Source organism: Streptomyces sp. NPDC017890, from assembly GCF_044328675.1.
Lineage (GTDB): Bacteria > Actinomycetota > Actinomycetes > Streptomycetales > Streptomycetaceae > Streptomyces.
This window is the reverse complement of sequence record NZ_JBIRHU010000018.1, coordinates 1-197,610: the sequence shown is the minus strand read 5'-3', so window position 1 is coordinate 197,610 and position 197,610 is coordinate 1. Positions and strand designations below refer to the sequence as shown.

Here is a 197,610-nt window from a genome sequence, read left to right as displayed (position 1 = left end):
GTGCGCCCGTTGGCGGGGGCGAAGGGGGGGCGTTTTTAAACTCGGTCGCGCCCCGCGGTGACATGGCCCACCGCGGGGGGGGTTTGGGGGGGCCACCCCACCCCCCCCCTCGATCTGTGCCACGTCTGGGCCCGAGACCGTGGCGCCGCGCCCGTGGACGACGGGACGCCGGCGACCGCCGGACGCGACGCCCCTCACGCCCCTCCACCACCACGGCTCGCCGGTCCGGCCGAGCACCAGGCCGACGTCCTAGGTGAGGAAGTGCAGCAGTTCGGTGGTGACGAACGTCGGGTTCTCTTCCACGAGCCAGTGGCCGGCTCCGGGAACGTCCGTGGCCCGCACGATGTCGGTCATCCGTGGAGCGACGGTGGCTCTCACGGCGTCGAGCTGGCCCTGGGCGGTCATGAGGAGCGTGGGGGCGCGTACCGGTGCGGCGGCAATGGTGTCGCGGACGTCCTTGTCGAGGGCTCGGTAGAGGTCGAAGCCGCCTGACAGGACGCTGGGCCGGCTGTAGGTGCGGGCGTACTCGTCGATCTGGGCGTCGGTGAACGGTGACCGGGTGGAGGTGCCGCCGAACGCCGTTCCGTTGTAGGCGACCTGCTGGTAGAACAGGGCGAGGTAGTCACGGACATCGTCGCCGACGACCGTCTCGGGGACACGGCGCTGGCTGTGGAAGGCGATGTGCCAGCTCAGTGAGCGGTAGGTGGCGGCGTCGATGGCCGGGCCGGGCAGCGGCAGGTCGAGGTAGGCGAGGCGCTCGGTGTCGGCAGGGAACTGGGAAGCGTACTGGAAGGCGACGGCGGCTCCGAGGTCGTGGCCCACGACCTGGGCGTTTCGGATTCCGAGCTCTTCGGCGACGAGACCGTGGACGTAGCGGGCCAGGGTCGCCTTGTCGTAGCCGGTCGGTGATCCGGTGCTGTCTCCGAGGCCTGGCAGGTCGAGGGCGTAGACGGTGTGGTGCTCGGCCAGCTCGGGCATGACGGGCCACCAGCTGTACCAGGTCTGCGGCCAGCCGTGCAGCAGGATGACGGGTGAGCCTGCGCCGCCCTTCACGTAGTGCATGCGTATGCCGTCGACGGTGGCGAACTCGTGCTGGAAGGCGCCGGTGAACGCCGGATCGGTACTGGTGACCGAGGCGTGAGCCGCGGGCGCGGGCGTGTCCTGTGGAGCGCAGGCGGCCGTACCGGCTGCCAAGAGGGTGGCGAGTGCCCAGGCCACCACCCTTCCGGTGAGGGACTGGGGTCGGCGCGGCAGGCGCCGTGTCACAGCGGTCATGAATTCCTGCCTGGAGAATGTGGGCGGGTCAGCGTCCGGTCGCGCCGTCGACGAGTTCGCGGAGGATGTCCGCGTGCCCCGCGTGGCGGCCGGTCTCCTCGATCATGTGGGTGAGCGCCCAGCGGAGGGTGGGGGCGGACTTGCCCGGCCGGGGCCCGGGCACCGAGGTTCCCAGGTCTGTACAACCGTCGAGCACCTCGTTCGCGCGTGCGACCGTCCGACGGTAGCGGGCGACGACGTCGGCCACGCTGTCCTCGGGGGCCGCGTGGAAGGTCGCCTGCCAGTCGGTGACCCGTTCGCCGAGGAACGTGGCGCTCTCGACGTGCGTGAGGTGGTGGAGCAGGCCGAGCAGGTTCGTTCCCGACGGCACCGCGGCCTTCCGGACCTGCGGCTCGGGGGCTCCTTCGACCTTCGCGGCTGCCGACGTCCGCAGATAGTCGAGGAATCCGCGCAGGACCTCCGCTTCCCCGGGCCCGGTGCGGGGCGGCGGGGTGTCGGTGTGACGGGATGTGCGGGGCATGGGGGTGATCCCTTCTGCGACCTCGGTCACGGGGCGGTCCGGCGGACGACCAGGATGTGGTCGGTCACGTCAGCGGTGAGTCCGTTCGGTCCGGTGGCGGACCTGGTGGCGGCGCGTGCCGTCTCGATCCGCCAGGACCGGGGGTCCAGATCCAGTCCGGCGGCGACCTCCAGAGGCGTGGGGTAGCGGACATCGGGGTCCTGGTTCCACGACCACGGGGCCGTCGAGCCGTGGTCCACCACTATCAGCCGCCCGCTCTGGCGCAGGGCGTGTGCGGCCGCCCGCAGCACGGTTGCACGGTCCAGGTCCAGAGGTGTGTGCAGGTAGTGGGCGTTGATCAGGTCGAACGTGCCGTCGGGGAGGGACCGGTGAAGATCGTGGGGGCACGCGGTGATCCGGCTGGACAACCCGTGCTCGGAGGCGAGGGACGTCAGGCGTTCGACTGTCACGGTCGAGACGTCGACGGCGGTGACCTGCCACCCTCGGCGGGCGAGCCACAGTGCGTCTCCGCCGGGGCCGCACCCCAGATCCAGGGCCTCACCGGGCTCCAGGCCCCGGACGGTTTCGGTGAGGCGTACGTTGGGGCCGGGATCGACCGGCATCGGCCGGGCGGCGTAGAGGCGGTCCCAGTACTCGGCCGCGTCGGTGGTGGTCATGCGGGTCTCCTTCAGCGGGAAGCGGGCAGGGCCTCAGTTTTTCCACGGCCGGCATCAGGTGGCACATCGTCTTGCGGTTTCTGCAAGATGGGGTGGTGGAGAGCGAACTGAGCGAGGTACTGGACGCGGCCGGCCCGCGGCTGCGGAAGCTGCGCCGTGAGCGCGGCATGACCCTGGCGGACATCGCTGAGCTGACGGGCGTGTCGGAGAGCACGCTCTCCCGGCTGGAGAGCGGGCGACGCCGACCGAGTCTGGAACTCCTGTTGCCGCTGGCGCGTGCCTACGACGTGCCCCTGGACGATCTGGTCGGCGCGCCCAGGACAGGCGACCCACGGATCCACCTGAAGCCGGTGAATCGGTTCGGGATGGTTTTCATCCCCCTGTCCCGGCGGCCGGGCGGTATCCAGGCATTCAAGATGATCATTCCCGCTTCGGAATCCCGCCGCGAACCGACTCCGCAGACCCACGAGGGCTTCGAATGGCTCTATGTGCTCAACGGCCGCCTGCAACTGCTCCTCGGAGAACGGGATCTGACCCTGGGACCCGGGGAAGCGGCCGAGTTCGACTCCACGCTGCCGCACTGGCTCGGAAATGCCGGCACCGGCCCGGTCGAACTGCTGATCCTCTTCGGACCGTCGGGGGCCCGCACCCACCTGCGTGCGACTCCCGGCCCGCCGCCGGATCCCGCCCCGCGGTGACCGTCGACCGGACCGGGGCCGGTCCGGTGGCGTCGCGGACACTGCGGCGTGCCTGGGCACCCAGGCGGGATGCCCGATATATCACTGACGGGTGTCCTGTCCTTCCGCCGCCCCCGTGCCCTCGCACGGACCCGCATGACCGCACTCATCCTCTGCCACTTCGTGCTCGCGCTGTTCGCCGCACCGCTGGTGAGATGGTGCGGAACCCGCGCCTTCCTCGTGCTGGCCCTGCCGCCCGCGGCGGCGGCCGTCTGGGCGGCCACCCGGTGGAGCACGACGGCCGCGGGCGGCACCGACACCGTCGAGTGGGCCTGGCTGCCCGCCTACCACGTGGACTGGGCACTGCGACTGGACGCCCTCGCCGAACTCATGGTGCTCCTCGCCGCGGGAGTGGGCACCCTCGTCCTGGTCTACTGCGCCTCGTACTTCGACGACCGGTCGCGGCAACTGGGCAGGTTCGCCGGGAACCTCCTCGCCTTCGCCGGGGCGATGCTCGGCCTGGTCCTCGCCGACGACCTGGTCCTGCTCTACATCTTCTGGGAACTGACGACCGTCTTCTCCTACCTGCTGATCGGCCAGACCAGCGACCACAAGCGGAACCGGCGCAGCGCCCTGCAGGCCCTGACGGTCACCACGCTCGGCGGACTGACCATGCTCGTCGGTTTCCTGATCCTGGGTCACGAGGCGGGCACCTACCGGGTCTCGGCGATCCTCGCCGACCCGCCGCCCGCGTCGGCGGCGCTGTCCACGGCCATCGTGCTGATCCTCGTCGGGGCCCTCTCCAAGTCCGCGATCTGGCCGTTCAGCCTCTGGCTGCCCAACGCCATGGCCGCCCCCACTCCGGTCAGCGCCTACCTGCACGCCGCCGCGATGGTCAAGGCGGGTGTGTACCTCATCGCCCGGCTCGCTCCCGCGTTCGCGGAGGTCACGCCCTGGAGGCCGCTCCTGCTCGTCCTGGGCTCCGTGACGATGCTGCTGGGCGGCTGGCGGGCGCTGCGGCTGAACGACCTGAAACTCGTCCTCGCCCACGGCACCGTCAGCCAGCTCGGCTTCCTCACCGTCCTCACCGGCGCGGGCCGCCACGACACCGGCCTCGCCGCCACCGCCATGATCCTCGGCCACGCCCTGTTCAAGGCCCCGCTCTTCCTGGTCACCGGGATCATCGACCACGCCACCGGCACCCGCGACCTGCGCCGCCTCTCCGGGCTCGGGCGCCGGCTGCCCGCCGTGTGCGCGGTCGCCGTTGCCGCCGGACTGTCCATGGCCGCCGTACCGCCGCTGCTCGGCTTCACCGCCAAGGAGGCCGCCTTCCAGTCCCTCCTGGACGGGGACACCGCCGACCGCTGGGCGCTCGCCGCGACCGTCGTCGGCTCGGCCCTGACCACCGCCTACACCCTGCGCTACCTGTGGGGGGCCTTCGCCCGCAAGCCCGGTCTCCCGGACACGGACGCGCACGCCGTCCCGCCGGCCTTCCTCGCCCCGCCCGCCGTGCTGGCCCTGGCCTGCCTCGTCCTCGGACCCGGCGTGTCGTGGCTCCAGGGGCTCTTCGGCACCTACGCCGAGCAGTTTCCCCTACCCGCCCACCCGTACCACCTGGCGCTGTGGCACGGGGCGGGCCTCGCCCTCGGTCTGTCCTGCGCGGCCTGGGCGGGCGGGGTGCTGCTCTTCCTCGCCGCCGGCCCCGTCCAGCGGGCCGGCCAGGTCCTCGCCTGGCGCTCCGCCGACCGGAACTTCGGACGGCTGCTGCTCGCACTGGAACGCACCGCTCTGCAGTGCACCGGTTTCGTACAGCGCGGCTCGCTGTCGGTGTACCTCGTGACCACCATGAGCGTGGTCCTCGCCGGGCAGATCGCCGTCCTCGTCGCGGACGAGCCGTGGGCCTCGGTCCCCGCCCCGCGGCTGTGGGACCACCCGGCCCAGGCCGGTGTCGCGCTGCTGACCTGCGCCGCCGCCCTGCTGTGCCTGGGGGTGCGGCGGCGGATGAAGGCCGTCGTGCTCGCCGGGCTCACCGGATACGGCACCGCGCTGCTCTTCGTCGTACAGGGCGCGCCCGACCTCGCGCTGACCCAGTTCTGCGTGGAGACCGTCTCGATGCTCGTCTTCGTACTCGTGCTGCGCCGGATGCCGGTGTACTTCGAGGAGAACTACAGCCGGTGGCGGCGCGCACTGCGGATGCCGGTGGCGCTCGCGGGCGGCGCCGCCGTCGCCGTCGTCGTCTGGATCATGGCGGGGCACCGCCGGGCCGACAGTGCCGGAGCGGCGATGGTCGAGGAGACCGCGCACCACGGCCTGAAGGACGTCGTCGCGACGATCCTCGTCGACCTGCGGGCCTGGGACACGATGGGGGAGTCCGCGGTGCTCGCCGCCGCCGCGATCGGCGTCACCAGTCTTATTTACCTGCACCGCCGCACCGACGACGCCGAGCAGCCCGTACTGCCGCTGCCCGGGGACCACCCGCACGCCGGCCTGCGCACCGCCTGGCGGGCGACCCCGTACGAATCGGCGGGCCTGCCCAGCGGTGACGAGGGCGCGCCGGAACGGACCTGGCTCGCGGCCAGTTCCACCCTCGCCCCCGAGCGTCGCTCCCTCGTCCTGGAAGTGGTCGCCCGCCTCATCTTCCACCCCATCCTCGTCCTCTCCGTCTACCTGCTCATGTGCGCGGAGAACCTGCCGGGCGGCGGCTTCGTAGCGGGCCTGACCGCCGGCGTCGCCTTCATCGCCCGCTATCTCGCGGGCGGGCGGCACGAACTCGCCGACGCCGTGCCCTTCAAGGCGGGCCTCTTCACGGGCCTGGGCCTGTTCCTGTCCACCGGGGTCGCGCTGGGCGGCCTCGCCGAGGGCACCGTGCTGCACGGCTGGACCTGGCACGGCCACCTGCCCGTGTGGGGCGAAGCCCACCTGTCCACCGCCGTCCTCTTCGACTGCGGGGTGTACCTCCTCGTGCTCGGCGTGGTCCTGGACATCGTGCGGGCCCTCGGTGCCCGCATCGACCGGCAGATCGAACGGGCCGCCACCCAGCGCGCCCCGCGCCGAGAGGCGGGCCCCGTATGACCGTGAGCCTCTCCCTCCTGATGGCCGCCGCCGTCCTCAGTGCCGTCGGCGCCAGTCTGCTGCTGACCCGGTCGCTGACCCGGATCCTGCTCGGCGCGGTCGTCCTCGGCAACGGCGTCAACCTGCTGGTCCTCGCCTCCACGGGCAGCGCGGGAAACGCGCCGCTGCTCTACCCGCACGTCATCCGCAACCGGGTCACCGACCCGCTGCCCCAGGCCATCGCCCTCACCGCGATCGTCATCACCCTCGCCACCACCGCGTTCCTGCTCGCCATGGCCTACCGCAGCCACCAGGTCACCGGCTCCGACGAGATCAGCGACGACACCGAGGACCGGCTGGTCGCCCTGCGCGCCGAGTTCCTCGACCGGCGCGGCGAACTGAGGGACCGCTACCGCGAAGCCCGCGCCGAGCACGGCACCGACCCCGAACTGGGCGCCCGCTACCGCGCCGCACGCAAACGGCTGCGCCGCCGGGTCCGCGAGGAACGCGCCTACCAGGCCCGCGCCAACGACGTCTCCGGGAACCTGTGGAACGACATCCTCGGCGCCGACCCCGAGGACTACCGGGAAGGCCAGGAGCTGGGCTCCACCGATGCGACGGGCCGACCCGGCCCGGCACCGGCCCGCGTCGCCGGTCCCTCCAACGACCCCGAGGAGTCCGGCCGCGAACCCGACTCCCACCCCGGCGAGGACTCCGGCCACCCGCCGCCCGACCAGCCCGACGACCCCAAGGGCGCCGGCACGGAAGGAACCAGGTGAACGCGCTCGTCCCGCTCCCCGTCCTGCTGCCCCTGTGCGTCACGGGCCTGAAGCTGGCCATCGGCCCCCGGCTCCAGCGGTTCCAGCGCTTCATCACCCTCGCCGTGCTCGGCGCGGTCCTCGTGCTCTCCGTGTGCCTCATGGTGGCCGCCGACCGCCACGGCCCGCTCAGCGTGCACCTCGGCGACTTCGCTCCGCCGGTCGGCATCACCCTCGTCGCCGACCGGCTCGCCGGCCTGATGCTCACCGTGTCCAGCGCCGTCACCCTGCTCGTCAACCTGTACTCGCTGGGCCAGGGCATGGCCGACCGCGACGACCGGACGCCGGTCGGCGTCTTCCACCCCGCCTACCTCATCCTCGTGGCAGGCGTCTCCTGCACCTTCCTGGCCGGAGACCTCGTCAACCTCTACGTCGGCTTCGAGATCATGCTCGTCGCGAGCTTCGTCCTGCTCACCATCGGCGGCACCGCGACCCGTATCCGGGCCGGGTCGACGTACGTGATCATCTCGCTGTTCTCCTCGGTGCTGTTCCTGGTCGCGATCGCCATGACGTACTCGGTCGCGGGGACCGTGAACTTCGCCCAGCTCGCGGGGCGGCTGCAGGAAGTCCCGGTCGGAGTGCGCACCCTGCTGGAGGCCATGCTGCTGACGGTGTTCGCGATCAAGGCGGCGGTGTTTCCGCTCGCGGCCTGGCTGCCCGACTCCTACCCGACCGCGCCCGCACCGGTCACCGCGGTCTTCGCCGGTCTGCTGACCAAGGTCGGCGTGTACTCGATGCTGCGCACCCAGACCCTGCTCTTCCCCGGCCACCGCCTCGGCGACGTGCTGATGCTCGCCGCGCTCGCGTCCATGGTCATCGGCATCCTCGGCGCGGTCGCCCAGACCGACCTGAAGCGGGTGCTCTCCTTCACTCTCATCAGCCACATCGGCTACATGGTCTTCGGTATCGCGCTCGCCGGGCGCGGCTCGATCGCCGGTGCGATCGTGTACGTGGCCCACCACATCACCGTGCAGACCACCCTCTTCCTCGTCGCCGGGCTCATCGAGCGGCGGGGCGGCACCACGGAACTCACCCGCCTCGGTGGCCTGGCGAAGACGGCGCCGCTGCTCGCCGTGCTGTTCTTCGTGCCCGCGTTGAACCTCGCCGGTATTCCGCCGCTCTCCGGGTTCATCGGCAAGCTCGGCCTGATGCGGGCGGGCGTCGACAACGGCGGCGGCTGGGCCTGGGCGCTGGTCGCCGGATCCGCCGCCACCAGCCTGCTCACCCTCTACGTCATGGCGAAGGTCTGGAACCTGGCGTTCTGGCGCGACGCGCCGCCCGGGGCCGAGAGCGAGGGCAGGGTGCTGGAGTCCGCCGAGGAGGAGCCGGACGGCGACGAGGACGACGAGGACGCGGCGGCGACCGGCTCCGGGAGCGGCCTCCCGGTCCCGGCGGGTGCCGTGGTCTCCGCCGGTTTCCTCGGGCAGTCGATCACCACCACCAGACGGCTGCCCTGGCCGATGCTGGTGGCGACCGGCGCGGCCGTCTCCCTCGGCCTGCTCTACACCGTGCTCGGCGGCCCCCTCACCACCTTCACCGAGGCCGCCGCCACCGAACTCCTCGCCCGTACCCCCTACATCGAGGCGGTGCTCGGCCGATGAGCAACCTCTTCCGCGACCGTTCCCCCTACAGCTGGTCCTTCCGCGTCGGCAGCGGCAGACGCGTGCTCGACCTGCCGCTCATCGCCTGGCTCACGGTCATCTGGATCCTGCTGTGGGGCACCCCCTCCTGGGCCAACCTCGTCAACGGCGTCATCGTCGCGGTGTGCCTGTGCCTCGCCTTCCCGCTGCCCGCCGTGGACCTCGGCCTGCGGCTGCGTCCCCTGGGCATCCTGCGGCTCGGGGCTCACCTGCTGTACGACATGTACTCCTCCAGCGTCGAGGTCACCCGGCAGATCTTCGCCAAGGGCCCGTACCACGCCGCGGTCGTCGCCGTCCCGCTGCGAGTGCGCAGCGACCTCATGCTCACGGCCACCGCCGTCGCCGTCTCCAACGTCCCCGGCGGCTCGGTGATCGAGGTGCGCCGGTCGACGGCCACCGTGTTCCTGCACGTCCTCGACGGCGCCGACCCCGGCGAGATCGAGAGCGCCCGGCGGTCGGTGTGGCGCATGGAGGAACTCGTCGCCCGCGCCTTCGGCACCGCCGAGGACATCGCCCACGCCGCCCGGCCCGTACCCGAAGGGGACCCCTCGCCGTGACCACCCTGCACGCCGTCGAACGGGCCATGCTGGTCGCCTCACTCACGATGATCCTCGCAGCCGGCGCCCTGCTGCTGTACCGCATCTGGTACGGCCCCTCGATGCTGGACCGCGCGGTCGCCCTGGACGTGGCGGCGGCGCTCATCATCGCCGGCATCGCCGTCAAGGCCGCCCACGACGCCGACTCGTTCTACTTCCCCGTGATGCTCGTGCTCGCTTTCCTGGGCTTCACGGGCTCGGTGGGCATCGCCCGGTTCATCGCCGTACGCGACCGGCCCCATGTGCGGGCGGACGGCAAGGAGGATCACCGGTGAGTGCCTGGGCCGAGGCCGCCGACCTGATCGGGGCGACTCTGTTGTTCCTCGGCTGCCTGCAGTGCCTGCTCGGTGTGATCGGGATGCTTCGCTTTCCCGACGTGCTCTCCCGCAGCCACGCCGCCACCAAACCGCAGACCCTCGGGACTCTCCTCGTCCTCGCCGGGGTGGGCCTGCGGTTGCGCCACGGCACCGACCTGGGCACCCTCGCGCTCGTCGTCTTCTTCCAGTTCCTCACCAGCCCGGTCGCCTCCCACCTGGTGGCCCGCTCCGCCTACCGCACCGGCCAGACGGGGTCCCGGGGTCTGGTCCGGGACGACCTGGACCCGCAGTTGAGTGACGGGGAGCGGCCCGAGGAGTAGCTCCGCGGGCCCTGCCGGCCGGCCGGCGGTGTGGCGCCGCCGGCGCCCGGCCGGCCGCCGAGCCCTCAGACCACGCAGCCCACATGCGCCAGCGCCTGCTTCAGCAGCACCCCGTGCCCGCCCGGCATCTCGCTCTGCACCGCCGGTGACAGGGCCTCCCGCGGGCTGAACCAGACGAGGTCCAGCGCGTCCTGACGGGGCCGGCAGTCGCCGGTCACCGGGACGACGTAGGCGAGGGAGACCGCGTGCTGCCGGGGGTCGTGGTACGGCGTGACACCGTGCGTGGGGAAGTACTCGGCCACGGTGAACGGCTGGAGCGAGGACGGCACCCGGGGCAGCGCCACCGGACCGAGGTCCTTCTCCAGGTGACGCAGCAGGGCGTCCCGGACCCGCTCGTGGTGCAGTACCCGGCCGGAGACCAGCGTCCGGCTGACCGTTCCGTCGGGCCCGATGCGCAGGAGCAGGCCGACGCTGGTGACTTCGCCGCTGTCGTCCACGCGCACGGGCACGGCCTCGACGTACAGGATCGGCATGCGGGCGCGTGCCATCTCGAGGTCGTCGGTCGACAGCCAGCCCGGCGTGGTTTCGGTCATGTCAGACATCGCTTGATCATACTTTCAGCCGTTCCTGCTTCCCGGGCGGCGCTACGGGAGTGTGACACGTCCCACGCCGTTCAGCCGTCGTCCGCCGGGCCGCCGGGCAGGCGGTAGACCCGGCGGGCGTTGTCGCGCCCCGCCCAGCGGGCGATGCGCAGCGCGTCCGGGAGGGCCGGTTCGTCGGCGTCCACCCGCTCCTGCAGCAGCCCGGCCGGCCCCTGCCGGAAGGCCGGCGCCCCGAGGTGGTGGAACTCGGCCACCCCGTAGGCGTCGGAGCTGTACAGCAGCTTGCGGAACGGGGCGACCTCCAGCGCCTCCGCGAGGATCGCGCCCGTCCGCGCGGGGCCGACGTGGTGCAGGGTGAGACTCACGTCGAGGTACACCCGCTCGAAGACCTGGCGGCGCACGGCGAGACCGGCCGGGCTGTCGAAGGGGGAGACGCCGGGCCATGCCTCGCCCTCGCTGAGGAGGGACTCGAAGCCGCCCCGTTCCAGGCCGGTGGTGACGGCGCCGTCGCAGTGGTGGTCCACCAGTTCCAGCGCGGCAAGCCGCTCGTGGACCGGACCGGCGGCCATGTCAGTACTTCCAGCGGTAGGCCGCCGCCACCCGGTCGTCGTCCAGCCCGTCGACCGCGTCGATCTCCCCCCGGCGCACGGCGGTCACCGCGTCGGCCAGGACCGGCCCCAGCGCGGTCCGGAGCACGGCGTCCGCGCGGAACGCCTCGACCGACTCCGTGAGCGAGACCGGCAGCCGGTGCACACCCCGGGCCGCGGCCTCCACCGCGTCGAACCGGGCCGGATCGCCGGTGATCTCCTCGGCCAGGGACGCGGACGAGCCGAGCCCGTCCAGCCCGGCGGCGATCACCGAGGCGAGGGCGAGACAGGGGTTCGCGGCCAGGTCGACCGGCTTCACCTCCAGGTTCGCCGCCCGGTCGCGCACCCCGGCGGTGCCGGTGACGATCCGCAGCGCGGCCTCGCGGGTCTCCCGGCCCCAGGCGGTGAACACCCCCGCCCACTGCGAGGGGCGCAGCCGCAGATGGCTGGCCGGGCTCGGCGCGGTCATCGCCGTGAGCCCCGGAAGGTGGCCCAGCACCCCTGCCACGAAGGACTCGGCCTCGGCGGTCATGCCGTACCGGCCGGCACCGCCGGCGTGCAGGTTCCGCCCGCCGCGCCAGGCGGAGAGGTGGATGTGCCCGCCGTTGCCGACGCCCCGCCCCAGGATCGCGGGGGCGAAGGAGACCCGCAGGCCGTGCCGCCGGGTCACGGCCCGGATCGTCTGCCGCACCAGCACGCTGCGGTCGGCCGCCGCCACCGGGTCGAGCGCGCCCACCGAGATCTCGAACTGCCCCGCCGCGTACTCGGGATGGAACTGGTCCACCTCCACGCCCTGGGCCGCGAGCGCCGCCAGCAGGTCGGCGGCGCAGTCGCTCAGCCCGACCTGCCGGGTGGCGCCGTACGCCGGGCCGGACACCGCCGGGACGAAGGCGTCGTCGGCCACGTCGCCCCGGCCCACGGCCCACTCGATCTCGATGGCGGCCCTGAACGTGACGCCGTACCGCTCGGCGGCCCGCGTCACGGTCCGGCGCAGGACGGTGCGCCCGCACGCCGGGTGTGGTTCGCCCTCCTGCGTGATCCGGTCGACGGGCGCCCACGCCCAGCCGGGCTGCGCCGCCAGTACGGCCGGCCGGTCGAGGTCGGGGTAGAGGCGCAGGTCGCCGTCGGGGGAGCCGAGGACGTCCGTGGTGACGATCGTGTCGTCCGCGAGGAACGTGTCGAACACCGGTGACATGCCGACGCCCCAGGCCGTGGCCGAGGCGAGCTTCGCGGTGGGCACGGTCTTCACCCTGCCGATCCCCGCCGTGTCGACGTACGCCAGTACGACGCCGTGCACGCCCTGCCCGGACAGGTCACGGCTCAGCGCGGTGGCCCGCTCGACCTCACCTGGGCGCCCGCCGGGGACGGGGTCGTCCTCGCTCACGTCTCGGCTCCTTCGCGCGCTGTCCGTCGTGCACCATTGTGCCGCCCGATGATCACGCTGTCCGGCTTTCGCCCGAGGTGCGTGTGCCGGGTGGAGCGCGGGGAGCCTGTCGGCCGGTCCCTCTTCCGCGGTGTCAGCCCAGGCCGGTGGGTTGCGGGGACGGGGTTCTGGCGTCCAGGACGGGTTGGAGGCGCTCGGTGCCCTGTCGCGCCCCCGCGAGCAGGGCCCTGTCCCTACCGCCGGAAGGGGGGCGGGGACAGGGCCCGTGCCTCGGGGCTGTGCGCCGCGGCGCTACATGTAGTAGCCGAACAGGTCGGCGATCACGTGCACACTGCCGGCGTTCGGACGGAAGTCGATCTTTCCGTTGACGACCGGTACGGTCACCAGATTGGCCACGGTCTGCCCCTTGATCCAGTTGACGCTGGAGGCGTTGGGCAGCGCGGTCCCGTCGGGCCAGACCGTCAGGAAGCCGCTGGACGTCGGAGCGGTGACGGTGACGTTGAGGACCACGGCCTTGGCCTTGGCCAGAGTGTGGCCGTCGTTGACGTTCAGCACGAGCGTGGCGCCGCCGGGCACTGGGGTGTTGCGGGCGGTGCCGAGGGCGTAGCGGGTGTCGAGCAGTCTGCTCGGGCCCGCGGTGTGGAAGGACGAGCCCGTGGTGTCGGCCGTGAAGTAGCCGGCGACGTCCGCGACGAAGTGGACGGTGCCGTAACCGGCGTTGAACAGGTTGACCTTGCCGTCGGTGCCGACGGGCAGCACGACCATGTTCGGACGGGTCTGCCCCTTGAGCCAGTTGATGTTCGACGACTCCGTGCGGGTAGCGCCGTTCGGGTAGGCGATCAGGTGACCGGTGGAGGCCGGTGCGGTGGCGGTGACGTTGAGGACCACGGCGGTGGCCCCCGTGGCCGGCACGCCGCCGGCGCCCGCGACCTTCAGGGAGACGGTGCCCCTGCCCGCGACGGGCGTCCTGGTGGACACGCCGATGGCGTTACGGGTGTCGAGGACGCGGGACGGTCCCTTGGGCAGGTAGGTGCCGCCGCCTGCTTCGGTGGAGTAGTAGCCGGCGACGTCCGCGACGAAGTGGACGGTGCCGCTGGAGGAGTTGAACAGGTTGACCGAGCCGTCCTTGCCGACGGGGACGGTCACCAGGTTCGGGATGATCTCGCCCTTGAGCCAGTTCATGTTCGACGACGCGGGGCGCGTGGCGCCGCTCGGGTAGGCGATGAGGTGGCCGGTCGCGGTGGGCGAGACGGCGGTGACGTTGACGACGACCGCGGTGACACCGGTGGCCGGGACGCCGCCGGCACCGGTCACCTTCAGCTTGACCGTGCCGTTCGCGGCGACCGGGGAGGTGCCGGCGCGGCCGAGGCCGTAGCGGGTGTCCAGGACACGGGTCGGGGCCAGCGCGTTGAACGTACTGGCCGCGGAGCGCGGGACGGCGGCGCACAGGCCCCTGACGATCTCGCGGCCGTTGGGCGTGCCGAGCCCGGTGGCGAGGTCGTAGCCGGTACCGGCCACGTACTGTCCGCTGCGGTTGCCGGACTCGGTCAGGTTGTTGTTGCCGGTGGTGACGTCTCGGAACGCGGCGGCCGGCAGCCGGTACAGCGCGTTGTGCGCGTGGCCGACGGTGCCGTTGGCCTGGCAGGCGAGGTCCTGGTCGGCCTGCGCCATCAGCGCGGCCCACACCGGAGCGGCGCCGCTGGTGCCGCCGATGATGTGCCAGTACTGCGCGCCGGTGCTGGTGCGGCCGAAGGCGACCGGGTAGCCGGTGGCCGGGTCGCCGACCGCGGATACGTCCGGAACCTGACGGCAGGTCTCGCCCGAGCCGGCGGCGCAGACGTTGGCGTAGCCGGCACCCGTGCGGTTCTGGAAGCTGCCGGAGGCGAGCTTGGCGCGCTGGGAGACGCCGCCGCCCGAGCCGGTCCAGGTGGTCTGGCCGGTGACGGCACCGCGCATGGTGGTGCCGCCGACCCCGAGGACGTACGGCGAGCCGGCCGGCCAGTCGGTGACCAGCCGGTCGGCGTTGGGCGCGTCGTAGTACGGGTTGTAGCAGCCCGTGGAGCCGCTGTCGCCGGAGGCGGCGACGACGGTCTGGCCCTGCGCGGCGGCCTGCTGGTACAGCAGGTTCTCGGCGTCCATCACCTCGGTGGGCGCGTTCGCCTCGCACAGGCCCCAGCTGATCGAGACGACCTTGGCGCGGTTGTCGGTGACGATCCGGCGCAGGACGGCCGTGGCGTCGTCCCAGGTGTTCTCGCCCTGATAGACGAGGACCTTGGCCTGCGGGACGAGACCGATGATGGTCTCCACGTCCAGGGCGGTCTCCAGGCCGACACCGGTGTCGATGCCGGACGGCTCGGAGGGACCGCCGTTGACCCGCACGGAGCTGACCGAGGCCTTGGTGCCGTGGCAGGCCTGGTAACTGTTGATGTCGCGCAGGTCGTAGTTCTCCAGCGAGTAGACGGCGACGGTGGTGCCTGTCTGCACGTTGGGCTGGTCCGCCATGTTGTACGCGGCCGCCAGCGACCGGGCGCTCCAGTAGTCCTGCTTGTCGTACGCGGCCGGGTAGCCGTCCGAGGCGGTCCCGTACAGGTTCTTGATGTCGGCGCACATCGTGCCGGTGGTGCCGGTCAGCCGGGGCTGACGAGCGTCGCCCCCTGCCGTCTGCAGCCGGGCCGGGCCTCTGGCGCCGGAGTTGCGCGGTACGTAGCCCGCGAGCGTGCTCAGGCCGACCACCGCCCGGACGTCACCGGCGATCTCGCCGGCGAACTGCGGGGCGCGGGTGTTGGTGAACCCCGTCCCGCCGTCCTTGAGCCGGTAGCCGTCGAAGTCGGTCGCGAAGGCCTCGGCGGCCTTGCCGACCGTCGCGTGCACGGGCAGCGTGAGCCCGTCGGGCTCCAGCGTGCCGACCTCGAGCCCTCGGGCCGCGAGCTCCGCGCGGACCTGTGCGACAGTCTGCGGCGACGCGCCGAAGCGGCCCGCGAACTCGCCCGTGCCGAGGTACTTGCGGTAGTTCGGGGATCCAGGGTCGGACACCTCGGTGAGGAAACGGTTCAGCGCCGCCGGGTCGCGCGGCTCCAGGACCACGCTGAGATCGAGCGCCTGCCCCGCCGCCGGGTCCGCCGCGCGTACCGCTCCCCCCGGGATCTTCGGAGCGCCGCCGACCCGCTGCGGGGGTGGATCGTCCGCCGCGCCGGCGTACGACATCGGCGCCATGGTGACGGTCATCGCCAGGGCGGCCGCGGTCGCCGCCCCCCATCCGAACGCCTTCTCGCGGGCGGTTCTGCCCATGCACACTCCCTCTTCGTCGGTCCCCGCCGCCCGTGTGCGAGGAGGCAGGTGAGACCGCGGAAGGGTGCGCCGGTGCGAACACGGGCATAAGCGTGAAGAGTCGCGTGCAGAAGGTCCGGCATGACCGGACCGCGAAAAATCCCCCCCGGCGGTGTCACCGCTCCCACACGGTGGACGACGGCCAGAATCGAATCTCTATCAGGCTCAAGATCGGCTCGCCAGGACGGGGGGCGGACGTGATCATTTCGTGACCATGACAAGTTGGTCTGTCTGTGGTCAAAGGTGCCGTGCTGACGGGGCGAGGCGGGCGCCGGTCATGTGGCGTGTGCTCGTGCGGGTGCCCCGGGGCGCGGCGCTGCTCTGCCGGCGGGTGCGGCGCCCGCGGGTGCGCCGCGGTCGTCGGGGGCGGGCCCCGCGGTGTGTGGGTTCAGCCGGCGCGGTCGAGGGTGTCCCGGGCGATGTCCTCGTCCACCGAGGCGCGCACCAGTGCCGCCGCGAGGACGGCCGGTTCCGTCGTCCCCGCGAGGTCGAGGAGCCGGTCCGGGTCCCCCGGCAGGCCGAGGCGTTCCGCGCCCTGCAGTGCCTTGTGGTCCAGGTAGGGAGTCACCTGAGGCCAGACACGCTGGACCTCGCGCAGGAAGATGTCCGCGCCGGTAGGTCCCACCCCGGGGAACTCCTGGAGCAGCCGCCGCACTTCGCGCACCTCGCCGTCCGCCTCCTCGCGCAGCCGGCGCAGGTCCCCGCCCCAGCGCCCGGTCAGCAGCTCGGCGGCGTCGCCGAGCTGGGTGGCGGTTCGCTCGTCGTAGCGCCGGTAGCCGCCCCGGCCCAGCGCGTCCACCCGCTCCTGCCAGTCGGCGCCGGCCATCCGGCGCGGGTCGCGCAGCCCGGCCTCGTGCAGGGCACGGGCGGTGGCCACGGCGACGGAGCCGCGGATGCGGGCACTGAGCAGATGGGTGAGGACCAGTAGCCGGTACAGCGGCTGCGGGGTGTCCCGCAGCCGGATACCCGCCTCCTCGGCGTACGTCTGCCCGTGCGCGCCGACGAGTTCGCGTACGACGCGCCGCTGGTCACGGCCCACGGTTACGGTTTCAACGGGTCGTGGCCGACCGTCATCAGCCGGTGCCTGAGCCGGGTGTCCTCGGCCTGGGGCTCGTTCTCCAGGTCGGCCTGCGACGTCACGATGTCCACGACCTTGCGCATCGCCCGCAGGTCGTCCTCCGTCAGGTCCGTGCGCCGCTTCTGCAGGATCGCGAGGACGTGCTGACCGAGCGGCGAGCCGGCGTCGTCCGGCACCGGCTCGGTCAGCTCACCGGAGTCGCGCACCCGGAGCCAGTCCGCGAGTTCCGCGGAGGTCATGTTCACGACGCGGTGGAAGTCCTCCCAGAGCGCGTCGAGTTCGAGAGCGTCGGCCATGAGGGTGCCCCTCTTTTCGTCGTGCGTATGTGCGTACTCTCCTGCGCGGTCGTACGGAGCGGAGCGACACGCTTACCCTCGCCCGGTCCCTTTCCGCACGCCCGGTGTTCGCGTTCAGGGCTCGGGGTCCCGCCGGGCCGGTCCGGCCGTGCCCACCGGGAGGAACAGTCCGGGGCCCGCATCGGCACGGGCGGCGCGGCGCAACCACTCCATGAGGGCGCGGGTGCCCATGGGGCGCCAGGGACAAACGCCCCGGCTGGGGCGTCAGGGACGAACCTTCCCGCCGGGGCGCCAGGCACGAACGTCCCGGCTGGGGAAGCAGGGTCGAACGTCCCGGCTGGGGGAGCAGGATCGAACGCCCCCGCCGGGGCGCCGGCCCGCTGAACGCCCCCGGCCGTTCAGCGGGCGAGCACGCCGTCCAGGAAGCGGGTGACGTCGGCGAACACCTCCGCGCGGTTCGTCTCGTTGAAGATCTCGTGCCGGGCTCCCGGGTAGACCCGCTCGGTCAGGTCACCGCCGCTGAGCTGTTCGACGCCGACGCGGCTGCCGGGCAGCGGCACCAGCCGGTCGTCGTCGCCGTGCGCCCACAGCAGCGGGAGCCGGCCGACGTCACCACCCTTGGCCACGGTCTCCAGGGTCCGTACGAACGCCTCCAGCGTCGGCCGCTTCATCGGGCCGTGCCATACCAGCGGGTCCGCAGCGTACGCCGCGCCGACCGCCGGGTCCCGGGAGAGCGAGGCCGGGCTGATCGGGGTGTCGGGGATCTCGTCCAGGGCGAGGAGCCGGCGCGGCAGCTCCCAGTCGCCGATGACCGGTCCGGACAGCACCAGCGCGGTCAGCTCGCCGGGGTGGCGCTGGGCGTAGCGGGAGGCGATCAGGCCGCCCATGGAGTGCCCCACCATGACGACCGGAAGGCCCGGGTGTGCCGTGCGGGCCCGCCCGGCCACGGCGTGCACATCGGTGACCACGTCCTCGAAGTCCTCGATCAGCACCCGTTCGCCGTCCGACCGTCCGTGTCCGGCGTGGTCGACGCCGTACACGGCCGCACCGTGCTCCGTCAGGACGCCGGCCACCTCTTCGTATCGGCCGATGTGCTCCCCGTAGCCGTGTACCAGCAGTGCCATGTACGTGGGCCGCTCGGCGGGCCACTCGCGGGTGGTGAGCCGTCCCCGGGTCCCGGTCAGGACGTGTTCGCGGGCCTCGGCCATGTCTCCTCCAGCTGCGTCGGTGAAGGTCACCGGAGGATCTTCCCAGGGAGCCGTCCGGAGGTCTATAGTCCAAAACTAGCAGTGCTAATTAAGTGTTCGCTCGCCGCCCGGCGACCGAGTGACGGTCAGGAGTTCCCCTCGTGCGTCCCGTCCACTTCGCGGCCGCCCGCCGCACCCCGATCGGCAAGCTGCGCGGCGCCCTGTCCACCGTGCGGCCCGACGACCTCGCCGCCGCCGTGATCCGGGGCCTGGTCGCCGACGTGCCCGCGCTCGACCCGGCCCGCGTCGACGACGTCTACTGGGGCGCCGCGAACCAGGCGGGCGAGGACAACCGCAACGTCGCCCGCATGGCCGCCCTGCTCGCCGGCCTGCCCGAGTCCGTGCCCGGCGCCACGGTGAACCGGCTGTGCGCCTCCGGCCTGGAGGCCGTGACCACCGCCGCCCGCACCATCGCCGCCGGCGAGGCCGACATCGTGCTCGCGGGCGGCTCGGAGTCGATGAGCCGCGCCCCCTTCGTGCTGCCCCGCCCCGACGAGGCCCTGCCGCACCGCATCGAGACCGCCGACACCAGGCTCGGCTGGCGCCTGGTCAACCCGGCGATGAAGGACCTGCACGGCCTGCTGGCCATGGGGGAGACCGCCGAGGAGGTCGCCGAGCGGTACGGCGTCTCGCGCGAACGCCAGGACGAGTTCGCCCTGCGCAGCCACCGCCTGGCCGCCGAGGCCCGAAGATGCGGCCACTTCGACGACGAACTGCTCCCCGTCGCGCGCCCCGACGGCGTGGTCGTCGACACCGACGAGTGCGTCCGCGAGGACACCTCCGTCGAGAAGCTCGCCCGCCTGAAGCCGGTCTTCCGCCCCGGCGGCACGGTCACCGCGGGCAACGCCTCCCCGATGAACGACGGCGCCGCCGGCCTCCTCCTGGTCAGCGAGGAGGCCTTGAACGACCTGGGCCTGGAGTCCCTCGGCCGCTATGTCGCCGGCGGCTCGGCCGGCGTCCACCCGGACGTCATGGGCATCGGCCCGGTCCCCGCCACCCGCAAGGTCCTCGCCCGCGCCGGATGGAGCGTCGACGACCTCGCGGAGGCCGAGTTCAACGAGGCGTTCGCGGCCCAGGCCCTCGCCTGTGTGGACCAGCTCGGCATCGACCCCGGCCTGGTCAACCCCTACGGCGGCGCCATCGCGCTCGGCCACCCGCTCGGCTGCTCAGGCGCCCGCATCCTCACCACCCTGCTCCACCGCATGCGGCGCACCGGAGCTGCCCGCGGACTCGCCACCATGTGCGTCGGCGTGGGGCAGGGCAGCGCGGTGCTCGTCGAACGGCACTAGGGGCCGGCCGGCCGTAGACCACCACCCTCCGCAGAGCCGCAGCAAGGAAAAGGAAACGGAGCAACACCCCATGGCAACCCTCTCCGTCGCCGCCGTACTCGCCGAGAACGCCCGGCGCCGTCCCGACAAGGAGGCACTGGTCGAGGGCGACCTGCGGCTCACCTTCGCCGAAGTGTGGCAGCGGTCCCGGGCCCAGGCCGGCGCCCTCACCGGCCTCGGTGTCCGGCCGGGGGACCGGATCGCGCTGATGGCGCCGAACACCGCCGACTTCCCCCTGGCGTACTACGCGATCGCCGCGACCGGCGGCGTCGTCGTACCGGTTCACCTGCTGCTGTCCCCGGCCGAGGTCGAGCACGTCCTGCGCGACAGTGGCGCCACCCTGCTGCTGTGCCACCCGGCGCAGGCGGCAACCGGCGCGGCCGCCGCGCGGGAGGCGGGCGTACGGGTGATCACCCTCGGCGACGAGCTCGACAAGCTCGCGGCCGACGCCGAGCCCCTGCCCTCGTACGTCACCCGCGACGCCGACGACCCTGCCGTCGTCTTCTACACCAGCGGTACCACCGGCGTCCCCAAGGGCGCCGTGCTCAGCCACTTCAACCTCGTGATGAACGCGACCGTCAACGCCTTCGACGCCAACGACATACGGCCCGACGACGTCGCGCTCGGCGCCCTGCCGCTGTTCCACGCCTTCGGCCAGACCGTCTCCCTGAACTCCACCTGGCGGGCGGGCGCCACCCTCGTCCTGCTGCCCCGCTTCGACGCGGCGCGCGCGATCGAGCTGATGGTGAAGGAGCAGGTCAACACCTTCCACGGGGTGCCGACCATGTTCGTCGCCCTCGCCGCCGCGGCGGCCGGTGCCGACGCCCTGCCCGGCCTGCGGGTGTGCGTCTCCGGCGGAGCCTCGCTGCCGGTCGCCGTGCTGGAGCGGTTCGAGGAGGCCTTCGGGGCCAAGATCTACGAGGGGTACGGGCTGTCGGAGACCTCCCCGGCGGCGGCCGTGAACCAGCCGGTGTTCGGCGCCAAACCCGGCACGATCGGCCACCCCCTGTGGGGCGTGGACGTGGAGATCGCCCGCGCGGAGGTCGAGGACACCATCGAACTGCTGCCGCCCGACGAGCTGGGCGAGGTCGTCGTGCGCGGCCACAACGTCTTCTCCGGCTACCTGGGCCGCCCCGAGGCCACCGCCGAGGCGCTCGTCGACGGCTGGTTCCGCACCGGGGACCTCGGCACCAAGGACGACGAGGGGTTCCTCAGGATCGTCGACCGGAAGAAGGACGTCATCATCCGCGGCGGTTACAACGTCTATCCGCGGGAGGTCGAGGAGGTGCTGATGCGCCACCCCGGCGTCGCGCAGGTCGCCGTCATCGGCCTTCCGGACGAACTCCACGGCGAGGAGGTGTGCGCCGTCGTCGTCCCCGCCCCGGACGCGACGCCGGACGCCGCCGAGGTCACCGAGTGGTCCAAGCAGTACCTCGGCAGGTACAAGTACCCGCGCTGCGTGGAGTTCGCGGACGAGCTGCCGCTGGGCCCGAGCATGAAGGTGCTGAAGCGGGAGCTGCGGGTGCGGTACACCGGCGGCCAGGGGTCGCAGGGCGCGTAAGAACCGCAAGGATCAACTGGCGAGACGGTGCTTACGGGTATCGATCAGGTGCGCATAGCATCAGTGTCCGCAATGGACACCATGACGCTCTGGCACCTCACCGGCTGGGAATTCGCAGCGCTCGCCTTCGCCGCCTTCCTCGTCGGCTTCTCCAAGACCGCCGTGAGCGGGGCCAACACGGTCAGCCTCGCGATCTTCGCGGCGGTCCTGCCCGCCCGCGCCTCCACCGGCATCCTCCTGCCGGTCCTGATCGCCGGTGACATCCTGGCCGTCCTCACCTACCGGCGCCACGCGCACTGGCCCACGCTGTGGCGGCTGTTCCCGGCGGTGGGGGTCGGCGTGGTCGCGGGCACCGTCTTCCTGGTGTGGGCCGACGACGCGATCGTACGGACCTCGATCGGCGCGATCCTGCTGCTCATGGCCGGGGTGACGGTGTGGCGCCGACGGCAGGACGACGCGGTGGCCGGACGGCGGGACGAGCGGTCGGCCGAGCGGCGGACCGGGCAGCCGGACGGGATCACCTCGCGGCCCGGCCGCGTGAAGGCCCGCTCGTACGGGGTCCTCGGCGGCTTCACCACGATGGTCGCCAACGCGGGCGGCCCGGTGATGTCGATGTACCTGCTCTCCGCGGGCTTCAAGAAACTCGGTTTCCTGGGCACGTCGGCCTTCTTCTTCCTGATCGTGAACGTCTCCAAGCTGCCCTTCAGCGCCGGCCTCGGCCTGATCGACGGCCGCTCGCTGCTCCTTGACGCCGCACTCGTGGTCTTCGTGGTGCCCGGCGCCTTCATCGGCAAATGGGCTGTGAACCGGATCAACCAACGCCTGTTCGAGCGGTTGGTGATCGCGGCGACGGTGATCGGGGGGCTCCAGCTCCTCCTGCCCTGACGATGCGTAGCCTCGACGGCATGCCCCGTCCGGTCCCGCCGTCCAGCCCGCCCCCGCCGTCCAGCCCGCCCCCGCCGTCCAGTCCGGCCCCGCCGTCCAGTCCGGCCCCGCCGTCCAGTCCGGCCCCGACGTTCAGCCCGCACCTGTCCCGCCCGTCCCCGCACGTGCTGATCCTCGGCGGTACCACCGAGGCCCGTCGGCTGGCGGCCGACCTGACCGCGTGTCCCGGTGTCCGCGTCACCACCTCCCTCGCGGGTCGCGTGACCCGGCCGGGCTCCCTTGCCGGTGAGGTACGGATCGGCGGCTTCGGCGGACCGGAAGGGCTGGCCGCCTGGCTGCGCGAGCAACACGTGGACGCCCTCGTCGACGCGACCCATCCCTTCGCCGAGACGATCACGGCCAACGCGGTCCGCGCCGCGTCGGCCACCGGCATCCCCGCGGTGATCCTGCGCCGCCCCGGCTGGCAGGCCGGCCCCGGCGACCACTGGCATCCGGTCGCCTCCCTCGCCGAGGCGGCCGACCGGCTCCCGAGCCTCGGCCGCCGCGTGTTCCTGACCACCGGCCGCCTGGGCCTGGCCGCTTTCGCGCACCTGACCGGCCTCCACTTCGTCGTCCGCTCGGTGGAGTCCCCCGAGCCGCCCCTCCCGCCGGACACCCGTGTCGTGCTGGCCCGTGGCCCGTTCACGGTGGCCGACGAGACGGCCCTCCTGCGCGATCACCGCATCGACGTACTGGTGACCAAGGACAGCGGGGGAGCGGCCACCGCGGCCAAGCTCACGGCCGCCCGGGAGCTGGTGCTGCCGGTGGTGATGGTCAGCAGGCCCCCGCTGCCGATGGGGGTGCCGGTGGTGCCCGACGTACCGGCGGTACTGGAGCGTCTGGGCCTGTGCGGACTGGGACCGTCCGGGCCTCAGGGGGCCTGTGACCGTCCGGGCCTCAGCGGACCGTGACCGGCTGCCGCACGCGGCCCGGCAGGCCGTTGCCCAGGTCCTCGACCAGCAGGCGCTTCGCGATGGAGTCGAGCGCGGTGCGCAGTTCCGTGTCCGAGGGGCGGCCGACGTCCTGCTCCACCCGGTCCTCCAGCCAGGCGGTCCAGGCCCGACCGATGACCAGCGCCTCGCGGACGCCCGCGTCGGTGTGGGAGAGCAGGGAGCCGTGGCGGGTCAGGTAGCCCTCCTCGACCATGCGGTCGAAGACCGGCAGCAGAACCTCGGGCGGCATCCGGCGGCGGGCGGCGATCAGGCCGAGGCTGGCGTGCCCGACCAGTCGGGTGAACAGCTCGACCTGCATGACGGCCCAGGCGCCGGCGACGTCGAGCCGGGTGTCGCTGTCCTCGATGATCCGGCGGGCGGTGTCCAGCTCCGTACTGCCGATGATCCTGCCGACGGCGGCCTCCAGCGCACGCCTGCTGCTGGCGTCGTGCGGTGAGGCAAAGCCCTCGCCCATGTCGGTGGAGCTCATGCGGGCGCTGTCCCGCAGTTCGACCTGCTTGAGGAACAGGGCTACGAGGAGGCCGAGCGCCGCGACCGGCACCGTCCACAGGAACACGGTCTGGATGGTGTCCGCGTACGCGCCGATGACCGGCGCCGACGCGTCCGGCGGCAGCCGGTGCACGCCCTCCGGACTGGTCGCCGCCCCGCCGATCACGTCCGGATCGGCGGCGCCGGTCGCCGTGGCGGCCAAGACGCCGTCCCGCAGGTTGGGGCCGAGGGAGTTGGCGTAGATCGTGCCGAAGACCGCGGTGCCGAAGGAACTGCCCAGCGTGCGGAAGAAGGTGACGCCGGAGGTGGCGGTGCCGAGGTCGGCGTAGTCGACGGTGTTCTGCACGGCGATGGTCAGCACCTGCATGGACAGGCCGATGCCCGTGCCGAGCACGAACATGTACAGCGACTCCAGCCAGGCGCCCGTGGACGGGTCCATGAGCGACATCAGATACAGGCCGACGCCCATCACCAGGGTTCCCACGATCGGGAACAGCCGGTACCGCCCTGTCTTGCTGACCACGCTGCCGCTGAAGACCGACGCGATCAGCAGCCCGGCCACCATCGGCAGTGTCCGCACGCCCGAGACGGTGGCCGAGTCGCCGTCGACGTACTGCAGGTAGGTCGGCAGATACGTCAGCGCGCCGAGCATCGCGAAGCCGACGATGAAGCTGAGGATCGAGCAGACCGTGAACACCGGGTTGTGGAACAGCCGCATCGGCAGCATCGGTTCGGCCGCCTGGGTCTCCACCCAGCAGAACAGCCCGAGTGCGATCAGCCCGCCCGCGAACAGGCCGATGATGACGGCCGAGCCCCACGCGTACTCGTTGCCGCCCCAGCTCGTCGCCAGGATCAGCGCGCTCGCGCCGACCGCGACCAGCGCGATGCCCAGGTAGTCGATGACGGGCCGGGCGGCCGACTTCACCACCGGGATGGTGCGGGCGGCCGCGATGACGACGACGACCGCGATGGGCACGTTGACGTAGAACGCCCAGCGCCAGGACAGGTGGTCGGTGAACAGCCCGCCCAACAGCGGCCCGATGACCGTCGCCACCCCGAACACCGCGCCGATGGCGCCCTGGTACTTGCCGCGCTCCCGCAGGGGGATGACGTCCGCGATCAGCGCCATCGACGTGACCATCAGCCCGCCCGCGCCGATGCCCTGCATCGCCCGCCAGACGATCAGCAGCGGCATGCTCGTCGCCAGCCCGCACAGGAACGAGCCCGTGATGAACACGATCGCCGAGACCTGGAAGACGACCTTGCGGCCGAACATGTCGCCGAACTTGCCGACCAGCACCGTCGCCACGGTCTCCGCGAGCAGGTACGAGGTCACCACCCACGACATGTGCTCGCCGCCACCCAGGTCCGACACGATCGTCGGCAGCGCGGTCCCGACGATGGTCTGGTCCAGGGCCGCCAGCAGCATGCCCAGCATGATCGTGACGAAGACGACGTTGCGGCGGCGCTTGTCCAGCACGGGCGGCTGGGTGGCGGCGTTCCGTGGCGTTTCCTCGGCGACTGTCACACGGTCACGATCACACCGGTGCACCGGCCACGCATGCGGTGACGGTCCGCCCGGGTACAGCCGCCGCTCCGGCTGGGCGGTCGGTCCGGTCAGCCGTCGCCGGGGTTGCGCCGCAGCAGATACGTGTCCATGATCCAGCCCTTGCGCTCCCGGGCCTCGGCACGCAGCCGCTCGATGCGGGGCGCGGCCTCGGCGATCGGGCCGGAGGCGAGGATCTCGTCCGGGGTGCCTATGTAGGCGCCCCAGTAGATGTCGATGTCCTGGTCCGCGTACTGCCGGAAGGTCTGGTGGGCGTCGAGCATCACCACGACGTCGTCCACACCCTCGGGGAAGCCCTCGGCGAGTCGCCGCCCGGTGGTGATCTGCACCGGCCGCGCCACCCGGTTCAGCCCGGTCCGGTGCCGGGCGACCAGCGAGGAGACGCTGCTGATGCCGGGCACGACGTCGTACTCGAACGCCACCGCGCCGCGCTCCGCGATCTCCTCCAGGATGCCCAGCGTGCTGTCGTACAGCGCGGGGTCGCCCCACACCAGGAACGCACCGCTCTGGTCCTCGCCGAGTTCCTCGGCGATCAGCCGCTCGTAGATGCCGGCGCGGGCACTGCGCCAGTCCCCGACGGCGGGGGAGTACGCCGAGCCGCCCGCGCTCCGGTCCCGCTCGGGGTCGCGGGCCTCGACGATCCGGTACGTCCCCTCCGGTATGTGCGTCTCCAGCATGTCGAGGCGCAGCCGCACCAGGTCGGCCTTCACCTCGCCCTTGTCCAGGACGAAGAACACGTCCGTGCTCCGCAGCGCCCGGACCGCCTGCAGGGTCAGCTGGTCGGGGTCGCCCGCGCCGATACCGATCACATGAATCTTCCGCACGCCCCGAGTCTGCCGTACGCCACTGACAACGCCCCGGCCGGGCTCGCCTCAGGGGGCTCTTCTCGCTGCTGCGGCCGGTCGACACTGCGGCCGGGCACGCCGCGATTCCGCTACCGGGCGGCTCTCAGCCCCGCAGTCGAGGCGCCCGCACCCCCGCGTCCACGGGCGCGCCGCCCTCCACGTCCTCCGCCAGTTCCCGGGCCCACCCGGCGAGCCGCCCCAGATCCATCCCGTGAGGACGGTCCTGTCCGGACGCCGAAGCCGCCCATTCCGTCACCGCCCGGGCCCCGCGCCGCAGCAGCCTCGCCCCGCCGGTGACATTGCCGCGGGCCGCGTGCGTGAGCCCCACGGCCAGCTGGGCCATCCCCCGCCACAGCTCCCGTTCCTCCTCAGGGCCCGACTTCCAGGCGTCCTCGAACACCTCGTGCGCGTGGAACGGCTGCCCCGCGTCCAGCAGCCGCTGCGCCTCGGCGACCGTCTCCCCGGGGGCTCGTACGACGCCCTCCGGCTGGCGGGGGACGCCGTCCGCGCCGTACGGCAGGGGACGACCGAGCCCGTCCCGCGGCCGGGCGTTACGCGCGCGCCCCTCCCCGTCGCGGTCGCGCGCGTCCACCGGGCGGACCGAGGCTGTGCTGTGTCGGGAGCTGTCGGCAGGGCTGTCCATGGGCCGATTGTCCCTCGCCCGTGCCCGCGCGGGAGTGGCCCGGGGGGTGAGGTAAAGTTCTCTACGCGTGATCGCGCGGTTCGCCGCGTGTGACCACGCCGGGACGTGGCGCAGCTTGGTAGCGCACTTGACTGGGGGTCAAGGGGTCGCAGGTTCAAATCCTGTCGTCCCGACTTGCTGAGTAGCAGGTCGGAGGCTGTATCGGAGGTTTCGATACAGCCTCTTGGCCGTTTCTGGGACCGATTCGGACCGCAATTGCTTGCAGAAACATGCAGAAAGTCATTGCCGACCGTGCGGACGGCTGCTTGACTCGCCCTCTCGAAGCGAGAGGAACGAGCCGACTCCCATGACCACCGAGACCGACGTCCTCGTCCTGGGCGGCGCGGGCGTGGACACCATCGTCCACGTCCCGGAGCTGCCGCTCCCCTACGCGGACAGCTACATGATCCAGCCGGGCATCGTGACCCGCGCCGGCCAGAGCGGGGACTTCGTCGCGCTCGGCGTCAGCGCCCTGGGGCTGCGCACCCACCACATCGACGTCGTCGGCGCCGACCCCGAGGGTGACCTGGTGCGCGCCCTGCACCGGGACCGGGGGATCCCGTTCACCGAGGTGCACTCCGCGGCGGGCACCAAGCGCGCGGTCAACCTGGTCGGTCCCGACGGGCGGCGGCTGTCCCTGTACGACAACACCCGCAGCCAGGAGACCGACCGGCTGCCCGAGGAGACCGTGCGCGCCCTCGCCGCCGCGAGCCGGCACGCCCACGTGGTGATCACCCACCCGTGCGCGTACGCCCTGCCGGTGCTGCGCGAGGCCGCGGTCACCGTCTCGACGGACCTGCACGACTGGGACGGCGTCAACCCGTACCACGAGCCGTTCGCGCTCGCCGCGGACCTGGTCTTCCTGTCCACCACCGCCCTGGCCGACCCGGAGCACACCATGCGGGACATCGCCGCGCGCGGCCGGGCCCGGATCGTCGTGGCCACCGCCGGGGCCGAGGGCGCCTACCTGCTCGTCGAGGGCGACCTCTCCCACGTGCCCGCCGTCGCTCCCCCCGCTCCCGTGGTGGACTCCAACGGTGCGGGCGACGCCTTCGCCTCCGGCTTCCTGCTCGGCTGGCTGGAGGGTGCGGATCCGCTGCGCTGCGCGCGGTACGGAACCATCGCCGGCGCCCATGCCTGCACGGTGCCGTCGACGCGCGCCGACGCCCTCGGGCGTGACGAACTCCTCGCCCGCGCGGCCGAGCCGGACGCCGTCGGACAGAGTGTCGGGGCGCACGGCTGACGGGGGCGCGCGGATGAGCAGGACCGAGGCCCACGTACCGGAGGGCGGCAGTCAGGCCCGCTGTGCCCGACGGACCCGATGGACCCGGCGGTCCTGACGGTCCTGACGGTCCTGACGGACCACCTGACGGATCTCAGAGTGGGTCGTGCGCCCCCGCGGCGATCAGCAGGTCGGCCGTCTCGGGGTGCGGTCCTCTCGTCGCCCACTCCAGCGGGGACCGGCCGGTGCCGTGGTCCTCCCGGAGGTTCGGGTCGGCGCCGTGTTCGAGGAGTGCCCGTACCGCCTCGGTGTGGCCCCAGCAGGACGCCCCGCACAGGGGCGTGCCCTCCGAGCCGATCCCGCTCTCCGTGTCGGGTGAGGCGCCGGCCGCCAGCAGCAGGCGGACGATGTCGGCGGCTCCGTTCACGGAGGCCAGGTAGAGCGGCGTACTGCCCCCGGTGTCGGCCGTCTCGGCCGGCGCTCCGGCCCGTAGCGCCGCTCTCACCCGCTCGATGTCGCCGACCAGTGAGGCATTGACGAGACGGCTGGACAGTTTCTTGTGCCGTCGCCTGTTCACGGGGCCTCCACGACCGGCGGCTCGCCGCGCTCCAGGGTCAGGGCGGTGCGCAGTGCCGTGGCCCGCGCGGCGCCGATGCGGTCGGCCAGGACGCTCTCGATGACGTCGAGGGTTGCCTGGGCGCGGCGGTGGACGCGGGTGCCCTCCGTGGTGATGCGGATCAGGCGGTTGCGCGCCGAGGTGGGATCCGGCACCTGTTCCAGCAGGCCCAGCGCCACCAGCCCGTGCACGGCCTGGTGGGCGGTCTGACGGGCGACGCCGAGGCGCCGGGCGAGCTCGGCGACCGTGGTGCCCTCCGCGTCCAGCAGGGCGAAGACCTGGCCCTGGGCGCTGGTCAGCGGCTGCTCGCCGGCTGCCCGCATGCTCGCCATCAGCGCCTCGTCGAACCAGCGCTTGGCGCCGGCCAGCAGCAACGGCATGTTCTGTGCGGTTTCCGTCATGTCTCCTCGGGTTCCTCCGGCTCCGAGCATACGGGCAGCTCCGTCAGGCGTTTCCTCCTTTTCCCGGGCCAAGGGTTGCCGCCATCTCTCAATGTCAGGTAGCCTGACAGTCAGCCAAACGTCAGGTAACCTGACTGTTCAGTCGAGCGGAGGCTTCCCATGACCATCGAATTCGCCAGGCGTTCCCACTCACTCATCCCCGCCGACCCCGGCAAGCCGTACTTCATCGAGAAGGGCATGGGTGACCGCGCCCATCTCTTCGGCGACCTGTTCACGATCTACGCGGGCGGACCGCAGACCGAGAACACCTTCAACTTCTTCACCTGCGACGGCCCCAAGGGCGACATCATCCCGGCCCACTCCCACCCGGACACCTACGAGGTCTTCTTCGTCACCCAGGGCGCCGTCCGGCTCTTCGTCGAGGACCTCGAGGGTGAGCAGCAGGAGAAGCTGCTCACCGTCGGAGACTTCGGCTTCGTGCCGAAGAACTGCCCGCACGCCTACCGCATCGAGCGCCACCACAGCCAGATCGTCGGCGTCGCGGCCGGTCCCGGCGGCACCTTCGAGCGGTTCTTCGAGACCCTCGGCACCGAGACCGACGAACTCGGCCTGCCCAAGCGGCCGTTCGTACCGGAGCCGCACAAGTTCGGCACCGTGCCGCAGCAGTACGACGTGACCTTCCTGCCCGACCACCAGTGGCGAACGGAAAGCTGAGAGAGCCATGGCGTACGTATGGGCGCTGCTCGCCGGCGCTCTCGTGGGCGCGCTCTACGCCGTCCTGAAGGTGAGGTCCCCGGCGCCTCCGCCGGTCGCCCTGTTCGGCCTGCTCGGGATGCTCGTGGGCCAGGCTCTGCTGGGGTCGCTGTGAGGTCCGTACTCGCCCGCGTGCGCGGCCCCGTCGTGAGTCTGCTGGCCGGGCTGCTGATGGGGGCCGTCTACTGGGCCCTCGGCCTCACCTCACCCGCCCCGCCGATGATCGGCCTGACCGGACTGCTCGGCATCGTGCTGGGCGAGCGCGCCGTCACCCGGCTGCGCGACCGTGCGGCCGCGTCGGAAAACCACACCCGGAAGGAAGAGTCACATGACCGCCCCCACTGAAGGACCCGGCCTCGTCGACGTCCACGCCCACTTCGTCACCGACTCCTACGTACGGCAGGCGAAGGCCGCCGGTCACGAACTGCCCGACGGTGTGCCCTCCTGGCCCTCCTGGTCCGCCGAAGCGCACCTGGAGCTGATGGACGGAAACGGCATCCGCACCTCGATCCTCTCCGTCTCGTCGCCCGGCGTGCACTTCGGCGACGACACGGCCGCCCGCCGCCTCGCCCGCGAGGTCAACGAGGACGCCGCCCGGACAGCCGCCGAACACCCCGGCCGCTTCGGTTTCTTCGCCTCCCTGCCGCTGCCGGACGTGGACGGCGCCCTCGCGGAGATCTCGTACGCCTTCGACGAACTCGGCGCGGACGGAGTGGTGCTGGAGACCAACACCCACGGGGTGTATCTGGGCGACGCGCGGCTGGAGCCCGTCCTCGCCGAGCTCGGCCGCCGCCGCGCGGTCGCCTTCCTGCACCCGACCTCCCCCGTCTGCTGGGAGAGATCGGCGCTCGGACGGCCGCGTCCCATGGTCGAGTTCGTCTTCGACACCGCCCGCACCGTCACCGACCTGCTCATGGCCGGCACCCTGGAACGCCACCCCGGCCTCGAGGTGATCGTCCCGCACTGCGGTGGAGCGCTGCCCGCCCTCGCCGACCGCATCAACGGCTTCATGAAACTCTTCCTGCCGCCCAGCGAGAACGGCGCCCCCGACGCGGTGCGACAACTGCGCCGCCTGCACTACGACATGGCCGGCCCCGCCTTCCCGCGTCAGGTCCCCGCGCTGCTCGGACTCGTCGAGCCGGACCGGCTCCTGTACGGCAGCGACTACTGCTGGACCCCGGCGCACGGCGTGGACGCCCACATCGCCTCCGTCGACGCGGCCCCGGCGCCGTCGGGCGCGACCGACTGGCGGTCCCTGACGACGGCCAACGCGCACCGGCTGCTGCCCCGCCTCGCCGGCCACCCGCCCCGCACACCCGGGAAGTGAGCCCGTGCACTTCGAACTCGCCCCGTTCCTCGCCCCGCCCGACCCCGCGGAGCTGCCCCTGCCGACCGCCGCGCACCCCGCGGACGGCGTACGGCTCCTGCGCGCCGTCCCGTACGCCGTCCGCGACGGCAGCCGGCCCCTGGCACTCGACCTGTGGCTCCCCGAGGAGCCGGCCGCCGGCCCGCCGCCCGTGATCCTCTTCGTCCACGGCGGCGCGTGGCGCACCGGACTGCGTGACGACCTCGGCCCACGCTTCCGCGACTGGCGGCCCGGCCCATTCGCCCGCCTCGTCCGGGCCGGGTACGCCGTCGCCTGCCCCGACTACCGGCTCAGCGGCGAAGCCCTCTTCCCGGCCCCACTGGACGACCTGGCGGCGGCGCTGGCCTGGCTGCGTACCCGCGCCGCCGAACTCGGCGTCGACGCGGACCGCGTCATCGCCTGGGGCGAGTCCGCGGGCGGCCACCTCGCCGCACTCCTCGCCCTGACCGCCGCCCCGGCCGCCGTGCGCGGCTGCGTCGTCTGGTACGGCCCCACCGACCTCACCGCCGCACCCCCGCACACCCCCGAGGCGGCACTCCTCGGCGCCCCCGCCGCCGACGCCCCGGACCGGGCCCGCGCCGCCAGCCCGCTCACCCGCGTCGCGCCCGGCGCCCCGCCGTTCCTGATCCTCCACGGAGCCGAGGACACGATCATCCCCGTCGCCCAGGGAGAGGCACTCGCCTCGGCACTGCGCGCGGCGGGCACGGAGACCGCCTTCCGGGCCGTCCCCGGCGCCGACCACCTGTGGATCGGTGCGACCGAACAGGACGTGGAGGACTGCTTCACCACCTCCCTCGACTTCGTACGCGACCGGACCGGGTGATAGAAGCGGGCATGACCAACTTGCCCCATGCCGTGCCCGCGAAGGACACCCGACCCGGCGGCCGCCGATGACCGCCGGCATCGACACCCCGGACCGCCGGGGCCGCACCGGACTCGACCGGACGGGCCGGGACCTGACCGGCAACCCCCGGGTCAGGGTCCGGGACGTACGGCTCCTCTCCAGTCACTGGTACGTCGAACGCACCACGACCTTCGACCTCCAGCGTGCCGACGGCACCTGGAGCACCCAGGAGCGCGAGACCCACGACCGCGGCAACGGCGCCACCGTGCTGCTCCACGACACTGAACGCGGAACCGTGCTGCTCACCCGTCAGTTCCGCCTCCCCGTCTACGTCAACGGCCACCCCGACGGCATGCTGATCGAGACCCCCGGCGGGCTGCTCGACGACGAGGACGAGCACCCCGAGGTCGCCGTGCGGCGCGAGGTCGTCGAGGAGACCGGGCACACCGTCGGCGAGGTCCGGCACGTCTTCGACGTCTACATGAGCCCCGGCTCGGTCACCGAACGCGTCAGCTTCTACGCCGCCGCCTACGGCCCCGCCACCCGCACCCACGAGGGCGGTGGCCTGGACGAGGAGGGCGAGGACATCGAGACCCTCGAACTGCCCTTCGGCCGGGCCCTGGAAATGATCCGTACCGGCGAGATCGCCGACGCCAAGACCATCATGCTGCTCCAGTGGGCCGCGCTGGAGGGCCCCTTCGCCCGCCCTCTCCGGGAAGACACTCGGGAAGACACGAGAAAGGACACCAGGAAAGACATCCGCGAAGACACTCGCGACACTTGACTTGAAGTGCACTTCAAGCTGAAGACTCCCCCTCGTGCCCGGACGACCGGGCGCGAAGGGGAGGACCACCATGAAGTACCGCACCATCGGCACCGATCCGGCCCACCGCCGTGAGGTGAGCGTGCTCGCGCTCGGCGCGATGCTGTTCGGCTCGCTGACCGACGAGAAGACCTCCTTCGCCGTCCTCGACCGCTTCGTCGAGGCAGGCGGGAACTTCATCGACACGTCCGACAACTACGCCTTCTGGACCGATGGCGGCCAGGGCGGTCAGAGCGAGGAACTCCTCGGCCGCTGGCGGCGCAGCCGCGGCATCGGTGACGAGATCGTCATCGCCACCAAGCTCGGCGCCCGCCCGCTCGCCCCCGGCACCAGCTACACCGACAACCCGGAGGGCCTGTCGGCCAAGATGATCCGCGAGGCCGCCGAGCGCAGCCGGGAGCGGCTCGGCGTCGACAAGCTCGATCTGCTGTACGCACACATCGACGACCACACCGTGCCGCAGCGCGAGACCGTCGAGGGATTCGGGGAACTGGTCGCGGAGGGCACGGTCGGACTGCTCGGCGTCAGCAACCAGGCGATCTGGCGCGTGGAACGGGCCCGGGCGCTCGCCGCCGCGGCCGGACTGCCCGGCTACGAGGTGCTCCAGTACCAGCACAGCCACCTGCGGCCCCGCTCCGACGTGCCCAGCGACCTCTTCCGGGACGGCAGCCTCGGCCACGCCGGCCCCGAACTGCTCGGCTACCTGCGGGCCGAGCCCACCCTGACCCTGGTCGCCTACTCACCCCTGCTGACCGGGGCCTACGTCCGCGAGGACAAGCCCTTGCCCCCGGACTACGACCACCCGGGCACCCCCGCCCGGCTCGCGGTGCTGCGCGACGTCGCCAAGGAGACCGGCGCGAGCGTCAACCAGGTCGTCCTCGCCTGGCAGATCGGCGCCGAGCTGCCCATCGTCCCGCTGGCCGGGGCGTCGTCGGTGGCGCAGCTGGAGGAGAACCTGGCCGCCGTGGACCTGGAGCTCAACCCGGAGCAGCGGACCCGGCTGGACGAGGTTCACTGAACTGACGAGGTCCACTGACCGGCGTCACGACCTGACCAGCAGCTGGAAGTCGAACGCGTACCGGGACGCGCGGTATATGTGCGTCCCGTACTCGACCGGCCGCCCGGTGTCGTCGTACGCCGTGCGCGTCATGGTCAGCAGCGCGGCGCCCTCCTTCTCGTCCAGGCGGTCCGCCTCCTCGCGGGTGGCCGAGCGGGCGCCCACCGTCTGGCGGGCGCTGTGCAGGGTGATGCCGGACGCGCGCATCATCCGGTACAGGCCGGTCGACTCCAGCCGGGCGCCGTCGAGGTCCAGCAGGGCCGACGGCAGGTAGTTGCACAGCAGCGCCACCGGCCGGCCGTGGGTGAGCCGCAGCCGCTCCAGGACGGTGACCTCGCCACCCTCCGCCATGCGGAGGGCCGCCGCCACGCCGGCGGAGGCGGGCAGGGCCTCGTTGCGCACCACCCGCGTGGTGGGCCCCTGCCCGGCCGCCTCCAGGTCGTCGTAGAGACTGCTCAGCTCCATGGGGCGCTTGACCTGGCTGTGCACCACCTGTGTGCCGACCCCGCGCCGCCGGACCAGGAGTCCCTTGTCGACCAGGGACTGGATGGCCTGGCGGACGGTCGGCCGGGACAGGCCGAGGCGGACGGAGAAGCCGACCTCGTTGCCCAGCAGATCGCCCGGGGCGAGGACGCCCTGCTCGATCGCCGCTTCCAACTGCCGGGCGAGCTGGTGGTACAGCGGCACCGGACTGGCCCGGTCCAGGGCGAGGTCCAGGGCGCTGAGCGCGGGGGTGGTCACGGCACGTGCGGGGTCGCCGGTTCTCGCCATGGACGTACCTCCTTGCGTGGGCGACGGGTGTCAGAGGTGGCGGCGGCGGTCGGTGACGGCGCGTTCGTACGCGGCGCGGGCGTCGGTGGCGGGCTCTCGGCCGGACACCTCGGCCACCGGCACATCCCACCAGGCCGCGGCCGGGGGAGCGGTCGGCGCCGGGTCGGTCTCCACGTACACGCACGTCGGACGGTCCGACGAGCGGGCCGCCCGCAGGGCCTCGCGCAGTTCCCGCACCGTCTTGGCGCGCAGTACGTCCATGCCGAGGCTGGCCGCGTTGGCGGCCAGGTCGACGGGGAGCGGGGCCCCGGTGAAGGCGCCGTCGGCCACCCGGTGGCGGTACGCGGTACCGAAACGCTCGGCGCCCACCGACTCCGAGAGGCCGCCGATGGACGCGTAGCCGTGGTTCTGCACCAGGACCAGCTTGACCGGCAGGTTCTCCTGGACGGCCGTGACGATCTCCGTCGGGTTCATCAGGTAGGTGCCGTCGCCGACCAGCGCCCACACCGGCGTGCCGGGCGCGGCCTGCTGGACGCCGATCGCGGCCGGGATCTCGTAGCCCATGCAGGAGTAGCCGTACTCCAGGTGGTACTGGCGCGGGGAGCGGGCCCGCCACAGCTTGTGCAGGTCGCCGGGGAGCGAACCGGCCGCGTTGATCACCACGTCCTCGTCGCCGACGACCGCGTCCAGCGCGCCCAGCACCTGTGTCTGGGTCGGCACGGCACTGTCGTCGTCGGCGCGAAGGGCAGCCTCCACCCTCTCGTCCCAACGCGCCTTGCCCGCCCGGTACTCGGTCTCGTACGACGCGTCCACCCGGTGGCCGGGCAACGCGTCCACCAGCGCCGTGAGCCCCGCCCGCGCGTCGCAGACCAGGGTGCGGGCGGCGAGCTTGTGGGCGTCGAAGGCGGTGATGTTGAGGTTCAGGAAGCGGACGTGCGGATGCCGGAAGAGGGTGCCGGAGGCAGTGGTGAAGTCCGTGTACCGGGTGCCGACGCCGATCACCAGGTCCGCGGTGCGGGCGAGGTCGTCGCTGACGACGGTGCCGGTGTGGCCGATGGCGCCGAGGTCGGCCGGATGGTCGTGGCGCAGCGCGCCCTTGCCGGCCTGGGTGGAGGCGACGGGGATGCCGGTGGCGTCCACCAGCGCCTTCAGCGCGTCCTCGGCCTCGCTGTGGTGGACGCCGCCGCCCGCCACGATCAGCGGCCGTCCGGCGGCGCGGATCAACCGCACGGCCTCGGCCAGTTCCGCCGGGTCGGGCGCCGGGCGCCGTACGCGCCAGACACGGTCGGCGAAGAACCCCTCGGGCCAGTCGTACGCCTCCGCCTGCACGTCCTGGGGCAGCGCGAGGGTGACCGCGCCGGTCTCGGCCGGGTCGCTGAGTACACGCATCGCCTGGAGCGCGGAGGCGATGAGCGCCTCGGGACGGGTGACGCGGTCGAAGTACCGGGACACGGGGCGCAGGGTGTCGTTCACGGACACGTCGGCCTCGACCGGATGCTCCAGCTGCTGGAGCAGCGGGTCGGCGGCGTGCGAGGCGAAGTAGTCGCCGGGGAGCAGGAGGACGGGCAGGCGGTTGATCGTGGCGAGGGCCGCGCCGGTGACCAGGTTGGTGGCACCGGGGCCGATGGACGTCGTCACCGCCTGCGCGGACAGGCGGTTCAGCTGCCGGGCGTGGCCGACGGCCGCGTGGACCATGGCCTGTTCGTTGCGGCCCTGGTGGTACGGCATGACATCGGCGTACTCGACGAGCGCCTGGCCGAGGCCGGCCACGTTGCCGTGGCCGAAGATGCCCCAGGTGCCGCTGATCAGGCGGCGTCGTACGCCGTCGCGTTCGGTGTGCTGGGCGGCCAGGAAGCGCACCAGGGCCTGGGCGGTGGTCAGTCGGCGGGTGGCGGCGCTCATGCGGACCTCTCCGGTGCGGTGTACAGGGGGAGTCGGGGATCGACGGGCTGCCCGGGCCAGGTGCCGCGGATCCAGGCGTGGTCGGGATGGTCGCAGATCAGCCAGGCGCGTTCGGCCTCCGGGCCGGCCATGACGTTGAGGTAGTACATGTGGTGGCCGGGGACGGCCATCGACGGCCCGTGCCAGCCGTCGGGAATCAGCACCACGTCCCCGTCACGTACTTCGGCCAGCACGTCCGTGCCCCGCCCCTGACCGGACGGGGAGACCCGCTGGTAGCCGAGGCCGGGGGTGCCTTCGTGGCCGGCGAACTCGAAGTAGTAGATCTCCTCCAGCACCGACTCCTCGCCGGGGCGGTGCTCGTCGTGCTTGTGCGGCGGGAAGGAGGACCAGTTGCCGCCCGGGGTGATCACCTCGACCGCGATGAGCTTGTCGCACTCCAGGACCCCGGCGGCTCCGAAGTTGTTGACCTGGCGGGAACAGGTTCCCGTGCCCCGCAGCTCCACCGGCACCGATGACGCCGGTCCGTAGCGGGCGGGCAGGCGGCGGGTGCAGCGGGCGCCGGTGAGGGCGAACCGGCCGCCGCCGGCCGAGGTCACCGTCGTACGGGCGTCGCGCGGCACGTACGCGAAGTCGCTGACGCCGCTGAACACGCTGTCACGACCGGTGAGTCCGAAGGTGTCCTGGCCGAAGTCGTCGGCCGTGGCGACCGTGCAGCCGCCGCTGAGCGGGAGGACGATCCACTCGCTGTCGCCGCTGTCGAAGGTGTGGCTGCCGCCGGGCGGCAGGTGCAGGACGCGCAGGCCGGCATGGCCCCAGCCGGCCACCTCCGGGGTGACGTCCACGGCGTACGGGCCGTTCGCGGCCTTGCCCGCGGAAAGGTGACACGTCATCGGATCCTCTTCTCTGTCCCATCCGGCGATGCGACGACAGGCGCTTCGACACCAGGTGCTGTCCCAACAGGCGATGCAACGTCGGGCGCTGTCCCGACGGGCGCTGTCACAGCAGTCCGACGGCCGTGTCCACCGCCTGTTCCACGCTGCCCTCGGCCGGGTAGAGCAGCGAGCGGCCGACGACCATGCCCTGCACGGTGGGCAGTCTGAGCACCTTGCGCCAGCGTTCGTAGGCGGCGGCCTGGTCCGCGGGGGAGCCCCCTATGTCACCGCCGAGCAGGACGGCGGGCAGTGTGGAGGTCTCCAGGACCTCGCCCATGTCGTCCGGGTCGTGGGTGACGGGCAGTTTCAGCCAGGTGTAGGCGGAGGTGCCGCCCAGCCCCGAGGCGATGGCGACGGACCGGGTGACGGCCTCGGCGGACAGGTCGTTGCGGACCCGGCCCTCGACGCGGCGGGAGATGAACGGCTCGACGAACACGGGCAGTTCGCGTGCGGCCATGGCGTCGACCGCGCGGGCGGTGGACTCCATGGTGGCCAGCGAGCCGGGGTCGCCGTAGTCGATGCGCAGCAGCAGCTTGCCCGCGTCGAAGCGGAGGCGGGCGATGTCCTCGGCGCGGTGGCCGGTGAAGCGGTCGTCCATCTCGAAGGCGGCGCCCGCGAGGCCGCCGCGGTTCATCGAGCCCATGACGACCTTGTTCTCCAGCACCCCGAGCAGCAGCAGGTCCTCCAGCACGTCGGCGGTGGCGAGCACCCCGTCGACGCCGGGCCGGGACAGCGCGGTGCACAGGCGTTCCAGCAGGTCGGCCCGGTTGGCCATGGCGAGCCGGCGGTCGCCGACACCGAGCGCGCCGCGCGCCGGATGGTCGGCGGCCACGATCATCAGGCGGCCGGAGCCGCCGATCAGCGGACGGCGTACCCGGCGGGCCGCCGCCCGGGCGATCGCCTCCGGGTGCCGGGCTCTGACCGCGGTGAGGTCGGGAATGCTGAGGGACAAGACGAAGCTCCGTTCAGGGAGTGGCTCGCGCGAGGAGGCCGTCGACCTCCGCCTCGGTGGGCATCGCGGACGAGCAGGCGAGACGGGAGGCGACGAGGGCGCCGGCCGCGTTGGCGTACCGCATGGTCCGCTCCAGCTCCCAGCCGGAGAGCAGGCCGTGGCAGAGCGAGCCGCCGAAGGCGTCGCCCGCGCCGAGGCCGTTGACCACTTCGACGAGCACCGGCTCCACCTCGGCGGTCCGGCCGTCGCGGTGCACGGCGAGGACGCCGTCGGGGCCCTGTTTGACGACGGCCAGTTCCACACCGGCCGCCAGCAGCGCCTCGGCGCAGGCGTGCGGCTCGCGCACGCCCGTGGCGATCTCGCACTCGTCGAGGTTGCCGACGGCGACGGTCGCGTGCCGCAGCGCCTCGCCGTAGTACGGGCGGGCCTGGTCGGGGTCGGTCCAGAACATCGGGCGCCAGTCCAGGTCGAAGACCGTGGTGCCGGACTTCGCGCGGTGGGCGAGGGCGGCCAGGGTCGCCGTACGGCTCGGCTCCTCGCTCAGCCCCGTGCCGGTGATCCAGAAGACGGCGGCGGCGCGGATCGCGTCGAGGTCCAGCTCCTCAGGGCGGATTTCCAGGTCGGGGGCCTTGGGGCGCCGGTAGAAGTACAGCGGGAAGTCGTCCGGCGGGAAGATCTCGCAGAAGGTGACGGGAGTCGGATAGGCCGCGACCGGGGTCACCCAGCGGTCGTCGACGCCGAACTCCTTGAGCGCCCGGTGCAGGTAGCCGCCGAACGGGTCGTCGCCCGTGCGGGTGACGACGGCCGAGGCGCGGCCGAGGCGGGCGGCGGCGACCGCCACGTTGGCGGCCGAACCGCCGAGGAACTTTCCGAAGGTCTCGACCTCTGCCAGGGGTACACCCGTCTGCAGGGGATAGAGATCGACCCCGATGCGGCCCATCGTGATCAGATCGAAACGCGGGGCTGACTCGGCCATGTGCGACGCTCCTCGGGCTGGGCGGGGGCCTGCCGCCTCCCAGGTGTATGACTCCGGGGCGAACGTGTCAATACTTTGTACTTACATTCGGACTAGCTCGTGAAATGATGTCTTAACAAAGTATTGACAGCGGGCGTCGCAAGGACTTGTATCCGGTCCCAGCGCAACAGCCGTTCTCCTCCGGTCTGGCACACGGCTTCCCATCACACAGTCGCACAGTGAGGTGCAGGAAAGATGGACCGCTCTTCGCATGCCCGCTCCCGCGGATTCGCCCCCGCCGTCGCCCTCGCCGCGGCGGCGGCGCTGACCCTGGCCGGCTGCTCCAGCAGTTCCGGGGGCAAGAAGGCCGACGAGGAGGGGGACGCGGGTGCCTCCGCGGGCAAGGCGAACACCCCCCGGATGACCGTCGCCCTGGTCACCCATCAGGCGCCCGGCGACACCTTCTGGGACATCGTCCGCAAGGGCGCCGAGGCCGCCGCCGCCAAGGACAACATCAAGCTCGTCTACTCCGCCGACCCGAACGCCGGCAACCAGGCCAACCTGGTGCAGAACGCGATCGACCAGAAGGTCGACGGCATCGCCGTCACCCTGGCCAAGCCGGACGCCCTCAGGAGCGTCCTCGGCAAGGCGGAGCAGGCCGGCATACCCGTCGTCGGGCTCAACTCGGGCCTCGCGGACTGGAAGAAGCTCGGCCTGATGGAGTTCTTCGGGCAGGACGAGACCGTGGCCGGCGAGGCGCTCGGCAAGCGGCTGAACGAGGACGGCGCGAGGAACGCCGTCTGCGTGATCCACGAGCAGGGCAACGTCGGCCTGACCCAGCGCTGCGACGGCGTGAAGAAGACCTTCGAGGGGTCCGTCGAGAACCTCTACGTCAACGGCACCGACATGCCCTCGGTGAAGTCGACCGTCACCGCCAAACTGAAGCAGGACGGCGACATCGACCACCTCGTCACCCTCGGTGCCCCGTTTGCCATGACCGCGGTGCAGTCGGTGGCCGAGGGCGGCAGCAAGGCGAAGGTCGCCACCTTCGACCTCAACAAGGACCTGACCGGCGCCATAGAGAAGGGCGACATCGAGTTCGCCGTCGACCAGCAGCCCTACCTCCAGGGCTACCTGGCCGTCGACGGCCTGTGGCTCTACGAGAACAACGGCAACTACAGCGGCGGCGGTGAGCAGCCGGTGCTGACCGGCCCGGCCTTCGTCGACAAGTCCAACGTGAAGGCCGTCGCCGAGTTCGCCGCGAAGGGCACCCGGTGATGAGCACGACCCGGCAGGCCGGCCCGACGGTGACCACATCGCCGGCTCCCGGCCCGGGACAGACCGACGGGCGGACCCGGCAGCGCTCGGTGGCGCTGCGGCTGCTCGCCCGGCCCGAGGTCGGGGTCTTCCTCGGCGCCGTCGCCGTGTTCGTGTTCTTCCTGATCGCCGCCCCCTCCGTCCGTGAGGGCGGCTCCATGGCGACGGTGCTGTACCAGTCGTCCACGATCGGCATCATGGCGCTGCCCGTCGCCCTGCTGATGATCGGCGGCGAGTTCGACCTCTCGGCCGGTGTCGCCGTGGTCACCTCGGCGCTCACCGCCGGCATGCTCAGTTACCAGCTGACCATGAACGTCTGGACGGGCGTGATCGTCTCCCTCGCGGTCTCGCTCGCGATCGGCGCGTTCAACGGCTGGGTGCTGGTCAGGACCGGCCTGCCGAGCTTCCTGGTGACGCTCGGCACCTTCCTGGTCCTCCAGGGCGTCAACCTCGCCGTCACCAAGCTGGTCACCGGAAACGTCGCCACCGACGACATCAGCGACATGGACGGATTCGACCAGGCCGAGGCCCTCTTCGCCTCCTCCTTCGACGTCGGCGGCGTCCAGGTGAAGATCACGGTCGTGTGGTGGCTGATCTTCGCGGCGCTGGCCACCTGGGTGCTGCTGCGCACCGAGTACGGCAACTGGATCTTCGCGGTCGGCGGCAGCAAGGAATCCGCCCGCGCGGTCGGCGTCCCCGTCACCTTCACCAAGATCACGCTGTTCATGCTGGTCGGCTTCGGCGCCTGGTTCGTCGGCATGCACCAGCTGTTCTCCTTCAACACCGTGCAGTCCGGCGAGGGCGTCGGCCAGGAGCTGATCTACATCGCCGCGGCGGTGATCGGCGGCTGTCTGCTCACCGGCGGCTACGGCTCCGCCATCGGCCCGGTCTTCGGTGCCTTCATGTTCGGCATGGTGAACCAGGGCATCGTCTACGCCGGCTGGAACCCCGACTGGTTCAAGGCCTTCCTCGGCGTGATGCTCATCGGCGCCGTCCTCATCAATCTGTGGGTCCGCCGCGCGGCGACCCGGAGGTGATCGGAAATGACCAGCGACACCCCCGGCACCCACGGGGCAGTCCTCCCGGACACCGCACCCGGGACCGACCGGCCGATCGTCCGACTGCGCGGCGCCGGCAAGGCCTACGGCAACATCCGCGCCCTGCACGGAGTCGACCTCGCCGTCCACCCGGGCAAGGTGACCTGCGTGCTCGGCGACAACGGCGCCGGCAAGTCCACCCTCATCAAGATCATCTCCGGCCTGCACCAGCACACCGAGGGCGAGTTCCTCGTCGACGACGAGGCCGTGCGCTTCACCACTCCCCGCGACGCCCTCGCCCGGGGCATCGCCACCGTGTACCAGGATCTCGCCACCGTGCCCCTGATGCCGGTGTGGCGCAACTTCTTCCTCGGTTCCGAGCTGACCAAGGGGCCCTGGCCCGTCCGCCGCCTCGACATCGCCCGCATGAAGCGGACCGCCGACGAGGAACTGCGCAACATGGGCATCGTCCTGGACGACCTGGAACAGCCCGTCGGCACCCTCTCCGGCGGCCAGCGCCAGTGCGTCGCCATCGCCCGCGCCGTCCACTTCGGCGCCCGCGTCCTCATCCTCGACGAGCCCACCGCCGCCCTCGGCGTCAAGCAGTCCGGCGTGGTCCTCAAGTACATCGCCGCCGCCCGCGAACGCGGCCTCGGCGTCATCTTCATCACCCACAACCCCCACCACGCCTACCTGGTCGGCGACCACTTCAGCGTGCTGCGCCTGGGCACCCTCGAGCTCAGCGCCGCCCGTGCCGACATCACCCTGGAGCAACTCACCAACCACATGGCCGGCGGGGCCGAACTCGCCGCCCTCAGACACGAACTGGCGCAGGTCGGCGGGGTCGACGTGGCGGCGCTCCCGGAGGAGGAGAAGGAGTCGGAGGCCGCCTCGCCCGACGGCGCCGTTTCCGGTACCACGGCGTCCGGCGCCCCCGCTCCCGGCGCCACCGAAGGGAAGGCCTGACATGCCCGCTGCCCTGGACCGCATCCGCGTAGGCTCGGCCCCCGACTCCTGGGGCGTATGGTTCCCCGACGACCCCCGGCAGGTGCCGTGGGAACGCTTCCTGGACGAGGTCACCGAGGCCGGGTACGAGTGGATCGAGCTGGGCCCCTACGGCTACCTCCCCACCGACCCGGCCCGGCTCACCGACGAGGTGGCCCGGCGCGGCCTCAAAGTGTCCGCGGGCACCATCTTCTGCGGCCTGCACCGCGGTCCGTCGGAATGGGACGCCACCTGGGAGCAGGTCAGCCGCGTCGCCGGCCTCACCCAGGCCATGGGCGCGGGGCACCTCGTCGTCATCCCCTCCTTCTGGCGCGACGACAAGACCGCCGAGATGCTGGAACCGCCCGAGCTGACCGGCGAGCAGTGGGCCCACCTGACCCGGGGCATGGAACGCCTGGGCCACCAGGTGAAGGAGACGTACGGCCTGGACATCGTCGTCCACCCGCACGCCGACACCCACATCGACACCGAGGAGCACGTCGAGCGCTTCCTCGACTCCACCGACTCCGGCCTGGTCAACCTCTGCCTGGACACCGGCCACTACGCCTACTGCGGCGGCGACAGCGTCAAGCTGATCGAGACGTACGGCGAGCGCATCGGCTACCTCCACCTCAAGCAGGTCGACCCGGAGATCCTCGCCGAGGTGCGGGCGGGCGAAGTGCCGTTCGGGCCGGCCGTGCAGCGCGGGGTGATGTGCGAACCGCCCACGGGCGTGCCCGAGCTGGGTCCGGTGCTCACGGCGGCCCAGAAGCTGGGCGTGGACCTGTTCGCCATCGTCGAGCAGGACATGTACCCCTGCGAGCCCGGCAAGCCCCTCCCCATCGCCGTACGCACCCGCAGGTTCCTGCGCTCCTGCGGCGCCTGAGGCCGATCGCGCCGGCGGGTGGGCCCCGCCGGCGCGCCGCTCGGCGGGCCGTTGTCAGTGGTGCGCGCTAGCGTTCACAGGACTGGCACCAAGCCCCGTTCCGGGAGGCAGTCATGTCCTCGCGTCTCAATCCCTACCTCAGCTTCGACGGCGACGCCCGACAGGCGATGGAGTTCTACGAGCAGGTGTTCGGCGGCGTGCTGTCGCTGAACACCTTCGGTGCGTCCGGCGACTCCGACAGCCCTCATGCCGACAAGATCATGCACGGCATGCTGGAGACACCGAGCGGCTTCACCCTGATGGGCGCCGACACCCCGCCCGGGATGACACACAGCCCGGGGAGCAACTTCTCGGTGAGTCTCAGCGGCGACGACGAGTCCGAGCTGCGCGGCTACTGGGAGAGACTGTCCGCCGGCGGCTCCGTCGCCGTGCCGCTGGAGAAGCAGATGTGGGGCGACGTCTTCGGCATGTGCACGGACCGGTTCGGCATCCCCTGGATGGTGAACATCAGCGAGCCGTCGAGCTGACCGCGCAGGCCCGCCGGCCCGCACGCGCGGCTCACCCCCGCCGCACCTCCTCGATCGTCACCGGCCGGTGCTCGCGCAGGGACAGGGTGCACGCCTCGGCGATCCAGCCCGCCTCCAGCGCGTCCTCGATCGTGCACGGGGAGGGGCGGGCGCCGGCGACGACCTCGGTGAACGCGGTGAGCTCTGCGCGGTAGGCCGCGGCGAAGCGGTCCATGAAGAAGTCGTGCGGAGTGCCGGCCGGGAAAGTCGCGCCGGGCTCGACCGAGCGCAGTGGCAGCTTGTCCTCCAGGCCGACGGCGATGGAGTCCGCGAAACCGTGGATCTCCATGCGGACGTCGTGGCCGCGCGCGTTGTGGCGGCTGTTGGAGACCACGGCGATCGTGCCGTCGTCCAGGGTGAGGACCGCGCCGGTGGTGTCGGCGTCGCCGGCGTCCTTGATGAAGTCGGCGCCGCGGTTGCCGCCGACGGCGTACACCTCGGTCACCTCACGGCCGGTCACCCAGCGGATGATGTCGAAGTCGTGCACCGAGCAGTCACGGAAGATGCCCCCGGAGGCGGCGATGTACGCGGCCGGCGGCGGCGCCGGGTCCAGCGTGGTCGACCGCACGGTGTGCAGCTTGCCCAGCTCGCCCCCCTGCACCGCCGCCCGCGCGGCGACGAACCCGGCGTCGAAACGGCGGTTGTAGCCGATCTGGACCGTCACGTCACGGCCCGCGACCGCCTTGAGCACCTCGACGCCCTCCTCCATGGTGCGGGCGACGGGCTTCTCGCAGAAGACGGGGACCCCGGCCTCGACGGCGGCCAGGATCAGGTCCGGGTGGGCGTCGGTCGCCGCCGCGACCACCACCCCGTCCACCCCGGCGGCCAGCACCGCATCGGGCGAGTCCGCCACCTCGGCGCCGAACCGCTCGGCGGCGGCACGCGCGGCGTCCGCGAACGGGTCGGCGACGACCAGCGAGTCGACGGCGTCGAGTCCCCGGAGGGTCTCGGCGTGGAAGGCTCCGATGCGGCCGAGGCCGAGGATTCCCATGCGCATGGTTCTCTTCGCTCCTTGTGCGTGATTGCGGTGCCGGATCCGTGTACTCGGTCCAGGCACCCGGAACGTTCTGGGCCCGGTCGAGCACCGGGCCGTGGCCCACCACCCCGGACCGCCTCCGCGGCGGCGGACCACGCGGAGCGGTGCGAGCGCGCGGACCCGTACGGCAGGCGGTCCTGACGGCACGGTCGCGGCAGTTCCGTGCTCATCCCTCGGGACGGACCTCCACCCAGGCGCCCCGCTCGGCCGACCGCGCCATCGCGTCCAGTACGGCCGCACCGTGCACCGCGTCCGGCAGGGTGGCGCCGTACGGGGTGCCCTCCGCGATCGAGCGAAGGAAGCGGTGGGCCTCCACCACCTTGAGGTCGTCGTAGCCCATGGCGTTCGCCGCGCCCGGCTGGAAGGCGGCGAACTCGCCGTGCGCGGGTCCGACGTAGACGGTGCTGACCGGCTGGTCCTGGTACGCCGTGCCGCGGCTGACGCCCATTTCGTTCATGCGGCGGAAGTCCCAGAACACCGCGCCCTTGGTGCCGTGAACCTCGAAGCCGTAGTTGTTCTGCTCGCCGACCGAGACCCGGCAGGCCTCCAGGACACCGCGGGCGCCGGAGGTGAAGCGCAGCAGACAGCTGACGTAGTCCTCGTTTTCGACCGGGCCAGGCTCGCCGCCCGCGGCCCGGGAGTGGCCGGCCGTGGCGGCGGCCGGGCGGGCCCGCTCGGGCAGGAAGACCGCCGTGTCGGCGGTCAGCGACGCGATGTCGCCGAGCAGGAAGCGGGCGAGGTCCACGCCGTGCGAGGCCAGGTCGCCGAGTACCCCGCTACCGCCTCGCTCCCGCTCGTAGCGCCAGGTCAGCGCGGACTCGGGATGGGCCGCGTAGTCGCTGAGAAGACGGATGCGGACGTGCGTGACGGTGCCGAGCTCGCCGGACGCGATCAGCTCGTGGGCGGCCTCGACGGCCGGCGCGTTGCGGTAGTTGAAGCCGACCGCGCCCTGGACACCGGCCTTGGCGACCGCGTCCGCCACCGCCCGGGCGTCCTCGGCGGTCAGGCCGACCGGCTTCTCGATCCAGATGTGCTTGCCGGCCTCGGCCATCGCGACGGCGATCTCGCGGTGCAGGAAGTTGGGTGCGGTGATGCTGACCGCCCCCACCCGCGGATCGGCGGCCACGTCGCGCCAGTCACGCGTCGTCGACGCGAATCCGAACTGCGCGGCGGCCTCCTCCGCGCGCCCCGGCACCTCCTCGGCGACCGTGACCAGCTCCGGACGCAGGGCGAGTCGCGGATAGTGGTGCCGGACACGGGCGTACGCCTGGGTGTGCACCCGGCCCATCCAGCCGAAACCGACGACCGCGACACCGAGCGCATCCACCATGAGAGCCCCTCTTCGGACCGGTCCCTGCTCTGTCCCGCCCACCCTGGGTGGCGTATCGGCATCATGTCAACCTTTTGACAGGACATATGTCGGCGCGAGCGAGACCACTCGTCCCCCGTCTCCGGCCACGGACACCGCTGGAGGCCGGCGACACGTTTGCGGACCCCGCCCGGACGCCCGGGCCGGCCTGATCCCGGCGTTCGGGTGGGCCCGATCCCGGCGTTCGGGCGGGCCGACCCGGCATCCCGGCGTTCGGGTGGGCCGGTCCGGCCGTCCGGGCCAGCCTTTCGCCTACACCTTCCGGTAGGAGTACGCCTCCGCGGCCGCCTCCTCCACGGCCGCGAGGTCGGCGCCCGTCGACGCCGTGACCACCGCGGCGACCGCGCCCTCCACGAAGGGGGCGTCCACCAGGCGGGTGTTCGCCGGGAGTTCGTCGCCCTCGGCGAGCAGCGCCTTGACGGTGAGCACCGCGCTGCCGAGGTCGGTGAGGACGGCGACCCCCGCGCCCCGGTCCACGGACGCGGCAGCGGCGGAGACCAGCTCGGAGCTGGTACCGAACCCGCCGGACGCGGTCCCGCCCGCCGCGGCGACGGGCACGGTCATGCCACCGCCCGCCAAGCCCTTCGCCAACTCGGCCACCGACGCGGCGACCTCGGCGCTGTGCGACACCAGCACGATCCCGACCAGCCTCTCGTCACTCACCGGCCGCCTCCTCCAGCGCGGCGACGAGCAGTGCCGCCGAGGTAGCCCCGGGGTCCTGGTGCCCGATGCTGCGCTCCCCGAGATAGCTCGCCCTGCCCTTGCGGGCCCGCAGTGGCACGGTGGCCTCGGCCCCCTTCTCGGCGGCGACGCGGGCCGCGGCGAACGAGTCACCGAGGGCGTCCACGGCGGGCACCAGGGCGTCGACCATGGTCTTGTCACCCGGCGCGGCACCCCCGAGCTTCCGGACGGCGTCGACCCCCGTCCGCAACGCCTCGGCCAGCTGCTCCTGGCTCACCTCTGCGGCGTCCCCGAGCGCCTTGCCGGTACGGCGCAGCAGCGTCCCGTACAGCGGCCCCGAGGCGCCGCCGACGGTGGAGATGAGCTGCCCCCCGGCGAGGGTCAGCACGGCGCCGGGCGTGTCGGGCGCCTCCTTGTCCAGCGTGGCCGTCACGGCCGTGAACCCGCGCCGGAGGTTGCTGCCGTGGTCGGCGTCGCCGATCGGCGAATCGAGGGCGGTGAGCCGTTCCGCGTCGCGGTCGACCGACGTGGCGGTCGCCGTCATCCAACGGCGGAAGAAGTCGGCGTCGAACACTGGATCTCCTTGCCTGGTGGGTATGTTGTGATCCCTTCCCCGTTCGCCGTCACATGCCCCACCTCAGACCCGGTGTCCTCACCGGCGCGTCCCACAGCCCGAGCAGCTCCTCGTCGATCTGGCACAGGGTGACCGAGGCCCCCGCCATGTCCAGCGAGGTGACGTAGTTGCCGACGAGGGTGCGGGCGACGGCGACACCGCGCTCGCCGAGCACCCGCTGCACCTCGGCGTTGAAGCCGTACAGCTCCAGCAGCGGCGTCGCGCCCATGCCGTTGACCAGGACCAGGACGGGGTTGCGCGGGTTGAGGTCGGTCAGGACCGCGTCCACGGCAGCCTCGGCGATCTCACCCGAGGTCATCATCGGGCGCCGCTCCCGGCCGGGCTCGCCGTGAATCCCGATGCCGAGCTCCAGCTCCCCGGTGGGCAGGTCGAAGGTCGGACTGCCCTTGGCCGGCGTGGTGCAGGCGCTGAGCGCGACACCGAAACTGCGGGAGCTGTCGTTCACCTGGCGGGCGATCGCCTCCACCCGCTCCAGCGGCCGGCCCTCGTCCGCCGCGGCCCCGGCGATCTTCTCCACGAACAGCGTCGCCCCCGTGCCCCGCCGCCCGGCCGTGTAGAGGCTGTCCGTCACCGCCACGTCGTCGTTGACCAGTACCTTGGCTACCTGGATGCCCTCGTCCTCGGCCAGCTCGGCGGCCATGTCGAAGTTGAGCACGTCACCGGTGTAGTTCTTGACGACGAACAACACCCCTGCCCCGCTGTCCACGGCGGCCGCAGCCCGCACCATCTGGTCCGGCACCGGCGAGGTGAACACCTCACCCGGGCAGGCCGCCGACAGCATCCCGGGACCCACGAACCCGCCGTGCAGCGGTTCGTGCCCGGATCCGCCCCCCGACACCAGGGCGACCTTCCCGGCCACGGGAGCGTCCCGTCGCATGATCACCCTGTTCTCGACATCCACGGTCAACTCGGGATGGGCGGCCGCCATACCGCGCAGCGCGTCCGCGACCACGGTCTCCGGGACGTTGATGAGCATCTCCATGGGTACCTCCTGGGAAACTTGGCAGGCCAGTCGTTGACCTGCCTCTTTGCTGGTCAGAGCGGTGGAAACGGTTTTCGATCCTTGCGGTCCGTGACGGCTCGGAGCGGGCTGTGGCGGTACTGATGCTGACTTGCTGCCGACTTTATGACGGAACGTCAGGCCGGCCGGACGGTCGAACGCGGCTTGGTCGGGATCCCTGCTGTCGGCAGTATCGGCCTTGCGGCAGCGAAGGTCACGCGCGAGAACGGCATGGGCGCGCCCCGGTCCGTCAGGAACCGTGCGGTGGTGGCCGCACGCCGGTCTCTTGGCACGTCTGGCTTCGGCCTCCGGCGGTGTGAGGGGACACTTCATCCCTCGCCTGCGTCACAAGTGCCAGTGGTGCGGCGTTCGCCTCCCGGGCCGGACCGGTGAGCAGCACGATGTGTGACGCGCGGAGCGCCTGAGCGGCGCGTATCGCCGGCGTATCGAAAAGCGGATACACGCCGGCAACACGGGGCCGACTTGAGTGGCGTCATGTCCTACCGCGAATCAGCACCCCTGTCCCTCCCTGTGACGCTGACCGTCGCGCCGATCAGCGACGCCGAGCACCTGGCCTTCGTGCGGGCGCGGCGGTCGGTGAACTTTGCGCAGACCCCGGCGTGGGGGCGGGTGAAGACGGAGTGGCGCAGTGAGTCGCTCGGATGGTTCGACGGCGGGCGGCTTGTGGGGGCGGGGCTTGTCCTTCACCGGCCGGTGCCGGGGCTGTCGCGGTACACGCTTGCGTATGTGCCGTGGGGTCCTGACATCGACTGGTCCGGGGACGTCGGTGCGTGGCTCGACCCGCTGGCCGCATTTCTCAAGGCCCGTGGCGCGTTCGCGATCCGGCTGTGCCCGCCGGTGCGGACGCACACCTGGGATGCGGCGCAGGTGAAGGGCGGCGTGGCCGATCCGGGGGTGCGGAGGCTCACCGGACTCCCCGGCGGGCACGTCGATCCGACCGGTGCCGAGGTGAGCCGACGCCTCCGGGCGGCCGGCTGGCTGCCGCAGAGCCCTGAGGACGGGTTCGGGGCCGGGCAGCCGCAGTTCACGTACGAGGTGCCGCTGGTGGGAAGGTCCGAGGACGACGTCCTGAAGGTCATGAACCAGCAGTGGCGCCGCAACATCAAGAAGGCCGCGAAGGCGGGGGTCGAGGTCACGGCCGGTGCCGCGTCGGACCTCGCGGCGTTCCACGAGCTCTACGTGCACACCGCCGCGCGCGACGGATTCACTCCGCGGCCGCTGGCGTACTTCGAGAAGGTGTTCGCGGAGTTGAGTGCCGAGGATCCCGAGCGGATCGCGCTCTATCTGGCACGCCACGAGGGCGAGTTGGCGGCCGCGACGGTCCTGGTGCGGGTCGGCGGACACGCCTGGTACGTGTACGGCGCCTCCTCGACGGCCAAACGTGAGGTGCGGGGTTCCAACGCGTGCCAGTGGGCGATGATCCGTGACACCCTGGCGGCGGGCTGCGACGTGTACGACCTGCGGGGCATCACCCCGACGCTCGACGCCGCTGATCCGCATGTGGGCCTGATCCGGTTCAAGGTCGGCACCGGGGGGCGGGCGGTGCGGTACGTCGGGGAGTGGGACCTGCCGCTGCGACCCCTGGTCTACCGCGCCTTCGACCTGTACATGCGTCGGCGCGGGCGCTGAGCCCGCCCCGCACGGTCATCCGAGTGCGGCGGCCACCTCGTCGAGGCGGGCGCCGCGCGACGCCTTGACGAGGACGACGTCGCCGCCGGTGAGGCTCTCGCGCAGCCAGGCGGCAACTGCTTGGTTGTCGGTGAACGCGACCGCCCGCTCCCCTGCGGCATCGGCGACGGGACGGGCGGTTTCGCCGACGACGGCCACCAGGTCGGCGCGCGCGGCCGCGTACTCGCCCACTGCTCGGTGTTCGGTCTCGCTGTCGGCGCCGAGTTCGAGCATCGCGCCGAGTACGGCGATACGGCGCCGGCCCGCGATCGCGGCGAGCGTGTCCAGGGCGGCCCGGGTGGAGTCGGGGTTGGCGTTGTAGGAGTCGTTGAGCAGGGTCGCGCCGCAGGCCAGGGTGCGGCGCTCCATGCGCCACCTGGACAGTGAGGCGGCGCTGAGGGCCACCGCCGAGGTGACCAGGGGGATGCCGGCCGCGAGTCCCGCCGCGGCGGCGGCCGCCGCGTTGAGTGCCTGGTGGGCGCCCAGGAGCGGCAGCGCGACACGGGCCGAGGCGCCGGAGGTGCGCAGCGTGAAGGTCGCCCGCCCCAGGCGGTCGAGGACCAGGTCCTGGACACGCACGTCGGCGTGTTCACCGCGGCCGAAGGTCAGGACCGGCCCGTCGGCCATCGCGCGCATCGCGACGACGCGGGGGTCGTCGGCGTTGAGGACGGCGGTTCCGCCGGGTGCGAGGCCGCGCACGAGTTCGCCCTTGGTCCGTGCGATGGCCGCGCGCGAGCCGAACTCCCCGATGTGGGCCTGGCCGACGTTGAGAACGGCCGCGATGTCGGGTGCGACCAGGCCGGTGAGGTGGGCTATGTCGCCGAGGTGGCGGGCGCCCATTTCGAGGGCGAGGAAGCGGGTGTGCGCGTCGGCCCGCAGCATGGTCAGGGGCACGCCGAGTTCGTTGTTGTACGAACCGTGTGTGGCGACGGTCGGCCCGGCACCCGAAAGGATCACGGACAGCAGGTCCTTGGTGCTGGTCTTGCCTTGCGAGCCCGTCACCGCGACGACGGTCAGCCGCTCGCGCAGCCGGGCCACGGCGTGGGCGGCGAGTGTCTGCAGTGCGGCCGGTACGTCGTCGACGACGACTGTGGGGAGCGGTGTCGGCCGTGAACCGAGCACGGCGGTCGCACGGGTGTGGCCGGCGTAGTCGTGGCCGTCGACGCGCTCACCGACCATGGCGACGAAGAGACCGCCCGGTTCACCGTGCCGGCTGTCGAGTACGGCCGGCGCACTCACTGTGACGGTCGCGTCACCCGTGACCCGGCCGCCGACGAGCGTGGCGATCTCGGCGAGGGAGAGGGAGTGCGGGGCGAGGGATGGCTGGCTCTGAGTCATGGCTCCAGTAGAGGCGGCGGGGTGTTGCCGGCGCGTATGCGTTTCTCGATACGCCGACGATAGGTGGTGGGCTTTGGTGGGGGGTGTTCGCTTTCGGCGTCCGGGGACTCCGAGGCTCCGGCCGGACCGCCGGAGCCTCGCCGTATTCATCCCAGACTCACCTGTGTGATGAGAAAGTTGAAATAGGTGTCCGGGTAGGGCTCGTCCTTGAGCGTGTAATGCCACCATTCGCGTGCGTAGGAGCTGAATCCGCTGGTCTCCATGATGGAGCGAAGACGCCTGCGGTTGTCCGCTGCGGCGCGCGGGATTCCTTCCGCTCCGTGGTGCGAAATCGGGTCCATCAGGTCGTGGTCGCCGCCCATGGTGGCGAGGTCGCCGCTTTCCAGGTGGTACAGCGTCAGGTCGACGGTACTGCCGCGGCTGTGGCCCGACTTAGCGGCCACGTAACCGATCTCGAACATCTCGGGCCGGTCGATTTTGGGGTAGTGGCGGTGCTTGGTGCGGCCGTCCTCCGGCTGCTCCGACCAGCGCAGGAAAGAGTCCACGGCACGTTGCGGACGGTAGCCGTCCCAGAGAAGGAGGCCGAATCCGTGCGAGGCCGCCTCTTCTCGCGCACTCTGCAATGCCGCACACAGGGCCCTGGTGCCGACGATACGATTGGCCAGGTACCCGTCGACCGGTTTTCCGGTGAAGTTGTCCCAGGTGGCGTATTTGGCGTCCCAGCGGATCCCGGGTATGAACTCGTCTATGAAGACGAAGTCGTTACGCATCGGCCTGCTCCGTCGGAGTCAGGGGCCGGGCGAGCGTCCCGGTCACCAGGCGGTCGATCACTTCGGGCAGCGGAACCCCGGCGGCGGCCATCATCCTCGGATATCGGCTGTACGAGGTCATGCCGGGGAATGTGTTGACCTCGTTGAGGACGACCTGTCCGTCGTCCTTGAGGAACAGGTCCACGCGAGCGAGTCCGCTGCAGCCCAGGGCGCGGTAGACGGCCTTCGCCACCTCCTGGACGCGTGCCCGGTGTTCAGTCGCAATATCGGCGGGGACGATCGGCGTCGAATTGTCGGAGCCGGTCTCGGGTTCGTCCTCCTGGTGTATCCGGAAAAATCCGTGGGACAGGGCGATGCGGTCGACTTCTCCCGCGGTCAGGTCCGTTCCGTCGCCCAGGATGGCGCATCCAACCTCGCTGCCGACGACTGCCTCTTCGACCAGGACTTTCGTGTCGTACCGCCGGGCGACGTCCAGCGCCGCCGGCAGTTCTTCCGCGTTCGCCACCTTGCTGACCCCGAAGGACGATCCCGAGCGGGCCGGCTTGACGAAGACGGGATAGGTGAGCCGGTCGGCGTCGATGTCCTCGCCCGCCGCGACCGTCCAGAAATTCGGCGTGGCGATTCCGGCGCCGGCGGCGACGACATAGGCGAGGGATTTGTCCATGCCCAGCGCGGAACTCTGGACGTCGCAGCCCACGTACGGGATACCGGACAGCTCGAGCAGGCCCTGGACCGCGCCGTCCTCCCCGAGTCTGCCGTGCAGGACGGGCACCACGACATCCAGGCCGATCGTCTCGTACTTCCCCTGATCGAGGACGAGCAGTCCCCGTACGCCGCGGTCCGGGGACAGCACGGCGGGCCGGTGTGCGCCACCGGCCCAGTCCGTGGCGGGGCCCTCGCAGAGTTTCCAGGCGCCGTTGCGCGTGATCCCGATGAAGTACGGCTCGTATTTGTCCGGGTCGAGGTTTCGTGCGATCTCCTGCGCGGACTTGATGGAAATGGGGTGTTCCTCCGAGCAGCCTCCGAAGAGGATCCCGACCTGAAGCTTGGCCTTAGGCATGCTGATTCCCTTTTTCGAAGTCGAGGCAGTTGGTGATCGAGTTCTCGATCATGTCGCTCAGGGCGCGGTCCGTGTAATGCGCGGTGTGTGGACTGATGAAGGCGTTCGGCATTTCCTGCAGCCGCAGCAGTGGCTTGCTGTCGATGGGTGCGTTCCGTCGGTCGGCGTAGAACACGCCTTCCTCGCCCTCGACGACGTCGAGGGCGACACCGCCCAGGCGCCCGTCCTCCAGTGCCCCGACCAGCGCGGTGGTGTCGATGAGGGCACCGCGCCCGGTGTTGACCACGAACGCGCCGGGTTTCAGCCGCTGGATGCGTTCGCGGTCGAGGAGGTGGTGCGTCTCGGCGTTGAGCGGCACATGGAGCGTGACGACGTCGCTCGACCTCAGCAAGTCATCGAGCGACACCTCGTCGCCGAGGTCACCGGATTCACCGGCACGGTTTCCGTACGCCAATATCCGGCATCCGAAGGCGCGGAGCCTTTCCACGACGGCCGTGCCAATGCGCCCCGTTCCGACCACGCCGACGGTCAGGTCGCGCAGATCCTTCCCCCGTACGTCGTGCAGCCGGTAGTCGTGCACATCCGTACGGCGGACAGTGGACTTGGCGTGGCGCACCGCCATCAGCAGCATCATCACCGTGTAGTCGGCGACACTGTCGGGGGAATAGCAGACGTTCCCGACGGAAATACCGACGCGGCCCGCATAATCCACGGCGATGTGGTCGTACCCGATGCTTCTTGTGGAGATGTAGGAGACGCCGACTCGGCTCAGCGCACGAAGCGTCGCCGGGGTGATCCGGGTCTTGTGTCCGACGCTGAGGCATCGGTTTCCGGATGCCAGGTGGACGTTGTCCTCCGACACCGCGAATTCTGTGATTGTCGGCGTCACTCCGAATCGGGGCGCCAGTTCCCGGAACCGTGCCGCTTCGTCCCGCCCGCATCCGAAAGCGGTGATTCCCACTGGTTCGCTGTAGGTCATACCTCCATTCAAGGAAACGGCGTGTTGCCGACGCGTATGCAGTTTTCGATACGCTGCCGATACGTTGTCGGCCCGCCGCGCCGGCCCGCGCGGTGTTCATCGAGCAGGCCGCCAGCCGGTCACGGTGGCTGTTCGCGATGGACGGCGCCACCCCGGCAAGCCGGGCCATGTCGGCGGCCGTCCAGGCGCGGCCGTCGAGCAGGGCTGGTCACATGGCGGCGCTGGTGCGGTCCGTCGGGAGGGCTGTCGCGCCGCAGGCTTCACCCCTCCGACGTCGACTCGTGACCCCGCCACGCGTCACCGAGTCCGTCCTGCAGATGGAGGCGCGCGCCTGCGCGCTCGCCGGGTGCGGAGGGTGGTTGCTGCAGTGCCGAGTGTGAGACGCAGCGCGTCCATGCCGCCCCGCGGGTCTGGAACCGACTGATTCACAACTTCCGCCGCTACCACAGCCTCTCCGCCGAGGCCGGACACGGCTTCCTGTCGGAGCACGCCTCTCGGGACCGCGCTCGCCGCCCGGCTTCGACCAGGATCTGCTGGGCCGGGCCCGCTTCTACAACGACGTGGCCCTGGTCGGCGCCCTGTGGTGGAATGGGCGGCCGATGCCTGGGTGGACCCGGTGTCCGCCGCCCGCGAGGCCCACGTGGTGCTCGGGCACACCGAACGCGGCATCCAGCGCGCCGAGAACGTGGCGCGCGAGAATGCTCACGATGCCGCGCAGCACGCGTGGGACATCCGGCGGATCCTGGCGTAAGTCGACAGGGCCTCACCACCCCCCGCATAGTCGGCGGGGCGCATATCACGACCGCGGGGACGTGCGTGCGGGCAGTTCCACCGTGATGCGCAGGCCGCCGGTGTCGCGCGGGGTGAGGGTGAGGGTGCCGTCGTGTGCGCGAGTGATGGTTGAGACGATGGCCAAGCCGAGGCCGACGCCCGTCTGGTTGGCGTGGATGCGCTCGGTGCCTCTCTGGAATGGTTCGGTGAGCGTCGAGACCAGGTGTGGAGGCAGTTTCTCGCCGGTGTTTTCGACCGTGAGCATCACGGTGCCGGAGTGGACGCCGGTTGTGACCCACACCCTGCCCTGTTCGGACAGGTTGTGGACGATCGCGTTGTGCACGAGGTTCATGGTCAGTTGCAGCAGGAGCGCCGTCGATCCGCTCGCGGGGGTGATGTCGCCGCGGGTCTCGATGGTGACGCCGTTCTTTTCCGCGAGGGGGAGCAGCGTTTCGGTGGCTTCTTCCGCCATGAGGGACAGGTCGACCTGTTCTCGGGTGAAGGATCGCTGGTCGGCTCGGCTGAGCAAGAGCAACGCTTCAGTGAGGTCGATCGCTCGGGTATTGACAGCATGGAGGCGGTCGAGGACTTCGCCGGTGTGGCGTGATGGATCGGTGCGGGCCACGTCGAGAAGTGACTTCGAGACGGCCAGCGGGGTGCGTAGTTCGTGCGAGGCGTTCGCCGCGAATCTCTGCTGCTCGGCGACGTGTGCTTCAAGCCGTGCGAGCATCGCGTCGAAGGCGTCGGCAAGTTCGCGGAACTCGTCCTCGCGGCCCGGCATCCGGATACGGTGCGAGAGCGATCCCGTAGCGGCCGTGCGGGTGGCGTTGGTGATGCGAGCCAGGGGGGCGAGCATACGACCGGCGAGGACCCATCCTCCCAGGAGGCCGAACACGAGGAGGAACACCATTACTGCGGCCGCCGTAGGCGCGAAACCCTGCACGAAGTCGATGACCGGGTTTCTTTTCCATGCCCCCTCTTCGTTGGTTTGCAACCACCCCTGTCGCAGGAGGAACACTGCTGCGGCGGCGAGCGCCAAGGCACCGGCGAGCATGAGGAATCCGGCGTAGCTGAGGGCGAGCTTGAGGCGGACACTTAATCCGGACGCCCTAGCCATGGTTCTCTGCCCCGTCTCCGGCCTGCGGCTGTGCATCGATTCGATAGCCGACGCCGGAGACCGTGGCGATGATCCACGGCTCACCGAGACGCTTGCGCAGTGCTGAGACGGTGATTCGGACAGCATTGGTGAACGGATCGGCGTTCTCATCCCACGCGCGCTCCAGAAGTTCCTCGGCGCTGACGACACCGCCCTCGGCGGCGATGAGGACCTCGAGTACGGCGAACTGCTTGCGCGTCAGCGCGACGTAGCGGCCGTCCCGGTAGACCTCGCGTCGGAACGGATCCAGCCGCAGCCCTGCGATCTCACGGACCGGAGGCCGGCTGTGGGCACGCCTGCGGTCGAGCGCTCGGAGCCTGAGGACGAGTTCCTGCAGTTCGAACGGTTTCGTGAGGTAGTCGTCGGCGCCGAGTTCGAAGCCGGATGCCTTGTCGTCGAGGCGGTCGGCCGCGGTCAGCATGAGGATCGGCATGCCGCTGCCCGAGGCGACGATGCGCTTGGCGATCTCGTCACCGGAAGGGCCGGGGATATCGCGGTCGAGGACGGCGATGTCGTATCTATTGATGCTCAGCATTTCCAGGGCGATGTCACCGTCGCCCGCGAGGTCGGCCGCGATCGCTTCCAGGCGCAGGCCATCGCGGATGGCTTCCGCCATATAGGGTTCGTCCTCGACGATCAACACACGCATACTCTCGATGTTACGAGGGGGCACATATCGTCCGCGTACCGAAAACCGCATACGCGCCGGCAACACCGTGCCACCGTCTATCAGTGCGTCGCGACCGCCTTCGACGAGCATCCCGGGAAGACAATCGGGGCCGTGACCTGTACGAACACCACCAACTTCCCACGAGATCCTGCCGTCATATCGTCGTCCGGCCACGCCCGGGTCGTGGCGCGACGGAGACGCAGCGCTGCCTCTTGAAGACGGACTCGGAGGGCATCGGGCTCGCGGTCTCCTCCCGCCGACACCACCGCGGAGGTGTGGATCCCCGTCGGTGAGGCGGCGGACCGCGCGGACCTCGCGTACGGAGCCGCCAGGTTCCTGCGGGGAGAGAACAGCTGCGCGGTCTTCGCCACCGGATCGGGGGCGTACCACCTCACCGGCTGACCGACGGCGACCTGAGCCCCCGATGCCGGTGGGCCGACGGTTGCGGCCGCGATGTCAGTGGGCGTCTCCAGCATGAACGATGCCGGAGTGTTGGGCCGAGTGTGCTGAACAGGCCCAAGACCCCGGCGCGTTCAGCGATCATACGGGCATCGCGACATCAGAACGTCAGGAGTGCTGTGCGATCGATCTTCGGGGATTCCGCCGCCGATCCGGAAACCGGGAGAGCCGCGGAGCGGCTCAGGACCGTCGAACAGTGGCGCTCCTACCTGGCTGAGTACGGTGCCGATGTTCTGCGGGTGTCGGCCGAGGGCGAGTTGTTCAACGTCAGCGACGAGCAGCGCGCCACCGGATGGTTGGGCTACGAGGGCGCGGACGAGGAGCGGATCGTGGCTCTGGAGGACCGGCTCGCAACCCGGCTCCCGCCCAGCTATCGCTCGTTCCTGGGCGCCTCCGACGGCTGGTCGCGTCTCGGCCCGTTCATGTATGAGATGCGTACGACCGGCGCCCTCGACTGGCTCGACGACGATGACGCCGACATGTACATGGGCACCTATGACGATGAGCCGGACGACGCGAGCAAGCACGTCAGGGCCCCCGTCCTGCTCATCGCGGACGAGGGCGACGCCCAGTGGTGGCTGCTGGACTCCGGGGACGTGTCGCAGGACGGGGAGTGGGCCGCGTACACCTGGTCGAGTTGGCAACCGGGTCTGAGCGACCGGTACGGGTCCTTCGCCGAGTTGGTCGCGGCGCAGCGCAACTCGTTCCAGGAACTCAAGGGCTACGAAGGCAGCGCCGTTGATCCAGATGGTGCCGAGCAGCTGGTGGCCGAGGGCCGTGCGCAGGCCCTGCGGGGCGAGGTCGAGAGGGCGGTGGCCACCTTCGAGCAGGCCGCCGTCAAGGGGTCGGGGGCCGGTGCCTACCTGGCTGTCATACTGAGCGCCTTCCTCGACTTGACCTACGCGCATCACCACGTCCGCAACGGCATCCTCGGGCGTCCGCATGTCATCGAGGCGGTCGGCCTCGAGCAGGTACGTGCGGAGGCCGTGCCGCTGTATCTGCGTCGCACGGTGGAGGAGTACGGACCTGGGAGGGACTTCTCGTCGGCGCTCGTGCCAGAGCTCCGTATGTCCGAGGGCAAGCCCGTCACGGACTGGATCCCCCACGCCGCCGCGTCCGCCCCGCCGACGCTTCCCGAATCCCCCGTCTTCCAGGAGGCTCTGGACGCGGCCCGGAGGATCGCCCTGTCCGGTGCCACCGACGACGCCTGGACCGTCCTCGAGGCCGCTCTGCCCCACTGGCACTCCGAGTCGTCGTACCGTATAGCCCCGGTCGTGCTCCTTACCGACCCGGCCTTCCGTGAGGTGATCACCGCACCCCGGGCCCGTCTCGTCGTCACCACACCGCGGGGCGAGGTGCGCGGGCGGCAGCAGCCCGAGTGACGGCGAGAGCTTCAGGCTCGCGCTTCGCGAGTGTGGGTGTCCGAGGCTTGAGTCAAGTAGGCCGATTGCGCCTCTGACCTAGGACGATGAGACTTGTCAAGGGTCCTGTTCGTCGTCAGGAAAGCTGCACTGAAGAAGCGTATCGGGTCGTACCCGCGTGTCCGCGTCGGCCACGTACCTGGTTGACCGTGCGTGCGCTGTTGGGTGCGTAATGACGCTGCCAAGTGAGCCAGGCGGAGGCGTGGTGACCGAAACGTATCTTGCCGATGTCGCGATTGCGCTCGACGTCCCGCGGGGGCCGCACCTGCTGTTCTCCGCCGTGGTGTTCGCGGTCGCGGCCTGTGTCGCCCTGCGGTACTGCCTGCCGGGCCCCGAGACCGACGCCGAACCGGCCGGTGAGGCCGACGCCGGGGACCGCGCCCCGGTGCCGGCCCGGTCCCCGGCGGCGGGATTGCGCACCGGCTGGGTGCTGGCCGCGCTCGTGCTCATCGCCACGGCCGGCATCCTCGTCGAGGACGCGGGCATGTCCTGGGCCACCCTTTACCTCTCCGACTCGCTGCACGCCACCGCGGCAATGGCCGCGTCCGGGTATGTCGCCCTGGTGGGCGCGCAGTTCGTCGGCCGGATCGTCGGAGACCGGCTCGTTGACCGCTTCGGGCAGCGCACGGTGGCCCGCTCCGGTGCCCTGATCGCCGCGGTCGGCAGGGCCTGGCCCTGGCCGCGCCGACGGTGCCCGGCACGGTCCTCGGGTTCGCCGCGGCCGGGTTCGGGGTGGCGACGCTGGTGCCGGCGGCCATGCACGAGGCCGACGAACTGCCGGGCCTCAGGCCCGGGTCGGGGCTGACCCTCGTCTCGTGGCTGATGCGGCTCGGCTTCCTGCTCTCCCCGCCGGTCGTGGGCCTGGTCGCCGACGCGGCGAGCCTGCGGGTGGGCCTGCTGGTGGTGCCGCTCGCGGGGCTTCTCGCCCTCGTGTGCGGCGTAGTGCTCCGGGCCCGGCGACGCTGAGCGGGGCCCCCGGGCGACACGCCGCCGCGCGTGTACGTACGTGCGCTTGCGGGGACTCGCGGGGATACGACCGGGCGCATGCCGACGGGCCACTTCGCGGGCGACTCCCGAACGGACCTCGAACGCATGCCGGCGGGCGGCCTCTGTCCGCAGTCCGCTCGCGAAGACCGCGCAGAGGAGAAGCCGGCTCGCCGCGGCGCGAACTGCGCGAGCCGCAGCGGACCGGGCGACGGCAGTGCTCCGTGCGAGGGCTTCAGCTGCCTGCTGCGCGGCGTCGGGGCAGTCGTCGTCGATCGCGACGCGGTCGAGCAGGTTGCCCTCGTGCCGCGTACAACACCCGTTGCCCCGATGCCTGCCCTCGCGTACCTTGCCTTCCGCTCGGGAAGTTCGGACTCTGGAGCGACAGGCCGGACGGGTGCGGAGAGACGGGAGCGGGAATGTGGAACAGGCGCGATGGTTCCGCGTGGGCTCCCGAGGTGGCGGCACCCACCAAGCCGCTGGTCCGGCATGGTGCAGCCCGTTCCGGTGACGCCCACGGGCACCGGTACTCCAGCACAGCCGGCCCGTTCTCTCCCGAGGCGGTCCAGCTGCTGCAGGGCAGCGCCGGGAATGCGGCCGTCTCCCGGGCGATGGCGCACCACGCGCCCGTCCCGACCGTGCAGCGGAAACCCGCAAATCCTCAGCGGGAAAAGAAGAAGCAGGCCAAGAGGGCCGAGAACCAGCGGATACAGCTGAACGAACCGCGCGACGCCAATCAGAAACTCGCGATCGCCACGTCGAACGGGCACGCGGTGGAGGCGCGGAGCGGACTGGGCAATGCCCCGAAGGACGTCCAGGACATGTACGCCAGGCTTCCCGAGGACGAAAGGCCTTGGAGCGGGCTGCAGCAGGCCGAGAACCGGAAGTTCGAGAACTGCGCCGAAGCCCAGCTCTACGTCACGCTGCTGGCCCGGAACAAGAATCCGAGATCCTTCGACCTCGCCACCTACGGCGCGGATGAGAAGGTCGCACCGCCGTGCAAGAACTGCGCGCAGTGGGTGCACAAGGCCTTCCGCTCCGTGGCGAAGGGAAACAGGCCCTACAAGCGGGAACGCAACTAGCCGGGCGGGCCAGGGCAGCGGCCCGAACACCCCGGAGTCATCACCTGGACACCTGCCCCGGCGACGACCCAGCGGCTCGTACTCCACGAGTCCGAAGCCCGGGACCGCGCGGCGGTCATCGAGCTGAACCCCCTCGCCGGGGACTGCGCGCCCGGCCCTCGCCGCCCTCGTCCCCCTGCGGGAAAGCGGCACCGTCCAGTACCTCGGCAGCCGGGTACCCGCCGGGGTCATGGTGATCCTGGCCGGGTCACCGCCCGCACGACCCTGCCGGTGGCCGAAGCCCGCGCCGCAGCCCCGCTCGCGGTCCTGGCCGCCGCCCTCGGCCTGCGCCTGTGGCGCCGCGACGCACTGCTGGGCATCCTCGGCGGCACCACCACCCACGTGCTCCTGACCGGCACGGTCGAACGTGGTGGGGCGAGGGTCGGAAAGCCGCCGCCGACGTCCTTGCCCGCTCGGCCGCTCGCGTCGCCCGACGCCCTTTCGCGGTGTCCGCGCCCCATGCCGCGCAGTCGGCGGGGCGCTCGAAGAGGGGGCTCAGGTGCGCCGCTGCGCCTCGTGCGTGCGCGGCCAGGGCATCCCGTGGAGGCGCTCGATGTCGGAGTTGAAACGTCGGAGGTAGTCGGCGAAGGCCGCGACGTCCTCCTCGGGCCAGTCGGCCATGATGCGGTCCAGGCTGGCGACGATGCCCGTGCGTTCCTCGTCGAGGCGCCGTTCACCTTCTTCGGTGATGCGGAACTTGCGGGCCATGCCGCCCTCGGGGTCGGGGATGCGCTCGACGAGGCCGGCGCGCACGGCGGCCGCGGTCTGCCGGTTGAGGGTGGAGGCGTCCAGCCCGAAGGCGTCGCCCAGCTGGCCGATGGACATCGGGCCCTGCGTGCGGATCCGGCTGAGCAGGATGTAGGCGCTGCGGTCCAGAACGCTGCCGGAGCGGCGGCCCTTGCCCTTGTGCAGATGCATGTAGCGGCCCAGCAGCATCTGCTCGAACTCCACCTGGTCCGTGGCCCTGTCCGCCGTGTTCACATGCCCTCTTCTCTGCGGTGCGTCTCCCTCGAGCTCACTCGATTCCATCATATGCAACAGACATAGAATGTGTTAGGTACATAGGATATGTATGATGCACGCTCGGTGCCTGTTCGAGGTGCCGGTTCCCATTGACCTTCGTAGAGGAGCACCACCATGGACGGCCCTCAGCCGACCACTCGCTCAGGCGCTGTCGTCGCGACGCTTGCGCTGGCGGGTACCGTGGCCGCGATCATGCAGACCCTGGTGACCCCGCTGATCGCGGAACTGCCGCAGATCCTGGACACCACGCCCTCGAACGCGGCCTGGGTGATCACGGTCACCCTGCTCGTGGCGGGTGTGTGCGTCCCGGTCTCCGGACGTCTCGGCGACCTGGTGGGCAAGCGGCGGATGCTGCTCGTCTGCGCCGTCCCGCTGGTGGTCGGCTCGGTGGTCTGCGCGCTCGCCTCGTCCGTCGTGCCGATGATCGTGGGCCGCGGTCTGCAGGGCATGGGCATGGGCATGGTGCCCCTGGGCATCGCGCTGCTGCGCGACGTCGTTCCGCAGGAGAAGCTGAGCGGCTCCATCGCCCTGGTCAGCGCCTCCATGGGTATCGGTGGCGCGATCGGCCTGCCCCTGGCCGCGGCCGTGGCGCAGTACGCGGACTGGCGTGTGCTGTTCTGGGGGTCGGCCGCGCTCGCCCTGCTGATCGGCATTCTGATCTTCGTCTTCGTCCCGGACGTGCCGGCCGGTGCGAAGGGACAGCGATTCGACACCCCCGGAGCCATCGGTCTCGCTATCGGCCTGGTCTCGCTGTTGCTGGCGATCTCCAAGGGCGGTGACTGGGGCTGGACCTCGGGCACCACGCTGGGCCTGTTCGCTCTGGCCGTCGTCACCCTCGCGGTCTGGGGCCTCTACGAGCTGCGCACCCGGGAACCGCTGGTCGATCTGCGCACCACCGCCCGCCCCCGCGTCCTGTCCACCAACGCCTCTTCCGTCCTGATCGGCGTCGGCATGTACGCGTTCATGCTGATCGCCCCGCAGCTCCTCCAGTTCCCCGAGGCCACCGGCTACGGCCTGGGCCAGTCGATGCTGGCCGCCGGCCTGTACCTCGCGCCCGGCGGTGTGATGATGATGATCGTCTCCCCGCTCGGCGGAAAGCTGATCAACGCCCGTGGTCCCAAGTTCACCCTCATCTGCGGCGCGCTGGTCATGGCCGTCGGATACGGGATCGCGCTGCCGCTCATGGGGACCGCCTGGGGCCTGATGGCCGTCGGTATCGTCATCAACAGCGGCGTCGGCCTCGCCTACGGCGCGATGCCCGCCCTGATCATGAGCGCCGTCCCGGTCTCCGAGACGGCCGCCGCCAACGGCTTCAACACCCTGATGCGCTCGCTGGGCACGACCATCGGGTCGGCGGTGATCGGCGTCGTCCTGGCGCAGATGACCATCACCATGGGCGGCCACACTCTCGCCTCCGAGGACGGTTTCCGCACCGGGCTGCTGATCGGCTGCGGCGTGGCCGTGGTGTCGGCCGCCGTCGCGCTGCTGATCCCCGCCGTGCGTACCGGTACCACCGGTGACTCGGCGGCCGGCAAGACCCCGGCCGAGCAGGCGCCGGCCAGCGCCTGAGCCGACCGCCGGCGCCCGGTGCGCCCACCCGCGTGCCGGGGTGGGTGCACCGGGCGCTGCTTTTCCCCTCGTAGCGCTCTTGAGTGTCAGCGGCTGCGCAGGGCGGCGAGTGTGTGGCCGAGGTCTGCGGCGCGGGGCGGTGGCTGCCTCGCGGGTGAGGTTCGCCTCGATCTCCTTCTGCCCCGCCTCCATGGGCCGCGTGATGTCCGGCGCGAACTCGAAGGGCCAGCCTCGAGACCGGTCGTCGAGGGGGGCGGCTCAGCGCCGGCGTTTCCTCCCCCGGGGCCAGGTCTCCGTCGGCGCCTCCGCGATGCTCATCGCTTCCGAGCGTGACCGGCGGCCGGAAGTCCGATGGTCCTGTACGCGCCGGGCTTGACCCTGACACGGTGACAACGTCTTCACTGCGGTCGAGGAGGTGGTCCCGATAACCTTGCCCGAACACGACACGAATGCGATGCGAGTCCTCCGGGGTCTGCAGGACGGCCGCGCGTCGGTGCGGCTGCGTACGGCTCTGGCGGCCGGTACGACCCCTGAGCCGCGACATGTCGGCAGGCTCGTCGAACGATGCGCGACCGAACCCGACTTCCACGTACGGGAAATGCTGACGTGGGCGCTCACCCGGCACCCGGCGTCGACAACGGTCCCGAGGCTGATCATCGAAGTGCGGTCGGAGTGTGCGCAGGCACGCAGTCAGGCCCTGCACACGCTGTCCAAGATCGGTGACCGCCGGGCATGGCCGGCGGTCACCCGGAATCTGCTGTCCGACGCCGACGACGAGGTGGCGCGCAGCGCCTGGCGGGCGGCGGTCGCACTGGTGCCGGACGGGGAGGAGTCCGAGCTGGCCGACGCGCTGTCGACGCAGCTCGGGCGCGGTGGACGTGAGACCCGGCTGAGTCTCAGCCGGGCACTGATCGCCCTCGGTGAGGTGGTCTTGCCGACGCTGCGCGCGGCGATGACGGACCCCGACCCCGGCGTGCGCGCGCACGCGATCGCCACGGAGCGGCTGATGCGCGACCCTGATGCCGGGTTCGAGTCCGCGATCGAGGAGGCGAAGCGCATCGTGGCCCTCGGCGGGAACGGCGGGAACGGCGGGAACGGCGAGAAAGGGGTGACAGGCGGTGCTGATCGGTGAGGTGGCACGGAAGTCGGGGGTCAGTGCCCGCATGCTCAGGCACTACGAGTCGCTCGGCCTGGTGCGGCCGACGGGCCGGACAGGGTCCGGCTACCGGGAGTACTCCGACGAGGACTGCCGGCGGATCTTCCACGTCGAGAGCCTGCGGTCACTGGGGCTGTCCCTGCGTGAAGTCGGGCGGGCGCTCGATGATCCCGGTTTCACGCCCTCCGACCTCGTCGAGGATCTGATCCGGCGGACGCGGGAGCGCATCGCGGCCGAGACGGAGCTGCTCACGCGACTGAGCCGGATCGGTACCGCGCGCCCCGAGGGATGGGAGGACGTCCTCCAGACCGTCACGCTCCTCCAGGCGCTGGGCTCACCGAGCGCGGGCAGGCGCCAGAGCGCGGCCCTGGCCTCCGCCGACGAGGTCACGGTGCCCGTGGAGGCACTGGCCGAGGCAGTGCTGAACGAGGCGGACGCCAACGTCGCCGGAGCCCTCCGCTGGGCTCTGGCGCAATCGGGTGCCGACGGCCTGGTGCCGTTGGCGGAGGGGCTCGGCTCACCGGTGGCCGAGGTGCGCCGGCGTGCGGTCCGGTCCATCACCGAGTTCCCGGACGGTGCGGCGACCGCACTGCTGCGGGACGCGCTCGCGCACCCGGACATCGCGGTCCGCAGGTACGCGGCTCTGGAGCTCGGGACGCGCGGGATGGCCGACGCGGTCCCCACGCTCGTCGACATGGTGGCCGAGGGGGCGAACGACGTCGACGCGGCGGATGTGCTGAGCACGCTGGCGAGTCGCCCGGCGTCGGCGGACCGGATCGCCACCGGGCTCGTCGACCGCCTCACCCGCGGTGCCGCGGAACCGTCCGCGCGCCGACGGCTGACACAAGCGCTCGCCGACATCCCGGGAGCCACGACGTCACGTGCGCTCGCGGAGCTGTCACGGGACGAGGACCGCGCCGTCGCGCTCACCGCCGCGTACCTTCTCAGAAGACGCGCCGCGGAGTGACGGAACCTCTCCCTGGTGCGCAGGGCCCGTGTGCGGTTTCTCTGACGGCGCGGATGGAGGGGAGCGGCACCGTGGAGCAAGCGATGGCATCGCTCCCGAGACGGACAGTCGGGCGCGACGCCGGAACCCGCGTCCCTGGAGCCCATGTTGATCGTCCGCGCCAGCACGGCGCCGGTCGGGCAGGCGGTGTTGGTAGGGCAGGCGGCGTCGGCCGGATAGAGGCAACCACGAGACGGGCAGCTGCCCGGCGCCCGCGCCTCAGTGAGAGGACGTCGTCTCGAGCCGCCCGGTGCCGGTCCGACGCCGGAGGCGGAGGAGGGGGCCGAGTGTCCATCGGCCCGGGCCGATGGCGGCGATCAGCAGGAAGGACCAGCAGAACATAGTAGCTAGTTCGCCGCCGTTCTCGATGGGGAAGAGCGCGTCGGACTGGTGCTCGGTGAAGTAGGCGTAGGCCATGGATCCGGAGCACAGGACGGCCGCGGGCCGGGTCCCCAGGCCGCACAGGACCAGTGCGCCGCCGAGCAGTTGGACGACCGCGGCCCACCAGCCGGGCCACTCGGCCAACCCGGGCCCGGCTCCGTGCGGACCGCCCAGCACGTCGAACAGGGACGCGGCTCCATGACAGGCGAACAGCAGTCCTACGACGATGCGGAAGAGTCCGATCACGTACTCCCGGCTGCGTTCCAGCGCTTCCATCGGCGGTGCTCCTCTCTCGCTGGGCGACCGCGGAGGACTGGCCGCCAAGGGGCGATGCAGGCTGATCCCGGCCCCAAGCCGACGCTCCCGCTTGTCGGTCCACTTCGCTCAGGCCCTTGACCGGATCCCGTCCATGACTATGGTCTAGACCTAGTGACGTTAGGTCTAGACCTATATCGGCCTTCGTCCTCGGTCGCCGGCGCCGGTCGCACCGGTGGCGGCGGGCCTCGCGGGCGGCGGCACGGACGTACCGGACGGAAAGGTGTGGCATGAACATGAAAAGACGGGTGGCTCTCGCGGTCGGAGCTCTGGTCGCTCCCCTGCTCGCGGTCAGCCTGCCGGCGAGCACGGCGAACGCCCATGGCTGGGTGACCTCGCCCGGAAGCCGACAGGACCAGTGCGCCGCGGGCGTCGTCGACTGCGGCCAGATCAAGTACGAGCCGCAGAGCGTCGAAGGGCCGAAGGGCCTGCGCAGCTGCAGCGGCGGAAACAGCCAGTTCGCCGAACTCGACGACGACAGCCTGGGCTGGCGGGTGACGCCGGTCGGCGCGACGCACACCTTCACCTGGCACCACACGGCGCGGCACGCCACCGACACCTGGCAGTACTTCATCGGCAACCAGAAGATCGCCGAGTTCGACGGCCACGGCGCACAGCCCGCCCCGGACGTGAGCCACCAGGTGAACTTCGGAGGCCTCAGCGGCCCTCAGAAGGTACTCGCGGTCTGGAACGTGGCGGACACCGGCAACGCCTTCTACTCCTGCATCGACGTCAACATCGGCGGCGGTGGTGACGGCGGTGGTGACGGTGGTGGTGACGGTGGTGGTGACGGTGAGCCGGGCGCCTGCACCGCGCCGCTGTGGAGCGCCGGGAGCGTCTACACCGGCGGCGACACCGTCTCCTTCGGCGGCCACAACTGGCGCGCCAAGTGGTGGGTGACGGGTGAGGAACCCGGTACCAGCGGTGAGTGGGGCGTCTGGGAAGACCTCGGAGCCTGCACCGCCGCGTGACCGAGGCGGGTCGGCGCGCGCTCGGCGGGGCGCGCGCCGACCTGGCCGGGGGCCGGGCCCGGTACCGTCAGCGACTGCCGGGCAGGGACGGGTCGCCGGGCAACGTGGGCAGGTACCGGGGCGCCCGCCAGGCGTCCAGCCGGTCCTCCACCGCCGCCCCCAGCGACAGCAGTTCGGCGTCCTGGCGGTCGCCCGCCATCAGGAGCAGCCCGACCGGCAGTTCGTTCACGGACCCCGCGGGCACGGACAACGACGGGTACCCGGCGACGGCGGCGGGGGTGGAGGACGGGATCACGTCGTTGTCGCCCCGCGCGCAGTCGGTCGTCCACGCGGGCGGATTCGCCGGAGAGGCGATGGCGTCCAGGTGGTGCGCGGCCATGGTCTCGTCGATGGACCGCTGGGAAAGATCCGTCAACTCGGCGCGCATGGCCCGGTATCGCGGGTCGGTGGTGGGCGGTGCGGCCAGGGCCTGCTCGAACAGCTCCTGGCCGGAGAAGCAGGTCCGTTCGGCCGGGTGCGAGCGGTTGAACTCGATCAGCTCGGCGAGGTTCCGGGGCCCCTCACGGGTGGCGAGGTAGGCGTCGATGTCCCGGTGGAACTCGCTCAGCAGGGCAGGGAACTCGAGTTCGGCGAGTCGCTCCTGATGGGGCGGGACCACCTCGACGACCTGGGCACCCGCGGCGCGCAGTCGTTCCGCTGTGCGGGTCATCAGCGCGTCCACCTCCGTGCCGAGCGAGGGAAGCCGCCACAGGCCGATCCGCTTGCCGCGCAGGCCGCCGGGGCGCGCGCCCGCGTCCGGGAGCGCGGCAGCGCTGCCGGCGCGCACGGTGTCACGGCCACTGAGCACCGCCAGGGTGAGCGCCGCGTCGACCACGTTGCGTGCCATGGGGCCGGCCGTGTCCTGTTCGGCGGAGATCGGGACGACGCCCGACCGGCTGACCAGTCCGAGGCTGGGCTTGTGGCCGACCACCCCGTTCATCCCGGCCGGGCACACGATGGAGCCGTCCGTCTCGGTGCCGATCGCCACCTGTGCCAACGACGCGGCGAGCGCGGCGGCCGAACCGGAGGACGAGCCGCAGGGGTTGCGGTCCAGGACGTACGGGTTGTTCGTCTGTCCGCCTACCGCGGACCATCCCGATGTCGGTTTCGCGGCACGGAAGTTGGCCCATTCGGACATGTTGGCCTTGCCGAGGATCACCGCGCCCGCCGCCCGCAGCTTCCGCACCAGAACGGCGTCCGTTTCCGGCGGACTCGCGGCCAGCGCCAGCGACCCGGCCGTCGTCGGCATGTCGCGGGTGTTCACGTTGTCCTTGAGCAGCACGGGGATGCCGTCGAGCGGGCCGAGGACCTTTCCGTGGCGGTGCCTGAGGTCGCTGGCGGCGGCCTGGCGCAGGGCCGTCGGGCTGGTGCGCAGCACGGCGTTCAGCTTCGGGTCGATGGCTTCGATCCGCCGCAGGTACGCCCGGGTCAGCGCCGACGACGTCAGTGACCCGCGCTTCATGCGTACCTGCAACTCGGGGATCGTCACCGTGTCGAGGTTCACTCCGTGGACGAGCGGCGCGCCGACGGGCGGCAGCGGTCCGCCGGTGCCCGGTCCGGCGGCTGCCGCGCGCTGCCCCGGTGCCCCCGCCGTCAGAAGCGGGGCGACGACCAGGGCAGCGGTCAGGGCCGCGAGTTCTCTCTTCTTCATGGGGCACAGCCCACTCCACGGCACCACGCGGCGCAAGGGGCCGTCTCATACCACGTTGACCCCCATGGCGGTGACGAGGACGGCGGCCTGTTCGAGGCTGACGGTGGCCTGGCCGAGCTGAACGGTCAGGGGGTCCAGTGCGGACAGATCGCTGCCGCGCAGGTCGCAACGGATGAGGTTGGCGCTGTGGAGCTGGGCGCCGGAGAGATCGACGTCCGTGACGCGGGCGTAACGGAGGTCCGACAGATCCCTCCCGTACCAGTCCGCGGAGCGGATGACGTGGTCAGGGGTGGCCGGGGGTGTGGGTGCTGTCGTCATGGTTTGGTTGAACCACCGTTCAACATAAAATGGGAACCGAGGCCCGCGCCGGGCACCTCCGCAGGAAGGCCCGCCGTGTCCCGCACCCCCAAGCCTGCGCGGACGCCCCCCGGTCGCCGCGGCGGGAAAGCGGCCGGTAGTGCCGAAGGGGTTCTGTTTTTCCGTAAGCAGGTGAAAATAGAGGCATAGGTCCGGCCATTCGCGCATCCGCACCTTCCAGGAGGGTCGTCATGGATCCATGGCTGATCTGGCTGATCGTCGCGGCGGTCCTGATCCTGGCGGAGATCTTCACCCTCACCGCCGCCCTGGGAATGCTGGGCGCGGCCGCGCTGATCACGGCGGGATCCGCGGCGGCCGGACTTTCACCGCCTTTCCAGTTCCTGGTGTTCACCGTCGTCGCCACGGTCACCGTTCTCTTCGTGCGCCCCATCGCGCTGCGCCACGTCCTCCAGCCCCAGGCGGAGCGATTCGGTGTGGACGCGCTGGTCGGCCAGGCCGCCTACGTCGTCTCCGAGGTGACGGGCATGGAGGGCAGGGTCCGTATCGGCGGCGAGGAATGGACGGCCCGGTCCTACGACGAGACGCTGGTGATTCCTCGGGGAAAGACCGTCGACGTCATGGAGATCAGCGGATCCACCGCCCTCGTCTACCCCCGGGAGTGACCATGGAAGCCTCGGCGTTTCTCGTCGCCGGTGTGATCGTCGCGCTTCTCGCGGTTTTCACCGTCGTGCGGGCGGTGCGCATCGTGCCCCAGGCCCGCGCCCGCAATGTCGAACGGCTCGGCCGCTACCTTCGCACGCTGAAACCCGGCCTCAACCTCGTCATCCCGTACATCGACCGCGTCTATCCGGTGATCGACCTGCGGGAGCAGGTCGTCTCCTTCAAACCGCAACCGGTCATCACCGAGGACAACCTGGTCGTCGAGATCGACACCGTGCTGTACTTCCAGGTCACCGATCCGCGTGCGGCCTTCTACGAGATCGCGAACTTCCTCCAGGCGGTGGAGCAGCTCACCGTCACCACGTTGCGCAACGTCGTCGGGTCCATGGACCTGGAGAAGACCCTCACCTCACGCGACACCATCAACAACCAGCTCCGCGGGGTGCTCGACGAGGCCACCGGCAAGTGGGGGCTGCGGGTGAACCGGGTGGAGATCAAGGCCATCGACCCGCCGCAGTCCATCAAGGACGCGATGCAGAAGCAGATGCGGGCCGAGCGGGACAAGCGGGCCGCGATCCTCGGCGCGGAAGGGCAGCGTCAGTCGCAGATCCTCACCGCCGAGGGCGACAAGCAGGCCGCCGTCCTGCGCGCGGAGGGCAACCGGACCGCCGAGATCCTCAAGGCCGAAGGGCAGTCCCGGGCCATCGACGAGGTCTTCCAGGCCGTGCACCGCAACGATCCCGACCCCAAGCTCCTCGCCTACCAGTACCTCCAGGTGCTTCCTCAGCTCGCGCAGGGTTCGGGCAGCACCTTCTGGGTCATCCCCAGCGAGGTCACCTCCGCGCTCCAGGGGGTGTCCCGCGCCTTCACCGAAGCGCTGCCCCAGTCACCCGCCACCCGCGAGAAGCCTTCCGAGGAGGGCGTCGCCCAGGCGGCCAACGACACGGCGCAGGCCGCTGAAGCCGCCGCCCAGGCACTCGCCGACGCGGCCAGGGCCAACGGTGTGACGTCCGAGGCGCTGCGCCCCCGTCCGGCGACCGAGGACCGGTGAGAACAGCCCCGGTCGCCGTCGGGTGGGGCACACTCGAATACAGGGGTGTTCGCCTGCGGATCATTGCGAGGCCCGCATGTTCGATGTGCCGTACTGGCTTTGGATGACCTTCGTCGCGATCGTGGTCGTGTCGCTCGTCGTCGACCTAGTGGCCCACCGCAGTGCCCATGTCATCGGGTTCAAGGAAGCGGCGGCCTGGAGCGGGCTGTGGGTGGGGCTCGCCCTTGTCTTCGGCGCGGTCGTCTTCCTCGTCCTCGGCCCGGCGGCGGGCACGGAGTACACCACCGCGTGGCTGCTGGAGAAGAGCCTCTCGGTCGACAACCTCTTCGTCTTCGCCCTGATCTTCGCCTACTTCAAGGTGCCCCGCGCCTACCAGCATCGGGTTCTCTTCTTCGGCGTCATCGGCGCCCTGGTGTTCCGGGGCATCTTCCTCGCCGCAGGCGTGGCCGTGGTCAGCCGGTTCACCGCTGTCCTGTTCGTCTTCGCGGCCGTCCTCTTCTACAGCGTCTACAAGATCCTGAAGGGAGAGGAGGAGAGCTTCGACCCGGGCCGGAGCTTCGCCGTCCGGCTCCTGCGCAAGGTCATCCCGGTGCGTGACACCTACGCGGGCCCGAAGTTCTTCGTGAAGGAGGCGGGCAAGCATGTGGCGACGCCGCTGCTCGCCGTCGTCGCCGCCATCGAAGCGGCGGACCTCATCTTCGCCGTGGACAGCGTGCCGGCCGTGCTCGCCGTCAGCGACGACGCCTTCATCGTCTACACCAGCAACGCCTTCGCCATCCTCGGCCTGCGGGCCCTGTACTTCATGCTCTCCGGACTGCTGGACCGCTTCCACTACCTGAGCAAGGGCCTGGCGATCATCCTCGGGTTCATCGGCGTCAAGCTCATCCTCCAGGCGATGCACGAGATCGTCAGCCCGTCCGTGCCGGAGATCCCGTCCGCGGTGAGCCTGGCGGTCATCGTCGTGGTGCTGGCGGCGTCGGTGGTCCTGAGCCTGCGGCGCCCTCCCGACGCGGCGGACGGAAATGCGGGAGGCGGCCCCGAGGAGGAGTCCCTGACGCCACCCCGAGGAAGGCGGCAGGACTCCCGGTGAAAGGCCGACGCGGCGCCGATTGTCCCCGCCGAACATATGAACGTAAAGTAGGGGCAAAGGCTATTCGAAGGCTCTTCACGGCGTGGACGTGAGAATCATGAGCAGTCACCCGCAGCAGACCGAAACGACGCAGACCGCGACGCGCCGGACGGCAGCGCGGCAGTCCGAAACGCAGCGCGGGCACGTCTGCCCGTCCTGCGGCCACCATGTGCCCGCGGAGATCAAGCGGCACAAGACCCTCGGGATCTACGTCCCGGTCTGGCACCCGGGCACCTGCCACAACCCGGACTGCGACGCCCACACCTGACCGACGCCGGTGATCCCGTTCCGGTGCGGCACGTGTCGGCCACCACCGCGGTTTCGCACAGGCGGACGGACCTGCTCCTGGCCGAGGGCGGGCCGGTGATGCGCCGGCCGTCGGGCGCGGTCAGTGACGGCGGGGAGGGCATCCCGGACAGCGTCCTGCCGCACGTCTTCGACCGTTTCTGCACGGACAGTGCCCGGGCCCGCAGCGAGGGCAGCGGCCTCGGGCCGGCCATCACGACGGAGAACGCGCGCCTGCACGGCGGCACCCTCCGGGCGGCCAACCATCCGCACGGCGGCGCCGTCTTCACGGTCGTCCTCCCACTGCGACCGGACGGGGTGGAGGACGGGGCGGCGCACGCGGCGAAGGAGGAACAACCCTGAACCACCCGCCGACGCCGCCACCGGCGACCACGGCGGGCTCGGGCATGGGACCGGTCGGCGGCAGTGTCCGACGCGGGCTTTCCCTTCTGCTCGCGGCGGCGCTGCTCTTGCTCTCCTCCGCGTGCGGAATCCCCGCGACCGGCGTGGTCGAGGCGGGGGAACCTGCGACCGGCGTCCTGGAACCGGGCAGGACCCCCACCCCGTCCGAGGCGCCGAGTCCGCGGCCGTGCCCGTCACGACGGTGCCCCTCCTTCGTCAGGGACGGGACCCTGGTGGCGGTTGCCCGCCAGCTGTCCGGCACGACCGACCTCGGCAGCACCGTACCCATGCTGTTCAAGGGGCCGGACGACCAGGAGCGCAGGGAAGGCTGACGACCGAACTGCCGCCGTCCGCCGTGGCGCCCACCGTCCGGACCGACGCAGCAGCGGTCGTCGTCCAGCTGCCGCGGACCGTCGGAGGCCTCGGCGACACGGCCGTCGACCAGTTGGCCTGCACGGTCGCCGTCGCCCGTCTGCGCCAGGACCCGGCGCTGGGAAGCGCGCAGGTGACCGTGGAGCAGCCCGGCGGCCGGCCGGCGGGCCGTTCCAGCCACGACTGCCCGACCGGTGAGGCCCGCGAGGCCGACGGGGCGGGCGGCTCCGGCGGAACCGGCGGCTGACGCCCCACAGGCAACCCGAAGGATCTTCTTCCCCTCCTCCAACGAGGGGCGTCCGCACGGGCGGAGCCCCGACCCGAGGTATTGAGGAGCGGATTCTTGATACGTGCTCGAAAGACATGGGCCGCCGCCATAGCGGTGCTGACGGTGGTGGGAGTGGCGCCCGCCGCGGCTCAGGCCCGGCCGCAACCGCCCGGTGCCGCTTCCGTCCAGGCCGCACCGAACGGCACCGCGGACCTGCCGCCCGGCTGGCGGATCACCGGCAGCGGTGAGGCAAGAGCCCTGGAGTGGCACTCCCCGCGGGCCGTCCCGCCCGGCGACGCCCGGGTGGAGTTCCGAACCGACGGCCGCCTGCTCGGCGTACCGGAACCGGACAAGGACGGCCGCACCTTCCGCTTACCCCTGGACGGCACGGAAACGGCCGCCCTGAACGGGCTGACGGACCTCCAAGTCCTCGCCGCCGGCCGCCGGCTGGACGAGGAACCCGGTGCCGCCGCCCGCGAGCGTCGCTCCACCGACTCGCCCCCGGCGAAACTCCCGCCCCAGCTCCCCGCCGGCACCGTCGACCCGGGCACTCCCGGCCGGTTCGCCACGACCACCGGCGAGTACACGCTCGACCCCGTCCGACTGCCGGGCCTCCCCGCCCCGGTGGAGATGCGCGGCCTGGTCGTCGCGCCGAAGGGAGCGACCGGCAAGCGCCCCCTCGCGCTCTTCCTGCACGGCCGCCACGCCACCTGCTACGTCCCCGGCCAGGGCGAGGAAGCCGTCACGATCGACTGGCCCTGCGCGGACGACGCCCGGCCCATCCCCAGCCACCGCGGCTACCTCCGGGACCAGGAGCTGCTGGCCTCCCAGGGCTATGTGACCGTCTCGATCTCCGCCAACGGCATCAACGGCCAGGACGGCGACGTCGAGGACGGCGGCGCACAGGCCCGCTCGTCGCTGGTCCGCTCGCACCTGGCCCGCTGGGCGGACTGGGCCGCCGGGCCCGCCACCGCCCCGACGGCCGTACGCCAGGGTCCGAGGGCCGACCTGTCCCGCGTCCTGCTCGTCGGCCATTCACGCGGCGGCGAAGGCGTCGACCGGGCCGCCATGGACAGCCTCTACCCGCCGCCCGCGAGCCAGGACGGCCACCCGGCACGCGCCCGCTGGAACATCCGCGGCACCGTACTCATCGGCCCCACCGCGTTCGGCCAGAACCCGGTACCGGACGTGCCGTCACTGACGATCCTGCCGGGCTGCGACGGCGACGTCTCCGACCTCCAGGGGCAGCTCTACGTCGACGGCACCCGCGGTGTGAGCCGGGGCCGGGCGCTGCACAGCGCGGTCCACATCACCGGCGCCAACCACAACTACTTCAACAGCGAGTGGACGCCCGGCCGGGCCGAGGCGCCCGCGAGCGACGACTTCTGGGACGACCCCGAGGACCGCGACCCGGTCTGTTCCGTGGGCAGCCCCACCCGGCTCACCGCCGAGCAGCAGCACCGGGCCGGCGCGACCTACGTCGCCGCCGCCGCACGGCTGTTCGTCGCCGGTGACGACCGGGTGCGCGAGCTGATCGACGGCACCGGCCGCCGCGCCCCCTCGGCCGACCCCGCGCGGGTGCTGACGCACGCGGTGGGTGCCGGCCGCGGTGCCGGATTCCTGCCGGACGGCGGGGTGGAGGTGACCGGCGGACGCCTGTGCTCCGCGATCGACCCCGACCCGGGCGCCGCCTGCCTCGGCGAGGACGCGCGCGGTTCCTCACCGCACTTCGCGTACTGGCATCCGGAACGCGAGACCGGCCGCGGCGCGGTCGCCCTGGACTGGTCCGCACCGGGCACCGCTACCCGTGTCCGGCCCGGCGCCCCCGTCTCCCTGAAGGGCGCGAAGAGCCTGGCCCTGCGCGTCATCGTGCCGCCGGGCAGCACCGGCACCCGGCTCGACGTCTCCGTCACCGACACCGAAGGCAGGCGTGCCACCCTCGGCCAGGTCCGCGCCGACGGACTGCCCGGCAGCGCACGCACCGCCTCCTACTGGGCGCAGGAACTGCGCGTACCACTCGCCACCGCCGGCCGCACCGGAGTCGACCTGCGCCGCATCACCACACTGGAACTGACGCCGCGTTCCCGCTCGGGCCAGGCATGGCTGATGGACGCCTACGCGTGGCAGCCGGGCACGCCCCAGGTGCGGCCGGCCCCGCTGACCCGTGTCGACGTCGGCCGGACGAAGGTGGAGGAGGGCGACTCGGGCGTGCGTACCTACCAGATACCGGTGCGCGTCTTCGGCCAGGGCGGCGGCACGGTCAGGATGTACGTCGTGGACCCGGTCACCGGATCCGCCGAGGACCGCCTGATCACCGTCCGCCCCGGCAGCCCCGGCATCGACGTGACCGTGCGGGTGGAGGGCAACGAGCGGTACGCCTGGGACACCTCCCACGACGTGCTGGTGAAGGCCGTACGGGGCTCGGTCGTCGGCTCGTACGCCGGCGGCGTCACGGTCGAGAACGACGACCCGATGCCCGAGATCAGCGTGACGCCGGTCGCCGGCACGGTGACCGAGGGGCAGCCGCTGCGCTGGCGGGTCTCGCTGTCCGAGCCCGCCGACGTGGATCTGGGCCCGACGCTGACGGCGGTGCCGGACGACGCCCGTCCCGAACTGTCCACCAAGGACGTCGACCGCGACTGGCTGCTGAGGAACGCCTGGGACGTCCCCGACGGAGAGGTTCCGCTGTCCCGGCTGGAGTACTTCTCGCTGTGGGCCCCGGTCGCGCCCGGTGAGACGGACGCCGAGGTGACGGTGCCCACGATCGGCGACGAGGTCACGGAGCCCGCGGAGTACATCGGCTTGCAGAGTTGGGACGCGGAGGGCGAGCCGCAGGGCCCGGTGCTGACCGGCACCGTGCTCGACGCGCCGTAGCCCGCACCTCACCGCGCACGCGGGTCCGGACCCGGCGCCGCCCGGCCGGGCCCGCGTGCACGTTCGCCCCCTGCCTCACCACCGGTGGGCGGCGGGGGTACCCGCCAGGTGGATGAGGGGCCGAACGCCTGGCACCGGCCCGGCGTGGCCGTATGCCCGAGCCCACAGCGCGTGGGTACCCTCCGCCGCATGGCGGTGGACGAGAGGACGGAGCCGCCGCGCCGGGCACCGGCGCGGCAGCGGACCAACCGCACGCTCGGCCGGGCGCTGGCCCGGTGGGCGACCACGACCGATCACAAGGTGATCGGCAACCTCTACATGACGACGTCCTTCGGGTTCTTCCTCTTCGGCGGTGCCCTCGCCCTGCTGATGCGTGGTGAACTGGCCCGCCCCGGCCTCCAGCTGTTCACCACGCACCAGTACAACCAGCTCTTCACCGTCCACGGCACGATCATGATGCTGCTGTTCGCGACCCCGCTGTTCGCCGGGTTCGCCAACGCGGTCATGCCGTTGCAGATCGGCGCCCCGGACGTGGCGTTCCCCCGGCTCAACGCGCTCTCGTACTGGCTGTACCTGTTCGGCGGCCTGATGGTGGTGGCCGGGTTCCTGACACCCCAGGGAGCGGCCGCGTTCGGCTGGTTCGCCTATGCGCCGCTGAACAGCGCCGTGTTCAGCCCGGGGGCGGGTGGTGACCTGTGGACCATGGGCCTGGTCGTGACCGGGGTGTCCACCACGCTCGGCGCGGTCAACTTCATCACCACCATCCTGTGCCTGCGCGCCCCCGGCATGACCATGTTCCGGATGCCGATCTTCACCTGGAACGTGCTGTTCACGTCGATCCTGGTGCTGCCCGCCTTCCCCGTGCTCACCGCCGCGCTGCTCGCGCTGGAGGCAGACCGGAAGTTCGGCGCGCACATCTTCGACGCGGCGAACGGCGGGGCGCTGCTGTGGCAGCACCTGTTCTGGTTCTTCGGACATCCTGAGGTGTACATCGTCGCCCTGCCGTTCTTCGGCATCGTCTCCGAGATCATCCCGGTGTTCAGCCGCAAGCCGATCTTCGGCTACGTCAGCCTGGTCGGCGCCACCATCGCCATCACGATGCTGTCCGCCGTGGTGTGGGCCCACCACATGTTCGCCACCGGCGCGGTGCTGTTGCCGTTCTTCTCCCTGATGTCGTTCCTCATCGCGGTGCCGACGGGAGTGAAGTTCTTCAACTGGATCGGCACGATGACGCACGGCTCGCTGTCCTTCGAGACACCCATGCTGTGGTCGTTCGGCTTCCTGATGACGTTCCTGCTCGGCGGCATGAGCGGTGTCCTCATCGCCTCCCCGCCCCTGGACTTCCATCTGACGGACTCGTACTTCATCGTCGCCCATCTGCACTACGTGCTGTTCGGCACGGTCGTCTTCGCGATGTTCGCCGGCTTCTACTTCTGGTGGCCGAAGTTCACCGGCAAGCTGCTGGACGAACGCCTCGGCAAGATCCACTTCTGGACGCTCTTCGTCGGTTTCCAGACCAGCTTCCTCGTCCAGCACTGGCTCGGCGAGCAGGGCATGCCGCGCCGCTACGCCGACTACCTGGCCGCGGACGGATTCACCGCGCTGAACACCATCAGCTCCATCGGTGCCTTCCTGCTCGGCCTGTCCACGCTGCCGTTCCTCTACAACGTGTGGCGCACCCGCCGGTACGGCGCGAGGGTGGAGCACGACGACCCGTGGGGCTACGGGCGCTCCCTCGAATGGGCCACCTCCTGCCCGCCCCCGCGGCACAACTTCACGTCGCTGCCCCGGGTCCGCTCCGAGTCCCCGGCGTTCGACCTGCACCATCCCGACATCAGCCGACGCGACCAGCGGCACGAGCAGAGGAAGCAGGAGCGTTGAGGACCGAAGCCCGTCTGTTCACCGGCGTGGCGGCCTTCTTCGCCGTCACCGCCGCCGGCTACGGCTGGTTCTCCCACGAACCGGCCGGCACCGCCGCACTGACCGTCGCCTTCCTGATGGCCTCGCTCGTCGCGTTCTTCCTGCGCGTGCAGTACCGCAAGCGCGGCCCGCGGGCCCAGGACCGCGGCGACGCCGAGGTCCTGGACACCGCCGGTCCGCTCGGCTTCTTCCCGCCGCACAGCCCCTGGCCGATCACCGCCGCCCTGGGCGCCGTCGTCCTCGGACTCGGCATCGTCTACGGCCTGTGGCTCGCCCTGATCGGCTTCGGCGTGCTCGCCCTCGCCGTGTTCGGCCTCGTCTTCCAGTACGCAGGCCGGGACGCTCAGCGCTTCAGCTCACCCGGGGAGGAATCCGGCTCCGGCTCCTCGGGTCCCGCCTCCTCCACGTCGACCCGGTCGCCGTAGTACCACCCGCTGAGCGTCGCCCGCAGCCGCCCCACGTGCGGCGCCTCATCCCCGGGTGCCGTCGGCGCCAGCGGCTGAGGCTCCCGCCGCGACCGCAGCACGTACCGCTCCCGGGCGTCGAGGGGCGCATGACTCTCGACGTAGCCCCCCGCGAGCGTCTGCCGCAGCTGCCCCGTCTCCGCCCCCTCGTCCAGCCGCTCGCGCTCCCGCTCCTGCAGCGCCAGGCAGACCCGCTTGGTCACCATGGACGCGACCGGCGGGAGCAGTACGAGGGAGACCCGGAACACCCAGGTCAGCAGGTTGACCGAGACGTCGAGGACATGGGCGATGATGTCGTTGCCGCCCGCCAGGAGGAGAACCGCGTAGAAGCAGATCGCGGCGACGCCCAGCCCGGTCCGCACCGGCCTGTCCCGGGGCCGGTCGCACAGGTGGTGTTCCTCGTGGTCGCCCGTCACCCAGCGCTCGAAGAACGGGTACGCGTACAGCACCGCGAACAGGGCTCCCGGCAGCACGACCGCCGGCAGCAGGACGTTCCACATGACGGTGTGGCCCGCCACCGCCGTCTCGAACGGCGGCATCAGCCGCAGCGATCCCTCCAGGAAGCCGACGTACCAGTCCGGCTGCGAGCCGAAGGAGACGACGTCGGGCCGGTAGGGGCCGTAGGCCCAGATCGGGTTGATCTGCGCCACCGCCGCGAGCACCGTCAGGACGCCGAAGACCATGAGGAACAGGCCGGCCGAGCCGGCCGCGAACTGCGGGAACATCGGCTTGCCGACCGCGTTGCGGTTGGTGCGGCCGGGCCCCGCCCACTGAGTGTGCTTGAGGTAGAAGACCAGGACCAGATGGAGCGTCAACAGGGCCAGCAGCAGCCCGGGGACGAGCAGGATGTGCAGCGAGTACAGCCGCGGGACGATGTCCTCGCCCGGATACTCGCCGCCGAAGGCGAACATGCTGATGTACGTCCCCACCACCGGGATGGACAGCATGATGCCCTGTGCGATGCGCAGCCCCGTCCCGGACAGCAGGTCGTCGGGGAGCGAGTAGCCGGCGAAGCCCTCGACGAGCGCCAGCAGGAAGAGGGTCACGCCGATCAGCCAGTTCACCTCACGCGGCCGGCGGAACGCCCCGGTGAAGAAGACCCGCAGCAGATGCACTCCGATGGCGGACAGGAACACGAGGGCCGCCCAGTGGTGCAGTTGGCGCATCAGCAGTCCGCCACGCACGTCGAAACTGATGTCCACCGTCGAGCGGTACGCCTCCGACATGTTCAGCCCGAGCAACGGCTCGTACGACCCGTCGTAGACGACCTCCGTCATCGAGGGCTCGAAGAACAGCGTCAGCCAGACGCCGGTCAGCAGCAGCACGACGAAGCTGTAGAGGGCGATCTCGCCCAGGAGGAACGACCAGTGCTCGGGGAAGGCCTTGCGCAGCAGCCCCCCGCCCTCACAGACGGGGAGCCGCCCGTCGGCCCGGTCCACGGTGCGTTCCGCCCAGCGGCGGGCCCGCACACCCGCGCGGGCCCTTCTCCTCTTCGCCAGCACGGCGGCATGGGTTCCCCGCTGCCCGTTTCGGAAACTGCGGTGCGGCCCGCTTACGGGTCCGTGGCCGGACCATCCCCGAAACCCATTGGGGTGGTTCCGCGTGCACCATGCCGGGTCAGGTTCGAGTCTGAGGGCATGAGCATCCGTCCATGGGTCGTCGTGGAGACGCCGGACAGCCGTGGTCTTCGCCGTATCACCATCGGCGGCGAGACGGTCGGCACTGCCTGGTCATCGTCCGAGCTGCGCAGAACACTGGGCCGTCACGGTTACCCGGAACGCATGGATCTGGATGATCCGGCATCCATATGCTGGCGCGGGGGCGGCAGCGGAACGTGGCCCGACCGCGCCTGGAGAAGGCGCTCGGTCATGGCACTCATGGTGGCCGGACTGCTCGCCTCGATGATTTTCAACGTGGTCATCGGATGGCCGGACGCCTCGGGGGCACTCACTTTCGCGCAACGGATCACCGGAGTGTTGTTCGTCCTCTCGGGCGTGGTGCTGGGAGTTGCGGCAATCGCGGCAGTGGATTACTGGGGGAGGCGGCATGTCAAGGCCTCCGGGGCGATTGTCCTGCTGGGGGTGATCATTGTGCTCGCCACCGACGGCCTCCTCCTTCTCCTCTGGTTCGAGGAGAAGGAGTACACGCGCTACCTGCTGGTCTATCTGCCCGCCTTCTGCTGGTCCATATGGGCGCTGTGTCTTCTTGTGCGTCAAAAATCGTGGAAGGGACTGCCACAACCCAAGACATTTGCGGCCGGGGTCGTCGCCACGGCACTCCTGACGGCTGTGAGTCTTGCCTATTCCACCATGTACCAGCCTGCGGCCGCCCCCATGCACTTCACTCTCAAAGCGGAATTCGGAAAGGCATGGGAGGACAACAGGCTTCCCTTCGTGCACGTCCCGCTGACGCTTTACATGAAGAACACCGGAGGAATCCCGGTGTACATCATCAACGACATCTACACCGTCCGCGGCAGGATCGCCGAATATTCTGGAGGAGAGGAGGACCTGCTGACGGAGTGGAGGGAGAGTGTCGGGAAACAGGGGTCGGGCGAGGGGGAGGCCGAGTTGTACGTCGACCGACTCGAATACACCACAATAAGCAGTGGAAGATTCCGCCACTCCGGTGATTCGCTCGACGTCGGACAGGAGTACGCCCTGAAGCGTGTGTTCCAGATTCCCAGGGACGTCGGATATGACACCGTGAGTGTCGATCTGCGGGTCTCGTACATGAGAAAGGACCGAGGGAGGCTCGACGTGGGGGAGTTCAGTACCCCACACCCTTCGTGGAACGAACGTACCCCGCGCTACTACTGCGAACCAGTGGTCTGCGGAGGGCAGCTCGTGTACCGAGGAAGGGTGCGGCACAACAACAATCTCATCAATGTGACACGCAAGCCGCGTCACGTGACTGCTGTCTGGTCTCCGGACGGCCTGTTCATCTCCTCGATCTCGTCCTTCGCCTTCAATTACTCCGGAGTGGGTGACTACGAGGAAGAGAGGAGGGAGCTGGAGAGATACGGAGCGGCGCGGGCCCGGGCTGATGCGGAGGTACCGGTGGCCGAACTGCTGGCATCTGCCGGCGTCTGACCCATCACTCGCCGGTCCTGGTGAGCCAGGTGTCCACTCTGACCCCGAACTCCTTGTCGAGGTACGTGGCAGCCTGCTTGCAGGACAGGGCGGCGCCTCCCGTACTACCGAACAGTCTGTCGTACGGCACGAGCTCGGCGAGTTCCGTGATGAGCGGGGCGACCTCGAAGGGGCCCTGGGTGTGTTCGTTGTTCCGCAACTGGGCGAGGACGTCGACCATGTCGTCGCTCTTCTCCTTCGCCTTCCAGAAGTCCTTGACCCCTTCGTCCTCCCACGGCGGAGGAACCAGCTTCTCCAGCCCCCGCATGAGGTCGGACTCGGGGGTGGACTCGAATATGGCGCTGGTGCAGAACGCGGCGGCCTTTCCGAGCGACTCCTCGGGGCGCTCCTGGGCGGAGGCGGACTCCTCCTGCTGGTCCTTCATCCGAGAGGTCTTCTCGTCCAGTTCCTTCGTGGCCTTTGAGCGCTCCTCCTGAGAGGTCCCGGGGTCGCTGATCTTCTTGAGCAGGCTACTGACCTGCTGTGTGATCTCCGCGAGCTCTTCTCGCTCCTTCGCCGGTGTCCTCCCATCCTGCATTATGTCCGCGGAGGAACTCACCGGCACCAGGGTGTTCGGAACGGCCTGCTGCCGGCCCGTGCTTTCAGATGCGTTCCGGCTTGCGTCCGACGGTCCGGCCTGTGACGTGTCCGCAGCGTAGGTCGTGTCCTTCACGATGCTGACCATCCGGTCCCGTACGCCCTGCGGCGTCTTCGGATCGCAGATCATCTCCAAAGTGGATGTGGTGCGTTTGACCACCAGGATGAGTGCGGACCGCTGTTCGGACGGGACCCGCGCGTCATTGACCACCTCGAGCGCCGAAGTCACCTGCTTCACGATCACGCTCAGCTCTTTCCGCAGCTCGGGAGGCGTACTCGGGTCATTGATGGCGGCCAGCGCGGTGGACAGATGCTCCGCGCTCTCGACGACTCCCTGCCTGTCCTGCGGCATCGTTTCCGGATTCTCGACCGTGCCGATGATGGCGATCAGTTTCTCCACGGCCGACCGGAGTTCTTCCGGGACTCGTTCCTTCTCCTCCTTCAGGGCCGTCGTCGCCTCGTCGACTTCCACCGTCTGCTCCGGCGGGGGGTCGGGCGTCTGCCCGTCCGTTTCACCGGGATCCGCCGGGGAGGTGTCGGGCGTCCCGTCCGACGTGGTGGGGGGAGAGGTCGAGGGCCCTTCCGGATCGGTCGGTGGGGAGTCCGGTGGTGGGGAGGGAGGCGTCGTGGTGGGTGGCGCCGGATCAGTCGGCGGATCAGGAGGGGGCGGTGGAGGATCCGTGGTCCGGGCCGGTGCTCCGGCGTGGCCCGCGTTCGGGCTCTGAGAGTCCGCCGCAGCAACCGTCAGACCTGCCGGGAACGCGAGCGCCGCAGCCAGAATCGATGCGTTGGCCGCGTCAAGGATGTGTCGCCGGGAAACTCTGGCCATGATGGTTCCATATGCTTGGCGCCGTGCTGTTCCGACCGTTGTGGTCTTCCCGTCAGCGGCGGTTCCAGGAAATCTGGAGCTGGAAGAATGCAGGGCCGATATGAGTCCACTCTTCACCCGTCCGGCGCACTCCGCAATGGGAACGGCCGCTGATCGCAGTCGCGGCTTTCACGGTTTGCTGCGGCCCCCGACCAGTCGCATCGTAGGAAGTGGGGAGGGCCTGCCGCACGGCCCCTTGTCGTCCGGCGTCTGCTTCCCCGTTCGGCCCGCCGTACCCCGATCATGCGCGGTGGGAAGAGGGAAGGTCGTCACCATGCCCCATCCATGGATGCCCCAGGCTTTCAGGGCCGACGTCGGGGACCACGCGCCGTGTGACCCCGAGTTCCCGGCAAGGGCGATCGCGCACATCACGGCGGACAGGGAAGCCACCGCCGAGGCTCCCCTGGACCTGGTCCCCTTCACCAACCTCAAGAGCTTCTTCACCGGCAGCGGCAAGGGCCAGGCTCCGCAGATCCTCTGGGACCCCTTCACCGGAGAGTTCGCCCAGTTCTTCCCCGCCACGTCCCGCAGCAAGGCCGTCTCCGACGCGGCCGGCGGCACTCGGACCAACCGGGCCGGCGCAGTCGTCATCCAGGTCGAGGCCTTGTTCTTCCCGCACTGCCGCGTGAACAACAAGGTGTTCGCCAGGCTGGTCGACACTCCCTGCAAAGGCTGGGAAGAACTCCACGCATGGATCAGCTCCTGGGACGTACCGGACGTCTGGCCCATGGGCCGTCCGACCTCCCTGTCCCGCAATACGTGTCCGGCCGACAAGTGGAGGGCGCAGGGCGGATGGTACGCCCACGCCCATGTCCCGGAGAACGACCATGTCGACCCCGGTTCCTGGCCCGCGTTCGGGCCACGGCCGACTGGCCCGCCCCTGGCCGAACCCCGGTTCGAGCCGTTCCCCGGTGCGTCGTTCTTCCAGACGGGACGTCGATCGCCGGTCATCGGGGAAATGCACAGCCGGCTCGTCGCCGAAGACTGCGACCGCTACACGTCCCACGCCGGTCCCGACGTGTGGGGACCGGGCGATGTGAGGTCGTTCGCCGCCTGGCAGCAGAAGCTCGGCTTGCAGGGCAGCGCTGCCGACGGCGTCCCCGGCAGGTTCAGCTGGGACAGACTCGAGGTCCCCAACGTCTGAGGCCGAGAGTCTGAGCCGAGAAGGGTCACGCCGTCAGGCCCGGCAGCCGGACGGGCTCCAGCCGTACCCGCTCCTGCCTGCCCAGGTAGCGCTCCAGCTCCGGCGGCCGGTAGCGCGTACTCCGGTCGTAGCGCTCCTTGGCGGGCATCGCCAGGAACTCGTTGCCGTCGGGCCGGCCGTCGTCGCCCACCGCCTCTTCGAGCGGCCGGTGCAGCGGATCGGCCAGTCGGTACATGCCCGTCCGTGAGTCATGCAGAACGCCTGAAGCGTCCGGCCGTACGCGGAAGTCGACGCTGTCCTGAGGGTGCATCTCCGGTGGTCCGTCCGTGCTCAGCGGGTGGGCGTCGAACTCCAGCCCGTGCCTGCGGGCTTGGTCGACCATCCACAGCAGGGCGATGTCGGACAGTCCCGTCTCCTTGTAGCCGCCACCGACGTCGGAGTGAACCCCGGCGAACCACACCTGTTTCAGCTCCTGGCCCTGCGCGGCGGAGCCGGCCTTCTGATGCCAGAGCGTCGGCCGGAACGCCGATCGCTGCTCGTCGGCGGCCAGCGCATGGAAGGCCGCTCTGACCCATGTGCTCAGTTCGGTGTTGTGGAACGCCCAGCGGCGGTTGAACCGGTTCGCCGCCGGCTGCAGCCACGGCGTGTCCGGAACCGGGATGCCCAGGGCGCCGACCGTGTCCCACACCCCGATGAACCTGATCTCCGTCTCGCGGGCGTACGAGCGGCGGAACAAGGTGGCGGCCGCGCCGTTCGGTTGCTCGATCCGGTCACGGTACAGAGCCCAGGCCTCCGGGATCCGGTCGGCGTGCTCCCGGCTCACGATGCCGCTGTTGCGTACCAGCCCCGCGAGACTGCGGGCGGTGAACGCGCCGCGGCTGAAGCCGAAGAGGAACAGTTCGTCGTCGGGCTCGTACGTCTCGACGAGGAACCGGTAGGCGTCCACGATGTTCCGGGACAGTCCCACACCGAACGCGCCGCCACGCAGGCGCTCCCGCCGGTGGGTACCGACACCGCTGTGGTAGTAGACGCGCTGCTCCGCCCCGGCACCGGAGCGTACGGCCAGGGCGACCTTGGCGACGTTGGTCTTGCTCGGCTGGTCCGCGAAGTTCCATGTGCCGTCGCAGCAGACAACCAGACGCTTGGCCATGTCCAACCCTCCTCGCGCGAGCGTGGAACGGCGCACAGCACCACTTCAAGGATCGCACCACCCGCCGCGCCGCGCCACGCGACAGCCACTGTGCGCGGAGTGCCTGGTCCGGGCTCGCCCGGTCGGGTGCTCAGTGGTGATGTTCCGCCCTCGGGCGCACCATGGAGACAAGAGGCGAGTGGCCTCGGACGGGGGCCTGCCTTCCCTTCCCTCGTATCGAGGGGGTTCTGTCATGGCTTCTCACGGCCGTCCTTCCGTCACGCTGACATCGTGGCAGGAGATGCGTCAACGTCACCGAGAGGGCCGCTTCGGCGGTGGTGGTCGCCCCGGGCGCCCCGGTGGTGGGGACCGTCCTGACCGTCCCCGTGGTGGAGGCCGACCGGACCGCCCTGAAGGCGGGGGTCGCCCTGATCATTCCGGCGGAGGTCGTCCTGACCATTCCGGCGGGGGCCGCCCTGATCATTCCGGCGGAGGTCGTCCTGACCATTCCGGTGGTGGTCGCCCCGACCGCCCCGGCGACGACGGTGCGGTGGGACCGTTCCGGGTCGTGCGCCCGGCGGACATGCTCGTGGTCGACATAGATCTGGTGAACCTCCGCTTCGACGGTCACCGCCTGGTGCGGCGGGAGCCGGCCGCGCCGACGCTGATCCTTGTCGGTTTGCCGCCCCAGCACGTTCTGGAGGAGGTCGCCCCGCAGCTGGACACGGTGACCACGTCACTGGCCTCCATGAAGGCCTTCACCTCCGGTGCGTCCCAGCTGGTCTTCTCGGTGCCGCCCGAGGTGGACAGCCTGGAACTGACCCTGTCCGCACTTCTCGACTGGGAGCGGCTGGTGCCGATCACCGTGCCGGTCGTCCAGCCGGGCACCGCTCCCACCGGACTCCCCGGAAGCGTCCTGGAGTTCCCCACCCGGCTGCTCCTCACCTATGACGAACCCGTCACCTGGGCATGCCCGTCGGCGCCCCTCAGCGCCGACGGCCGCACCGGGTTGTGGCACGCCCTGCTGAGCGGCGAACGAGGCGGCGAGGCACTGCTGCGAGCCCTGAGGAGGGTCGACGACCGGACGCCCGTTTCCATGCCGGTGCCGCTGAGCCCGGGGAACCTGGAGGACATGGTCACGCTCACCGGCCGGGCGGAGTTCATCGACGCCGCGGGCGCGCCCATCGTGCTGCCCAGCGCCCCGCTGCGTGCCGAGCAGTTCATCGCGACGCCCCTGGGCGCCTCCGCCCACCTGCACGGTGCCTGGGACGCCGTGTCGGAGGGCGTCGGCACGCGGCTCAAGGCGATCGACAAAAAAGTCCCTGATCTGGTGGCGTACGACCACATCACGGGTCTGGGACGTGACCAGTTCGTCAGAGTCGTCACCCGGGGCTTCCTCACCACCGGGCACCCGGCCCTCCTGGTCAGAGAGTTCAAACGACTGTTCGTCGCCCACAGGGACGACGGGATCGTGGCCTGCCTGCAGCGGGAGGACCGGATCGTCCTTCGCGAACCGGACGTGCACTACGGGGAAAGCACCGGCTTCGCGCATCAGGGACGCGAGATGCCCTTCCGGACGTTGCGTGTCACCGACCGGGTCACCCCGCCGATCAAGCCCGACTGGACCCGGAACGACAGCACAGGTCAGCCGGAGGCCCAGAGCGCGTTCTGGATCGAGCTCCAGGACGGCGATCGCGACCACCAGTTCACCGTTCTCGCCACCGATCACGAGGGGCGCAAGGTCAGCTTCACCACGCCGCTGGTGTTCGTGCCCGCCTCACTGGCAGACAACTGGGACGTCCTGGACGCCTGCTACTCGCAGAGCAAGACGAGCGTGAGGGACCGCCTCAACCGGTCGTTGGGCGGGCAGGTGATGACCATGGCCCAGCCACCGGCCGGCGCTCCCGGAAGCACCAGTCACGCGGTGGGCAAACTGGTCTTCGCGATGAAGCGGAAGACGGCCGGAGGCGAACATCCGCTGGCCGGCACGCTCGTCGTGTCCGCCGCCGAAGTGCGGGTCCCCGCCCTCGAACAGTTCACCCCGCAGGGGGGAGACGTAGCCGTCGTGTTCAACGACACCTACCGTGACCGCGGCATGGCGGCGCATCCGGCAGGTGCCTACCTCGACCTGGAGAAGGCGATCGGCCTCGAATTCGCAGCTGAGAGCGTGGGCGGAGTCGCCCGGCCCAACGCCGCGGTCAAGGTGATCACCAGTCAGGCGGGTGTCGTACCGCCCGTGTTCGGAGCCGAGTCCGCCGGAGAGATCGGCCCGGCATCCATCGACGACATCAGGAAGGCCTTCGGCACCGCCAAGCTGCTCGGCTTCATCGACCTGGGCAAACTGGTGGCGCCCGTCTCCGGGCAGGATCTGGGCCGCCTGAAGCAGCTCGGGGACAACGAGATCCAGGCCATGCTGGACGATCCGGGCGGTGTGATCCCCGCCCCCGTGCTGCGCGTTCGCGACCTCGCGGACGGGGCGGGCAAGGAACTGCGCTATGTGTGGAAGACCGGACTGACCCCACCGGGTCCAGGACAGGACGATGAGAAGTTCCTCCTGGACGTGAAGGACACGGTGCTGACCCTGGACGCGCGGACGACCGTCTCGAAGGAAGCCGGGCAGAAAACGTCGATAGAGGGCCGACTGCGCGATGTCGCGCTGGAGATCGCCGACGTCGCCCGTGTCGAGATCGCCGACCTGAGGTTCAAGGCCGCCCCCGGCAACAAGCCGGAAGTGTCCGCGTCCGGCCTGGAACTGAAGTTCCTGGGGGACCTCCGGTTCGTCGACACACTGCGCAGCGCCCTGCCCGCCGACGTCTTCGGTTCCGGCGCGTTCGTGGACGTCCAGCCCACCGGCATCAGTACGGGGTACGCGCTGGCTCTTCCGGCCATCGGAGTCGGCGTCTTCTCGCTGGCGAACGTCTCCTTGAAGATGGAACTGACCATCCCCTTCGTGGCCGACAAGGCCGTCTCCTTCCGCTTCTCCGTCTCCGAGCGGCAGCGTCCCTTCAACGTCACCGTCTCCCTGTTCGGCGGCGGTGGGTACTTCTCCCTGCTGGTCGACGCGGAGAAGGGAATCAGGGAAGCCGAGGGCGCCATCGAGTTCGGCGGGAGCGCGGCGCTGAACCTGGGTGTGGCGAGCGGCGGAGTGACGATCATGGCGGGTGTCCGCTTCGAAGTCAGGGACAAGACCGTGAAGGTCGGCGGCTACTTGCGCTGCAACGGCTTCCTGACCGTGCTGGGCATCGTCACCGTTTCCGTCGAGTTCTATCTGGAGCTCATGTACGAGAAGCACGGCAACGAGTCGGTGGTCCGGGGCAGGGGAACCCTCAAAGTGAGCGTCAAGATCGCCTTCTTCAGTAAATCCGTGACCCTCGAACTCGAGCGGAGCTTCTCCGGTGCGCCGGGCGATCCCGCCTTCGTCGACTGCTTCGACAAGGAGACGCACTGGGAGGACTACTGCCTGAGCTTCGACGGCGATCCGTAGACCGGGCGGGATGTGACCATGAAGTTGGAACAGAGAGTGATCTGGACCGTACTCCCGGCGGGACTGTCGGCAGACGGCACCCAGGCCAAGGTCTCGGTCTTCGTAGCTCCCCAGCTCGGAGTCCCCGACCCGGCTTTGGCGACCGAGCCGCCGCAGGAGCAGGAGCGCGGCACGCTGGAGCCGTTCCGTGACTTCCTCACCTGGCCCGACAGAGTCAAGGCCGCGGACTTCGAGTTCGGGCACGGAGACGGCGCCTCGCCCTCTTTCAGTGGCCGGGTGCGACCGTCCGGACCGGCACCTGACACCGACCTCTGGAAGAAGCTCTTCGGTGAGAACACCCCGCTGGACCCGTACGTCTTCGAGAGCATGACCCAGCAGGCCGAATCGGCCCGCACCTACTCGGCCAAGCGGGTGAGCGGCGCGACGCGGATGGCTTACGGGGCGGTGGCCAGGGACTTTCCCGAAGAGCCCCCCGAGATGCGCTCCGTCATGCAGGGGATGATGAACACCCCGGGACGCGGGCTCGCCGCCCAGGCCTCCGCCATGCGCCAGGGCCTCGACGAACTGGAGGGTTTCCACCATCCGCCGGCCCAGAACGCCCCGACGCTCGCGAGCGGAGAGGAACAGCAGGCTCCGCCACCGACGAAGCTGGAGCCGGACTTCCACCAGATGCTCACCTCACTCGGCGACCATCCGGCGCTCCTGAGACGGCTCGGGCTGATCCTGGACTTCCTCCTGCCCGCCGACCGCGTCCCCGTCTCCTCGGGCGAACTCCTCATGAGCGTGGTCCCGCACTGGGAGCCCGAGATCGGGCGGCCGAACTCACACGACCTGCCCCCGCGCACCCGTTACGTCTTCCTCCCCGACCGGAAGCTGTTCGTCTCCGCGCCCCGGGCGTTCGAGGCCGACCCGCTGGGCTCACCGGCGCTCGGTCTGGTGGCGCTGCCCGAGGGGGACTTCTCCCTCGAGCAGGCCGACATCGACGGCGCCGGACTGAAGCTGGCGGACCTCGCCCGGAATCCGTCCGAGCCCGGCGGCGCGGCACCGGATCCGACCACGCGGTCCCCGGAGACCAAGGGGCTGGCTCCGGTCCGTACCCAGGGGATCTCCTTGGTCAGGGACGACCGCAAAGGGATCCTCACGGCCGACTTCGCGCAAGCGGCCCGGACCAACGAGGCGGCCGACGCCGCGCTGAAGGCGAAGAAGCAGGCCGAGGAGGACGGACAGGGACCGAACCGGCCTGACTCGCCGATGATGCCCGATCTCTGTGCCGAGGACCTGGTCCGCGGTCACCGGATGGACGTCTGGGACGACATCCGCGCACGCTGGTCCTCGTTGCACGCACGCACGGTCGAGTACCGCTCCCCGGGAGGCGGGGAACCGCTCCTCACGGCTTCCGACGAAGGCTTCTTCCAGGTCAACCTGGCGGCGCCGCCGGCCGACGCCGACAACAACGTCCTGTACGTTCCTGAACGGATCATGACCTGGGAAGGCTGGTCCCTGTCCGCGCCCCGTCCCGGACGGGTCCTCGGCATCGGAGAAGGGGCGCCCGACGAGGTCGTCGAACCCGCCAACGAGGCGCAGACCTCGCTTCCGCTGCACATCGACGTCGGAGTGCGGAAGGGCTCGCTGCCCCGCCTGAGGTTCGGTCGTGGATACCGGATACGACTGCGCACCGTCGACCTGGCGGGCAACGGCCTCACCTTGAGCGAAGCCGATGCTCTGGTGGACCGGGACGACGACGGCGACTGGGCCCTGCCGGGGCACGGGCCACTCGTCTTCCGCAGGTTCGAATCCGTACCGGCTCCTGCCGTGGTACCCAGGGCGCCCCTCGACGAAGGTGCCTCGGTGGCCCGGTTGGTCGTCCGGAGCACTCCGGGCAGCCGGCCGGGCCCGGCCGACGGCGCGGCCCCCGACACGGGGCCGCGGACCGTCGTACTGGCCGACGTGCAGCCCGGCAGGACGAACGACGACGTACGTCTCGTCCAGCAGGCCCTGATCGCCCGCGGCCACTCCGTCCCCGCCGGGGCGACGGGGCACTTCGGCTCCCAGACCGGAGAGGCCTACGCCGCCGAACAGCGCGAACAAGGCTTCCGCGGACGGGAAGCCGACGGCACCCCCGGCTGTCGGACCCTCACCGAACTCGGCCGCAAGAGCGGCTTCGCCGTCGACTGCGACGCTGCCCCCGGCACCCCTGGCACGGCGGACGAAACCCCCCGGGACACGGAACCGGCCCGGACCGCGGAACAGTACGCCGCCGACCTCAACAGCTCTCCGCTGGTGACGACGGGGGAGCACGCGCCCTTCAGGGGGGTCGACGAACGGCACCTGGTGGCGCCGAAGGCCTCACTGCAGTGCGTCGAGCGGCACGGGCTGCTCGACGGGGCCATCGGTTCGGGGGACCGCGCGGCCAGGGAGGCCGGCTACGAACTGGCAGCCCGCGAGAACGGCTCGCTCAACGACCCGGACCAGCCGGACGTGGAGGTGAAACCGATCGACTCGCTCGCCGCGGACCCGGCTCACCCCGCGGCGACCGCCCGCTACAAGGGGGAACAGATCGAACTGCCCTACCTCCGCGAGCCGCTGGCCACCGGTGCTCTGCTGCTCGACCTGCCGGGCATGGGGGAGGGCGAGCCGTTCGAGGTCCCGTGGGGAGGCAGCGACTGGCACCGGCCCCGCTCGTTCCGGCTGAGGCTGGCGGAGGGGAACGCCCCGCCCCACTTCGACGAGTCGTCACGCGTGCTGACGGTCTCGCTCCCCAAGGCCCGAGTGGCCACCGTGCGGGTGTGTTCCGCGATCCCGTTCGACGAGACGCTGATGGGCCTGGCCTCCTGGTGCAGGGAGCAGCCCGGCCGACAGGTGACATCGGAAGACGCCCCGGAGGAACAGGAGACGGCGGCACAGCGGGACCAGGAGGAGCGGGAGCGGGCATCCACCGCGTTGGAACGGGCCGCCGCCGGGCGTCACTGGATGTTCACGCCAGGGCAGGAACTCACCCTCGTGCACGCGGTACAGCGGCCGCTGAAGCAGCCCGTCCTGGACCTGCGCCCCTCGGCGGACCGCCCCGCGGGCGCCACGGCCGAGCACCTCGTCGGCGCGATAAGGCTGGACCAAGGAAGCACCGACCGCGTCGAACTCGTCGCGAAGTGGACGGAAGTGGTCGACGAAGGGGAAGAGGGCCGCACCGAGCGCCCGATGACCACGCCGGTATTCGACCTCCTCACGGCGAGGCTGCCCTCGAACGACGAGGACGGTCCCGAACCGGCCGTCCTCGAGGGCGGCACCCTGACCTTCAGCACCCGGACCGCCGAGGAGCCGGCCAGGACGGAACCGGATGAAGCGGCAAGGGCGAGACCGGTGAAACACGAGTTCGGCGACACCAGACACCGTAGGGTGCTCTATCACCCGGTGGCCGGATCCAAGTTCGGCGACTACTTCCCGTCCCAGCTCGCCGAGCACGACGCGAGCGCGCTGACCGTGAAGGGCGAGGCCGTCGAGCACTCGATACCCAGCAGCGCCAGGCCCACCGTACCCAGGCTGCTGTACTGCGTACCCACGCTGTCTCTCGAGACCGTCGAGGGCCCACCCGGGACCGTCGTCCGGCGCCGCCACGGCGGCGGCATCCGCGTGTTCCTGCAGCGCCCCTGGTTCTCCTCCGGAGACGGCGAACTCCTCGGCGTGGTACTCGGGCAGGTACCGGTCGGCACACCGGCCACCGACGCCCCGGGCGTGACGCTGATGGGCCGTGACCCCGTTCACCGCTCCGCGGAGGTCGTCGCCCCGACCGCGTCGACGTTCACCAACGCGGTGCGGCAGGCCGAGAGACTCGTCCCCGCGACGCCCGCCGGGTCGCCCACCGTCACCGTCGTGGGCTTCGCACCGCAGTTCGACCGGAAGGGGAACCGCTGGTTCTGCGACCTGGACCTGGACACCGGGATCACCTGCATGCCGTTCGTGCGGCTGGCCCTGGTCCGCTTCCAACCGGACTCGATCCCGGGAGCGGAGATCTCACCGGTCGTGGTCACCGACCTGGTACGGCCCCTGGCCGACCGTGAACTGCGGGTGAAGCTGGACGACGTGCCGACCGTCAGCGTCACCGGCCCGTCCTACGACCCGAGCGACTCCCCGCCGCCCCGGATCACGGCCACGGTGCAACGCCGCAGGGACGGCGTTGCCGACGATGACCTGGCCTGGGCGACGCTCGACGACACGACCGTGACACTGACCTCGATCGACGCGGTGTCCACCAGGACCCCGTCCTACATCGGCCAGGTCCCACTGCCCCCGGGAGAGCGGCGGGACCGGCTGCGCCTGCTGGTCATGGAGACCGACGGCATACCGTCCGACGCGGCCACCCCGCCCACCACGCCGGGGCCGGTGGTGTACTGCGACACCGTTCCCCTGGACGGAGACCACCACCGCCGTTCCGGCCACGACCACGGTGACGACGACCGTCGTGACGACCACCGTCGTGACGACGACCGTCGTGACGATGACCGCCGTGACGACGACCGCCGTGACCATGGTCACGGCGGTGGTGGTGGTCACGACGGTCGTGGTGGTGGTCACCGCGGCGACCACCACCACGACCGTCGGCGCTGACTCGGCGTTCGGTGTGCTCCGGGGGAGAAACAGACCGAACGCCGTCTTCCGCCTAGGTGCGGTCACCCTTCGGCTTGCCCCGCTGGTCCGGGGTACCGTGCGGCGGCGGGGAGAACGGCTGCGGGGAGGTCGCGGGCGACACGGGGGAGCCCTTGCGGCCCTGCCCCTGCTCCGGGCGTACCGCGCCCGGGTCGCCGGAGGACGGCTCCGCGCCGGACCGCAACTGCTCGAGCCGGGCCCCCAACAGCTCCGTGGCGTGGAGACGGTCGGCGTGCGACCGTTCGTACGCCAGCAGCTCCTCCACCTCGTCCGCGCCCAGCGACCGGATACGGCTCTCCAGTCCGCCGATCGGCAGATGGTCGTAGTCGGGCAACGGCAGGGTGTTGCGAGCGGGGTCGGCCATGGTTCTCACATCCCTCTGTACGACATTCTCGGAAGGTCAGCGTGCGCCCGGTCCGCCGCTGCCGAACGAGCCACTGCTGCCCTCGTCCCAGCGGGGCCGCTCCTGCCCGGAGGCGGTGCGGCTGCCCTGGTGCCCGAGGTCGTGCGGCAGCGTCCGGTCGTCGGTCTTGGGCATCTCGTCGGGTTCCCGCCGCTCCCGCGTCTCACGGACGGGCCCCTCGTCGGGCATACGGGGCTGCTCCTGTGGACGCGGCGGCGGCGGCTCCCGGCGCTTTTGCCGACTGCCGAAGGCGAACGCGCCGATCAGCAGGGCCACGACCACGACGGCCGCCACGATCAGGCCGATACCGAGTGCGCCGGAGCCCGCGGCCAGCTCCATCCATGCGTTGGTCATGCGGCGCGGGTACCCCCGGTCCACGCCACCAACCAGCTCAGCCCGACCGGGATGCTCGCGTCTGCGAACGGTTGGCCTTCCGGATCGCCGTGAGCAGATCCGCCTTCGACATCCGCGACCGGCCCTCGACGCCCAACCGCTTCGCCACCCCGTAGAGGTGCTCCTTCGAGGCCTTCTCGTCGACACCCTCGCCGCTGTGCCCGCCCTGTCCGCGGGGCCGCCCGGACCGCGGGTCGGAGGGGCCCTTGCGGCCACCCTCCTTGCGCTCCCAGTGGTCACCGACCTTCTCGTACTTGTGCTTCAGCGCCCCGTACGCCACCCGGTGGGCCCGCTCGCCCTCGCCGTACTCCTCCACGGCCGAGTCGTGGGCCTTGATCCAGGTGCGCTGGGCCTCCCGTGGGGAACGCTCCAGGGTCGACGGCAGTTCCTGTCGTCCCGGCATGTCGTGCACCTCCGTACGTCGTCCACATCATCGCTGCCACCAGCTTCGGCAGGGCCCACGGGTGCCCTGCGGCCGACCCGGAAAACAGGCCGCGGCCCTTGGGAACACCGGGCCCGGCGGTTTGGCGCCGTCCGCAGCGGCAACCCGCGCCATGTGACATCGACGACGACTTCCCAGCAGGAACTGTTCCGCTTCCTCGAGGACCGCTTCGCTTGTGCACAGGCGTGCACCGAGTGCGCACGGGCGTGCGCGCTGCGGGCGAGCCTCGTGGACCCGGACGGGACCGAGAACCAGGAACTCGTACGACGCAAGGGCGTCATGTGCGCGGAGGTCTGCGACGCGACCTGCCGGGTGCTGTCCGAACAGAACCAGGTGGACGAGTCCGCGATCCGCGTCCAGCTGGAATGGTGCCGGCAGGTGTGCCTGGAGAGCGCGCACGTCTTCGACGAGCACCCGGGCGCCGAGGAGAGCGCCGAGGCCTGCCGAGCCTGCGCACGGGCCTGCGGAGAGTTCCTCGCCACCCTGCGCTGAGGAGGAGCCCCGGGGCTGCCGCCGACCCGCGCACGCGCGCCGTCGTGACGGCGGGTGGCACTCCTGTCGTACAGCTCACTACCGCCGTACGCGCACGAGTTCTACGGCAGACCGGCCCCCGCGCCCTCCACCGTCACCCGAGGGCCGCGCGCCACCGGCACCCGCCGCGTGGGATTCCCGCACGTCCGCGTCGGCGGCCGCCGCCCAAACACGTCCCGCGGGCCACGGCACGGCTCCGGCCGGCCGCGCGCCCGGCACCATACAAACTCGGAGCATAAACCGCCATACTGGACCGGCCAGGGGAGGGCGGGGCGGACTGCTACGGGGGCGGGCAGCGAGATGGGGGACAGCACGCTGATCCAGGGCCGGTACCGGCTGCTGGAGCGAATCGGTCGCGGCGGCATGGGCGAGGTGTGGCGGGCGAAGGACGAGTCTCTGGGCCGTCGCGTCGCCGTCAAGTGCCTCAAACCACTGGGCACGCAGCACGACCACTCCTTCACCCGCGTCCTGCGGGAGAGATTCCGGCGCGAGGCCAGGGTGGCCGCCGCGCTCCAGCACCGCGGGGTGACCGTCGTCCACGACTTCGGCGAGTGGGACGGCGTGCTCTTCCTCGTCATGGAGCTGCTGGAGGGCCGCGACCTGAGCCGGCTCCTGGAGGACAACAAGCACCACCCACTACCGGTCCCCGACGTCGTCGACATCGCGGAACAGGTCGCCTCCGCGCTCGCCTACACCCACGAACAGGGCATCGTGCACCGCGACCTGAAGCCCGCGAACATCGTCCGGCTCGCCGACGGCACCGTGAAGATCTGCGACTTCGGCATCGCCCGGCTCGGCCACGACGTCGGGTTCACCGCCCGCCTGACCGGCACCGGCATCGCCCTGGGCACCCCGCACTACATGTCGCCGGAGCAGATCGGCGGCGACGAGGTCGACCGGCGCAGCGACCTGTACTCGCTGGGCTGCGTGCTCTACGAGATCGCCACCGGAGTCCCGCCCTTCGACCTCGACGACGCCTGGGCGATCCTCATGGGTCACCGCGACACCGATCCCGAACCGCCCCGCAGCCACCGCGCCGAACTGCCCGGCTACCTGGACCGGATCATCCTCGACCTGCTGGCCAAACGGCCCGACCAGCGACCCGACGACGCCCGGGAACTGGGCCGCAGGATCACCGCCGGCCGCACGGTACCGGCGTACGCGCCGGCCATGGTGGCGCCCCGGACCCGGACGCCCCAGCCGGTCGGAGGGGGCCGGTCCGCGCTGCCGTCCTGGACCCGCGGCATGACCACCGGCCACAAGGCGACCGGCACCGGCCTGCGCTCCACACCCCCGGACCCCGCCGCCGGGCTGTCCGGCGAGTGGATCCCGCGGCCCGCCGGCGAGGCCGCCGCGCCCGCCCTCGACGAGCGCCCCGGCCCACGGCCCGAGGCGGTCGCCGCGCTGGCCGGGCGGCACAACGCGGGCCTCACCCTGGGCCGGCTCGGCCGCTGGGAGGAGGCGGGTGAGGTGCACCGCGCGGTGGCCGACGAGCGCGAGCGCCTGCTCGGCGCCGACCACCCCGACACGCTCGCCAGCCGCTACGAAGTCGCCTTCACCCTCAGCCGCACGGGGCACGCCGGCGACGCCCTGCGCGCGTACAAACACGTCGCCGAGGCCAGGATCCGCGTGCTGGGCGCCGACCACGCCGACACGCTCGCCGTCCGCCAGGAGATGGCGTACGCCCTCGGCCGGCTGGGCCGGCACGCCGACGCCCACCAGGTCTACGCGTCGGTCCTCGCGGCCCGTGAGCGCGTCATGGGCGCCGACCACCCCGACACCCTGCGCTGCCGGCACAACCTCGCCTTCAACCTCGGCCGGCTCGGCCGGCCCGAGGACGCCCACCGCATGGCCCGCGACGTGGCCGCCGCCCGCGCCCGCGTGCTCGGCCCCGACCACCCCGACACGCTGGTCACCCGCTACGAGGTGGCCTACGAACTCGGCCGGCTGGGCCGCTGGCAGGAGGCCCTCGCGACGTACCGGGAGGTCGCGGGGGCCCGCGAGCGGGCGCTCGGCCCCGACCATCCCGACACCCTCGCCGCCCGCTACGAGATAGGCATCAGCCTCGGCCGCCTCGGCCGCAGCGCCGAAGCGCTGACGCTCTACGAGGAGCTGATCGACGACCGCACCCGCGCGCAGGGCCCCGAACACGCCGAGACCCTCCGCGCCCGGCACGGCCTGGGTGTCAACCTCGGCAGGCTCGGCCGCTGGGAGGAGGCACTCGCCGAGTCCCGGGACGTGTGCGCGATCCGCGAACGCGTCCTCGGCCCGGACCACCAGGACACCCTCGTCAGCCGCCGCGAGGTCGCCGTCGGCCTGGGCTGGCTGGGCCGCTGGTCCGCCGCCCTCACCGAGTACCGCCGGGTCGCCGCCGCCCGCGAACGCCTCCTGGGCCCCGACCACCCCGACACCCTCGCCGCCCGCGACGACGAGGCCCACTGCCTCGAACAACTGGGCCGCGGCGCCGAGGCCGCGGAGCTGTACCGCCGGGTGGCGGTACAGCGCGGGGCGGGGGCGCGCTGAGCCGGGCCGGGGGACGGCGGCCGTACGCGCGCCACGCCGGGTCGGCCGGCCACCGGCCCCGCCGCACCTCTGGCCGCCTCCCGCGGGCCCGTGTTACCAAGAGCCATGACGCCGCCCGCCACGTCCCGAGCATCCCGCACCTATGACGCCGTCATCGTCGGGGGCGGACACAACGGCCTGGTCGCCGCCGCCTACCTGGCCCGGGCCGGCCGCTCCGTACTGGTGCTGGAACGGCTGGACCACACCGGAGGCGCTGCCGTCTCCACGCGGCCGTTCGCCGGGGTCGACGCACGGCTGTCGCGGTACTCGTACCTGGTCAGCCTGTTGCCGAAGAAGATCGTGCGGGACCTGGACCTGGACTTCCGGGTGCGCGGGCGCACCGTCTCCTCGTACACGCCCGTCGAACGGGGCGGCAGGCCCACCGGGCTCCTCGTCGGCGGGGGCGAGCGGCGGACGCGGGAGTCGTTCGCCCGGCTCACCGGCTCGGAGCGGGAGTACGCGGCCTGGCAGCGCTTCTACGCCATGACCGGCCACGTCGCCCAGCGGGTCTTCCCGACCCTCACCGAGCCGCTGCCCACCCGGGACGAGCTGCACCGCAGGGTCGACGACGAGGATGCCTGGCGGGCCCTGTTCGAGGAGCCGATCGGTGTCGCCATCGAGGAGCACTTCGCGGACGACCTGGTACGGGGAGTGGCCCTCACCGACGCCCTGATCGGCACCTTCGCCGACGCCCACGATCCCTCCCTGAGCCAGAACCGCTGCTTCCTCTACCACGTGATCGGCGGCGGCACCGGCGCCTGGGACGTGCCGGTCGGCGGCATGGGCGCCCTCACCGACGCGCTGGCCGGCGCGGCGCGCGCGGCGGGCGCCGTGCTCGCCACCGGACACGAGGCGGTACGGATCGACACGGACGGGCGAGCGGCCGAGGTCACCTACCGCTCGGCCGACGGCGAAGGTGTCGCCGCCGCACACCACGTCCTGGTGAACGCCTCCCCGCGGGAACTGGCGGCGCTCACGGGGCAGGCACCGCCGCCGCCCGCCGAGGGCGCCCAGCTCAAGGTCAACATGCTGCTGACGCGGCTGCCGGCGCTGCGCGACCCCGCGGCCGACCCGCGTGAGGCCTTCGCCGGGACCTTCCACATCGCGGAGGGCTACGAGCAGCTGGCCACCGCGCACGCCCGGGCCGCGGCCGGCGAACTGCCCGATGCTCCGCCCTCCGAGATCTACTGCCACTCGCTGACCGACCCCACGATCCTCGGCCCGGACCTCGCCGCGAGGGGCATGCACACGCTCACCCTGTTCGGCCTCCACACGCCCGCCCGTCTCTTCGCCCGGGACAACGACGCCGTCCGCGAGGAACTGCTGAAGGCGACCCTCGCGCAGCTCGACGCCCACCTGGCCGAGCCGCTCGCGGACTGCGTGGCGACCGACGCCGACGGACGGCCCTGCGTCGAGGCCAGATCGCCGCTCGACCTGGAACGCGACCTGCGCCTGCCCGGCGGCCACATCTTCCACCGCGACCTGACCTGGCCTCACGCCCGGGTGGGCACCGGCCGCTGGGGGGGTGGAGACCGGGCAGGCGAACGTACTGCTGTGCGGCGCGGGCGCGGTGCGCGGGGGAGGTGTCAGCGGGGTGCCGGGGCACAACGCGGCGATGGCGGTGCTGGAACGGACGGTGGACTGACGGCGCATGCGTCGGACGGGGCTGGGTACCGCGACATAACGGAAATTCCGTACCTGTCACCAGCACGACAAGGAGCCTGCCATGGCGGACCTCAGCCCCATCGACCTGCAGAAGGCCCTCAGCGGCATGGACTACCCGGCCGACAAGAAGTCGCTCGTCGACTGCGCCCGCAAGAACAAGGCCGACGACAAGGTCGTGAGCCGTCTCGACGGTCTCAAGGAGAACAGCTTCGACGGGCCGAACGAGGTGCAGAAAGCCGTCTTCAACGGCTAGCGCGCACCACGGGCGCACGACCGCCTAGTCGGCCGACGCCGTCCACCCCACCGCCTCGATCCGCGCCGCGTCCGCGGGGCGCGCGTCGTGGAACAGGACGTCGCCGGCCGCCTCGGCGCGCAGCCCGTCGACGTACGCCCCGCGTCCCACGTACAGCCGGTCGGTCGTGTACCGCCAGCGCAGCGTGAGCCCTCGGGCGGCCGGGAGGCCGGCGCTCAGCCGGTGCCAGGCGCGGCCCGACCAGCCGGTGACCGAGCCCGCCGGATGCTCCCGGGGCGTCTCACCGCGGCGCGTGGTGGTGAACGGGACGGGCTGCCAACCGGCCCCGCCGTCGGTCGTCGCCTCCAGGACGAGGGTGTCCGGCCCCGGTTCGGTGTCCCACCACAGCGCGCAGCGCAGCCGTGCCCCTCCGGCCGATGTGTCCAGCGCGGGCAGGGTGAGCGTGGCCGTCGAGGACCCCGCCGTCCCGGAGAACCACGCCGTACGCCCGTGCGCGGGACGCACCGGTACGGCCCGCGCCATGTGGGTACCGGCCGCGACTCTGGGAGCCGACCCCGAGCGCCAGCCGCGCACGGGGTGCACCGAGTTGCCCAGCACCACCAGGAACGAGTCGGTCGTCGGGTCGAGCACCAGCGACGTACCGGTGAAACCGGTGTGTCCGGCCGTGCGCGGCGTGGCCATGGCGCCCATGTACCAGTGCTGGTACAGCTCGAAGCCGAGGCCGTGCTCGTCCCCCGGGAAGCCGGTGTTGAAGTCCGTGAACATCAGCTCCACCGACTCCGGCCGCAGGATGCGCGCCCGGCCGTAGGTGCCGCCGTTGAGCAGCGTACGGCCGAGTACCGCCAGGTCCCACGCGCAGGAGAACACCCCCGCGTGGCCGGCGACGCCGCCGAGGCTGAAGGCGTTCTCGTCGTGCACCTCGCCCCACACCAGTCCCCGGTCGAGGCCGGACCAGGGCTGTCGGGCGTCCTCCGTGGCCGCGATCCGCGGTCTCCAGGAGGCGGGCGGGTTGTAGCGGGTGCGGGTGAGACCGAGCGGGGCGGTGATCTCGTCGCGCAGCAGGACGTCCAGGGCCCGGCCCGTGATCTTCTCCAGCACCAGCTGGAGCGAGATCATGTTCAGGTCCGAGTAGAGGTACGCCGTGCCGGGCGCACTCACCGGCTCCTGGTCGTAGACGAGCCGGACCTTCTCCTCGTACGTGGGAGCGCTGTACAGCGGGATCCACGCCCGGAAGCCGGAGGTGTGCGTCAGCAGCTGCCGGACCGTCACGTCCTGCTTGCCGGCCCGCCCGAAGCCAGGCAGGTACGAGGCGACCGGCGCCTCCAGCTCCAGCGCGCCCCGTTCCAGCTGTTGCACGGCCAGGATCGAGGTGAACAGCTTGGAGATCGACGCGAGGTCGAACACCGTGTCCTCGGCCATGGCGATCTGCTGCCCGGGCGGGAACTCGACGCCGGTGTCGGTCTCCTCGTCGTAGGCCCGGTAGCGCACCGCCATGCCGATCGGCTCGTGCAGCGCCACCGTGCCGCCCCGGCCGGCGAGCAGCACGGCGCCCGCGTACCAAGGGTGCTCGGGCGAGGGGCCGAGAAACGTTTCGGCGTCCGTCACGAGCTGGCGCAGATGGCCGGACAGCAACCCTGCGCGCTCGGCGGAGCCGTGTCGCAGGGTGGGGCGGCGGCCCTTGTCCGCGGCGGCCTCGGCCGGTCCGGCCGCGAACGGGGCGATGGCCAGGGCACCGCCCAGGGCCAGTGCGCCGGCGCCCATTTGACGCCGTGTGAATCCGCTCGTCGCCTGTCCGGCCATCGAAGAGCCTCCCGCCACCGAAGCTGAAAGTATCTTTCCTGGATCGCCGTGCGGAGTGAAACTTTCCTGTCAGTGACGGGTCGTGTCAATGGGGCGTACGGAGTCGAGCCGCCGGACCCGCCCGGCAGGCGGCCGGGCGGGTCGCGGTGCGGTGCGTTGCCGCGCGGCTCAGCGTTCGCGCACCCGGACCACCCGGAGGTCGGGCGACGTCCGGATGTCGCGTTCGCAGAACCGGGACGTCACCCACCTCTCGCCCGAGAACAGCCGGGTCTGGTCGGCGTAGTGCCGCGAGGCGGGGTTGGAGGACTGGGAGTAGGTCAGGAGCGTACGTGCCACCGGGCACCGGCTCCCGTCCCAGCCCACGGCCTGGATGTAGCTGGAGCCGGTGGTCACCTCGGTGTAGCCGCCGCCGGCCGGGTCCCACACGGGCTCGATCTTGTTCCAGACGCCCAGCGACTCCGTGCCGCCGCCCACCGGGACGCGCTCGCCGCCGCGCACCACGAACTGGCCCTCACCGAGCGGCGCGTCCAGCGCGATGCCCGCCGCCCGCAGTTCGGCCACCGTGTCCGCGAGGGCGGTGGCGAAGCCCGCTGCGTCGGTGTTCAGGGTGTTCGGGGTGGTCACCGGGTCCGCGGGCGAGAACGGCACCTTCCACAACTGCCCCGCCGGTACGGCCCTGGTGAGCCCGCGCCAGAACCGGTCGAAGAGCAGCGCGCCCCGGCTGCCGGTGTCGACGGTGCGGTCCCAGCCGGCGAGTACACCGCAGGCCTCGCGGACGTCGACGGTGTTCCCGTCGCTGTCCGTCGCGGTGCCGTCCGGCAGGGCGGCGCAGGCGCGCGCCGCGTCGGCCGCGACCAGGTCGCCGGCGGGCGCGCGGTTGGCGAACTGCTGCCGTTGCAGGTCCCGCACGGTCAGCCCGCCCCGGTCCGCCATCGCCGCCACGTCCTCGATCGCGCCCCGCGTCCGCAGCGACCGCTGGGTACCGACCGTGCCGAAGACCCGCTCGTAGCCGGTCAGCGGCCGGTCCGCGTTGGCCAGCCACGCGCTGTCGTTGGAGTTCTCCGCGTACGGCGCGTCCTCCAGCGTCGGCATCCGCGCCGGACCGAGGATCCCCGGCTGTACGGCGTCCCGGTCCCGGCCCAGTGCGCAGTCACCGCGCGAGCCGTCCAGGACCGCGAGTCCCGAGGACGGGTAGGTGGCCTTGCCGAGCGGCGTGGAACAGCGCTCGGCCAGCTCGTCGGTGATGCGGGGAAGCACCTGTGACTGGCTGAACAGCGTGTGACCGGACGAGTCGGCGGCGATCGTGTTCACCCACGGCAGTCCCTGCGTACGGCGCAGCGAGTCCAGTACGTCGTCCGTGCCACGGGCCCGGCTGAAGCCGAGCGCGGTGTCGGAGGAACGCAGGTTGCCGGCGTTCGGATCGTTCAGCGCGTACGCCGTCGTCGCGGTCCACGGCAGGGGCACCGAGGCGCCGAGCGACGTCACCACCGGGCCGTACCGCGTCCACCACTGGGTCTTGGTCACCGGAGCACCGTCTCGCACCGGCACGGTGACGGATCGTTTCGTCATGTGCTCGCGCCTGCCGTCCACCAGGTAGGCCGTCGGGTCGGCCGGATCCAGCGTCAGCTGGTGGAGGTTGAGGGTGACGCCGGTGGCGACGGTGTGGCTCCAGGCGACGTGCGCGTTGTGGCCTATGGACACCGTCGCGGAGCCGAGCAGCGAACCGCCCGCGACGTCGAGCCGTCCCGGGATCGTCTGCTGCGACTGCCAGAAGCGGCGCCCGCCGTGCCACGGGTAGTGCGGGTTGCCGAGCAGCAGCCCACGGCCGTTCGCGGTGGTGCGCCCGCCGAAGGCGACGGCGTTGGAGCCCATGTCGGCGTTGTCGGCGGCGAAGAGCTCCCGGGAGGCACGTGCGACCGCGTCGGCTCCCGCCTGCCCTCCCGGGGCCGCCGCGGTGCTCCCGCCCGGCGGCTGCGCGGCCGTGATGCCGTCCACCGCCCGTCCCTGCCCGCCGAGCACGGACAGGGCGAAGCCGCGCACGGCCACGTCCAGCGAGGTGACCGGCCGCACCCAGGCGGCGCCCCGGCACGCCGGGTCGGTGATCCGGTTCTGCTCCAGCCAGGCGTTGTAGCCCGCCGCGAAGCCCCGCATCAGCTCCTTCGCGTCCCGGCTGGGACCGCGCGGCGCCGGCTCGGCGAGCAGCCTCTCCACCGTGCCCGACCGGCGCACCCCCCGGAAGTACAGGTCGCTGGAGAGGTTCGTGGCGGCCGACGAGAGCGAGAGGTCGGACACCGCGTCGGCGCCGAAGTGACGGGAGCGTTCGCCGCGCACGGTCGTGAAACCGTCGGCCAGTGCGCACACCTGGTCCTCGGCCTGGGCCCAGCCCGTGCCGAAGCCGAGGTTCGCGTAGTCCTGGGCGACGATGTGCGGGATGCCGTATTCGGTGTAGCGGATGACGGCGGACAGCCCGCCGTGGGACGGACGTTCGTGCCGGTCACCGGACCGTTCGGCCGCCGCGGCCGGCAGCGTGGTCGCGGCGGTGAGCAGGGCGACGGCCGTGACGACGAGCCGTCTCGGGCGTATGCGCATCGTGCCTCCCGACGTCTTCGGAGGAAGGGGCGGCTGAGCGTACCAGTCGGTATGTGCACGTGTCAGTGGCATGACACGAGATGCCTCCGGTGCGGCACGCACACGTCTTGACCCGCCCCGCCCACCGGCCGAGGATCAGGCCATGACGCTGACGCCCGGACACGGCAGCACGGTCGACGGGGTGCTGCGGCGCAGTGCCCGGCGCACTCCGGCGCGCACCGCGGTGGAGTACCGCGACCGCACCTGGACCTACGACGAACTCGACACCGCCGTCTCCCGCGCGGCGAGCGTCCTGCGGGAACAGGGTCTGACCCCGGGGGACCGGGTCGGCGCCTACGGGCACAACTCCGACGCCTACCTGATCGCCTTTCTGGCCTGCGCCCGCGCCGGCCTGGTGCACGTCCCGGTCAACCAGAACCTGACCGGCGACGACCTCGCCTACATCGTCGGCCAGTCCGGCAGCACGCTGGTCCTCGCCGACCCCGACCTCGCCGGACGGCTCCCCGACGGCGTCCGCACCCTGCCCCTGCGCGACGCCGACGACTCGCTGCTCGCCCGGCTGGCCACGGCACCCGCGTACGACGGTCCCGAGCCGGGCGGCGAGGACCTGGTGCAACTGCTCTACACCTCGGGCACCACCGCCATGCCCAAGGGCGCGATGATGACCCACCGGGCGCTGGTGCACGAGTACCTGAGCGCCATCACCGCCCTGGACCTCGGCGCGGGCGACCGGCCCGTGCACGCGCTGCCCCTCTACCACTCGGCGCAGATGCATGTGTTCCTGCTGCCCTACCTCGCGATCGGCGCGACGAACATCGTCCTCGACGCGCCCGACGGCGACCGGCTCTTCGACCTGATCGAGACCGGCCGCGTGGACAGCCTTTTCGCGCCGCCGACCGTGTGGATCGGCCTCGCGAACCGCGCCGACTTCGCCACCCGCGACCTCGGCGGCCTGCGCAAGGCCTACTACGGGGCGTCGATCATGCCCGTGCCCGTCCTGGAGCGACTGCGCGAACGCCTCCCGCACCTCGCCTTCCACAACTGCTTCGGGCAGAGCGAGATCGGCCCCCTCGCCACCGTCCTGGGCCCGGACGAGCACGAGGGCCGGATGGACTCCTGCGGCCGGCCCGTGCTGTTCGTCGACGCGCGGGTCGTCGACGAGGACGGCAAGGACGTGCCCGACGGCACCCCCGGCGAAGTCGTCTACCGCTCCCCGCAGCTGTGCGACGGCTACTGGGACAAGCCCGAGGAGACCGAAGCGGCCTTCCGCGACGGCTGGTTCCACTCCGGCGACCTCGCCGTGCGGGACGCGGACGGCTACTTCACGATCGTCGACCGGGTGAAGGACGTCATCAACTCCGGCGGCGTACTGGTCGCCTCCCGCCAGGTCGAGGACGCCCTGTACACCCACGAGGCCGTCGCCGAGGCCGCCGTGATCGGCCTGCCCGACGAGCGGTGGATCGAGGCCGTCACGGCGGTCGTCGTCCCGCGCGGCGAGGTCACGGAGGAGGAACTGATCGCCCACGCCCGCGAGCGGCTCACCGCGTTCAAGGCACCCAAGCGGGTCCGCTTCGTGGACGCGCTGCCGCGCAACGCCAGCGGCAAGATCCTCAAGCGGGAACTGCGGGACCGGTTCGCCGGTCCGTGACGGGCGGCGTCCGGCCCCCTGGCCGGTATCCGTACGGTGTGCCGCCGGGTTCCTCCCGCGATGCTGAGGCCACCGGGGACCACCGGCGCGTGCGACGCGCGGGAACCACGGCGCCGATCTTCCGAAAGGCACCCGCCACGTGGCCTGTCGGCGGTCGGACCCGGTCGCTAGGCTGGCCCGCGGACGACGCAATCGGGAGGAGCACGGACGTGGCCGAGAGCACCACCCACCAGCGCCCGCTCATGGGCTGGGTCAAGCCGGAGCTGGATCTCAGCAACGCGCAGTGGCAGTCCAGCAGCGGAGGTCTGGGGGATGTCCAGATCGCCTTCGTCGAGGGGTTCATCGCCATGCGGAACAGCGGCAGCCCGGGCAACCCCTCCCTGATCTTCACCCCCGCGGAATGGGGCGCTTTCGTGTCGGGCGCACGTGAGGGGGAGTTCGACCTCACGTGAATCGCCCGCCCGGGGAAGCGAGCCGCGGCCGGGGTGCGCGGCCGGGTACGTCCGGCCGATCCGGGGGTGTTCCACCCGATTTTCCGGACACGCGTCCGTGAGCGGCCCTCCGTGGCCGACGCCTGCGCGAGGCTGACGCCACCAGGGGGAACGGTCGTACTCCGGAGGCGAGGAACCCATGAGCACCACCCTGCCGGTCATCGCGGCGGTCGACGGTTCGGACGACAGCCTGCGCGCCCTGGACTGGGCCCTCGACACCGCCCACCGGCGCGAGGCACGGCTCCGGGTGGTGCACGTGCGCCAGTACGCCGCCTGGGCGCAGACCGACGTCCTGATCGCGGGCCCGCCGGACACCGGGGACGATCCGGTGCTCGACCAGGCCCGCGCACACCTGCAGGGGCGGGCCTACGCGGTGGCCACGGAGTACATCGGCTATGAGGGCGTACCCGGCGCCGTACTGCCGGGACTGGGCGCCGACGCCCAGTTGCTGGTGCTCGGCTCCCGGGGCCGCGGCGGCTTCGCCAGCCTGCTGCTCGGCTCCAACGGCCTGGCCGCCGCCCGCGACGCCGAGTGCCCCGTCGCCGTGGTGCCCCGCCCCGGACGAGAGGTCCACGGCGCACAAGCCGAGTCCGGCCCCCGGGTGGTGGTCGGCCTGCACGTGGACAGCCCCGACGACGCCACACTCTCCTTCGCCTTCGCCGAGGCCGCGCTGCGCGGCGCCCGCCTCCAGGCGGTCGCCGCCTACCCGTGGCCGGTGCAGACCTGGGCCGCCGCCGGCCAGGTCATGCCACCGGTGATCGACGAGGTCTCCATCGAGAGTGAGACCCGGGTCCTGGCCGACGGCTTCCTCGCCCCCTACCGGGAACGCCACCCCGACGTCCGGGCCGAACCGTACGTCGTACCGGGCGACGCCGCCGGACACCTCGTCGCCGCCTCCCGCGACGCCGAGCTGGTCGTCGTCGGCCGCCACCGCAGACGCCTGCTGGCCCCGGCCCGCATGATGGGCTCGGTCACCCACGCCGTCCTGCTGCACGCGGCGTCCCCGGTCGCGGTGGTACCACCGGCTCCGCCGGAGGAGTGAGGCCGCGGGAGCGAGGGCGCGGGCCTGCGCGGGGCGACGCCGCCGGTGGCGGGGGCGCCCGGCTCCGTACGAAGGGCGAGCGGGCCGTCCGGGCGTCACACCGGTTCGGCCGGGGCCGGAGGTCGGCCGCCCCCGCCCAGGGGCACTGATGGTCGTCGGCCCCGCGCGTACGCAGCCATGCCCGGGTGGTCCGCCACCACGGAGGCACACGCGGGCCGCGTGGCCCGACCGGGCACCCGCCCGCACGCCGCTCGCGGGCTCCGGCCACGTACCATGGCGGCATGTCGTTCCTCCGCCGCCGCAGCGCCACGCCCGCCGGGCCCGACTTCGACGTATTGGCCATGGACCCCGGCGACTGGCCCGGGAACCTGGGCGCCGGCCTGCTGCCCGCGCCCGACGGCAGCTGTCAGGGAGTCTTCCTGCGCTACGACCTGTTCGGCGGCCGCGGCCCCGCGATGATCATCGGCAACCTGCCGGCGGGGTCCCCGGCCCGCGAGGTCCCCGAGGGGGAGATCCCGTTCGAGGTGGCCCAGCTCCTGCTCGCGCTGGAGAACGACGAGGAGATCACGACCGTCGGTGCCGAGGACGTCCCGGTGATGCAGGGCGACAACCTGCTCATCGTGCGCCGCCTCAAGCTCTCCGAGAGCCGGATCTCCTGCGTGCAGTTCGACCGGAGCGACGGCGTCCTGGTGACCATCGCCGCCTGGGACCGGCCCATCACCGACGATCTGTACGCCCTGCTGAAGCCGCTCCCGGCGGAGCTCTTCCAGCAGGGCTGACCCGGCGGCTACCTCGCGGTCGCGAGCGTGACGTCGGCGGCGCGCACGTACGCGACCCGGTGGCCGTACTGGATCTCGTAGTACTCGTCCTCACCGGTCACCACCCGGTGGGACGCCGGGTCGAAGGTGACCGCGTAGTAGTACTCACCGGGGACCTTCTCACCGACCACGTACTTCTGCCCCTCGGACAACCGGTACGGCAGCGGTGACACGGCCTGGGCGGGCACGCCCGCCGGGTAGGCGGCCTTCTCCGGGTACGCGCGCCCGTACACGGGGACGCTCTCCAGCCCCTCCCTCGGGGTGATCACCCGCCCCGAGGCGGGCACCGCCGCCGGGTTCTTCCGCGGGTTGTGGAACCAGGCCTTCTGCCCCAGGTACCAGATGGCCGTCCAGTCGCCCCACCGGTCGGCCACCGCGTACTGCTGGCCCGTGGAGACCCGGGACGACAGGTCGTTCACCCCGGTCGTCGGGGTGGTGCCCAGGCCGACGTCCCTGATCAGGGGCGCGTTCACGTCGTGGTCGGAGTACAGCCGCACCTCGCTGGAGCCGTGCGCCCCGCACGGTTCGCCCTTCGTCTCGCAGCCGGTGTACTCGGGGCGGTTGGTGGCGTAGTCGGGGCGGATCGTCACCAGGCCGGACTTCTTGCCGGCGGTCGGCTCGAACGGGCGGCCGAGCAGCCGGAAGTAGTGTCCCCAGTCCCAGTACGGACCCGGGTCGGTGTGCATGCCCGGGATCGTCGCGGTGGTGGTGCCGGGGACGTTGCCGTGGCCGAGGATGTGCTGCCGGTCCAGCGGGATGTCGTACTTCTTGGCCAGGTACTTCACCAGCCGCGCCGACGAGCGGTACATCGCCTCCGTGTACCAGGCGTCCGGGTCCGCCAGGAAACCCTCGTGCTCCAGGCCGATCGACTTCGCGTTGACGTACCAGTTCCCCGCGTGCCAGGCCACGTCCTTCGCCTTCACATGCTGGGCGACGTGGCCGTCGGTGGAGCGCAGCGTGTAGTTCCAGGAGACGTAGGCCGGGTCCTGGACCATGTCGAGGACCCCGTTCCAGGCGCCCTCCGTGTCGTGGACGACGATGTACCGGATGCGCTGGGAGGCGGGCCGGTTCCCCAGGTCGTGGTTGCCGTAGTCGCCGTCCCCGAACTCCTCGTACGGTGCCGGGACCCACTCGCAGGACACCGTCTTCGGGCACTCGGTGCCGGCGGCCGAGGCGGCGCGCAGGCCCGCGCCCGCGAGCTGCGAGACGTCGGGAGCCACGTCGGGGCGGGCGGCGAGGGCGACCCGCTGCCCGGCGTCCGTGGTGCGATGCTCGCCCCCGCGGATCACCTCGAACACGTCGTTCGCGTAGGCCGCCGCCGTCGCGGAGTCCTCCGCGCCCGAGAAGCGGGCCACCGCCCCGTACCACTCCGCCGGGTCCGCGCTGAGCGGCTCGCCCAGTTCCCGCTGGGCGGCGGCGAGCAGCGCGGCACCCCCGGACACGTTCGCCGCCGGGTCCTCGCGCAGCTCGTCGGGGCTCAGCCCGGTCAGCTCGGCGGCCTTCGGCAGGGTGGTCAGCCGGGCCGGCAGCTCGGCGGGGTGCGTGGCCCCGGCCGCCGGGTGCAGCGGGGCGCGGGCGTCGTCGCCGCGCGGGTCCTCGGTGCCCTCACTGTGATGCGACGCCCCGGCCAGTGCCGTGCGCGCGTCGGTGAGGTGCAGCGGGCCGTATCCGCCGGTGACACTCGGCGCGCCGGCGTGCGTGTCCCAGCGGGACTGGAGATAGGAGACGCCGAGCAGGACGCTCTGCGGCACCTGGTACTCGGCCGCGGCGGTGGCGAACGCCCGCTGCAGGCGGTCAGGGACGGGCGCGGTGCCGGAGGGGCCGGCGGCGGGCGGCGCCGCGCCGAGCAGCGGCAGCAGCAGGGCCGCGGTGGCCAGGGCGGGCACGACGGGGGAACCTCGCAAAGCGGCCTCCAGTGACGGGCGTGACGTGACGTGATGCGGCGGGGTGAGCGGGGCCGAGCGTGGCTCAGTGGTACCCGGCGGTCCGACGATCCGTCAATCATGCTGGCGGGATGGCGATTTCCCACGTCAGCAGGGGGTCGGGCGAGTTTCGTGGCGACGGCTCACGGGCCTGCGCGGCGTCAGTGGCGTACACCAATGGCCACTGCACGTGTCCGGGCACACAAAATCCGCGGCGCGCCCCTCGAAGGGCACACCGCGGACCGCCCGTCCCTCGTCTCAGCGCGTGCCGACCGCCGCGCGCACCGCCCGCCGGGCCATCTGGCAGTCGTCGTGCAGACGGCGCAGCAGCAGCCGCTGCTCCTCGCCGGACGGCGCGGCACCCGGGTGGGGCGGCGCCGGCGGTGCCGGGACCATGTCGTGCATCGAACGCTGCACGGCCGTCTCGTAGGTACGGATCTCCCGGGTCAGCACCAGCATCAGGTTCACCAGGAACGCGTCGCGCGCGGCCGGTCCCGCCGACTGGGCGATCTGGCTGATCTGGCGGCGCGCCACCGGGGCGTCACCGAGGACCGCCCACAGGGTCGCCAGGTCGTAGCCGGGGAGATACCAGCCGGCGTGCTCCCAGTCCACCAGCACCGGACCGGCCGGTGACATGAGGACGTTGGACAGCAGCGCGTCACCGTGGCAGAACTGGCCCATGCCCTGGCGCCCGCCCGCGTGTGCGATGCCGTGCAGCAGCTTCTGCAGGTCGCCCAGGTCCCGGTCGGTGAGCAGCCCCAGCTCGTGGAACCGGGAGATCCGGGCCGCGTAGTCGAGCGGGGCGTGGAAGGTGCCGGCCGGCGGCCGCCAGGCGTTCAGCCGGCAGATCGCGCCGAGCGCCGCCCTGATGTCCGCACGCGGCGGGGCTTCCAGCGGGTGCCGCTGCAGCGCCGCCACCCGCCCAGGCATCCGCTCGATGACCAGCGTGCAGTTGTCCGGGTCCGCTGCGATCAGCCTGGGCACCCGCACAGGAGGGCGGTGCCGGACGAACGAGCGGTATGCCCCTATCTCGTGCCTGATCCGCTCCGCCCACGCGGGGGAGTGGTCCAGTAAACACTTGGCGACCGCCGTGCTGCGCCCGGTCGTGCCGACCAGGAGCACGGAACGCCCGTTGCGGCGCAGCACCTGGACCGGGGCGAACTCCGGGCAGATCCGGTGCACGGAGGCGATCGCCGTGCGCAGTTGTGCGCCCTGAGGGCCGGACAGGTCGATTCTCCCGCTGAGCGGCTGTGTGCCGGGGCCCGCGCCGCGCCGAACCCTGCCCGCCCCGAGCACCGGGGCCGCCGGACGAGCGGGGGCGAGATACGGGCCGCCGCCCGCCGTCGGGCGGGGGTGCAGCGATCGCTGCGGGGCGGACACGGAGGACGATGCTGCGTACATGGGCGAGACAGATCCCTTCGTGTGCCTGCTGTGCCTGCCTGAAGCGCGGTGCCCGACCGTTGCGTACGGGAGGGAACGCCTTCCGAAAGCTGTCGCGCTGCCCGACCGGCCGCCCGGGGTCACCCTGGGGAGTAACCCCGCGGCGACCGGGTCGGGGTGGCGCATATCTACCTGACACCCGCCCGCCCGTGGCACACCATCTGGCGCACCCTGGCGAACGGTGGCGAATAGTCGCCCGGCAACCCGCACGGGGCTACTGTCAAGTCAGCCGAGAACCTGGGGGCTTGACGTGAGCGGAGAACCCAACACCCGTCTGTCGGACCTGTTCGGCCTGGCCGGCTGGTCCAAGGGCGAACTCGCGAGGCTGGTCAACCGGCAGGCGGCGGCCCTGGGCCACCCCCAGCTGGCGACCGACACCTCGCGGGTGCGGCGGTGGATCGACATGGGAGAGATCCCGCGCGATCCGGTGCCACGGGTGCTGGCGGTTCTGTTCACCGAGCGTCTCGGCCGTGTCGTGACCATCGAGGACCTCGGTCTGGTCCGGCACGGGCGTGCGGGGAAACGGCCACGCGGCGGGAGCGAGGAGCATCCCGACGGAGTGCCGTGGGCGCCCGAGCGGACCGCGGCGGTCCTCACCGAATTCACGGGAATGGACCTCATGCTCAACCGACGCGGCTTGGTGGGCGCGGGCGCCGCGCTCGCCGCGGGATCAGCACTCAGCAACGCCATGCACGACTGGCTGCACACCGACCCGGCCCTGGCTGCCGACGCCCCTGACCTCCGCCACCCCCTGCACGCCGACCCCGCCGGGTTCGACCGCTACGAGGCCGCCCCCATCGGGTCGCAGGAAGTGGAGGAACTGGAGCGCTCGGTCGAGGTGTTCCGCGCCTGGGACGCCGCCCGTGGCGGCGGGCTCCAGCGCAAGGCCGTGGTGGGCCAGCTCAACGAGGTGGGCGGCATGCTCGCCTACCACCACCCACCCCATCTGCAGCGGCGCCTGTGGGGCGTCGCCGCCAACCTCGCCGTCCTCGCGGGCTGGATGTCGCACGACGTCGGCCTGGAGCCCACGGCCCAGAAGTACTTCGTCATCGCCGCCCACGCCGCGCGCGAGGGCGGTGACCGCCCCCGGGCCGGCGAGGCGCTCTCCCGGGCGGCCCGTCAGATGGTCCACCTGGGCCGGCCCGACGACGCCCTCGATCTGATGAAGCTCGCCAAGACCGGCTCCGGCGGGGAAGTACTGCCGCGTACCAGGGCGATGCTCTACACCATCGAGGCCTGGGCCCAGGCCTCGATGGGCAAGGGCCAGGCGATGCGCCGCACCCTGGGGCGGGCCGAGGACCTCTTCGTCTCCGACAAGGCGGACGTGCCGTCGCCCGACTGGATGCAGACGTTCAAGGAGGAGGACCTGTACGGCATGCAGGCCCTGGCCTACCGGACGCTCGCCGAGTTCGAGCCGGAGGCCGCCGCACACGCGCAGCACTACGCGGAGAAGGCCCTGGCCCTGCGGATCGACGGCCGGCAGCGGTCGAAGATCTTCGACTACCTGTCCATGGCGTCCGCCTGCTTCATCGCCGACGACCCCGAACAGGCGGACCGCTACGCGCGCCTCGCCCTGGTGTCGATGGGGTCCAACTCCTCCCAGCGGACCTGGGACCGGCTGCGTGAGATGTACCGGCTCACCGCCGAGTACGCCGACTATCCGAAGATCCAGGAGTTGCGCGAGGAGATCAAGATGGCGCTGCCCAAGGGCAAGTCGCCCAAAGGGAGGGGGAGGGGCGGCAACATCGCTCCGGCGTAGCGCGCACGACGCGTTGCCTAAGGCGTCACGCGGGCCACCAGCAGGCAGGCGTCCTCCTGCCCGAGCTGTTCGCCGAACTCCTCCGTCACGATCCGTACGCCGTCCTGTGCCGAGGCCACCCCGGTCAGGCGGGGAGCCAGGGAGAGAAGCCGTCGCACGTCCGCGTGGACGAGTTCGCCGGTGTGCAGGAGCAGCAGGTCGCCGCCTTCGAGGGCCGCCTCGGCCTGTCCGGCCAGTTCGCGCCCCGTCCCTCGGCGGAACAGCAGCGGTGCGGGTCGTCCAGCGTGCGAACACGTCAGAGTGCGGGTGTGGGGCCGGTAACAGCAGTACACGGCGCCGCGAACGGGCGGCAGGGCGGTGGCGTCGAGTAACCGGCCGAGCCGTTCCGGGAGTTGTGCGGGTCGGGTGCCCGCTGCCGCCAGGCCGCGCAGGGCAGCGATCAGCGTCGCCGGACCCTGTGTCCCGTCGGCGCTCGGGCCGGTGAGGTCACCGACGCTGAGCAGGGTCTCGTCGCCGGCGAGCGGGCACGCGTCGTACCAGGCGGAGCACCGGGGTGCGTGGGCGGCCGTCGAGGCTGTCGGCGGCAGGTACCGGGCGGCCAGGTCCAGGCCCGGCCGACCCTGGTGCGGGAACCGCAGGAGGCCGTGCCAAGGCGGCTGCACGGCTTCCCGCGGTTCGACCGCGGCCCGTTGCCCGCTGTCCGCCGGCAGCGGGTGGCGGCTGAGCGAGTCACGGGTCTCGCTCACCGCCCGCTGGCTGCGGCGCAGTTCGCTGACGTCCCGCAGCACCGCCCACATCGAGGCGGTGCTGCCGTCGGCGTCGAGCACGGGCTCGCCCATCATGTGCACGGTGCGCACGGTGTCGTCGGGGCGTACGACGCGGAACTCGCCGTCGATCGGCCGGGCGTCGACGAGGCAGCCCGTGACCATCGCGGTCAGCTTCGGCCGGTCCTCGGCGAGTACCAGGGACGGGAGTTCGTCGAGGCTGAGCGGGGCGGCGGCGGGATCGAGGCCGAGGATGTGGAAGAGCTCCCCGGACCATTCGGCCTCGTCCGTCAGCAGGTTCCACTCGGCGCTGCCGACCCGGCTGAGCAGCGAACCGGGCCGCGGCGCGGGTGTCGGGCCGTCCCGGAGCTGCGCCAGGTGCTCGTCGATGTCGCTGAGCTGGTGCAGTGCCAGGTCGTACAGGGCGCGCTGCCAGCGTCCGTGGGGGTCCGTTCCGTCGTCCTGGCTGTCCCGCCGCACCGCGTCCACGTCGCCCCGCAGCCGCCGCGCCTGCGATATCAGGGCCTCGACCGAGCCGTGTCCTGGTGGCCGGGCGGCTGGGTGGTCCGCGGAGAGATGGGACGACATGACGCACTCCGATGTGCAGACGGTACGACCAAGGCGGAACCGAGGCTGGCGGAAGGACCGTTACGACTGTTGCACAGCCCGCGACGCCCCGTAAGGGATTTGGCAACACACGATACGGTGGTGCTTCTGGCATATGCCACAGTCTTCCCGGGGCGTCTTCGGCACCCGAAAGACGTAGGCGAACCGACGGTCAAGTCGTAGGTTCCCTACGGGACTTGACGGGCTCCAGGGCCTCGCGACGTCGTCGTCCTGGTGTTCGGTGAATTCTTGTTCTACGACGGGTCGCGCGGCGTCGGGCGGGGTGCCAGTTCGACGGGTGTGCGCGCGCCCGTCTCCAGGGCCCGTACGCCGGCCTCGGCGACCACGGAGGCGGCGTACCCGTCCCACGTGCCCGGGCCGGTGACCCGGCCTCGCCGGGTGGCGTCGACCCAGGCCTGCACCTCGCGGTCGTAGGCGTCCGCGAACCGTACGAGGTAGTCCTGGGGCACTTCCTGCCGGGCGCCGCCCGCCGCCGTGACGACCATGGTGTGCGCGTCCCCGATCCGGGCGCTGCCCGCCTCGCAGACCGCCTCGCAGCGCACCTCGTAGCCGAAGCCGCAGTTGACGAAGATCTCCACGTCGACCAGCGCGCCGCCCTCGGTCTCGAAGAGCACGAACTGAGGATCGAGCAGACCCTCCGGCGCACCTCCCGACGAGCGAGGCCGGAGCACGGTCACCGCGGTCAGCTCCTGCCCGAGCAGCCAGCGGGCCGCGTCGATCTCGTGCGAGACGGAGCTGGTGACCAGCATCGCGGAGGTGAAGTGCGGCGGAGAGGACACGTTGCGGTGGACGCAGTGCAGCATCAGGGGCCGGCCCAGCCGCCCGCCGTCCAGCAGCGACTTCAGCCGTCGGTACTCGGCGTCGTACCGCCGCATGAACCCGATCTGCGCCAGCCTCCGGCCCAGCCGTGCCTCCGCCTCCACCACGCGCAGGGCGCCCGCGGAGTCCGGCACCATCGGTTTCTCGCACAGCACCGGCAACCCGCGTGCGAAGGCGGCCAGCAGCGCCTCCTCGTGCACCTCGCCGGGCGAGGCGATCAGCACGGCCTCGACGCCCGGCGCGTCGAGCGCGGCGTCGACGTCCGTGTGCACGACGACCCCGTCGATGCCGCCCACGGCCGCCTTCGCCCGCTCGGCGTCGGGATCCGCCACCGCGGCGACCCTGGCGCCGCTCACCACCCCGTCGAGGCGTCGTACGTGATCGGCGCCCATGTGTCCCGCGCCCAGGACCGCCACACCCAGAAGATCGCTCACGCGGACAGGGTTTCATGGTCGTCAAGAGGGGAGGGGCCCCCGGGACGCGGCGGGGGGCGTCAGTACCGCAGCACCCCCGCGATACCGTCCGCCTCCCCGAGCGCGCCGTCCGGCACGAAGCGGACGTCGGCGCCGGTCTCCAGGCACTGCTCGACGATCTCGTCCACGACGTCCTCGCGGGCGTCGAGGTCGTCACCGTCCGCCGGGATCAGGTGCTCGCCGTCATCGCGTACGGTCACCCGGAAGTTCTCCTCGACGGCGAGCAGCCGTACGCGGCCGGTGCGGGCGCTCTCCCACAGCTCGTCCACTCCGGCCGCGAAGTCCTTGCGCCCGCGGGCCGCCTCCAGCTCCCTGGCCACGGCCTCGACGGAGCCACGTGCCTCGTCGTCGAGCGCCGGCCGCACCGCCTGCCACACGGCTTCGGCCGTGCCGTGCGCGAGGCCCCCGTGCGGGACGAGCACCGCGTCCCGCACAGCGCTTCCGGCCTCCTCCAGCAGTGCCAGCGCGGCCTGCGGGCCGGTGACGTACAGCGGTCGCGGGTGCGCGCGCAGGACCCCGCCCATCGCGGCGTCGGCCTCGCGCAGGAACCGGCGGGTGCCCTCGTCCCGGAAGGTGCTCGGCGAGTCACCGATCCGTTCCTGGCGTTCGGGGTCGAAGTTCTCCGGGGGCCGGTCGAGGGGGAAGCCGCCGGTGCGGTCCTCGACGACCCGGCCCGCGCCGCCGTTCCACAGCGCGACGCGGTCGGTGGCGACCGACAGCACCCAGAACGGCCGCTCGGCGGCCTGCGCGGCGACGAGGTTGCGGGTCAGGAAGGTGTCCGACAGGACCACGCGCTCGGGGACGGAACGAGCGAGCGTCCAGACCTGGTGTTCACCCGGCGCGGCGAAGAGCGCCAAGCCGTCCTCGGCGTGCGTCAGATCGACCTCGGCGAGGGCCCGGTCGAGTTCCCGGGACACCTCCACGCGCCGTTCGCGGGTGACCGCCGGATCGTCCTCCAGTTGCTTCTTGGCCTCGGCGACCACGTTGCGCAGCCGGACGGAGTCCTGGGCGTTGTCCGGTTCGCGGCGGTGCGTCGGTGTCAGCACGGACACGGCCGGGTAGGGGCGGGGGCGCCGCAGTTCGGCGAGGATGGCGGGACTCAGATCGTGCTCCATGTCAGCACGATAGATCCGATGGGCATGTCGGGCATTCGGGGCAATACGCCTTCGCTGTGATCCGTCGGCCGTTTCAGTCGTCGCCCCGGGCGGTCCGGGGGGCCTCGGAGCCGCAGGAACTGCCGTCGGGCGGCAGCGTGCCGTACAGCAGGAAGTCGTCGACCTTGCGGTGCACGCACTCGGAGGACGCGTACCCGGTGTGTCCCTCGCCCTTGTTGTCGAGGACCACGGCCGAGGGGCCGAGCCGCTCGGCCGTCTCCACGGTCCAGCGGTACGGGGTGGCCGGGTCGCCCCGGGTGCCGATCAGCAGCATCTTCGAGGTGTCGAGGTCCTTCACGTCGTCGCGGATGAAGTCGGTGCCCCTGGGCCGGCCGTAGCACATGAGCACCTGCGTGAGCCGGTACCGGCCGAAGACCGCGGAGGCCTCCTCGTACCGCGCGCGGAGCCGGCCCAGCGACCCCGCGACCCGGTCGGCGCTGGGACGGTCGGGGTCGTCGGCGCAGTTGATCGCCATCAGGGCGGCCGCCAGGTTGTCCATGGGGACGTCCGCCTGGTCGGTGAGGCCGCCACCGGGGTCCGCGGGACCCTGCGCGCGGACCGGGAAGGTGACGCCGCCGGACACGAAGCCCTCCAGGCCGCGGGTGTCGCCGTCCTCGAGCAGCTGCGCGAGCGCCCGCTCCAGCGTGGGCCACAGCTCGCGGCTGTACAGCGCCTGGCCGATGGCGCCCACCATGTCCTGTCCTGAGAACGGCTCGCCGAAACCCGTCGGTACCGGGTCGGAGTCGAGCGAGGCGACGAGCTGTACGACCTGGCGGCGGGCGGCCCGGGCGTCCTGTCCGAACGGGCAGGCGACGTCCTCCACGCACCAGTCGAGGAAGTTCTCCAGCGCGGTCTGCTGCCCCCGCGCGCTCGCCAGCCCCTGCTCGGTCAGCGGTTCCGTCAACGTGTCCACGCCGTCCAGCACGAACCGGCCGACCTTGTCCGGGAACTGGGCCGCGTAGACCGCGCCGAGACGGGTTCCGTAGGAGAAACCGAGGTAGTTGAGCCGGTCGTCGCCGAGTGCCCGGCGCATCACGTCCATGTCACGGGCGGCGTTGACCGTGCCGATGTGGGGCAGCACGGGGCCGGAGTGCTTCGTGCACTCGGCGGCCGCGTCCCGCAGGCGCCGGAGCACGTCCCGCGGATCGGTGAGTTCCTCGTCCCCGTCCGTGGCCTCCATGATGTCCAGCGTGGCCGGGCCGCACGTGACCGGCGAGGACCGGCCGACGCCGCGGGGATCGAAGGTCACCACGTCGTAGCCGTTGGTCAAGTGCATGAACTCCTTGCCGCCGGTGGAGAGTTCGCTCACTCCGGAGCCGCCCGGCCCGCCGAAGTTGAGCAGCACCGAGCCGCGTGAGTCACCGGTCGCCCGGTACCGGGCGAGGGCGAGGTCGAGCGTTCCCGCCTTGGGCCGGCGGTAGTCGAGGGGGACGGTGACCTTCCCGCACTGGAGGTCCTTCGGCGCGTCCATGTCCTCGCACGACGACCAGGTGATCCTCTGGTCGTAGAACCGGGACAGGCCGGACTCGGTTTCGTCCGCGGTCGCCACGGGCAGCCCCGCGCCCAGCAGGGCCAGCCCGAGCGCGCCGGTGACCGCGCAGCGCGGGACCGAGGGCCGAGTCGACAGCTTGGCCAGCATCGATGCCTCCCGGGCGCCCCGTCGCGGACCGGTGCTCGGCGCCCTCGATCACCATAAGCGGGCCCCGGACACCTCGCCTCCGGACACCTCGCCTCCGGGCGGTACCGCCCGGTCGCACGGGCGGCTTCGGCGGGCGTGCGGACCCTGTGCCGTCCGTTCGACGAAATGGTCACTCGATGGAGTGAAAGGCCTATAAGTCATTACTGGGATGGTGCGCCCGCGTTTTATCCGGTGCGGGCGAGCGCCCGTGACGATGTCTGGAAGGCAGGGATCCTCATGAGAAGCGTCATCCGAAACGGTGTGTTCGCCGTCGCCACCTCCGGCGTGCTGGCTGTGACGATGCCGGCGTACGCGGCGTTCGCGTCCGACGGCGCGGCCGCGGACGGTTCCGCGGCCGGCTCGCCCGGGCTGATCTCGGGCAACACCGTCCAGCTTCCGGTACACGTGCCGGTCAGCGTGTGCGGGAACACGGTGAACGTGGTGGGGCTCCTCAATCCGGCCGCGGGCAACCGCTGCGCCGACACCGAGGGGGCCGGTACGGCGCGCAGGGAGACCGGCGACCCCGCCGGCACCGGCACGTCCGCCGCCGGCCCGTCCGGCGGTGCGGCCGCCGAGGGCGGCGGGCAGGATTCGCCGGGCGTGCTCGCCGGCAACGGAGTGCAACTGCCGGTTCATCTCCCGGTGAACGTGAGCGGCAACAGCGTCAACGTCGTGGGTATCGGCAACCCGGCCGTCGGCAACGAGTCGACGAACACCTCCGGCGAGGAACCCGAGCCCGCGCGGCCTCCGGTGGAGCCGGTTCCGGAGCCGGAGCCGGAGCCGGAGCCGGAGCCGGTTCCGGAGCCGTCCACGCCCGGGAAGGAGCGCGCCCAGCCGAAGCCGGTCCCGCACAGCGTCCCACCGCGGGCGTCGGCGTCCCTCGCCCGCACGGGTGCGGACCAGACCCTGCCCGCCCTGGCCGGCGGTGCCGCACTCGTGCTGGGCGGAGTCGCCCTCCACCGGCGGTTCCGGCAGTCGGGGGCCGGGGCCTGACGGGCGCGGACGGCCGTCCCGGGGCGCCGGACAGCGCGCCTGTGGGACGGTCCGCTCCGGGGTCGGGGCCTGCGCTCCGACCCCGTCGGAGCGCAGGCGACGTCGTCAGGCATGCCCGCCGTCGATCGATGACTTCGTGCGCCGATCGGTGGCTCAGTGCGTAGCTCGGCGACGTGGTACGCAGCCCGGTGACTGAGGGGTCGCGCGGATAGGTCCAGCCCTCGGGCACGAGGTGGCCGGACTGCCGGATGGGGTTCAGCACGCCAAGGATCGCTCCGAACGGCGGGCCAGCGATCCAGCTCGGATGTCACACCTCAAGCTTCGGCTCCGAACCCGCCAGGTCCTTCAGTCTCTCCAGGTCGCCGCTGACCGACTGCCGTTCCTCATCGGTGAGTTGGACCGCGACGGCCTTCTTCAGCGCGGACGCCGCCGTCGTCTCGTCACCGAGCCGCCCGGCCACGTCGCCGCGCAGGACGAGGAGGCGTACGAGCTGCGCGGGTGTCGGCCGCTCGCCCTCGAGCCCGAGCACCCGGTCGATGATCTTCGCCGCACCTGCTGGGTCCTCTCTGGAGTCGGCGAAGAGCGTGGCGTTGTGCAGCGCTCGCGCGAAGGTCTCCTTGGGGGCGGGCCGGTGGTGCAGGTCCTCGCTGGTGGGCTGCCCGACCCGAATGCAGTTGCCCCCGGGGTCGGTCATCAGGAACTGCCGCACCCCGTAGGACATGTCCTTGAGCGGCCCGATCCGCGGAATGCCCCGGCTCGGGATCTTCCCGTACGCGGCCTTGAGCCCGGCCCGGAACGCCTCGTACAGCCCGTCCACGTCATCGGTGAGGACATAGCACGTGCTGTACGACTCGCTGGGCTCGTACTTCTTCATGCCGAAGAACTGCAGCCCGATATCGCCTCGCTCGACAACCGCGAACGGATTGGGGCTCTTCTGCAGGAAGGTCACCTCGAAACCGAGAGCCGTGTAGAAGTCGATGACGGGCTGGATGGTCTGACAGGGGAGCAAGGGGATCGTCTTTTCGGCCATACCCGCTACGCTAGTCAAGCTTGATTAGAAGGGAAAGGGTTCTCTGCGTGCCCGCGATCCGTCTCCTCGTCCTGGGTGCCGTCCGCCAGCGTGGCCGCGCGCACGGCTACCAGGTGCGCAACGACCTGGAGTGCTGGGGTGCGCACGAGTGGTCGAGCGCGAAGCCCGGCTCGATCTGCCACGCGCTTTAAGCAGATGGCGAAGCGAGGCCTGCTGCTGGCCCACGAGGTCGCCCCGTCCACGGCGGGCGGCCCGCTGCACACCGAGTACGAGCTCACGCAGCGGGGCACCGAGGAGTTCTCTGGCCGGGGCCGACAGGAACGACTCCCCGCTCCTGCGTCCCACGCTGGAGACGCTCGCCGTGCTCCGAACGGACCAACTCATGGCATCACCCAGGGTTCTCGACGCCGACAAAGGTGACCGGCCGGCAGGAGTGCGTGCAGAACGCATGGGTCGCACTGGCCGGCGCAGTCATCATCATCCGCCGCCTGGTCCGCCGGTCCTGGGTCCGTTACAGGTGGGACGCTTGCCCTGCCCGGTGCCCGTGACGCACGTGCCCTATCAGCGCGAGCTCTTAGTCGGCGGCCCTCCCCTCACGCCTGCCTCTCTGGTGGAACCGGCGGTGCAAGGCGTGGATCTCCTCGGCCAGTTCCGGCACGGGGCCCTCCACGGTCACGCCGGGAGCCACCTCGTGCACCGCCAGCGTCCTCACCGGCGGTGCGGGGACGCCCAGTTCCGCCAGCCAGGCCCCGAGCTGTTCCGACGAGGCGACGTACACGATGCGCCCCAGGCCCACCCAGGCGTGCGCGGCGGCGCACATCGGGCAGTGCTCGCCGGACGTGTACACCGTGGCGGCGGCCCGTTCCTCGGGGGTGAGGTGGGCGGCGGACCAGCGGGCGAGCTCGAACTCCGGGTGACGCGTGCGGTCGCCGGAGGCCACGCGGTTGTGGTCCTCGGCCAGTACCGTGCCGTCCGCGCCGACCAGGACCGACCCGAAGGGCTCGTCACCGGCCTCCAGAGCCTCGGCAGCCAGCTCCACGCACCGACGCAGATACGGCAGTTCGACGTCTTTCACCACCATGGCGTACGGCCCCTTCTCGAAACGCGGATCATCAACGGCAGCCTACGACCTCCGAACGCATTGCTACGCCTAATTGCGGGAGTTATAGACTCTAACGAATGTGAGCGTTGATAGCGATCGTCTCGCCGCCGACGCGAGGCAACCGAGAGGAAGGGACCGCCATGTCCGCCACCACCCCGCAGCCGCACGCCCCGCACTCGCGCTCGGTGACATCGACCTGCCGCACAGCTGCACCGGCATCCAAGACGTGGCGGCCGGCCTCGCGACGCTCGGTGAGCGACCCGAGGGCGACGGACGCGTGTGGCACCTGCCGACCGCGCCCGCCGTCAGTACCCGCGAGATGCACGCGATCATCGAGAAGTGCGTGGGCCGGCCGCTGAACGTCGTGGTGCTGGCGGAGCCCGGCCCTTCGGTCCGTTCGACGAGCGCTTCATGGCCGAGTACGCGGAGATGTTCTACCAGCACATGGAGCCCCAGATCATGGACTCCACCGCCTACGAGCGGGCCTTCGAGGTGGCTCCGACGCCGCTCGCGGAGACCCTGGAGGCCACCGTGACCTGGTATGAGGAATGGCTCGGGAGCCGCCGGTGACGGTCCCGTGTCCTCAGCGTCTCAGCGGCGGGCGCGGGGTCGTCGTGACCGGTCCAGCGCGGCCACGCCGAGTGCGGCCAGGCCGATCTGGATGAGCCACTCGACCCAGTCGACGCCGCCGGTGTCGGCCACGTCGAACGCCGCCGCGATCCACGATCCGATCAGCGCCGCCACGATGCCGACGAGGATGGTCCACAGGATCCCGATGCGCTGACGGCCCGGGACGACGAGGCGGCCCAGGACGCCGATGACGATACCGATGACGATGGCACTGAATATGCCGTCGATGTCCATCTCCGCCCCTTCTTGTCAAAACCCCGCGGTAGTGAGTGTGCCCCCTGCGGGCGGGCGCAGTCCGCCGGGGCTTCGGGGCGTTCGACGGGCCGGTCCGGGTCCGCGGACCGGCCCGTGGTCCTTCCTCCCCGTGCGTCTAGGGCCTGCGCATGCCCTTCGCCGCCGTAGCCAAGCACACCGCCCCCAGAGCCAGGGTCAGCGCGCCGATGATGATGTTGTTCCAGATGACGCCGGCGTCCGGGTTCGTGCCGACGATCCACGGCGAGATGATCATCCAGATACCCATCGCGCACATGGCCCCGCTGAGGCCGTACATGCGTTCCGGGGCCCGGGTGAATCCCAGGGCCAGCAGGCCGATGGCGATTCCTATGATCAGGTTGTGGGCCACGAGTGCGGGCTGGCTGGTGGTGAAGTGGAGTATCCACGGGGACACGGCACAGTAGAGGCCGAGCAGGAACACCGGCCCGTCCACGAGTGCCACGTCGCGACCACTACCAAGCATGCGGGCGTAGCGCGCCTGCATCTCCGGAGCGTCGGGGTGGCTGGTCATGTCACCTCGGGTGTGCGAGACGTTGGCCATGAGTCGTCTCCTTCGACTTGCTGGGCCGACCGCGTTCCGGTCGCGGTGTGCGGCAGCGCCGCATACGTCCATTCTGCTCTTATTTCCTCCTTATGTGTAGTTGTGGTCGGGTCGTGCGGTGGTGAGTCGGGCTGGACATGTCCACGCGGATCACGGGCAGGCGCAAGGCGAGAGAGTGAGAGGGAGACGGGAACAGTGGAGGTGGCCGTCACTATGGGCGCCAAGGTGTTGGAGCGGTTCCCCGCGGGGTCGCCGCGCGGGTCGTGGCCGGCGGAGGAGTGCGCGGCACGCCGCCGTGCCCAGGGTGAGCCCGCGACCGTCGTGATGGACCTCGAGTCGGACGCCTTCCTGGTGGTCGTCCCGGCGCGCGACGAGGACCGAGTCCAGGCCTGAGGCAGGCGGTTGCGTGTTCGCCCACCCCCGCCCCCGCGCCGGCCCCACCCCGGGCTGTGACTGTGGCGGGGACGCCACGGAAAGTGGTCCCTCGGCAGGGGAATGTATTTTGGCACCTGAAAGGTTGGCAAATACATCCAGTCGTTCAGCCGACGTCTTCCCCACCAGCGAGGCACACCGTGAACCACCCCGCCCCCGAGCGGCCCGCCGACGTCGTGGCCCGCCTGCGTGCCACCTTCCGCACCGGCCGCACCAAGCCCGTCGAGTGGCGCACCGTACAGCTGCGCCGGCTGCGCGCGCTGCTCACGGAGAACGGCCCGGACCTGGAGGCCGCGCTCCACACCGACCTCGGCAAGAGCGCCACCGAGGCCCAGCGCACGGAGATCGGCTTCACCGTGCGCGAGATCGACCACACCCTCGACCACCTGGCCCACTGGCTGCGCCCCGAGCCCGCCCCCGTCCCGGCGCACCTCGGCGCCGACGCCACCGCCTGGACGCAGTACGACCCGCTGGGCGTCGTCCTCGTCATCGCGCCCTGGAACTACCCGGCCCAGCTCCTGCTCGCCCCGGTGGTCGGCGCCCTGGCCGCGGGCAACGCGGTGGTCGCCAAGCCCAGTGAGATGGCCCCGGCCACCTCCGCCGCGCTGGCCCGCCTGCTGCCCCGGTATCTGGACACCGAGGCCGTGGCCGTCGTCGAGGGCGGGATCCCCGAGACCACGGCCCTGCTCGCCGAGCGCTTCGACCACGTCTTCTACACCGGCAACGGCACCGTCGGCCGCATCGTCATGCGCGCCGCCGCCGAGCACCTCACCCCGGTCACCCTCGAACTGGGCGGCAAGTCCCCGGCGTTCGTCGACCGCGACGCCGACCTCGACGTCGTCGCCGCCCGGCTGGCCGGCGGCAAGTTCCTCAACGCGGGCCAGACCTGCGTGGCCCCCGACTACGTACTCACCGACCCGGAGACCGCCGCCGCCCTGGAGCCGGCGCTGGTCCGTGCGGTCGAGGGGCTGTACGGGACCGACCCGGCGCGGTCGGCGGAGTACGCGCGCATCGTCAACGAGCGCCACTTCGACCGGCTGACCGGCCTGCTGGGCTCCGGCCGGGTGGTCGTCGGCGGCGGCAGCGACCGGACGCGGAAGTACATCGCGCCGACCGTGCTCGCCGACGTGGCGCCCGACTCGCCGGTGATGGGCGAGGAGATCTTCGGCCCGATCCTGCCCATCGTCACGGTGTCCGGCCTGGACGACGCGATCGATTTCGTCAACGACCGCGACAAGCCGCTGGCCCTCTACGTCTTCAGCGGGTCCGACGCGACCAGGGAGCGGTTCGCGGCCGAGACCTCCTCCGGCGGCCTCGGCCATGGGCTGCCGCTCGCGCATCTCACCGTCTCCGACCTGCCGTTCGGCGGCGTGGGGGAGAGCGGCATGGGCAGCTACCACGGCCGCTACTCCATCGAGACGTTCAGCCACCGCAAGGCGGTCCTGAAGAAGCCGCTGAGCTGAGCGACGCGATCGCTCCACGCCAACCCGGCCGGGAACCGGCCGGGTTGAACTGGTCTACACCCTTGACGGGTACAGACCAAAGCGGTTGAGTGTGCCTCCACACCCCCCACCACGGCCGCCCCCACGCCGTGGCCGGTCCGACCGGCACGCGCGCACAAGGCTCCGCTCCGCCCTGCCCTTGTACGGGAGCGGCCGTGCTCCGCCGAAGGAGGCAGACCTGTGTCGAGGCGCCGTATTTCCGCCCTGGTGGCCGTAGTCGCCCTCGCGGGAGCCGTACCCGTGCTCCTGCCCGCCACCCAGGCGTCCGCCGCCGCGTGTTCGAGTTACCCGGCCTGGTCGGCCGGCGCGAACTACCACGCCGGCGACATCGTCCGCTACACCGACGGCAAGGCCTACCGGGCAGAGCACGCCAACCCGGGCTACGACCCGCTCATCAGCACCTGGTACTGGGAGCCGTACGCCTGCGACGGCGGCTCGGAGACTCCGGTCGGCAACTTCGTCGTGTCCGAGGCCCAGTTCAACCAGATGTTCCCGGGCAGAAACCCCTTCTACACCTACAGCGGTCTGACCGCGGCGCTCAGCGCCTACCCCGGCTTCGCCAACACCGGCAGCGACACCACCAAGAAGCAGGAAGCCGCGGCCTTCCTCGCCAACGTCAGCCACGAGACCGGCGGACTCGTGCACATCGTCGAGCAGAACACCGCCAACTACCCGCACTACTGCGACTGGAACCAGCCCTACGGCTGCCCGGCCGGCCAGGCCGCCTACTACGGGCGCGGCCCGATCCAGCTCAGCTGGAACTTCAACTACAGGGCTGCGGGCGACGCGCTCGGCATCGACCTGCTGAACAACCCCTGGCTGGTGCAGAACGACGCGGCGGTCGCCTGGAAGACCGCCCTGTGGTACTGGAACACCCAGTCCGGGCCCGGCAGCATGACCGGCCACAACGCCATGGTGGGCGGCGCCGGCTTCGGCCAGACGATCCGCTCCATCAACGGCTCCCTGGAGTGCGACGGCAAGAACCCCGCGCAGGTGCAGAGCCGCGTCACCAAGTACCAGCAGTTCAGCCAGATCCTCGGCGTCTCGCCGGGCGGCAACCTCTACTGCTGAGCCGTCCGGGTGTGTGCGAAACTCCGCCGATGACCTCGGAAACGATCACCGCGGAGTCCGCGGGCGCCTGGCACCTCGGCGACCTGCCCGTCCGCCGCGTCGGCTTCGGCGCGATGCGGCTGACGGGCACCGCCGCCTTCCACCTCGGCACGCCGAGCGACCGCGAGCGGTCCCTCGCCGTCCTGCGCCGGGCGGTCGAACTGGGCGTCAACCACATCGACACCGCCGCCTTCTACTTCTCGTCCCTGCGCTCCGCCAACGAACTGATCAACAGCGCGCTCGCGCCCTATGCCGACGACCTGGTGATCGCCACCAAGGTCGGCCCGTACCGCGACTGGTCGGGGGAGTGGGGCACCTCCGCACGCCCCGAGGAACTGCGCGCCCACGTCGAGGAGAACCTGCGCCAGCTCGGCCGGGACCACCTCGACGTCGTCTACCTGCGCCGCATGCGGCAGGACTCGATCGCCGAGCACTTCGGCGCCCTCGCCGAACTGCGGGAGGCCGGCCTGATCCGCCACCTCGGCATCTCCGGCGTCGAACCACGGCACCTCGCCGAGGCCCAGGCCATCGCGCCCGTGATCTCGGTCCAGAACCGCTACGGCCTCGGCTTCCACGACCCTGCCACCGACGAACTCCTCGCCCTGTGCCGAGCGCAGGGCATCGCCTTCGTGCCCTTCTACGCCATCGCCGGCGAGGCCGGACCAGAGGGAGCCGGCACCGCCCACGAGGAGGACGTCCGTGCGGTGGCCCAGGCGCACGGCGCGAGTCCTGCGCAGGTGAGGATCGCCTGGACCCTCCACCAGGGCCCGAACGTCCTCGCCATCCCCGGCACCAAAGACCCCGGCCACCTCGCCGAGAACGTCGCCGCGGGCGCGCTTCGCCTCACCGGCGAGGACCTGGCGCGGCTCGACGGCGCGCGGACGGGCTGACCATCCGGACGCCTGAGGCGCCCGGCGTGGACGCCCGGGGCGCCCGGAGTCGTGCAAGGAGGCGCCCGCACAAGCAGACGCGCTACACGGCCCAGACGCCGTCCCGCATGATGTGCCGCTGCTTCAGCTCGCGCTGCTCGTGCCACGCCTGCACCGCGAGCGGGCGCACCCGGAACCAGGCGTACGACGCGCTGTCCTCGCGCGGGTCCCAGCCGGTCTTCGCGAGGAACGCGGCCGCGGCGGAGGGCGCCTCCCGCAGACCGAACGTCTCCACCTCGCCGTCGATGAGGACGACGTCCCGGGTGTGCCCGAACGCCAGCCGGGCCCGGCCGCCGTCACGCAGGTTGCGGCCGGTCGGATTGGTGAGCCGTGTGCACAGCCAGACCGACTCCCCGTGCCACACGAACCACAGCGGGACCATGCACGGCAGGCCTTCGGCGTCCGCCGTGGCCACCCAGATGTCCATCTCCCGTTCCAGCCGGTCCAGCACGTCCTGCCTGCGCCGCGCGGGCCCGCGCGGTGGTGCGGTGATCTTCATGGCCGTGACGGTAGTGGACGGACAGCGCTCGCACCTCGGGCGCGAGGCCTAGGACCGGAGACTGGCGCAGCGGTGGGTTTTACGTATAACCTCTCCCGTCAATCACCCGTCCCGAAAGGCACCGATGACACGCGTCGCCCTGGTCACCCTCGTCGTCGACGACTACGACGAGGCGATCCGCTTCTACACCGAGGCCCTCGGCTTCCGCCTCGCCGAGGACACGCCCCGGCCCGACGGCTCCCGCTGGGTCGTCGTCGAACCCGGCGGCGCGGCGCAGGGCGCCGCCCTGCTGCTGGCCCGCGCCAAGGGGGAGGCCCAGCGCTCCCGTATCGGCGACCAGACGGGCGGGCGCGTCGGCTTCTTCCTGTACACCGACGACTTCGCCCGCGACCACGCCCGTATGACGGCAGCGGGCGTCACCTTCCTGGAGGAGCCCCGGCACGAGCCCTACGGCTCGGTCGCCGTCTTCCGGGACCTGTACGGCAACCGCTGGGACCTGCTCCAGCCCGCCGGCTCCTGACCTGCCCCGCACCCTTGCTCAACGACCCGCCGAGGAACGACCGCACATGTCATCTACGCGCATAGACTCCGAGACTCTCCGCCGCCTCCCCAAGGCAGTGCTGCACGACCACCTCGACGGCGGCCTGCGCCCCGCGACCGTCGTGGAGCTGGCTCGGACCGTCGGCCACACCCTGCCCACCACCGACCCCGACGAACTGGCCGCCTGGTACTACGAGGCCGCCAACTCCGGGGACCTGGTGCGCTACATCGCCACCTTCGAGCACACCCTCGCCGTGATGCAGAACCGCGAGGGCCTGCTGCGCACCGCCGAGGAGTACGTCCTCGACCTCGCCGCCGACGGCGTCGTCTACGGTGAGGTCCGCTACGCCCCCGAGCTGATGACGGGCGGCGGTCTGTCCCTCGCCGAGGTCGTCGAAACCGTCCAGGAGGGCCTGGCCGCCGGCATGGCCAGGGCGGCGGCAGCGGGCACGCCGGTGCGCGTCGGCACCCTGCTGTGCGGCATGCGGATGTTCGACCGCACCCGCGAGACCGCCGACCTCGCGGTGGCGTTCCGCGACGCCGGTGTCGTCGGCTTCGACATCGCGGGCGCCGAGGACGGCTTCCCGCCCGCCGACCACCTCGACGCCTTCGAGCACCTGCGCCGCGAGAACGTACCCTTCACCATCCACGCCGGCGAGGCGCACGGGCTGCCCAGCATCCACCAGGCGCTCCAGGTGTGCGGCGCCCAGCGCATCGGCCACGGCGTGCGCATCACCGACGACATCCCCGACCTCGCGGCGGGCAAGCTCGGCCGCCTCGCCGGCTGGGTCCGCGACCGGCGGATCGCCCTGGAGATGTGCCCGACCTCCAACCTCCAGACGGGTGCCGCCACCTCGATCGCCGAGCACCCCATCACCGCGCTCAAGGACCTCGGCTTCCGCGTCACCCTCAACACCGACAACCGCCTCGTCTCCGGCACGACGATGACCCGTGAGATGTCCCTGCTGGTCGAGCAGGCGGGCTGGACGGCCGAGGACCTGCGCACGGTCACGGTCAACGCGGTGAAGAGCGCCTTCATCCCCTTCGACGAGCGCAGGGCCCTGATCGAGGACGTGATCCTGCCGGGTTACGAAGCGGCGCTCTGAACGAGCCCGCGCGCATAGGCGGCCTGTCCGACGTGCTGGAGATCGTCGGACAGGACGCTCACCAGCCGGGCTCCGAGGGTGACCGGCGGGTCCCAGTTCTCGTCCACGATCCGCTCCAGGTCCCCCGCGGTCAGGGATCGCAGGGCCCCGAGGGTCTGCTCGTGCACGGCGTCGTAGTAGCCGGTCAGCAGGTCCGCCGAGTCGACCCGCACCTTCGCGACCTTCGCGGAGCTGTGCCCGTACCCGGTGTCGTGGCGGGGCAGACCGAGGCCGAAGCGTTTCTCCCACTCGTCGGTCAGCCACACCTGGTCGAGGTCGAACGCGTCCGCGATGTGGTCGTCCTGGACGCGGGTGAGGTGCCAGACCAGCCAGCAGACGGAGTTGGTGTCGTCGGCGGGGCGGGCGTTCAGGCCGTCGGGGTCCAGGCCCTCGACGGCGGCGTGGACTTCTTCCTGGATGCGGCCGTAGCCCTCGATGAGGATGTCCTTCGCATGCATGGGTCCACCATCGCGCAGTCCGCCCTCACGCGCTCCCCGTTTCCAGCAGCCCCATGAGCGCTCGCGCCGCCGGGCTGGTGGCCTGCGCGGGTGGCAGCAGGGCGATGGTCTCGTACGCCGTGTCGTCGGAGTCCTTCAGCGGCAGTGAGGTGAGGGAGGCCCGCTTGTGCCGGAAGTGGCGCGGCACGACCGCGATGCCGAGGTTCTCGTCGAGCAGGTCCAGCAGACCGTGTACGTCGTTCACCTCCAGCGCGACCGTCCGCCGTACGCCCGCCTCGGCGAACGCGGTGTCGGTGACGCGGCGCGGACCCCAGTCCGGGTGGAAGTCGACGAAGACCTCGTCGGCGAGATCGTGCGGGGTCAGCACCGCGCCGACCGTCGCGAGGCGGTGGCCGGGATGACACAGGACGGTCATCGGCTCGCCGGCCAGCGAGACGGAGCGCAGCTGGTCCGTGTCCGCCTGCGTCCGGTAGGCGAAGGCCAGGTCGAGCCGCCCGGCCGCGACCTCCTCCGCCAGCTCGCCCGAGCCCGCCTGCCGCAGCCGGATCTCCACGTCCGGGTGCTCTCTGCGGAACGCGGCCAGCAGTCCCGCCACCGGCACCCCGGCGATGCACTGCTCGGTGCCCAGCGACAGCGTGCCGCGCAGCACGCCCTGCACCGCGGCGACCGCCTCGTGCGCCGAACGCACCTGGGCGAGGATCCGCTCCGCCTCGCCCAGCAGGGCCCGCCCGGCCTCCGTCAGCGTCACCCGGCGGGTCGTGCGTACGAACAACGGCGCCCGCAGCTCCCGCTCCAGCGCCCGGATGGACGCCGACAAGCCGGACTGGGAGACCAGCAGCCGTTCCGCCGCGCGGGTGAAGTGCTGGTCCTCGGCGACCGCGACGAAGTGCTGGAGATGACGCAGTTCCATGACTGAGAAGCGTAGCCGCACAATCCCATCGGATTCTTCTGTTGGACCACTGCCCGCAGGTCACGACAGAGTGGGACACGGTTCCGCCCAAGCCCCGTACCCCCGGGTGCCAACCTCTCTGGAGTCGCGTTGTACACCGCACATCCCGACCGCTACGCGGACATGCCCTACCGGCGCACCGGACGCAGCGGTCTGAAGCTTCCCGCGCTCTCGCTCGGCCTGTGGCACAACTTCGGCCCGGACCGCCCCGTCGAGACCCAGCGCGCCATCCTGCGCCGCGCCTTCGACCTCGGCGTCACCCACTTCGACCTCGCCAACAACTACGGCCCGCCGCCCGGTTCCGCCGAGTCCGCCCTCGGCGAGGCCCTGAAGGCCGACTTCGCGCCGTACCGCGACGAGCTGGTCATCTCCACCAAGGCCGGCTACCTGATGTGGCCCGGCCCGTACGGCGAGTGGGGCTCGCGCAAGTACCTCCTCTCCTCCCTCGACCAGAGCCTGACCCGGATGGGCCTGGACTACGTCGACGTCTTCTACTCGCACCGCCCGGACCCGGAGACTCCCCTGGAGGAGACGATGGGTGCCCTGCACGCGGCGGTGCGGCAGGGCAAGGCGCTGTACGTCGGTGTCTCCAACTACTCCCCGGAGCAGACCCGCGAGGCCGCCCGTATCCTCGCCGAGCTGGGCACCCCGCTGCTGATCCACCAGCCGCGCTACTCCATGCTCGACCGCCGCCCCGAGACCAGCGGCCTCCTGGACACCCTCGACGAGCTCCAGGTCGGCTCCATCGCCTACTCCCCGCTGGAGCAGGGCCTGCTGACCGGCCGCTACCTCGACGGCATCCCGGAGGATTCGCGCGCCGCGAGCGACAGCCCCTTCCTGAACTCCGACGCCGTCACCGAGGAACTGGTCGGCAAGCTGCGCGACCTGGACGAGATCGCGAAGTCCCGCGGCCAGTCGCTGGCCCAGATGGCGCTGGCGTGGGTGCTGCGCGAGGGCCGGGTGACCTCCGCCCTGGTCGGCGCGAGCAGCCCGCGGCAGGTGGAGGACAGTGTGTCGGCCATCGGGAACCTCGACTTCGGCTCCGACGAACTGACCCGGATCGACAAGATCGTCACCCGGTAGTACGCGCCCGGACGATCCCGGAGGCGGCCCGCCCCCTCCGGGATCGTCGACGTTCGCAAGGCGTCGGGGGCGAGCGGAGGACGGGATACCGGGCGAACCGTCACGCCCCCTCGGGCACCCGGTCCAGGAAGCCGTACACGGCCCGGATCCGTCCCTCGGCGTCCAGCGTGACCACGTCGGATCCGGCCACGGGCGCCGAACCTCCCTCAGAGGGGGCACCCCCGGCCTCGCTCACCAGCTCCCAGGAGAAGCGTGCCGTGTCGTGGTGCCCGTCCACGGCACCGATGAGCCGGAAGACGAAACCGGGGAACTGCTCGTGCGCCGCCGCGATCACGGCCGCGATCTGCTCGTGGCCGCGGACGTCGGCCAGGGGGTCGGTGTAGCCGCCGTCATTGGTCCAGGCCGCGGCGACCGCTTTGGCCCGGGCGTCCGGCCCGGCGTTCCACGCCTCGAAGTAGCGGGCGACGGCGTCGTCGTAGCGACGGGTGGGTGCGGACATGGCGATCAGCCTCCATCAAGGTGTGCGCGCACGGCGCATGCGCTGCTCAGGGACCGGATCCCGGTCGCGGCGACCCGGTGGCGCAACCATGCCGTGACCCATCGGCGGCGTCGATTACCCCGGGGGTCATGACGACGCGCCTGCGGGGGAGCGGAGGGGCATATTCGGGGGCGCGGAGACGGCGCACTTCGCAGTGGTGGCGACGGGGGCCCGCGCCGCAGGGTTTCGGCCACCAACAGCCGTGAATATGCCAGGAGACTGGCCGGAAATTCATGGTGACAGTGGTTCAGTAGTGAACATACTCACCTCTAGGGCGTCTCACACCATGCGACACCGCCCTCACGCACAGCACACGAGCCGCACGGACGCCAGGCCCGACCGGCAGGCGGGCGGGGCGACGGGGGAGGGGAGCAGTGCACGACGAGTTCCTGTGCCATGTCACCGCCTACGGTGTCTGTGACGGCCGACGCATCGGTGTACCCCTGGGAACCTACCGGGCTCCCACCCTCGCCCTCGCCCTGTGGTGGCTGCGCGACCGTGCCTCGTGGATGGCCGAGCGGCTGGATCCGCAGCCCGACACCCCCCACTTACCGCGCGGTGCCCTGACCCCGGTCGCCGACGACGCCCCCGACGTACCTCGCGTCCTGCGTACCTGGTGCGCCGATGACGTCCAACAGGAGCTGGTCGCCGAGGAGTTGGCGGCGGGGCGCCTGGTCCGGATCGCCACCAGCGACGACACCACCGAGTACGAACTGATGGCCGAGTCCGTGGACGCGCTGCGCATGCAGCGGGCCTCCCCGCCCCTCGTCGTCCCCGTAGCCTGAGCCACCCGGGCTCTTCCGGCCGCGTCCCTACGGCTCAGCCGGGGCCCGGTCACCCCGCCGGCCCGCCCACCGCGCGAGCAGCGCGCCGAGGAACCCGGTGACCAGCCCCCACAGAAGGGCGAGACCGACGGCACTCCACAGGCGCGGGCGCAGGAACAACTGCCCGGACAGCCCGTCGCCCAGATCGCCGATGCCGAGCACCGACAGCCCGTAGTGCGCGGAGATCCGGCCGACAAGACCGATCATGAGGACCGTGAGTGCCAGCGCGACGGCCATGTGCACGGCGTGCGACCAGGCCGGCATCCGGTCCGGAGAGCGGGACGCGAGTACGAATCCGGCCGCCAGGAGCAGGACCGCCGCGACGACCAGGAGCCACCACCACCGCCCGTCGTGCTCGGTGAGCGTCCGCAGGTTCAGGGTCGAGACGTCCGGCGTACGCAGCACTTCGTCGAGCACGTGTGGCACCGGCAGCCCGAAGGGCCCCTCCACCCGCCCGTCCCAAGAGGCACCGAGGCCGAGCGTGAGCGCGAGCCACGCCAGGTTCGGCAGCCCCAGCAGCAGTACGGCGAAGGTGTCCGCCGGGTGCCCCCGCGTTCCGGCCACGACGAGGCCGACGACGAGGCCGACGACGACGTACGCGATCAGCAGCGCGACCATCGCGTACGCCGCCGGCCGCACCGACGTCCGCACGCGCAGCAACCGCCCGGGCAGCGGAGCCCCGCGCGAGACCAGCAGGGCCAGCACGAGGACGCCCGCCAGCCACAGCAGCCCGAAGAGGACGGTCAGCGGCACGTCCGTGGTGAAGCCGACCGTCGGCTCGACGCCGAACAGGTCGCCGAGGTCGCTCAGCACGCCCTCGCCGAGGGAGACCTCGAAGGTCTGGCGGGCGGCGAAGGCCAGCCCGAGGAGGGCGAGCAGCCACAGGACGGCGATCCGCCCGGTCCAGCCGGCCAGCTCCGGGGCGCCGGCGACGGCCCGGTGGCGCAGGGGCCGCAGGAACCCCCGGGCGATCACCAGCGCACCGGTCAGCGCGACGGACAGCGGGAGCACGCTCAGCCCGGCGTCGGTGTCGGCGAACCCTCCGGCGTCGCCGGACAGCTCCAGCGCACCGCCCACGGCGGTGACGACGGTCGCCGTGACGACCCGGGGGAAGGCGTTGTCGGGCAGGTCCGCGGCGCCGGCCGCCCACAGTCCGAGCGCGGCCACGACTCCCATGGCGACCAGCCCGGCCAGCACAGTAGCCAGGGCCTGGACCCAGCCGTGACGGGCGGCTGCCTGCCCGAAGGGACCGGAGGGGGTTCGCGGACTCACGCTGCCACGCTAAGCAGCACCCTCCGGACGCGCCCGACGACCGGGGCCGTCCGCGTCGGCGGAGCACGGGGTGCGCCCGCGTGCGCCGGTCCCGAGGGCGGTCCGCGCCCCGGCTCGCGGGCCCGCCCCGACGTGCCGTCGACGAGAAGGTCCCGCAGGGAACGTACGACCGGGGACCGGTCCGGGGCGTGCGCCGTGCCGCACGCGTCCGGGCGGGCTCAGCCCGCCCGGACGATCAGGGCGTGGTCGCCGAGCCCGAGCAGGCGGTCGGCCGGCACCTCGCCGCGAGTCGTGAAGACCGCCAGGAGACGGCCGGTCCCCGGGTCGAACGCCACGTCCAGCACCGTGCCGTGCCCGCTGCCCGTCTCGGTCAGGACCCGGCGGCCCAGCAGGTCGTGGCGGGGCGGAACCGTGTCCGGGGCGGCGGCGGAACGGACCCGGACGGCGCCCGGGCCGACCGCGCGCACCGCGTCCCAGGGCAGTGCGCTCTCCCTGCGCAAACGGCCGCCGCGGAGCCGGACGTGGCTCACCGCGCCGGACGCGATGTCGACGGCCAGGGACGTCACGGTGCCGAGCGGCCCGGACTCGGCCGGCGGCACCACCGGCAGCCCCCGCACCTCGGTGAACAGCATCACGGCAGCGAGCCCTTCCACTGCCCCGGCACCCCGCCGGCCAGGGAGGTGAAGCCCGCCAGGTCGTCGGCGACGTGCCGCACGGCGTCCGCGGGCAGCACGAGGGCCCGGCCGGCGACCGTGAGCGTCCCGCCGCGCGGCACGTACACCCGGCGCCGGTGCCGGGCCGGACCGGGCACGAACGCTCTGCTCGCCGCCACCCGGAATCCGACGATCCGCCCGGCGCTGCCGCCCTCGACCACGACGTCGAGCACCGTTCCGATCTCGGCGCCCGCCTCCGTCAGCACCCGCGCCCCCAGCACGCGGGCCCGCAGAGTCTGCTGGTGCGCCATGACGGCCGCGGCGCTCATGAGCCCCCGCCGGTCGCGGATCATCACCGCGTCGTGGCCCAGCGCGTACACCGTCGACCAGGGCAGACCCTCCTTCAGCGGGCCGGACAGCAGACCCCGCCCGGTCAGGGTGAAACCGGTGATCCGGCTCGCGGCGGCGTCGCATACGGTGTCCTTGACGTCGGCGACGGCGTCGCCGCCGAGAGTGACCACCGGCCGGGTGGTGAGGCTCCGCGCGGTCATCAGCTCGTTCATCGCACCCCCTTCCCGCACCTCCGGGTTCCCCGCGCCACTGTGACGATGCCCGCAGTACGAAGACACGGGGACTGCGAGGCCCGGCTCGGGGTACGAGGACAGGTGCAGCAGCGTCCGGCCAGTCCGGCTTCCGAGAGAGAAACGCATGACCGAGTACCTGGACGGGGCAGTGATACCGACTGGTTTCGACGTACCCGTTGAACCGCTGAGGCGGGCGGCGCACTACTCCGGCGAGCCGGGATGCATAGCGCAGGCGCGTTCCTTCGCCTCGCTCTTCCTCGACCGGTTGAGGACCGAGTGGTGCGCCACGATCGGCGGGCGCGCCGACGGCGCGGTGCTGCTCGTGGTGAGCGAGCTGATCACCAACGCCGACCGTCACAGCAAAGGGCCGTACATCCTGGAGCTGGAGGGCACGGACGCCTCCGTGGCGGTGATCGTCTACGACAGCAGCGGGGCGGTGCCCCAGCGCTTCCCCCGCGACCCCGAACGCGTCGGCCGGCACGGCCTGGAGATCGTCCACGCCCTGGCCGAGACGGTTGTCGTCGAGCACGTACCGGTCGGCAAGCGGGTGCGCGCCGTGGTGCCCCTCACCGAAGCATGACCGTGCCCCGCCACCCCCGCACGTCCGGGGCGTGACGCGGCACCCGCGTTCTTGCCGTCGCCTGCCGTCAGGCGCAGCCGAGTTCGCCCAGCATGCCCTCGCGCAGCCGCGTGATGATCCGCTTGATCAGCCGGGAGACGTGCATCTGCGAGCAGCCGAGCCGCTCGCCGATCTCCGCCTGGGTGGCCTCCTCCACGAACCGCATGTGGATGATCTGCCGGTCGCGCTCACTGAGCTCGGCCATCAGCGGAGCGAGCGAATGGAAGTCCTCGACGAGGCGCAGCCCGTCCTCCTCCACTCCGATGAAGTCGGCCAGCACCGACTCACCGTTCTCGGGCCCGTCCCCGGTCAGCGCGGCGTCCAGCGACGAGGAGTTGTAGCCGTTGGACGCGATCTGGCCCTCGACCACCTCGTTCTCGCTGAGGTTCATCAGCGTGGCGAGTTCGGCGACGGTGGGTTCGCGGTCCAGGCGGGAGGAGAGCTCCTCGCGCGCCTTGGCCAGCTCCACACGCAGCTCCTGCAGACGCCGGGGCACGTGCACCGCCCAGGTGGTGTCACGGAAGAAGCGCTTGATCTCGCCGACGATGTACGGCAGCGCGAAGGACGTGAACTCCACCTCGCGCGACAGCTCGAACCGGTCGATAGCCTTGATCAGGCCGATCATGCCGGTCTGTACGACGTCCTCCATGTCGTCCCCGCGACCGCGGAAGCGGCCGGCGGCGAACCGCACGAGCGACATGTTCATCTCGATCAGCGTGTTGCGCGCGTACTGGTACTCGTGTGTGCCCTCTTCGAGCTCCGTCAGGCGCTGGAAGAACTGACGGGACAGCTGCCGCGCGTCACGCGGGGCCACGGTGCGCGGGTCCACGACACCCGGCAGTGATCCGTCGCCCGTCGTGTTCTCGGTGGTCTTCTCGACGACCTGCGCCTCGGGCCGGATCACGGCGGACTCCATTGCCTCTCCCACGAAAGTCACGGTTCGACGTCTCCCTAGGTTCTTCCCGCTTGCGGATACCCGGGGCGCGGCGGCACATGCCCCCCGTGTTCACGGGTGGCGAGAACTCGGTGCCACTCCGTCATCGAGGGACGATGTGTTCCGTGATGTGTTCCTTCTCAGCGTAGTCCCGTGGGCGTCGGCCGGCACCCGGTGACTCCCCTCCGGTTTCCCTCTGGGCGGAACGCCGGCCCCTTCCCTCGTGCGGCGGGGATCCTAGGCTGAGGAGGTGACCAGCCACGTGTCGAACGAAGCCCGCATCATCGCGCTGCGCCCGCAGAGCGCGCGCCCGGGAGCCCGCCCCGCCGCCTCGCCGGTCCCTCCGGAGCGCAGGTCGCCCACCGCCAGAGAGCCCTTGTGGCGCGATCTCGTCGGTGACGTACTGCGCCGTGAACGCCTCGCCCAGGAACGCACCTTGAAGGAGGTGGCGGAGGCCGCCCGGATCTCCATGCCGTATCTGTCCGAGGTGGAGCGCGGCCGCAAGGAGGCGTCGTCGGAGGTGCTGGCCGCCGCCGCGGGCGCCCTCGGACTGGGCCTCGGGGACCTGCTGGCGCGGGTCCAGGGAGAGCTGGTCCGCCTCACCTCCCGGCACACCGGCGCCGGCCGTGGTACGCCCGGCGCCCGGTACGACGGGATGTGCCTGGCCGCCTGACCGCCCGCACGGGCCGGCGCCACGCGGACGGCGAGGCACCGGCCCGGCCTCTCACACCACCCCCACCAGGCGCCGGCCCAGTACCTCGTCGGCCAGCCCGTACGCTACCGCCTCCTCGGCGGTGAACACCTTGTCGCGGTCCGTGTCCGCGCGCAGCGTCGCCACGTCGTGGTGCGTGTGCCGGGCCAGCACCTCCTCCACCTGGGAGCGGATCCGCACCATCTCCTTGGCCTGGAGCGCCAGATCGGAGGCCGTGCCGCGCTGTCCGCCGGTGGCCGGCTGACCGAGCAGCACCCGTGCGTGCTCCAGCACGAAGCGCCGCCCCGCATCCCCGCCGGCCAGCAGCACGGCCGCCGTGGAGGCCGCCTGCCCGACGCAGAACGTGGAGATCGGTGCCTGCACGAACGTCATGGTGTCGTAGATCGCCATCAGCGAGGTGTACGAGCCGCCGGGCGAGTTGATGTAGATCGCGATCTCGGTCTCCGGGGCCGCCGACTCCAGATGGAGGAGCTGCGCGATGACGACGTTGGCGACGCCGTCGTCGATCTCGGTGCCGAGAAAGATGATCCGCTCGTTCAGCAGCCGGCTGAACACGTCGAAGGACCGCTCGCCCTGCGGGGTCCGCTCGACGACGTTCGGAATCGTGTACGTACCCATCACCGCAGCCCCATCCTCGGTCGGGTCGTGGCCGGGCGGACGTCCGCGAGGGACTCCAGGACCCGGTCGACCATCCCGTACTCCCTGGCCTGCTCGGCCGTGAACCAGCGGTCCCGGTCTCCGTCCCGGGAGATGGTCTCCGGGCTCTGACCGGTGTGCTCGGCGGTGATCCGCTCGATGGTCCGCTTGGTGAACTCCAGGCTCTCCGCCTGGATCTCGATGTCGGCGGTGGTACCGCCGATGCCCCCCGACGGCTGGTGCATCATGACGCGCGCGTTCGGCAGGGCGTACCGCTTGCCGGCGGTGCCGACGCTCAGCAGGAACTGCCCCATGCTGGCGGCGAACCCCATGGCGAGCGTCGAGACGTCGTTGGGGATCAGCCGCATCGTGTCGTAGATGGCGAGCCCCGCGTGCACGGAGCCGCCAGGACTGTTGATGTACAGGCTGATGTCGGTCCGCGGGTCCTCCGCGGACAGGATCAGCAGCTGGGCGCAGACCCGGTTCGCGGAGACCTCGTCGACCTGCGTGCCCAGCAGCACGATCCGCTGCGCGAGCAACTGCGCGGCCAGGTGGTCGTCGAACGGGGACGACGGCGTGTCGCCCTCCTCCGCGCGGGGCAGCGAGGCCGGGGCCGGGCCGGCGATGAGTGGAGACATCGGCGCTCCTTGTCGAGTCGTCGAGAACGTCGTACGCGGCTGGCGGCGCCGCGGTCCGTCCACTCTGGGTCCGCCCCGGCCCCCGGCGGGGGTTTCTCTGCCCGGGGCAGATTCGCCACGGGCAGATCCCGGTCCGTACGACCGATGAGTTCTCCGGCCCGCGCCGGTCGACAGTGGTGAACGTGTTCCAGCCCAGGAGGTACTCATGAGCACCGACGGATTCACCACGTGTCTCTGGTTCGACGGCCAGGCGGAGGAGGCCGCCCACTTCTACGTCTCCCTCTTCGAGAACTCCGGCATCGGCGCCGTCACCCGCTACCCCGACGGAGCGCACCAGCCCGCCGGCACCGTCCTCACCGTCGACTTCACGGCCAACGGCCAGAAGTTCGTCGCCCTCAACGGGGGCCCGGAGTTCACGTTCAACGAGGCGATCTCCTTCCAGATCACCTGTGACGACCAGGAAGAGGTCGACCACTACTGGACGAAGCTCACCGAGGGCGGCGGCGAGGAAGGGCCCTGCGGCTGGCTCAAGGACAGGTTCGGCGTCTCCTGGCAGGTCGTCCCGGGCCGGCTCGAGGAGATGTTCCGCGACCCGGATCCCGCGAAGGTGGCGCGCGCCAACCAGGCGATGATGTCGATGCACAAGCTCGACATCGCCGCGCTGGAGAAGGCGTACGCCGGGCAGTGAGCAGCCCGCCGGCGCGCGGAGCGGGGCAGCGCCGGCCGGCGTGCGGAACACCGGTGCCACGCGGACGTCTCCTGAGCCCCGTCCGGTCACCTCTGGGGACCATGACATGATCGGGCGCATGCGTGAACGTGTTGTGGCCGCGTGCGACGGGGCTTCGAAGGGAAACCCGGGTCCGGCCGGCTGGGCCTGGGTGGTCGCCGACGCGTCGGAGAGCCCGGTCCGCTGGGAGGCGGGCCCGCTCGGCAGGGCCACCAACAACATCGCCGAACTCACGGCGCTGGAGCGCCTGCTGGCGTCGACCGACCCCGACGTACCGCTCGAGGTCCGCATGGACTCGCAGTACGCCATGAAGGCCGTCACCACCTGGCTTCCCGGCTGGAAGCGCAACGGCTGGAAGACGTCCGCCGGCAAGCCGGTCGCCAACCAGGAGCTGGTCGTGCGCATCGACGAGCTGCTCGACGGCCGCTCGGTCGAGTTCCGCTACGTGCCCGCCCACCAGGTCGACGGCGACCGGCTCAACGACTTCGCCGACCGCGCGGCCAGCCAGGCCGCCGTCGTCCAGGAGCCCGCGGGCAGCGGCCTCGGCTCACCGGAGCCGCCGCCGTCGCCGGACGTCCCGGCGGCCCGCAAGGCACCGCGCCGGGGGCCGGGCGCCGCCCGCAAGAGCGGCGGTTCGCCGGCGCGCACCATCAAGGCGAAGTTCCCGGGGCGTTGCCTGTGCGGCCGTGCGTACGCGGCGGGGGAGCCCATCGCCAAGAACGACCAGGGCTGGGGCCACCCGGAGTGCCGCACGGCGGCGGCCGGGTAGCCCACGCCGTCCCCCGGCCGCGTAGCGCCGGTCCGCACCCCCTCACTTGTTACTGTGCGTCCGCGAATGACCGAAATGACCGTAATGAGTGCATACCAGGGGTGTGTATGAAGGTCGCTTGTGTCGGCGGCGGGCCCGCCGGACTGTATCTGTCGATCCTGCTCAAGCTGCAGGACCCCTCCCACGACATCACCGTCCACGAACGCGACCCGGAAGGCTCCACCTACGGCTGGGGCGTCACCTACTGGCGCGGACTGCTCGACCGGCTCCAGGAACACGACCCCGAGTCCGCGCGCGCCGTCGAGGAGTACTCGGTGCGCTGGCGCGACGGCGTCGCCCACGTGGGCGACCGGTCCGCCCGGCACCGCGGCGACGAGGGCTTCGGCATCGGCCGCCACCGGCTCCTGGAGATCCTCGCCGCCCGCGCCCGCTCCCTCGGCGTACGCCTGGAGTACGAGGACGGGATCACCGGCGCCCCGCCCGCCGCAGACCTCGTCGTGGCGGCCGACGGGGTGGGCAGCGCCCTGCGCACCCGCCACGCCGGTCACTTCGGCACCGAGATCCGGGAGGGCCGCAACCCCTACGTCTGGCTCGGCACCACCAAGATCTTCGACGCCTTCACCTTCGTCTTCGTCGAGACCGACCACGGCTGGATCTGGGCGTACGGCTACGGCTACGGCCCCGAGGGCAGTACCTGCGTCGTCGAGTGCGCGCCCGAGACCTGGACCGGCCTGGGCCTGGACCGGGCCGACGCGGCCGAGGGACTGATCCTGCTGGAGAAGCTTTTCGCGGACGTTCTGGACGGCCATCCGCTCACCGGGCGGTCCGTGCCCGGCGCCCGCGCACCGTGGCAGACCTTCCGCACGCTCACCAACCGCACCTGGTCCCGGGACAACCTCGTCCTCCTCGGCGACGCCGCCCACACCACGCACTACTCCATCGGCGCCGGCACCACCCTCGCGCTGGAGGACGCCATGGCCCTGTCCGCCGCGCTGCGCGAGAGGGCGACCCTCCCGGACGCCCTCGCCCACTACGAACGCGAACGCAGGGCGGCCCTGCTGCCGGTGCAGAGCGCGGCCCGCCACAGCGCCCAGTGGTACGAGAACCTGCCCCGCTACATCCACCTGCCCCCGGAGCGGATGTTCGCTCTCCTCGGCCAGCGCCACTCGCCGCTGCTGCCGTACCTCCCGCCCCAGCTCTACTACCGGATCGACCGGGCGGCCGGGCAGTTGGAGGCGCTGCGCCGGCTCAAGCGCTGGCTGGGGCCGAGAGTCGCGCGGACGGTGCAGGCACGGAACCTGGCCGCCCGCGGCTAGGGCGACGGAACCGAGCTTGTCCCGGAGCGGTGCGTGATCACTGCGGATGGCAGACTGACGACATGGACGAGCGCACATTCGACAGGTCGGATCAGCACGCATCGGTGGTCGGCCTCGGCACCTGGCAACTCGGCGCCGACTGGGGAGACGTCGACGACAAGGAAGCCCTCGCGGTGCTGGAGGCGGCGGCCGAGTCGGGGGTGACCTTCTTCGACACGGCGGACGTCTACGGCGACGGACGCAGCGAGGAGACCATCGCCACGTTCCTGCGGGGCAGGCCCGACCTGCACGTGCTGGTCGCCACGAAGATGGGCCGCCGGGTCGAGCAGATCCCGCAGAACTACGTCCTCGACAACTTCCGGGAGTGGAACGACCGCTCCCGCCGCAACCTGGGCATCGACGTCGTCGACCTGGTACAGCTGCACTGCCCGCCGACGTCCGTCTACTCCACCGACGAGGTGTTCGACGCACTGGACACCCTGGTCGAGGAGGAGCGCGTCGCCGCGTACGGCGTCAGCGTGGAGACCTGCGAGGAGGCACTGGCCGCGATCGCCCGGCCGAACGTGGCGAGCGTTCAGATCATCCTCAACCCGTTCCGGATGAAGCCCCTGCGCGAGGTCCTCCCGGCGGCCCGGGAAGCGGGCGTCGGCATCATCGCCCGGGTGCCGCTGGCGTCCGGTCTGCTGTCCGGCAAGTACACCCGGGACACGGTCTTCGCCGCGAACGACCACCGGAACTTCAACCGGCACGGCGAGGCCTTCGACCAGGGCGAGACCTTCTCCGGCGTCGACTTCGCCACGGGCGTGGAGGCCGCCGCCGAGTTCGCCGCGCTCGCCCCCGAGGGATACACCCCGGCTCAGCTGGCGCTGCGCTGGATCATCCAGCAGCCCGGCGTGACCACGGTGATCCCCGGCGCCCGTTCGCCCGAGCAGGCCCGCGCCAACACGGACGCCGCCCGGCTGCCCGAGCTGTCCGAGGACACGCTCGCGGCCGTCCGCGACCTCTACGAACGCCGTGTCAAGGACCAGGTCGAGGGCCGCTGGTAGGCGCTGCCCGCGAACCTCACGGCACCAGGAGCAGCTGCCGCTCCCGCTCCTGGTCGCCGGAGGCCGCTCCCTCGTTCCGCGTGCTGAAGGCGTGGGACAGCGTCTTGCTCGCCGCCTCGACGGCCTGCGGTGTGCCCTGCACGGTGACCTCCACCGGCGTGGACAGCGGGGCACCCGCCTCTCGGGGCGCCGAGGACGCCTCCGGGGCCGCCGGGGAGTCGAAGGTCGCGATGCGCACCGTCGCCCGCTCGTCCGCCGGGAGGCCGTCGGACGCTCCGAAGACACCCTCCAGTGCGCGGACGATCGCCCGCGCGTCGTCGATGCCGCCACCGCTGAGTGTCACGGTGAGCTGTGTGTCGGACATCCTTCACCTTCCTCCTGGGCCTGCGTCGGTCGGTCCCGGCCCGTGTAACCGTCCCCCGATCGCCCAAACCGGGCGCGCCGACCCCGGCACGGGGCCTGAGCGCGGGGAACCCGGGAAGAGGGAAGGGGACGCAGGCCGCGGCAACCGGGAGGAACAGTGACGGACTCGGACACGGCGGATGACAACGGCTCGGTCCGGCGCAGAGGGCGCAACGAGAGCGAGGAGGAGCGGGCGGACCGGATGTGGACGGAGCTGATCCAGGAGGTCCGCGTCGCGCAGATGGGCGTGCAGATCCTGTTCGCCTTCCTGCTGACCGTGGTGTTCACTCCGAAGTACGACGACCTCTCGGACACGGACCAGACGATCTATCTCGTGACGGTCGTCCTCGGCGCCGTGACCACGGGCGCGCTGATCGGGCCGGTGTCCCTGCACCGCATCGTCTCCGGGAGGCGCGTGAAACCCCAGGCGGTGCGGTGGGCCTCCCGGCTGACCCTGCTCGGCCTGGTGCTGCTGCTCGCCACGATGACGGCCTCGCTCCTGCTGATCCTCCGCGTGGCGACGAACGACGGCTTCGTGCCCTATCTCGTCACCGGCGTGGTGGTCTGGTACCTGCTGTGCTGGTTCGGGATCCCGCTGTGGACCCGGCACCGCTACACGTCCCGCTGAGGCCTGTCCCCGAAGGTCAGCCCTCCGTCATGAGCTCCGCGAGGAAGTCGTCGACGCGCACCTGCTCCTCACCCGGCCGGACCACGGCGTGGGTCTCACGCAGGAAGGCCTCGACGGCCGCCGCCCACACGAACACCACCGCGTGGTGGCGGCCCCCGTCGGGCCGCGCGTCGCCCAGCAGCTCGACGCGCAGCTCGTCCCAGAGCCCCCGCGACTCGGGGCGCAACCGCACGTCGCCCACGCCGACCGGGCGGGTGAGCCCGTCGCCCACCATCTCCCGGTCCAGCGTCCAGCGGGCGAGCACGCGGCCGTCATGAGTGAACACCACGGTGAGCGCGAACGGGTCCGCGGAGTCGTAGGTGAAGTGGGCGAGCACGGGGAAGCGGTCGGCGCCGCCCGCCTGGAGCTGCACCACCAGAGTCTTGTGCACGACGGTGTTCACGACAAGGGCCTCCACGGGAACGGACGTAGAGCCCTCTAGTACCCCGCCCGTCCGCAAGATGCTCACGCAGACGGGTGATTCGCCCACGCCCGGGTTTCGACCCGGAACTCAGGAACTGCCCAGCGCCTCGCGCAGCGCCGGCAGCAGGGTCTTCTCCGACCAGTCCAGGAAGGCCGGTTGTGACTCGCCCCCGATCTGTACCAGGGCGACCTCGGTGAACCCGGCCTCGGTGTACGGGCGTACGGCCTCCACGAAGGCGTCCGGGTCGTCGCCGCAGGGGATCGACTCGGCGACGTCGTCGGGGGTGACGAACTGGGTGGCCGCATCGAAGGAATCCGGATGCGGCAGTTCGGAGTTGACCTTCCAGCCGCTGCCGAACCAGCGGAACTGGGCGTGGGCGCGCTTGATCGCCGTGTTCCGGTCGGGGTCGTAGGACACCGGCAGCTGACCGACGCGCGGTTTGCCCTCGCCACCGTGCCGGTCGAAGGCCTCCAGCAGCCCTGGCTTGGGCTCGGTGGCGATCACCAGGTCGGCGTGCTCGCCCGCGAGCGCGCAGGACCGCTCCCCTGAGACGGCGATCCCGATGGGCGGCGCGCTGTCCGGCAGGTCCCACAGCCGGGCCGACTCCACGTCGAAGTGCGCGCCGCGATGGTTCACATGACGGCCCTCGAACAGCGCCCGGATGATCTCCACGGCCTCCTGGAGCATCTCGTGCCGCACGTCCACGGACGGCCAGCCGCCGCCCACCACGTGCTCGTTGAGGTTCTCGCCCGAACCGAGCCCGAGCCGGAACCGGCCCTCGGACAGCAACTGGAGCGTCGCCGCCTTCTGCGCCACCACCGCCGGATGGTAGCGGAACGTCGGACATGTCACGTACGTCATGAGCGGGATGCGGGAGGTCGCCTGTGCCGCCGCACCCAGTACGGTCCACGCGTACGGCGAGTGGCCCTGCGAGCGCAGCCACGGGAAGTAGTGGTCCGAGGTCACCGAGAAGTCGAACCCCACCTCCTCGGCCCGCACCAGATGGCCGACGAGCTCACGGGGGCCGGCCTGCTCGGTCATCATCGTGTATCCGATTTGCACCATAACGGGCGAGTCCCCGTCCGGGAGCGGTGAAAACGAGGCGAAACGGAGGGAGGGCGGGCGCGCGGATGGGCGCGGACGGGCGAGGGCGGGCGCACGGACGGGCGAGGGCGGGCGAGGACGGTCAGGCCGAGCCTTCCCGGAACGTCTTCAGGAAGGCGGCGAGTGCCCGCTCGTTCACGGTGTCGTCCCAGTCGTCGGCCGGAGCGGTCCAGCGCAGCGAGAAGCTGCGTCCGCCGCCGAGGAGGAAACCGCGGCCGAAGGTGCGCAACCGGGCGCCGCCGTCCTGGGCGACCCACTCCATGTCGGCCGCCTCCTGTCCCCGGTACGTCGTCGCGCGGATCTCGCCGATCCGCCGGTACTCGCCCGACCGTTCCAGGCCGGGCTCGACGTCGTCGCGCCAGACCGCCACGGGATCCGCGCCCGCCCGCTCGCTGTAGGTGACCGCGAGGGTGCGGGGATCGTCGGAGGCGCCGAAGACGACCCGGTAGGCCACGTCCGGCACCCGAGAGGTGTCCAGCCGCCGCCAGCCCTCGGGGAGGGCGACGGAGAAGCCCTCCGGCGCGTCGTAGCGGCGGAACCCGGCCGGCACGGCGTCGCCCGGTGGTGGCGGTGACGGTGTCGTGCTGGGCGGGGGAACGGGGGAGGAGGGAGCGGTGCCGTCGGTGGGCGGGACGGCGGGCGCCGAGGGGTGTTGCCGGGTGCCGGTGGCGGAGTCGCCGCCCGTGCCGGGCAGTCCGTGGGGGAGGGCGAGGACGGCGGCCGTGACCGTGACGACGGCCAGGGCGGTCCCGGCGACCACCGTCCGCCGGCTCCGTTCGCGGCTCATGTCCCGGGCGGCGGCGTACACGCCCCGGAGCCGGGGACGGGGGGCCTCCCGCACGGCCGCGGCGCGATCAGCCGTCAGCACCCGGCTGAGGGCCTCGCGGACCACCGGGCGGGTCAGCCGCTCCCGGGCGTCCTTGCGCAGCAGTCCCCGCACGGCCTGCGTCAGCGGACCGGCACGCACCGGCGTGCGCAGCGGCAGCCGGTCCACGCCCTTCAGCGTCGTCTCGGGCCGGCCCCGGTCACGGAACGGCGGACGCCCCTCGACCATCGTGTAGAGGATGGCCCCGAGCGTCCACAGGTCGGACGCGGGCCCGATCCGCTCGTCGCGCGCCTGCTCGGGCGAGGCGTACGAGGGCGCGGTGAGCCGTGGGGCGAGGGTGGCGCCGGCCAGTCCGAAGCCGGTGACGACGACGGACCCCTCCTCGCGCACGAACACCTGTCCCGGACTCAGCTCGCCGTGCGTGACACCCTGATCGTGCGCCGCCTCCAGCACGGCCAGCAGCTCCAGGCCGACGCGCGCCGCCCGCGCGTGGCTGAAGGTGCCCCGCCGGTCGAGGAGTTCGCCGAGCGGTACGCCGCCGCCCCGTTCGGTCACCGTCCACAGGGAACCGTCCGCCACGACGGCGTCGACCACCTCGGCGATCCGGCCGGGGCACAACGACTGCATGGTCTCGTAGGTGCGGACCACCCGGTCCGGGGCCCGGCGTGCGGCCTCATCGGCGTGTTCCTCCGGGAGTCCGACCTGCGTGACCAGGCACGGGCGTCCCGTCCCGGTGTCCTCCCCGGCCCAGCACACGCGGTTCGCCTCACGGTGGACGACCTCGAGGAGGCGGTACCGCCCGGCGACCAACCCGTGTGTGGAGACGCGCGCCCTGACCATGGCCATCCCTTGTTCCGCACCGCCGGCTCTCGGCTTGCCCAGAGGTACGGTGCGCGGGCCGTGCCGTGTTCAATCGGGCGTCAGCGCAGCCCGAAGCGGTCCGCCCAGGCCGTCATGTCCGCGGTCGTGGAGTTGCCCCCGCACACCACCAGCCCGATCCGGGCGCCGTCGCCCACCCGCTCCACCACGCGCCGGGCCGCCGGCAGCAGACAGCCGGCGGCCGGCTCGGTCCACACCTTGCCGTGCTCGGCGAGAGCCAGCGAACCCTCGACGGCCTCCCGGTCCGGCACCACGAGCACCTCGCCGACCAGCGCCGACACATGGTCGTACGTCAGCTGCGAGACGGACGGGGCGCTGAGCGTGGTGACGATCGAGGACAGGGGCACGGGGAGCGGTCCGCCCGCCGCCAGCGCCTGTGACATCGCCTCGGCGCCCCCGGTCTCCACGCCCCAGATCCGCACGTGTGGCCGCAGGCCCCGCAGCGCCGCCGCCACGCCCGCGATCAGTCCGCCGCCCCCGATGCTCACGAGTACGTCCGTGAGCTCTCCGGCGTCCTCGGCGAACTCCAGGCCGACGGTGCCCTGCCCCGCGATCACGACGGGGTCGTCGAAGGGGTGGACCAGCGTCAGTCCCTCCTCCCGAAGCCGGGCCACCAGCGCGAAGGCACTGTCCATGCCGTCGGTGAGCCGCACCAGCGCGCCCGCCCCCTCGGCGGTCTCCACGGAACGGGCCGGTGCCGTACGCGGCATGACCACCGTGGCCTTGACATCGAGTGCGGCGGCCATGACCGCCACCGCGATGCCGTGGTTGCCGCCGCTGACCGCGACGACACCGGCGGCCCGCTCCGCCTCGGTCAGCGACAGCAGCTTCGCCGTAGCGCCGCGCGCCTTGAACGAACCGGTGCGCTGGAGCAGCTCCAGCTTCGTGGTGACCGGGACCCCGAGCAGCGCGGACAGCCCGGGGCTGGGCACGGTCGGGGTACGTACGACATGTCCGGCGATCCGCTCGGCCGCGGCTTCGATCTCCGTGATCCCGATCAAGGCAGTCATCCTTCCGGCGCGGGCGGTGATCCGCGCCGCTTGGCACCCTTTCGCGCGTCACGCCCCAAGGTCAACACGGTTCCCCGAGGGGACCGCGACTCCCGGCCGGCCCCGCTCAGGGCCGCCGCGTCGTCCGCCTGTCCGCGTACCGGGGCGTCTCAGTGCTGCGGCTTCTGCGGTGTCACCTCACTCGGCCGTACGACGGCGAAGCCCTGGCCCTGGAGCATCAGCTGCACGGCCTCACCCGAACCGCCGCGCAGCATCGAGCCGATGGACTGCGAACGGTGCAGGGAGGTCGACAGCCCGGCCGACCAGCCGACGATCGCGTCGGTGTCGACATAGACCGGGGACTGGGGCGAGACCGGGATGACCAGCGGGCTGCCCTCGCACACCAGCCCCAGCCTGCCCTGCCCCGTGAAGACGCTGTTGAACAGTCCGCCGCCGGTGACGCCCGCACCCTTCACGGTGGCGATGCGGTACGACAACGAGGAGTCGAAGCACAGGACGTTGCGGCCGTTGACCGTGAACTCGTCGCCGGGCTCGACCTCCACGATGAAGCAGTTCTGCGCCTCGTGCGCGAACCAGGCCTCGCCCTGTCCGCGCACCGCCATCAGGGGCAGTCCCTCCCCGGTGACCGCGCGCTTGAGCATGCCGCCCACGCCCTGGCCCTTGCGTTCGAACTGGAGGTTGCCGCGATAGGCGATCATCGCGCCCTGCCGGGCCAGCATGTCGCCGTTCACCGCGTAACGGACGCACTTGGAGTTCTCGACGGTCATGCCCGGCGCGGTGGCGGGCTGCACCATGTGCTCGCTGGAAAAGAGGTCACCCTTCATATGGGCATACTGGCCCGGAGTGTTCTGTTCCGCCAAGATCGCGTACCGGTGGACGTGTTCAGCCGCCGAAGACCTGGGTCCAGTACGTCCCCGCCCGGCCGCCGCCGGCGAGGCCGACGCCTATGTGGGTGAAGTCGGGCTTGAGGATGTTGGCGCGGTGGCCCGGGCTGTTCATCCAGCCCTCCACCACGTCGGCGGGGGAACGCTGGCCGCAGGCTATGTTCTCCCCGACCGTGCGCCGCGTGGCACCCGCGGCGGCGGCCCGGTCCCAGGGTTTGCCGCCGTCCGGATCGGTGTGGGAGTAGAAGTCGCGGGCCACCATGTCCGCGCTGTGCGCCTGCGCGGCGAGGGTCAGCCGGGCATCGACGCCCAGGGCGGGCAGGCCGGCCCCGGCCCGTTCGCGGTTGGTGAGGTCGACGACCTCGGCCGTCGTGCGGGCCAGGCCGTCCGGGGTGAGCGGGACGGCCCACAACACGGTCCAGTACGTGTCGCCCGAGGGTCCACCGGTCACCCACGCCCACCCGGCGTGCGTGAACGCCGCGTCGTGCAGTGTGCGCCGGGTCCACTCGCCGCGCAGGCAGTACGCGACGAACTCGGTGGGCGTGCGCGGACCGGAGACCAGGTGTTCGCCGACGGTGAGATAGGCGTACCCGGCAGAGACGACGCGCTGGTGGACGGAGACACCGTCCCGGGTCTCGACGCTCAGCGTGCCCGCGGCGGCCATGGCGGCGGCGTGCGCCCGGGCCGCGGAGACCAGGCGTGGGTCGGTGGAGACCGGACGGGAACCGGCCTGCGCCCGGGCGGCGTTGACGAGACCGAGGAAGCCGTCGGGGTCGGCGGGGGATGCGGAGGGAGCAGAGGACGACGTGGCCGGTGCCCGGTCGCCGGGCGACGGGGCGTCGTCGACCTCCACCCCGAAGTCCCGGGCAAGGCCGGCGAGTCCGTCGGCGTACCCCTGTCCCAGAGCGCGCAGCTTCCATTGCTCGCCGCGCCGGTAGAACTCCGCCAGCAGCAGTACGGTCTCCTGCCCGGGGCGCGGCGGGGTGAACCGGGTCAGTACGCGCCCGCGCGGGTCGGTGACAAGGAGTGTGGGGGAGGGCAGTGCGCTCGGGACGGTCCCGGGGTCCGAGGGGCTGACCGCCACCGTCACCCGGGTGGCACCGGGGCGCAGTCGCGCGGGATCGACGGTGAGCGTGTCGCCCCGCAACCGGGCGCCGGGTGCCTCCGGCTGGTTGTAGAAGACGAAGTCGTCGTCACCGCCCACCTTGCCACCGTCATCGGTGATGAGTGCCGTCACGTCGAAACCTCCGGGCACCCGCACGCTCACGGGACCGTCGGGCAGGGGAACATTGCCCCCGGGGACCAACTCGCTCATCGTGCCGCCCTGTGTCCTCGTGGTCGTCCTCGTGGTCCTCGTGCCACGTTCCGGTCGGGGTGTCGGTTTCGGGTTTCGGGTTTCGGGTTTCGGGTTTCGGGTTTCGGTTTCGGGTGAACGTCCACCGGACAACGGGAGTTCCCGGCGCCCGTCCAGCCCCGGGCTCAGCCCGAGGCGGTTCGCTCCCCAGTGACCAGGCCCCGCCGGTAGGCGATCGCCACCGCCTCCGTGCGGCTTGCCGCCTCCAGCTTGGCGAGGATGTTGGAGACGTGGACGCTCGCCGTCTTGGCGCTGATGAACAGCTCCTCGCCGATCCGGCGGTTGCTGCGGCCGAGGGCGAGGAGCCGCAGTACGTCCTGCTCGCGGGCGGTGAGCCGCGCCGCACGGCCGCCGGTGGACGTCGTGTCCGTCAGCCGGCCGCGGCGGACCAGGTCGTTGAGCCGCTCGCGCAGCACCGTGGCGCCGAGCCGGTCGGCCTCCCGGCGTACGCTGTCGGCCTCGGTGGCCGCCTCCTCGCGGCGGTCGGCCGCCAGCAGGGCCTGCGCCAGCCGCAGCCGACACCGAGCGCGCTCGTAGGCGTCGCCGTACGCGAACCCCGCCACCGCCTTCTCCCAGGACGCCGGGTCCGGTCCGGGCCCGGTGATCCGGGCCAGCTCCGCCTCCGCGCGCGCCAGCCACGCCTGACCCTCCGGGCCCTGCGGTGTGCCGTCCTCCCCGCGCCCGGCGGACGACCGGGCCTGCCGCACCAGTTCCGCCGCCGTCCCGCTCCAGCGGCGGACCCCCGCCTCGTCGCCCGCCCCGCGCAGTTCGACGACGCTGTCGGCGACCGCGGACAGTGCGAGGGCGGCCAGCCTGACGGTGGCGGCGGGCCGCGTGCCCGCCGCGTCGGTGAGCGCCTCGACGGTGGACCGGGCCCACCGCACCGCGTCCTCCGCGTTCCCGCGCAGCGCGGCGGCGTCGGTCAGCACGATGCCCGCGACCAGCGTGCCCATCCAGTCGAACGGCCCCTCCAGCATCGCGCGGGCACGGTCCACGGCCCCGAAGTCGCCGCGCGCCAGCGCCACGTACAGCCCGGGCCCGATGGCGTGACCGCCTGCGGCGGGCAGCACGCCGGCGCTGTCCGCGGCCCCGCGCACGCAGTCGTCCCAGTGCCCCAGCGTGTACTGCACCAGCAGCCGCAGATACCGCATCTCCCGCGGATACGGCGAGGACAGCAGCCCCGAGCGGCGGGCCCGGTCCAGTCCCTCCGCCGCCCAGGGCAGGCACTGGGCCAGGTCACCGGACTCGAAGCAGCCGATGGCGAGGTTGAACAACGCCCGCATCTCCACCGGCGCGTTGCCCGCCCGCCGCGCCAGCTCCCGGGCCTCCAGCAGCCGCTCCCGGCCCTTGGGAGTGCTCCGGTCGCCGCCCTCGAGTCCGGCCAGGGAGATCAGGAGGTCGGCACGGGCGTCGGTGACCCCCAGATCCTCCGCGACGCGCAGGGCCCGGCGGGCGACCCGCAGCGCCGTCTCGTTCTCCCCGACCTGACGGGCCGCCATCACGTGGGTGGCCGCCGCCCACACCCACGTCGACGACGGCGGCTCGGCGGGGATGAGGGCGAGCGCCTCGCTGCTGTGGGTGAACGCGGCGGAAAGATTGTCGACGCTCAGCAGGTTCCCGGCGAGCGTGTAGCGGACGCGGGCGGCGAGCTCCAGGTCCGCGTCCTGGCCGAGGCGGGCCAGCGCGGACCGGGTGAGGGAGACCGCGCGGTGCAGCTCCCCGGCGTGCGCGGCGGCCGCGGACGCGCGCAGGGTGAGCGTCACGGCGTCGGGGCCGGCGGGCCGTGCGGCGGCGTCGACCGCCGACCACAGGTCGAGGGCCGTCTCGACGTGCCGCAGCTCCTCGGCGGGCGCGCCGACGCGCTGGGCGTGGTCGGCGGCTTCCAGGGAGGCGGCGAGCGCGTCGGGCAGGTCGTGGCTCTCGCGGTAGTGGTGGGCGCGCTCGGCCGCGCTTTCGGACCGGCGGTCCCGCGCGGTGAGCAGCCGGGCGAACGCGCCGTGCAGCCGGGCCCGCTCCCCGGGGAGCAGGTCGGCGTAGACCGCCTCCCGCGCGAGGGCGTGCCGGAAGGAGTAGGTCCCCCCGTCGCCGGTGACGAGCAACTGTCGCTCCACCGCCTCGCGCAGCGCCGTTTCCAGCTCCTCCTCGGGCAGTCCGACGGCGTCCCGCAGCAGGTCGTGCCCCACGCGACGCCCGGCGACCGCGGCGGTGCGCAGCACCTGCTGGGCGGTCTCGGACAGCTGCTCGAACCGGATGAGCAGGACGTCGGCCAGACCGCTGGGCACGCCCCCGGCGGGCGTGTCCGTGGCCGCGACCAGTTCCTCGGCGTAGAAGGCGTTGCCCTCGGCCCGCTCGACGATCCGGTGCACGGTGGTGTCCGGCAGCGGCCGGTCCCGCAGGGAGCGCACCAGCCGGGCTACGTCGGCGTCGGGCAGGGGCCGCAACTCCAGCCGTTCCACGGTGGGCAGGCGCACCAGCTCGGCCAGCAGCGGCCGCAGCGGGTGGCGGCGGTGCAGGTCGTCCGCCCGGTAGGAGGCGAACACCGCGAGCCGCCCGCCGGGCGCACCGCCCGCCGGCCGCTGCAGGACCTGCCGGCTCAGCAGGAACCGCAGCAGATCCCGGGAGGACTGGTCGGCCCAGTGCAGGTCCTCCAGGAGCAGCAGCAGCGGGGCGACGTCCGTCAGTTCGGTCAGCAGCGCGGCCACGTCCTCGAACAGCCGCAGCCGCGAACGCGTGGTGCCGCTCCCGTCGTCCGGAGCGCCGCCGAGCAGCCGGTCGGCCACCGGATGGGCGGCCTGCACGGCGGCGAACCGCTCGTCGGCGGCCAGCACACCGAGGATCTCGGTGAACGGCAGGTACGGCAGGCCGACGTCACCCAGATCGACGCAGTGCCCGGTGAGCACGGTCGTCCCGGCCGCGGCGGCCCGAAGGGCGACCTCGTCCAGGGTGCGGGTCTTGCCGACCCCCGCGTCCCCGGCGATCAGCACCGCGCGGGCCTCCCCGGCGCGGGCGCGCTCCAGTACGCCGGTGAGACGAGCGAGTTCGTCCTCGCGGCCGACGAGCGGACTGGTGAATGAGGTCTGCGGCACGATGCCCATCCTGGCATGCGGGTCCGGCAGTCCCTTTCGCGGACGAGGGCGCCGGAGCGGGCCGTCGGCGTGCGGGCGCGACGGGTTCGGCCGTGCCGCCGTTCACCCGCTCCCGCTGCGAAGCCGGGGGGGCGGCGTAGCAGTCAGGAAGGCGGCGTGGGGAAGACTGGATCCCATGGACGTGACCGCGACACAGGGAGGGAACCGCATGACGCGCCCGATCACGGCAGGGGTCGACGGTTCGGAGGAGAGCCTGGCCGCACTGGCCTGGGCCGCGAGGGAGGCGGTCCGCCGGGGAGCGCCGCTGCACGTCGTGCACGCCTGGCGGTTCCAGCCGCAGGACGCGGCCGGCCCGGGGGACCGGGACGCGCAGGAGCGGTGGGTCGAGGACTCGGTCGCAGAGTCGGTCCGGACCGTCACCGGGCGGCACCCGGATCTCACGGTGTCCACCGAGGTCCGCGAGGCCGACGACGCCGTCGCCGTACTGCTCGCCGCCGCGGGCGACGCCGGGACGCTGGTGCTCGGCTCGCGCGGCCACGGGGCGGTCGTCGGCTTCCTGCTCGGCTCGGTCGGCCAGCAGGTGATCGCCGAGGCGACCCGGCCCGTCGTCCTCGTACGGGCCGGGGAGGAGGCCGCGGCCGAGGCCGCCGGCCGTGAGGTCGTCGTGGGGCAGCAGGGGGAGCCGGAGGACAGCGCCGACGTGATCGGCTTCGCCTTCGAGGCGGCAGCCGCGCGCGGTGCCACCGTGCGGGCCGTCCGGGCCTGGGCCCTGCCGACGGTGTTCACCTACAGCCCGGGGTCGATGCGGCTCGCCGACGAGGCCGGGGGCCTCGAGTCGTACGAGAGGAAGGCCCTCGGCGAGGCGCTCGGGCCGTGGCGCGAGCGCTTCCCCGACGTCCCGGTGATCGAGCACGTGGAGATGGGCAGCGCGGGGCAGGTGCTGCTGTCGGTGGCCGCGGACGCCCAGCTGATGGTCGTCGGCCGCCGTGCCCGCCGTACGGCCGTCGGCGCCAGGATCGGCTCGGTGGCGCACGGCGTGCTGCACCACGCGGACTGCCCGGTGGCGGTGGTCCCGCACGCGTGACGCCTGTACGGGCGCCTGTACGGGCCACGCCCGTACGGACGTCACGTCCGCGGGCGTTCCGCCCGGGCCGGTGACTCAGTCGGCCGTCGGCTGCAGGGTCTCCCGGGCCCTGGGCAGGATGTTCGTGATGTAGTCCGCCACGGCCGTGTCCAGCCCGATGTCGTGCTGGGCCCGCTCGGACAGGTACCAGCGGTGCTCCAGCAGTTCGTGGTAGATCTCGGCCGGGTCCATCGCGCCGCGCAGTTCCACCGGCACGGCGCGCACGGTGGGCCGGAAGACCTCGCGCACCCAGCGGTGGGCGAGGACTTCGGGGCGGGCCCCCAGGGGGTCGCCCGGGGCGTAGTCGTCCTGGGTGGCCATCCAGCTCTCCAGGTCGTTCAGCAGCCGCCGGGCCTGGTTCTCCTCGGCGTCCAGTCCCGTCAGGCGCAGCAGCTGACGCTGGTGGTGGCCCGCGTCGACGACCTTGGGCACGAAGGTGACCGTGTCACCGTTGGAGGCGTGCTCGATCTGCATCTCGGCCACGTCGAAGCCGAGGTCGTTGAGCCGCCGGATGCGGCGCTCGATGTAGTGGTGCTTGCCCGCCGGATAGACGGAGGTCCGGGTCAGCTCCTGCCACAGGCTCCCGTAGCGGGCGCAGATCTCGGTGCCGAAGTCGATCGGGTCGACGGAGGGGTGCAGCGCCCCGGACGCCTCCAGGTCGAGCAGCTCACCGCTGATGTTCACCCGGGCGAGGTCGAGGTCGTAGTCGCGTTGCCCGTCGCTCAGCCGGGGGTGCAGCTCCCCGGTCTCGGCGTCCACCAGGTACGCGGCATAGGCGCCCGCGTCGCGCCGGAAGAGCGTGTTGGACAGTGAGCAGTCGCCCCAGGCGAACCCGGCCAGGTGCAGCCTGACCAGCAGCACGGCCAGGGCGTCCATCAGACGGTGCATGGTCGCCGGGCGCATCGTCGTCTCGAACATCGACCGGTACGGCATCGAGCCGCCGAGGTGCCGGGTGATGAGCACCGGTTCCAGCGCCTCGCCGGCGGCGTCGGCGCGGCCGGTGACCACGGCCAGCGCGTCCACCGCGGGAATGGCGAGCCGGTCCAGGTCGCGCAGCAGCTGGTACTCGCGCAGCGCGGGCCGTTCGGCCAGCTCCTTGACGGCTATCACCTCGTCGCCGGCCCGCGCGTAGCGGACGACGTGGCGGGAGATACCGCGGGGCAGCGGCACGAGGTACTCCTCGGGCCAGTCCTCCAGCGGCGTCTGCCACGGCAGTTCGAGCAGGAGCGCGGGGTGCTCAGGATTGGTGGCACTGATCTGCAAGGCCATGCCCCGACTCTAGAACGCCCGTTCCCGGTCTTGTCGCGCGGCCTCCCTCACGGCCCCTGTTCTCGTACAGCTACGGCGAACGGACATGCAGCGCTGCCTGACTCCTGCGATCGTGGTTTCCCCTCGCCGGACGTTGCGTCGAGCTGGACGAGTGATCTCGGGCGGGGCGGAGGAGCGCGGGGGCGGCGGGACGGGGAGCCGGAGGACCCGATAGAGGTCGGGACGCCACTCGAAGACGATAGGGAGCGGGTGCGGAACACGTCCGCTGTTCCGGACGCACGGCAACCCCTGGGGCCGGTTCGAGCTGGACAGGAGCAGCCGGTCGGACCTGGGACTGCGCGGCACGAGTGTGCTGCCCCGGCCGCGCGGCCCGCAGGAAGAAGCGGCCTCGGCCCCGATGTGACCCCACCGTCCGGCAGCCGTCGCTTCCTCCCGGACCATCCGGCAGTACGCGGCCCGGAAAGGCTGCGGCGCCACGGGGAACAAGCCCCGGGGCGCCACAGGAGCGGTCAGACGCCAAACGCAACGGGGTACTGGATGGTGCCCGCCGGGACCGGGCGAGTGTCGTCCAGAGCCATGGCCATCATGGCCTCGTCAGGTACTTCGAAGGGGGCTCGAATGCCGAAGCGGGAGGCCGGCGTGAAGCCGAACCGAGGGTAGTAGTCGGCGTGTCCCAGGACGACAACGAGGTTCTCTCCCGCGGCCCGGGCGGCGGCCAAGGCGGCGCGGATGGCCGCGGAGCCGGCACCGGCGCGCTGGGCCGAGGGCAGTACCGCGCACGGGGCCAGGGCGAGGGCAGGCTGACCGTCGACGTGGCAGCGGGTGAGCAGCGCGTACCCGACCGGGGTGCCGTCGGGGGCTGCGGTGACCATCGACAGGCCGTCGATCCACGCCTGCGGGTCGGCGCGCAGGGCGTCGACGATGTCGGCCTCGGCGGCGGTGGGGAAGGCCGCGAGGAGGACGTCACGGACGGCGGGGATGTCGTCGGCGGTTTCGGGACGGGCGGTCCAGGTGGTCATGGTTCCGTTCTCAGTGGTGTCGTGGGGGCGGAGGATGTCGTTCACAGCTGGCGCTCCCGGAACTGGTAGGTGGCACGCAGGTGCCGCGTGATGTCCTTCTTGGCGGCCTCGCGGTCGGTGCGCAGCCGAGCGTCGGTGCGGGAGGCTGCGTAGGCGTTCTCCCTCAGCAGTTGGCGGTAGCTGTCCAGACGGCGCTGGGGAACCTCGCCTGCCTCGACGGCAGCCAGCACCGCGCAGCCGGGTTCGCTCACATGTGCGCAGTCCGTGAACCGGCAGTCCTGTGCGAGGTGTTCGATCTCGGTGAAGGTCTGCTCCAGCCCGTCCTGGGCGTCGTGCAGGCCGATCGCGCGCAGACCCGGGGTGTCCAGCAACACCCCGCCGCCGGGCAGCGGAATCAGCTCCCGCCACGCGGTGGTGTGCCGCCCCTTGCCGTCCACGTCGCGCACAGCGGCGGTCGCCAGCCGGTCCTCGCCCAGCAGCTGGTTACCCAAAGTGGACTTACCTGCGCCGGAGGGGCCCAGCAGCACGACGGTGCCGTTCAGGACGGCCGTCAGGGTGTCCAGGCCCAGCCCGGTCACGGCGCTGGTGACCAGCACATCTGTGCCTGGTGCCACCTCGGACACCTCGGCTGCGGCCAGTTGCGCGTCGGCACACCGGTCGGCCTTGGTGAGCACCACGACCGGCTGGGCGCCGCTCTCCCAGGCCAGGGCGAGCATGCGTTCGGTCCTGCCGTGCTTCAGCGGGGTACCCAGCGACACCGTCACCGCGACCGTGTCGATGTTGGCGGCCAGGACCTGGCCACGGGAGGTACGCGAAGCGGTGGATCGGACCAGGGCGGTGCGTCGCTCCAGTACCGCGTGCAGCACTGGTCCGTGATCGGTGGTGGCAGGACGCAGGGCGGCCCAGTCGCCCGTGCACGGCGGCGACAGCGGATTCTTCTGATCGGCGGCACCGGGGATCTCCGCACGGAGGCTTCCGGCGTCGGTGACCGCTTCACACGAGCCGCGTTCGGCTCGCACGATACGGGCCGGGATCAAGCCGGCATCGCGATGGGGCGCGAAGGCGTGCTCGCACGCCTCGTCCCAGCCGTAGTCGGCCAGGGAGTACTGCTGAGCATGGAAAGAAGATCGAGACAACGTGGAGACCCTTGAACGAGGACCCCGTCGAGCGTGAAACTCCGCCCCCGTGAGCCATCAGGCTTGGGCGGGGGTGAACGTCAGGTCAGACCGGGGCCCGGGACGTGAGGATGGTCCGGCGTGCGCTGCACACGGCAGCGGCCTTCACGGCAGACATCGACTCACCTCCCCCTTCTGGTCTCGCAGTTGACCCGATTGTCTCGGCTCCGCCGACGATAACACGTCCATTCCCCGGCGTCGGACGACGCCGGGGCCCGCGTAGCGCTCCAGGGAGAGGACGGAGGCGTGGCGGGAGCGGGCCAGAAGCATCGGCGTGGAGGTTCCGCCCTCGGCGTCGTGTGCCAGGGTGCTGTGACCGAGCCGGTGGAGGGGGGAGGGCAGACTTCCGGTACGGCCGGGGGTGGCGGCCGGTGGCGGTGGGTTCAGCGCACGCCGTGCGGGCGGAACTGGACGCTGATGCGGGGCCCGGCGGCGCGGGTGCTCTTGGGGATGCAGTGCTCCCAGGTGCGCTGGCAGGAGCCGCCCATCACGATCAGGTCGCCGTGGCCCAGCGGGCGCCGCACCGTGTCGCCGCCTCCGCCCGCCGGGCGCAGCAGCAGGTCCCGGGGTGCCCCGACCGACAGGATGGCGACCATCGTGTCCTGGCGCGCACCCCGTCCGATCCGGTCACCGTGCCAGGCGACACTGTCCCGGCCGTCGCGGTAGTGGCACAGCCCGGCGGTGGTGAAGGGCTCGCCCAGCTCCTCGGCGTAGTGCGCGGACAGTGCGTCGCGCGCCTCGGTCAGCAGCGGGTGCGGCAGCGTGTCGCCCGCGCCGTAGAAGGCGAGCAGCCGGGGTACGTCGACCACCTGGTGGTACATGGCACGTCGCTCCGCGCGCCACGGGACCTCGGCGGCCAGCCGCTCGAACAGCGCGTCGGCGCCGCTCAGCCACCCGGGAAGCAGGTCGAGCCAGGCGCCCGAGCCGAGGTGTGTGCGGCGCAGCCCGTCGAGCGGCCCGAGCCGGACTTCGTCCGTCTGGTCGAAGAGCGAGCCCTGGAGGTGCGTGGTCATGGGATCAGCGTACTCCTGATTCGAATGCACGTTCTATCCGTGTCCGGTTCCCGGCACGGCCCTTCCGATACACAGCTGTATCGGATACGTTCCCGGATCGAGCACAGGGAGGACCGGACATGGCGGCGAAGGCGACGACCGGGCGGGTGACCAGGCGGCGGGCGCGCACCCGCGCGAACCTCCTGGACGCGGCGTTCGCGGTGTTCGCCGCCAAGGGGTTCGGCCGGGTGTCGATCGAGGAGGTCTGCGAGGCGGCCGGTTACAGCCGGGGCGCCTTCTACTCGAACTTCGACAGCCTCGACGAGCTGTTCTTCGCCCTCTACCTGGAACGGGCCGACCTGATCGCGGAGCAGGTGTCCGGCGCCCTCGCGCTGGACGGTCCGGACCTGGACGTGCCCGCCGCCGCGGACCGGGTCACCGAGGTGCTGCTCCTGGACCGGGACTGGCTCCTGGTGAAGACGGACTTCCTGGTGCACGCCGCCCGCGATCCCGCCGTGGCGCGCACGCTGCTGGAGCACCGGGCGCGCCTGCGGCACGCGATCGCCGAACGGATCGCCCGGGCGCGCGGCCACACCACTGTTCCCGCCGTGCTGGGCGACGCCGACGGCGCGGCGCATGCCGTGGTCGCCGCGTACGACGGAGTCACCACCCAGCTGCTCCTGGACCGCGACGTCGAGCACGCGCGTGCCTGGCTGGGGCAGCTGCTCACCGCACTGCTCACCGAGGGCAGCGGCGCCCCCTGACCATCCCTCCTTCTTCCCTCTCGACTTCTCGAACCCCTCGAACCCCAACGACACGGAACAGGAAGGGACGGTCGCCATGGATGCCGACGTCATCGTGGTCGGAGCGGGACTGGCCGGGCTGGTCGCGGCCCACGAACTGACGAGCCGGGGCAGGAGGGTCGCCCTCGTCGACCAGGAGAACGCGGCCAACCTCGGCGGGCAGGCCTTCTGGTCCTTCGGCGGCCTCTTCCTCGTCGACTCGCCTCAGCAGCGGCGCCTCGGCGTCAAGGACTCCTTCGACCTGGCCTGGAACGACTGGCAGGGCAGTGCGGGCTTCGACCGGACCGAGGACGAGGACTCCTGGGCGGTGCGCTGGGCGAGGGCGTACGTCGAGTGGGCGGCGGGGGAGAAGCGGTCCTGGCTCGCCGGACACGGCATCACCTTCCTGCCCACCGTCGGCTGGGCCGAGCGCGGCGACCTCACGGCCGGCGGGCACGGCAACTCCGTGCCCCGTTTCCACATCGCCTGGGGCACCGGCACGGGCGTCGTCGAACCCTTCGTGCGGTACGCCAGGCAGGCGGTGCGGGACGGACTGCTCACCTTCCACCACCGCCATCGCGTCGACCACCTGGTCGTCGAGGACGGCACCGCACGCGGGGTACGCGGCACGGTACTGGCCGAGGACCACTCGCCCCGCGGAGTCGCCTCCAACCGCGACGCGACCGGCGAGTTCCAGCTCACCGCCCAGGCCGTGATCGTGACCTCCGGAGGCATCGGCGCCGACCACGACATCGTCCGCCGGCACTGGCCCGAGCGCCTCGGCACCCCGCCCGCCGAGATGGTCACCGGTGTCCCCGCCTACGTCGACGGGCGGATGCTCGACATCAGCGCCGAGGCGGGCGCACGCCTGGTCAATCGCGACCGGATGTGGCACTACACCGAGGGCGTGCGCAACTGGGACCCGATCTGGCCAGGTCACGGCATCCGCATCCTGCCCGGACCGTCCTCGCTGTGGTTCGACGCCCTCGGCCGCCGCCTGCCCGAACCCTGCCTGCCCGGCTACGACACCCTCGGCACCCTCCGGCACCTGCGCACGGCCCAGGACCTCGCGGGGCACGACCACTCCTGGTTCATCCTCACCCAGAAGATCATCGAGAAGGAGTTCGCGCTCTCCGGCTCCGAGCAGAACCCCGACATCACCGCCAAGGACCGCGCCGGCTTCCTGCGCGAACGCGTCCTCGGCAAGGGGGCGCCGGGACCGGTGGACGCCTTCCTGCGCAAGGGCGCCGACTTCGTGACCGCGCCGAACCTGGAGCAACTCGTCGACAGGATGAACGGGCTGACCGACAAGCCGCTCCTGGACGCCGCCGTGATCCGCCGCCAGATAGAGGCCCGCGATCTCCAGATGGCCAACCCTTACGCCAAGGACGCCCAGGTCCAGGGCATCCGCAACGCCCGCCGCTACATCGGCGACCGACTCGGCCGGGTCGCCGCGCCGCACCGCGTCCTCGACCCGGCGGCGGGCCCCCTGATCGGCGTCAAACTGCACATACTCACCCGCAAGACCCTCGGCGGCATCCAGACGGACCTCGACTCCCGCGCACTGGGCGCCGACGGCACGCCCGTCGAGGGCCTGTACGCGGCCGGTGAGGTGGCCGGCTTCGGCGGCGGCGGGGTGCACGGCTACAACGCGCTGGAGGGCACCTTCCTCGGCGGCTGCCTGTTCTCCGGGCGTGCGGCGGGCCGCGCGGCGGCACGGCAGACGGCCTGAGCGACGGACACGCCCCGCCGACCGCTCCGCCTCCTCACGCCTCGTCGAGGAGGCGGAGCAGCACGGCGGCGTGGCTCTCCCCGGGCGACCTGGACGCGGTCAGCAGCGTCACGTCCCCCTCGCGCGCCAGCTCCCGTACGTGATCGAGGAGTTCCGCCGCGTCCGGGGCGGCCAGCTCGGCCTCGTACCGTCGCGCGAACTCCTCGTAGGAGCCCTCGCCCGCGTGGTACCAGCGGCGCAACTCGGCCGACGGGGTGAGGCCCTTGGGCCACTCGTCCACGTGCGCCGCGTCCTTCGCCACACCACGCGGCCACAGCCGGTCCACCAGGACGCGTACGCCGTCGTCGGGTTCGGGCGGGTCGTGGACGCGGTGCACACGGACGCTCATGGCTGGTCCTGCCTTTCCGGGGGCGGTGCGATCGCGAGCCTGCGCCCGGCGCGCCCGGCGCCTCCGCGGGGCGCCGGTGACGCGGGCGCCGTTCGGGCGGGGCACGGGCGTACGGGGTGAACGGGCGCCGGCCGCACCGGGGTCAGCCGGACCTCCGGCGCACGGCCTCGCGCCGCTTGAGCGCCCGGCGTTCCAGCTCTCCGGTCCCGCCCCAGACGCCGATGGTCTGCCCCGTGTCGAGTGCCCATCGCAGACACTGCTCCTGGACCGGACAGCGCCGGCAGACCGCCTTCGCCTGCTCCGTCTGCAAAGCGGCCGGGCCGGTGGTGCCGATCGGGAAGAACAGGTCGGGGTCCTCCGTGCGGCATGCGGCGTGCTCTCGCCAGTCGTCCATCAAAGTCACCTGCGATCGGTATCGTTCGCTTCCTCGGGATTGCCTTGCTCCCTTGCGGGTGACCTGTCGACAGCGGGGTGAAACCGGCGCCTTGCCGTGCGCCGTGCCCTCGCGCTCACCCCCGCAGCGCCTCCTGTGCCGCCGTCACCACCGTGTCGGCCACCGTCGCGAGCGCCGGGGAGTCGAGTTTCCACTGCTGCCAGTACAGCGGGACATCCACCGCCAGACCCGGGGCGAAGTCGACGAGCCGGCCGGTACGCAGCAGCGGCTCCGCCTGGGGTTCGGGCACCATGCCCCAGCCCAGGCCGGCGGCGACCGTCTCGACGAAGCCCTCCGAGGTCGGGACGTAGTGCCGCGCGGGACCCGCGCCGCCGAGCCCCAGCCGCCGCGCGAAGCCGTCCTGGAAGTCGTCGCGCCGGTCGAAGACCACCACCGGCGCCTCGGTGAGCACCTCCCGCAACGGCCCGTCCAGATGACGTGCGGCGAACTCCGGGTCGGCGCAGGGGAGATACCGCATCCGGCCGAGGTACCGGACGGTGCAGCCGGGGACGGCATCGGGCGACGAGGTCACCGCGGCCATCACCACACCCTCCCGCAGCAGGGCCGCCGTGTGGTCCTCGTCCTCACGGCGCAGCTCGAAGCAGAGCCGGGGCTCCTGGGGCACCCGCGTGAGGGCGCCGAGGAACCAGGTCGCGAGCGAGTCGGCGTTGACGGCCACCGAGACCCGGGTCGACTCGCCGGCGCCGCTCAGTCCCAGCTCGGCGTACGCGTCCCGCTCCAGCCGGGCCACCTGGCGGGCGAGGCGCACCAGCACCGCGCCGGAGTCCGTCGGCCGCACCGGTTTGGTGCGCAGCAGCAGCACCCGGCCGGTGCGCTGCTCCAGCGCCTTGACCCGCTGGCTGACCGCGGACGGCGTCACGTGCAGCGCCGCGGCGGCAGCGTCGAACGTGCCCTCGTCCACCACGGCCAGCAGGGTGCGTACCTGGTCGAGCGGAAGATCCGCGAAAGCCGCCGTAACCGTTCCCTTCGCATCCGTCATCACGAACGCTAATGATACGTAAGAATCTTTAGCTGTACGTCCTGTGATCGTCCGCTTAGCGTCGAGGGCATGACCAACGCACTCACCGCCGCGGCCGCCGGCTTCGGCACCGGCCTCTCGCTCATCGTCGCCATCGGTGCCCAGAACGCCTTCGTCCTGCGCCAGGGGGTCCGCCGCGACGCGGTCCTCGCCGTGGTCGGCATCTGCGCGCTCTCCGACGCCCTGCTCATCTCCCTGGGCGTCGGCGGGGTCGGCGCGGTGGTGGTGGCCTGGCCGGGCGCGCTGACCGCGGTCGGCTGGATCGGCGGCGCCTTCCTGCTCTGCTACGGCGCCCTGGCAGCCCGGCGCGTGTTCCGGCCGGCCGGTGCGCTGCGGACGGACGGCGACGCCGCGGGCTCGCGCCGCCGGGCGGTCCTCACCTGCCTGGCGCTGACCTGGCTCAACCCGCACGTCTATCTCGACACGGTGTTCCTGCTGGGTTCGGTCGCCGCCGACCAGGGCCCGCTGCGCTGGACCTTCGGCCTGGGCGCCGTGCTCGCCAGCCTGTGCTGGTTCGCCGCGCTCGGCTTCGGCGCCCGCTACCTCGGCCGGTTCCTGGCTCGGCCCGCGGCCTGGCGCGTGCTCGACGGACTGGTCGCCGTCACCATGATCGTCCTCGGCGTCTCGCTCGTCGCCGGAGCCTGAGCGCCGAGGGCGTGCGGGTTCGGGAACCCGCACGCCGTGGGCGTGTCCGGTGGGAACGCGGCCGCCAGGCACCAGCCGGGACGGACCCCGCCCGGTTGCAAGGTCCCCGACGCCGTCTCACAGGGAGCCCCGCCCGTGCAGCGCGTAGTGCTCCATGAGCCGGCCCCTGGTGGTCTCCAGCCGGTGCGCGAGGATCTCGGCGACCGACCGCACCAGCACGATGCCCAACTGCGGGTCCTCGTCGCACAGGGCGAGCACCGAGGCCGCGTCGAACTCGTAGGCGCGCACCGGGCTGAAGGCCTCGGCGCCGAAGTCCCACTCGTAGGGCGGGAACAGCCAGGACCAGCCGAGCAGATCGCCCGCTCCGAGGCTGGCGACCGTGACCCGCTGCAGGGGCGTGACCTGCTGGGTCAGGGAGACCGCGCCGGAGCGGACGACCCAGAAGCGGTCGGCCCTGCCGCCCGCCTCGAAGATCCGGGCGTCCTCCGGGAAGGAGACCTCCCGGGCGAGCGCCGTCAGCCGTTCGCGCTGGGGCAGAGGGAGGGCGGTCAGCAGTTTGATCGCTTTGGTCATGGCACGGGGCTCCTCGCCGGCGATTCGGTTCCGGGGCTTTCCCTATGCCCATTTCAGTCGCTCCGACCGCCCTGAGCACCTCGGCGGACGGCAGATTCCGTACGGATTCCGTGCCGGAACCGGGGCGACGGCGCCAGGGCATGAAAAAGCCCTGGCTGGACGGGGGAAGCCAGCCAGGGCCGTAAGCGGTGACGCACGAAGGACACTTTGGTCGACCCCGTCGCCACGTATGGATGAACGCTAAACCATCTTCGGGTGATGCGCGAAGCGCGAACCGGGGCACGTGACCTGTTTCACTCGCCCGGCCCCCCGCCGTTCTCCCGCTCGGAGTCTCACCCGCCGCTCTCCGCGACGACCCTGATCGTCCCCAGCCGGGGATCGCTCGGGTCCGGCAGGTACATCCCCGCGTCCAGACCGCTGCGCAGATACCGCAGGACGGGTTCGGCCAGCCGCTCGCCGGGCAGGACGGCCGGGATGCCGGGCGGATACGGTGTGATCATCTCCGCCGCGACGCGACCGGCGGCCCGGTCGAGCGGAACGTCCTGGGTGGGCCCGAAGAACGCGTCCCGGACCAGACTCACCTGAGGCATCCGCAGCTCGGCCGGCGACGGCACCTCCACGCGCGGGGCGGGGCCCAGGCCGGGAGCGGCGTGCGCCAGGTCCTTGAGCGCGGAGAGCAGCTCGGCGGCGGTCTCCCGGTCGTCGCCGTGGGTGATCTGCGCGCCGATGCGGCGATGGTCCGTGATGTGCGCGATCACGCCCCGGTGCTCGCGCAGCCAGTCCGCCGCCTGGAAGCCCGAGACGCCGAGCCCGTCGAGGTCGATGATGACGGGCAGCGGATCGAAGCCGTGGGCCAGCCCCGGACCGCAGAAGTCGTCCCGGTCGTTGACGTGCATGCCGTCGATCTCCTCGACGGCCGCGCGGACGTCGGCCGCCAGCTCCAGGGCGCCGCCCATCAGCTCGCGTCCGTGCAGCGCCATCTGGCGGCGCCAGCCGTCCAGCCCGGCGAAGATCAGGGCCGAGGGGCTGGTGGTGCCCAGCAGGTCCGCCCGCATGCCGAGCACCTTCGGCGGGACGAGGTCACCGCGCAGATGGAACACCGATCCCTGCTCCAGACCGCTGCCCATCTTGTGGATGCTGGTCACGCAGATGTCGGCGCCCGCGTCCATCGCCCACGACGGCAGACCGGGGTGGAAGGGCAGATGCGCCCCCCAGGCCTCGTCGACGATCAGTGGCGCCGAGCGGCGGTGGCAGACCTCGGCGACGGCCCGCAGGTCCGCGCTCGCCCCGTACGGTGTCGGGCTGGTGACCAGGGCGCCCTTGGCGTCGGGATGGGCGGCGAACGCCCTCTCGAACTCCTCGGCGGACGGCGGATGGGCCAGGTGCCGCTCGGCGTCCCAGCGGGGCTCCACCCAGACCGGCTCGATCCCGGACAGGATCAGCCCGGAGACGACGGACTTGTGGGCGTCCCGGCCGATCAGCAGTTTCTCGTGCGGCCCGGCGACCGCCAGCATCGCCGCCTTCACCGACAGGGAGGACCCGCACGTCGAGAAGAACGTGTGGTCGGCGTGCACGGCATCGGCCATCAGCTCCTGGGCGCGCTGCAGCACCCGCCCCCGGGTGAGCCGGTCGTCGAGTCCGCCCGTCGCGAGCACGTCCCCGTAGAAGACGGCGTCGCCCAGCACCTCGCGCACCTCCGGGTCGGCCCCGCGGGCCTGTTTGTGCCCCGGCGGCGTGAATGACAGCCGCCCCTCGCGGCGGTAGTCGACGAGGGCTTCCAGTACGGGTGCTCGGGTGTGGTCGGCCGTCATGCCGGTCCGGTTTCCCGTCCGGCCCCCGGTCAATCCGTCCCGCGGCCCGTCACCGAGCGTTCCGGCCCGGGGTCAGCACCTCGTCCAGCACCCGCAGGACGGCCTCGTACGCCATCGTCCGTACGGCGGCGTCCCGGGAGCCCTCCGGGTCGGTCGGCCGCAGCTCTTCCCTTCGCGCCCGCCAGGTCCGCTCCTGTTCCACCGCGCAGGCCCTCGCGCGGTGCATACGGCGCAGCAGTTCGTCCGAGTCCACAACATCCGTCATGTACTCCGCGTACCCCCGCACAGGCTCCGGATGGCCGCTGGGCCGTACGGAGGGCCGGAGGTTTGGGGGTACGGGCAGAGGTGAGCCGAAAGCAACGGGGCCGCACGGCGCGGGGCCGGCCGGATCCGGCCCATCTCACCGACCAGGGAGCTGACGGATGTGTGACAGGCACACGACCGAACCCGTCGTCGAGCAGTACGGCGCGGACCGGCACCGGCGTTACCGGCCGTGCAAACCCGCCGAGGCACGCGAGACGGTCGAACGCGTCGTCACCGAATGCTGCGGCCCCGACGGCCGCACGTCGTGCGACGCGGGCGCCCTGTCGGACGCGGTACTCGTCGCCTCGGAACTGACCACCAACGCGATCCTGCACGGTGGCGGCATCACCGACTTCCAGGTCGACGTCGTCGGACCCGGCGTGCGGCTCTCGGTGTGCGACCGCAGTCACGACCTTCCGGTGGCCGTGCCCTCCACCGACCCGCAGGGACGCCGCCGCGTAGGCGGCCGGGGCTGGCCGATCGTCTGCCGGCTGGCACGCGACGTACGCGTGGCAGACCTTCCCTCTGGAGGCAAGTGCATCACCGTGGTCGTTCCGCTGTCCTGAGTACTTTTCGAAAAGCGGAGTTTGTTCCACCGGGGCAGGGGCAGTCGCAAGTTCGTGCTTCGGACCGGAGGCGCAGCAGCGGGAGCGGTATGGCTGCTTCGGCCCTCCGGGTGATGACCCGGACAGTGCCGTTCCCGCGGAAAGTCCCCTGAGACCACCGTTCAGGAGCGAACGCGCATGCTCATCGAAACGCCCACCGTCCGTCCCGGAACCACCGAGTCCACCAACGACTCCGCCGCTCCCGCCCGTCGCCGGCACGACGACGCACCCGACACCATGGCCCTCTTCGGCCGGCTGGCGGGGCTGGCGGACGGGCCCGAACGCGACATCGTCCGCGACGAACTCGTCACGGCCTGGCTGCCCATGGCCCACCGGATCGCCGGGCGGTTCCGGGACCGCGGCGAGTCCATCGAAGACCTGCGCCAGGTCGCGGCGCTCGGCCTGGTGAAGGCCATCGACCGCTTCGACCCGGAGCGCGGTGCCTTCGAGAGCTACGCCGTGCCCACCATCACCGGCGAGGTCAAGCGCCACTTCCGGGACCGCATGTGGGCCCTCCGGGTGCCCCGCCGGGTCCAGGAACTGCGCAACAAGGTGCGGGTGGCGCGACGCGAGCTCACCCAGAGCCCGGGCAGCCCCGAACCCTCGGTGGCCGCCGTCGCCGCCCACACCGGGCTGACCGAGGACGAGGTCAGCGCCGGCATGGAGGCGCTGGAGAGCTTCAGCACCCTCTCGCTGGACGCCGAACTGTCGGCCGGTGACGACGGCTACAGCCTCGCGGACACCCTCGGCGCGGCGGACGCCTCGTACGACACCGTGATCGACCGCGAGTCCGCCAAGGAGGGCCTGCGCAGGCTGCCCGAACGCGAGCGCGCCATCCTCTACATGCGCTTCTTCGAGGACATGACGCAAAGCCGTATAGCCGACCATCTGGGCATCTCGCAGATGCACGTCTCGCGGCTCATCAGCCGCAGCTGCGCCCGCGTGCGCGACGAGGCGATGGGGCATCGGGCGGGCCGCCGGGGGACCGGCCGGCCGGTGCGGAGCTGACTGACCGAGGAGCCGGCCAGGAACGAGACGGACGCCGATGCCTCACCCCGTGGTGCCGCGCGGACCCGTCGACGCGTACGAGGCGACAGCGGGGCCGAGCCGACCGATGACACGGGCGGCCCGGGCCCCGGACCCGGGACGCGGCGTACACGCCGTGCGCGTCGACCGGCACGCGTGGTCGCCGCACGGGCCCCGGAGGCCGCTCGCCGCCGACTCGCGGCCGGCCCGGTTGCGGACCCGACCCCCGCCCGTCGTCCAGCCCGCGTCCGCGGCGGACTGACCCGCGGCGGACAGGGAACGTGCGGTGACGTGACTGCCCGTACTGCCCGTATGCCGCGAGGCGGCGTACGGGCAGTCGTGCGTCATCGGCACGAGAACCGGTCGCGCGCCCCCACGGCTGTACACCGGGAGGCGCACGGCCGCCCGGCGCGGTGGTCACCGCACCGCGTCCCGGGAGCGGACGGGCGTCACCTCGGGCTCCGGGGGCCACGGCACTCGGCGCCCGTCCCGCCGGGTGGGGGCCTTCGCGCCTTCGCCGTCCGGTGTGCGAGAAGGAGGCGTGTGCGAGAAGGATGCCGGGGCATCCGGAGTCCGGGAGGGGAGGTCCACATGAACGCACGTGTCATGACACAGACCGGCCGCGGCCGGGCCCGCCGGGCAGCGAACGGGTCCACCGCCGAGGGGGCGGCCCGGGCGGGACTCACCGCTCGCGGTGTGATCTACCTGCTGGTCGGCATCCTGGCCCTGCAGATCGCCTTCGGCACCGGTGACCGGCAGGCGGACCGGGGCGGCGCCCTGGCCGAGCTGTCGGACAAGCCGTTCGGCGCCGTACTGCTGTGGGCGCTGGGCCTCGGGCTCGTCGGCATGGCGCTGTGGCGGCTGTCCGAGGCACTGTTCGGCGTGACGGGGAAGGACGGCCACACGGCCAGGAAGCGCCTGCCGGCCGCCGCCCGCTGCGTGTTCTACGGGTTCGTCGCGTACTCCGTACTGGCCTTCGCCGCCGGCTCCGGCGGCAGTGGCTCCAGCGACCGGCAGTCCCGGGACGTCACGGCCCGGGTGATGGAGATGCCCGCCGGGCGGTGGCTCGTCGGACTGGCCGGCGCCGCGATCGCCGTCGCCGGAGTGGTCATCGGTGTACAGGCGGTGCGCCGCAGCTATCACAAGAAGCTGAAGCTGGGCGCACTGAGCCCCTGGGCCCGGCGGCTGACCGACATCACCGGCGTCGGCGGCGGGGCGGCGCGCGGCGTCGTCTTCGCCGCGGCGGGCGCCTTCGCGGTGCGGGCCGCGGTCGACTACGAGCCCGACAAGGCGAAGGGACTGGACGACACCCTCCGCTCCTTCGCCGGCACCCCACTCGGCCCCTGGCTCCTGGTCTGCGTCGCCGCGGGTCTGGTGCTGTTCGGCGTCTTCTCCTTCGCCCTCGCACGCTGGCGCCGCGTCTGAGCCGCGCCGCACGGGGAACACGGGGTGAATGAACGAACACGAGATTCCTCCGCCGGACGGACGTCCCGTGGACGTCTACCTCGACCTCCTGCGCATCCGCATGGAGACCGACGACTACCAGCTCCTGCTCAGCGTGGTGGAACCCGTCCTCCAGGCGATCGACGAGCACCAGATGCCGACCATCGACTTCTCCCTGGACGGGGACAACGCCGAGGCGCTGCCCCAGGAGATCAGGGACGAGGCCGCCCTGGTCATCGCCACCGCGGTCACGGGCCGGCTGGACAACGAGGTCGTCGAGATCCGCACCGACGAGACCGGCCCGGTCCGGGTCGTCACCGACGCGGTCACCGCCTCCGATCCCGAACGCCTCGGCGAGATAGCCGACTACCTCAAGGAACGCCACCTGCAGAACGAGGAACTGCGCGGCATCGCCGAGGCGAGCGGTCTGCCCAGCGACTTCTGACCGTCACCGCTGCCGGCCGTCATCGCGTCGGCGTCCTGACGGGCACCCCCAGCGGCCGGGCGAGGCCCACCACCGCCTCGTCCAGGCGCTCCAGGTGCCGCAGTACCCGGCCGGTGATGCGCCCGTACCGCGGCACGCCCGCGGCGTCCGGTTCCAGCAGCGAGGCGATGCTCGGCCCGGTCTCCACCTCGGTCCGGGCGTCGTCGTCGGCGACGTGCGCCGCGATCGCCTCGATGTTGCGCACCGTACGCCGCACCGCCCCGCGCAGCCGCGGATCGGCCGCGATCGAAGGATGGGTGGGCAGCAGCTCGGCCGTCGCGGCCAGGGACCGGGCGTGATAGGCGCAGGTCTCCAGCAGTGCCACCACGTACTGGGCCGTGTCGCGCCGGGCCCGCAGCGGCGTGATCGGATGGGTCAGCGGCTGGGTGGCGGCCCGCAGATCCCCCAGCGCCTGGTCCAGTTCCCGCGCCGTGTCCAGCAGATCGGCCGCCGCCCCGCCACTGAGCTGGTCGACGGCGCCCTCGGTGACGTCGGTGAGCCGGTCCAGCACCGTGCCGAGCAGTTCGTTCGTACGGCGGTCGGTCCGTATCGGCAGCACCAGCGCCGCCGCGACGATCCCGCAGGCCGCGCCGAGCGCCGTCTCCTCCACGCGCAGCAGCAGCACCGACAGGCTGTAGGTGTGCAGCAGGGTGTACAACAGGCCCAGCATCGCGGTGACGAAGAACGACATCAGTGTGTACGACAGCGGTGCCGTGTAGAACATCGCGAAGATGAGCAGCAGCACCAGCCCGAACGCGATCCAGGTGTGGCCGCCCACCACGCCCGCCAGCACGATGCCGGCCACCACCCCGAGCATCGTGCCCAGCACGCGCCGGTAGCCCTTGACGAGGATCTCGCCGGTGGAGGCCGTGTTCAGGAAGACGATCCAGCACGCGAGCACCGCCCAGTACCAGCGCTCGGAGGACAGGAACTCGCCGCCCAGGATGGCCAGCGACGACCCCACCGCCACCTGTACCGCGGCGCGCGTGGTGGGCCGCCGAAGCCCGGTCGGCTCCTCCTCCGGTATGGCCTCCTCACCGGCGTCGATCGCGGCGTCCTCGGCGTCCAGCTCCTCCCGGGAGCGGGTCGTCGCGGGCGTGTCGTCCGACTCGTCCTGCGGCCCGTCCAGGGCGATCCTGAGGCCCATGACCGCGCGCGCCGTCTCACCGAGGCCCCGGAAGACGTCCTGGACGGCCGGTGTCGCCTCGGGCAGGTTCTCCTCGTCGCGGTAGCCGAGGAGCCGGTTGCGCAGATGCGAGAGCGCGGTCCCGCGCGCCTCGGCGGGCGGCCGCAGCACCAGCGTGCGCAGCGCCCCGAGATCGCGGCGCAGGATCTCCGTCGCCTCGCCGGGCGCGGGAGAACTGCCCACCGAAGGGGCGGGCGCGCCGGGCAGATGCAGGGTCAGCGTGTCCGCCCGCTCGGCGCTGCGCGCGGTCAGCAGCAGCAGCCCCAGCCGCTCCGCGGCGATCTCGGCGTCCGCGATGCGCCGCTGCACCAGACGCGCCGTGGACTCGTCGGGGGTGCCCTCCTCCAGCCGGGACTGGATCATCAGAGCCGTCTCGTGCAGGCGCGCGGTGCCGTCACGCAGGTGCTCGAGCGTCCTGTCGATCCCGTCCGGACCGGCGTCCAGCAGTTCGCCCTGCGTGGCGATCAGCTGGGCCAGCCGGGCACGGAAGGCCTGCCGCAGGCGCTGGAGCACGCCCGCCGGTGTCTCCGGTACCACCGCGAAGCGGACCACCGCGCTGCACACGAACGCCACCGCGATGGCTCCCAGCAGCTCCGGCAGCACCGACACCTCCGCGCCGACGAACAGGGAGACGAAATAGACCTGGAAGCCGATAAGCCCGAGCGCGGTGCCACGGTCGCCGAACCGGCGGACGAAGACGGCACAGAAGATCAGGACGACGAAGAAGGCATCACCGATGACGACCCGCGAGGTGAGCAGCGAGCTGATCGACACCGACGCCAGGGCGACGGGCAGCCCCAGCGCCAGGGTGACGGCCTGCGCGCCCAGCTCCTTCTCCCGGATGGCGAAGGTGGCGACCATCGCCGTCATCGCGCCCGCCACCAGATGGGTGACGTCCGCACCGAACACGGCGAGCACCGCCAGCGCCAGCGCGATGGCGCCCACCGTCCGCAGCCCCGCCGTCAACCGCAGCAGCCCGGGGTCGGACGCGGCGACGCGGTCCCGCAGCCGTGTCCGCGCCGAGCGCCCCGCTGCCTTCACGCCGCCGTACACTCTCCCGATTCACGCCTGGTTCACGCCGGTTCCCGGCCGGTTCGCGCCGAGATCCACTTCTCAGCATGTCATGCCGCGAGCCGGCCAGGGCCGCCGGGTCACAGCTCCGCCCGGCCCGCCTCCCTGACCTGCTCCCGCACCTGCTCCGGCGTCAGATAGGCGTCGGTGTACTCGAAGTCCTTCAGTTTGGCCGGTTTGCGCGCCTGGAAGCCGGTGCGTACGAAATCGTCGCCGGCGACCGCGTTGAGCGCCCAGTTGGCCGCCACCCGGGCCTTGGCCACGCCCGTGCGCAGCGCCGACCAGTGGTAGCCGCGGGCCACGGCCTGGGCGGGCAGACCCTTCAGCTCGACGCCCAGCGGCTTGGAGACCGCGTCGGTACCGCCGAGGTCGACGACGAGCCCCAGATCCTTGTGAACGTACGGCCGCATCGGCTGGTTGCGCAGGGTGGCGATGAGGTTCTCGGCGACGTGCCGGCCCTGCCGCATGGCGTGCTGGGCGGTGGGCGGGCAGACGGCGCCCTCCCGGCCCTTGGCGAGGTCGGGCACGGCGGCGCAGTCGCCGAGCGCGAACACCCCGTCGTGGTTCGGCAGGCACATCTCGGCGGTGACCGCGAGCCGTCCCTTGACCGTCTCCGCGCCGAGCGTGGCGATGAGCGGGCTCGCCACCACCCCGGCGGTCCAGATCAGCGTGCGGGTGGGCACCACCCGGCCGTCCGTGAAGGTGACCTCCTCGGGGCCGGCCTTCTCGATGGACACGCCCAGGGAGATGTCGATGCCGCGCCGCGTCAGGACCTCCTGCGCGTCGCGTCCGAGCTTCTCACCCAGCTCGGGCATCAGCTTCGGGGCGATGTCGATCAGATGCCACTTGATCAGGCTCGGGTCGAGCCGGGCGTAGCGCTTGACGGCCGCGTGCGTCAGCCGCTGCAGACAGGCCGCGGTCTCGGTACCCGCGTAGCCGCCGCCGACCACCACGAACTGCAGCCGACAGGCGCGCTCCGCGGGATCCTGACTGGCGTCGGCGAGGTCCAGCTGCGAGATGACGTGGTCGCGGATGTACGCGGCCTCCGCCAGCGTCTTCATGCCGAACGCGTTGTCCGTGAGCCCCGGGATGTCGAAGGTGCGGGTGATGCTTCCGGGGGCCAGCACGATGTAGTCGTACGGCTCGTTCACGATCTGGTCGGTGATGGTGCGCACCACGCAGACCTTCGCCTTGAGGTCCACGCCGATGGCGCCGCCCGGGATGATCCGGGTCCGGTACTTGCTGCTGCGGCGCAAGGAGAGCGCGATCGACTGGGGCGTCAGCACCCCGGAGGCGACCTGGGGCAGCAGCGGCAGATAGAGCTGGTAGGAGAACGGCGTCACCAGGGTGACGTCGGCCTCGTTGGGGGAGAGCCGCCGCTCCAGACGACGAACGCACTCCACGCCGGCGAAACCTGCGCCGACCACCAGGATCCTGGGTCGTGTCACGGTGTTCATCCCTTTCTGCGGCTCCAGGCGGTCTGCCGCGAACGCCATTCGCCTGCCCCTGGATCGCTGCTTCGCACCTCGTCGATCCCACCGCGTCCGCGTCGGTTCGGCCAGCCGGGCGGTGCGGGCGGGCGACACGTCCTGATCACCACCATGCCCCGCCCGGGCCCGGAGCGCACCGGGTGGGAGTGAACGGCCCGGAACTTTCCCGTGGGGGAGTGGTGCCGCGGCGTCAGCCGGTCCCGCGGAGGTGGCAGAGCAGCAGGCACACGTCGTCGTCGCGCTCGGAGTCGCTGAGCAGGGGACGCAGGATGCCGTCCGCCGAGCCTTCGAGGTCCGCCTCCAGCTCCGCCGCGCCGAACGAGCCGAGCGCCTCCGTCAGCCGCGCGATGCCCGGGTCTATGCCCCGGGCGCGGCGCTCCACCAGACCGTCCGTGTACAGCGCGAGCGTCGAACCCGGCGCCAGCGGCACCGTGTGGTCGGCGATCTCCTGCTTCAGCGGGATGCCCAGCATCGCACCCGGTTTGGCGTCCAGGGTCTGGACCCGCCCGTCCGGGGTACGCAGCACCGGCGGCGGATGGCCGGCGGCGGCCCACGTCATCGTGGGGTCGTCGGGGTGGAAGCGTGCGATGACGGCGGTGGCGAAGAGGTCGGGCTGGAGGTGGTGCAGGAAGGTGTGCAGCCGGGTCAGGAGCCGGCCGGGGCTGCCGCCGTCGACGGCGTAGGCCCGCAGCGCGGTGCGCAGCTGGCTCATCATCACGGCCGCGCGCAGCCCGTGCCCGGTCACGTCGCCGACCACGGCGATGACGCCGCCGTCGGGCTGTCGGAACGCGTCGTACCAGTCGCCGCCGATGTTCAGCCCGTGGGTGGCCGGCAGGTAACGCGCCGCCAGCCCGAGTCCCGGCGGGGCGGGCAGCTCCGTCAGCAGGGCCCGCTGGAGGGTCTCCGCGATGTCGCGGTTGTGCTGGTAGCGCTGGGCGTGGTCGATCGCGGTACTGGCCCGCCTGGTCAGCTCGATCACCATCACGGCGTCGTCCGGGTCCCAGCGTTCCCCGGGCGGGGAGAGGGTCACCACTCCCAGGGGTGCCTGCCGCGTCGGCAGCGGGATGCACAGCAGGGGCCGCTGAGGGTCCAGCGCCGAGGGCGGGTGGTCGTCGACACCGGGCAGGCCGCCGGGGTGCGCGGCGGCGTACTGCGGCCGCCCGGTGCGGGCGGCGACCACGGCGGCGGCCGCGTGCGCGGGGCCCGGCCGGTCGCCGTCCTGCTCGAACAGCCAGACGTCGACACTCGCGGCGTACTCGGGCACCAGCAGCTCGGGCAGGCGGCGCACGATCTCGTGGTGGTCGAGCGACGCCGTCAGCACCGCGCTCGCGTCCGCGAGGAACGTCAGCCTGCGGCGGGCGTTCTCCGCCTCCGTACGCGCCTTGCGCTCGGCGGCGAACGCCTCCCGCTGGGCCCGCCCGGCGGCGTCCAGCTCGGCGTGCAGCGCCACGACGCCCTGGTTCGTCTGCTGGAGCTCCTCCCGGTGGAAGTCGACCAGGGCCTCCTGCTCGGTGAGCCTCTCCAGCACCAGCGCCGTGTCCTCGTCGGCGCCCAGCAGGGCCTGTGCCGGCGCGGCCGGGTCGTCCACCGAGTCGTCGGCATCGGCGGTCGGCACCGCCTCGGGGCAGGGCACCGTGACCCGCCACGGCGGCTGACCGGCGGCAGCGGCGTCGGGCGACGGCGTCAGCACGGCGTGCAGCACGCCCTCCCCGGCCTGGGGCGTGGCGCGGGAAACCGTCCCCGCCTCCAGAGTGAGCCGCCAGGTACCGCCCTTGGCCAGGCACAGCCGCAACTGCGTGCCGAGCGAGGCCACCAGCCGCGCGCGCTCCAGGGGCGGCACACCGTAGGCCGTGGCGAGGCGTGCGGTGGTGATGCGTGCCCGTGCCGCGTCGGTGATGTCGGTGATCTCCCAGGTGCGGGTCATGGGCCGTCCGGTGGGGTCGAGGCCAGTACGGCCACGGCGGTGTCGTCCCGTACCGGGCGGGCCGGACTGCTCGCGTCGCGGACCGTCACGGCGGCCGTCACCGCCGGGTCGGCCGCCGTGCGGCAGGTGTCGGGGGTCGGGGTCCAGCGGCTCGGCAGACCGTCGCTGTGCAGGACCAGCACCCGGTCGTGCGCCCAGGCCGTCTCCTCCTCGCGCAGGGTCGTGGGCCGGTGGGTGCCGACGATGCCGGGCCGGGACACCAGGTGCCGCCAGGTGCCGTGCTCGTACAGCCGCGCCCCGATGTTGCCGACGCCCGCGAACCTGAGCACCGCGGCACGCGTGTCCACCTGCGCCACCGCGACGGCCGCGCCGCGGGTCCCGGTCAACGCCGTGTCGAGCCGACGCAGCGCCTGAGCGGGCGTGAGGTGGGCCGAACCGCGCAGCGCCTCCACGGCGGCGGTCGACGCGCGGGCCGCCTCCGGGCCGTGGCCCAGCCCGTCGGCCAGCATCAGCGTGACCCGGTCCCCGGACCTGACCCAGGCCCAGGCGTCGCCCGAGTAGTCGGCGCCGCCGAAGGGGACGTTCACCGCGCCGGCCCGTACCCCGGCCGCCGGCCCCGTGGCACGGCCCTGCGGAACGGCGCCGACCCGGGCGACCACCACCGTGCCCCGGCCCGGGACGCTGTGCAGGTCGAAGTCGTCGGCGAGGCGCGCGCAGGTGCCGAGTCCGGCGCCGAGGGACTGCGTCGTGCTGAAACCGTCGCTCAGGGCGGCGGACACATCGGCGATCCCGGGGCCGTGGTCGACCGTGACGACCTGCACGAGCCGGGTCTCGTCACCGTCGGCCGTGAGAACGCAGGGGGCGACGACGTCGATGAGGACCTGGCCGCCCCCGGCGTGCTTGAGCAGGTTGGTGGCCAGTTCGGTCGCCACCAGCGCCGCGGTGGCGGTGTGCTGCCCGTCCAGCCCGGCCAGGGCCGCCGCGTGCTCCGCGGCCACCCGGGCGTCGCGTACCCGGGTCGAGTCGTGCACCGGAACATCCCATACGCGTGGCATCAGGACTCCTCACGGGGGCGGGGTGCCCGGCCCACCCAGGACGTCACCCGCACGGTGGTGCCGGCCCCCGGATGGCTCTCGATCGCGAACTCGTGCACCAGGCGCCGTGCCCCGCCCAGCCCCATGCCCAGGCCGCCCCCCGAGGTGAAGCCGTCGCTGAGCGCCTGCTCCAGGTCCGCGATGCCCGGCCCCTCGTCGCTGAAGGTCAGCCGCAGTCCCTGCGCGCCCCCCTCGGTGAGAGGCTCCGTCTCCATCGTTCCACCGCCGCCGTACACGAGCGTGTTGCGGGCCAGTTCGCTGGCCGCCGTGACCAGTTTCGTCTGGTCCACCAGGCCGAAACCGAGCTGGGCGGCCGCCTGCCGCACGTGCTGACGTACCCACACCAGATCCATGTCCGAACGGATCGGCAGGCGGGCCTGGGCGCCCGCGGCAGTGTGCATCACGGACTCTCCTGGCGCAGGCCGCCGTAGCGGGACGACGGGGCATGCCGCGTCAGCAGCTCCATGGCCACCTCGGTGCTGAGCGCGGTGTGCACCCCCGGCAGCGTCAGACCCAGCTCCACCAGGGTGATGGCGACCGCCGGCCGCATGCCGACGACCACGGTGCGCGCGGCCAGCAGCTCGGTCTGCCCGGCGATCTCCGCCAGCACCCGGCCGAGGAAGGAGTCGACGATCTCCACACCGGAGATGTCGATGATCACACCGGTGGCACCGCTGCGGGAGATGGTCTCGGCGAGGTCCTGCTGGAGCTGCTGCGCCGTGCTGTCGTGCAGGTCACCCTGAAGAGTGACCAGCAGCACCTCGCCGAGCCGGAGGACCGGAACATGACCCGTCACGGGACCCGAGTGGGGCCCCGGCAATGCGTGGCTCACCGCGTGACCGGACCGTTCGCGACGGGGTTCACGATGCCGACCCCGAGCTGGTGCAGCACGTACCCCAGCGCGTCGGCGAGGCTCGCCCGGGTGACCACGGTGCCCAGGTCCAGGCCGAGGTGGACCATGGTCTGCGCGATCGCGGGCCGGATGCCGGAGACGATGCACTCGGCGCCCATCAGCCGGGCCGCCGCGACCGTCTTCATCAGGTGCTGGGCCACCAGCGAGTCGACGGTCGGGACCCCGGTGATGTCCAGGATCGCGTAACGCGCCTGCTGCTCCACGATGGACTCCAGCAGGGTCTCCATGACGACCTGGCTGCGGGCGCTGTCGAGCGTTCCGATGAGTGGGACGGCCACGATGCCGTCCCACAGCTTGATGACGGGAGTGGCCACCTCCAGCAGCTGCAGCCGCTGGCGGTCGATGAGCGCCTGCCCCTCGCTGAGCGCAGTCTGCATGACCACGACCCGCAGGGTGCCCATCAGCACACTCAGGGTGCTGACGCAGTCCCGCGCGTGGTCGGAGGAGGCGTCCGGCAGGTCGGACACGAGCAGGTTCTCGACCGGCGGGCGCAGGGCGGCCAGTTCGCTCGACACCTGGGCGGTGCTCAGGCCGGCCCGGGAGCGGGCCGCGCCCATCCGCGCCAACTGCTCACGCACCGTCGTGAATCCGGCGGCGTCCGGGTCCTCCACCCGTGCCGCGTCGGCGACTTGGGCCAGCGCGTCCACCACGGCCTTGCCGGCCTCGACCGCCTCGTCGCGCGAGACGGTGAACACGGCCCGGAACAAGGGCTCGTCCGCCCATCGCTGGGCGATCTGCTCGCGGCGGCGCCGCAGAAAGTCCCTGACCTCGTCCGTAGGCGATCCCGCTGTTGCCTCCGCCTGTTCCGGCACCTGTTCCACTCCTCATCCGCATTGTGCCGCACAGCACCCAGGAGGTGACGTGACGGCGACGTGAGTCTGCCGGGCGACAACTGTAACCACCCGCCGACCTCGTACGACACCTGCTCCCGCGTGAACGGTCCGGATGAGCGCCGGGGAGGACGGGGTCTCAGGCGTCCGGGACCTGTGGTCCCGCGGGCTGCGCGTCGACGCGGGAGAGCGCCTCGTCGACGCTCTCGGAGACCGGCACGGTGATGCTCACCCCCGTCAGATCCAGGACGCGCCGGACGGCCGGGGTCGGCGAGATGATGTGCACGCTGCCCGGCAGCTCCCGGGCCTCCTGGTAGACCCGCAGAATGATGTTCATGCCGGAGGAGTCCATGAACGGGACCTCCGACAGGTCCAGCAGGAAGTGCCGTCGGCCGTGATGGAGTTGGTTGGCCAGATGGTGCTGGAACTCGGTCGCGGTGTCGACGTCCAGGTAGCCCTCCACCCTGAGCAGCGCGACCTCCTCCCGGGGCAGCGTCACCTCGACGGACAGCGGGTTCTGGGCTATGGGCACGGGTACCTCCAACAATGCGACCGGGCGGTGGTGCGTCGTGCACCACCGCGCCCGGCGGTTACCCCCGAATCCGTCTCCCACACCTGTCCGGCCCGGGGCCGGGTCCCGCACCGCCCGTCACCCGACGCGGATACCCACGAGGCACGTGTCGTCGTCCGTGTCCGACCTGCTGTAGGTGAGCAGCCGGTCCAGGTGCTGGTCCAGGGTGTTCGGCGTCGGACGGACGGTGCTCAGCAACTGGGCCAGCGACTCCTCCACCGAGCGGTCGCGGCGCTCGATCAGCCCGTCGGTGTACATCAGCAGCGTGTCGTCGCCGGCCAGTTGCACCTCGTCCTCCTCGTACGCCGCCTCGGCCACCGCCCCCAGCAGCATGCCCCGCAGCAGCGGCAGCGGCTCGGCCCGAGGGCCCCGGACCAGCACCGGCGGCAGATGACCCGCCCTGGCCCAGCGCAGCGTGCGCCGGGCCGGGTCGTACAGGCCGCACACCGCCGTGGCCGTGACCCCGCCCGTCAGATGGTGCGCCACGATGTTGAGCCACGACAGCAGCTGGCCCGGCCCGGCACCGGTCACCGCCAGACCGCGCAGCGCGTTGCGCAGGACCACCATGCTGGTCGCGGCCTCTATGCCGTGCCCGGCCACGTCCCCCACGCACAGCAGCACCCGCCCGCTCGGCAGCATCACGGCGTCGTACCAGTCGCCGCCCACCAGCTGTTCCGTCTCGGCGGGCCGGTACCGGACGGCCACCTGCAGGTCCGGCACCCTGAGCGGGGTCTGGGCGGGCGGCATGATGGCGTGCTGCAACTGCAGGGTCAGCCGGTTGCGTTCGATGGCCTGCTGCTCGGTGTGCGCCAGCTGGTCGCGGGTCGCCGCGAGCGCCACCTCGGTCCAGTGCTGCGCCGAGATGTCCTGGTAGGCCCCCCGTACGACGAGCAGGCGGTCGTCGGTGTCCAGGACCGGTTCGGCCACCACCCGGACGTGCCGGGTCACCCCGTCGGGCCGCTGCAGCCGGAACGCCGCCGACGCCGGCCGCCGGTGGTGCAGCAGCGTGCGCAGGAACCGGCCGATGGCGACGGCGTCGTCCGGGTGGGCGTGGGCGGCCAGCTCCTCGAGCGGCACCGGCGTACTCGTCTGCGGACGCCCGTACAGGTCGAACAGCTGTCCGTTCCAGGTGATCTCGCCGGTCAGCAGGTTCTCCTCGAAGCCGCCGATGCGGCCGAGGCGCTGGGCGTGCTGGAGCAGGCTGGCCAGCCGGGCCGTCTCGTCCTCGATTCGCCAGATGAGCAGGACGGCGCCGCCGTGCCGGCTGACGCTGATGTCCGCGAGAGCGGACAGCGGTACCTGGTCCACCAGGGCGGTCAGGTTCATGCGCCGGGCCCGGAACGGCTCTCCCGTGGCGTACACCCGCTCCACGTACCGGAACAGCTCGCTGTCCCCGGCGGCCATCGGATAGGCCTCCAGCAGCAGCGCGCCGCCCACGACGGCACGCGGCCGCCCGGCGGGATCCAGGAAGCTCTTGTTCACGTGCTGGATGCGGAAGTCCGCCAGGTGCCCGGCGGCGTCCAGATGCGGCACCAGGACCAGGGCGGGGTCGTACAGTCCGTCGGCCAGGTCCATCAGCTCCACCGCGTCCGGCATGACCCGCGGCTCCTGCCCGGCACCGTGTGACGGTGTGTACGACTCCAGAGTGTGCGCGCACAGCTCCGCCAGGGCCTCCACCTGGCGGACCACCTGGGGCGGCTGCGGAGCCAGCGGCACCGGCCAGGCGATCTCCAGCACGCCGTGGACGCGCCCCCCGGTTCCGGCGGGCACGGCGACCCGGCCGCCGTCCGGGTACTGGTGCCGGCCCACGCTGGGCAGCCCGGTCCCGGCAGGGGAGGTGATCCACTGGTCCGTGCGTTCGGTCAGCGCGCTGCGGGCCACCGTCGCCACGTCCGGCGGCACGTAACGCCAGCGGGTGGCCTCGGCCGCCGAGAACCCCGCGCTGCCGGCCAGCGTGAGCGACCCGTCGTACCCGGCCGCCCAGATGGCCACGGCGACCGCGCCGAGCGGGCGCAGCGCCTGCTCCAGCAGGGCTTCGGCGACGGCCTGGGTGTCGTCCGCGGCCAGCGCTCCGCTCTCGGCCGCCCGCAGGCGCACGGCGGCCGACTCTGCCACCGCCTGCGTGCCGTCCTCGTCCTCTTCGGCGGACGCGGCCTGCGTGGCGGCGGTGGCCGTCAGGAAGGCGTCCGTCACCTCCGACATCCGGTCCCGGGCGGCCTGGTTGATGACGTCGACCGCGAACGCCAGGGGAGTCACCTGGGACTGCTCGGCCAGCTCGGCGAGCTGCCGGGCGGCCTGCGCCGGACCGCAGCCGAGCCGCGCGACCAGGATGCCCTTGGCGAGTTCGATCAGCGCCCGGCCCTCGGCCTCCGCCTGGGCGGCCCGCACCTCGCGGCTGAGCCGGTCCACCGTGGCCGCGAGCCTGCCCACCGGCGACATCGGGGTCATTGCGCGCAGACCGGTGCCCGGACCGTCGCCCCCGCAGGACTGCGGTGGCCCGGTCACCACGGGCGGCGTGGCGGACGTGTTCCGCGGCGCACCGCCGGCCGCTTCGCGCGGCTGCTCGGATTCACTCACGACGGGGACGCTCCTCGGCTGGAGACCGTCACGGAGCGCGACGGGACGCGCCGCGCACCGCCCGGCCGACCGGTGTACGGGACGGTGGCCGGTGCGCTCATGCGGGCAGCCACCGTCGGACGCAGGCGATGAGGTCCTGGGTGTCGACGGGCTTGGTGACGTAGTCGCTGGCGCCCGAGGCGAGGCTCTTCTCCCGGTCGCCGGGCATCGCCTTCGCCGTGACCGCGATGATCGGCAGCTCGGCGTACCGGGGGATCCGGCGGATCTCGGCCGTCGCCGTGTAGCCGTCCATCTCCGGCATCATCACGTCCATCAGGACCAGCGCGATCTCCGGGTGGTCCACCAGCGTCTCGATGCCCCGGCGCCCGTTCTCCGCGTGCAGGACCCGGAAACCGTGCAGCTCGAGGATCCCGCTGAGCGCGAAGAGGTTGCGTGCGTCGTCGTCGACGACGAGGACGGTGCGCCCGGCCGGCGAGTCGATCACGGCGTCCGGGGTCAGATCCTGCGTCTCCTCGGGCCGGACCAGGGAGAGCACGTCCCCGGGCTCCTCGGCGGCCAGGTGCAGGGCGATGCGCTCCCGCAGCTCGTCGAGGCTGGACAGGAACTCCAGCGCTCCGCCCTGAGCGGACAGGCGCAGGTTCTCCTCCAGCGCCGCGTCGGTCCGGTGACCGCTGTGCACGAGCACCGGGACGCTCGTCAGCGCCGAGTCGCCCCGCAGGGCCCGCAGGAACCGGGACGCCTCGGCGTCCGGCATGCCCAGCTCCAGCACGACGCAGTGGCACGGCTCGGCCGCGAGCGCACCGGCGGCCTCCTGCGCCCCCACGGCCGTGATGACGTCGAGCGGGGGCCGGTCGCCCGCGTCGTCCCGGCCGTGGGTCAGATCGGCGATCACGCTCTCCGCGACGAGGGTCAGCAGACCGCGCGGACGTTCCTCCACGACGAGCAGCCGGCGCGGGCGCTGCCGATGGCCGCCCGCGGCCTCGAGCGCCGGCACCGAACGGGTGAGCAGGTCGGCGCGCGACTCGGCCGGGACCTGCTCCGTGGATCGGTCGAGCAGCTCCTCGAAGTCGGGCCGGGCCACGGGCAGGAACAGCGTGAACGTGCTGCCCCGGTCGGGCGTGCTGTCCACGGTGACGGCGCCGCCGAGCAGCTGGGCGATCTCCCGGGTGATGGACAGACCGAGTCCGGTGCCGCCGTACTTGCGGCTCGTCGTGCCGTCCGCCTGCTGGAAGGCGCCGAAGACCGATTCCAGGTTCTGCTCGGGGATGCCGATGCCCGTGTCCTTCACCCGGAAGGCCACCACGGCACCGCCCCGGACCACACCCCTGGGCACCTCGTCGTCCGGCGCCGGTTCGACGGCCAGTTCCACCTGACCCCGCTCGGTGAACTTCACCGCGTTGGACAGCAGGTTGCGCAGCACCTGACGCAGCCGGGAATCGTCGGTCAGCAGGTCCGCCGGCGCCCCGGGGGCCGTCGTCACCGTGAACTCCAGGCCCTTCTGCGTCGTCATGGGCCGGAAGGTCGCCTCGACGTACTCGATGAGCTGCCGAAGCGTCACGCGCTCGGGGGCGACGTCCATCTTCCCGGCCTCGACCTTCGACAGGTCCAGGATGTCGTTGATCAGCTGGAGCAGGTCCGAGCCCGCGGAGTGGATGATGCCCGCGTACTCGACCTGCTTCGGGGTGAGGTTGCGCGACGGGTTCTGGGCGAGCAGCTGGGCGAGGATGAGCAGGCTGTTGAGCGGGGTGCGCAGTTCGTGGCTCATGTTGGCCAGGAACTCGGACTTGTACTTCGAGGCCAGCGACAGCTGCTGGGCGCGGGCCTCCAGCTCCTGCCGCGCCTGCTCGATCTGCAGGTTCTTCGCCTCGATGTCCCGGTTCTGGGTCGCCAGCAGGGACGCCTTGTCGCCCAGCTCGGCGTTGGAGCGCTGCAGCTCCTCCTGCTGCACCTGGAGCTCCGCCGAGCGGGCCTGGAGTTCGGCGGTCAGGCGCTGCGACTCGGCGAGGAGCTCGTCGGTACGGGCGTTGGCCACGATCGTGTTGACGTTGACGCCGATGGTCTCCATCAGCATGTCCAGGAAGTCCCGGTGGACCTGCGTGAACGGGGTGACCGATGCCAGTTCGATCACGCCGAGCACCTGTCCCTCGACCACGATGGGCACCAGCACCAGAGCGGCCGGCGCCACCTCGCCGAGCCCCGAGGAGATGGTCACGTAGCCGGGCGGCAGTTCGTCCACCACGATGGTGCGCCGGCTGCGCGCGGCCTGGCCGACCAGGGTGCGGCCGAAGGCGACCCGGGTGGGCCTGCTCGCGTCCTCGGGGTAACCGTAGGAGCCGACGAGCCGCAGCTCGGGCCCGTCGTCGCCGTCCTCGGCCAGGTAGAACGCGCCGTACTGGGCCGACACCAGCGGCACCAGCTCGTCCATGATCAGTTCGGCGACCACCGGCAGGTCCCGGTGCCCCTGCATCAGGCCGGAGATGCGGGCGAGGTTGGTCTTGAGCCAGTCCTGCTCCTGGTTGGCCCGCGTCGTCTCGCGCAGGGACTCCACCATGGAGTTGATGTTGTCCTTGAGCTCGGCGACCTCGCCGGACGCCTCCACGTTGATGGAGCGGGTCAGGTCGCCCTCGGCGACGGCGGAGGTGACCCCGGCGATCGCGCGGACCTGGCGGGTGAGGTTGCCGGCCAGCTCGTTGACGTTCTCCGTGAGGCGCTTCCACGTGCCGGAGACGCCCTCCACCTCGGCCTGGCCGCCGAGCCGGCCCTCGGTGCCGACCTCGCGGGCGACGCGGGTGACCTCGTCGGCGAAGGCGGAGAGCTGGTCGACCATCGTGTTGATCGTCGTCTTGAGCTCCAGGATCTCGCCGCGCGCGTCGACGTCGATCTTCTTCGACAGGTCGCCCCGGGCCACCGCGGTCGTCACCAGCGCGATGTTGCGCACCTGGCCGGTGAGGTTGTTGGCCATCGAGTTGACGTTGTCGGTGAGGTCCTTCCAGGTCCCGGCGACGTTCGGCACGTGCGCCTGGCCGCCGAGCCGGCCCTCGGTGCCGACCTCGCGGGCGACGCGGGTGACCTCGTCGGCGAACGCCGACAGCGTGTCGACCATCGTGTTGATGACGTCGGCCAGCGCCGCGACCTCGCCCTTGGCCTCGACCGTGATCCGCTGCGACAGGTCGCCGCGCGCCACGGCGGTGGCGACCTGCGTGATGGAGCGGACCTGGCCGGTGAGGTTGTTGGCCATCGAGTTGACGTTGTCGGTCAGGTCCTTCCAGGTACCCGACACACCGCGCACCTGGGCGCGCCCACCCAGGTTGCCCTCGGTGCCGACCTCGCGGGCGACGCGGGTGACCTCGTCGGCGAAGGCGGAGAGCTGGTCGACCATCGTGTTGATGGTGTTCTTGAGTTCGAGGATCTCGCCGCGGGCGTCCACGGTGATCTTCTGGGAGAGGTCGCCCTTGGCCACGGCGGTCGCCACCTGGGCGACGTTGCGGACCTGGTTGGTCAGGTTGCCCGCCATGAAGTTCACCGAGTCGGTGAGGTCGCGCCACGTCCCCTTGACGCCCTGCACGTCGGCCTGGCCGCCGAGCCGTCCGTCGGTGCCGACCTCGCGGGCGACGCGGGTGACCTCGTCGGCGAAGGCGGAGAGCTGGTCGACCATCGTGTTGATGGTGTTCTTGAGTTCGAGGATCTCGCCGCGGGCGTCCACGTCGATCTTCTGGGAAAGGTCCCCCTTGGCCACCGCCGTGGCGACCTGGGCGATGTCGCGGACCTGGGTGGTCAGGTTCCCCGCCATGGCGTTGACCGAGTCCGTCAGGTCGGCCCAGGTGCCCGAGACACCCGGCACCCTCGCCTGGCCGCCGAGGGTCCCCTCGGTGCCGACCTCGCGGGCCACCCGGGTGACCTCGGAGGTGAACACGGACAACTGGTCCACCATGCCGTTGAAGACCTTGGCGATGTCGCCCATCAGACCGTCCGCCTCGTCCGGCAGACGCGTGCCGAAGTCGCCGTCCCGCACGGCCGTCAGGCCCGCCAGGAGGCGGCGCAACTCCTGGTCGCCCGGAACCGCGTCGCCGGCCCCGGTGCTGTCGCTCGTCATGCGCACCCTCGTTCCGCTCCCCAGGAGCCCTCGGACGCGAGGACTCGGAACCCCTCCGGACCGGTTGGGTGGTCCGGCCTGTTGTGCGTGCTTTTCCGCAGTTCACGGATCTGCCCGATGAGAAAAATACGTCAGAGGCTAACCCAGGTCCCGGGTGCGGACAAAGCGGGGCCCCACCCGGTGGAAAACGGCCCCGTACGGGTCACGCCGTGCGTACGGAAGCGGCCGGCGGGTACCCGGCCGGATTTCGCCGCCGATCGGCCCAGGGCGTCCGAATGCGGCGGCCCGCGCCGGGTATCCGCTCAGTGGAGCCGGTCCGGCCCGTGGCGTCCGCCCGGCCCCACAGTCGTCACCGACGCGGGAGGGAAAGGACAGCGTGCCGATGGAGAGCATCTGGTCGTACGCGGAGGGCAGCGGTCACGTGCGGGGACAGGACCTGACGGGCTGTACCGTCGTCGCGAGCGACGGCACCATCGGTCACGTGGACCGGCAGGCCGAACACTTCGGCATGCGGCACCTGGTCGTCGACACCGGCGTCTGGGTCTTCGGCCGGAGCGTGCTCGTGCCCGTCGGCATGGTCAGGGGCGTCGACCGCGAGGCCCGTACGGTCACGGTGGCCTGCACCAGGGCGGAGGTCAAGGCCGCGCCCCGGTTCCGGACCGACAGCGAGACGATGGACCGCGAGTACCTGGCGTCCGTCGGCGACTACTACCACCGGCTGCCGCCGCAGGAGACCTCCGCGGACTGACCCGGCCGCGAACGACCGTTTCGGCGAACACCAGGGACACCACTGACATGGAACCGACCGACCAGATCACCACGGCCTCGTCCGGCGTCGCGTCGTCCGGCGTACCGGCACCGAACACCGTGACCGGCGCGGCGACGGCCCGTGCGTACGCGGAGGCGGTGGCGCGCACCCAATGGGGGTCGGGCCGCGGGGTGCGGGAGGAGGACGTCATCGACCTGCTGCTCGTGGTCTCGGAGCTGGTCACCAACGCGATCCTGCACGGCGACGGACTGGCCGGCTTCGAGGTCCGGCCCATGGGCGACGGCATGTGGATCGCCGTCCACGACAACAGCGCGGTGGTGCCCCGGGCCGCGTACGCGTTCCCCACCAGGCACCACGGGAGCGGCTACGGCTGGCCGCTCGTCGCCCGCCTGGCCCGTGAGATCGACGTCGAGCGGCACCCCGGTGGCGGCAAGACGATCAGTGTGCTGGTGCCCCTGCGTGAGGCGGGCGCACCCTGACCGGGGCGGCCATCGTCGCCGTCACCAGGGCAGGAAGACGTGAATGTCCTTGCCCCGCTCGCCGGTGACGACGCTCACCTGGTCGGACAGGGTGTGGATGAGGTGCCAGCCGATGCCGCCGCCACCGCTGCTCGGATGGAAGGGGCGGGGCGCGGGTTCGGTCGTACTGGAGTCGTGCATCACCACGTGCACGCCGTCGAAGGTACGGCGCAGCCGCAGCTGGAACGGTCCCGGAGCGTACTGCACCGCGTTCGCCGCCAGCTCCGTGACGACGAGGAGTATGTCGTCCCAGTGCTCGGGCTGCGAGGGTGGTGAGGCACGGGCCAGGTCGTAGAGGAATTCCTCCGCGACCAGCCGCGCACCGGTCACATTGTGCAGCTCTCCGGTGAAGCTGGCGGTGCGGTTCGTGATCTCCTCGGAAGCCAGTGTCCTGTCCCAACGCGACTCGGCTGCCATTGCGCCTTCCCGGCCCGGCATCCGCCGGGCGTTGTCCCTTCTTCGCTTTCCCTGCGTTTGTTAGTTCCCGGGCCGGCCGAGCCTACGCGCCCCGGTATGCCGTTCCGAGCCGCGCCGGCCGGGGGCGACAGGGCCGTGACCCGCAGTGCGTTCCCGGCGCTCGTCGCCTCCGGCCGGCCGGCACGCCGAACAGGCGAGTGCGTGGGCGCGCCGGTACTCCGCCGGGCGCCCGCGCACCTTCGCAGGCTCACCCGGTCACCGGAAGAACACGTTGTCCGAGTCCTCCCAGCCGGCCGGCTCCGCCGGAAGCGGCTTCGGCCGGCGGTGCGAGCGGGCCTCGTACATCGCGTCGATCTCGAAGGCATAGGTCCGTACGATCTCGTCCCGCCGGAGTTTCATCGACGGGGTGAGCAGCCCGCCCGCCACGTCGAAGGGAACGGGCAGGACGCGGAAGACCCGGATGGACTCCGAGCGCGACACGGCGCTGTTGGCCGCGGCGACGGCCCGCGCGACCTCCTCCCGCAGCGCGTTCTCCTCGCGCGCCTCCCGGGCCGGGGCGTCGCCCTGCAGGGCCAGACCCGCCCGCCAGTGCGTCAGGAAGTCCGGGTCGAGCGTGATCAGGGCGCCGACGCAGGGCCGGTTGTCGCCCACGACCACCGCCTGGTGGACGAGCGGGTGCATGCGCAGCCGCTGCTCCAGGGCGGCCGGGGCCACGCTCTTGCCGCCGCTGGTGATGATGATGTCCTTCTTGCGCCCCGTGATCGCCAGGTAGTTCTCGTCGTCCAGATGCCCGAGGTCGCCGGTGGCCAGCCAGCCGCCGCGCAGCACCTGACGGGTGGCGGCGTCGTCACCGACGTACCCCTGGAACAGCGACGGCCCGCGCACCAGGATCTCCCCGTCGTCGGCCACCCGGACCTCCATGCCGGGCAGGGGCTGCCCCACGGTGCCGGACTTCTCCCGGCCCAGCGGCTGCATCGTCAGCCCGCCGCTGGTCTCGGTGAGCCCGTAGCCGTCGTGGACGTACACGCCGATGCCCTCGTAGAAGAGGGACAGCTCGCGGCTGAGCGGCGAACCACCGGACGTCGCGCGGCGCACCCGGCCGCCCAGCGCGCTCCGTAGCCGGCGGTACACGGTCCGCTCGTACAGGGCGTGCTGGAGGCGGAGGTCGAATCCGGGACCCGGCCCTCGGCCCAGCCGCTGGCGCTCCAGCGCGGCGGCGAAGTCCCGCGCCGTGCCGGCGGCCCGCTCGAACAGCGCCCCGCGGCCCGCCTTCTGGGCTGTGCGGAGGAAGTTCTTGTAGAGCTTCTCCAGGACCGACGGGACGGCGTAGAGGTACGTCGGGCGGAACGAGCGCAGGGCCGAGGCCAGTGCCTCCTCGGTCATCGCGGGTTCGTGCGCCATGAGCAGCCCGCCCCGCACGCACAGGCTCTGGATCATCAGCCCGTACACGTGGGAGAAGGGCAGGAAGGCGAGGACGGCGCCCTGCTCCCCGGGGGGCGCCACCGTGTGGCCCCAGCCGGCGATGAGCGTGTCGCACGGGCTGGCCAGACTGCGGTGGCTCAGCGCGCAGCCCATGGCACGGCCGGACGTGCCCGAGGTGTAGGCGACGACCGCCGTGGAGTCCGGCAGCACGATGCGGCGCATGGAGTCGACCGCGGTGAACGGGAGGAACTCGCCGCGCGCCACGAGCATGTCCACCGCACCCGCGTCCAGTTGCCAGACGTGGCGCAGCGTCGGCAGCGTCGCGCACACCGAGCCGACGGTCATCACACTCTGCTCGTCCTCGACCACCACGGCCACACAGCCCGCGTCCCGCAGGATCCATTCGACCTGGTCGCGCGAGGAGGTCGGATAGATGGGCACGACCTCGGCGCCCACCGCCCACAGTGCGTAGCTGAAGACCGTCCACTCGTACCGGGTGCGGGCCAGGATCGCCACGCGGTCGCCCGGCGAGATCCCGCACGCGATCAGCCCCTTGGCCAGGTCGACCGCCTCGTCGCGGAACTCCACGGCCGTCACCTCCTGCCAGACGGCCGGGTCCGGGCCGAGGCGCCGGGCGAGCATCGGCAGCGTCGGACTTCGGGCAGCGGTCTCGAAGAGGCTGTCGGCGAGTCCGCCGGTCAGGGGCGGGACTGCCTCGGGCGCGAGAGCGTCGCGCATGCGCTGGCTCCTGACGTGTGCGGACGGTGGACCCACGGACGAGCACCGGCGAGCACCGTCATCGGCCGTGCTCGGAATGTAGCCGAGCCGCAGGCGGCAGGGGGCCGGGACGGCAGAAGTGTTCCCACCCGGTGATCCCGTCCGGATCGGGGGACTCGGATGCCATGAGCTATACGAACCCCGACCCGGACCCCGAACGCACCACCGGACTGGAACCGGGAGGCGGTGTGCCGCCCGGCGAGACCCCGCCGGCGGAGAGCAGCCTGCCCGAGGCCGGCCCGCGGGAGACGCACAATCCCCCCAAGGGCTGGGCCAAGGGACCGCTGACCCTGATCCTCGCCCTCGTGGTGATCATCGCGGCGGGTTTCCTGGCCTACGCGCTGGTCCTGATCCTCTGACGGGCCGCGGTGAGCGGTAACCCTCGCGGGCGTCCCGGGCCGTACGACTTCGGCGTACGCCCGCGGGGCGGCTCAGGCCGCCTGCGTGCGGCGTACGCACTCGGTGACGACCTCCCGCAGGCTGCCGGTGCGCTCCAGCAGCTCGCGCTGCACCCGGGCGCCGTTGCCGTGGCGCAGCAGCTCGGCGATGCCGTCCCGTACCCGGTCGAGGTCGCCGCCCTCGGCCGCGAGCGCGTCCCCGACGTGTTCCAGCAGCGCCCGTACGACCGTCTCGGCCGGCATCCGCCGCATCGTCGCCGGATGCAGCAGTTCCTCCGTCAGCCCGGACCGAGCGGCCCGCCAGGCCGCGAGGCGGAGCAGGCTCACACTGTGCCCGGCCGGCTCCCGGCCCTCCCGCCACTCCCGCGCGGCCGTCTCGACCAGGGCGCGGGCCAGCGTGGCGATGAGGGCGGCGGTGCTCGCGTGCAGGCATACGTCCATGACCCGGAACTCCACCGTCGGGTACCGCTGGGACAGCCGGACGTCGAAGTAGATCATCCCCTCGTCGAGGATCGTGCCGGTGGCGAGCATGTCCGCGACCCGCCGGTGATAGGTCTCCGCCGAGCCGAACAGCTCCGTCGGCCCGGCAGACGGCCAGCGCTGCCAGACCCGGCTGCGGTAGCTGCTGTACGAGGAGTCCTTGCCCTGCCAGAAGGGCGAGTTCGCGCTCAGCGCGGTCAGCACGGGCAGCCAGGGCCGCACGCGGTCGATCACCGCCACGCCCTCTTCGTCGGACTCCACGGAGACGTGCACGTGACAGCCGAGGACGAGCTGCTCGTGGACGACCACGCCGTACTGGTCGGCCATCCAGTCGTACCGGCGGTTCATGCCGATGCAGGGAGTGACCGGCAGCGGCGACGTGGCGAGTGCGGCGACGGTGCAGCCGATTCCCCCGGCGTGCCGTCCCGCCTCCTCACGGCAGCGGACGATCTCCGCGTGCAGGCGCTCCATGTCCGCCTGCGGATGCGTGGCGAACTCGAGCATCTGCTCGTGCAGTTCCTTCTCGAACACGTCCTGCTCGGCATCGTCCTGCGCGGCACGGGCGAGCACGGCGGCGGACAGTGCCCGCGGCTCGCCGGTCTCGGGGTCGACCAGGAGGAGTTCCTCCTCCACTCCGACGGTGCGCACGTGATGCCGCCTTTCTGTGGGCCCGGCCGCGACGACGGGACTGTCCCGGTCGCAGGACCAACGACTGCCCCGAGACAGCGGCCGGACACCTGCTCGCGCCGCCGCGCCTCACAGAGGGTACGGCGACAGCCACACCGTGGCCAGCGGCGGGAGCGTGATCCGGATGCTCCCGTCCTCCGGCTTGACCGGGTCGGAGCTGGTCACACCGGAGCCGCCGTACTCCTCGGCGTCGGTGTTGAGCACCTCCTGCCAGGCGGTGACGTCGTCGCCGACCGCGAGCCCGTACTCGTGCCGGACGACCGGGGAGAAGTTCGACACCGCCAGCAGCGGAGTGCCGTCCGTGTCGAACCGCAGGAACGCGAAGACGTTGTCCTCGGCCGCGTCCACCGCGACCCACCGGAAGCCGGCCGGGTCGGTGTCGCGCCGCCACAGGGCCGGGGTCCGCCCGTAGCGGGTGTTGAGCTCGCGCACCAGGTCCTGGATGCCGCGGTGGTCGCCCGCCGAGTGGTACCCCTCGTCGAGCAGCCACCACTCCGGTCCCTGCTTCTCCGACCACTCGGCGCCCTGGGCGAACTCCTGCCCCATGAACAGCAGCTGCTTGCCGGGGTGCGCCCACATGAAACCGAGGTAGGCGCGCACGTTCGCCCGCCGCTGCCACCAGTCGCCGGGCATCTTCGACACCAGCGCCTGCTTGCCGTGCACCACCTCGTCGTGGGAGATCGGCAGGCAGTAGTTCTCGCTGTACGCGTACACCATCGAGAAGGTCATCTCGTGGTGGTGGTACTTGCGGTGCACCGGCTCGTGCGCGACGTACTCCAGCGAGTCGTGCATCCAGCCCATGTTCCACTTCAGGCCGAAGCCGAGCCCGCCGGTGTCGGTGGGCCGGGTCACGCCGCCCCACGCGGTCGACTCCTCGGCGATGGTCACCACGCCGGGGCAGCGGCGGTAGACGGTCGCGTTCATCTCCTGGAGGAACGCCATGGCCGCCAGGTCCTCCCGGCCGCCGTACTGATTGGGCTCCCACTGGCCCGAGTCGCGCGAGTAGTCCAGGTAGAGCATCGAGGCGACCGCGTCGACGCGCAGCCCGTCGATGTGGAACTCCTCGCACCAGTACACCGCGTTCGCCACGAGGAAGTTGCGCACCTCGGTCCGTGCGAAGTCGAAGGTGTACGTCCCCCAGTCCGGGTGGGTCGCACGCCGGTCGTCTCCGGGCTCGTACAGCGGGTCCCCGTCGAAGCGGGCCAGTGCCCAGTCGTCCTTCGGGAAGTGCGCCGGCACCCAGTCCATGATCACTCCGAGGCCCGCCCGGTGCAGGGCGTCGACGAGGTACCGGAAGTCGTCGGGCGAGCCGAGGCGCGCGGTCGGCGCGTAGAAGCCGGTGACCTGGTAGCCCCAGGACGGGCCGTAGGGGTGTTCGGCGACCGGCATCAGCTCGACGTGGGTGAAGCCCAGGTCCTTGACGTAGGCGGGCAGCTCCTCGGCCAGCTCGCGGTAGGTCAGCCCGGGCCGCCAGGACGGCAGGTGCACCTCGTACACCGAGAACGGTGCCTCGTGCACGGGTGTGTCGGCGCGGGTCCGCATCCAGTCGCCGTCGCCCCACTCGTACGCCGAGGCGGTCACCACGGAAGCGGTGTTCGGGGGCTCCTCGGCCGCGCGGGCCATGGGATCGGCCTTGAGGAACCGGTGCCCGTACCGGGAGTGGATCTCGAACTTGTACCGGGTGCCCTCGCCGACGCCCGGCAGGAACAGCTCCCAGACCCCGGACGAACCCAGCGAGCGCATCGGGAACGCCGTGCCGTCCCAGTGGGTGAAGTCGGCGGCGACCCGCACCCCCTGGGCGTTCGGCGCCCACACCGTGAACCGGGTGCCGGTGACGCCCTCGTGGGTCATCGGCTCCGCGCCGAGGGCCCGCCACAGCTGCTCGTGCCGGCCCTCGGCGATCAGGTGCAGGTCGAGCTCCCCGAGGGCGGGCAGGAAGCGGTACGGGTCGTGCGTCTCACGCTCGCCCTCCTCGTACGTCACGACCAGGGTGTACGCGGGGATCTCCGCCAGCGGCAGGACACCGGAGAAGAGGCCGTCCTCCTCCGACACGAGGCCGTGGCGCTCGCCGCCGACGACCACGCTCACCTCGCGGGCGAAGGGGCGCAGTGCGCGGAAGGCGATGCCGCCGGGTACCGGGTGGGCGCCGAGCAGGGCGTGCGGATCGTGGTGGGCGCCCGCCAGCAGGCGCCCCCGGTCGGTCGGGTCGAGGGGCGGAGCGGTTCCGCACGCACCGGGGGTGGGCGGGACGGGACCGGACGGCTCGGGAAGCGAGGTGTCGCGGAGGGCCACGGGTCAGTCTCCTCTCACGGCGAGTCGTTCGATCGCCGCCATGGGTACGGGAAGCCAGTCGGGGCGGTGCCGGGCCTCGTACAGCACCTCATACACGGCGCGGTCCGTCTCGTAGGCGCGCAGCAGGCCGTGCTTCTTACGGGGGTCCCACCCGGCGCGGGCGGCGTAGCCCGCGCAGAACGCCTCCCGGCAGCGGCGTGCCCACTCGGGGCGCCACGGGCGGCGCTGCCGGGCGGCGTAGTCGAAGGAGCGCAGCATGCCCGCGATGTCCCGTACGGGGGAGTGGGCGCGGCGCCGTTCGGACAGCGGGCGGGACGGCTCGCCCTCGAAGTCGATGACGAACCAGTCCCGGCCGGCCCGCAGCACCTGGCCCAGATGCATGTCGCCGTGGATGCGCTGGGCCGGCGGTCCCGAGTCGCAGGTGGTCAGTGCCGCGAAGGCCGCCCGCAACCCGGGCACGAAGGGCTGCAGCGCCGGTACACAGTGCGCGGCGGCGGTGAGCCGCTCGGTCATGGCCGCCGCCGTCCGGCCGTTCTCCTCGGGGGCACCGGCCGGGAAGGCCGAGGCCAGCGCGAGGTGCACGTCGGCCATGGCCCGCCCCAGCTCGTGGGCCTGCACGGTGAAGTCGTCCCCGGCGGCCAGCGCGTCCAGGGCGAGCGTCCAGCCGTCGGAGGCGTCGTGCAGGAACGGCTGGAGCACGCCGAGCGTCGCCCCGTACGGATGGGTCGTACGCATCCACGCCACCGGCGCAGGGACCCGGCCGCAGCCCTGCCGGGCCAGCGCGTCAGGCACCTCGAGGTCGGGATTGACGCCGGGCTGGATGCGCCGGAAGAGTTTCAGGATGAACTCGTCACCGTAGATCAGCGACGAGTTGGACTGCTCGGCGTCCAGGAGCCGCGGCACGAGTCCGCCGGGTACCGGACGCGCGGGGTCGGACTCGAAGCGCAGCGGTCCCGCCTTGCCGGGGTGCCTGAGCCGTTCCAGGAGCAACTGGGCCGCCCGGGGGTCGTGCAGCGCGTCGTAGACCGTCCGGCCGGCCAGCGGGCCGTCCTGCACCTGCCCGATGAGCGCCCGGCCCAGGCGCGGCGACGGCTGCTCGCGCACGCCGAGCAGCAGTTGGTAGCAGTCGCCGGCCGGGGGAGCGCCGCCCGGGGAGGGCACGGGGCCCTGCCCGGTGTGCACCAGCAGGTGCAGACAGTCCGGGAAGAGCTCGGTCATCGACAGCAGACCGAGCTCGGCCACGGGACGGTCCTTGCCGGCGAACCAGCGCTGGCGCGGCAGCCACTGACGCAGCAGCTCGCCGAGCGACGCCATCGGCTCGGCGAGGTGCCTGCGTCTGGGGCGCAGGGGTGCGGTCTTCGGCATGGTGACGCGTCCTTTCCTCGGCCCACGCTCACACGCGGCGGCCGATGCGGGATGCGACTCGGGTGAGCCGGAACCAGTAGAAGCCGTGGCCCCCGAGGGTCAGCAGGTACGGCAGTTCGCCGATGGCGGGGAAGCGGACCCCGCCGAACAGCTCGACCGGGTGGCGTCCGGCGAACTCGCGCAGGTCGAGTTCGGTGGGCTGGGCGAACCGCGCGAAGTTGTTCACGCACAGCACCAGGTCGTCCTCGTACTCGCGCAGGAAGGCCAGTACCGCGGGGTTGGAGGAGGGCAGTTCGGTGTAGGTGCCGAGGCCGAACGCGGGGTTCTGCTTGCGGATCTCGATCATGCGGCGGGTCCAGTGCAGCAGGGACGAGGGCGAGGCCATGGACGCCTCGACGTTCGTCACCTGGAAGCCGTAGACCGGGTCCATGATGGTCGGCAGGAACAGTCGCCCCGGATCGCAGGTGGAGAAGCCGGCGTTGCGGTCCGGGGTCCACTGCATGGGGGTGCGCACGGCGTCGCGGTCGCCGAGCCAGATGTTGTCGCCCATGCCGATCTCGTCGCCGTAGTACAGGATCGGCGAGCCCGGGAGGGCGAGCAGCAGGGCGGTGAACAGCTCGATCTGGTCGCGGTCGTTGTCCAGCAGGGGGGCCAGTCGGCGGCGGATGCCGATGTTGGCGCGCATGCGCGGGTCCTTGGCGTACTCCGCGTACATGTAGTCGCGTTCCTCGTCGGTGACCATCTCCAGGGTCAGCTCGTCGTGGTTGCGCAGGAAGATGCCCCACTGGCAGCCGGACGGGATGGCCGGGGTCTTGGCGAGGATCTCGGAGACCGGATAGCGCGACTCCCTCCTGACCGCCATGAAGATCCGCGGCATGACCGGGAAGTGGAACGCCATGTGGCACTCGTCGCCGCCCGCGGAGTAGTCGCCGAAGTAGTCGACGACGTCCTCCGGCCACTGGTTGGCCTCCGCCAGCAGTACGGTGTCCGGGTACTGCGCGTCGATCTCACGGCGGACCCGCTTGAGGAACTCGTGGCTGGCGGGCAGGTTCTCGCAGCTGGTGCCCTCTTCGGCGTACAGATAGGGCACGGCGTCGAGGCGGTAGCCGTCGACGCCCAGGTCCAGCCAGAACCTCAGCGCGGCGAGCATCTCCTCCTGCACGGCCGGGTTCTCGTAGTTGAGGTCCGGCTGGTGGGAGAAGAAGCGGTGCCAGTAGTACTGCCCGCGGACCGGGTCGTAGGTCCAGTTCGACGCCTCGGTGTCCACGAAGATGATCCGGGCGTCGGAGTACCGGGTGTCGTCGTCGGCCCAGACGTAGTAGTCGCCGTAGGGGCCGTCGGGGTCCTTGCGCGACTCCTGGAACCACGGGTGCTGGTCGCTGGTGTGGTTC

At 71.9% G+C, this 197,610-nt stretch carries 179 protein-coding genes, 1 tRNA gene and 5 pseudogenes; 87 read left to right on the top strand and 98 right to left on the bottom strand.

What is annotated here, in order from left to right; all coding sequences use genetic code 11:
• Positions 1–249: 249 nt before the first annotated feature.
• The 3 genes from ACH4F2_RS24300 to ACH4F2_RS24290 are packed head-to-tail and all read right to left on the bottom strand — an operon-like array spanning position 250 to position 2,451.
• The gene (locus ACH4F2_RS24300) at positions 250–1,275 is read right to left on the bottom strand and encodes an alpha/beta fold hydrolase (protein ID WP_398134833.1); all 1,026 of its coding nucleotides are present in this window, start codon (positions 1,273–1,275) and stop codon (positions 250–252) included.
• 28 nt (positions 1,276–1,303) lie between these two features.
• Positions 1,304–1,795 carry a DinB family protein gene (locus ACH4F2_RS24295; RefSeq protein ID WP_398134832.1) on the bottom strand — a complete coding sequence of 164 codons (492 nt, stop codon included), beginning with the start codon at positions 1,793–1,795 and terminating at the stop codon, positions 1,304–1,306.
• A 26-nt stretch (positions 1,796–1,821) separates the two neighbouring features.
• Positions 1,822–2,451, bottom strand: coding sequence for a class I SAM-dependent methyltransferase (locus tag ACH4F2_RS24290; RefSeq protein ID WP_398134831.1), 630 nt, complete (start codon positions 2,449–2,451; stop codon positions 1,822–1,824).
• Positions 2,452–2,558: 107 nt separating this feature from the next.
• Between ACH4F2_RS24290 and ACH4F2_RS24285 the strand changes: the two genes are divergently transcribed.
• From ACH4F2_RS24285 to mnhG, 7 genes are all read left to right on the top strand, one after another.
• Positions 2,559–3,149: a helix-turn-helix domain-containing protein gene (locus ACH4F2_RS24285; protein ID WP_398134841.1), complete on the top strand. Its 591-nt coding sequence runs from the start codon at positions 2,559–2,561 to the stop codon at positions 3,147–3,149.
• Between the two features lie 135 nt (positions 3,150–3,284).
• The gene (locus tag ACH4F2_RS24280) at positions 3,285–6,200 is read left to right on the top strand and encodes a Na+/H+ antiporter subunit A (RefSeq protein ID WP_398134830.1); all 2,916 of its coding nucleotides are present in this window, start codon (positions 3,285–3,287) and stop codon (positions 6,198–6,200) included.
• On the top strand, positions 6,197–6,958 hold the full coding sequence (locus ACH4F2_RS24275) for a Na(+)/H(+) antiporter subunit C (protein ID WP_398134829.1): 762 nt from the start codon (positions 6,197–6,199) through the stop codon (positions 6,956–6,958). The genes ACH4F2_RS24280 and ACH4F2_RS24275 overlap by 4 nt, the downstream gene beginning before the upstream one ends.
• Entirely contained in the window at positions 6,955–8,598 is a 1,644-nt protein-coding gene (locus ACH4F2_RS24270; RefSeq protein ID WP_398134828.1) for a Na+/H+ antiporter subunit D, read from the top strand. Before ACH4F2_RS24275 ends, ACH4F2_RS24270 begins: the two co-directional genes overlap by 4 nt.
• Complete coding sequence (locus tag ACH4F2_RS24265; protein ID WP_398134827.1) at positions 8,595–9,194, top strand: Na+/H+ antiporter subunit E; 600 nt, start codon at positions 8,595–8,597, stop codon at positions 9,192–9,194. Before ACH4F2_RS24270 ends, ACH4F2_RS24265 begins: the two co-directional genes overlap by 4 nt.
• Positions 9,191–9,508 carry a monovalent cation/H+ antiporter complex subunit F gene (locus ACH4F2_RS24260; RefSeq protein WP_398134826.1) on the top strand — a complete coding sequence of 106 codons (318 nt, stop codon included), beginning with the start codon at positions 9,191–9,193 and terminating at the stop codon, positions 9,506–9,508. Before ACH4F2_RS24265 ends, ACH4F2_RS24260 begins: the two co-directional genes overlap by 4 nt.
• Positions 9,505–9,870, top strand: coding sequence for a monovalent cation/H(+) antiporter subunit G (gene mnhG / locus ACH4F2_RS24255; RefSeq protein WP_398134825.1), 366 nt, complete (start codon positions 9,505–9,507; stop codon positions 9,868–9,870). Before ACH4F2_RS24260 ends, mnhG begins: the two co-directional genes overlap by 4 nt.
• A gap of 65 nt (positions 9,871–9,935) precedes the next feature.
• Here mnhG and ACH4F2_RS24250 read toward each other — a convergent pair whose 3' ends face one another.
• From ACH4F2_RS24250 to ACH4F2_RS24220, 7 genes are all read right to left on the bottom strand, one after another.
• Positions 9,936–10,463, bottom strand: a complete 528-nt coding sequence (locus ACH4F2_RS24250; RefSeq protein WP_398134840.1) for an NUDIX hydrolase family protein — start codon at positions 10,461–10,463, stop codon at positions 9,936–9,938.
• Between the two features lie 80 nt (positions 10,464–10,543).
• Positions 10,544–11,041 carry an amidohydrolase family protein gene (locus ACH4F2_RS24245; protein ID WP_398134824.1) on the bottom strand — a complete coding sequence of 166 codons (498 nt, stop codon included), beginning with the start codon at positions 11,039–11,041 and terminating at the stop codon, positions 10,544–10,546.
• 1 nt (position 11,042) lies between these two features.
• Positions 11,043–12,443: a glutamine synthetase gene (locus ACH4F2_RS24240; RefSeq protein WP_398134823.1), complete on the bottom strand. Its 1,401-nt coding sequence runs from the start codon at positions 12,441–12,443 to the stop codon at positions 11,043–11,045.
• 291 nt (positions 12,444–12,734) lie between these two features.
• The gene (locus ACH4F2_RS24235) at positions 12,735–15,731 is read right to left on the bottom strand and encodes a protease pro-enzyme activation domain-containing protein (protein WP_398134822.1); all 2,997 of its coding nucleotides are present in this window, start codon (positions 15,729–15,731) and stop codon (positions 12,735–12,737) included.
• Between the two features lie 427 nt (positions 15,732–16,158).
• The gene (locus tag ACH4F2_RS24230; RefSeq protein WP_398134821.1) at positions 16,159–16,809 is read right to left on the bottom strand and encodes an endonuclease; all 651 of its coding nucleotides are present in this window, start codon (positions 16,807–16,809) and stop codon (positions 16,159–16,161) included.
• 2 nt (positions 16,810–16,811) lie between these two features.
• Positions 16,812–17,144, bottom strand: coding sequence for a DUF3140 domain-containing protein (locus ACH4F2_RS24225; RefSeq protein WP_398134820.1), 333 nt, complete (start codon positions 17,142–17,144; stop codon positions 16,812–16,814).
• A gap of 398 nt (positions 17,145–17,542) precedes the next feature.
• Positions 17,543–18,352 carry a lysophospholipase gene (locus ACH4F2_RS24220; RefSeq protein WP_398134839.1) on the bottom strand — a complete coding sequence of 270 codons (810 nt, stop codon included), beginning with the start codon at positions 18,350–18,352 and terminating at the stop codon, positions 17,543–17,545.
• A 140-nt stretch (positions 18,353–18,492) separates the two neighbouring features.
• On the opposite strand from ACH4F2_RS24220, the gene ACH4F2_RS24215 reads away from it, so the two are divergent.
• The 4 genes from ACH4F2_RS24215 to ACH4F2_RS24200 all read left to right on the top strand — a co-directional run bounded on the left by ACH4F2_RS24215 (position 18,493) and on the right by ACH4F2_RS24200 (position 23,115).
• The gene (locus ACH4F2_RS24215; protein ID WP_398134819.1) at positions 18,493–19,680 is read left to right on the top strand and encodes a thiolase family protein; all 1,188 of its coding nucleotides are present in this window, start codon (positions 18,493–18,495) and stop codon (positions 19,678–19,680) included.
• Between the two features lie 70 nt (positions 19,681–19,750).
• Positions 19,751–21,280: a long-chain fatty acid--CoA ligase gene (locus ACH4F2_RS24210; protein ID WP_398134818.1), complete on the top strand. Its 1,530-nt coding sequence runs from the start codon at positions 19,751–19,753 to the stop codon at positions 21,278–21,280.
• Positions 21,281–21,352: 72 nt separating this feature from the next.
• Positions 21,353–22,165, top strand: a complete 813-nt coding sequence (locus tag ACH4F2_RS24205) for a sulfite exporter TauE/SafE family protein (protein ID WP_398134817.1) — start codon at positions 21,353–21,355, stop codon at positions 22,163–22,165.
• A gap of 20 nt (positions 22,166–22,185) precedes the next feature.
• Positions 22,186–23,115 (top strand): cobalt-precorrin-6A reductase, encoded by a 930-nt coding sequence (locus tag ACH4F2_RS24200; protein WP_398134816.1) that lies wholly within the window; start codon positions 22,186–22,188, stop codon positions 23,113–23,115.
• On the opposite strand, the gene ACH4F2_RS24195 is transcribed toward ACH4F2_RS24200, so the two are convergent.
• The 3 genes from ACH4F2_RS24195 to ACH4F2_RS24185 form a co-directional block, all read right to left on the bottom strand.
• Complete coding sequence (locus ACH4F2_RS24195; RefSeq protein ID WP_398134815.1) at positions 23,102–25,174, bottom strand: MDR family MFS transporter; 2,073 nt, start codon at positions 25,172–25,174, stop codon at positions 23,102–23,104. The two genes, ACH4F2_RS24200 and ACH4F2_RS24195, sit on opposite strands and share 14 nt — an antisense overlap.
• An 89-nt stretch (positions 25,175–25,263) precedes the next feature.
• Entirely contained in the window at positions 25,264–26,037 is a 774-nt protein-coding gene (cobF, locus tag ACH4F2_RS24190) for a precorrin-6A synthase (deacetylating) (RefSeq protein WP_398134814.1), read from the bottom strand.
• Between the two features lie 124 nt (positions 26,038–26,161).
• On the bottom strand, positions 26,162–26,701 hold the full coding sequence (locus ACH4F2_RS24185) for a DUF309 domain-containing protein (protein WP_398134813.1): 540 nt from the start codon (positions 26,699–26,701) through the stop codon (positions 26,162–26,164).
• A gap of 99 nt (positions 26,702–26,800) precedes the next feature.
• On the opposite strand from ACH4F2_RS24185, the gene ACH4F2_RS24180 reads away from it, so the two are divergent.
• Positions 26,801–26,874: transfer RNA gene (locus tag ACH4F2_RS24180), tRNA-Pro, on the top strand.
• Positions 26,875–27,047: 173 nt separating this feature from the next.
• Entirely contained in the window at positions 27,048–27,983 is a 936-nt protein-coding gene (locus ACH4F2_RS24175; RefSeq protein ID WP_398134812.1) for an adenosine kinase, read from the top strand.
• A gap of 133 nt (positions 27,984–28,116) precedes the next feature.
• Here ACH4F2_RS24175 and ACH4F2_RS24170 read toward each other — a convergent pair whose 3' ends face one another.
• Together ACH4F2_RS24170 and ACH4F2_RS24165 are read right to left on the bottom strand one after the other, a co-directional pair.
• Positions 28,117–28,539 carry an ankyrin repeat domain-containing protein gene (locus ACH4F2_RS24170; protein ID WP_398134811.1) on the bottom strand — a complete coding sequence of 141 codons (423 nt, stop codon included), beginning with the start codon at positions 28,537–28,539 and terminating at the stop codon, positions 28,117–28,119.
• Positions 28,536–28,979 carry a MarR family winged helix-turn-helix transcriptional regulator gene (locus tag ACH4F2_RS24165; RefSeq protein ID WP_398134810.1) on the bottom strand — a complete coding sequence of 148 codons (444 nt, stop codon included), beginning with the start codon at positions 28,977–28,979 and terminating at the stop codon, positions 28,536–28,538. The genes ACH4F2_RS24170 and ACH4F2_RS24165 overlap by 4 nt, the downstream gene beginning before the upstream one ends.
• A gap of 159 nt (positions 28,980–29,138) precedes the next feature.
• Here ACH4F2_RS24165 and ACH4F2_RS24160 point away from each other — a divergent pair, with 159 nt between their 5' ends.
• The 7 genes from ACH4F2_RS24160 to ACH4F2_RS24130 all read left to right on the top strand — a co-directional run bounded on the left by ACH4F2_RS24160 (position 29,139) and on the right by ACH4F2_RS24130 (position 33,783).
• On the top strand, positions 29,139–29,693 hold the full coding sequence (locus ACH4F2_RS24160) for a quercetin 2,3-dioxygenase (protein ID WP_398134809.1): 555 nt from the start codon (positions 29,139–29,141) through the stop codon (positions 29,691–29,693).
• Positions 29,694–29,700: 7 nt separating this feature from the next.
• The gene (locus ACH4F2_RS24155; RefSeq protein ID WP_398134808.1) at positions 29,701–29,847 is read left to right on the top strand and encodes a DUF1427 family protein; all 147 of its coding nucleotides are present in this window, start codon (positions 29,701–29,703) and stop codon (positions 29,845–29,847) included.
• A 17-nt stretch (positions 29,848–29,864) separates the two neighbouring features.
• Entirely contained in the window at positions 29,865–30,077 is a 213-nt protein-coding gene (locus ACH4F2_RS24150) for a DUF1427 family protein (RefSeq protein ID WP_398134807.1), read from the top strand.
• The gene (locus tag ACH4F2_RS24145) at positions 30,061–31,059 is read left to right on the top strand and encodes an amidohydrolase family protein (protein WP_398134806.1); all 999 of its coding nucleotides are present in this window, start codon (positions 30,061–30,063) and stop codon (positions 31,057–31,059) included. Before ACH4F2_RS24150 ends, ACH4F2_RS24145 begins: the two co-directional genes overlap by 17 nt.
• A gap of 4 nt (positions 31,060–31,063) precedes the next feature.
• The gene (locus ACH4F2_RS24140; protein WP_398134805.1) at positions 31,064–31,921 is read left to right on the top strand and encodes an alpha/beta fold hydrolase; all 858 of its coding nucleotides are present in this window, start codon (positions 31,064–31,066) and stop codon (positions 31,919–31,921) included.
• A gap of 67 nt (positions 31,922–31,988) precedes the next feature.
• Positions 31,989–32,726 carry an NUDIX domain-containing protein gene (locus ACH4F2_RS24135; RefSeq protein ID WP_398134804.1) on the top strand — a complete coding sequence of 246 codons (738 nt, stop codon included), beginning with the start codon at positions 31,989–31,991 and terminating at the stop codon, positions 32,724–32,726.
• Between the two features lie 70 nt (positions 32,727–32,796).
• Positions 32,797–33,783 (top strand): aldo/keto reductase, encoded by a 987-nt coding sequence (locus tag ACH4F2_RS24130; protein WP_398134803.1) that lies wholly within the window; start codon positions 32,797–32,799, stop codon positions 33,781–33,783.
• A gap of 24 nt (positions 33,784–33,807) precedes the next feature.
• Here ACH4F2_RS24130 and ACH4F2_RS24125 read toward each other — a convergent pair whose 3' ends face one another.
• The 5 genes from ACH4F2_RS24125 to iolC form a co-directional block, all read right to left on the bottom strand.
• Entirely contained in the window at positions 33,808–34,593 is a 786-nt protein-coding gene (locus tag ACH4F2_RS24125; RefSeq protein ID WP_398134802.1) for a GntR family transcriptional regulator, read from the bottom strand.
• Between the two features lie 30 nt (positions 34,594–34,623).
• Positions 34,624–36,495, bottom strand: coding sequence for a 3D-(3,5/4)-trihydroxycyclohexane-1,2-dione acylhydrolase (decyclizing) (gene iolD, locus ACH4F2_RS24120; protein ID WP_398134801.1), 1,872 nt, complete (start codon positions 36,493–36,495; stop codon positions 34,624–34,626).
• Positions 36,492–37,385, bottom strand: a complete 894-nt coding sequence (iolB, locus tag ACH4F2_RS24115) for a 5-deoxy-glucuronate isomerase (protein ID WP_398134800.1) — start codon at positions 37,383–37,385, stop codon at positions 36,492–36,494. The genes iolD and iolB overlap by 4 nt, the downstream gene beginning before the upstream one ends.
• 106 nt (positions 37,386–37,491) lie before the next feature.
• Positions 37,492–38,379, bottom strand: coding sequence for a deoxyribose-phosphate aldolase (locus ACH4F2_RS24110; RefSeq protein ID WP_398134799.1), 888 nt, complete (start codon positions 38,377–38,379; stop codon positions 37,492–37,494).
• 13 nt (positions 38,380–38,392) lie between these two features.
• Positions 38,393–39,355, bottom strand: coding sequence for a 5-dehydro-2-deoxygluconokinase (iolC, locus tag ACH4F2_RS24105; protein WP_398134798.1), 963 nt, complete (start codon positions 39,353–39,355; stop codon positions 38,393–38,395).
• Positions 39,356–39,589: 234 nt separating this feature from the next.
• Between iolC and ACH4F2_RS24100 the strand changes: the two genes are divergently transcribed.
• The 5 genes from ACH4F2_RS24100 (at position 39,590) to ACH4F2_RS24080 (ending at position 44,085) form a co-directional block, all read left to right on the top strand.
• Positions 39,590–40,612, top strand: a complete 1,023-nt coding sequence (locus ACH4F2_RS24100) for a sugar ABC transporter substrate-binding protein (protein WP_398134797.1) — start codon at positions 39,590–39,592, stop codon at positions 40,610–40,612.
• Positions 40,612–41,688: an ABC transporter permease gene (locus tag ACH4F2_RS24095; RefSeq protein ID WP_398134796.1), complete on the top strand. Its 1,077-nt coding sequence runs from the start codon at positions 40,612–40,614 to the stop codon at positions 41,686–41,688. The genes ACH4F2_RS24100 and ACH4F2_RS24095 overlap by 1 nt, the downstream gene beginning before the upstream one ends.
• A gap of 6 nt (positions 41,689–41,694) precedes the next feature.
• Positions 41,695–42,654, top strand: coding sequence for an ATP-binding cassette domain-containing protein (locus ACH4F2_RS24090; protein ID WP_398134795.1), 960 nt, complete (start codon positions 41,695–41,697; stop codon positions 42,652–42,654).
• 1 nt (position 42,655) lies between these two features.
• On the top strand, positions 42,656–43,558 hold the full coding sequence (locus ACH4F2_RS24085; RefSeq protein ID WP_398134794.1) for a sugar phosphate isomerase/epimerase family protein: 903 nt from the start codon (positions 42,656–42,658) through the stop codon (positions 43,556–43,558).
• Between the two features lie 113 nt (positions 43,559–43,671).
• Complete coding sequence (locus ACH4F2_RS24080; RefSeq protein ID WP_398134793.1) at positions 43,672–44,085, top strand: VOC family protein; 414 nt, start codon at positions 43,672–43,674, stop codon at positions 44,083–44,085.
• Between the two features lie 31 nt (positions 44,086–44,116).
• Here ACH4F2_RS24080 and ACH4F2_RS24075 read toward each other — a convergent pair whose 3' ends face one another.
• The 5 genes from ACH4F2_RS24075 to dhaK all read right to left on the bottom strand — a co-directional run bounded on the left by ACH4F2_RS24075 (position 44,117) and on the right by dhaK (position 48,826).
• Positions 44,117–45,121: a Gfo/Idh/MocA family oxidoreductase gene (locus ACH4F2_RS24075; protein ID WP_398134792.1), complete on the bottom strand. Its 1,005-nt coding sequence runs from the start codon at positions 45,119–45,121 to the stop codon at positions 44,117–44,119.
• A 205-nt stretch (positions 45,122–45,326) separates the two neighbouring features.
• The gene (locus tag ACH4F2_RS24070; RefSeq protein ID WP_398134791.1) at positions 45,327–46,490 is read right to left on the bottom strand and encodes a Gfo/Idh/MocA family protein; all 1,164 of its coding nucleotides are present in this window, start codon (positions 46,488–46,490) and stop codon (positions 45,327–45,329) included.
• Positions 46,491–46,781: 291 nt separating this feature from the next.
• Positions 46,782–47,192: a PTS-dependent dihydroxyacetone kinase phosphotransferase subunit DhaM gene (locus ACH4F2_RS24065; RefSeq protein WP_398134790.1), complete on the bottom strand. Its 411-nt coding sequence runs from the start codon at positions 47,190–47,192 to the stop codon at positions 46,782–46,784.
• Positions 47,185–47,784, bottom strand: a complete 600-nt coding sequence (gene dhaL / locus ACH4F2_RS24060) for a dihydroxyacetone kinase subunit DhaL (protein ID WP_398134789.1) — start codon at positions 47,782–47,784, stop codon at positions 47,185–47,187. Before dhaL ends, ACH4F2_RS24065 begins: the two co-directional genes overlap by 8 nt.
• A gap of 49 nt (positions 47,785–47,833) precedes the next feature.
• The gene (gene dhaK, locus ACH4F2_RS24055) at positions 47,834–48,826 is read right to left on the bottom strand and encodes a dihydroxyacetone kinase subunit DhaK (RefSeq protein WP_398134788.1); all 993 of its coding nucleotides are present in this window, start codon (positions 48,824–48,826) and stop codon (positions 47,834–47,836) included.
• Positions 48,827–49,339: 513 nt separating this feature from the next.
• Here dhaK and ACH4F2_RS24050 point away from each other — a divergent pair.
• Positions 49,340–50,494, top strand: a complete 1,155-nt coding sequence (locus tag ACH4F2_RS24050) for a lipid II:glycine glycyltransferase FemX (RefSeq protein ID WP_398134787.1) — start codon at positions 49,340–49,342, stop codon at positions 50,492–50,494.
• 15 nt (positions 50,495–50,509) lie between these two features.
• Here the strand turns inward: ACH4F2_RS24050 and murF are convergent, their stop codons facing one another.
• The 5 genes and pseudogenes from murF to ACH4F2_RS24025 all read right to left on the bottom strand — a co-directional run.
• Complete coding sequence (gene murF, locus ACH4F2_RS24045) at positions 50,510–51,871, bottom strand: UDP-N-acetylmuramoyl-tripeptide--D-alanyl-D-alanine ligase (RefSeq protein WP_398134786.1); 1,362 nt, start codon at positions 51,869–51,871, stop codon at positions 50,510–50,512.
• Positions 51,872–52,017: 146 nt separating this feature from the next.
• Positions 52,018–52,641, bottom strand: coding sequence for a D-Ala-D-Ala dipeptidase VanX (vanX, locus tag ACH4F2_RS24040; RefSeq protein ID WP_398134785.1), 624 nt, complete (start codon positions 52,639–52,641; stop codon positions 52,018–52,020).
• Positions 52,634–53,701: a D-alanine--(R)-lactate ligase gene (gene vanA / locus ACH4F2_RS24035; protein WP_398134784.1), complete on the bottom strand. Its 1,068-nt coding sequence runs from the start codon at positions 53,699–53,701 to the stop codon at positions 52,634–52,636. The genes vanX and vanA overlap by 8 nt, the downstream gene beginning before the upstream one ends.
• Positions 53,694–54,680 carry a D-isomer specific 2-hydroxyacid dehydrogenase family protein gene (locus tag ACH4F2_RS24030; RefSeq protein ID WP_398134783.1) on the bottom strand — a complete coding sequence of 329 codons (987 nt, stop codon included), beginning with the start codon at positions 54,678–54,680 and terminating at the stop codon, positions 53,694–53,696. The genes vanA and ACH4F2_RS24030 overlap by 8 nt, the downstream gene beginning before the upstream one ends.
• Before the next feature lie 106 nt (positions 54,681–54,786).
• Positions 54,787–54,885: pseudogene (locus ACH4F2_RS24025) on the bottom strand (transcriptional regulator); the annotation flags it as partial.
• Between the two features lie 375 nt (positions 54,886–55,260).
• Between ACH4F2_RS24025 and ACH4F2_RS24020 the strand changes: the two are divergent.
• Positions 55,261–55,431: a hypothetical protein gene (locus ACH4F2_RS24020; protein WP_398134782.1), complete on the top strand. Its 171-nt coding sequence runs from the start codon at positions 55,261–55,263 to the stop codon at positions 55,429–55,431.
• 45 nt (positions 55,432–55,476) lie between these two features.
• Here ACH4F2_RS24020 and ACH4F2_RS24015 read toward each other — a convergent pair whose 3' ends face one another.
• Both ACH4F2_RS24015 and ACH4F2_RS24010 read right to left on the bottom strand, forming a co-directional pair.
• Positions 55,477–56,568 (bottom strand): sensor histidine kinase, encoded by a 1,092-nt coding sequence (locus tag ACH4F2_RS24015; protein ID WP_398134781.1) that lies wholly within the window; start codon positions 56,566–56,568, stop codon positions 55,477–55,479.
• The gene (locus tag ACH4F2_RS24010) at positions 56,561–57,256 is read right to left on the bottom strand and encodes a response regulator transcription factor (protein WP_398134780.1); all 696 of its coding nucleotides are present in this window, start codon (positions 57,254–57,256) and stop codon (positions 56,561–56,563) included. The genes ACH4F2_RS24015 and ACH4F2_RS24010 overlap by 8 nt, the downstream gene beginning before the upstream one ends.
• A gap of 294 nt (positions 57,257–57,550) precedes the next feature.
• On the opposite strand from ACH4F2_RS24010, the gene ACH4F2_RS24005 reads away from it, so the two are divergent.
• The 4 genes and pseudogenes from ACH4F2_RS24005 (at position 57,551) to ACH4F2_RS23990 (ending at position 61,223) form a co-directional block, all read left to right on the top strand.
• Positions 57,551–57,679, top strand: a complete 129-nt coding sequence (locus ACH4F2_RS24005; RefSeq protein ID WP_398134779.1) for a hypothetical protein — start codon at positions 57,551–57,553, stop codon at positions 57,677–57,679.
• A gap of 176 nt (positions 57,680–57,855) precedes the next feature.
• Entirely contained in the window at positions 57,856–59,118 is a 1,263-nt protein-coding gene (locus ACH4F2_RS24000; protein WP_398134778.1) for an SMI1/KNR4 family protein, read from the top strand.
• A gap of 238 nt (positions 59,119–59,356) precedes the next feature.
• Positions 59,357–60,123 (top strand): annotated as a pseudogene (locus tag ACH4F2_RS23995) (MFS transporter); the annotation flags it as partial.
• A gap of 476 nt (positions 60,124–60,599) precedes the next feature.
• Positions 60,600–61,223, top strand: coding sequence for a hypothetical protein (locus ACH4F2_RS23990; protein WP_398134777.1), 624 nt, complete (start codon positions 60,600–60,602; stop codon positions 61,221–61,223).
• 534 nt (positions 61,224–61,757) lie between these two features.
• On the opposite strand, the gene ACH4F2_RS23985 is transcribed toward ACH4F2_RS23990, so the two are convergent.
• On the bottom strand, positions 61,758–62,198 hold the full coding sequence (locus ACH4F2_RS23985; protein ID WP_398134838.1) for a MarR family winged helix-turn-helix transcriptional regulator: 441 nt from the start codon (positions 62,196–62,198) through the stop codon (positions 61,758–61,760).
• A 201-nt stretch (positions 62,199–62,399) separates the two neighbouring features.
• On the opposite strand from ACH4F2_RS23985, the gene ACH4F2_RS23980 reads away from it, so the two are divergent.
• From ACH4F2_RS23980 to ACH4F2_RS23970, 3 genes are all read left to right on the top strand, one after another.
• On the top strand, positions 62,400–63,854 hold the full coding sequence (locus ACH4F2_RS23980; RefSeq protein ID WP_398134776.1) for an MFS transporter: 1,455 nt from the start codon (positions 62,400–62,402) through the stop codon (positions 63,852–63,854).
• Positions 63,855–64,308: 454 nt separating this feature from the next.
• Positions 64,309–64,986, top strand: a complete 678-nt coding sequence (locus ACH4F2_RS23975; RefSeq protein WP_398134775.1) for a HEAT repeat domain-containing protein — start codon at positions 64,309–64,311, stop codon at positions 64,984–64,986.
• Positions 64,973–65,977 carry a MerR family transcriptional regulator gene (locus tag ACH4F2_RS23970; protein ID WP_398134774.1) on the top strand — a complete coding sequence of 335 codons (1,005 nt, stop codon included), beginning with the start codon at positions 64,973–64,975 and terminating at the stop codon, positions 65,975–65,977. The genes ACH4F2_RS23975 and ACH4F2_RS23970 overlap by 14 nt, the downstream gene beginning before the upstream one ends.
• A 258-nt stretch (positions 65,978–66,235) precedes the next feature.
• Here ACH4F2_RS23970 and ACH4F2_RS23965 read toward each other — a convergent pair whose 3' ends face one another.
• Positions 66,236–66,673 (bottom strand): DoxX family protein, encoded by a 438-nt coding sequence (locus ACH4F2_RS23965; RefSeq protein ID WP_398134773.1) that lies wholly within the window; start codon positions 66,671–66,673, stop codon positions 66,236–66,238.
• A 269-nt stretch (positions 66,674–66,942) separates the two neighbouring features.
• Between ACH4F2_RS23965 and ACH4F2_RS23960 the strand changes: the two genes are divergently transcribed.
• Complete coding sequence (locus ACH4F2_RS23960) at positions 66,943–67,683, top strand: lytic polysaccharide monooxygenase (RefSeq protein WP_398134772.1); 741 nt, start codon at positions 66,943–66,945, stop codon at positions 67,681–67,683.
• 67 nt (positions 67,684–67,750) lie between these two features.
• Here ACH4F2_RS23960 and ACH4F2_RS23955 read toward each other — a convergent pair whose 3' ends face one another.
• Positions 67,751–69,373: an amidase gene (locus tag ACH4F2_RS23955; protein ID WP_398134771.1), complete on the bottom strand. Its 1,623-nt coding sequence runs from the start codon at positions 69,371–69,373 to the stop codon at positions 67,751–67,753.
• Between the two features lie 45 nt (positions 69,374–69,418).
• Positions 69,419–69,691, bottom strand: coding sequence for a pentapeptide repeat-containing protein (locus tag ACH4F2_RS23950; RefSeq protein WP_398134770.1), 273 nt, complete (start codon positions 69,689–69,691; stop codon positions 69,419–69,421).
• A gap of 230 nt (positions 69,692–69,921) precedes the next feature.
• Here ACH4F2_RS23950 and ACH4F2_RS23945 point away from each other — a divergent pair, with 230 nt between their 5' ends.
• The 9 genes from ACH4F2_RS23945 (at position 69,922) to ACH4F2_RS23905 (ending at position 79,077) form a co-directional block, all read left to right on the top strand.
• Positions 69,922–70,353 carry an NfeD family protein gene (locus ACH4F2_RS23945; RefSeq protein ID WP_398134769.1) on the top strand — a complete coding sequence of 144 codons (432 nt, stop codon included), beginning with the start codon at positions 69,922–69,924 and terminating at the stop codon, positions 70,351–70,353.
• 2 nt (positions 70,354–70,355) lie between these two features.
• Positions 70,356–71,402 (top strand): SPFH domain-containing protein, encoded by a 1,047-nt coding sequence (locus ACH4F2_RS23940; protein WP_398134768.1) that lies wholly within the window; start codon positions 70,356–70,358, stop codon positions 71,400–71,402.
• A gap of 76 nt (positions 71,403–71,478) precedes the next feature.
• Entirely contained in the window at positions 71,479–72,492 is a 1,014-nt protein-coding gene (locus ACH4F2_RS23935) for a TerC family protein (protein WP_398134767.1), read from the top strand.
• A 97-nt stretch (positions 72,493–72,589) separates the two neighbouring features.
• Complete coding sequence (locus tag ACH4F2_RS23930) at positions 72,590–72,799, top strand: hypothetical protein (RefSeq protein WP_398134766.1); 210 nt, start codon at positions 72,590–72,592, stop codon at positions 72,797–72,799.
• Positions 72,800–72,831: 32 nt separating this feature from the next.
• Positions 72,832–73,179: an ATP-binding protein gene (locus tag ACH4F2_RS23925; RefSeq protein ID WP_398134765.1), complete on the top strand. Its 348-nt coding sequence runs from the start codon at positions 72,832–72,834 to the stop codon at positions 73,177–73,179.
• Between the two features lie 394 nt (positions 73,180–73,573).
• A complete protein-coding gene (locus ACH4F2_RS23920; protein ID WP_398134764.1) occupies positions 73,574–73,837 on the top strand; it encodes a hypothetical protein in 264 nt (87 codons plus the stop codon).
• A gap of 96 nt (positions 73,838–73,933) precedes the next feature.
• On the top strand, positions 73,934–76,732 hold the full coding sequence (locus tag ACH4F2_RS23915) for a hypothetical protein (protein ID WP_398134763.1): 2,799 nt from the start codon (positions 73,934–73,936) through the stop codon (positions 76,730–76,732).
• A gap of 144 nt (positions 76,733–76,876) precedes the next feature.
• Positions 76,877–78,613, top strand: a complete 1,737-nt coding sequence (gene ctaD / locus ACH4F2_RS23910; protein ID WP_398134837.1) for a cytochrome c oxidase subunit I — start codon at positions 76,877–76,879, stop codon at positions 78,611–78,613.
• Complete coding sequence (locus ACH4F2_RS23905) at positions 78,610–79,077, top strand: cytochrome c oxidase subunit 4 (RefSeq protein WP_398134762.1); 468 nt, start codon at positions 78,610–78,612, stop codon at positions 79,075–79,077. The genes ctaD and ACH4F2_RS23905 overlap by 4 nt, the downstream gene beginning before the upstream one ends.
• Here ACH4F2_RS23905 and ACH4F2_RS23900 read toward each other — a convergent pair.
• Positions 78,996–80,618 carry a cytochrome bc complex cytochrome b subunit gene (locus tag ACH4F2_RS23900; RefSeq protein ID WP_398134761.1) on the bottom strand — a complete coding sequence of 541 codons (1,623 nt, stop codon included), beginning with the start codon at positions 80,616–80,618 and terminating at the stop codon, positions 78,996–78,998. The two genes, ACH4F2_RS23905 and ACH4F2_RS23900, sit on opposite strands and share 82 nt — an antisense overlap.
• A gap of 135 nt (positions 80,619–80,753) precedes the next feature.
• Between ACH4F2_RS23900 and ACH4F2_RS23895 the strand changes: the two genes are divergently transcribed.
• A complete protein-coding gene (locus ACH4F2_RS23895) occupies positions 80,754–82,208 on the top strand; it encodes a hypothetical protein (RefSeq protein ID WP_398134760.1) in 1,455 nt (484 codons plus the stop codon).
• Positions 82,209–82,212: 4 nt separating this feature from the next.
• Here ACH4F2_RS23895 and ACH4F2_RS23890 read toward each other — a convergent pair whose 3' ends face one another.
• Complete coding sequence (locus tag ACH4F2_RS23890) at positions 82,213–83,316, bottom strand: hypothetical protein (RefSeq protein ID WP_398134759.1); 1,104 nt, start codon at positions 83,314–83,316, stop codon at positions 82,213–82,215.
• Positions 83,317–84,001: 685 nt separating this feature from the next.
• Between ACH4F2_RS23890 and ACH4F2_RS23885 the strand changes: the two genes are divergently transcribed.
• Positions 84,002–84,856: a peptidoglycan-binding protein gene (locus tag ACH4F2_RS23885; RefSeq protein WP_398134758.1), complete on the top strand. Its 855-nt coding sequence runs from the start codon at positions 84,002–84,004 to the stop codon at positions 84,854–84,856.
• 25 nt (positions 84,857–84,881) lie between these two features.
• Here the strand turns inward: ACH4F2_RS23885 and ACH4F2_RS23880 are convergent, their stop codons facing one another.
• Entirely contained in the window at positions 84,882–86,006 is a 1,125-nt protein-coding gene (locus tag ACH4F2_RS23880; RefSeq protein WP_398134757.1) for a DUF2235 domain-containing protein, read from the bottom strand.
• A 314-nt stretch (positions 86,007–86,320) separates the two neighbouring features.
• Between ACH4F2_RS23880 and ACH4F2_RS23875 the strand changes: the two genes are divergently transcribed.
• The 3 genes from ACH4F2_RS23875 to ACH4F2_RS23865 are packed head-to-tail and all read left to right on the top strand — an operon-like array spanning position 86,321 to position 94,071.
• Positions 86,321–86,587, top strand: coding sequence for a hypothetical protein (locus tag ACH4F2_RS23875; RefSeq protein ID WP_398134756.1), 267 nt, complete (start codon positions 86,321–86,323; stop codon positions 86,585–86,587).
• Positions 86,554–89,469, top strand: a complete 2,916-nt coding sequence (locus ACH4F2_RS23870; protein WP_398134755.1) for a hypothetical protein — start codon at positions 86,554–86,556, stop codon at positions 89,467–89,469. Before ACH4F2_RS23875 ends, ACH4F2_RS23870 begins: the two co-directional genes overlap by 34 nt.
• 18 nt (positions 89,470–89,487) lie before the next feature.
• The gene (locus tag ACH4F2_RS23865; protein ID WP_398134754.1) at positions 89,488–94,071 is read left to right on the top strand and encodes a peptidoglycan-binding protein; all 4,584 of its coding nucleotides are present in this window, start codon (positions 89,488–89,490) and stop codon (positions 94,069–94,071) included.
• Positions 94,072–94,123: 52 nt separating this feature from the next.
• On the opposite strand, the gene ACH4F2_RS23860 is transcribed toward ACH4F2_RS23865, so the two are convergent.
• The 3 genes from ACH4F2_RS23860 to ACH4F2_RS23850 are packed head-to-tail and all read right to left on the bottom strand — an operon-like array spanning position 94,124 to position 95,309.
• Entirely contained in the window at positions 94,124–94,474 is a 351-nt protein-coding gene (locus ACH4F2_RS23860) for a hypothetical protein (protein ID WP_398134753.1), read from the bottom strand.
• Between the two features lie 36 nt (positions 94,475–94,510).
• Complete coding sequence (locus ACH4F2_RS23855; RefSeq protein ID WP_398134752.1) at positions 94,511–94,867, bottom strand: DUF6479 family protein; 357 nt, start codon at positions 94,865–94,867, stop codon at positions 94,511–94,513.
• Between the two features lie 37 nt (positions 94,868–94,904).
• Positions 94,905–95,309 (bottom strand): ChaB family protein, encoded by a 405-nt coding sequence (locus tag ACH4F2_RS23850; RefSeq protein ID WP_398134751.1) that lies wholly within the window; start codon positions 95,307–95,309, stop codon positions 94,905–94,907.
• A gap of 153 nt (positions 95,310–95,462) precedes the next feature.
• Between ACH4F2_RS23850 and ACH4F2_RS23845 the strand changes: the two genes are divergently transcribed.
• The 4 genes and pseudogenes from ACH4F2_RS23845 to ACH4F2_RS23830 all read left to right on the top strand — a co-directional run bounded on the left by ACH4F2_RS23845 (position 95,463) and on the right by ACH4F2_RS23830 (position 100,359).
• Positions 95,463–95,840, top strand: a complete 378-nt coding sequence (locus ACH4F2_RS23845) for a four-helix bundle copper-binding protein (RefSeq protein WP_398134750.1) — start codon at positions 95,463–95,465, stop codon at positions 95,838–95,840.
• Between the two features lie 339 nt (positions 95,841–96,179).
• Positions 96,180–98,402, top strand: coding sequence for a tetratricopeptide repeat protein (locus ACH4F2_RS23840; protein ID WP_398134749.1), 2,223 nt, complete (start codon positions 96,180–96,182; stop codon positions 98,400–98,402).
• 105 nt (positions 98,403–98,507) lie between these two features.
• Positions 98,508–100,086, top strand: a pseudogene (locus ACH4F2_RS23835) (phytoene desaturase family protein).
• Between the two features lie 81 nt (positions 100,087–100,167).
• A complete protein-coding gene (locus tag ACH4F2_RS23830) occupies positions 100,168–100,359 on the top strand; it encodes a DUF2795 domain-containing protein (RefSeq protein ID WP_055420399.1) in 192 nt (63 codons plus the stop codon).
• A 24-nt stretch (positions 100,360–100,383) separates the two neighbouring features.
• On the opposite strand, the gene ACH4F2_RS23825 is transcribed toward ACH4F2_RS23830, so the two are convergent.
• On the bottom strand, positions 100,384–102,159 hold the full coding sequence (locus ACH4F2_RS23825) for a serine hydrolase (protein WP_398134748.1): 1,776 nt from the start codon (positions 102,157–102,159) through the stop codon (positions 100,384–100,386).
• A gap of 168 nt (positions 102,160–102,327) precedes the next feature.
• The gene (locus ACH4F2_RS23820) at positions 102,328–104,748 is read right to left on the bottom strand and encodes a penicillin acylase family protein (RefSeq protein WP_398134747.1); all 2,421 of its coding nucleotides are present in this window, start codon (positions 104,746–104,748) and stop codon (positions 102,328–102,330) included.
• A 142-nt stretch (positions 104,749–104,890) separates the two neighbouring features.
• On the opposite strand from ACH4F2_RS23820, the gene ACH4F2_RS23815 reads away from it, so the two are divergent.
• From ACH4F2_RS23815 to ACH4F2_RS23800, 4 genes are all read left to right on the top strand, one after another.
• Entirely contained in the window at positions 104,891–106,396 is a 1,506-nt protein-coding gene (locus tag ACH4F2_RS23815) for an acyl-CoA synthetase (protein WP_398134746.1), read from the top strand.
• A 209-nt stretch (positions 106,397–106,605) separates the two neighbouring features.
• On the top strand, positions 106,606–106,848 hold the full coding sequence (locus tag ACH4F2_RS23810) for a DUF397 domain-containing protein (RefSeq protein ID WP_398134745.1): 243 nt from the start codon (positions 106,606–106,608) through the stop codon (positions 106,846–106,848).
• A 178-nt stretch (positions 106,849–107,026) separates the two neighbouring features.
• Entirely contained in the window at positions 107,027–107,929 is a 903-nt protein-coding gene (locus ACH4F2_RS23805) for a universal stress protein (RefSeq protein ID WP_398134744.1), read from the top strand.
• Positions 107,930–108,210: 281 nt separating this feature from the next.
• Positions 108,211–108,708 (top strand): hypothetical protein, encoded by a 498-nt coding sequence (locus tag ACH4F2_RS23800; protein ID WP_398134743.1) that lies wholly within the window; start codon positions 108,211–108,213, stop codon positions 108,706–108,708.
• Between the two features lie 8 nt (positions 108,709–108,716).
• On the opposite strand, the gene ACH4F2_RS23795 is transcribed toward ACH4F2_RS23800, so the two are convergent.
• Positions 108,717–110,651 carry an N-acetylmuramoyl-L-alanine amidase gene (locus tag ACH4F2_RS23795; RefSeq protein WP_398134742.1) on the bottom strand — a complete coding sequence of 645 codons (1,935 nt, stop codon included), beginning with the start codon at positions 110,649–110,651 and terminating at the stop codon, positions 108,717–108,719.
• A 276-nt stretch (positions 110,652–110,927) separates the two neighbouring features.
• Positions 110,928–112,070 (bottom strand): aminoglycoside phosphotransferase family protein, encoded by a 1,143-nt coding sequence (locus tag ACH4F2_RS23790; protein WP_398134741.1) that lies wholly within the window; start codon positions 112,068–112,070, stop codon positions 110,928–110,930.
• A 289-nt stretch (positions 112,071–112,359) separates the two neighbouring features.
• On the opposite strand from ACH4F2_RS23790, the gene ACH4F2_RS23785 reads away from it, so the two are divergent.
• A complete protein-coding gene (locus ACH4F2_RS23785) occupies positions 112,360–113,868 on the top strand; it encodes a hypothetical protein (protein ID WP_398134740.1) in 1,509 nt (502 codons plus the stop codon).
• A 17-nt stretch (positions 113,869–113,885) separates the two neighbouring features.
• On the opposite strand, the gene ACH4F2_RS23780 is transcribed toward ACH4F2_RS23785, so the two are convergent.
• From ACH4F2_RS23780 to ACH4F2_RS23765, 4 genes are all read right to left on the bottom strand, one after another.
• Complete coding sequence (locus ACH4F2_RS23780; protein ID WP_398134739.1) at positions 113,886–115,220, bottom strand: SpoIIE family protein phosphatase; 1,335 nt, start codon at positions 115,218–115,220, stop codon at positions 113,886–113,888.
• Between the two features lie 272 nt (positions 115,221–115,492).
• A complete protein-coding gene (locus ACH4F2_RS23775) occupies positions 115,493–116,512 on the bottom strand; it encodes a Gfo/Idh/MocA family protein (RefSeq protein WP_398134738.1) in 1,020 nt (339 codons plus the stop codon).
• 59 nt (positions 116,513–116,571) lie between these two features.
• Entirely contained in the window at positions 116,572–117,666 is a 1,095-nt protein-coding gene (locus tag ACH4F2_RS23770; protein ID WP_398134737.1) for a chemotaxis protein, read from the bottom strand.
• A gap of 73 nt (positions 117,667–117,739) precedes the next feature.
• A complete protein-coding gene (locus ACH4F2_RS23765; protein WP_398134736.1) occupies positions 117,740–119,344 on the bottom strand; it encodes an alpha/beta hydrolase in 1,605 nt (534 codons plus the stop codon).
• Positions 119,345–119,620: 276 nt separating this feature from the next.
• On the opposite strand from ACH4F2_RS23765, the gene ACH4F2_RS23760 reads away from it, so the two are divergent.
• On the top strand, positions 119,621–120,376 hold the full coding sequence (locus tag ACH4F2_RS23760; protein ID WP_398134735.1) for a chaplin: 756 nt from the start codon (positions 119,621–119,623) through the stop codon (positions 120,374–120,376).
• A 307-nt stretch (positions 120,377–120,683) separates the two neighbouring features.
• Here ACH4F2_RS23760 and ACH4F2_RS23755 read toward each other — a convergent pair whose 3' ends face one another.
• Complete coding sequence (locus ACH4F2_RS23755; protein WP_398134734.1) at positions 120,684–121,406, bottom strand: bleomycin resistance protein; 723 nt, start codon at positions 121,404–121,406, stop codon at positions 120,684–120,686.
• A gap of 47 nt (positions 121,407–121,453) precedes the next feature.
• On the opposite strand from ACH4F2_RS23755, the pseudogene ACH4F2_RS23750 reads away from it, so the two are divergent.
• Positions 121,454–121,706: pseudogene (locus ACH4F2_RS23750) on the top strand (PadR family transcriptional regulator); the annotation flags it as partial.
• 274 nt (positions 121,707–121,980) lie between these two features.
• Here the strand turns inward: ACH4F2_RS23750 and ACH4F2_RS23745 are convergent.
• Complete coding sequence (locus tag ACH4F2_RS23745) at positions 121,981–122,487, bottom strand: nucleoside deaminase (protein WP_398134733.1); 507 nt, start codon at positions 122,485–122,487, stop codon at positions 121,981–121,983.
• Between the two features lie 196 nt (positions 122,488–122,683).
• On the opposite strand from ACH4F2_RS23745, the pseudogene ACH4F2_RS23740 reads away from it, so the two are divergent.
• A pseudogene (locus ACH4F2_RS23740) lies at positions 122,684–123,078 on the top strand (epimerase); the annotation flags it as partial.
• 21 nt (positions 123,079–123,099) lie between these two features.
• Here ACH4F2_RS23740 and ACH4F2_RS23735 read toward each other — a convergent pair.
• Together ACH4F2_RS23735 and ACH4F2_RS23730 are read right to left on the bottom strand one after the other, a co-directional pair.
• Entirely contained in the window at positions 123,100–123,372 is a 273-nt protein-coding gene (locus ACH4F2_RS23735; RefSeq protein ID WP_398134732.1) for a GlsB/YeaQ/YmgE family stress response membrane protein, read from the bottom strand.
• Positions 123,373–123,508: 136 nt separating this feature from the next.
• Entirely contained in the window at positions 123,509–123,952 is a 444-nt protein-coding gene (locus tag ACH4F2_RS23730) for an SPW repeat protein (RefSeq protein ID WP_398134731.1), read from the bottom strand.
• A 213-nt stretch (positions 123,953–124,165) separates the two neighbouring features.
• On the opposite strand from ACH4F2_RS23730, the gene ACH4F2_RS23725 reads away from it, so the two are divergent.
• From ACH4F2_RS23725 to ACH4F2_RS23710, 4 genes are all read left to right on the top strand, one after another.
• A complete protein-coding gene (locus ACH4F2_RS23725; RefSeq protein ID WP_398134730.1) occupies positions 124,166–124,345 on the top strand; it encodes a hypothetical protein in 180 nt (59 codons plus the stop codon).
• Positions 124,346–124,524: 179 nt separating this feature from the next.
• A complete protein-coding gene (locus ACH4F2_RS23720; RefSeq protein ID WP_398134729.1) occupies positions 124,525–125,847 on the top strand; it encodes an aldehyde dehydrogenase family protein in 1,323 nt (440 codons plus the stop codon).
• A gap of 219 nt (positions 125,848–126,066) precedes the next feature.
• On the top strand, positions 126,067–126,957 hold the full coding sequence (locus ACH4F2_RS23715; protein WP_398134728.1) for a glycoside hydrolase family 19 protein: 891 nt from the start codon (positions 126,067–126,069) through the stop codon (positions 126,955–126,957).
• A gap of 29 nt (positions 126,958–126,986) precedes the next feature.
• Entirely contained in the window at positions 126,987–127,886 is a 900-nt protein-coding gene (locus ACH4F2_RS23710; protein ID WP_398134727.1) for an aldo/keto reductase, read from the top strand.
• 82 nt (positions 127,887–127,968) lie between these two features.
• On the opposite strand, the gene ACH4F2_RS23705 is transcribed toward ACH4F2_RS23710, so the two are convergent.
• Positions 127,969–128,424, bottom strand: a complete 456-nt coding sequence (locus ACH4F2_RS23705; protein WP_398134726.1) for a pyridoxamine 5'-phosphate oxidase family protein — start codon at positions 128,422–128,424, stop codon at positions 127,969–127,971.
• Positions 128,425–128,548: 124 nt separating this feature from the next.
• Between ACH4F2_RS23705 and ACH4F2_RS23700 the strand changes: the two genes are divergently transcribed.
• Together ACH4F2_RS23700 and ACH4F2_RS23695 are read left to right on the top strand one after the other, a co-directional pair.
• Positions 128,549–128,944, top strand: a complete 396-nt coding sequence (locus ACH4F2_RS23700; protein ID WP_398134725.1) for a VOC family protein — start codon at positions 128,549–128,551, stop codon at positions 128,942–128,944.
• Positions 128,945–128,990: 46 nt separating this feature from the next.
• Positions 128,991–130,070 (top strand): adenosine deaminase, encoded by a 1,080-nt coding sequence (locus ACH4F2_RS23695; RefSeq protein WP_398134724.1) that lies wholly within the window; start codon positions 128,991–128,993, stop codon positions 130,068–130,070.
• Here ACH4F2_RS23695 and ACH4F2_RS23690 read toward each other — a convergent pair.
• Both ACH4F2_RS23690 and ACH4F2_RS23685 read right to left on the bottom strand, forming a co-directional pair.
• Positions 130,052–130,567 (bottom strand): DinB family protein, encoded by a 516-nt coding sequence (locus ACH4F2_RS23690; RefSeq protein ID WP_398134723.1) that lies wholly within the window; start codon positions 130,565–130,567, stop codon positions 130,052–130,054. The two genes, ACH4F2_RS23695 and ACH4F2_RS23690, sit on opposite strands and share 19 nt — an antisense overlap.
• Positions 130,568–130,592: 25 nt before the next feature.
• A complete protein-coding gene (locus ACH4F2_RS23685) occupies positions 130,593–131,477 on the bottom strand; it encodes a LysR substrate-binding domain-containing protein (RefSeq protein ID WP_398134722.1) in 885 nt (294 codons plus the stop codon).
• Between the two features lie 129 nt (positions 131,478–131,606).
• Here ACH4F2_RS23685 and mgrA point away from each other — a divergent pair, with 129 nt between their 5' ends.
• Complete coding sequence (mgrA, locus tag ACH4F2_RS23680; RefSeq protein WP_398134721.1) at positions 131,607–132,599, top strand: L-glyceraldehyde 3-phosphate reductase; 993 nt, start codon at positions 131,607–131,609, stop codon at positions 132,597–132,599.
• Between the two features lie 100 nt (positions 132,600–132,699).
• On the opposite strand, the gene ACH4F2_RS23675 is transcribed toward mgrA, so the two are convergent.
• A complete protein-coding gene (locus ACH4F2_RS23675) occupies positions 132,700–133,098 on the bottom strand; it encodes a nuclear transport factor 2 family protein (RefSeq protein WP_398134720.1) in 399 nt (132 codons plus the stop codon).
• A 413-nt stretch (positions 133,099–133,511) separates the two neighbouring features.
• On the opposite strand from ACH4F2_RS23675, the gene ACH4F2_RS23670 reads away from it, so the two are divergent.
• Positions 133,512–133,922, top strand: coding sequence for a hypothetical protein (locus ACH4F2_RS23670; RefSeq protein WP_398134719.1), 411 nt, complete (start codon positions 133,512–133,514; stop codon positions 133,920–133,922).
• A gap of 27 nt (positions 133,923–133,949) precedes the next feature.
• On the opposite strand, the gene ACH4F2_RS23665 is transcribed toward ACH4F2_RS23670, so the two are convergent.
• The 3 genes from ACH4F2_RS23665 to ACH4F2_RS23655 all read right to left on the bottom strand — a co-directional run bounded on the left by ACH4F2_RS23665 (position 133,950) and on the right by ACH4F2_RS23655 (position 136,449).
• Positions 133,950–135,233, bottom strand: coding sequence for a streptophobe family protein (locus ACH4F2_RS23665; RefSeq protein WP_398134718.1), 1,284 nt, complete (start codon positions 135,231–135,233; stop codon positions 133,950–133,952).
• Between the two features lie 218 nt (positions 135,234–135,451).
• Positions 135,452–135,868, bottom strand: coding sequence for a PRC-barrel domain-containing protein (locus ACH4F2_RS23660; RefSeq protein WP_398134836.1), 417 nt, complete (start codon positions 135,866–135,868; stop codon positions 135,452–135,454).
• The gene (locus ACH4F2_RS23655) at positions 135,865–136,449 is read right to left on the bottom strand and encodes a PRC-barrel domain-containing protein (protein WP_398134717.1); all 585 of its coding nucleotides are present in this window, start codon (positions 136,447–136,449) and stop codon (positions 135,865–135,867) included. The genes ACH4F2_RS23660 and ACH4F2_RS23655 overlap by 4 nt, the downstream gene beginning before the upstream one ends.
• Before the next feature lie 145 nt (positions 136,450–136,594).
• Here ACH4F2_RS23655 and ACH4F2_RS23650 point away from each other — a divergent pair, with 145 nt between their 5' ends.
• Positions 136,595–137,050 (top strand): ATP-binding protein, encoded by a 456-nt coding sequence (locus ACH4F2_RS23650; RefSeq protein ID WP_398134716.1) that lies wholly within the window; start codon positions 136,595–136,597, stop codon positions 137,048–137,050.
• A gap of 67 nt (positions 137,051–137,117) precedes the next feature.
• Here ACH4F2_RS23650 and ACH4F2_RS23645 read toward each other — a convergent pair whose 3' ends face one another.
• Entirely contained in the window at positions 137,118–138,005 is an 888-nt protein-coding gene (locus ACH4F2_RS23645) for an RNA polymerase sigma factor SigF (RefSeq protein WP_398134835.1), read from the bottom strand.
• 268 nt (positions 138,006–138,273) lie between these two features.
• Here ACH4F2_RS23645 and ACH4F2_RS23640 point away from each other — a divergent pair, with 268 nt between their 5' ends.
• Positions 138,274–138,696, top strand: coding sequence for a helix-turn-helix domain-containing protein (locus tag ACH4F2_RS23640; protein ID WP_398134715.1), 423 nt, complete (start codon positions 138,274–138,276; stop codon positions 138,694–138,696).
• A gap of 51 nt (positions 138,697–138,747) precedes the next feature.
• Here the strand turns inward: ACH4F2_RS23640 and ACH4F2_RS23635 are convergent, their stop codons facing one another.
• The gene (locus ACH4F2_RS23635; RefSeq protein ID WP_398134714.1) at positions 138,748–139,353 is read right to left on the bottom strand and encodes a ClpP family protease; all 606 of its coding nucleotides are present in this window, start codon (positions 139,351–139,353) and stop codon (positions 138,748–138,750) included.
• On the bottom strand, positions 139,353–140,009 hold the full coding sequence (locus tag ACH4F2_RS23630; protein ID WP_398134713.1) for an ATP-dependent Clp protease proteolytic subunit: 657 nt from the start codon (positions 140,007–140,009) through the stop codon (positions 139,353–139,355). The genes ACH4F2_RS23635 and ACH4F2_RS23630 overlap by 1 nt, the downstream gene beginning before the upstream one ends.
• Positions 140,010–140,214: 205 nt before the next feature.
• Here ACH4F2_RS23630 and ACH4F2_RS23625 point away from each other — a divergent pair, with 205 nt between their 5' ends.
• From ACH4F2_RS23625 to ACH4F2_RS23610, 4 genes are all read left to right on the top strand, one after another.
• The gene (locus tag ACH4F2_RS23625; protein ID WP_398134712.1) at positions 140,215–140,697 is read left to right on the top strand and encodes a VOC family protein; all 483 of its coding nucleotides are present in this window, start codon (positions 140,215–140,217) and stop codon (positions 140,695–140,697) included.
• A 106-nt stretch (positions 140,698–140,803) separates the two neighbouring features.
• Entirely contained in the window at positions 140,804–141,505 is a 702-nt protein-coding gene (locus tag ACH4F2_RS23620; protein ID WP_398134711.1) for a ribonuclease H, read from the top strand.
• Positions 141,506–141,612: 107 nt separating this feature from the next.
• Positions 141,613–142,821: an FAD-dependent monooxygenase gene (locus ACH4F2_RS23615; protein ID WP_398134710.1), complete on the top strand. Its 1,209-nt coding sequence runs from the start codon at positions 141,613–141,615 to the stop codon at positions 142,819–142,821.
• A gap of 62 nt (positions 142,822–142,883) precedes the next feature.
• A complete protein-coding gene (locus ACH4F2_RS23610) occupies positions 142,884–143,867 on the top strand; it encodes an aldo/keto reductase (protein WP_398134709.1) in 984 nt (327 codons plus the stop codon).
• Between the two features lie 16 nt (positions 143,868–143,883).
• On the opposite strand, the gene ACH4F2_RS23605 is transcribed toward ACH4F2_RS23610, so the two are convergent.
• A complete protein-coding gene (locus ACH4F2_RS23605; protein WP_398134708.1) occupies positions 143,884–144,231 on the bottom strand; it encodes a hypothetical protein in 348 nt (115 codons plus the stop codon).
• Between the two features lie 156 nt (positions 144,232–144,387).
• Between ACH4F2_RS23605 and ACH4F2_RS23600 the strand changes: the two genes are divergently transcribed.
• Complete coding sequence (locus ACH4F2_RS23600; RefSeq protein ID WP_398134707.1) at positions 144,388–144,897, top strand: DUF6328 family protein; 510 nt, start codon at positions 144,388–144,390, stop codon at positions 144,895–144,897.
• 16 nt (positions 144,898–144,913) lie between these two features.
• Here the strand turns inward: ACH4F2_RS23600 and ACH4F2_RS23595 are convergent, their stop codons facing one another.
• The 7 genes from ACH4F2_RS23595 to ACH4F2_RS23565 form a co-directional block, all read right to left on the bottom strand.
• Positions 144,914–145,339, bottom strand: coding sequence for an SsgA family sporulation/cell division regulator (locus ACH4F2_RS23595; protein ID WP_398134706.1), 426 nt, complete (start codon positions 145,337–145,339; stop codon positions 144,914–144,916).
• A 108-nt stretch (positions 145,340–145,447) separates the two neighbouring features.
• Positions 145,448–146,425, bottom strand: a complete 978-nt coding sequence (locus ACH4F2_RS23590; RefSeq protein WP_398134705.1) for an LLM class F420-dependent oxidoreductase — start codon at positions 146,423–146,425, stop codon at positions 145,448–145,450.
• Between the two features lie 121 nt (positions 146,426–146,546).
• A complete protein-coding gene (locus tag ACH4F2_RS23585) occupies positions 146,547–148,136 on the bottom strand; it encodes a serine/threonine protein kinase (protein WP_398134704.1) in 1,590 nt (529 codons plus the stop codon).
• A 74-nt stretch (positions 148,137–148,210) separates the two neighbouring features.
• Positions 148,211–149,170, bottom strand: coding sequence for a threonine/serine dehydratase (locus tag ACH4F2_RS23580; RefSeq protein WP_398134703.1), 960 nt, complete (start codon positions 149,168–149,170; stop codon positions 148,211–148,213).
• Positions 149,171–149,328: 158 nt separating this feature from the next.
• The gene (locus tag ACH4F2_RS23575; RefSeq protein ID WP_398134702.1) at positions 149,329–150,003 is read right to left on the bottom strand and encodes an AIM24 family protein; all 675 of its coding nucleotides are present in this window, start codon (positions 150,001–150,003) and stop codon (positions 149,329–149,331) included.
• Positions 150,004–150,061: 58 nt separating this feature from the next.
• Positions 150,062–151,378, bottom strand: a complete 1,317-nt coding sequence (locus ACH4F2_RS23570; protein ID WP_398134701.1) for a CAP domain-containing protein — start codon at positions 151,376–151,378, stop codon at positions 150,062–150,064.
• A gap of 164 nt (positions 151,379–151,542) precedes the next feature.
• Positions 151,543–154,512 (bottom strand): AAA family ATPase, encoded by a 2,970-nt coding sequence (locus ACH4F2_RS23565; RefSeq protein WP_398134700.1) that lies wholly within the window; start codon positions 154,510–154,512, stop codon positions 151,543–151,545.
• Positions 154,513–154,711: 199 nt separating this feature from the next.
• Here ACH4F2_RS23565 and ACH4F2_RS23560 point away from each other — a divergent pair, with 199 nt between their 5' ends.
• Entirely contained in the window at positions 154,712–155,587 is an 876-nt protein-coding gene (locus ACH4F2_RS23560) for a universal stress protein (protein WP_398134699.1), read from the top strand.
• Positions 155,588–155,662: 75 nt separating this feature from the next.
• Here the strand turns inward: ACH4F2_RS23560 and ACH4F2_RS23555 are convergent, their stop codons facing one another.
• The 4 genes from ACH4F2_RS23555 to ACH4F2_RS23540 all read right to left on the bottom strand — a co-directional run bounded on the left by ACH4F2_RS23555 (position 155,663) and on the right by ACH4F2_RS23540 (position 160,102).
• A complete protein-coding gene (locus ACH4F2_RS23555; protein ID WP_398134698.1) occupies positions 155,663–156,895 on the bottom strand; it encodes a DUF4032 domain-containing protein in 1,233 nt (410 codons plus the stop codon).
• Between the two features lie 509 nt (positions 156,896–157,404).
• Positions 157,405–157,914 (bottom strand): GNAT family N-acetyltransferase, encoded by a 510-nt coding sequence (locus tag ACH4F2_RS23550; RefSeq protein ID WP_398134697.1) that lies wholly within the window; start codon positions 157,912–157,914, stop codon positions 157,405–157,407.
• A 41-nt stretch (positions 157,915–157,955) separates the two neighbouring features.
• Positions 157,956–159,050: a ribosome small subunit-dependent GTPase A gene (rsgA, locus tag ACH4F2_RS23545; RefSeq protein ID WP_398134696.1), complete on the bottom strand. Its 1,095-nt coding sequence runs from the start codon at positions 159,048–159,050 to the stop codon at positions 157,956–157,958.
• Positions 159,051–159,472: 422 nt separating this feature from the next.
• Positions 159,473–160,102 (bottom strand): alpha-ketoglutarate-dependent dioxygenase AlkB, encoded by a 630-nt coding sequence (locus tag ACH4F2_RS23540; RefSeq protein ID WP_398134695.1) that lies wholly within the window; start codon positions 160,100–160,102, stop codon positions 159,473–159,475.
• Positions 160,103–160,221: 119 nt separating this feature from the next.
• Here ACH4F2_RS23540 and ACH4F2_RS23535 point away from each other — a divergent pair, with 119 nt between their 5' ends.
• Entirely contained in the window at positions 160,222–160,845 is a 624-nt protein-coding gene (locus tag ACH4F2_RS23535) for a TetR/AcrR family transcriptional regulator (RefSeq protein WP_398134694.1), read from the top strand.
• A 76-nt stretch (positions 160,846–160,921) separates the two neighbouring features.
• Positions 160,922–162,595 (top strand): FAD-binding dehydrogenase, encoded by a 1,674-nt coding sequence (locus ACH4F2_RS23530; RefSeq protein ID WP_398134693.1) that lies wholly within the window; start codon positions 160,922–160,924, stop codon positions 162,593–162,595.
• Between the two features lie 34 nt (positions 162,596–162,629).
• On the opposite strand, the gene ACH4F2_RS23525 is transcribed toward ACH4F2_RS23530, so the two are convergent.
• The 3 genes from ACH4F2_RS23525 to ACH4F2_RS23515 form a co-directional block, all read right to left on the bottom strand.
• Positions 162,630–162,983 carry a DUF488 domain-containing protein gene (locus ACH4F2_RS23525; protein WP_398134692.1) on the bottom strand — a complete coding sequence of 118 codons (354 nt, stop codon included), beginning with the start codon at positions 162,981–162,983 and terminating at the stop codon, positions 162,630–162,632.
• A 142-nt stretch (positions 162,984–163,125) separates the two neighbouring features.
• Entirely contained in the window at positions 163,126–163,377 is a 252-nt protein-coding gene (locus tag ACH4F2_RS23520; RefSeq protein ID WP_398134691.1) for a WhiB family transcriptional regulator, read from the bottom strand.
• Between the two features lie 115 nt (positions 163,378–163,492).
• A complete protein-coding gene (locus ACH4F2_RS23515; RefSeq protein WP_398134690.1) occupies positions 163,493–164,416 on the bottom strand; it encodes a LysR family transcriptional regulator ArgP in 924 nt (307 codons plus the stop codon).
• A gap of 69 nt (positions 164,417–164,485) precedes the next feature.
• Between ACH4F2_RS23515 and ACH4F2_RS23510 the strand changes: the two genes are divergently transcribed.
• A complete protein-coding gene (locus tag ACH4F2_RS23510) occupies positions 164,486–165,100 on the top strand; it encodes a LysE/ArgO family amino acid transporter (RefSeq protein ID WP_398134689.1) in 615 nt (204 codons plus the stop codon).
• 117 nt (positions 165,101–165,217) lie between these two features.
• Here the strand turns inward: ACH4F2_RS23510 and ACH4F2_RS23505 are convergent, their stop codons facing one another.
• From ACH4F2_RS23505 to ACH4F2_RS23495, 3 genes are all read right to left on the bottom strand, one after another.
• Positions 165,218–165,673, bottom strand: coding sequence for a cyclic nucleotide-binding domain-containing protein (locus ACH4F2_RS23505; RefSeq protein WP_398134688.1), 456 nt, complete (start codon positions 165,671–165,673; stop codon positions 165,218–165,220).
• A gap of 332 nt (positions 165,674–166,005) precedes the next feature.
• The gene (locus tag ACH4F2_RS23500) at positions 166,006–167,484 is read right to left on the bottom strand and encodes an aminotransferase class I/II-fold pyridoxal phosphate-dependent enzyme (RefSeq protein WP_398134687.1); all 1,479 of its coding nucleotides are present in this window, start codon (positions 167,482–167,484) and stop codon (positions 166,006–166,008) included.
• A gap of 49 nt (positions 167,485–167,533) precedes the next feature.
• On the bottom strand, positions 167,534–167,749 hold the full coding sequence (locus ACH4F2_RS23495; protein ID WP_398134686.1) for a hypothetical protein: 216 nt from the start codon (positions 167,747–167,749) through the stop codon (positions 167,534–167,536).
• 157 nt (positions 167,750–167,906) lie between these two features.
• On the opposite strand from ACH4F2_RS23495, the gene ACH4F2_RS23490 reads away from it, so the two are divergent.
• The 4 genes from ACH4F2_RS23490 to ACH4F2_RS23475 all read left to right on the top strand — a co-directional run bounded on the left by ACH4F2_RS23490 (position 167,907) and on the right by ACH4F2_RS23475 (position 171,306).
• The gene (locus ACH4F2_RS23490; protein ID WP_398134685.1) at positions 167,907–168,353 is read left to right on the top strand and encodes an ATP-binding protein; all 447 of its coding nucleotides are present in this window, start codon (positions 167,907–167,909) and stop codon (positions 168,351–168,353) included.
• Positions 168,354–168,530: 177 nt separating this feature from the next.
• On the top strand, positions 168,531–169,400 hold the full coding sequence (locus ACH4F2_RS23485; protein WP_398134684.1) for a SigB/SigF/SigG family RNA polymerase sigma factor: 870 nt from the start codon (positions 168,531–168,533) through the stop codon (positions 169,398–169,400).
• Between the two features lie 609 nt (positions 169,401–170,009).
• The gene (locus ACH4F2_RS23480) at positions 170,010–170,843 is read left to right on the top strand and encodes a DUF1206 domain-containing protein (RefSeq protein WP_398134683.1); all 834 of its coding nucleotides are present in this window, start codon (positions 170,010–170,012) and stop codon (positions 170,841–170,843) included.
• Positions 170,844–170,871: 28 nt separating this feature from the next.
• Positions 170,872–171,306 carry a hypothetical protein gene (locus ACH4F2_RS23475; RefSeq protein ID WP_398134682.1) on the top strand — a complete coding sequence of 145 codons (435 nt, stop codon included), beginning with the start codon at positions 170,872–170,874 and terminating at the stop codon, positions 171,304–171,306.
• A 19-nt stretch (positions 171,307–171,325) separates the two neighbouring features.
• On the opposite strand, the gene ACH4F2_RS23470 is transcribed toward ACH4F2_RS23475, so the two are convergent.
• The 10 genes from ACH4F2_RS23470 to ACH4F2_RS23425 all read right to left on the bottom strand — a co-directional run bounded on the left by ACH4F2_RS23470 (position 171,326) and on the right by ACH4F2_RS23425 (position 187,094).
• Positions 171,326–173,572, bottom strand: a complete 2,247-nt coding sequence (locus ACH4F2_RS23470; RefSeq protein WP_398134681.1) for an FUSC family protein — start codon at positions 173,570–173,572, stop codon at positions 171,326–171,328.
• Between the two features lie 110 nt (positions 173,573–173,682).
• Positions 173,683–175,059, bottom strand: a complete 1,377-nt coding sequence (locus ACH4F2_RS23465) for an NAD(P)/FAD-dependent oxidoreductase (protein WP_398134680.1) — start codon at positions 175,057–175,059, stop codon at positions 173,683–173,685.
• Positions 175,060–175,282: 223 nt separating this feature from the next.
• On the bottom strand, positions 175,283–177,016 hold the full coding sequence (locus ACH4F2_RS23460) for a PP2C family protein-serine/threonine phosphatase (RefSeq protein ID WP_398134679.1): 1,734 nt from the start codon (positions 177,014–177,016) through the stop codon (positions 175,283–175,285).
• Entirely contained in the window at positions 177,013–178,071 is a 1,059-nt protein-coding gene (locus ACH4F2_RS23455) for a SpoIIE family protein phosphatase (RefSeq protein ID WP_398134678.1), read from the bottom strand. The genes ACH4F2_RS23460 and ACH4F2_RS23455 overlap by 4 nt, the downstream gene beginning before the upstream one ends.
• Positions 178,071–178,511, bottom strand: a complete 441-nt coding sequence (locus ACH4F2_RS23450) for an anti-sigma regulatory factor (RefSeq protein ID WP_398134834.1) — start codon at positions 178,509–178,511, stop codon at positions 178,071–178,073. The genes ACH4F2_RS23455 and ACH4F2_RS23450 overlap by 1 nt, the downstream gene beginning before the upstream one ends.
• Entirely contained in the window at positions 178,511–178,942 is a 432-nt protein-coding gene (locus tag ACH4F2_RS23445) for an STAS domain-containing protein (RefSeq protein ID WP_398134677.1), read from the bottom strand. Before ACH4F2_RS23445 ends, ACH4F2_RS23450 begins: the two co-directional genes overlap by 1 nt.
• Entirely contained in the window at positions 178,939–179,835 is an 897-nt protein-coding gene (locus ACH4F2_RS23440; protein ID WP_398134676.1) for an STAS domain-containing protein, read from the bottom strand. The genes ACH4F2_RS23445 and ACH4F2_RS23440 overlap by 4 nt, the downstream gene beginning before the upstream one ends.
• A gap of 157 nt (positions 179,836–179,992) precedes the next feature.
• Entirely contained in the window at positions 179,993–180,385 is a 393-nt protein-coding gene (locus ACH4F2_RS23435; protein WP_398134675.1) for an STAS domain-containing protein, read from the bottom strand.
• A gap of 117 nt (positions 180,386–180,502) precedes the next feature.
• On the bottom strand, positions 180,503–183,001 hold the full coding sequence (locus tag ACH4F2_RS23430; protein WP_398134674.1) for a SpoIIE family protein phosphatase: 2,499 nt from the start codon (positions 182,999–183,001) through the stop codon (positions 180,503–180,505).
• A 97-nt stretch (positions 183,002–183,098) separates the two neighbouring features.
• Positions 183,099–187,094: a HAMP domain-containing protein gene (locus tag ACH4F2_RS23425; RefSeq protein ID WP_398134673.1), complete on the bottom strand. Its 3,996-nt coding sequence runs from the start codon at positions 187,092–187,094 to the stop codon at positions 183,099–183,101.
• 382 nt (positions 187,095–187,476) lie between these two features.
• On the opposite strand from ACH4F2_RS23425, the gene ACH4F2_RS23420 reads away from it, so the two are divergent.
• Together ACH4F2_RS23420 and ACH4F2_RS23415 are read left to right on the top strand one after the other, a co-directional pair.
• Positions 187,477–187,842, top strand: a complete 366-nt coding sequence (locus tag ACH4F2_RS23420; protein WP_398134672.1) for a PRC-barrel domain-containing protein — start codon at positions 187,477–187,479, stop codon at positions 187,840–187,842.
• Between the two features lie 47 nt (positions 187,843–187,889).
• The gene (locus ACH4F2_RS23415; RefSeq protein ID WP_398134671.1) at positions 187,890–188,342 is read left to right on the top strand and encodes an ATP-binding protein; all 453 of its coding nucleotides are present in this window, start codon (positions 187,890–187,892) and stop codon (positions 188,340–188,342) included.
• A gap of 21 nt (positions 188,343–188,363) precedes the next feature.
• On the opposite strand, the gene ACH4F2_RS23410 is transcribed toward ACH4F2_RS23415, so the two are convergent.
• Together ACH4F2_RS23410 and ACH4F2_RS23405 are read right to left on the bottom strand one after the other, a co-directional pair.
• The gene (locus ACH4F2_RS23410) at positions 188,364–188,798 is read right to left on the bottom strand and encodes an ATP-binding protein (RefSeq protein WP_279562485.1); all 435 of its coding nucleotides are present in this window, start codon (positions 188,796–188,798) and stop codon (positions 188,364–188,366) included.
• Positions 188,799–189,053: 255 nt separating this feature from the next.
• The gene (locus tag ACH4F2_RS23405) at positions 189,054–190,958 is read right to left on the bottom strand and encodes an AMP-dependent synthetase/ligase (protein WP_398134670.1); all 1,905 of its coding nucleotides are present in this window, start codon (positions 190,956–190,958) and stop codon (positions 189,054–189,056) included.
• A gap of 164 nt (positions 190,959–191,122) precedes the next feature.
• On the opposite strand from ACH4F2_RS23405, the gene ACH4F2_RS23400 reads away from it, so the two are divergent.
• Positions 191,123–191,356, top strand: a complete 234-nt coding sequence (locus tag ACH4F2_RS23400; RefSeq protein WP_398134669.1) for a DUF6480 family protein — start codon at positions 191,123–191,125, stop codon at positions 191,354–191,356.
• A gap of 72 nt (positions 191,357–191,428) precedes the next feature.
• Here the strand turns inward: ACH4F2_RS23400 and ACH4F2_RS23395 are convergent, their stop codons facing one another.
• The 4 genes from ACH4F2_RS23395 to treS form a co-directional block, all read right to left on the bottom strand.
• Complete coding sequence (locus ACH4F2_RS23395) at positions 191,429–192,523, bottom strand: glutamate--cysteine ligase (protein WP_398134668.1); 1,095 nt, start codon at positions 192,521–192,523, stop codon at positions 191,429–191,431.
• Positions 192,524–192,631: 108 nt separating this feature from the next.
• Positions 192,632–194,854 carry a 1,4-alpha-glucan branching enzyme gene (glgB, locus tag ACH4F2_RS23390; protein WP_398134667.1) on the bottom strand — a complete coding sequence of 741 codons (2,223 nt, stop codon included), beginning with the start codon at positions 194,852–194,854 and terminating at the stop codon, positions 192,632–192,634.
• Between the two features lie 3 nt (positions 194,855–194,857).
• Positions 194,858–196,219, bottom strand: coding sequence for a maltokinase (locus ACH4F2_RS23385; RefSeq protein WP_398134666.1), 1,362 nt, complete (start codon positions 196,217–196,219; stop codon positions 194,858–194,860).
• 28 nt (positions 196,220–196,247) lie between these two features.
• Positions 196,248–197,610 (bottom strand): maltose alpha-D-glucosyltransferase (treS, locus tag ACH4F2_RS23380; RefSeq protein ID WP_398134665.1); only part of this gene is annotated, 1,363 nt, incomplete at its 5' end.

Bases quoted from the DNA above. Each gene is read 5' to 3' on its own strand.
- ACH4F2_RS24300 (WP_398134833.1), bottom strand. From the start codon at position 1,275: ATGACCGCTGTGACACGGCGCCTGCCGCGCCGACCCCAGTCCCTCACC.
- ACH4F2_RS24295 (WP_398134832.1), bottom strand. From the start codon at position 1,795: ATGCCCCGCACATCCCGTCACACCGACACCCCGCCGCCCCGCACCGGG.
- ACH4F2_RS24290 (WP_398134831.1), bottom strand. From the start codon at position 2,451: ATGACCACCACCGACGCGGCCGAGTACTGGGACCGCCTCTACGCCGCC.
- ACH4F2_RS24280 (WP_398134830.1), top strand. From the start codon at position 3,285: ATGACCGCACTCATCCTCTGCCACTTCGTGCTCGCGCTGTTCGCCGCA.
- ACH4F2_RS24275 (WP_398134829.1), top strand. From the start codon at position 6,197: ATGACCGTGAGCCTCTCCCTCCTGATGGCCGCCGCCGTCCTCAGTGCC.
- ACH4F2_RS24265 (WP_398134827.1), top strand. From the start codon at position 8,595: ATGAGCAACCTCTTCCGCGACCGTTCCCCCTACAGCTGGTCCTTCCGC.
- ACH4F2_RS24250 (WP_398134840.1), bottom strand. From the start codon at position 10,463: ATGACCGAAACCACGCCGGGCTGGCTGTCGACCGACGACCTCGAGATG.
- ACH4F2_RS24245 (WP_398134824.1), bottom strand. From the start codon at position 11,041: ATGGCCGCCGGTCCGGTCCACGAGCGGCTTGCCGCGCTGGAACTGGTG.
- ACH4F2_RS24235 (WP_398134822.1), bottom strand. From the start codon at position 15,731: ATGGGCAGAACCGCCCGCGAGAAGGCGTTCGGATGGGGGGCGGCGACC.
- ACH4F2_RS24225 (WP_398134820.1), bottom strand. From the start codon at position 17,144: ATGGCCGACGCTCTCGAACTCGACGCGCTCTGGGAGGACTTCCACCGC.
- ACH4F2_RS24220 (WP_398134839.1), bottom strand. From the start codon at position 18,352: ATGGCCGAGGCCCGCGAACACGTCCTGACCGGGACCCGGGGACGGCTC.
- ACH4F2_RS24210 (WP_398134818.1), top strand. From the start codon at position 19,751: ATGGCAACCCTCTCCGTCGCCGCCGTACTCGCCGAGAACGCCCGGCGC.
- ACH4F2_RS24205 (WP_398134817.1), top strand. From the start codon at position 21,353: ATGGACACCATGACGCTCTGGCACCTCACCGGCTGGGAATTCGCAGCG.
- ACH4F2_RS24200 (WP_398134816.1), top strand. From the start codon at position 22,186: ATGCCCCGTCCGGTCCCGCCGTCCAGCCCGCCCCCGCCGTCCAGCCCG.
- ACH4F2_RS24185 (WP_398134813.1), bottom strand. From the start codon at position 26,701: ATGGACAGCCCTGCCGACAGCTCCCGACACAGCACAGCCTCGGTCCGC.
- ACH4F2_RS24175 (WP_398134812.1), top strand. From the start codon at position 27,048: ATGACCACCGAGACCGACGTCCTCGTCCTGGGCGGCGCGGGCGTGGAC.
- ACH4F2_RS24165 (WP_398134810.1), bottom strand. From the start codon at position 28,979: ATGACGGAAACCGCACAGAACATGCCGTTGCTGCTGGCCGGCGCCAAG.
- ACH4F2_RS24160 (WP_398134809.1), top strand. From the start codon at position 29,139: ATGACCATCGAATTCGCCAGGCGTTCCCACTCACTCATCCCCGCCGAC.
- ACH4F2_RS24155 (WP_398134808.1), top strand. From the start codon at position 29,701: ATGGCGTACGTATGGGCGCTGCTCGCCGGCGCTCTCGTGGGCGCGCTC.
- ACH4F2_RS24145 (WP_398134806.1), top strand. From the start codon at position 30,061: ATGACCGCCCCCACTGAAGGACCCGGCCTCGTCGACGTCCACGCCCAC.
- ACH4F2_RS24135 (WP_398134804.1), top strand. From the start codon at position 31,989: ATGACCGCCGGCATCGACACCCCGGACCGCCGGGGCCGCACCGGACTC.
- ACH4F2_RS24130 (WP_398134803.1), top strand. From the start codon at position 32,797: ATGAAGTACCGCACCATCGGCACCGATCCGGCCCACCGCCGTGAGGTG.
- ACH4F2_RS24125 (WP_398134802.1), bottom strand. From the start codon at position 34,593: ATGGCGAGAACCGGCGACCCCGCACGTGCCGTGACCACCCCCGCGCTC.
- iolD (WP_398134801.1), bottom strand. From the start codon at position 36,495: ATGAGCGCCGCCACCCGCCGACTGACCACCGCCCAGGCCCTGGTGCGC.
- iolB (WP_398134800.1), bottom strand. From the start codon at position 37,385: ATGACGTGTCACCTTTCCGCGGGCAAGGCCGCGAACGGCCCGTACGCC.
- iolC (WP_398134798.1), bottom strand. From the start codon at position 39,355: ATGGCCGAGTCAGCCCCGCGTTTCGATCTGATCACGATGGGCCGCATC.
- ACH4F2_RS24100 (WP_398134797.1), top strand. From the start codon at position 39,590: ATGGACCGCTCTTCGCATGCCCGCTCCCGCGGATTCGCCCCCGCCGTC.
- ACH4F2_RS24095 (WP_398134796.1), top strand. From the start codon at position 40,612: ATGAGCACGACCCGGCAGGCCGGCCCGACGGTGACCACATCGCCGGCT.
- ACH4F2_RS24090 (WP_398134795.1), top strand. From the start codon at position 41,695: ATGACCAGCGACACCCCCGGCACCCACGGGGCAGTCCTCCCGGACACC.
- ACH4F2_RS24085 (WP_398134794.1), top strand. From the start codon at position 42,656: ATGCCCGCTGCCCTGGACCGCATCCGCGTAGGCTCGGCCCCCGACTCC.
- ACH4F2_RS24080 (WP_398134793.1), top strand. From the start codon at position 43,672: ATGTCCTCGCGTCTCAATCCCTACCTCAGCTTCGACGGCGACGCCCGA.
- ACH4F2_RS24075 (WP_398134792.1), bottom strand. From the start codon at position 45,121: ATGCGCATGGGAATCCTCGGCCTCGGCCGCATCGGAGCCTTCCACGCC.
- ACH4F2_RS24070 (WP_398134791.1), bottom strand. From the start codon at position 46,490: ATGGTGGATGCGCTCGGTGTCGCGGTCGTCGGTTTCGGCTGGATGGGC.
- dhaK (WP_398134788.1), bottom strand. From the start codon at position 48,826: ATGGAGATGCTCATCAACGTCCCGGAGACCGTGGTCGCGGACGCGCTG.
- ACH4F2_RS24050 (WP_398134787.1), top strand. From the start codon at position 49,340: ATGTCCTACCGCGAATCAGCACCCCTGTCCCTCCCTGTGACGCTGACC.
- murF (WP_398134786.1), bottom strand. From the start codon at position 51,871: ATGACTCAGAGCCAGCCATCCCTCGCCCCGCACTCCCTCTCCCTCGCC.
- vanX (WP_398134785.1), bottom strand. From the start codon at position 52,641: ATGCGTAACGACTTCGTCTTCATAGACGAGTTCATACCCGGGATCCGC.
- vanA (WP_398134784.1), bottom strand. From the start codon at position 53,701: ATGCCTAAGGCCAAGCTTCAGGTCGGGATCCTCTTCGGAGGCTGCTCG.
- ACH4F2_RS24030 (WP_398134783.1), bottom strand. From the start codon at position 54,680: ATGACCTACAGCGAACCAGTGGGAATCACCGCTTTCGGATGCGGGCGG.
- ACH4F2_RS24015 (WP_398134781.1), bottom strand. From the start codon at position 56,568: ATGGCTAGGGCGTCCGGATTAAGTGTCCGCCTCAAGCTCGCCCTCAGC.
- ACH4F2_RS24010 (WP_398134780.1), bottom strand. From the start codon at position 57,256: ATGCGTGTGTTGATCGTCGAGGACGAACCCTATATGGCGGAAGCCATC.
- ACH4F2_RS23985 (WP_398134838.1), bottom strand. From the start codon at position 62,198: ATGCTGCTGGGCCGCTACATGCATCTGCACAAGGGCAAGGGCCGCCGC.
- ACH4F2_RS23980 (WP_398134776.1), top strand. From the start codon at position 62,400: ATGGACGGCCCTCAGCCGACCACTCGCTCAGGCGCTGTCGTCGCGACG.
- ACH4F2_RS23975 (WP_398134775.1), top strand. From the start codon at position 64,309: ATGCGAGTCCTCCGGGGTCTGCAGGACGGCCGCGCGTCGGTGCGGCTG.
- ACH4F2_RS23965 (WP_398134773.1), bottom strand. From the start codon at position 66,673: ATGGAAGCGCTGGAACGCAGCCGGGAGTACGTGATCGGACTCTTCCGC.
- ACH4F2_RS23960 (WP_398134772.1), top strand. From the start codon at position 66,943: ATGAACATGAAAAGACGGGTGGCTCTCGCGGTCGGAGCTCTGGTCGCT.
- ACH4F2_RS23955 (WP_398134771.1), bottom strand. From the start codon at position 69,373: ATGAAGAAGAGAGAACTCGCGGCCCTGACCGCTGCCCTGGTCGTCGCC.
- ACH4F2_RS23950 (WP_398134770.1), bottom strand. From the start codon at position 69,691: ATGACGACAGCACCCACACCCCCGGCCACCCCTGACCACGTCATCCGC.
- ACH4F2_RS23945 (WP_398134769.1), top strand. From the start codon at position 69,922: ATGGATCCATGGCTGATCTGGCTGATCGTCGCGGCGGTCCTGATCCTG.
- ACH4F2_RS23940 (WP_398134768.1), top strand. From the start codon at position 70,356: ATGGAAGCCTCGGCGTTTCTCGTCGCCGGTGTGATCGTCGCGCTTCTC.
- ACH4F2_RS23935 (WP_398134767.1), top strand. From the start codon at position 71,479: ATGTTCGATGTGCCGTACTGGCTTTGGATGACCTTCGTCGCGATCGTG.
- ACH4F2_RS23930 (WP_398134766.1), top strand. From the start codon at position 72,590: ATGAGCAGTCACCCGCAGCAGACCGAAACGACGCAGACCGCGACGCGC.
- ACH4F2_RS23895 (WP_398134760.1), top strand. From the start codon at position 80,754: ATGAGCATCCGTCCATGGGTCGTCGTGGAGACGCCGGACAGCCGTGGT.
- ACH4F2_RS23885 (WP_398134758.1), top strand. From the start codon at position 84,002: ATGCCCCAGGCTTTCAGGGCCGACGTCGGGGACCACGCGCCGTGTGAC.
- ACH4F2_RS23880 (WP_398134757.1), bottom strand. From the start codon at position 86,006: ATGGCCAAGCGTCTGGTTGTCTGCTGCGACGGCACATGGAACTTCGCG.
- ACH4F2_RS23865 (WP_398134754.1), top strand. From the start codon at position 89,488: ATGAAGTTGGAACAGAGAGTGATCTGGACCGTACTCCCGGCGGGACTG.
- ACH4F2_RS23860 (WP_398134753.1), bottom strand. From the start codon at position 94,474: ATGGCCGACCCCGCTCGCAACACCCTGCCGTTGCCCGACTACGACCAT.
- ACH4F2_RS23855 (WP_398134752.1), bottom strand. From the start codon at position 94,867: ATGACCAACGCATGGATGGAGCTGGCCGCGGGCTCCGGCGCACTCGGT.
- ACH4F2_RS23850 (WP_398134751.1), bottom strand. From the start codon at position 95,309: ATGCCGGGACGACAGGAACTGCCGTCGACCCTGGAGCGTTCCCCACGG.
- ACH4F2_RS23840 (WP_398134749.1), top strand. From the start codon at position 96,180: ATGGGGGACAGCACGCTGATCCAGGGCCGGTACCGGCTGCTGGAGCGA.
- ACH4F2_RS23830 (WP_055420399.1), top strand. From the start codon at position 100,168: ATGGCGGACCTCAGCCCCATCGACCTGCAGAAGGCCCTCAGCGGCATG.
- ACH4F2_RS23825 (WP_398134748.1), bottom strand. From the start codon at position 102,159: ATGGCCGGACAGGCGACGAGCGGATTCACACGGCGTCAAATGGGCGCC.
- ACH4F2_RS23820 (WP_398134747.1), bottom strand. From the start codon at position 104,748: ATGCGCATACGCCCGAGACGGCTCGTCGTCACGGCCGTCGCCCTGCTC.
- ACH4F2_RS23815 (WP_398134746.1), top strand. From the start codon at position 104,891: ATGACGCTGACGCCCGGACACGGCAGCACGGTCGACGGGGTGCTGCGG.
- ACH4F2_RS23805 (WP_398134744.1), top strand. From the start codon at position 107,027: ATGAGCACCACCCTGCCGGTCATCGCGGCGGTCGACGGTTCGGACGAC.
- ACH4F2_RS23800 (WP_398134743.1), top strand. From the start codon at position 108,211: ATGTCGTTCCTCCGCCGCCGCAGCGCCACGCCCGCCGGGCCCGACTTC.
- ACH4F2_RS23790 (WP_398134741.1), bottom strand. From the start codon at position 112,070: ATGTACGCAGCATCGTCCTCCGTGTCCGCCCCGCAGCGATCGCTGCAC.
- ACH4F2_RS23780 (WP_398134739.1), bottom strand. From the start codon at position 115,220: ATGTCGTCCCATCTCTCCGCGGACCACCCAGCCGCCCGGCCACCAGGA.
- ACH4F2_RS23770 (WP_398134737.1), bottom strand. From the start codon at position 117,666: ATGGAGCACGATCTGAGTCCCGCCATCCTCGCCGAACTGCGGCGCCCC.
- ACH4F2_RS23765 (WP_398134736.1), bottom strand. From the start codon at position 119,344: ATGCTGGCCAAGCTGTCGACTCGGCCCTCGGTCCCGCGCTGCGCGGTC.
- ACH4F2_RS23760 (WP_398134735.1), top strand. From the start codon at position 119,621: ATGAGAAGCGTCATCCGAAACGGTGTGTTCGCCGTCGCCACCTCCGGC.
- ACH4F2_RS23755 (WP_398134734.1), bottom strand. From the start codon at position 121,406: ATGGCCGAAAAGACGATCCCCTTGCTCCCCTGTCAGACCATCCAGCCC.
- ACH4F2_RS23745 (WP_398134733.1), bottom strand. From the start codon at position 122,487: ATGGTGGTGAAAGACGTCGAACTGCCGTATCTGCGTCGGTGCGTGGAG.
- ACH4F2_RS23735 (WP_398134732.1), bottom strand. From the start codon at position 123,372: ATGGACATCGACGGCATATTCAGTGCCATCGTCATCGGTATCGTCATC.
- ACH4F2_RS23730 (WP_398134731.1), bottom strand. From the start codon at position 123,952: ATGGCCAACGTCTCGCACACCCGAGGTGACATGACCAGCCACCCCGAC.
- ACH4F2_RS23725 (WP_398134730.1), top strand. From the start codon at position 124,166: ATGGGCGCCAAGGTGTTGGAGCGGTTCCCCGCGGGGTCGCCGCGCGGG.
- ACH4F2_RS23710 (WP_398134727.1), top strand. From the start codon at position 126,987: ATGACCTCGGAAACGATCACCGCGGAGTCCGCGGGCGCCTGGCACCTC.
- ACH4F2_RS23705 (WP_398134726.1), bottom strand. From the start codon at position 128,424: ATGAAGATCACCGCACCACCGCGCGGGCCCGCGCGGCGCAGGCAGGAC.
- ACH4F2_RS23700 (WP_398134725.1), top strand. From the start codon at position 128,549: ATGACACGCGTCGCCCTGGTCACCCTCGTCGTCGACGACTACGACGAG.
- ACH4F2_RS23695 (WP_398134724.1), top strand. From the start codon at position 128,991: ATGTCATCTACGCGCATAGACTCCGAGACTCTCCGCCGCCTCCCCAAG.
- ACH4F2_RS23690 (WP_398134723.1), bottom strand. From the start codon at position 130,567: ATGCATGCGAAGGACATCCTCATCGAGGGCTACGGCCGCATCCAGGAA.
- ACH4F2_RS23685 (WP_398134722.1), bottom strand. From the start codon at position 131,477: ATGGAACTGCGTCATCTCCAGCACTTCGTCGCGGTCGCCGAGGACCAG.
- ACH4F2_RS23675 (WP_398134720.1), bottom strand. From the start codon at position 133,098: ATGTCCGCACCCACCCGTCGCTACGACGACGCCGTCGCCCGCTACTTC.
- ACH4F2_RS23655 (WP_398134717.1), bottom strand. From the start codon at position 136,449: ATGAACGAGCTGATGACCGCGCGGAGCCTCACCACCCGGCCGGTGGTC.
- ACH4F2_RS23650 (WP_398134716.1), top strand. From the start codon at position 136,595: ATGACCGAGTACCTGGACGGGGCAGTGATACCGACTGGTTTCGACGTA.
- ACH4F2_RS23645 (WP_398134835.1), bottom strand. From the start codon at position 138,005: ATGGAGTCCGCCGTGATCCGGCCCGAGGCGCAGGTCGTCGAGAAGACC.
- ACH4F2_RS23635 (WP_398134714.1), bottom strand. From the start codon at position 139,353: ATGGGTACGTACACGATTCCGAACGTCGTCGAGCGGACCCCGCAGGGC.
- ACH4F2_RS23630 (WP_398134713.1), bottom strand. From the start codon at position 140,009: ATGTCTCCACTCATCGCCGGCCCGGCCCCGGCCTCGCTGCCCCGCGCG.
- ACH4F2_RS23625 (WP_398134712.1), top strand. From the start codon at position 140,215: ATGAGCACCGACGGATTCACCACGTGTCTCTGGTTCGACGGCCAGGCG.
- ACH4F2_RS23620 (WP_398134711.1), top strand. From the start codon at position 140,804: ATGATCGGGCGCATGCGTGAACGTGTTGTGGCCGCGTGCGACGGGGCT.
- ACH4F2_RS23615 (WP_398134710.1), top strand. From the start codon at position 141,613: ATGAAGGTCGCTTGTGTCGGCGGCGGGCCCGCCGGACTGTATCTGTCG.
- ACH4F2_RS23610 (WP_398134709.1), top strand. From the start codon at position 142,884: ATGGACGAGCGCACATTCGACAGGTCGGATCAGCACGCATCGGTGGTC.
- ACH4F2_RS23605 (WP_398134708.1), bottom strand. From the start codon at position 144,231: ATGTCCGACACACAGCTCACCGTGACACTCAGCGGTGGCGGCATCGAC.
- ACH4F2_RS23590 (WP_398134705.1), bottom strand. From the start codon at position 146,425: ATGGTGCAAATCGGATACACGATGATGACCGAGCAGGCCGGCCCCCGT.
- ACH4F2_RS23585 (WP_398134704.1), bottom strand. From the start codon at position 148,136: ATGGCCATGGTCAGGGCGCGCGTCTCCACACACGGGTTGGTCGCCGGG.
- ACH4F2_RS23575 (WP_398134702.1), bottom strand. From the start codon at position 150,003: ATGAAGGGTGACCTCTTTTCCAGCGAGCACATGGTGCAGCCCGCCACC.
- ACH4F2_RS23570 (WP_398134701.1), bottom strand. From the start codon at position 151,378: ATGAGCGAGTTGGTCCCCGGGGGCAATGTTCCCCTGCCCGACGGTCCC.
- ACH4F2_RS23565 (WP_398134700.1), bottom strand. From the start codon at position 154,512: ATGGGCATCGTGCCGCAGACCTCATTCACCAGTCCGCTCGTCGGCCGC.
- ACH4F2_RS23560 (WP_398134699.1), top strand. From the start codon at position 154,712: ATGACGCGCCCGATCACGGCAGGGGTCGACGGTTCGGAGGAGAGCCTG.
- ACH4F2_RS23555 (WP_398134698.1), bottom strand. From the start codon at position 156,895: ATGGCCTTGCAGATCAGTGCCACCAATCCTGAGCACCCCGCGCTCCTG.
- ACH4F2_RS23550 (WP_398134697.1), bottom strand. From the start codon at position 157,914: ATGACCACCTGGACCGCCCGTCCCGAAACCGCCGACGACATCCCCGCC.
- ACH4F2_RS23540 (WP_398134695.1), bottom strand. From the start codon at position 160,102: ATGACCACGCACCTCCAGGGCTCGCTCTTCGACCAGACGGACGAAGTC.
- ACH4F2_RS23535 (WP_398134694.1), top strand. From the start codon at position 160,222: ATGGCGGCGAAGGCGACGACCGGGCGGGTGACCAGGCGGCGGGCGCGC.
- ACH4F2_RS23530 (WP_398134693.1), top strand. From the start codon at position 160,922: ATGGATGCCGACGTCATCGTGGTCGGAGCGGGACTGGCCGGGCTGGTC.
- ACH4F2_RS23525 (WP_398134692.1), bottom strand. From the start codon at position 162,983: ATGAGCGTCCGTGTGCACCGCGTCCACGACCCGCCCGAACCCGACGAC.
- ACH4F2_RS23520 (WP_398134691.1), bottom strand. From the start codon at position 163,377: ATGGACGACTGGCGAGAGCACGCCGCATGCCGCACGGAGGACCCCGAC.
- ACH4F2_RS23515 (WP_398134690.1), bottom strand. From the start codon at position 164,416: ATGACGGATGCGAAGGGAACGGTTACGGCGGCTTTCGCGGATCTTCCG.
- ACH4F2_RS23510 (WP_398134689.1), top strand. From the start codon at position 164,486: ATGACCAACGCACTCACCGCCGCGGCCGCCGGCTTCGGCACCGGCCTC.
- ACH4F2_RS23505 (WP_398134688.1), bottom strand. From the start codon at position 165,673: ATGACCAAAGCGATCAAACTGCTGACCGCCCTCCCTCTGCCCCAGCGC.
- ACH4F2_RS23500 (WP_398134687.1), bottom strand. From the start codon at position 167,484: ATGACGGCCGACCACACCCGAGCACCCGTACTGGAAGCCCTCGTCGAC.
- ACH4F2_RS23495 (WP_398134686.1), bottom strand. From the start codon at position 167,749: ATGACGGATGTTGTGGACTCGGACGAACTGCTGCGCCGTATGCACCGC.
- ACH4F2_RS23490 (WP_398134685.1), top strand. From the start codon at position 167,907: ATGTGTGACAGGCACACGACCGAACCCGTCGTCGAGCAGTACGGCGCG.
- ACH4F2_RS23485 (WP_398134684.1), top strand. From the start codon at position 168,531: ATGCTCATCGAAACGCCCACCGTCCGTCCCGGAACCACCGAGTCCACC.
- ACH4F2_RS23480 (WP_398134683.1), top strand. From the start codon at position 170,010: ATGAACGCACGTGTCATGACACAGACCGGCCGCGGCCGGGCCCGCCGG.
- ACH4F2_RS23475 (WP_398134682.1), top strand. From the start codon at position 170,872: ATGAACGAACACGAGATTCCTCCGCCGGACGGACGTCCCGTGGACGTC.
- ACH4F2_RS23465 (WP_398134680.1), bottom strand. From the start codon at position 175,059: ATGAACACCGTGACACGACCCAGGATCCTGGTGGTCGGCGCAGGTTTC.
- ACH4F2_RS23460 (WP_398134679.1), bottom strand. From the start codon at position 177,016: ATGACCCGCACCTGGGAGATCACCGACATCACCGACGCGGCACGGGCA.
- ACH4F2_RS23455 (WP_398134678.1), bottom strand. From the start codon at position 178,071: ATGCCACGCGTATGGGATGTTCCGGTGCACGACTCGACCCGGGTACGC.
- ACH4F2_RS23450 (WP_398134834.1), bottom strand. From the start codon at position 178,511: ATGCACACTGCCGCGGGCGCCCAGGCCCGCCTGCCGATCCGTTCGGAC.
- ACH4F2_RS23425 (WP_398134673.1), bottom strand. From the start codon at position 187,094: ATGACGAGCGACAGCACCGGGGCCGGCGACGCGGTTCCGGGCGACCAG.
- ACH4F2_RS23420 (WP_398134672.1), top strand. From the start codon at position 187,477: ATGGAGAGCATCTGGTCGTACGCGGAGGGCAGCGGTCACGTGCGGGGA.
- ACH4F2_RS23415 (WP_398134671.1), top strand. From the start codon at position 187,890: ATGGAACCGACCGACCAGATCACCACGGCCTCGTCCGGCGTCGCGTCG.
- ACH4F2_RS23410 (WP_279562485.1), bottom strand. From the start codon at position 188,798: ATGGCAGCCGAGTCGCGTTGGGACAGGACACTGGCTTCCGAGGAGATC.
- ACH4F2_RS23405 (WP_398134670.1), bottom strand. From the start codon at position 190,958: ATGCGCGACGCTCTCGCGCCCGAGGCAGTCCCGCCCCTGACCGGCGGA.
- ACH4F2_RS23400 (WP_398134669.1), top strand. From the start codon at position 191,123: ATGAGCTATACGAACCCCGACCCGGACCCCGAACGCACCACCGGACTG.
- ACH4F2_RS23385 (WP_398134666.1), bottom strand. From the start codon at position 196,219: ATGCCGAAGACCGCACCCCTGCGCCCCAGACGCAGGCACCTCGCCGAG.